General features: G+C 69.7%; 217 protein-coding genes, 1 pseudogene and 2 riboswitches (2 of these 220 only partly in view). Of the genes and pseudogenes, 94 read left to right on the top strand and 124 right to left on the bottom strand.

From position 1 onward, the window contains the following. Positions 1-332, bottom strand: partial view of an RrF2 family transcriptional regulator gene (locus tag ACGFZW_RS03225; protein WP_393891249.1) — the 5' portion only. It extends 127 nt beyond the left edge of the window; only the first 332 of its 459 coding nucleotides appear in the window; it begins with the start codon at positions 330-332; the stop codon falls past the left edge of the window. 223 nt (positions 333-555) lie between these two features. Here ACGFZW_RS03225 and ACGFZW_RS03220 point away from each other — a divergent pair, with 223 nt between their 5' ends. Continuing rightward, positions 556-813, top strand: a complete 258-nt coding sequence (locus ACGFZW_RS03220) for a hypothetical protein (RefSeq protein ID WP_393891248.1) — start codon at positions 556-558, stop codon at positions 811-813. Positions 814-992: 179 nt separating this feature from the next. Here ACGFZW_RS03220 and ACGFZW_RS03215 read toward each other — a convergent pair whose 3' ends face one another. Further along, the gene (locus ACGFZW_RS03215; RefSeq protein WP_393891247.1) at positions 993-1,655 is read right to left on the bottom strand and encodes a transglycosylase family protein; all 663 of its coding nucleotides are present in this window, start codon (positions 1,653-1,655) and stop codon (positions 993-995) included. Positions 1,656-2,795: 1,140 nt separating this feature from the next. Between ACGFZW_RS03215 and ACGFZW_RS03210 the strand changes: the two genes are divergently transcribed. The 9 genes from ACGFZW_RS03210 to ACGFZW_RS03170 all read left to right on the top strand — a co-directional run bounded on the left by ACGFZW_RS03210 (position 2,796) and on the right by ACGFZW_RS03170 (position 11,909). Then, a complete protein-coding gene (locus ACGFZW_RS03210; RefSeq protein ID WP_393891246.1) occupies positions 2,796-3,407 on the top strand; it encodes a flavodoxin family protein in 612 nt (203 codons plus the stop codon). A gap of 46 nt (positions 3,408-3,453) precedes the next feature. Then, entirely contained in the window at positions 3,454-4,884 is a 1,431-nt protein-coding gene (locus tag ACGFZW_RS03205; RefSeq protein ID WP_393891245.1) for an amidase, read from the top strand. Between the two features lie 123 nt (positions 4,885-5,007). Then, the gene (locus tag ACGFZW_RS03200) at positions 5,008-6,012 is read left to right on the top strand and encodes a methyltransferase (RefSeq protein ID WP_393891244.1); all 1,005 of its coding nucleotides are present in this window, start codon (positions 5,008-5,010) and stop codon (positions 6,010-6,012) included. 31 nt (positions 6,013-6,043) lie between these two features. Next, positions 6,044-6,694 (top strand): thermostable hemolysin, encoded by a 651-nt coding sequence (locus tag ACGFZW_RS03195; RefSeq protein ID WP_393891243.1) that lies wholly within the window; start codon positions 6,044-6,046, stop codon positions 6,692-6,694. Continuing rightward, entirely contained in the window at positions 6,681-8,249 is a 1,569-nt protein-coding gene (locus ACGFZW_RS03190; RefSeq protein ID WP_393891242.1) for an AMP-binding protein, read from the top strand. Before ACGFZW_RS03195 ends, ACGFZW_RS03190 begins: the two co-directional genes overlap by 14 nt. Then, the gene (locus ACGFZW_RS03185) at positions 8,246-9,184 is read left to right on the top strand and encodes a TauD/TfdA family dioxygenase (protein WP_393891241.1); all 939 of its coding nucleotides are present in this window, start codon (positions 8,246-8,248) and stop codon (positions 9,182-9,184) included. Before ACGFZW_RS03190 ends, ACGFZW_RS03185 begins: the two co-directional genes overlap by 4 nt. Beyond that, positions 9,181-9,858 carry an O-methyltransferase gene (locus ACGFZW_RS03180; protein WP_393891240.1) on the top strand — a complete coding sequence of 226 codons (678 nt, stop codon included), beginning with the start codon at positions 9,181-9,183 and terminating at the stop codon, positions 9,856-9,858. Before ACGFZW_RS03185 ends, ACGFZW_RS03180 begins: the two co-directional genes overlap by 4 nt. A gap of 261 nt (positions 9,859-10,119) precedes the next feature. After that, the gene (locus tag ACGFZW_RS03175) at positions 10,120-10,650 is read left to right on the top strand and encodes a nuclear transport factor 2 family protein (protein ID WP_393891239.1); all 531 of its coding nucleotides are present in this window, start codon (positions 10,120-10,122) and stop codon (positions 10,648-10,650) included. Continuing rightward, the gene (locus tag ACGFZW_RS03170; protein WP_393891238.1) at positions 10,647-11,909 is read left to right on the top strand and encodes an amidohydrolase family protein; all 1,263 of its coding nucleotides are present in this window, start codon (positions 10,647-10,649) and stop codon (positions 11,907-11,909) included. The genes ACGFZW_RS03175 and ACGFZW_RS03170 overlap by 4 nt, the downstream gene beginning before the upstream one ends. A 19-nt stretch (positions 11,910-11,928) precedes the next feature. Here the strand turns inward: ACGFZW_RS03170 and ACGFZW_RS03165 are convergent, their stop codons facing one another. Beyond that, positions 11,929-12,438, bottom strand: coding sequence for a MarR family winged helix-turn-helix transcriptional regulator (locus ACGFZW_RS03165; RefSeq protein ID WP_393891237.1), 510 nt, complete (start codon positions 12,436-12,438; stop codon positions 11,929-11,931). A 143-nt stretch (positions 12,439-12,581) separates the two neighbouring features. Here ACGFZW_RS03165 and ACGFZW_RS03160 point away from each other — a divergent pair, with 143 nt between their 5' ends. After that, positions 12,582-13,421, top strand: coding sequence for a hypothetical protein (locus tag ACGFZW_RS03160; RefSeq protein ID WP_393891236.1), 840 nt, complete (start codon positions 12,582-12,584; stop codon positions 13,419-13,421). 53 nt (positions 13,422-13,474) lie between these two features. On the opposite strand, the gene ACGFZW_RS03155 is transcribed toward ACGFZW_RS03160, so the two are convergent. From ACGFZW_RS03155 to ACGFZW_RS03140, 4 genes are all read right to left on the bottom strand, one after another. Beyond that, complete coding sequence (locus ACGFZW_RS03155; protein ID WP_393891235.1) at positions 13,475-14,680, bottom strand: aromatic acid exporter family protein; 1,206 nt, start codon at positions 14,678-14,680, stop codon at positions 13,475-13,477. Between the two features lie 128 nt (positions 14,681-14,808). Further along, positions 14,809-15,156, bottom strand: a complete 348-nt coding sequence (locus ACGFZW_RS03150; protein ID WP_393891234.1) for a hypothetical protein — start codon at positions 15,154-15,156, stop codon at positions 14,809-14,811. 96 nt (positions 15,157-15,252) lie between these two features. Continuing rightward, complete coding sequence (locus tag ACGFZW_RS03145) at positions 15,253-15,978, bottom strand: restriction endonuclease (RefSeq protein ID WP_393891233.1); 726 nt, start codon at positions 15,976-15,978, stop codon at positions 15,253-15,255. A gap of 227 nt (positions 15,979-16,205) precedes the next feature. Next, positions 16,206-17,240, bottom strand: a complete 1,035-nt coding sequence (locus tag ACGFZW_RS03140) for an aldo/keto reductase (protein ID WP_393891232.1) — start codon at positions 17,238-17,240, stop codon at positions 16,206-16,208. Between the two features lie 135 nt (positions 17,241-17,375). Between ACGFZW_RS03140 and ACGFZW_RS03135 the strand changes: the two genes are divergently transcribed. Further along, the gene (locus ACGFZW_RS03135; protein ID WP_393891231.1) at positions 17,376-18,251 is read left to right on the top strand and encodes a LysR family transcriptional regulator; all 876 of its coding nucleotides are present in this window, start codon (positions 17,376-17,378) and stop codon (positions 18,249-18,251) included. A 44-nt stretch (positions 18,252-18,295) separates the two neighbouring features. Here ACGFZW_RS03135 and ACGFZW_RS03130 read toward each other — a convergent pair whose 3' ends face one another. The 5 genes from ACGFZW_RS03130 to ACGFZW_RS03110 form a co-directional block, all read right to left on the bottom strand. Further along, entirely contained in the window at positions 18,296-19,936 is a 1,641-nt protein-coding gene (locus tag ACGFZW_RS03130) for a glycoside hydrolase family 13 protein (protein ID WP_393891230.1), read from the bottom strand. A gap of 72 nt (positions 19,937-20,008) precedes the next feature. Continuing rightward, positions 20,009-20,842, bottom strand: a complete 834-nt coding sequence (locus ACGFZW_RS03125; RefSeq protein ID WP_393891229.1) for a carbohydrate ABC transporter permease — start codon at positions 20,840-20,842, stop codon at positions 20,009-20,011. Beyond that, the gene (locus tag ACGFZW_RS03120; protein ID WP_393891228.1) at positions 20,839-21,924 is read right to left on the bottom strand and encodes a carbohydrate ABC transporter permease; all 1,086 of its coding nucleotides are present in this window, start codon (positions 21,922-21,924) and stop codon (positions 20,839-20,841) included. Before ACGFZW_RS03120 ends, ACGFZW_RS03125 begins: the two co-directional genes overlap by 4 nt. Before the next feature lie 10 nt (positions 21,925-21,934). After that, positions 21,935-23,248, bottom strand: a complete 1,314-nt coding sequence (locus tag ACGFZW_RS03115; RefSeq protein ID WP_393891227.1) for an ABC transporter substrate-binding protein — start codon at positions 23,246-23,248, stop codon at positions 21,935-21,937. A gap of 39 nt (positions 23,249-23,287) precedes the next feature. Next, on the bottom strand, positions 23,288-24,388 hold the full coding sequence (locus ACGFZW_RS03110) for an ABC transporter ATP-binding protein (RefSeq protein ID WP_393891226.1): 1,101 nt from the start codon (positions 24,386-24,388) through the stop codon (positions 23,288-23,290). A 437-nt stretch (positions 24,389-24,825) separates the two neighbouring features. Here ACGFZW_RS03110 and ACGFZW_RS03105 point away from each other — a divergent pair, with 437 nt between their 5' ends. Further along, a complete protein-coding gene (locus tag ACGFZW_RS03105; RefSeq protein ID WP_393891225.1) occupies positions 24,826-25,890 on the top strand; it encodes a LacI family DNA-binding transcriptional regulator in 1,065 nt (354 codons plus the stop codon). A 153-nt stretch (positions 25,891-26,043) separates the two neighbouring features. Next, a complete protein-coding gene (locus ACGFZW_RS03100) occupies positions 26,044-26,172 on the top strand; it encodes an LPFR motif small protein (RefSeq protein WP_263398772.1) in 129 nt (42 codons plus the stop codon). A gap of 307 nt (positions 26,173-26,479) precedes the next feature. On the opposite strand, the gene ACGFZW_RS03095 is transcribed toward ACGFZW_RS03100, so the two are convergent. The 3 genes from ACGFZW_RS03095 to pstS form a co-directional block, all read right to left on the bottom strand. Next, the gene (locus ACGFZW_RS03095) at positions 26,480-26,743 is read right to left on the bottom strand and encodes a hypothetical protein (protein WP_393891224.1); all 264 of its coding nucleotides are present in this window, start codon (positions 26,741-26,743) and stop codon (positions 26,480-26,482) included. An 824-nt stretch (positions 26,744-27,567) separates the two neighbouring features. After that, entirely contained in the window at positions 27,568-28,191 is a 624-nt protein-coding gene (locus ACGFZW_RS03090; RefSeq protein WP_393891223.1) for a class I SAM-dependent methyltransferase, read from the bottom strand. Positions 28,192-28,406: 215 nt separating this feature from the next. Next, a complete protein-coding gene (pstS, locus tag ACGFZW_RS03085; protein WP_393891222.1) occupies positions 28,407-29,555 on the bottom strand; it encodes a phosphate ABC transporter substrate-binding protein PstS in 1,149 nt (382 codons plus the stop codon). 265 nt (positions 29,556-29,820) lie between these two features. Here pstS and ACGFZW_RS03080 point away from each other — a divergent pair, with 265 nt between their 5' ends. Further along, on the top strand, positions 29,821-30,315 hold the full coding sequence (locus ACGFZW_RS03080; RefSeq protein ID WP_393891221.1) for a DUF3662 domain-containing protein: 495 nt from the start codon (positions 29,821-29,823) through the stop codon (positions 30,313-30,315). A 174-nt stretch (positions 30,316-30,489) separates the two neighbouring features. Here the strand turns inward: ACGFZW_RS03080 and ACGFZW_RS03075 are convergent, their stop codons facing one another. Then, positions 30,490-31,782, bottom strand: coding sequence for a DUF5685 family protein (locus tag ACGFZW_RS03075; RefSeq protein WP_393891220.1), 1,293 nt, complete (start codon positions 31,780-31,782; stop codon positions 30,490-30,492). Between the two features lie 351 nt (positions 31,783-32,133). Here ACGFZW_RS03075 and ACGFZW_RS03070 point away from each other — a divergent pair, with 351 nt between their 5' ends. Then, positions 32,134-34,569 carry a SpoIIE family protein phosphatase gene (locus tag ACGFZW_RS03070; RefSeq protein WP_393891219.1) on the top strand — a complete coding sequence of 812 codons (2,436 nt, stop codon included), beginning with the start codon at positions 32,134-32,136 and terminating at the stop codon, positions 34,567-34,569. Between the two features lie 420 nt (positions 34,570-34,989). On the opposite strand, the gene ACGFZW_RS03065 is transcribed toward ACGFZW_RS03070, so the two are convergent. From ACGFZW_RS03065 to ACGFZW_RS03055, 3 genes are all read right to left on the bottom strand, one after another. Beyond that, on the bottom strand, positions 34,990-35,448 hold the full coding sequence (locus ACGFZW_RS03065) for an SRPBCC family protein (protein ID WP_393891218.1): 459 nt from the start codon (positions 35,446-35,448) through the stop codon (positions 34,990-34,992). Between the two features lie 140 nt (positions 35,449-35,588). After that, positions 35,589-36,506 (bottom strand): 4Fe-4S domain-containing protein, encoded by a 918-nt coding sequence (locus tag ACGFZW_RS03060; protein ID WP_393891217.1) that lies wholly within the window; start codon positions 36,504-36,506, stop codon positions 35,589-35,591. A gap of 247 nt (positions 36,507-36,753) precedes the next feature. Then, positions 36,754-37,236, bottom strand: coding sequence for an SRPBCC family protein (locus ACGFZW_RS03055; RefSeq protein WP_393891216.1), 483 nt, complete (start codon positions 37,234-37,236; stop codon positions 36,754-36,756). Between the two features lie 241 nt (positions 37,237-37,477). On the opposite strand from ACGFZW_RS03055, the gene ACGFZW_RS03050 reads away from it, so the two are divergent. Both ACGFZW_RS03050 and ACGFZW_RS03045 read left to right on the top strand, forming a co-directional pair. Continuing rightward, positions 37,478-38,335 carry a GNAT family N-acetyltransferase gene (locus ACGFZW_RS03050; protein WP_393891215.1) on the top strand — a complete coding sequence of 286 codons (858 nt, stop codon included), beginning with the start codon at positions 37,478-37,480 and terminating at the stop codon, positions 38,333-38,335. A gap of 55 nt (positions 38,336-38,390) precedes the next feature. Beyond that, a complete protein-coding gene (locus ACGFZW_RS03045; RefSeq protein WP_393891214.1) occupies positions 38,391-39,332 on the top strand; it encodes a DUF5996 family protein in 942 nt (313 codons plus the stop codon). Between the two features lie 32 nt (positions 39,333-39,364). Here the strand turns inward: ACGFZW_RS03045 and ACGFZW_RS03040 are convergent, their stop codons facing one another. The 5 genes from ACGFZW_RS03040 to ACGFZW_RS03020 all read right to left on the bottom strand — a co-directional run bounded on the left by ACGFZW_RS03040 (position 39,365) and on the right by ACGFZW_RS03020 (position 44,191). Next, positions 39,365-40,105 carry an SDR family oxidoreductase gene (locus ACGFZW_RS03040; protein ID WP_393891213.1) on the bottom strand — a complete coding sequence of 247 codons (741 nt, stop codon included), beginning with the start codon at positions 40,103-40,105 and terminating at the stop codon, positions 39,365-39,367. Between the two features lie 75 nt (positions 40,106-40,180). Beyond that, complete coding sequence (locus tag ACGFZW_RS03035; RefSeq protein WP_393891212.1) at positions 40,181-40,756, bottom strand: dihydrofolate reductase family protein; 576 nt, start codon at positions 40,754-40,756, stop codon at positions 40,181-40,183. Positions 40,757-40,961: 205 nt separating this feature from the next. Beyond that, positions 40,962-42,776, bottom strand: coding sequence for a TIGR03767 family metallophosphoesterase (locus ACGFZW_RS03030; RefSeq protein ID WP_393891211.1), 1,815 nt, complete (start codon positions 42,774-42,776; stop codon positions 40,962-40,964). 297 nt (positions 42,777-43,073) lie between these two features. Then, positions 43,074-43,493 carry a PPOX class F420-dependent oxidoreductase gene (locus tag ACGFZW_RS03025; protein WP_393891210.1) on the bottom strand — a complete coding sequence of 140 codons (420 nt, stop codon included), beginning with the start codon at positions 43,491-43,493 and terminating at the stop codon, positions 43,074-43,076. A 236-nt stretch (positions 43,494-43,729) separates the two neighbouring features. After that, positions 43,730-44,191, bottom strand: a complete 462-nt coding sequence (locus ACGFZW_RS03020) for a GNAT family N-acetyltransferase (protein WP_393891209.1) — start codon at positions 44,189-44,191, stop codon at positions 43,730-43,732. A 99-nt stretch (positions 44,192-44,290) separates the two neighbouring features. Here ACGFZW_RS03020 and ACGFZW_RS03015 point away from each other — a divergent pair, with 99 nt between their 5' ends. From ACGFZW_RS03015 to ACGFZW_RS03000, 4 genes are all read left to right on the top strand, one after another. Beyond that, positions 44,291-45,013: a ribonuclease H gene (locus ACGFZW_RS03015; protein WP_393891208.1), complete on the top strand. Its 723-nt coding sequence runs from the start codon at positions 44,291-44,293 to the stop codon at positions 45,011-45,013. 88 nt (positions 45,014-45,101) lie between these two features. Further along, positions 45,102-45,647, top strand: coding sequence for a hypothetical protein (locus tag ACGFZW_RS03010; RefSeq protein WP_393891207.1), 546 nt, complete (start codon positions 45,102-45,104; stop codon positions 45,645-45,647). A gap of 320 nt (positions 45,648-45,967) precedes the next feature. After that, positions 45,968-46,228, top strand: coding sequence for an HPr family phosphocarrier protein (locus ACGFZW_RS03005; protein WP_393891206.1), 261 nt, complete (start codon positions 45,968-45,970; stop codon positions 46,226-46,228). A 176-nt stretch (positions 46,229-46,404) separates the two neighbouring features. Further along, positions 46,405-47,286: a SigB/SigF/SigG family RNA polymerase sigma factor gene (locus ACGFZW_RS03000; protein WP_393891205.1), complete on the top strand. Its 882-nt coding sequence runs from the start codon at positions 46,405-46,407 to the stop codon at positions 47,284-47,286. 103 nt (positions 47,287-47,389) lie between these two features. Here ACGFZW_RS03000 and ACGFZW_RS02995 read toward each other — a convergent pair whose 3' ends face one another. The 8 genes from ACGFZW_RS02995 to ACGFZW_RS02960 all read right to left on the bottom strand — a co-directional run bounded on the left by ACGFZW_RS02995 (position 47,390) and on the right by ACGFZW_RS02960 (position 55,341). Next, positions 47,390-47,755: an STAS domain-containing protein gene (locus tag ACGFZW_RS02995; RefSeq protein WP_393891204.1), complete on the bottom strand. Its 366-nt coding sequence runs from the start codon at positions 47,753-47,755 to the stop codon at positions 47,390-47,392. Next, positions 47,752-49,005 (bottom strand): PP2C family protein-serine/threonine phosphatase, encoded by a 1,254-nt coding sequence (locus ACGFZW_RS02990; protein WP_393891203.1) that lies wholly within the window; start codon positions 49,003-49,005, stop codon positions 47,752-47,754. Before ACGFZW_RS02990 ends, ACGFZW_RS02995 begins: the two co-directional genes overlap by 4 nt. Further along, positions 49,005-49,817 carry an alpha/beta fold hydrolase gene (locus ACGFZW_RS02985; protein ID WP_393891202.1) on the bottom strand — a complete coding sequence of 271 codons (813 nt, stop codon included), beginning with the start codon at positions 49,815-49,817 and terminating at the stop codon, positions 49,005-49,007. The genes ACGFZW_RS02990 and ACGFZW_RS02985 overlap by 1 nt, the downstream gene beginning before the upstream one ends. Positions 49,818-50,136: 319 nt before the next feature. Continuing rightward, on the bottom strand, positions 50,137-50,454 hold the full coding sequence (locus ACGFZW_RS02980) for a hypothetical protein (protein WP_393891201.1): 318 nt from the start codon (positions 50,452-50,454) through the stop codon (positions 50,137-50,139). Positions 50,455-50,682: 228 nt separating this feature from the next. Next, the gene (locus ACGFZW_RS02975) at positions 50,683-51,885 is read right to left on the bottom strand and encodes a Gfo/Idh/MocA family protein (protein ID WP_393891200.1); all 1,203 of its coding nucleotides are present in this window, start codon (positions 51,883-51,885) and stop codon (positions 50,683-50,685) included. A 68-nt stretch (positions 51,886-51,953) separates the two neighbouring features. Continuing rightward, on the bottom strand, positions 51,954-53,336 hold the full coding sequence (locus ACGFZW_RS02970) for an ABC transporter substrate-binding protein (protein WP_393891199.1): 1,383 nt from the start codon (positions 53,334-53,336) through the stop codon (positions 51,954-51,956). Positions 53,337-53,353: 17 nt separating this feature from the next. Then, complete coding sequence (locus ACGFZW_RS02965; protein WP_393891198.1) at positions 53,354-54,325, bottom strand: carbohydrate ABC transporter permease; 972 nt, start codon at positions 54,323-54,325, stop codon at positions 53,354-53,356. Between the two features lie 80 nt (positions 54,326-54,405). Continuing rightward, on the bottom strand, positions 54,406-55,341 hold the full coding sequence (locus tag ACGFZW_RS02960) for a carbohydrate ABC transporter permease (protein WP_393891197.1): 936 nt from the start codon (positions 55,339-55,341) through the stop codon (positions 54,406-54,408). A gap of 150 nt (positions 55,342-55,491) precedes the next feature. Here ACGFZW_RS02960 and ACGFZW_RS02955 point away from each other — a divergent pair, with 150 nt between their 5' ends. The 3 genes from ACGFZW_RS02955 to ACGFZW_RS02945 all read left to right on the top strand — a co-directional run bounded on the left by ACGFZW_RS02955 (position 55,492) and on the right by ACGFZW_RS02945 (position 58,131). After that, entirely contained in the window at positions 55,492-56,649 is a 1,158-nt protein-coding gene (locus ACGFZW_RS02955; RefSeq protein ID WP_393891196.1) for an ROK family protein, read from the top strand. Between the two features lie 199 nt (positions 56,650-56,848). Further along, positions 56,849-57,409 (top strand): DUF664 domain-containing protein, encoded by a 561-nt coding sequence (locus ACGFZW_RS02950; protein ID WP_393891195.1) that lies wholly within the window; start codon positions 56,849-56,851, stop codon positions 57,407-57,409. A 140-nt stretch (positions 57,410-57,549) separates the two neighbouring features. Further along, positions 57,550-58,131: a hypothetical protein gene (locus ACGFZW_RS02945; RefSeq protein ID WP_393891194.1), complete on the top strand. Its 582-nt coding sequence runs from the start codon at positions 57,550-57,552 to the stop codon at positions 58,129-58,131. A gap of 95 nt (positions 58,132-58,226) precedes the next feature. On the opposite strand, the gene ACGFZW_RS02940 is transcribed toward ACGFZW_RS02945, so the two are convergent. Continuing rightward, on the bottom strand, positions 58,227-59,183 hold the full coding sequence (locus tag ACGFZW_RS02940; RefSeq protein ID WP_393891193.1) for a GlxA family transcriptional regulator: 957 nt from the start codon (positions 59,181-59,183) through the stop codon (positions 58,227-58,229). Between the two features lie 69 nt (positions 59,184-59,252). Between ACGFZW_RS02940 and ACGFZW_RS02935 the strand changes: the two genes are divergently transcribed. Then, positions 59,253-60,218: an NADP-dependent oxidoreductase gene (locus ACGFZW_RS02935; protein WP_393891192.1), complete on the top strand. Its 966-nt coding sequence runs from the start codon at positions 59,253-59,255 to the stop codon at positions 60,216-60,218. 114 nt (positions 60,219-60,332) lie between these two features. On the opposite strand, the gene ACGFZW_RS02930 is transcribed toward ACGFZW_RS02935, so the two are convergent. The 3 genes from ACGFZW_RS02930 to ACGFZW_RS02920 form a co-directional block, all read right to left on the bottom strand. Then, on the bottom strand, positions 60,333-61,523 hold the full coding sequence (locus tag ACGFZW_RS02930; RefSeq protein ID WP_393891191.1) for an MFS transporter: 1,191 nt from the start codon (positions 61,521-61,523) through the stop codon (positions 60,333-60,335). Between the two features lie 135 nt (positions 61,524-61,658). Further along, positions 61,659-63,398, bottom strand: coding sequence for an FAD-dependent monooxygenase (locus ACGFZW_RS02925; RefSeq protein WP_393891297.1), 1,740 nt, complete (start codon positions 63,396-63,398; stop codon positions 61,659-61,661). 323 nt (positions 63,399-63,721) lie between these two features. Then, entirely contained in the window at positions 63,722-64,216 is a 495-nt protein-coding gene (locus tag ACGFZW_RS02920; RefSeq protein WP_393891190.1) for a peptidylprolyl isomerase, read from the bottom strand. Positions 64,217-64,697: 481 nt separating this feature from the next. Here ACGFZW_RS02920 and ACGFZW_RS02915 point away from each other — a divergent pair, with 481 nt between their 5' ends. Continuing rightward, positions 64,698-66,710, top strand: coding sequence for a SpoIIE family protein phosphatase (locus ACGFZW_RS02915; protein ID WP_393891296.1), 2,013 nt, complete (start codon positions 64,698-64,700; stop codon positions 66,708-66,710). Positions 66,711-66,815: 105 nt separating this feature from the next. On the opposite strand, the gene ACGFZW_RS02910 is transcribed toward ACGFZW_RS02915, so the two are convergent. After that, on the bottom strand, positions 66,816-67,196 hold the full coding sequence (locus tag ACGFZW_RS02910; protein WP_393891295.1) for an SRPBCC family protein: 381 nt from the start codon (positions 67,194-67,196) through the stop codon (positions 66,816-66,818). Positions 67,197-67,611: 415 nt separating this feature from the next. Between ACGFZW_RS02910 and ACGFZW_RS02905 the strand changes: the two genes are divergently transcribed. Both ACGFZW_RS02905 and ACGFZW_RS02900 read left to right on the top strand, forming a co-directional pair. Then, positions 67,612-69,285 carry a hypothetical protein gene (locus ACGFZW_RS02905; RefSeq protein WP_393891189.1) on the top strand — a complete coding sequence of 558 codons (1,674 nt, stop codon included), beginning with the start codon at positions 67,612-67,614 and terminating at the stop codon, positions 69,283-69,285. Next, a complete protein-coding gene (locus tag ACGFZW_RS02900) occupies positions 69,282-69,866 on the top strand; it encodes a hypothetical protein (RefSeq protein ID WP_393891188.1) in 585 nt (194 codons plus the stop codon). Before ACGFZW_RS02905 ends, ACGFZW_RS02900 begins: the two co-directional genes overlap by 4 nt. Positions 69,867-69,918: 52 nt before the next feature. Here ACGFZW_RS02900 and ACGFZW_RS02895 read toward each other — a convergent pair whose 3' ends face one another. Then, positions 69,919-70,275, bottom strand: a complete 357-nt coding sequence (locus tag ACGFZW_RS02895) for a hypothetical protein (RefSeq protein WP_393891187.1) — start codon at positions 70,273-70,275, stop codon at positions 69,919-69,921. Between the two features lie 489 nt (positions 70,276-70,764). On the opposite strand from ACGFZW_RS02895, the gene ACGFZW_RS02890 reads away from it, so the two are divergent. Together ACGFZW_RS02890 and ACGFZW_RS02885 are read left to right on the top strand one after the other, a co-directional pair. Then, positions 70,765-71,526 (top strand): ankyrin repeat domain-containing protein, encoded by a 762-nt coding sequence (locus ACGFZW_RS02890; RefSeq protein ID WP_393891186.1) that lies wholly within the window; start codon positions 70,765-70,767, stop codon positions 71,524-71,526. 191 nt (positions 71,527-71,717) lie between these two features. Next, positions 71,718-71,903 (top strand): hypothetical protein, encoded by a 186-nt coding sequence (locus ACGFZW_RS02885; protein ID WP_393891185.1) that lies wholly within the window; start codon positions 71,718-71,720, stop codon positions 71,901-71,903. Between the two features lie 64 nt (positions 71,904-71,967). On the opposite strand, the gene ACGFZW_RS02880 is transcribed toward ACGFZW_RS02885, so the two are convergent. From ACGFZW_RS02880 to ACGFZW_RS02865, 4 genes are all read right to left on the bottom strand, one after another. Next, on the bottom strand, positions 71,968-72,723 hold the full coding sequence (locus ACGFZW_RS02880; protein ID WP_393891294.1) for a dienelactone hydrolase family protein: 756 nt from the start codon (positions 72,721-72,723) through the stop codon (positions 71,968-71,970). Positions 72,724-72,926: 203 nt separating this feature from the next. Continuing rightward, the gene (locus ACGFZW_RS02875; RefSeq protein ID WP_393891184.1) at positions 72,927-73,406 is read right to left on the bottom strand and encodes a hypothetical protein; all 480 of its coding nucleotides are present in this window, start codon (positions 73,404-73,406) and stop codon (positions 72,927-72,929) included. Positions 73,407-73,494: 88 nt separating this feature from the next. Further along, a complete protein-coding gene (locus ACGFZW_RS02870) occupies positions 73,495-73,839 on the bottom strand; it encodes a hypothetical protein (RefSeq protein ID WP_393891183.1) in 345 nt (114 codons plus the stop codon). A 13-nt stretch (positions 73,840-73,852) separates the two neighbouring features. After that, entirely contained in the window at positions 73,853-74,497 is a 645-nt protein-coding gene (locus ACGFZW_RS02865) for a formylglycine-generating enzyme family protein (RefSeq protein ID WP_393891293.1), read from the bottom strand. Positions 74,498-74,786: 289 nt separating this feature from the next. On the opposite strand from ACGFZW_RS02865, the gene ACGFZW_RS02860 reads away from it, so the two are divergent. After that, positions 74,787-75,335, top strand: coding sequence for a DinB family protein (locus ACGFZW_RS02860; protein ID WP_393891292.1), 549 nt, complete (start codon positions 74,787-74,789; stop codon positions 75,333-75,335). A gap of 99 nt (positions 75,336-75,434) precedes the next feature. Here the strand turns inward: ACGFZW_RS02860 and ACGFZW_RS02855 are convergent, their stop codons facing one another. Together ACGFZW_RS02855 and ACGFZW_RS02850 are read right to left on the bottom strand one after the other, a co-directional pair. After that, a complete protein-coding gene (locus ACGFZW_RS02855; RefSeq protein ID WP_393891182.1) occupies positions 75,435-75,782 on the bottom strand; it encodes a VOC family protein in 348 nt (115 codons plus the stop codon). 109 nt (positions 75,783-75,891) lie between these two features. Beyond that, positions 75,892-76,722 carry a PP2C family protein-serine/threonine phosphatase gene (locus ACGFZW_RS02850; protein ID WP_393891181.1) on the bottom strand — a complete coding sequence of 277 codons (831 nt, stop codon included), beginning with the start codon at positions 76,720-76,722 and terminating at the stop codon, positions 75,892-75,894. Between the two features lie 101 nt (positions 76,723-76,823). Between ACGFZW_RS02850 and ACGFZW_RS02845 the strand changes: the two genes are divergently transcribed. Further along, entirely contained in the window at positions 76,824-77,048 is a 225-nt protein-coding gene (locus tag ACGFZW_RS02845) for a sigma-70 family RNA polymerase sigma factor (RefSeq protein ID WP_393891180.1), read from the top strand. 88 nt (positions 77,049-77,136) lie between these two features. Here ACGFZW_RS02845 and ACGFZW_RS02840 read toward each other — a convergent pair whose 3' ends face one another. Then, the gene (locus ACGFZW_RS02840) at positions 77,137-77,712 is read right to left on the bottom strand and encodes a YdeI family protein (RefSeq protein WP_393891179.1); all 576 of its coding nucleotides are present in this window, start codon (positions 77,710-77,712) and stop codon (positions 77,137-77,139) included. A 99-nt stretch (positions 77,713-77,811) separates the two neighbouring features. Between ACGFZW_RS02840 and ACGFZW_RS02835 the strand changes: the two genes are divergently transcribed. The 4 genes from ACGFZW_RS02835 (at position 77,812) to ACGFZW_RS02820 (ending at position 80,255) form a co-directional block, all read left to right on the top strand. Then, a complete protein-coding gene (locus tag ACGFZW_RS02835; protein WP_393891178.1) occupies positions 77,812-78,267 on the top strand; it encodes a GNAT family N-acetyltransferase in 456 nt (151 codons plus the stop codon). Then, entirely contained in the window at positions 78,264-78,581 is a 318-nt protein-coding gene (locus ACGFZW_RS02830) for a DUF6333 family protein (protein ID WP_393891177.1), read from the top strand. The genes ACGFZW_RS02835 and ACGFZW_RS02830 overlap by 4 nt, the downstream gene beginning before the upstream one ends. A gap of 218 nt (positions 78,582-78,799) precedes the next feature. Further along, a complete protein-coding gene (locus tag ACGFZW_RS02825; RefSeq protein WP_393891176.1) occupies positions 78,800-79,666 on the top strand; it encodes a GyrI-like domain-containing protein in 867 nt (288 codons plus the stop codon). Positions 79,667-79,859: 193 nt separating this feature from the next. Continuing rightward, the gene (locus ACGFZW_RS02820) at positions 79,860-80,255 is read left to right on the top strand and encodes a hypothetical protein (RefSeq protein ID WP_393891175.1); all 396 of its coding nucleotides are present in this window, start codon (positions 79,860-79,862) and stop codon (positions 80,253-80,255) included. 29 nt (positions 80,256-80,284) lie between these two features. On the opposite strand, the gene ACGFZW_RS02815 is transcribed toward ACGFZW_RS02820, so the two are convergent. The 6 genes from ACGFZW_RS02815 to ACGFZW_RS02790 form a co-directional block, all read right to left on the bottom strand. Further along, positions 80,285-81,937, bottom strand: coding sequence for a hypothetical protein (locus ACGFZW_RS02815; RefSeq protein ID WP_393891174.1), 1,653 nt, complete (start codon positions 81,935-81,937; stop codon positions 80,285-80,287). Between the two features lie 347 nt (positions 81,938-82,284). After that, positions 82,285-82,752 carry a peptidoglycan-binding protein gene (locus ACGFZW_RS02810; protein ID WP_393891173.1) on the bottom strand — a complete coding sequence of 156 codons (468 nt, stop codon included), beginning with the start codon at positions 82,750-82,752 and terminating at the stop codon, positions 82,285-82,287. Between the two features lie 241 nt (positions 82,753-82,993). Continuing rightward, positions 82,994-84,094 (bottom strand): hypothetical protein, encoded by a 1,101-nt coding sequence (locus ACGFZW_RS02805; protein WP_393891172.1) that lies wholly within the window; start codon positions 84,092-84,094, stop codon positions 82,994-82,996. Positions 84,095-84,268: 174 nt separating this feature from the next. Further along, a complete protein-coding gene (locus ACGFZW_RS02800; protein WP_393891171.1) occupies positions 84,269-85,606 on the bottom strand; it encodes an enolase C-terminal domain-like protein in 1,338 nt (445 codons plus the stop codon). Positions 85,607-85,658: 52 nt separating this feature from the next. Further along, positions 85,659-86,996, bottom strand: a complete 1,338-nt coding sequence (locus tag ACGFZW_RS02795; protein ID WP_393891170.1) for a gluconate:H+ symporter — start codon at positions 86,994-86,996, stop codon at positions 85,659-85,661. A 355-nt stretch (positions 86,997-87,351) separates the two neighbouring features. Next, complete coding sequence (locus ACGFZW_RS02790; protein ID WP_393891169.1) at positions 87,352-88,311, bottom strand: 5-dehydro-4-deoxyglucarate dehydratase; 960 nt, start codon at positions 88,309-88,311, stop codon at positions 87,352-87,354. Positions 88,312-89,168: 857 nt separating this feature from the next. Here ACGFZW_RS02790 and ACGFZW_RS02785 point away from each other — a divergent pair. The 3 genes from ACGFZW_RS02785 (at position 89,169) to ACGFZW_RS02775 (ending at position 90,573) form a co-directional block, all read left to right on the top strand. After that, the gene (locus tag ACGFZW_RS02785; RefSeq protein ID WP_393891168.1) at positions 89,169-89,684 is read left to right on the top strand and encodes a molybdopterin-dependent oxidoreductase; all 516 of its coding nucleotides are present in this window, start codon (positions 89,169-89,171) and stop codon (positions 89,682-89,684) included. 136 nt (positions 89,685-89,820) lie between these two features. Then, complete coding sequence (locus ACGFZW_RS02780) at positions 89,821-90,090, top strand: hypothetical protein (protein WP_393891167.1); 270 nt, start codon at positions 89,821-89,823, stop codon at positions 90,088-90,090. 177 nt (positions 90,091-90,267) lie between these two features. Then, complete coding sequence (locus ACGFZW_RS02775; RefSeq protein WP_393891166.1) at positions 90,268-90,573, top strand: hypothetical protein; 306 nt, start codon at positions 90,268-90,270, stop codon at positions 90,571-90,573. An 85-nt stretch (positions 90,574-90,658) separates the two neighbouring features. Here ACGFZW_RS02775 and ACGFZW_RS02770 read toward each other — a convergent pair whose 3' ends face one another. Together ACGFZW_RS02770 and ACGFZW_RS02765 are read right to left on the bottom strand one after the other, a co-directional pair. Next, complete coding sequence (locus tag ACGFZW_RS02770) at positions 90,659-91,999, bottom strand: wax ester/triacylglycerol synthase family O-acyltransferase (protein WP_393891165.1); 1,341 nt, start codon at positions 91,997-91,999, stop codon at positions 90,659-90,661. Positions 92,000-92,214: 215 nt separating this feature from the next. Continuing rightward, the gene (locus ACGFZW_RS02765) at positions 92,215-93,267 is read right to left on the bottom strand and encodes a hypothetical protein (protein ID WP_393891164.1); all 1,053 of its coding nucleotides are present in this window, start codon (positions 93,265-93,267) and stop codon (positions 92,215-92,217) included. 94 nt (positions 93,268-93,361) lie between these two features. On the opposite strand from ACGFZW_RS02765, the gene ACGFZW_RS02760 reads away from it, so the two are divergent. Next, complete coding sequence (locus ACGFZW_RS02760; protein ID WP_393891163.1) at positions 93,362-94,306, top strand: MerR family transcriptional regulator; 945 nt, start codon at positions 93,362-93,364, stop codon at positions 94,304-94,306. A 129-nt stretch (positions 94,307-94,435) separates the two neighbouring features. Here the strand turns inward: ACGFZW_RS02760 and ACGFZW_RS02755 are convergent, their stop codons facing one another. Continuing rightward, a complete protein-coding gene (locus tag ACGFZW_RS02755; protein ID WP_393891162.1) occupies positions 94,436-95,953 on the bottom strand; it encodes a hypothetical protein in 1,518 nt (505 codons plus the stop codon). A 116-nt stretch (positions 95,954-96,069) separates the two neighbouring features. Here ACGFZW_RS02755 and ACGFZW_RS02750 point away from each other — a divergent pair, with 116 nt between their 5' ends. The 3 genes from ACGFZW_RS02750 (at position 96,070) to ACGFZW_RS02740 (ending at position 97,116) form a co-directional block, all read left to right on the top strand. Further along, the gene (locus ACGFZW_RS02750; protein WP_393891161.1) at positions 96,070-96,381 is read left to right on the top strand and encodes a hypothetical protein; all 312 of its coding nucleotides are present in this window, start codon (positions 96,070-96,072) and stop codon (positions 96,379-96,381) included. An 85-nt stretch (positions 96,382-96,466) separates the two neighbouring features. Continuing rightward, on the top strand, positions 96,467-96,859 hold the full coding sequence (locus tag ACGFZW_RS02745) for a DUF6247 family protein (RefSeq protein ID WP_393891160.1): 393 nt from the start codon (positions 96,467-96,469) through the stop codon (positions 96,857-96,859). Continuing rightward, the gene (locus ACGFZW_RS02740) at positions 96,856-97,116 is read left to right on the top strand and encodes a hypothetical protein (RefSeq protein ID WP_393891159.1); all 261 of its coding nucleotides are present in this window, start codon (positions 96,856-96,858) and stop codon (positions 97,114-97,116) included. The genes ACGFZW_RS02745 and ACGFZW_RS02740 overlap by 4 nt, the downstream gene beginning before the upstream one ends. Positions 97,117-97,133: 17 nt before the next feature. Here the strand turns inward: ACGFZW_RS02740 and ACGFZW_RS02735 are convergent, their stop codons facing one another. From ACGFZW_RS02735 to ACGFZW_RS02710, 6 genes are all read right to left on the bottom strand, one after another. Next, on the bottom strand, positions 97,134-97,802 hold the full coding sequence (locus tag ACGFZW_RS02735; RefSeq protein WP_393891158.1) for an ABC transporter ATP-binding protein: 669 nt from the start codon (positions 97,800-97,802) through the stop codon (positions 97,134-97,136). Continuing rightward, on the bottom strand, positions 97,790-98,803 hold the full coding sequence (locus ACGFZW_RS02730; protein ID WP_393891291.1) for an ABC transporter ATP-binding protein: 1,014 nt from the start codon (positions 98,801-98,803) through the stop codon (positions 97,790-97,792). Before ACGFZW_RS02730 ends, ACGFZW_RS02735 begins: the two co-directional genes overlap by 13 nt. 86 nt (positions 98,804-98,889) lie before the next feature. Next, positions 98,890-99,807 (bottom strand): ABC transporter permease, encoded by a 918-nt coding sequence (locus ACGFZW_RS02725; RefSeq protein ID WP_393891157.1) that lies wholly within the window; start codon positions 99,805-99,807, stop codon positions 98,890-98,892. Beyond that, positions 99,800-100,756, bottom strand: coding sequence for an ABC transporter permease (locus tag ACGFZW_RS02720; RefSeq protein WP_393891290.1), 957 nt, complete (start codon positions 100,754-100,756; stop codon positions 99,800-99,802). Before ACGFZW_RS02720 ends, ACGFZW_RS02725 begins: the two co-directional genes overlap by 8 nt. Positions 100,757-100,794: 38 nt before the next feature. Further along, positions 100,795-102,393, bottom strand: a complete 1,599-nt coding sequence (locus ACGFZW_RS02715; RefSeq protein WP_393891156.1) for an ABC transporter substrate-binding protein — start codon at positions 102,391-102,393, stop codon at positions 100,795-100,797. Between the two features lie 246 nt (positions 102,394-102,639). Further along, on the bottom strand, positions 102,640-103,236 hold the full coding sequence (locus ACGFZW_RS02710) for an NAD(P)H-dependent oxidoreductase (RefSeq protein WP_393891155.1): 597 nt from the start codon (positions 103,234-103,236) through the stop codon (positions 102,640-102,642). 702 nt (positions 103,237-103,938) lie between these two features. Between ACGFZW_RS02710 and ACGFZW_RS02705 the strand changes: the two genes are divergently transcribed. The 5 genes from ACGFZW_RS02705 (at position 103,939) to ACGFZW_RS02685 (ending at position 106,936) form a co-directional block, all read left to right on the top strand. Further along, on the top strand, positions 103,939-104,304 hold the full coding sequence (locus tag ACGFZW_RS02705) for a hypothetical protein (RefSeq protein WP_393891154.1): 366 nt from the start codon (positions 103,939-103,941) through the stop codon (positions 104,302-104,304). 152 nt (positions 104,305-104,456) lie between these two features. Beyond that, positions 104,457-104,639: a hypothetical protein gene (locus tag ACGFZW_RS02700; protein WP_393891153.1), complete on the top strand. Its 183-nt coding sequence runs from the start codon at positions 104,457-104,459 to the stop codon at positions 104,637-104,639. 122 nt (positions 104,640-104,761) lie between these two features. Further along, complete coding sequence (locus tag ACGFZW_RS02695; protein WP_393891152.1) at positions 104,762-105,868, top strand: PP2C family protein-serine/threonine phosphatase; 1,107 nt, start codon at positions 104,762-104,764, stop codon at positions 105,866-105,868. Positions 105,869-106,090: 222 nt separating this feature from the next. After that, a complete protein-coding gene (locus tag ACGFZW_RS02690; RefSeq protein ID WP_393891151.1) occupies positions 106,091-106,432 on the top strand; it encodes an STAS domain-containing protein in 342 nt (113 codons plus the stop codon). Positions 106,433-106,639: 207 nt separating this feature from the next. Further along, complete coding sequence (locus ACGFZW_RS02685) at positions 106,640-106,936, top strand: hypothetical protein (protein WP_393891150.1); 297 nt, start codon at positions 106,640-106,642, stop codon at positions 106,934-106,936. A gap of 24 nt (positions 106,937-106,960) precedes the next feature. On the opposite strand, the gene ACGFZW_RS02680 is transcribed toward ACGFZW_RS02685, so the two are convergent. Then, positions 106,961-107,551, bottom strand: a complete 591-nt coding sequence (locus ACGFZW_RS02680; RefSeq protein ID WP_393891149.1) for a TetR/AcrR family transcriptional regulator — start codon at positions 107,549-107,551, stop codon at positions 106,961-106,963. A gap of 374 nt (positions 107,552-107,925) precedes the next feature. On the opposite strand from ACGFZW_RS02680, the gene ACGFZW_RS02675 reads away from it, so the two are divergent. The 3 genes from ACGFZW_RS02675 (at position 107,926) to ACGFZW_RS02665 (ending at position 111,434) form a co-directional block, all read left to right on the top strand. After that, the gene (locus ACGFZW_RS02675) at positions 107,926-108,345 is read left to right on the top strand and encodes a hypothetical protein (protein WP_393891148.1); all 420 of its coding nucleotides are present in this window, start codon (positions 107,926-107,928) and stop codon (positions 108,343-108,345) included. Then, positions 108,342-110,303 (top strand): hypothetical protein, encoded by a 1,962-nt coding sequence (locus ACGFZW_RS02670; RefSeq protein ID WP_393891147.1) that lies wholly within the window; start codon positions 108,342-108,344, stop codon positions 110,301-110,303. The genes ACGFZW_RS02675 and ACGFZW_RS02670 overlap by 4 nt, the downstream gene beginning before the upstream one ends. 108 nt (positions 110,304-110,411) lie before the next feature. Next, positions 110,412-111,434, top strand: a complete 1,023-nt coding sequence (locus ACGFZW_RS02665) for a DUF2599 domain-containing protein (RefSeq protein ID WP_393891146.1) — start codon at positions 110,412-110,414, stop codon at positions 111,432-111,434. 50 nt (positions 111,435-111,484) lie between these two features. Here ACGFZW_RS02665 and ACGFZW_RS02660 read toward each other — a convergent pair whose 3' ends face one another. From ACGFZW_RS02660 to ACGFZW_RS02635, 6 genes are all read right to left on the bottom strand, one after another. Further along, positions 111,485-112,543, bottom strand: a complete 1,059-nt coding sequence (locus ACGFZW_RS02660) for a cytochrome d ubiquinol oxidase subunit II (RefSeq protein WP_393891145.1) — start codon at positions 112,541-112,543, stop codon at positions 111,485-111,487. Beyond that, positions 112,540-114,015, bottom strand: a complete 1,476-nt coding sequence (locus tag ACGFZW_RS02655) for a cytochrome ubiquinol oxidase subunit I (protein WP_393891289.1) — start codon at positions 114,013-114,015, stop codon at positions 112,540-112,542. Before ACGFZW_RS02655 ends, ACGFZW_RS02660 begins: the two co-directional genes overlap by 4 nt. A 242-nt stretch (positions 114,016-114,257) precedes the next feature. Continuing rightward, positions 114,258-114,458 carry a ferredoxin gene (locus ACGFZW_RS02650; protein WP_393891144.1) on the bottom strand — a complete coding sequence of 67 codons (201 nt, stop codon included), beginning with the start codon at positions 114,456-114,458 and terminating at the stop codon, positions 114,258-114,260. Continuing rightward, positions 114,455-115,075, bottom strand: a complete 621-nt coding sequence (locus ACGFZW_RS02645; protein WP_393891143.1) for a TetR/AcrR family transcriptional regulator — start codon at positions 115,073-115,075, stop codon at positions 114,455-114,457. The genes ACGFZW_RS02650 and ACGFZW_RS02645 overlap by 4 nt, the downstream gene beginning before the upstream one ends. A gap of 59 nt (positions 115,076-115,134) precedes the next feature. After that, positions 115,135-116,355, bottom strand: a complete 1,221-nt coding sequence (locus ACGFZW_RS02640) for a cytochrome P450 (protein WP_393891142.1) — start codon at positions 116,353-116,355, stop codon at positions 115,135-115,137. A 104-nt stretch (positions 116,356-116,459) separates the two neighbouring features. Beyond that, positions 116,460-116,633, bottom strand: a complete 174-nt coding sequence (locus ACGFZW_RS02635; protein ID WP_393891141.1) for an alpha/beta fold hydrolase — start codon at positions 116,631-116,633, stop codon at positions 116,460-116,462. A 9-nt stretch (positions 116,634-116,642) separates the two neighbouring features. Here ACGFZW_RS02635 and ACGFZW_RS02630 point away from each other — a divergent pair, with 9 nt between their 5' ends. Continuing rightward, a complete protein-coding gene (locus ACGFZW_RS02630; protein WP_393891140.1) occupies positions 116,643-117,068 on the top strand; it encodes a hypothetical protein in 426 nt (141 codons plus the stop codon). A gap of 35 nt (positions 117,069-117,103) precedes the next feature. Beyond that, a complete protein-coding gene (locus ACGFZW_RS02625) occupies positions 117,104-117,361 on the top strand; it encodes a CGNR zinc finger domain-containing protein (protein ID WP_393891139.1) in 258 nt (85 codons plus the stop codon). Here the strand turns inward: ACGFZW_RS02625 and ACGFZW_RS02620 are convergent. Next, positions 117,336-117,791 (bottom strand): ASCH domain-containing protein, encoded by a 456-nt coding sequence (locus ACGFZW_RS02620; RefSeq protein WP_393891138.1) that lies wholly within the window; start codon positions 117,789-117,791, stop codon positions 117,336-117,338. The genes ACGFZW_RS02625 and ACGFZW_RS02620 overlap by 26 nt on opposite strands. A gap of 220 nt (positions 117,792-118,011) precedes the next feature. On the opposite strand from ACGFZW_RS02620, the gene ACGFZW_RS02615 reads away from it, so the two are divergent. Together ACGFZW_RS02615 and ACGFZW_RS02610 are read left to right on the top strand one after the other, a co-directional pair. Beyond that, positions 118,012-118,824, top strand: coding sequence for a class I SAM-dependent methyltransferase (locus ACGFZW_RS02615; protein ID WP_393891137.1), 813 nt, complete (start codon positions 118,012-118,014; stop codon positions 118,822-118,824). Next, on the top strand, positions 118,811-119,515 hold the full coding sequence (locus tag ACGFZW_RS02610; protein ID WP_393891136.1) for a M24 family metallopeptidase: 705 nt from the start codon (positions 118,811-118,813) through the stop codon (positions 119,513-119,515). The genes ACGFZW_RS02615 and ACGFZW_RS02610 overlap by 14 nt, the downstream gene beginning before the upstream one ends. Positions 119,516-119,585: 70 nt before the next feature. Here the strand turns inward: ACGFZW_RS02610 and ACGFZW_RS02605 are convergent, their stop codons facing one another. The 4 genes from ACGFZW_RS02605 to ACGFZW_RS02590 all read right to left on the bottom strand — a co-directional run bounded on the left by ACGFZW_RS02605 (position 119,586) and on the right by ACGFZW_RS02590 (position 125,799). Continuing rightward, positions 119,586-120,005, bottom strand: coding sequence for a molybdopterin-binding protein (locus ACGFZW_RS02605; RefSeq protein ID WP_393891135.1), 420 nt, complete (start codon positions 120,003-120,005; stop codon positions 119,586-119,588). 603 nt (positions 120,006-120,608) lie between these two features. Next, complete coding sequence (locus tag ACGFZW_RS02600; protein ID WP_393891134.1) at positions 120,609-122,717, bottom strand: protein kinase; 2,109 nt, start codon at positions 122,715-122,717, stop codon at positions 120,609-120,611. A 39-nt stretch (positions 122,718-122,756) separates the two neighbouring features. Further along, complete coding sequence (locus tag ACGFZW_RS02595; RefSeq protein ID WP_393891133.1) at positions 122,757-124,919, bottom strand: protein kinase; 2,163 nt, start codon at positions 124,917-124,919, stop codon at positions 122,757-122,759. Between the two features lie 4 nt (positions 124,920-124,923). Next, a complete protein-coding gene (locus tag ACGFZW_RS02590; RefSeq protein ID WP_393891132.1) occupies positions 124,924-125,799 on the bottom strand; it encodes a serine/threonine protein kinase in 876 nt (291 codons plus the stop codon). A gap of 223 nt (positions 125,800-126,022) precedes the next feature. Between ACGFZW_RS02590 and ACGFZW_RS02585 the strand changes: the two genes are divergently transcribed. Then, a complete protein-coding gene (locus ACGFZW_RS02585) occupies positions 126,023-126,265 on the top strand; it encodes a DUF6411 family protein (RefSeq protein WP_393891131.1) in 243 nt (80 codons plus the stop codon). 170 nt (positions 126,266-126,435) lie between these two features. Here the strand turns inward: ACGFZW_RS02585 and ACGFZW_RS02580 are convergent, their stop codons facing one another. From ACGFZW_RS02580 to ACGFZW_RS02565, 4 genes are all read right to left on the bottom strand, one after another. Further along, positions 126,436-127,611 (bottom strand): XdhC family protein, encoded by a 1,176-nt coding sequence (locus ACGFZW_RS02580; RefSeq protein ID WP_393891130.1) that lies wholly within the window; start codon positions 127,609-127,611, stop codon positions 126,436-126,438. 65 nt (positions 127,612-127,676) lie between these two features. Then, positions 127,677-129,803, bottom strand: coding sequence for a xanthine dehydrogenase family protein molybdopterin-binding subunit (locus ACGFZW_RS02575; RefSeq protein ID WP_393891129.1), 2,127 nt, complete (start codon positions 129,801-129,803; stop codon positions 127,677-127,679). Beyond that, positions 129,800-130,792, bottom strand: a complete 993-nt coding sequence (locus tag ACGFZW_RS02570; RefSeq protein WP_393891128.1) for an FAD binding domain-containing protein — start codon at positions 130,790-130,792, stop codon at positions 129,800-129,802. The genes ACGFZW_RS02575 and ACGFZW_RS02570 overlap by 4 nt, the downstream gene beginning before the upstream one ends. Beyond that, the gene (locus tag ACGFZW_RS02565) at positions 130,789-131,397 is read right to left on the bottom strand and encodes a (2Fe-2S)-binding protein (protein ID WP_393891127.1); all 609 of its coding nucleotides are present in this window, start codon (positions 131,395-131,397) and stop codon (positions 130,789-130,791) included. The genes ACGFZW_RS02570 and ACGFZW_RS02565 overlap by 4 nt, the downstream gene beginning before the upstream one ends. Positions 131,398-131,775: 378 nt before the next feature. Here ACGFZW_RS02565 and ACGFZW_RS02560 point away from each other — a divergent pair, with 378 nt between their 5' ends. Further along, the gene (locus ACGFZW_RS02560; RefSeq protein ID WP_393891126.1) at positions 131,776-132,357 is read left to right on the top strand and encodes a TetR/AcrR family transcriptional regulator; all 582 of its coding nucleotides are present in this window, start codon (positions 131,776-131,778) and stop codon (positions 132,355-132,357) included. An 80-nt stretch (positions 132,358-132,437) separates the two neighbouring features. Here ACGFZW_RS02560 and ACGFZW_RS02555 read toward each other — a convergent pair whose 3' ends face one another. From ACGFZW_RS02555 to ACGFZW_RS02545, 3 genes are all read right to left on the bottom strand, one after another. Then, complete coding sequence (locus ACGFZW_RS02555) at positions 132,438-134,675, bottom strand: HelD family protein (protein WP_393891288.1); 2,238 nt, start codon at positions 134,673-134,675, stop codon at positions 132,438-132,440. Positions 134,676-134,952: 277 nt separating this feature from the next. Next, positions 134,953-135,840, bottom strand: coding sequence for a serine hydrolase (locus tag ACGFZW_RS02550; protein ID WP_393891287.1), 888 nt, complete (start codon positions 135,838-135,840; stop codon positions 134,953-134,955). Positions 135,841-135,851: 11 nt separating this feature from the next. Continuing rightward, a complete protein-coding gene (locus tag ACGFZW_RS02545; RefSeq protein WP_393891286.1) occupies positions 135,852-136,778 on the bottom strand; it encodes a LysR family transcriptional regulator in 927 nt (308 codons plus the stop codon). Positions 136,779-136,915: 137 nt separating this feature from the next. Here ACGFZW_RS02545 and bla point away from each other — a divergent pair, with 137 nt between their 5' ends. After that, positions 136,916-137,842, top strand: a complete 927-nt coding sequence (gene bla / locus ACGFZW_RS02540; RefSeq protein ID WP_393891125.1) for a class A beta-lactamase — start codon at positions 136,916-136,918, stop codon at positions 137,840-137,842. A 140-nt stretch (positions 137,843-137,982) separates the two neighbouring features. On the opposite strand, the gene ACGFZW_RS02535 is transcribed toward bla, so the two are convergent. Beyond that, positions 137,983-138,258, bottom strand: coding sequence for a helix-turn-helix domain-containing protein (locus ACGFZW_RS02535; protein ID WP_393891124.1), 276 nt, complete (start codon positions 138,256-138,258; stop codon positions 137,983-137,985). Between the two features lie 63 nt (positions 138,259-138,321). On the opposite strand from ACGFZW_RS02535, the gene map reads away from it, so the two are divergent. Then, positions 138,322-139,089 (top strand): type I methionyl aminopeptidase, encoded by a 768-nt coding sequence (gene map, locus ACGFZW_RS02530; RefSeq protein ID WP_393891285.1) that lies wholly within the window; start codon positions 138,322-138,324, stop codon positions 139,087-139,089. A 121-nt stretch (positions 139,090-139,210) separates the two neighbouring features. Then, positions 139,211-140,239: an aminoglycoside phosphotransferase family protein gene (locus tag ACGFZW_RS02525; RefSeq protein ID WP_393891123.1), complete on the top strand. Its 1,029-nt coding sequence runs from the start codon at positions 139,211-139,213 to the stop codon at positions 140,237-140,239. Positions 140,240-140,285: 46 nt separating this feature from the next. On the opposite strand, the gene ACGFZW_RS02520 is transcribed toward ACGFZW_RS02525, so the two are convergent. Next, entirely contained in the window at positions 140,286-140,861 is a 576-nt protein-coding gene (locus ACGFZW_RS02520) for a winged helix-turn-helix domain-containing protein (RefSeq protein ID WP_393891122.1), read from the bottom strand. A gap of 107 nt (positions 140,862-140,968) precedes the next feature. On the opposite strand from ACGFZW_RS02520, the gene def reads away from it, so the two are divergent. Next, positions 140,969-141,631, top strand: a complete 663-nt coding sequence (def, locus tag ACGFZW_RS02515; protein WP_393891284.1) for a peptide deformylase — start codon at positions 140,969-140,971, stop codon at positions 141,629-141,631. Positions 141,632-141,707: 76 nt separating this feature from the next. Here def and ACGFZW_RS02510 read toward each other — a convergent pair whose 3' ends face one another. After that, positions 141,708-142,352 carry a dihydrofolate reductase family protein gene (locus tag ACGFZW_RS02510; protein WP_393891121.1) on the bottom strand — a complete coding sequence of 215 codons (645 nt, stop codon included), beginning with the start codon at positions 142,350-142,352 and terminating at the stop codon, positions 141,708-141,710. Between the two features lie 398 nt (positions 142,353-142,750). On the opposite strand from ACGFZW_RS02510, the gene ACGFZW_RS02505 reads away from it, so the two are divergent. Beyond that, on the top strand, positions 142,751-143,536 hold the full coding sequence (locus ACGFZW_RS02505) for an alpha/beta fold hydrolase (protein ID WP_393891120.1): 786 nt from the start codon (positions 142,751-142,753) through the stop codon (positions 143,534-143,536). Positions 143,537-143,647: 111 nt separating this feature from the next. On the opposite strand, the gene ACGFZW_RS02500 is transcribed toward ACGFZW_RS02505, so the two are convergent. Continuing rightward, a complete protein-coding gene (locus tag ACGFZW_RS02500; RefSeq protein WP_393891119.1) occupies positions 143,648-144,475 on the bottom strand; it encodes an alpha/beta fold hydrolase in 828 nt (275 codons plus the stop codon). Positions 144,476-144,564: 89 nt separating this feature from the next. On the opposite strand from ACGFZW_RS02500, the gene ACGFZW_RS02495 reads away from it, so the two are divergent. Next, positions 144,565-145,158, top strand: coding sequence for a sigma-70 family RNA polymerase sigma factor (locus ACGFZW_RS02495; RefSeq protein WP_393891118.1), 594 nt, complete (start codon positions 144,565-144,567; stop codon positions 145,156-145,158). A gap of 337 nt (positions 145,159-145,495) precedes the next feature. Here ACGFZW_RS02495 and ACGFZW_RS02490 read toward each other — a convergent pair whose 3' ends face one another. Both ACGFZW_RS02490 and ACGFZW_RS02485 read right to left on the bottom strand, forming a co-directional pair. Continuing rightward, on the bottom strand, positions 145,496-146,146 hold the full coding sequence (locus tag ACGFZW_RS02490) for a GPP34 family phosphoprotein (RefSeq protein WP_393891117.1): 651 nt from the start codon (positions 146,144-146,146) through the stop codon (positions 145,496-145,498). Positions 146,147-146,386: 240 nt separating this feature from the next. After that, entirely contained in the window at positions 146,387-147,100 is a 714-nt protein-coding gene (locus ACGFZW_RS02485) for a DUF4232 domain-containing protein (RefSeq protein ID WP_393891116.1), read from the bottom strand. A gap of 198 nt (positions 147,101-147,298) precedes the next feature. Between ACGFZW_RS02485 and ACGFZW_RS02480 the strand changes: the two genes are divergently transcribed. After that, positions 147,299-148,690 (top strand): helix-turn-helix domain-containing protein, encoded by a 1,392-nt coding sequence (locus ACGFZW_RS02480; RefSeq protein WP_393891115.1) that lies wholly within the window; start codon positions 147,299-147,301, stop codon positions 148,688-148,690. A gap of 139 nt (positions 148,691-148,829) precedes the next feature. On the opposite strand, the gene ACGFZW_RS02475 is transcribed toward ACGFZW_RS02480, so the two are convergent. Both ACGFZW_RS02475 and ACGFZW_RS02470 read right to left on the bottom strand, forming a co-directional pair. Further along, positions 148,830-149,837: an NADP-dependent oxidoreductase gene (locus ACGFZW_RS02475; RefSeq protein WP_393891114.1), complete on the bottom strand. Its 1,008-nt coding sequence runs from the start codon at positions 149,835-149,837 to the stop codon at positions 148,830-148,832. A 173-nt stretch (positions 149,838-150,010) separates the two neighbouring features. Beyond that, the gene (locus ACGFZW_RS02470; protein ID WP_393891113.1) at positions 150,011-150,337 is read right to left on the bottom strand and encodes a winged helix-turn-helix transcriptional regulator; all 327 of its coding nucleotides are present in this window, start codon (positions 150,335-150,337) and stop codon (positions 150,011-150,013) included. 159 nt (positions 150,338-150,496) lie between these two features. On the opposite strand from ACGFZW_RS02470, the gene ACGFZW_RS02465 reads away from it, so the two are divergent. Continuing rightward, on the top strand, positions 150,497-151,096 hold the full coding sequence (locus ACGFZW_RS02465; RefSeq protein WP_393891112.1) for a carboxymuconolactone decarboxylase family protein: 600 nt from the start codon (positions 150,497-150,499) through the stop codon (positions 151,094-151,096). 28 nt (positions 151,097-151,124) lie between these two features. Here ACGFZW_RS02465 and ACGFZW_RS02460 read toward each other — a convergent pair whose 3' ends face one another. Beyond that, entirely contained in the window at positions 151,125-151,778 is a 654-nt protein-coding gene (locus ACGFZW_RS02460) for a maleylpyruvate isomerase N-terminal domain-containing protein (protein ID WP_393891111.1), read from the bottom strand. A gap of 143 nt (positions 151,779-151,921) precedes the next feature. On the opposite strand from ACGFZW_RS02460, the gene ACGFZW_RS02455 reads away from it, so the two are divergent. Further along, positions 151,922-152,236, top strand: a complete 315-nt coding sequence (locus ACGFZW_RS02455; RefSeq protein ID WP_393891110.1) for a hypothetical protein — start codon at positions 151,922-151,924, stop codon at positions 152,234-152,236. A gap of 242 nt (positions 152,237-152,478) precedes the next feature. Continuing rightward, positions 152,479-152,997 carry a cupin domain-containing protein gene (locus ACGFZW_RS02450; protein WP_393891109.1) on the top strand — a complete coding sequence of 173 codons (519 nt, stop codon included), beginning with the start codon at positions 152,479-152,481 and terminating at the stop codon, positions 152,995-152,997. A 261-nt stretch (positions 152,998-153,258) separates the two neighbouring features. Here the strand turns inward: ACGFZW_RS02450 and ACGFZW_RS02445 are convergent, their stop codons facing one another. From ACGFZW_RS02445 to ACGFZW_RS02435, 3 genes are all read right to left on the bottom strand, one after another. Further along, on the bottom strand, positions 153,259-153,759 hold the full coding sequence (locus ACGFZW_RS02445) for a DinB family protein (protein WP_393891108.1): 501 nt from the start codon (positions 153,757-153,759) through the stop codon (positions 153,259-153,261). A gap of 116 nt (positions 153,760-153,875) precedes the next feature. Continuing rightward, positions 153,876-154,292 carry a VOC family protein gene (locus ACGFZW_RS02440; RefSeq protein WP_393891107.1) on the bottom strand — a complete coding sequence of 139 codons (417 nt, stop codon included), beginning with the start codon at positions 154,290-154,292 and terminating at the stop codon, positions 153,876-153,878. A 10-nt stretch (positions 154,293-154,302) separates the two neighbouring features. Continuing rightward, the gene (locus ACGFZW_RS02435; protein WP_393891283.1) at positions 154,303-154,698 is read right to left on the bottom strand and encodes a helix-turn-helix transcriptional regulator; all 396 of its coding nucleotides are present in this window, start codon (positions 154,696-154,698) and stop codon (positions 154,303-154,305) included. Between the two features lie 475 nt (positions 154,699-155,173). Between ACGFZW_RS02435 and ACGFZW_RS02430 the strand changes: the two genes are divergently transcribed. After that, the gene (locus tag ACGFZW_RS02430) at positions 155,174-157,576 is read left to right on the top strand and encodes an ATP-binding cassette domain-containing protein (protein WP_393891106.1); all 2,403 of its coding nucleotides are present in this window, start codon (positions 155,174-155,176) and stop codon (positions 157,574-157,576) included. A 192-nt stretch (positions 157,577-157,768) separates the two neighbouring features. Next, on the top strand, positions 157,769-158,890 hold the full coding sequence (locus ACGFZW_RS02425) for a M20 family metallopeptidase (protein WP_393891105.1): 1,122 nt from the start codon (positions 157,769-157,771) through the stop codon (positions 158,888-158,890). A gap of 59 nt (positions 158,891-158,949) precedes the next feature. On the opposite strand, the gene ACGFZW_RS02420 is transcribed toward ACGFZW_RS02425, so the two are convergent. Then, the gene (locus ACGFZW_RS02420) at positions 158,950-160,413 is read right to left on the bottom strand and encodes an MFS transporter (RefSeq protein WP_393891104.1); all 1,464 of its coding nucleotides are present in this window, start codon (positions 160,411-160,413) and stop codon (positions 158,950-158,952) included. A 231-nt stretch (positions 160,414-160,644) separates the two neighbouring features. Beyond that, positions 160,645-161,250: a dihydrofolate reductase family protein gene (locus tag ACGFZW_RS02415; protein WP_393891103.1), complete on the bottom strand. Its 606-nt coding sequence runs from the start codon at positions 161,248-161,250 to the stop codon at positions 160,645-160,647. A gap of 245 nt (positions 161,251-161,495) precedes the next feature. Here ACGFZW_RS02415 and ACGFZW_RS02410 point away from each other — a divergent pair, with 245 nt between their 5' ends. The 4 genes from ACGFZW_RS02410 (at position 161,496) to ACGFZW_RS02395 (ending at position 165,502) form a co-directional block, all read left to right on the top strand. Next, on the top strand, positions 161,496-161,846 hold the full coding sequence (locus ACGFZW_RS02410; protein ID WP_393891102.1) for a hypothetical protein: 351 nt from the start codon (positions 161,496-161,498) through the stop codon (positions 161,844-161,846). Positions 161,847-161,868: 22 nt separating this feature from the next. After that, positions 161,869-164,022: a telomere-associated protein Tap gene (gene tap, locus ACGFZW_RS02405; RefSeq protein WP_393891101.1), complete on the top strand. Its 2,154-nt coding sequence runs from the start codon at positions 161,869-161,871 to the stop codon at positions 164,020-164,022. 5 nt (positions 164,023-164,027) lie between these two features. Then, positions 164,028-164,582, top strand: a complete 555-nt coding sequence (tpg, locus tag ACGFZW_RS02400; RefSeq protein ID WP_393891100.1) for a telomere-protecting terminal protein Tpg — start codon at positions 164,028-164,030, stop codon at positions 164,580-164,582. Positions 164,583-164,761: 179 nt separating this feature from the next. Then, on the top strand, positions 164,762-165,502 hold the full coding sequence (locus tag ACGFZW_RS02395) for a VOC family protein (RefSeq protein WP_393891099.1): 741 nt from the start codon (positions 164,762-164,764) through the stop codon (positions 165,500-165,502). A gap of 120 nt (positions 165,503-165,622) precedes the next feature. Here the strand turns inward: ACGFZW_RS02395 and ACGFZW_RS02390 are convergent, their stop codons facing one another. After that, entirely contained in the window at positions 165,623-166,678 is a 1,056-nt protein-coding gene (locus tag ACGFZW_RS02390) for an endonuclease/exonuclease/phosphatase family protein (RefSeq protein ID WP_393891098.1), read from the bottom strand. A gap of 343 nt (positions 166,679-167,021) precedes the next feature. Here ACGFZW_RS02390 and kdpF point away from each other — a divergent pair, with 343 nt between their 5' ends. The 5 genes from kdpF to ACGFZW_RS02365 all read left to right on the top strand — a co-directional run bounded on the left by kdpF (position 167,022) and on the right by ACGFZW_RS02365 (position 175,250). Next, positions 167,022-167,111: a K(+)-transporting ATPase subunit F gene (gene kdpF / locus ACGFZW_RS02385; protein WP_046925563.1), complete on the top strand. Its 90-nt coding sequence runs from the start codon at positions 167,022-167,024 to the stop codon at positions 167,109-167,111. Positions 167,112-167,119: 8 nt separating this feature from the next. Beyond that, a complete protein-coding gene (gene kdpA, locus ACGFZW_RS02380) occupies positions 167,120-168,784 on the top strand; it encodes a potassium-transporting ATPase subunit KdpA (RefSeq protein WP_393891097.1) in 1,665 nt (554 codons plus the stop codon). After that, complete coding sequence (gene kdpB, locus ACGFZW_RS02375; protein WP_393891096.1) at positions 168,781-170,919, top strand: potassium-transporting ATPase subunit KdpB; 2,139 nt, start codon at positions 168,781-168,783, stop codon at positions 170,917-170,919. Before kdpA ends, kdpB begins: the two co-directional genes overlap by 4 nt. A 5-nt stretch (positions 170,920-170,924) precedes the next feature. Beyond that, positions 170,925-171,593: a potassium-transporting ATPase subunit C gene (locus tag ACGFZW_RS02370; RefSeq protein WP_393891095.1), complete on the top strand. Its 669-nt coding sequence runs from the start codon at positions 170,925-170,927 to the stop codon at positions 171,591-171,593. 282 nt (positions 171,594-171,875) lie between these two features. Further along, positions 171,876-175,250: a pyruvate carboxylase gene (locus ACGFZW_RS02365; protein WP_393891094.1), complete on the top strand. Its 3,375-nt coding sequence runs from the start codon at positions 171,876-171,878 to the stop codon at positions 175,248-175,250. 118 nt (positions 175,251-175,368) lie between these two features. Here the strand turns inward: ACGFZW_RS02365 and ACGFZW_RS02360 are convergent, their stop codons facing one another. Then, positions 175,369-175,857, bottom strand: a complete 489-nt coding sequence (locus ACGFZW_RS02360) for an NUDIX domain-containing protein (protein WP_393891093.1) — start codon at positions 175,855-175,857, stop codon at positions 175,369-175,371. A gap of 93 nt (positions 175,858-175,950) precedes the next feature. Then, entirely contained in the window at positions 175,951-176,580 is a 630-nt protein-coding gene (locus ACGFZW_RS02355) for a dihydrofolate reductase family protein (RefSeq protein WP_393891092.1), read from the bottom strand. 574 nt (positions 176,581-177,154) lie between these two features. On the opposite strand from ACGFZW_RS02355, the gene ACGFZW_RS02350 reads away from it, so the two are divergent. Then, positions 177,155-177,877 (top strand): hypothetical protein, encoded by a 723-nt coding sequence (locus tag ACGFZW_RS02350; protein ID WP_393891091.1) that lies wholly within the window; start codon positions 177,155-177,157, stop codon positions 177,875-177,877. A gap of 59 nt (positions 177,878-177,936) precedes the next feature. Here ACGFZW_RS02350 and ACGFZW_RS02345 read toward each other — a convergent pair whose 3' ends face one another. The 3 genes from ACGFZW_RS02345 to ACGFZW_RS02335 form a co-directional block, all read right to left on the bottom strand. Further along, the gene (locus ACGFZW_RS02345) at positions 177,937-178,755 is read right to left on the bottom strand and encodes a DeoR/GlpR family DNA-binding transcription regulator (protein WP_393891090.1); all 819 of its coding nucleotides are present in this window, start codon (positions 178,753-178,755) and stop codon (positions 177,937-177,939) included. Between the two features lie 323 nt (positions 178,756-179,078). Then, entirely contained in the window at positions 179,079-180,110 is a 1,032-nt protein-coding gene (locus ACGFZW_RS02340; RefSeq protein WP_393891089.1) for an NAD(P)-dependent alcohol dehydrogenase, read from the bottom strand. Between the two features lie 90 nt (positions 180,111-180,200). Continuing rightward, positions 180,201-181,523, bottom strand: a complete 1,323-nt coding sequence (locus tag ACGFZW_RS02335) for an MFS transporter (RefSeq protein WP_393891088.1) — start codon at positions 181,521-181,523, stop codon at positions 180,201-180,203. A 471-nt stretch (positions 181,524-181,994) separates the two neighbouring features. Here ACGFZW_RS02335 and ACGFZW_RS02330 point away from each other — a divergent pair. From ACGFZW_RS02330 to ACGFZW_RS02290, 9 genes and pseudogenes are all read left to right on the top strand, one after another. Beyond that, positions 181,995-182,653 (top strand): annotated as a pseudogene (locus ACGFZW_RS02330) (class I SAM-dependent methyltransferase). Between the two features lie 354 nt (positions 182,654-183,007). Continuing rightward, positions 183,008-183,118: riboswitch (SAM riboswitch) on the top strand. 428 nt (positions 183,119-183,546) lie between these two features. After that, on the top strand, positions 183,547-184,557 hold the full coding sequence (locus ACGFZW_RS02325; protein ID WP_393891087.1) for an amino acid ABC transporter permease: 1,011 nt from the start codon (positions 183,547-183,549) through the stop codon (positions 184,555-184,557). Continuing rightward, the gene (locus ACGFZW_RS02320) at positions 184,554-185,438 is read left to right on the top strand and encodes an amino acid ABC transporter ATP-binding protein (RefSeq protein WP_393891086.1); all 885 of its coding nucleotides are present in this window, start codon (positions 184,554-184,556) and stop codon (positions 185,436-185,438) included. The genes ACGFZW_RS02325 and ACGFZW_RS02320 overlap by 4 nt, the downstream gene beginning before the upstream one ends. Before the next feature lie 100 nt (positions 185,439-185,538). Next, a complete protein-coding gene (locus ACGFZW_RS02315; RefSeq protein WP_393891085.1) occupies positions 185,539-186,564 on the top strand; it encodes an ABC transporter substrate-binding protein in 1,026 nt (341 codons plus the stop codon). 363 nt (positions 186,565-186,927) lie between these two features. Then, a complete protein-coding gene (locus ACGFZW_RS02310; RefSeq protein ID WP_393891084.1) occupies positions 186,928-187,044 on the top strand; it encodes a putative leader peptide in 117 nt (38 codons plus the stop codon). A gap of 76 nt (positions 187,045-187,120) precedes the next feature. Beyond that, positions 187,121-188,368 (top strand): LLM class flavin-dependent oxidoreductase, encoded by a 1,248-nt coding sequence (locus ACGFZW_RS02305; RefSeq protein ID WP_393891083.1) that lies wholly within the window; start codon positions 187,121-187,123, stop codon positions 188,366-188,368. An 18-nt stretch (positions 188,369-188,386) separates the two neighbouring features. Next, entirely contained in the window at positions 188,387-189,763 is a 1,377-nt protein-coding gene (locus tag ACGFZW_RS02300; RefSeq protein ID WP_393891082.1) for an NtaA/DmoA family FMN-dependent monooxygenase, read from the top strand. Beyond that, positions 189,760-190,857: an LLM class flavin-dependent oxidoreductase gene (locus ACGFZW_RS02295; protein WP_393891081.1), complete on the top strand. Its 1,098-nt coding sequence runs from the start codon at positions 189,760-189,762 to the stop codon at positions 190,855-190,857. Before ACGFZW_RS02300 ends, ACGFZW_RS02295 begins: the two co-directional genes overlap by 4 nt. 10 nt (positions 190,858-190,867) lie before the next feature. Then, positions 190,868-191,995, top strand: a complete 1,128-nt coding sequence (locus ACGFZW_RS02290) for an MsnO8 family LLM class oxidoreductase (protein WP_393891080.1) — start codon at positions 190,868-190,870, stop codon at positions 191,993-191,995. Between the two features lie 108 nt (positions 191,996-192,103). Here the strand turns inward: ACGFZW_RS02290 and ACGFZW_RS02285 are convergent, their stop codons facing one another. The 8 genes from ACGFZW_RS02285 to ACGFZW_RS02250 all read right to left on the bottom strand — a co-directional run bounded on the left by ACGFZW_RS02285 (position 192,104) and on the right by ACGFZW_RS02250 (position 200,836). Next, positions 192,104-193,027 (bottom strand): DUF6282 family protein, encoded by a 924-nt coding sequence (locus ACGFZW_RS02285; RefSeq protein ID WP_393891079.1) that lies wholly within the window; start codon positions 193,025-193,027, stop codon positions 192,104-192,106. Further along, a complete protein-coding gene (locus ACGFZW_RS02280; protein ID WP_393891078.1) occupies positions 193,014-193,712 on the bottom strand; it encodes an RraA family protein in 699 nt (232 codons plus the stop codon). The genes ACGFZW_RS02285 and ACGFZW_RS02280 overlap by 14 nt, the downstream gene beginning before the upstream one ends. After that, on the bottom strand, positions 193,709-195,928 hold the full coding sequence (locus ACGFZW_RS02275; protein WP_393891077.1) for an isocitrate/isopropylmalate family dehydrogenase: 2,220 nt from the start codon (positions 195,926-195,928) through the stop codon (positions 193,709-193,711). Before ACGFZW_RS02275 ends, ACGFZW_RS02280 begins: the two co-directional genes overlap by 4 nt. After that, positions 195,925-196,806, bottom strand: a complete 882-nt coding sequence (locus ACGFZW_RS02270) for a hypothetical protein (RefSeq protein ID WP_393891076.1) — start codon at positions 196,804-196,806, stop codon at positions 195,925-195,927. The genes ACGFZW_RS02275 and ACGFZW_RS02270 overlap by 4 nt, the downstream gene beginning before the upstream one ends. Continuing rightward, positions 196,803-197,735, bottom strand: coding sequence for a hypothetical protein (locus ACGFZW_RS02265; protein ID WP_393891075.1), 933 nt, complete (start codon positions 197,733-197,735; stop codon positions 196,803-196,805). The genes ACGFZW_RS02270 and ACGFZW_RS02265 overlap by 4 nt, the downstream gene beginning before the upstream one ends. A gap of 271 nt (positions 197,736-198,006) precedes the next feature. Continuing rightward, a complete protein-coding gene (locus tag ACGFZW_RS02260) occupies positions 198,007-198,927 on the bottom strand; it encodes a LysR family transcriptional regulator (RefSeq protein WP_393891074.1) in 921 nt (306 codons plus the stop codon). Between the two features lie 162 nt (positions 198,928-199,089). After that, complete coding sequence (locus ACGFZW_RS02255; RefSeq protein WP_393891073.1) at positions 199,090-200,373, bottom strand: multidrug effflux MFS transporter; 1,284 nt, start codon at positions 200,371-200,373, stop codon at positions 199,090-199,092. A gap of 265 nt (positions 200,374-200,638) precedes the next feature. After that, entirely contained in the window at positions 200,639-200,836 is a 198-nt protein-coding gene (locus ACGFZW_RS02250) for a 4-oxalocrotonate tautomerase family protein (protein ID WP_030413313.1), read from the bottom strand. 388 nt (positions 200,837-201,224) lie between these two features. Here ACGFZW_RS02250 and ACGFZW_RS02245 point away from each other — a divergent pair, with 388 nt between their 5' ends. After that, the gene (locus ACGFZW_RS02245) at positions 201,225-201,557 is read left to right on the top strand and encodes a hypothetical protein (RefSeq protein ID WP_393891072.1); all 333 of its coding nucleotides are present in this window, start codon (positions 201,225-201,227) and stop codon (positions 201,555-201,557) included. Here ACGFZW_RS02245 and ACGFZW_RS02240 read toward each other — a convergent pair. From ACGFZW_RS02240 to ACGFZW_RS02195, 10 genes are all read right to left on the bottom strand, one after another. After that, positions 201,546-202,067, bottom strand: a complete 522-nt coding sequence (locus ACGFZW_RS02240) for a GNAT family N-acetyltransferase (RefSeq protein ID WP_393891071.1) — start codon at positions 202,065-202,067, stop codon at positions 201,546-201,548. The genes ACGFZW_RS02245 and ACGFZW_RS02240 overlap by 12 nt on opposite strands. A gap of 135 nt (positions 202,068-202,202) precedes the next feature. Then, positions 202,203-202,715 carry a hypothetical protein gene (locus ACGFZW_RS02235; RefSeq protein WP_393891070.1) on the bottom strand — a complete coding sequence of 171 codons (513 nt, stop codon included), beginning with the start codon at positions 202,713-202,715 and terminating at the stop codon, positions 202,203-202,205. A gap of 223 nt (positions 202,716-202,938) precedes the next feature. Further along, complete coding sequence (locus tag ACGFZW_RS02230; RefSeq protein ID WP_393891069.1) at positions 202,939-204,048, bottom strand: hypothetical protein; 1,110 nt, start codon at positions 204,046-204,048, stop codon at positions 202,939-202,941. A 53-nt stretch (positions 204,049-204,101) separates the two neighbouring features. Beyond that, complete coding sequence (locus ACGFZW_RS02225; protein WP_393891068.1) at positions 204,102-205,028, bottom strand: SDR family oxidoreductase; 927 nt, start codon at positions 205,026-205,028, stop codon at positions 204,102-204,104. Positions 205,029-205,087: 59 nt separating this feature from the next. Beyond that, positions 205,088-206,188: a PP2C family protein-serine/threonine phosphatase gene (locus ACGFZW_RS02220; protein WP_393891067.1), complete on the bottom strand. Its 1,101-nt coding sequence runs from the start codon at positions 206,186-206,188 to the stop codon at positions 205,088-205,090. A gap of 522 nt (positions 206,189-206,710) precedes the next feature. Beyond that, a complete protein-coding gene (locus ACGFZW_RS02215) occupies positions 206,711-207,577 on the bottom strand; it encodes an energy-coupling factor ABC transporter ATP-binding protein (RefSeq protein WP_393891066.1) in 867 nt (288 codons plus the stop codon). After that, entirely contained in the window at positions 207,574-208,323 is a 750-nt protein-coding gene (gene cbiQ, locus ACGFZW_RS02210) for a cobalt ECF transporter T component CbiQ (RefSeq protein WP_393891065.1), read from the bottom strand. The genes ACGFZW_RS02215 and cbiQ overlap by 4 nt, the downstream gene beginning before the upstream one ends. 7 nt (positions 208,324-208,330) lie before the next feature. Continuing rightward, positions 208,331-208,699: an energy-coupling factor ABC transporter substrate-binding protein gene (locus ACGFZW_RS02205; RefSeq protein ID WP_393891064.1), complete on the bottom strand. Its 369-nt coding sequence runs from the start codon at positions 208,697-208,699 to the stop codon at positions 208,331-208,333. Then, positions 208,696-209,406, bottom strand: a complete 711-nt coding sequence (locus ACGFZW_RS02200) for an energy-coupling factor ABC transporter permease (protein WP_393891063.1) — start codon at positions 209,404-209,406, stop codon at positions 208,696-208,698. The genes ACGFZW_RS02205 and ACGFZW_RS02200 overlap by 4 nt, the downstream gene beginning before the upstream one ends. Positions 209,407-209,435: 29 nt before the next feature. After that, positions 209,436-209,643, bottom strand: a riboswitch (cobalamin riboswitch). Between the two features lie 291 nt (positions 209,644-209,934). Beyond that, complete coding sequence (locus tag ACGFZW_RS02195) at positions 209,935-210,981, bottom strand: FAD-dependent oxidoreductase (RefSeq protein ID WP_393891062.1); 1,047 nt, start codon at positions 210,979-210,981, stop codon at positions 209,935-209,937. Between the two features lie 100 nt (positions 210,982-211,081). On the opposite strand from ACGFZW_RS02195, the gene ACGFZW_RS02190 reads away from it, so the two are divergent. Continuing rightward, complete coding sequence (locus ACGFZW_RS02190) at positions 211,082-211,687, top strand: TetR/AcrR family transcriptional regulator (protein ID WP_393891061.1); 606 nt, start codon at positions 211,082-211,084, stop codon at positions 211,685-211,687. A 142-nt stretch (positions 211,688-211,829) separates the two neighbouring features. After that, positions 211,830-212,336: a hypothetical protein gene (locus ACGFZW_RS02185; protein WP_393891060.1), complete on the top strand. Its 507-nt coding sequence runs from the start codon at positions 211,830-211,832 to the stop codon at positions 212,334-212,336. Between the two features lie 75 nt (positions 212,337-212,411). Here ACGFZW_RS02185 and ACGFZW_RS02180 read toward each other — a convergent pair whose 3' ends face one another. Beyond that, positions 212,412-213,296 (bottom strand): proline iminopeptidase-family hydrolase, encoded by an 885-nt coding sequence (locus ACGFZW_RS02180; RefSeq protein ID WP_393891059.1) that lies wholly within the window; start codon positions 213,294-213,296, stop codon positions 212,412-212,414. Between the two features lie 363 nt (positions 213,297-213,659). On the opposite strand from ACGFZW_RS02180, the gene ACGFZW_RS02175 reads away from it, so the two are divergent. Together ACGFZW_RS02175 and ACGFZW_RS02170 are read left to right on the top strand one after the other, a co-directional pair. Further along, the gene (locus tag ACGFZW_RS02175) at positions 213,660-214,229 is read left to right on the top strand and encodes a hypothetical protein (RefSeq protein WP_393891058.1); all 570 of its coding nucleotides are present in this window, start codon (positions 213,660-213,662) and stop codon (positions 214,227-214,229) included. Positions 214,230-214,784: 555 nt separating this feature from the next. Continuing rightward, positions 214,785-215,633: an MIP/aquaporin family protein gene (locus tag ACGFZW_RS02170; RefSeq protein WP_393891057.1), complete on the top strand. Its 849-nt coding sequence runs from the start codon at positions 214,785-214,787 to the stop codon at positions 215,631-215,633. A gap of 106 nt (positions 215,634-215,739) precedes the next feature. Here the strand turns inward: ACGFZW_RS02170 and ACGFZW_RS02165 are convergent, their stop codons facing one another. The 6 genes from ACGFZW_RS02165 to ACGFZW_RS02140 form a co-directional block, all read right to left on the bottom strand. Continuing rightward, the gene (locus ACGFZW_RS02165) at positions 215,740-216,738 is read right to left on the bottom strand and encodes an ester cyclase (RefSeq protein ID WP_393891056.1); all 999 of its coding nucleotides are present in this window, start codon (positions 216,736-216,738) and stop codon (positions 215,740-215,742) included. 126 nt (positions 216,739-216,864) lie between these two features. Then, positions 216,865-218,211 (bottom strand): MFS transporter, encoded by a 1,347-nt coding sequence (locus ACGFZW_RS02160; protein ID WP_393891055.1) that lies wholly within the window; start codon positions 218,209-218,211, stop codon positions 216,865-216,867. A 153-nt stretch (positions 218,212-218,364) separates the two neighbouring features. Beyond that, positions 218,365-219,147 carry an HpcH/HpaI aldolase/citrate lyase family protein gene (locus tag ACGFZW_RS02155; protein WP_393891054.1) on the bottom strand — a complete coding sequence of 261 codons (783 nt, stop codon included), beginning with the start codon at positions 219,145-219,147 and terminating at the stop codon, positions 218,365-218,367. Continuing rightward, on the bottom strand, positions 219,144-219,917 hold the full coding sequence (locus tag ACGFZW_RS02150; RefSeq protein ID WP_393891053.1) for an SDR family NAD(P)-dependent oxidoreductase: 774 nt from the start codon (positions 219,915-219,917) through the stop codon (positions 219,144-219,146). The genes ACGFZW_RS02155 and ACGFZW_RS02150 overlap by 4 nt, the downstream gene beginning before the upstream one ends. Then, positions 219,914-221,224 (bottom strand): histidinol dehydrogenase, encoded by a 1,311-nt coding sequence (gene hisD, locus ACGFZW_RS02145; protein WP_393891052.1) that lies wholly within the window; start codon positions 221,222-221,224, stop codon positions 219,914-219,916. The genes ACGFZW_RS02150 and hisD overlap by 4 nt, the downstream gene beginning before the upstream one ends. A 60-nt stretch (positions 221,225-221,284) precedes the next feature. Continuing rightward, positions 221,285-221,590: the end of an alpha/beta fold hydrolase gene (locus ACGFZW_RS02140; RefSeq protein ID WP_393891051.1), read on the bottom strand. It continues 459 nt past the right edge of the window; 306 of the gene's 765 nt are visible here — the last part of the coding sequence; the start codon falls outside the window, past its right edge — the gene reads right to left on this strand; the stop codon is at positions 221,285-221,287.

Raw genomic sequence — 221,590 nt, 5'->3', positions numbered from 1 at the left:
CACAGCGGCAGGAGTGATTCCGCCGGTCCGGTGTAGGACAGCTCCGGCGGCCTGACTCCGCGTACCGACACCAGGGGGCCGTCCACCACCCGGACGACATCCGCGATGCTGATGGACTCCGCGGGCTTGGCCAGCCGGTAGCCGCCGTTGCCGCCGCGCTGGCTGACCACGAGGCCGCCACGGCGCATGTCGTTGAGGATGCCTTCGAGGAACTTGTGAGGAATGTCCTGAGCATCGGCGATGGCCTCGGCCTTGAGCGGCTCGGCCTCCCGGGCAGCGGCGAGTTGCAGTGCGGCACGCACCGCATAGTCCGCTCTGGCTGAGATCCGCATGACCGCATTATCCCGCACCTCGCCGGCCGCGCGCCGCCCGGCCTTCCCGCGGCGAGCCGAGGAACTGCGGCGAGTTGCCTCGCGCGGGGGAGCCCGTGGGAGCAGGCTGTGGGCCGTCGCCTGCCCTGAGTCCTGGGGCGCCGGCCGGGTCCGCCCGTACCGGCCCCGGCCGTGTGAGCGGCGAATCAGACCAGGGCCCTGCACCGAAGAGAGAAGAAGCGACGTGGCCGATGACGCGATCGATGGCTTTCTGGACCTGCTCAACCCGGAGAACAAGGCCTGGCTGGAGAGCCGCCCCAGGGATGAGCAGGTGGCCTGCCTGACCCGCCACCTGGAGGTCATGGAGGGAGAGAAGGGCAGTGGCCCGGAGCTGCGCGACGTCCTCAACCCCGACACCGAAGGTGTGGCGCTCGGCGACCTTCAGGACCCGGAGAAGGTGGCGAACGCCCTCGTGCGTCAGGAGCGCCAGCGCCGCGAGTAGACGCTGTGGCCGGGGCGCACGCCTCGGATGTGGCGGGGCGTCACGCGAGGCAGGCCGCCCGCGGATGCGCGGACGGCCTGCCTTCCCCTCCTGGGAGGTTTCCCTCCCCGGCCCCGCCGGCCCGGAAAATGGAATTCCCGAGCCGACGGGCGATGTCGATTCCGGCGTCCGGATAAATGTCAGCCGGTGCCGGAATGTCGTACGGCCAGTCGCATTCCGGGATGAATGAGATGCGGGTTGGCGCCGATCACCTGGCGATTGAGCCGATAGAATTCCCGCCAGCCCAGACCGTGGGCGTAGGCGATACCGCTCACCGTGTCCCCGGAATTGACGACGACCGTGCCACCGCGGGCCGGGCGGGGCTGCGCCTTGTACTGCTTCTGGGGCAGCGGGCGCCGCACGCGGTCGCGGTCCGGCGCGGTCGCGGTCCGGCGGGGTGTGCCGCCGCTGGTGGCCGAGTTGAGTCCCAGCGAGTTCGAGCAGGCGGGCCAGGCGCCCCAGCCCTGCCGGGCCAGAACTCGCTGCGCCACCTGGATCTGCTGCTCCCGGGTCGCGTGCGACGCCTGTGACGCGTACGCGCCGCCGCCGAAGGAGCGCCAGGTGGAGTCGGTGAACTGCAGCCCGCCGGAGAAGCCGTTGCCCGTGTCGATGTGCCAGTTTCCTCCGCTCTCGCACCCGGCCAGGCGGTCCCACGTGCCACCGCTGCCGGCCTCGGCCGTCCCCTCGGCTGCCAGGTTCAGCGTGCCGGCCGCCAACAGGACCGCCGCCGCCGTGACGCCCCGGGCCCCGAGGCCCCGGAATTCGCTACGAGCGGTCGTTTGCGATACCTGAGGAAATCCCATGTGCTCTGCTCCCGTCGATTGCCCCGCTGTGCTGCGGCGGCTGTTCGAAATTGCTGCCTCCGCGGTTCCGTGCGGTCGAATTCGCATGTCTCCCGTGATTTCCGTCCGGCAGCAGGAATGTGACGAGTAGGAGACAACCACGCACGGACTTCGCACCGGCAGAGCGCGCAGTAGCGCCGGCGAAGCCCGGCCTGTCCCCTTGACGGCGGGGCGACGGCGATGTCCGCGCGTCATGTGCCGGTCCGCCGAGGAGGGGCGCATGCCTGGGGACGGAGGTACGAGAGCCCCGTGCGCCTTTCCCGCCTGCCCGCTTCGGGGGCGTCTGTGAGGGCGCATCCGCCGGGGTCGGTGCACACGCGCCGCGGGGGTCCCCATGCACCGCGCACGGTCGCGGTGCGGCGCAACAGGCCGAGCCCTTCGGGCGGTTTCGGTCCTCTGAGCAGGTGTGCGGGCTCGGCAGGGTGGGGTGCGCCGATGCGAGCAGGGCGTGCTTCGAGGGCGCGGGACCGGTCGTGGTGCGCAACGGGCGCGCCCCGAACGCCGCAGAGCGCGGACCTACGTCGCCGAGGGCCGGTACCCCGCGCCTCCGCGCGGAACTCCGGTGGCGTCCGGCCGTCGCGCTTGCGCCCGCCGCACCCGGCGTGCGGCGTACCCCGTCGAGTTCGGGATGGCGGCCGGCAGCGACGGCGCTCCGGAGGTCCGGCCGCTGGAGCCGAGCGGCATCCGAGCTGTCGGACCGCAGCTGTCCCGGGGCGTTGAACCGATCGGTCCCGGACTGCTCGTGCATAGCGAAGTTCCCTGTCCGGAAAGCGATTTGACGGTTAATCAAATCTGTGGGCAGCAGCGTGCTGGTCTCGTCAGGAAGTGTGCCGTGGCGCCCGATTTCGCCCGGCGGCGCCGAGGAGGCGGGTGGCTGCGGCCCCGGCGGAGTGACGCGCGGTGCGACACGCGGGGGCGAAGGCGTCGCGGACCCGGCGTGATGTGGTCCGGCCAGCGGTTTTACCTGTTCTTTTCAGGGGGTTGACCGGAGGCGCTTGCCTTGGATGTCCGGAGATGGATAGCGTGACCAACGCCTAAAGCTTTCAGGACAGCTTTAGTGAAAGCTAAACAATCGAGCGGTCACTCCGGTGGGGGAGAAGCATGCAGATCAAGGTTGCGGTGGCGTACCACAGTGGATACGGCCACACCGCAAAGCAGGCGGCGGCCGTCGCGGCCGGCGCGGAGAAGGTGCCCGACACCCAGGTGCGTCTGGTCTCCCTCGCCGAGCTGAACGACGAACTGTGGGACGTTCTCCAGGAGTCCGACGCCATCATCTTCGGCACGCCGACCTACATGGGTGGCAGCAGCGCCGTCTTCCGCACCTTCGTCGAGGCCACCAGCCAGGTCTGGGGCGACAACATGCGCTGGAAGAACAAGATCGCCGGCGGCTTCACCAACAGCGGCAACATGGCGGGGGACAAGCTCAACTCACTCATCGACATCGCGCTGTTCGCCGCCCAGCACGGCATGATCTGGGTCGGCCTCGCGGAGTACGGCGGCTGGAACACCTCCGCGGGCAGCCCGGAGGACATCAACCGGCTCGGCAGCTGGCTCGGCGCGATGTCCCAGTCGAACAACGACCAGGGTCCCGACGTCACCCCCGGGCCCAGCGACCTGCGCACCGCCGAGGCCCTCGGCCGCCGCATCGCCGAGACCGCCCACATCCAGAAGGCAGGCCGCGCTGCGGTCGACTTCGAGGAGGTCGCCGGCTGACCTGCCGCGGTATCACCTGAGGCGTTTCGGACGGGGGGGACCCGAAATGAACAGCCGGCAGGATCTGGCGCTGCTGGACGCGCATGCGCAGTCCGAGTTGGTCCGCTGCGGCGCCGTGAGCCGAGAAGAACTGCTCGAAGCGGCGATCGCCCGCATCGAGGAGGCCCGGTCCACGGTCAACGCGGTGCCGATCACCAGCTATGAGGCGGCCCTGAAGCGGGCAGCCGGACAACACGCCCTGAGGGGTCCGCTCGCCGCGGCGCCCTTCCTGCTCAAGGACCTGGGCGCGGGCTGCGCGGGGCTGGAGTCCACACAGGGCTCCCGGCTCCTCGCCGGCTACGTCCCGGCACGGGACAGCACCCTGGTGGAGCGCTTCAAGGCCGCCGGGCTCGCGATTCTCGGACGTTCCAACTCCGCGGAGTTCGGAGTGCTGCCCACGACCGAGCCGCTGCACCACGGCCCCACCAGGAACCCCTGGGACCTCACCCGTTCGGCCGGCGGCTCCAGCGGCGGTGCCGCGGCCGCCGTCGCCGCCGGATTGGTGCCGGTCGCCCACGCCAACGACGCGGGCGGCTCCATCCGCATCCCGGCCTCCTGCTGCGGCGTGTTCGGACTGAAGCCGACCCGGGCGCGCACCCCGCTGGGACCGGACGTCGGGGATCTCATGAACGGTCTGGCGAGCGAACACGTCGTCAGCCGCTCGGTCCGGGACAGCGCGGCAGTGCTGGACCTCATCTCCGGCCCTGCGGTCGGGGACCCGTACCCCGCGCCGGCGCCACCAGGGCCGTTCCGTGACGCCCTGGCGGCACCGCCGCGCACCCTGCGCGTCGCCTTCACCACCCGGCCCGGCACCGAACCCCTCGACCCCGTCTGCGTACGGGCCGTCGAGGACGCCGCCCGGCTCTGCGCCGAGCTCGGACACGAGGTGTCCGAAGACGCGCCGGGCCCGGTGATGTCCGATGTCGCCGCGGCGTTCCTCGATGTCTGGGCGGCCGGTGTCTCCAGCGCCCTCACGGCACAGAGCGCCGTCGCGGGGCGCAGACCCGACGCCGACAGCGTGGAAGAGCTGACCTGGTGGCTCCATGAGCGGGGGCGAACGCTCGGCGCCGCCGGCTATCTCCTCGCCATCGGCCATCTCCAGCGCACAGCACGAAGCATCGCCGCCTTCCACGAGCGGTACGACGTGCTGCTGTCCGCCGTCACCTCCCGTCCCGCGCCCGCCCTGGGCGCTTTCGCCACCGGCACCGCCGAGCAGCAGCTCGACCGCGCCCTGGGCTTCGCTCACGAGACGCCCTTCGCCAATCTCACGGGCCAGCCCGCCATGTCTGTACCCCTCCACCGCGATCCGGCCGACCTCCCCGTCGGGGTGCAGTTCACCGGCCGGTACGGCGACGAACACACCCTGCTCGCCCTCGCGGCGCAGTTGGAGCGGGCCCGCCCCTGGGCGCACCGGCTCCCCCCGGCCCCGGCCGGCTGAAGCACCCGCACGTCCGCAGGTTTGACCACTTCACCGTGCCCGCGGCATTCCGCGAGCACGGGTCCTCACGGGCCGCCGCATCCTGCGCGGCCGCCCTCTGCCCACTCTCCGAGGAGATCAGCCATGTTCAAGACCACCACCGATGCCGAGCTTGCGGGCAACCCGATCGACGAGGTGATCGGCTCCACCATCCGATACGCCGCACTGACCACCGCCGCCAAGCTCGGCATCTTCACGGCCTTGGAGGAGGGCGGCCCGATGACCCTCGACGAGCTGGCCGAGGCGATCGAGGCGAGCACCGACGGCACCCGAGCGGTCGCGGACGTCGTCGCCGTCCTGGGCTGGCTCACCCTTGAGGACGGGCGGTACGGCAACGGCCCGCTCGCCGAGCGCTGGCTGAGCAAGAACGCCGAATACGACTTCACCCCTGCGCTGCTGTGGGCGTACGAACTCACCAACGTCATGTGGGAGCTGCCGCAGGCCGTACGGGACGGCAAGCCCGCCCAGTCGCTGTGGGACCGCTGGGCGGACAACCCCGAGGCCGGACGCGACTTCTCCGCGTACATGCGCGTCAAGTCGCGCCTGACCGTGCAGTCCATCGTCGACGCCGTGCCGCTGCCGGAAGGGGCCCGCCGCCTCCTCGACCTGGGCGGCTCGCACGGACTGCACTCCATGGCCATGTGCGAGCGCCACCCCGACCTCTCCGCCACCATCCTCGACCTGCCCGAGGCGCTCGCCGACACCGGCTCCGCGATCGAGAAGGCCGGCCTGTCCGACCGCATCGCCCTCCAGCGCGGCAGCTTCCTCAGCGGCGACCTGGGCACCGGATACGACGTGGTGTTCCTCTTCGAGATCGTGCACAACCACACCGACGAGGAGAACCGCGACCTGGTCGCACGGGCCGTCAAGGCGCTGCGTCCCGGCGGCAAGCTCGTGGTCCTGGAGGACGTACGCGGCGAACAGCTCGACGAGCACAACGCGGCGTTCTCGCTGGCCATGTACGCCTGCTCCGGCGACCGCACCTACAGCCTGCCCGAGATCTCCCGGTGGCTCACCGGAGCGGGCATGGCGAGCGTCGAGCGCATCGCGCTCCCCTCATCCGTCTCTTTGGTCGTCGGCACCAAGTAGAGCCGACAGCCGCGGAAGGGGGGGAATCACCGTGCAGATCGATCTGGCACACCGGTCGACCAGCTCATGGCTGGCGGCCGCGGACCTCGCGCGCGAGGTGTACGCCCAGGCATACGGCGCCGATGTGGCGCCCCGGCCCGACTCGTTCATCGTCGCCCGCCCGGCCCGCGGCGGGACGGAGGAGCCCTGCGCACCACTGGCCTGCGCAGGGCTCACCTTCGGCGGGGACCAGCCCTTGTTCTCCGAGCGGTACCTCGACATCACCGTCGAGGCCGCCGTCACGGCCCATCTCGGGGCCGAGGTCGACCGCAGGCGGGTGGTGGAGGTGGGGGCACTGGCCACACGCCGCGCCTCGGTCGGCCGGGAACTGATCCGGGCCACCCCGATCATCGCCTGGTGCCTGGGCATGGAGTACATCCTGTGCACCGCCACCAAGAGCCTGATCACGACGCTGGGCAGGACCGGTATCTGCTTCACGCCGTTCGGGCCCGCAGACCCGCGCCGGCTGACGCCCGCCGAGGCGGCGCAGTGGGGCTCCTACTACGACCAGGACCCGCAGGTCGGCGTCATCGCACTCAACGCCCTCGACCGGCTGTTCTCCGACGCCACCGGGCGCTACTCCGTCACCGACCTGCAACTGAGCATCAGCGCCATGGGGGTGGCCACACATGCGGGTCATTGAGCAGAGCCTGGCCGAACACGCTGAGTCTTTGCGCCCGCTCATCGAGGTCCTGGGGGAGGACGGCGCCCCGGCGAAGGTCTTCAGCTACCAGGAGGTGACTCGCCGGGCGGCGGAGCTGGTCGCACGGTTCGGCCAGGGCTACGGCCGGCCCCTGCGCGTCGGCGTGGTCTGCGGCAACACACCCGATTTCGTCATCGCAGACCTCGCGTTGCTCGTCGCACGCGCGGTCGAGGTGCCCGTACCGCTCGCCTTCTCCGCCGAGCAGGCCGCCGGACTGCTGTCGGAAACGGACCTGTGCGTGGTGGACGCGGCCGGTGAGGCGCGCCTGTCGCAGTGGGGACGAGGCCGCGTCCTGCGCCCCGACTGCGAGGTGCTCACGCTGTCCACGGACACCCCCGCTCCGACGACGCCCCTGGCGCAGGCCGGGCCGGGCCACGCGGGCTGGGAGTGCAAGACCATCCACACCTCAGGGACCACCTCACGTCCCAAGGGGGTACGGATCAGGGCACAGGCGCTGGACGAACTTCTGGGATCGCTGCGCGCGGTGATGCCCCGCGGCGCCTTCACCCGCTACCTCTCCGTCGTCCCGCTGAGCCTGCTGATCGAGCAGGTCACCGGTCTGTACATGGTCCTGCTCGACGGCGGGACACTCGTCCAACTGCCGCCCGGTAAGGCCCTGGTCGGCACCGCGGCGGCCGCGGCCACCGACGTCCTGCCGTATGTGAGGGCCGCCCGACCCACCGCCATGGTCGCCACGCCGGCCCTGGTCGACGCGTTCGCGACCGCCGCCGATGAGGCCGCCGGCCGTGGACACGCGGCGGCACCGACCCTCTTCGGCACGCCCGCCGCGCCGCTCCTCTGCTGCGGCGGGGCGCCCGTGCACCCCGATCTGCTGCGCCGTCTGGAGGACCACGGCCTGCCCGTCCACGAGGGGTACGGCCTTTCCGAGAACAGCTCGGTGGTCAGCTGGAACACTCCGGCAGCGCGCCGTATCGGCACCGTCGGCCGCCCGCTGCCGCATGTCCGGGTACGCATCGCCGACGACGGTGAACTCCTCGTCAACAGCACCTCGTTGTTCGCCGGCTACACCCGCGACGACCCCTCCAGCCTCATCCTCGACGCCGACGGCTGGCTGCGCACCGGGGACCTGGCACGCCTCGACGCGGAGGGGTTCATCACCATCACCGGACGCAAGAAGAACGTCATCATCACCGCGGCAGGCCGCAACATCGCCCCGGAGTGGGTCGAGGCGCAGTACGCACAGCTCCCGTTCGTACGCGCCGTCGCCGTCGTGGGCGACGGGCTCCCCGCCCTCCACGGCCTCTTCCTCGTCGAGGGGTCGACCGACCTCGCGATGGCGGAAGCGGCCGTCAAGGAGTTCGGCGAGCAGCATCTCTCCGAGGTGGAACGGGTGGCCGTGCCCCATCTCGCAGTGGCCGACGACCGCCTCTACCGCAGGTTCTTCACCGTCACCGGCCGTCCGGTGCGGGCAGCAGTTCTCTCCGCCCTGTCCCAAGGAACGCTCTACACCCACGAAGGAGCAGCAGACGCATGACCACGATCGCTGACGTCCAGCCCTACGGCGCCGCCACCGGCCGGCTCGTCCTGCCCGCCGGGGCCAGTTCTCTCGGCGCACTGGAGCCGGCCTGGGTCACCACGCTGCTCGCCGACGCGGGATTCCTGCTCTTCCGTGGCTTCCGCGCCGACCTGGAGGAGTTCACCTCCTTCGTGAAGGGCCACTCCAGTCGGATAACCCTCGACCCCGCACGCTCCTTCCACGGCGGCGAGGTCGCGCAGAAGGTGGACGCCGGCACGACCGCCGTCGGCCTCCACCTGGAGAACGGCAACAGCCCGTTCGGTCCCGACCTCACCTGGTTCCTCTGTGAGAAGGCTGCCTCCCGGGGCTCGCAGACCACCGTCTGCGACGGCTACCGGGTGTGGGACGCCGCGAGCGACACCGCCCGGCAGGTCTTCGGCACCAAGGACATCATGTACAGCCGCAGGGTGGAGGAGGCCAAGTGGAAGGCGCTCGTCTGCCACCAGACGGAGGGCCGCAAGGACATCGCCGACGTCACCTTCGACGACCTCCGCCAGCTGGTGGGCGGCATCTCCACCACCCTCCAGCTGAACGACGACGGCTCCATCCACTACGCGTACCGCACCGGCGCCGTCCACCCCACGCTCTTCGGTACCCGTCCGTCGTGGGCCAACAGCGTCTTCGGCCCCTCCTACAACTACGAGGCCCCGCGCATCACCTTCGCCGACGGCACGGAGATCCCCGAGGAGCTGTTCAGCGAGTTCCGCAAGCTCACCGCCGAGCTGACCGAGGAGATCGACTGGCAGGACGGTGATGTCGCGCTGATCGACAACACGCGGGTGATGCACGGCCGCCGCGAGATCCTCGACACCGACCGGACGATCTACAACGCCCAGAGCTACCTCGACCCCGACCTGCTGACCGCGGCGTGGGAAGGACGGGCCACGGCATGACCACAGCGACCACCGGTCTCGGTGACGCACGGGTCGCCGCCGTCCTGGACGAGATCGCGCGCACCGCCGAGTCCACCGACCCTGACGTGATGAAGCGGGCGTACGCCACCGCTGCCGACTGGCCGCAGCCGCCCACCGCGGAACAGGCCGCCGAGCTGTGCGCGCAGGCGGCCCTGCCGGTGCACCCCCAGGTCGGCGTCTTCCTTTATCAACTCGTACGGAGCCTGCGGCCGGCACTCGTCGTGGAGTTCGGCACCTCGTTCGGCGCCTCGACGCTCTACGCTGCCGCGGCACTGCGCGACAACGGCGGCGGCCGCGTCATCGGCTCGGAGCTGCACCCCGGCAAGGCCGACCGGGCCCGGGAGCATCTGGAGCGTGCGGGCCTTGCGTCGTACGCCGACATCAGGACCGGCGACGCCCGTGAACAGCTGGCGCGGCTGCCGGCACCCATCGATCTGCTGCTGCTCGACGGGTGGAAGGAGCTCTACCTCCCGGTCCTCAAGGTGCTCGAACCGGCCCTGCGCACGGGCGCGATGGTCGTCTCCGACAACCTGCCCATGCTGCCGGGGGAGTTCATCGACCACGTCCGCGCCCCCGGGGGCGGCTATCTCTCCCAGCCGCTCCCACTGGGCGACGGCATCGAACTCTCCCTCCGCCTCCGGCAAGCCCCGTGAGACGGGACGGCGGCGACGCGGAAGGATGCTGACACAGAGTCCCCGCTCGGGCCGGACGCCCGGACGCCCGGCCCTGGCGGGGAGCGGGCGTCCGGATACCTCCCGACCGCGCACCAATCGCCTCCGCGCCGCCAGGCCGCGTGCCCCCGACCCGCGGACCCACCACTCGGCGGACCACCACCCGACACAGCAGTGGCGTGCCCCGGACCGCTCGGTACCCGAACAGCCCCAGCCACCCAACGGAAAGGCAACTGAAGACCCATGACCTCCCGCACCCACCGCCGGACCCTGCTCCGAGCCGGCCTCGCCGCTCTGCCGTTGGCGGCAGTGGCACCGGCCGCCCGCGCCACGGAGCGGACCGGCCGGCTCACCGTCGCCGACGTGTCCCACTGGACCGACGCCTATCTGGAGGCATGGCGAACCAAGAACGACAAGACGGCCGTCCAGCTGTTCACCCCCGGCGCCGTCTACGAGGCGGTGCCCGGCGTGCCCGAGCAGACCTTCCGCGGCCGCGCCGCCATCGGGCGCTACTGGCGCGACATCACCGCGGGCCAGAGCGAGATGACCGGCCGTCACGGCACCCCGGTCGTCACCGGCGACCGCGCGGCCGTCGAACTCTGGGTCACCCTGCGGGCCCCCGCCATCAATCCCGACGGCGACCACTGGGTCACCTTCCTGGAGACCAACATCCTGCTCTTCGCTCCCGACGGTCGCTGCCGTCGCAACACGGAGTACTGGAACCTCCAGATGGGGCGCCTGGAGCCGCCCCAGGGTTGGGGCACCGCCGCATGACCGCTGCTCGTACGCTTGTCACCGGTGGCCGAGTCCTCACCATGGACCCGGCTCTCGGCGAACTCCCCGCTGCCGACATCCTGGTGGAGGACGGACGGATCACCGAGGTGCGCCCGGGGATCGACGCCACCGGCGTGGGCGAGGTGATCGACGCGCACGGCTGTGTCGTGCTGCCCGGCTTCATCGACACCCACCGCCACATGTGGCAGGCCGCGCTGCGCGGCAGCGGCGCCGATCAGACCCTCGACGAGTATTTCGCGACCGTGCTGCACACCCTCGCGCCCCGGCTCACCGCGGAGGACCTCCACCTCGGGAACCTGCTGAGCGCTCTCGGCGCCCTGGACGCGGGGGTCACCACCGTCCAGGACATCTCCAACGTCACCAAGCCGACAGAGGAATACACCGACGCGCTGCTGGACGCCCTGACGGAGTCCGGTCTGCGCACCGTCTTCGCCTACGGACACGGCTCGGCGCAGGACGCCCGGCGCGTGCGGACGGACCGCCTGCACTCCAAGGACGGGCTGATCACCATGGCCCTCAACGCGGAGAGCGGCGGCGACGAGGCTACCTCGCGCAGCTGGGCGCTGGCCCGTGAACTGGACCTGCCTGCCGCCCTGCACGTCAGAGGCGGCCGACCGGTCACCCGGCTGAGCCGCCTCGGCGTCCTGCGCCCCGGCACGGTGTTCATCCACGGCACGGGACTGGACGCGGGCGAGCTCGCCCTGATCCGTGACAGCGGTGGGGCCCTGTCGATCGCGCCCGCCATCGAGATGACCATGGGCCATGGGCTGCCCCCGTTCGCCGCGGCGACGGCCGCCGGCCTGCGGCCGAGTCTCAGCGTGGATGTCGAAGTCGCCGCGCCGAGCGACATGTTCACGCAGATGCGGGCCGCCTTCCAGATCGGGCGGTTCGCCGCCCTGCAAGGCCACGCCGGCCCCGACGCGCCGTTGCTCACCGCCCGGGAGGTCCTGGAGTTCGCGACCATCGGCGGGGCGGAGGCCCTGGGGATGGCGGACCTCATCGGCTCCCTCACCCCGGGCAAGCAGGCCGATCTGCTGGTGCTGCGCACCGACCGGCCAGGAGTGGCGCCACTGCATGACGCCACCGCGGCCGTCGTCTCGGCGATGGACCGCGCGGACGTCGACACCGTGCTGGTCGCGGGACGGATCGTCAAGCGAGCGGGGCGCCTGTCCTACGCCGGGCTGCCCCGGCTTCTGGCGCGCGCGGAGGAGCTGCGCAGCCGGCCGCCCGGCCGTTGATGTCGCGCGGTCCGTCGCCTCAGCGGCGGATCAGCACGCCTTCCTCGATGGCGGCGAGGGCGATGCGCAACTGCTCGCTGAGGGCCTTGGCGGTCCGTTCCGGAATGCGCTCGACGAGCCGGGCGTGCACTGCGGTGGTGGCGCGGACCGCTGTCTCGGCGGTCTCCACCCCGCTCGGGGTCAACTGCACCCAGCTGCTTCGGGCATCGTCCTCGGCCGCCGCGCGGGTCACGTAACCGGCGGCCACCAGGCGCTTGATGACGTTGCTTGTGCCGCCGGAGGACAGCAGCAGGGCGTGCGTGAGGTCGGTCGGCTTCAGGCGGTACGGGGCGCCGATCCGTCGCAGGGTGGCAAGCACCCCGTATTCGGCCTGGGTGAGACCGAGCTTTTCCAGCTCGGCGCCGGCGGCGACGTCGAAGGCGGACACGAGGAGCGCGGACCGCTTGGCGAGTTCCAGAGGGAGACCGGCGATTTCCGGCAGTTCGGTTCCCCACGCCGAGATGATCTCGTCTACGTGGTCGGGCTCCACTGTGAACCGCCTTTCCTCTTCCGATAGCTCAGTTCAAAGGTATCTCACCTTCCGGATAGGCATGGGCTGACCTGGGGAGACCATGTGTTCGTCAGATGTGGACACCGTGAAAGCTTTCCCTATAGCTTTCTGAAATGCTTTCCATGTATATTTACCTCATGGTCAAGCTGAAGTCGAGACGTGCGTGGGCAGTGGGGGTGATCCTGGCTCTGGCCGGTGTCACCGCCTGCGCAGGCGGTGAGACGGCCGGGGCGCCGAAGCAGGGCGAGGTGGCCGAAATCTGGCGCCCCGCGGAGGAAGGGGCAGCCGATATGCCGGAGTTCAGTGCCGCGACGGCCCCTCTGCCATCCTGCTTCCGCGGGGCCCGGGGTGCCGCCGCCTACCGCCTGCCGGGCGCCTCGGGTGACGGACGCCTCGTCACCCTGGGATCCGGTCCGCGCGGCGTCGCCTTCGCTCCCATCTCCTGGGGCGACGCCTGCGAGTGGGCCGCGGAGGCAAAGCGGCTCGCCGCGGCCGGCTACCGCGTCACCACCTTCGACTGGGGCAGCGACCGTCGCCGGACGGTGACCGAAGCGACGCGGCTGCTGCGCTCCCGAGGGGCCGAGCGGGTCGCGTGGGTGGGCGGCTGCATGGGCGGCACGCTCATGCTCGGCATGCTGACCGATCGCACCGATGGCGAAGACGGCAGCGTCCGCCCGGTCGGAGTCGCCGGCATCAGCCCCCTCGCCTCGCTGGGCGGCTACACCGCGGGAGAGGGCACGTCCTACGACGGTGAACTCCTCCTGCTGGGGACCGTTGACGACCCGCTCGCCGACGAGGACAGCCTGCGGCAGGTCGCCAAGGGCTTCCTTGAGGCGGAGGTGAAGGTCCTGCCCGGCACCCTCCACGCGGCCGAGATCTTCGCCGGACCGCACGGCGACACGGCGCGACGTACCCTCGACGGCTTCCTCGACCGCACCTTCGCGCGCCACCAGAGCAGCTGACCGGGAAGTGCCTCGCGGCCCGCGGGCCCGGTCCCCGGGGTGGGCCGAGGGGCCTACTCCCGTCCGAGGCGCAACCGCCCCCGGAGCTTGTCCACCAGCGGATACCTCTCCCGTTGCTCGCGGGATTGCCGGTCCAACTCCTCCACCAGCCGCGTGGACCTCTTCTCCACTTCCAGCTCGTCGAGGATCCGGTCGATCTCGGCCAGCAGCGCGCCGTGCAGCTGCCACTGACGCGGATGTTCCCGCACGCCGTCGAGCAGAAGATGCGCGACGACCTCGCGACTGTCCAGGCTTGCGGCCAGCTCCCTGACGAGCTGCTCCTCCGCCTCCTCAGCACTGGCGCTGACCTGACTGGTGATCAGTACCGCGAAGCTCTCGATCGAACGGGCCATGTGGACGAACAGCTCGCTCAGACCGGCAGCGATCTCCGGAGCGAACAGGGACTCCTCCGTCCGCGCCTTGGCGAGATCGGTCAGTGTGCGCGTCAGCGTACGCAGCACCACCGCGGCGATCTCCAGAGTGTCCAGGCCCGTCCGCAGCACCACGCGCGAGAGCATGCCCTCCTTGACGCGGGGATTCAGGCGGAGGCTCTCCTCGGCCCGCCGGAGGGCCGCGTCCACCTGAACGATGTCGTGGTCCAGCCGGCGCGCCTCGTGCAGCCGCTCGGCGGCCTCCGCCACGGAAATGTGGCCGTGCACCTCCTCGCTGAGGGACATCAGCAGACCCCGCATCCGGCCCGCGAGACCTTCGATGGCCTCACTGGCGGGCTGGACCCATACCGGCGGCACGAAAAGCACATTGAAGAGGAGCCCGACGACCGCGCCGATCAGCGTCTCCAGCACCCGGTCCCAGGCGGTCTCGGTCACCCGCGCCACACCCAGCACCAGCATGGCGCTGATGGCCACCTCCGGGACGAACTCACCGGCCCGCACGAAGCGGCCGATCACCAGCGAGGCCAGGATGGTCAGCCCCAGGCTCCACCAGCTCAGGCCGACCATGGAGCTGAAGCCGATGGCGATGATCACGCCCGCCACCACCGCGTTCACCCGGCGCATGCTGGTGGTGAGTGTCGCGAACAGGGTGACCTGCACGACGATCAGCGCGGTCAGCGGCGCGGTCAGCGGTGCCGGTTGGCTGCTCAGCACCAGGGCGACGACATAGGCGATGACGGCGGCTACGGTCGACCGGATCGTCTGGGCGACCACCGGCTCCCGGTGCCGCCGTACGAGATCCAGCAGAGGGTCGGTGACTTCAGGCACCTCTGGTCCCTTCCCGCTCCTGCGCCCCGCAGGCGAATTCCGCGGTCCGACCACCCGTGCGCCGCCCGCCGGCCCCTCCCCGGGGCGGGCGGGTCACACCGGCGGCCGGTCCTCCCGGCGCGCGGCGGTCAGCGTCCGGCCAGGGCGTCGAACAGCGGCCAGCCGTCGATCTCCGTCTCCGTACGCGAGGTGGGCAGGACGCCGCGCGCGACTGCCTCGTCGAGGAACCTGCGCACGACTCCCGGCTCGCGGAGGTTGAGCACGTCACCGAGTGTGTTGGCGACCGCGCCGGTGTGCAGGTAGCCGTCGGGGATCAGGCGACCGGGGCGCGGGGCGAAGACGAGGCGCAGGGTCGTCCTGGACTCAGGGTGATGAAGGCTGAGGATCTCGCGGCATTCGGGGTGCCTGTGGCGCACCGACCAGAGCCAGGTCGTCTCGCCGACTCCGAGCCGACGGGGCTGCCGGTCTCTTCTCATGCCGGCCACGGTATCCAGGGGGATGCCGGTGGCCGGCAGGTCGGACGCCCACGGCGGCGGACCGCTCGGCGCCGACTGCCCGGCCGGTCCCGGCGCCTACTGCCACGGGGCCGGCCCGACGCCGGCGGCCCAGGCGGTGAGGTCGTCGTTGTCGAAGCAGAGAATTCCGCACCGGTCGGCGTACTCGGCCGCCGGCTCCGTGAAAGCGCTGGTGGTGACGACCACCGCGACCTCGGCCTGATGGACGGCGAAGCATGTCCCCCCGAAGCGTTGCACCTCCTCGGAGCCGACCTTGTTGCTGTCGGTGTAGCGCTTGCACTGGATGACCAGCACGCGTCCGTCCGGCGCCGTCGCGAGGATGTCGGCGCCCAGGTCGTTCGCGCCGCCGACCACGCTGACGTCCTCGCACCCGGCGCGCTCGCAGAGGCGGGCCACGGCGTCCTCGAACTGGTCCGCGTCCATGCTCGCGTAGTCATCGATCTCCACGATCTGCGCGGGCGCTTCCTCGATCGGCTCCTCGGGCGCCACGGGTGCCACCGGTCGGGTGACGACCGAGGTCGTGGCGGAGTTCCGGGCGCCGCGCCCGCGTCCCTTGAGCCTGACGTAGGCGAGGGCGGTCGCGACCGCCACCACGCCGATCAGGACGACTGCTCCGGGGCGCACTCCCGACCCTTCGACGGCTCTTCTGAGCAGCAGGCCGACGCCGATGACGCCGATCACGACGATGCCGAAGGAGAACGTCAACTTCCGCATGCTGAAGGCGGGTCGGCGATTCACGTGGCGGGCGGTCGCGATGCGTGAACGGCGTATGGGTGTGACCATGGGCGGCTGTCTCCTTGCGGCGAGTCGAAGATCGTTTAGGCCGTGTGCCCACAACTCGCCGGTTCACCACCGAAGTCCATGAGCCTGCCGGGGCAGGCAGGGCATGGCAGACGGGGCGGGGAGGCCCAGGCCGGGGCCGGGGTGCGGTCTTCAGCCGTCCCGGCCGCCGCGTGGCGGCAGGGGGAGAGGCTCCGACCGCCACGCAACTTCCGCCCTGCACCGAGGTGTCAGCGACCGCCGGTGATCTTGCGGCTGCGCTGGTCCCGGCCGGGCCCGCCGTACGGGTAGTCCGCCGCACCCGGGTCACTGACCTCGTCCAGCCGGGCCCGCTCCTCCTCGGACAGGTGCAGCCCGGCCGCGGCGAGATTGTCCGTCAGCTGCTCGATCGTGCGCGCGCCGAGGATCACCGAGGTCACGGTGGGCCGGTCGGCCACCCACGCCAGGGCGATCTGCGCCATCGAGACGCCGCGCTCCTCGGCCAGCGTCCGCACCTCGTCCACCACGGCCCAGGTGCGCTCCACGCGCCCTCGCCGGTCGTACGCCTCCACGCCGCGCTCGGGGTTCTCGCCGAGCCGGGTCGCCCCGGTCGGTCGCTCGTCGCGCCGGTACTTGCCGGTCAGCCAGCCGCCGCCGAGCGGGCTCCACGGCAGCAGCCCGAGGCCCTCGGAGGCGCAGGCCGGAGCGATCTCCCACTCGATTTCGCGGGACAGCAGGCTGTACTGCGGCTGCAGCGTCACCGGCCGGGCCAGCCCGCGGAAGTCGGCGACGTCCACCGTCTTCTGGATCTGCCAGCCGGTGAAGTTGGACAGCCCGACGTAATGGATCTTGCCTCGGCGCACGGCGTCGTCGAGGAAGCCCAGGGTCTCCTCGACGGGCGTGAGCGGGTCCCAGGAGTGGACCTGGTAGAGGTCGATCGTCTCGACGCCGAGCCTGCGCAGCGAGGCGTCCAGCGCACGGTCGAGGTGCCGGCGCGACAGGCCGACGTCGTTGGGGCCGCCACCCATGGGGAAGCGTCCCTTGGACGCGATGACGACCTGGTCGCGTACCTCGGCGGAGGTGCTCGCAAGCCACCGCCCGACGATCTCCTCGGACACACCCGCGCTGTACACATCGGCGGTGTCGACGAAGGTGCCGCCCGCCTCGACGAACCGGTCGAGCTGCGCATACGCGCCCTTCTCGTCGGTCTCGTTGCCGAACGTCATGGTGCCGAGCGCGAGCGTCGAGACACTGCATCCGCTCCGGCCCAAAGTGCGGTACTCCACGGTCGTTCTCCTTGTCAGCACTGCGCATCGGGATCGCGGGCCGACCGGCCCGCGCGGTCTTTCAGACTGTCGCGGACGACCGTCATCCGTCCAATAGAAGAAAGCGGACGGATTCAGCAGCTACGCTTCTCAGTCATGGAACTACGCCAGCTCGAATACTTCGTCGCCGTCGCGGAGGAGCGTCACTTCACCAGGGCGGCGCAGCGGATGCTGGTCTCCCAGTCGGGGCTCTCCGCGTCGGTGCGGGCCCTGGAACGTGAGCTGGGCGCCCCGCTCTTCGTCCGCACCACCCGGAGCGTCGAACTCACCGGCGCGGGAAAGGCGTTGCTCCAGGAGGCGACCCGCACGCTCGCGGGGGCCCGGGCCGCCAAGGAAGCGGTGGCGGCCGTCCAGGGGCTGCTGCGCGGCAGCCTCTCGGTCGGCATCGAGCAGTGCGTGACGGTGGACATCGCGGCGCTGCTCGCACGGTTCCGCGCGCAGCACCCGAACGTCGAGGTGCACCTGCGCCAGGCCGGCTCGGTCGTGCTGGTGGACGACATCGCCGGTGGGCGCCTGGACCTGGCCTTCGTATCGCTGCCGGGCCCGGCGCCCGAAGGCGTGCGGCTGCTGCCCGTCCGCTGTGAGCCGATGGTTCTGCTCTGCCATCCCGACCACCGCCTCGCGGGCGGCGAGCAGGCGGAGTGGGCGGAGCTGCGGGGGGAGACTTTCGTGGACTTCCACCCCGACTGGGGCGCCCGCCGTCTGACCGACCGGGCCTTCGCCGCCGGCCGTACGGACCGGCATGTCGCTCTGGAGGTCTACGACGTCCACACCCTGATCGATCTCGTACGCCACGGGCTGGGCATCGCCGTCGTTCCCCGGCCCATCGCCCGCAAGCCCGAGGCGGCGAGCCTGTGCGCGCTGCCGCTGACAGGTGCGGAGGAACAGACCTGGGAGGTGTCCGTGGCCCTGCCGGCAGGCGACCGGCCGGGCCCGGCAGCCCATGAGCTGCTCTCCTACCTGGACCGCTGACCCGCCTGCCGGGCCCGGAGGTCTCCGGGCCCGGCAGCCGTGCGCTATCGCGCGAGCCACACCGCCTGGTCCTGGGGCAGCATGCCGTCCTCGACCGGCCCGCTGGCCAGCAGCACCGACGAGTGCTCCGGCAGCCGGTACGGCTCGGCCGAGAGGTTGACGACGCAGACGAAGCCCGGCTCACGGCTGAACGCCAGCACACCTTCCGGGGCGTCCAGCCAGGTCATGTCGCCCTCACCCAGGGCCGGCAGATCACGGCGCAGGTGCAGCGCCCGGCGGTAGAGCTCCAGCATGGACGCGTCGTCGCCGTCCTGCCCCGCGACGCTGTGGTCCTTCCACTCCGGGGGTTGGGGCAGCCAGGGCTCGCCGGTGGCGCCGTCGGGACTGAAGCCGTACGGCGCGCTGCTGCCGGACCACGGGATCGGCACCCGGCAGCCGTCACGGCCGCGGTCGGTGTGGCCGGAGCGCTCCCAGCACGGGTCCTGCAGGACCTCGTCGGGCAGGTCCTCGACCTCGGGAAGCCCCAGCTCCTCGCCCTGGTAGACGTAGGCGCCACCGGGAAGGGAGAGCATCAGCAGGGCGGCCGCGCGGGCCCGGCGGGTACCGAGTGCCAGGTCGAGCGGGCCTTCGGGCCGGTAGACCTCGTTGGCCACCCACTTCTTGACCACCTTGCGGCCCAACCGGCTGGGGTGGCGGGTGACGTCGTGGTTGGAGAGCACCCACGTGGCCGGCGCGCCGACCGCGCCGAGCGTGGCGAGCGAGCTGTCGATGACCTCGCGCAGATCCTTGGCGTCCCACGAGGTCATCAGGAAGTCGAAGTTGAACGCCGTGTGCAGGCCGTCCTCGCGGACGTAGCGGGCGAGCCGCTCGGGGCTGGGCGCCCAGGCCTCGGCGACGAACTTGCGGTTGCCGGGGAACTCGTCGGCGACCCGGCGCCAGGCGCGGAAGATCTCGTGCACCTCGTCGCGGTCCCAGTGCGGGTGGTCGAGCCCGCCTTGCGGGGCCACGGCGCCCCCGTCCGGGCGGGGCGGCAGGTCGGGCAGGTCGGGGTGCTTGACGAGGCCGTGCGCCACATCGATGCGGAACCCGTCGACGCCGCGGTGGAACCAGAACCGCAGGATGTCCTCGAACTCCGCCCGAACCTCCGGGTGTTCCCAGTTGAGGTCCGGCTGCTCGGGAGCGAACAGATGCAGGTACCACTGCCCGTCGGGCAGCCGGGTCCACGCCGGTCCGCCGAAGCAGGACTGCCAGTTGTTGGGCGGCTCGGCGCCATCCGCGCCGCGGCCCTGCCGGAAGACGAAGCGGTCCCGCTCGGGGCTGCCCTGCCCGGCGGCCAGCGCGGCCCGGAACCACACATGCTGGTCGGAGACGTGGTTGGGCACGATGTCGGGGATGACCCGGATGCCGTGCTGATGGGCTTCCTCGATGAGCGCCTCGGCCTCGGCCATCGTGCCGAACCGCGGATCGATCTCACGGAAGTCCGCCACGTCGTAACCGTGGTCGGCCATCGGCGACTTGTACCAGGGGTTGATCCAAATGGCGTCGATGCCGAGGGACTTGAGGTACGGCAGGCGGGAGCGGATGCCGGCGATGTCACCGACTCCGTCGCCGTTGCCGTCCGCGAAGCTGCGGATGTAGACCTGGTAGATGACGGCGCTGCGCCACCACGGGGCGGTGCTGGACATGAGCTGGGTACTCCTCGGAGCGTGATGAAGCGGGAAGGGGTATCTGGGTAGGGAGGGCGGGCGGTTGTGGCGCTACTTGGCCGCACCCGCGGTGAGCCCGGCGACGATCCGGCGCTGGAAGAGCAGCACCACGATCACGAGCGGGATGGTGACGAGAACGCCGGCCGCCATCTGACTGCCGAAAGGCGTCTCGAACTGCGAGGCGCCGGAGAACTTGGAGATCGCCACCGGTGCGGTCTGGATCTCCGGCTTGTTCGTCATCGTCAGGGCGATCAGGAACTCGTTCCAGGCGGCGATGAACGTGATGATCGCCGTGGTGAAGATGCCCGGCGCGGCGAGCGGGATGATCACCTTGCGGAACGCCTGGCCGCGCGTACAGCCGTCGATCATCGCGGCCTGCTCCAGTTCGTCCGGCATCTGCCGGAAGAACGCGGTGAGGTTCCAGACCGCCAGCGGCAGCGTGAAGGACATGCTCGGCACGATCATCGCCTGGTAGGTGTTGATCCAGCCGAAGCCGACGAACATCTTCAGCAGCGGCACCACGATCGACACCACGGGGAACATCGAGGTGGCGATGATCAGGGTCAGCACCAGACGCTTGAGCCGGAACTCCAGCCGGGCCATCGCATAGGCGGTGAAGGTCGCCAGAATCAGCGCCAGAACGGTGGTGATGCCGGCCACCAGGACGCTGTTGAACAGCGCCCGGCTGAACCCCTGGGACGGGTCGAGGACCGCGAGGTAGTTCTCGAAGGAGATCCGGGTGGGGAAGGGCGAGTTCTCGAAGATGTCGGACGTCCGCCGCAGGCTCGACACCAGCATCCAGTAGAACGGTGCGAGGCAGTAGACCACGACCCCGGCGACACCCGCGTACAGCAGCCACTTGCGCCAGTTCAGGGAGAGTGTCATGCCGCCACCTCCGTGCGGCGGCGCGACAGCAGCCGGCGGCGCCCGGGGGCCCCGTCGTCTCCGACGACATTGGCGCCGAGCAGCCGGACGAAGGCCAGCGCGATGAGGAAGACGTACACGAAGAGGATCACCGCATAGGCCGCGGCCGGCCCGAACCGTACGTTCGACGCCTGGTCCTGGGCGAGCATGGACAGTGTCTCCACCGAAGTTTTCTGCGCGCCGACGAGGATGTACGGCAGGTCGAACATGCGCAGCGCGTCGAGTGTCCGGAAGAGCACGGCGACCAGCAGGGCGGGCTTCACCAGCGGCAGAGTGATGTTCCAGAACTGGCGCAGCGGACCCGCGCCGTCGATCCTGGCCGCCTCGTACACCTCCTTGGAGATCACCTGGAGGCCGGCGAGCACGAGCAGGCCGATGAACGGTGCCGTCTTCCACACATCGGCGACGATGACCGCGACCTTGGCGTGCCAGCCCTCGGTCGTCCACAGCACCTGCTGCCCGATGAGGGCGTTCGCCACGCCGTCGGCATTGAAGATCCAGCGCCACAGCAGACCGGTGACGGCGGTGGGGATGGCCCACGGCACCAGGATACCGGCCCGTACGAGGGCCCTGCCCCGGAAGGCGTGGTGCATGATCAGCGCCATGGCCACGCCGATCACCGTCTCCAGCGTGACCGTGGTGAAGGTGAGGAACGTGGTGTTCCAAAAGGCGTTCCAGAACCGATCGCCGGCCTCCCCGAAGATCGCCGTGAAGTTCTCCAGTCCCACGAACGGGTCGGTCTCCCGGACGAAGCCGGTCTCGGGATCGAGGCCCGGCGCCCCGTACAGCGAGTCCTTGAGGGCAACGATGGTCGGGTAGAGCACCACGACCGCCAGGACCAGCAGTGTCGGGGAGATCAGCAGGGTCGCGAGCCGTCCCGTGCCGGACGTCGCCCGGGGGCGTCGGCGCCTGCCCTCGGGCGGTACCGGCGGCCGAGCCGACGAACCGTCGCGCGGGCCGTCGCCCGGAGCACCGGGAGCACCCGCCGCCGCGTCATCCTGGCTGTCTTCGTCGGTCCCGGGTGCGTTGTGCGTCTTCATCATGACGGTCTCCTCACTCCGCCGCCGGCTGCTGCCGGAGGGCCTTCTGGAGGTCCTCCAGGGCCTGCTCGCTGCTCTTGGCGCCGGTCATTGCGGCGTAGGACTCCCGTTGGATGGCCGTGGTCACGTCGCCGTACTGGAAGACGCGGGGCCGTGGCACGGCGTGCACGATCGACTGCTTGAGGGTGGGCAGGTACGGATACTTCTTGATCAGCTCCGGGTCCTGGTACAGCGCCGCGTACGTCGGCGCGGCCGGCGCGTGGGACAGCGTGAACCGCTGGATCTTCTGGCTCGCGAAGAAGTTCATGAAGTCGATCGCCGTGCCCTTGTTCTCGGCGGAGGCCGAGAGGGCCAGGTTGTGGCCACCCAGGCTGGAGGAACCGGTCCCGTCGAGGCCGGGCAGCGGTGCGACACCGAACTTCCCCGCGACCTTGCTGGAGCCGTCCTTCTTCTGTGCCAGCGGATACATGTACGCCCACTGCCGCTCGAAGATCAGCTTGCCTGCCTGGAACGCCCGGCGACCGTCCTCCTCCTGGTAGGTGACGGCGTCCTTCGGGATCGTGCCGTCCTTGAGCGAGCCGACCAGGAAGTCCAGGCCCGCCTTCGCCGCGGGGGAGTCCACCTGCGGCTTGCCGTTCGCGTCGGTGACGACCCCGCCCGCGGAGTTCACTGCCTCGGCGAAGTTGACCGTCAGACCCTCGTACTTCTGGAACTGCCCGGCGTAGCACGACATGCCGCGCGCCTCCGGCAGCTTCTTCACCTCGGCGCAGTCCGCCTTCATCTCGGCCCAGGTGGCCGGAGGCTCGGCGATGCCGGCCTTCTTCAGCAGATCGGTCCGGTAATACAGCATGCCGCCGTCCGAACTCGCCGGGATCGCGTACACGCCGCCGCGGTACTTCCCGGTCTCCACGATCGGCTTCAGCATCTGCCGCAGCGGAAACCGGTCATCCGGCAGCCGGTCGACCCACCTGTGCGCCGCGAATTCCGAGGTCCACACGGCGTCGAGCGACAGCACCGTATAGGCATCGGACTTCGTCTGCGCGTTCTGGATCATCTGCTGACGCTGCGCGTCGGGGTCGGTCGGCAGCTGGACGAAGGTGACCTTCTCCTTCGGGTGCGCCTTGTTCCAGCGGTCGAGCACCATCTGGACACTTCCGGTGCTGTCCCTGCCAGCGACGTACGTGATGGGGCCGCGCCCCTCGAAGGTGGTGGATCCCGAGGTGGCGGTGGACGCGCTCCCCGCGGGGGCGCCACACGCGGCGAGGGCGGCCAGCCCTGCGAGCACCGCGCCCGAGCCATGGGTTGCTCTTCTGGTCCTGCTTTTCACTGTCTCTCCTGCTGTGCGGAGCGGATGGGGCCCCGCAGATCACTCGGTGGGAAGCCGCTGACCGGTCTTGGCGGAGAAGAAGTACTCCCCGCCCGGGCGGATGCGCAGGGTGACCCGCTCGCCCTTGGCGGGCGGGGTGCGTGGATCGACGCGGGCGATGATGGCGGCCGGGGTTCCTTCGTGGCCGTCGAGGTCACCGTAGGCGTAGGCCTCGGAGCCGAGCTCTTCCACCATGGTCACGGTCATGCTCAGACCGGGTTCACCGGCGCCGACGGGCTCCAGTGCCTCGGGCCGGAAGCCGAGCACGAGCTTGTCGCCGCCCTCGTCCGCTGCCGCGGCCAGGACCCGGCGGCTCAGCGGGATGGCCGCGCCCCCGATCCGCGCGGCGCCCTGCGTGATGGGCACTTCCCGGAGGTTCATCGTCGGCGAGCCGATGAAGGACGCCACGAACACGTTCGCCGGCTCCGCGTAGAGGGTGCGCGGAGCGGCGCACTGCTGGAGCAGCCCGTCCTTGAGCACGGCCACCCGGTCGCCCATCGTCATGGCCTCGACCTGGTCGTGGGTGACGTAGACGGTGGTGACCGCGAGCCGCCGCTGCAGCGCGGCGATCTGGGTACGGGTCTGGACGCGCAGTTTGGCGTCCAGGTTGGACAGCGGTTCGTCCATCAGGAAGACCTGCGGCTCGCGGACGATGGCGCGGCCCATGGCGACGCGCTGGCGCTGGCCTCCGGAGAGCGCCTTGGGCTTCCGTTCCAGATACGGCTCCAGGTCGAGGATCTTGGCGGCCTCCTGCACCCGACTGCGTATCTCGGCCTTGCCGGCCCCGGCGATCTTCAGGGCGAATCCCATGTTGTCGCCGACACTCATGTGCGGGTAGAGGGCGTAGTTCTGGAACACCATGGCGATGTCGCGGTCCTTCGGCGGCAGGTGCGTCACGTCCCGCCCGCCGATGCGGATCACGCCGTCGTCCACGTCCTCCAGGCCCGCGAGCATGCGCAGGCTGGTGGACTTGCCACACCCCGACGGTCCGACCAGGACCAGGAATTCGCCGTCGGCGATGTCCAGATGGAGGGCGTCGACCGCGGGGCGATCGCCACCCGGATAGCGCCGGGTCACTTTCTCGAATCCGACAGTGGTCATGCGGGTCCCTTCACCGGCAGGGGAGTTGCCGGACGGTGCAAGCGGAGAAAGGGGCCGATGTGCGGCGCCGTGGAGCGGCCCGAGCGGGGCCGTAGGTCGCGCCGCGACCCAGGGAAACACGCGTGGTGGAGATGATGACTGCGCTGTCTTACCGCCGGTGGGGGGTACACCCAATGTCAGCGGTACGGAGATCCATTCGCAGCGGGTAACGCCAATCACTCCGTAACAACGCTTGCAAGCTAAGAGTGGGCGAAGGTGAAGTCAACGTGTTACGTGCCGGTAACCTGCCGCTATTGCGCCTGTATTGTGCACCTTTTGGGGCGGCTTTCCACAGCTGAACCCCGGAATTGCGGCGGGACAGCGTTGTCAGGAGCTACTCGTGACAGCGCTGTCTCGAACGGTTCCCGGTGTGGCCGCATGGTGCTACCGTCCCGGTCATGCCACCAGCTCAGCGGCACCCGACTCTGGCCGACGTCGCCGAACGCGCCGGGGTCTCCGCCTCCACCGTCTCCCGCACGCTCCGCGGGCTCTCAACCGTCTCTCCCGAGGTACGCGCCCGGGTCGAGAAGGCCGCCCGCGAGATGAACTTCGTCGTCTCGCGCCAGGCATCCAGCCTGGTCACCGGCAAGACCGGCGTGGTCGCTGCACTCGTGCCCACCCTCAACTCATGGTTCATCGGCTCGGCGCTGTCCAGCCTCGGCCCGGTGCTGCGCGAGTCCGGCCTGGAGCTGCTGGTCTACATCACGCCCGACATGGACGAACGGTCCACTTTCTTCGAGCGCCTCCCGGCCCGGCGGAACGCCGACGCGCTGCTGGTCTTCTCCTTCGACCTCTCCAAGGAGGAGAGCGCCCGTCTGGACGACCTCAACATGCCGGTGATCTACATCAGCCAGCACGCCGAGGGCCGGCCCAGTGTGTACGTCGACGATGTGCGGGGCGCGCACCGCGTCACCCAGCACCTGCTCAATCTCGGGCACCGCCGGATCGCCTTCGTCAAGACGATCGGCGCCAGCGGATTCACCTTCAGCTCCCACGAGCGGCTGATCGGCTATCAGCAGGCGCTGAACGAGGCGGGCATCGCCCCTGACGACGACCTCGTGGTCGACACGCTGGTCGCCGACAAGCGCGGGACGATGGAGGCGATCGGCCAGTTGCTCAGCCTGCGTGAACCGCCCACCGCGATCTTCGCGGAACAGGACGAGGTCGCGGTCTCCGTGATCTGGACGCTGCGTCAGAGCAATGTCGAGGTACCCGAGCGGATGTCCGTGGTGGGCTTCGACGACCATCAGATGGCCGAGTGGTCGGACCTGACGACGATGGCCCAGTCGCCCTCGGACATTGGGCGCGCCGCCGCCGATCTGGCCCTCTCCCTCATCAATGAGCCGGACGCGGACCAGGAGCGGCACGTCGTGCTGCCCACCCGGCTGATCCCGCGCGGCAGCACGGCCCCGGCGCCCGCACAGGCCACGGATGCCGCTGCCGCAGGTGAGGCGCGCGAGTAACCGTCGCGGGCCCGGTGCCACCGGGGAGGTGGGGAAGAGTCGCCCGGAGCCAGGTTTTCCCTCCCGGTCTCAGGGCACTCGGACTTTGCAAGGCCGTGCAGCGGCAATTCCACCCCGGCCGCGCGCCGGGGAGCAGGACGGAGGAGGAGATCCATGTTGAAGGCGATCGCAGATGTGCTCCGGGCCATCGGCGGTGCCATCGCCACCGTCGTCACCCTGCCGTTCCGGGCAGTCGCCCGGCTCTTCGGCGGCGCTTCGGACACTGCGCACGGTCACCACTGAGAGGTTGAGGCGCGTCGCCCCTCCCAGCGGAAACCGCATGGTGCCCGAAGGCGTACGGCACCATCCCTGACGCCCCGGCTGGTCTCCCCCGTCCAGCCGGGGTTTTCCGCGTTCGGAAGAGCCTGCCCCATAAGGGACGACACGCCGGCCGCTACGGGCTCCGCCGTCTCATCCGGGGATGGCGCGCCCTGCCGGCGCAGGGACGTGCGGTGGTGAAACCGCTCCGGCCGGTCCGCCCGACCACTGTCGCAGTGGTGGGTGGACCGGCCGGAGCGTGTATCCAGCTGAGCCGTCCAGCTGTGCTGCCTCAGTGGTGAGCGCGACCACCACCGCCGTTGAGACCGGCGTTGGTTCCGGTCACCGTGCACTTCACCAGGTCGAGAAGTGCGCCCAGTCCCGCGTTGGCCTGCTGCGGAACGTCGTTCGGCAGGTTCCCGTTCGTATGAGCCGGACGGGTGTCCGCGCAGTGGGACGTGTCTGCGGCTGCAGGGCCGGCCGAGAGGATGCCGGCTCCTCCTGCCAGGACACCCGCGCATGCAGCGAGGACCGCGGTCTTCTTGATCTTGTTCATCACATCGCCTTTCCTTCGCCCGAGCCCGACTGGCCGGGACAACTTTTCTCACCCGCCTCCGGCCAGGTGCTCTTCACCGGCCGAGGTTTCTCGCGAGGGGCGTGCGTATCGCCCACCCGCCCTCGGCGGTGTCTGTCGGTGCCGCGGCCCGCCGGCTGAACGGTTCAGTCGGCCGCGGCCGGGAAGTCCCTCCGCCATGGGTGGGCGAATGGGTTCGGCTCCGGGGTGCTGTTGACACCACGCACGCTCCTCGAAGGAAATCGATCGGGTGCGGCAATCGTCACCAGCCCGGTGGGCAACGGCCACCGGTCCCGGCCCATCGGAGTGACCACCTCCTGAGCCAGGCTGCCCGGGGCATGCCGAACGGCCCATCAACTTCGGTGCGTCAGTGCCCGGCCGCTCTCACCGGCCAAAGCAAGGGCCGAAGCTGTGGACTGAATTCGAATCAGCTGCTGACGCGAGGGGAGAGCTCGTGCTGGGGCAGCTGCGAGGAGAGCTGTACCGGGCAGGCGACCGGGCGATCTGACCATCCATCGGGTGGTGGCGGGGAGGCAGGCCGGGGCCGAGGCCCGGGAGCGGTAGGTCCGCCCGGGTGCCCGGTCCGCCCTCCACCCGGCGGCCAGTCATCCGGGGGTGGCGTCGGCGATGTGGAACCGAACGAACTTGCGCGTCCTCACGTACGTGCGGGCAGGAAGCGCCGTGGCACGGGCCCCTCAGGACGGGAGCAGTCCTGCCGATCGGTCGGGGCAAGGGCCCTCGGGTGCTCCCCACCCACCTGCCCTTACGGAGGTCGGGGCCGTGGCCGCGGGGTGAGTGTCGATCGATCAGGGGGACAGCGCGGTACCGAGGGAGTCGGCGCCCATGATCTTCGGTGCGCCCTTCTCGTAGAAGACGTCCAGTTCGGTCAACGTGAACCCGGCGGCCGTGAGCATGTCGACGATCGGCCGGGTGAGGTGGCATCCGCCGAAGAGCCGACGCTGCATCGGCTCGAAGCGGTGTTGCCGGCGGCGCACTTCTTCGTCTTCCGCGGGCGCCAGCCCGTGCTCCACGAAGTGCAGGGACCCGCCGGGCTTCAGGACGCGGCGCAGCTCGCGGAGCGCGGCGTCGGCGTCCGGGATGGTGCACAGCGTCCACGTGGACAGGGCGGCGTCGAAGCTGTTGTCGTCGAACGGCAGCGACTGGCCGTCCAGGCCCGCCCGCTGCACCGGGACCCGTGTCTTCGCGAGGCGTTTGCCGGCGAGCCTCCACCCCAGGTCGGACGGCTCCACAGCGGCTACGCGGTTGAGGGTGCCCGGGTAGAACGGCACGTTGAGGCCGCTGCCGAATCCGATCTCGATGACGTCGCCCTGGAGACCGTCGCAGACTCGGCGTCTCAGGAGGCCGGCCGGCTTGACCCCGCACAGGACATTGATGATTCGCGGCAGCACGCGCTCGTCGTAGAACCCCATCACGACCTCCGGGTCTCGGTTTCCAGCATGGCACCGGCGTGGTACGGGCGCACCGCTGCGGTCGCGGGAGTCGCGGACTCGTGCAGGCGGCCGTCTGTCTGCGGCCGTCTGTCTCTGCGGAGGCGTCGGCGGGCGGGCGTGGCCGAGCGTCGGCGTGTCGGCCCGGTGGCAGGTGGCATCGGGCCGCCCGGGGCCGGGGCGGACCGACCGGACTCTCAGGACAGTCCGTTGACCGTGCTGCGGACCTTGTTCACGATGCCGGCCGGGAGTGTCGCGTACCCCTGGAAGCTCAGGTCCTCCTGGCCCTTCTTGCTCGCGACATACGTCAGGAACGCCTTGGTCGCGGGCCAGGTCGCCGGCTTGTTGCCCTTGTCGCAGACGATCTCGTAGGTGACCACGTCGACCGGGTAGGCCCCGGGCGCCTTCGTCGCATAGTTGATCTGGAGCGTGAGGTCCTTGCCCTTGCCGACGACCTTGGATTCGGCGATCGACTTGGAGGCGGAGAGGATGCTGGCCTGGACCGGGGCCGGTGCTCCCGTGGAGAGGGCGACCGTCGGGATATCGCGCGCGGCCGCGTAGGACAGTTCGAAGTAGCCGATCGAGCCCTCGGTCTGCTTCACCTTGTCGGCGAGGCCGGAGGAACTCTCCGCCGACTGACCGCCCTTGGCCTTCCACTCCTTGCTGTGCTCGTACGGCCATTCGTTCGGGGCGGCCGTCCTCAGGTAGGAGGTGAAGCCGTCGGTCGTGCCGGAGGAGTCGGACCGGTGCGCTGCCCGGATCTCCGTCGACGGCAGCTCGACGCCGGAGTTGAGCTTCGCGATGGCCGGATCGTTCCACTTCGTGATCTGCGCGTTGAAGATCTTGGCGAGCGTGGGGGCGTCCAGCGTCAGCTCTTTCACGCCCGGGAGGTTGAAGCCGACCGCGACCGGCCCGCCGACCATCGGCAGATGCACGGCCTGACCCTTGCCGGAGCAGACCTTCTCGGACCGGGAGACCTGCTCGGTGCTCAGCGCGGAGTCGGAACCCGCGAAGGCGGTCCTGCCCGCGAGGAAGTCACTCTGGCCGTCGCCGGACCCGTTGCCCGTGTAGTTGATCTTGATGTCGGGGCAGGCTCGCGTGTACTTCTTGATCCAGTTCTGCATCGCGTACTGCTGCGCCGTCGAGCCGGAAGCCTGCAGAGTGGTCGCCTTCCCGCACGGGATGCCGCCGGCGGCGCTGGTCGCGGCGGCAGCGGTGGGAGTGGGTGAGGCGTCGCCGGAGCCGGAGCTGTCACTCGAACCGCAGGCCGTCAGTGCCAGGGCTCCCGAGACGACGGCCGAGCCGCACGCCAGGGCGCGCAGGGCGCTCATCCGTTGCTGCTTCACTCTCGGGTGCTCCTGTCTGCGGGCGGCCGGTGACCGGCGGGGCGAGGGGGTGGTCGCCCGGCCGCTGCGCATGAATAACCATACGCAATCACGCGAAAACGGTCGGTAATGAAGGGCGGGAGTGTTCCGCGTGGACAGATCGGTGACGAACACCCTCGCCCAAGGCATCTCCTGAACGCTCCCGCAAAGACTGCGCTGAGGTCGTGTACACGTCCGTCGCATGTACAGGACACGTCAGGGCACGCGCTGTGTCATGGGAATGCTGATGCGTCTGGAACGTGTGGTGGAAGACTGCGAAAGCGCCCTGCTCGCCAAGGTCTTCCACTCCGAACCTGTCCAATTGTTCGAGGACCTGCGAAGGGAGTGCGACGAGCACGCGGTCGTGTGCAGTCACGAGCGAGTCCTGGTCCCGAATGCCTACACGGTCGAACTCGCCGGTGCGGTGCATGACGAGCTGGCCGCCCACGGTGGGCAGATAGGGGAGGAGCTGGTCGACATCCTGGCCAGGCATGCGGCGGATCGTGACTACGAGTGGGCCGGCCCTCTCACCGTGCATGTCGTCAGGTCCGACGAGGTCCCCAATGGCAGGTACCGGATATCGAGTACCGCCATGGCCCACATCCCCGGTGCCGGACCCAAGCCCCCCGAGGTCCAGGCAGAACCGAAGGCCGAGGCCGGGGTCGCGGCCGAGTCGCAGCAGGAACGGAAGGTGCCGGCAGCCGACCGGGAGGGAGCCGGCTCTGCGATTGCCCCGGCCTGAAGGGCAGCACCGCCCGAGGGCTCCATCCGCACACAGAAGCCGTGTTGGGGCGGCTGCCGGGCAGTCGGCAGCCGCCTCGGCCAGCTGAGTGCGCGCCAGGCCCAGCTCCAGTGGGGCACTACAAGGTGTCTGGGCCCCGCCAATACGCGCGCCGTACGCAGAGCGCGGTCGCGCTCAGCAGTCGCAGCTACAGCAGTCACAGCAATCGCAGCAATCGCAGTCGCGGCAGCACCCCTCCCGCTTCTTGCGCGACCACGGCCCCTCGTACTCCTTCGCGCAGCACAGCTTGCAGGTGCAGCAGAGCCCGATGGCGACCGCGCAGCCCGCGAGGAAACCGCGGGGCTTCTTCGGCTGGTGCGAGAAGTGCGGCCCGCCTGTGTCACCGCCTCCGCCGTCGCCACCGCCATGTCCACCGCCGGAGCCACCGGGCGGCACCGGGCCCTTCCCGTAAGGGTTCTGCCGGCCGTTCAGGTGCTGCGGACCATGGGCATACGCGTCGCCTGCCGGCACCTGGCCGTACTCGGGAGGCTGCCCGTACGGGGACGGCCGGCCGTGGTGCGGAGCCTGGCCGTCGTACGGCCCCGGCGCGCCGTTGCCCGTGTGGGAACAGGCGGCCGTGCCGAAGGCCCGGTCCACCGACCGTCGCAGTTCGTGCACCAACAGGGCGTGCACCAGGGCAGCGTCGGCGAACTCCGCTTCGCGCAGCGCGAGACGGATCCCGTGCAGCGCGTCGTCGCACAGCCGGCGGGCCTGCGCGACCGAGGCGCCCGTGGCGGTGAGCGGATTCCACGATCCCTCCGCGGCGTCGGCCGCGCGGTCCTCCACGGCGTCGAGGAGGTGTGCCAGCCTCCCGAAGAGGCGCCCGGCTTCGGCCAGTGGCGCGGCGTTGCCCGGTCGGCCGGCCAGCAGCGCGGTGTGGGCGAAGGCCGCCGCGGTCGCAGTCTCCGTCGGCTCGGTGATGGTGGTGAGCGGTGTCTGCGGACCGGCCAGCGCCTCGATGCCGAGCTGCCGGTCGACCGCGTCGACGAGTATGGAGGTGTCGAAGCCGAGCGTGGCGCCGGTGCCGGCCCCGGCGCGGTCCCAGCCCGCGGCGACCTTGCGTGCGGCGGCGGCGATGGGCCTGCGGCGGAGCAGTCCGTTTCGGTCCGCGACGTGGTCACGAATCTTGGCCGAGGCGAGGACGAGGGATACCGATGCCGCGAGTCGTGCGCCCTCGCCCTTCGCGACGGACGCGGTCCGCATCCCCCGGAGCGGGCAGGGCCCGGCGGTGCGCCGCCGGGCCTCGGTGTGACCGGACTGAGCGTCGGTCAGGACGGAGACGATCAGCCCGTCGTAGTTCGTCACGACGCGGGCGAACTGGCCGTGATCGCCGCGCAGCGCGAGGCAGAGGCCGCAGAGATGGGCCATCCACTCCGCTTTCAGCCCTTGGGACAGGCGATGTGTGCAGGGCCTGACGATTCCGAACATGTGAAAACCCCCGTATGACGTCGCGTACGACCTCGACCTCGGTTGGCAGCGGCGGGAAAAGCGTACCGAGGGTGCCGTTGACCTGGGTGGATACCCCGGATTGTGTGCCGATACCGATACCGATACCGGTGCGCGGGTGCGCTTCAGCCGTGACCTCGGTCCGTGGCGGTGAGCGTTGTCGTTGCCGACGCCGGTGCCGACGGCGTTCGGGGCCGTCAGGCAGTGCGCAGCGCGACCTCTTCGTATGCCGCCGGGTCGATACTGGAACCAGCGGCTTCGAGCTGCTCGCCCCGGGGGCCACGGCGCTCCGCCCCTCTGGCAGGCGCACTCGTCAGGTGCGAGGGTGGTGGGATGGACGTTTCGGCGAAGACGTTCAGCGAAGGGCCGGAAGACCCGTTCGCGGTGCGTCGTGCGGCCTCTGCGGTGCTGGACCACCGAGGGCGGATCGTCGGCTGGAGCGAGCGGGCCGAGGCGCTTCTCGGTCACCGGCCGCAGGAGGCACTGGGCCGGGAGGCGGTGGACCTCCTCGTCGAGCCGGGTGATCTCGGGCTCGTCCAGGAGGCCGCAACACGCTGCGCCGGCGAGGGCGGATGGTTCGGTGTCGTGCCCGTCCGGGACCGCGACGGGCAGCGGGTGGAAGTCGGCTGCCGGGTGCGGGCCGTCAGGCGAGCGGACACCGAGGTCGAGTGGTTCGTCGTCGCCGCGCCCGCGGAGGAAGTCATCCAGTGGGAGACGGACCGGTCGGTGTTGGACGGGCTCTTCCGCCGCTCCCCGATCGGCCTCTCCGTGCATGCGCCGGACCTCAGCATTCTGCGGGTCAACCGGGCGATCGCACGGTTCAGCGGCATTCCGACCGAGCAGCACCGGGGGCGCGGTACCAACGAGTTCCTCATCCCGACGGACAGCGAGACGTCGGAGGCCAAACTGCGGGAGGTCCTCAGGACCGGCAAGTCAGCGATCTTCGCCGAGCAGCCGTGCCGGCTCCGGCAGGACCCCGACCAGGAGCTGGTGGTGTCCGTATCGGCGTTCCGGCTGGAGGACCCCGCGGGCCGTGTCCTGGGCGTCACCCAGACGGTGGAGGACGTCACCGATCGCTATCGGTCCCGACGCCGGCTGGCTCTGCTCAGCGAGGCGGGATCCAGGATCGGGACCACTCTTGATGTCGAGCGGACGGCACGGGAGCTGGCCGAGGTGGCGGTGCCCGAACTCGCGGACTTCGTCGCGGTCGACCTCCTGGAGCCGGTGACCCGCGGTGCGGAACCCACCCCGGATGCATCGGGCTCGCTGTACCGGATCGCGACCCACGGTGTCTCCCTCGAATCGCACCAGCCGATGCCCGAGGAAGGCACGCTCCGCTTCACCCCGAACGCGCTGCAGGCGCAGTGCCTGGCGGAGCGGCGCCCGGTGCACAGGACCCACCTGCACAGCACCGATGAGTGGGGTGACCAGGCGCAGGCCGAGGACACTCCCGCGCCGGGGGCCCACTCGCTGATCATGGTGCCGCTCGCGGCCCGTGGGCTCGTGCTGGGGCTGCTGAGCCTGTGGCGGGTGGACCGGCCCGAACCCTTCGAGACGGACGACCTGACGCTCGCCGAGGAACTCGCCTCCCGCGCCGCACTCTCCATCGACAACGCCCGTCGTTACACGCAGCAGCACCAGGCGGCGCTCACGCTCCAGCACAGCCTGCTGCCGCGGGATGTGCCCGAGTATCCGGCTGTCGAGATCGCCCACCGCTACCGTCCGGCCGACCCGGCCGCAGGAGTGGGCGGCGACTGGTTCGACGTCATCGCGCTCTCCGGGCTGCGCGTCGCCCTCGTCGTCGGCGATGTCGTCGGCCACGGCATCCACGCCGCGGCCACCATGGGACGGCTTCGCGCCGCGGTGCACACCCTGGCCAATCTCGACCTCACCCCTGATGAGGTCGTGTCCAACCTCGACGAACTGGTGGACCGCCTGGCCGCGGAGCAGGAGCCGGCCGACGAACACTCGCCCCAGATCGTGGGCGCGACCTGCCTGTACGCGGTCTACGACCCGGCGTCCCGCTGCTGCACCTTCGCCCGTGCGGGCCACCCCCCGCCGGCGGTGGTGGGTCCTGACGGACACGCCCGCGTCCTGGACCTGCCCGCCGGACCGCCCCTGGGCCTGGGCGGACTGCCCTTCGAGTCCACCGAAGTGGAGCTGGCCGAGGGCAGCCTCCTCGCCCTCTACACCAACGGCCTTATCGAGGCAGGCGGGCAGGACCCCGACGAGGGGTTGTCGAGCCTGCTCAGCGCGCTGTCCGTGCCGGCAGGCTCCCTGGAGGAGACCTGCAAGGCGGCGGAGGACGCCTTGTTGCCCGACCGGCCCGCCGATGATGTGGCGCTCCTGGTGGCACGTACCCGAGTCCTGGCGGCCGAGCAGGTCGCGACATGGCGGCTGGACTCCGGACCTGAGGCCGCCGGCCGGGCCCGGGCCCTGACGACGGAGCAGCTGAACCGGTGGGGGCTCGATGAGATGGCCTACACCGCCGAGCTGATCGTCAGCGAGCTGGTCACCAACGCCTACCGGTACGCGGACGGAGTGATCACGCTACGGCTCATCCGCGATCGCAGTCTGATCTGCGAGGTGACCGACTCCAGCAGCACGTCCCCGCATCTGCGCAGGGCCCGGAACACCGACGAGGGCGGGCGCGGGCTCTTCCTCGTCGCCCGGCTCACCGAGCGGTGGGGCACTCGCTACGGGCGCGACGGCAAGACCATCTGGGCCGAGCACCCCCTGACACCTCAGGGCGGCGCCGTAACCCTGTGAGCCCGCGGAGCGTCTGCCGGGGGAGACCGCTGAGGCCGCATACGACCTTCCGCACCCGCTGCGGCTCCGGTGTGCGACCTGTCCGAGATTTCGCGACTGAAGCCTTGACTATGGGCAAAACGGGAGGAAAATGTTCAGTACGCCAGAAAACCGAAGAGCCCCACCGTTGGCAGAGACGTCTGCCGGCAGAGACCCTTGTACGGCTCTGGTCAGGCCCCCGGAAGCCCCTCGCATCGGAGCCTCAGCGACGACCGAGACAGATGGTGCGGGAGTGGGCGCCGGGGACTGCAGTGTCTGCACCCCTTTCGCATACCGATGGCCCGGTCCGGCTCAAGCCGGACCGGGCCATCGGTCGTCTCTTGGCTGCCGCTCAGGCCAAGTGCGCTGTTGCAGTCCTGGCGAGCCGACAGCCGCAACGGGTCATCCGGGCTTGATACGACCGCGCCAGGCTCCGGTTTCGCCCCCGCGACGCTCGATGTAGTCCTTGAAGCGACGCATGTCGCCCTTCACCCGCCGGTCGATCAGGCCCGTCGCGTCAGCGGTCTTCTCCGCGGCTCCACTGGGCTCCACGTCCATCACGAGTTCCACCCGGGTGTGCCGCTCGTCCAGGCGCTGAAAGCTGACGACACCCTTCTGCTTGGTGTCGCCGCCCGTGCTGCGCCAGGCGATGCGCTCGTCCGGAAGCTGGTCGACGATCTCCGTGTCGAACTCGCGCCGGACACCACCGATCTTGGTGCTCCAGCGATTGTGGCGGTCGTCGATCTGCGTGATCCGCTCGACGCCCTCCATGAAGTTCGGGAACTCCTCGAACTGCGTCCACTGGTTGTAGGCGGTGTGAACGGGGACCTCGACCTCCACCGACTCCTTCACCTTGCTCATTACTGCGCCTCCTTCGGGGTGACTGCCGCGCTCGGCGGGTCCTCACACGTGCGGATCTCCGCACGTGTGCAGCGGGTACCCGAAGACCGCCTCGTTACAACCGTGCCGCCTTGGCGTTTTCGGTCGAAGGGGGCGAGTGCTCACCAGCGCATCGCGGTGAAGTCGACCGGCTGCGGCTCCAGCTCGCGCGTGCGATCCGTCAACTGCCGCATGCGCTGCGCCATTTCCTCAGCGGGGAGGTGCTTGCGATCGCCGTGCCCGGGCAGCAGCCACTCGAAGCGGAGCAGGCCCGCGGTGCGTGCCAGTGAAGCGGCCAACTCCCGGATGGAGTACCAGGTGACGTTCTCCGCCACCTCGATGTCGCCCGTCGTGCGGGACCAGTAAAAGCTGTCACCGCTGAAGCAGTGCCTCTCGTCGGCGACATAGAGCACGCTTCCCCGCGTGTGACCTGGCAGCGGGTACGCGCGCACTCCCTCGTCGATGTCGGCCGCCCGGGTGCCGCGCAGGACGCGATCGGCGTCGGGCGCGGCGTCCAGGTCGCCCTCGTGGATCCACAACCGGGCGCCGAAGTGGTCCGCGTACCGACGGCCGTGCGCCGCGTGGTCCCGGTGGGTGAGCAGGACGTCGGTGACGCGGCCGAGCGCCCCGTACCGGTCGGCCAAGGCCAAGCTCCAGCGCGGCGTATCGACCATCATCACCGTCCCTGAGGGTCGACGCAGGAGGTAGGAGTTGGCGGCCGCGGTGTGCGGGGAGTTGTGCCCGCAGAGGAGGACGCCGTCGTCGAGAGGGAGGGGGTAGGGGTCGGCCGCGGGATCCAGCCGTTCAGAGCTGTGGCGGATGGAGCGGGTGTGGCAGGCGAACGCGGCTGCGTTCAACTGACGCGTTTCCGCGTCGCCGCGCGGCTGGCGGACCACTTCGGACCGACCCCCGGTCTCGATGATCAGGTCCGGCGCCAATTGCCTGGCGACGTCGCAGTTCGTGCAGCGATCGTCCACGGACCAGCCGTTTTCGACGGCCCCTTCGGCCGATGCGGGGCGGGCGGTGTGCGCGTTGCTCAAGGGACTACTCACCTCTCGTGCGGCAGCTACTGGTGGTGGGGCTCCGTGGGAATTGCATGGCGCGGGGCTCGCGGAACTCGTAGAACCCATAGGGCCCGTAGGGCTGTAAAGAGGGATATCGCGCGAGCTCGCAGAAGTGGAAGAGGGGCCGACTCTTGTGTCTGTGGACGGTTGCCTCTCTCGCGGCCTCGGCAGCGATGGATATTTATGGCTTGGACATGCCAAGAATCGCCACTCCTGGATGTCCTCACCGAGTAGCGAAGTACCGTGCCAGCGCGGCGAGGGAGCCCGGCACCTCCGTTTGCGAGAGGCGTCGCTGCCGGAGGGGGGCCGCGAGATGTTTCCGCCAGAAAGTCTCCGGGTGGAGTACCCAGCTGATGGTGACGCGCGAGCCGCCCGCTTCCTCGTCCACCTGCCATCGCCACTCGGCGTACGAGGGATTGCCGTCATCGGACTGCGAGCCGTGCCGGAAGACGCGGCGACGCGGATCGAACTCCTCCACCCAGGACCGGCTCGGCCAGGCAGGCCAGCCGACCGGCTTCATCGTGACGACCCACTCGGCGGGCGGCACGAGTCTCGCCGGCCGTTCGATCACGCGCGCAACGGCGTCGTTCCACTCCGGAAGCCGCTCGATGTCGGTGACCAGCGCGAATACATCGTCGGCCGGCGCGTCGACGAAGCCGCTCACCGAGCCCGTGAGTCGCTTCTCGTTGCTCTTGCGAGGGGCCATGCCGTCCTCCCTACCCCTGTCTCGGCGAAGGAGTGGGCGCGCTTCCAGCATCTCAGATATGCGGCATACCGGATGCCTCTCTCTCGTGGTACGCGGCTCACCGCGGACCGTCCGGGCTTCGCGCATTGCCAAGGAGCGTCCGGCGCGCGGCCCGGTTGCCGGGGGCCCGACGGGCGCGTTCGATGGAAGGAGGGGCAGTGGCGAAGGGCGAAGCACGATGTGCGCCGGGAAGGGGGCACGCATGAACGTCGTACTGCGCCGGGGAAGGCCCGAGGACGCCGCGGAAGGCGGCAGGATCTGCTTCGAAGCGTTCTCCGGGATCGCCGCCGCTCACGGGTTCCCCGCGGATATCCCGGCGGCCGAGGTCGGTGCGGGACTGTTCGACACGCTCTTGCGGCACCCCGACTTCTACGACGTCGTAGCGGAACTCGATGGCCGGGTCGTGGGTACCAATTTCCTCGACGAGCGGTCCCCCATCGCAGGCGTCGGGCCGATCACCGTGGATCCCGCAGTTCAGAACGCCGGAATCGGACGCATGCTCATGCAGGACGTCATGCAACGAGCCGCGGAGCGGCAAGTCCCCGGCATCCGGCTGCTGCAGAGTGGCTACCACACGCGGTCGTTCGCGCTCTATGCCGATCTCGGGTTCGAGTTCCGGGAGACCGCCGCCTGCCTGCAGGGGCCACCGATCGGAGGGACGGTTCCGGGGTACGTGACGCGGCCTGCGCAGGATGCGGACCTGACCGCCTGCAATGAGGTCTGCCGGAGTGTCCACGGTGTCGATCGTGGTGGAGAGCTCGCCGACGCGCTCAAGGCAGGTACGGCCCGTGTCACCGAGCACGACGGCCGTATCACCGGTTACACCACCGAGATGGCCTATTTCGGCCATACGGTCGGCGAGACCACCGAGGACGTCAGAGCGCTCATTGCCGCGGCGCCGGCTTTCGGGGGCCCCGGCATCCTCGTCCCCGCGAGCGACAGCGCCCTGCTCCAGTGGTGCCTCCACAGCGGGCTCAAGGTGCAGCAGCTCATGAGCGTGATGACCATCGGGCTCTACAACGAACCCGCCGGGGCGTATCTGCCCTCCATTCTCTATTGAAGCCCCGTGGAACAGCCCGGCCCGGGAATATGTGCGAAGCAGGAAGGGGAACGCAATGGAGCTGTTCCCGCCCATGCCGCTCGCGGAGTGGCAGGACACCAAGGAAACGCTGCACAGGTTCGCGCAGATCGTCGGCAAGATCCGACTCGCCGCGAGTCCCCGGCGCAACCACTGGTGGAACGTACCGTTCCATCTCACCGGCCGGGGCATCACCACACGCCCTATGGGACTGGTCGACGGCAATCCGGCCTTCACCATCGACTTCGACTTCGTCGACCATCAACTGCTCCTCACGACATTGGACGGCAGAGCGGTCTCCTTTCCGCTGCTGGGGGAGTCCGTTGCGTCGTTCGAGGCAAAAACGCTGAACGCACTGGCCGCGCTGGGCGTTCAGGTGGATATCGCCGTTCCCCGACCGTTCGACCTGCCCGACGGCAGCCGGCCATTCGCCGAGGATCACGAGCATGCGGCGTACGATCCCGCTCATGCCCATCGCTATTGGCGGGTTCTCAGCCAAGTGGCGCTGCTGCTCGAGGAATTCGCCGCAGACTTCTCAGGAAAGGCCAGCCCGGTACATCACTTCTGGCACACCTTCGACATCGCCCACAGCCGGTTCTCCGGCCGTCGGGTCGAGCAGCCGTCGCAGATCGACCCGGTGACGCGGGAAGCCTATTCCCGGGAGCTGATCAGCTTCGGCTTCTGGTTCGGTGACAGCACGTTCGCCGCGCCGGCCTTCTATTCGTACACAGCCCCGGAACCCGCGGCCCTGACCGACCGGCCGCTCAGCCCCGCGTCGGCGCAATGGGTCGCGCGCAACGACAGCCACCTCGCTGTGCTGCCGTACGACACCGCTCGCGCCGAGAGCGATCCATGTGCCGCGGTGCTGGCCTTCTACGAGAGTGCGTACCAGGCCGGAGCCACGGCCGCAGGCTGGGATGTCGCCGATTTCGCCTGCCCCGGCGGCAGGACCGACCCGCACCTCCGGCCGCCGGGCTGAAGGGCGCGGCCGCCCGGCTGCGCCGCGCCGGCTCAGCGCCCGCCGGCGACCCGCAGGACCGTACCGGTGGTGTAGGAAGCGTCCGGCGAGAGCAGCCAGGCGACGGCTGCGGCGACCTCGGCGGGAGCGCCGGGCCGCCGCAGGGGGATCTCACCGGCGGCTCTGGCCGGCCGGTCGGGATCGCCCATCGCGGCATGCATATCGGTTTCGATGAGGCCCGGAGCAACGGCGTTGACCCGGATGCCCTGCGGGCCGAGCTCTTTGGAGAGGCCGACGGTCAGGGCGTCCGTGGCTGCCTTGGTGGCGGCGTAGTGGACGTAGTCGCCAGGGCCGCCGAGAGTGGCGGACGCGGAGGAGATGTTGACGATGGCGCCCGAGCCGAGCGCCGTCATGTCCCGGGCGGCTCGCCGACAGCACAACAGGTAGCCGAGGAGGTTCACCTCGACGACGCGCCGCAGGTCGTCGGTCCGGGCGTCGGCGAGCCTGCCGAGCGGGCCGGTCACTCCCGCGTTGTTGACCAGTCCGGTGACCTGCCCGAGTTCCGCCCCCGCGGTGTCGAACAGCCGCTCCACATCCACCTCGTCGGACGTGTCCACCCGCACCGTGGCGCAGCGCGCCCCCGCCGCACGCACAGCACCCGCGACATCCTCGGCGGCCGCTGCGTTGCTGACGTACCCCAACGCCAGATCGTGCCCGTCGGCCGCCAGCCGAAGGCACGTCGCTGCGCCGATGCCTCGGCTGCCACCGGTGACGACGGTGACCGGACGGGACATGTGTGCCTCCTGCGACGGTGGGATCGCGCTCACACGGATGATCGCATCCGCCGACGGGCCAGGGCGCTCACCGGATCACGCCGAGGAGGTCTCCGGGCGCTGGTAGCGCAGCAGGACCACGCCGTTGCCGAAGGGCCTGGTTTCGGCGAGGTGGAGGGGGACCGTGACGTCCGACTCCCGGAAGAGCGGCCTGCCGCGCCCGATCAGGACGGGATGGACGTAGATGCGGTACTCGTCGACCAGATCGTGCCGCATGAAGGCCGCGGCGAGATCGGCGCCGCCGAGAGCCAGGTCCCCACCCGGCTGCGCCTTGAGTTCCAGGACGTCCTCGACGACGACGTCGCGCACGATGGTGGTGTTCCAGTCGGCCCGCTCCAGCGACCGCGAGTACACCACCTTGGGCATGTCCCGCCAGATGCCGGCGAATTCCGCCATGAGCGGGGTGCTTTCGGGATCACTGTCGGCGGTCGGCCAGAAGTCCGCCATGAGCTCGTAGGTGACGCGTCCGCTGAGAAAGGCGCCCATGGTCCTGAGCTCTTCGTTCATGTGCCCGTGCAGTTCGTCGTCGACCATGTGCCAGTCGATCTGGCGTTGAGGCCCCTCGAAGTAGCCGTCGAGGGAGAGCTGCATCATCAGGATGACTTTTCGCATCGGGGTCCTCGGCTGAGTCATCAGGGACGGACGTGGGGCTCATCGACCGAGGCGTGCGTTGCTCGCGGCCCGGTCTGCGGCGAGACGGTACACCGCGGTCTCGCGCGGATCCCGCTGAAAGGGCATGCGGCGGCCGCGCTTCGTCCGTACGGCCGTGGCGGAACGGAGGCTGAGCTGCGCGCTGGCCGGCTTGGGCGGGCGCGTGTCAGGCGCGGCGGATGAGGAGTTCGGTGTTGCGGTCCGCCGCGACGCCCACCCGTACCTGATCGACCCCTGCGGCTGTCCCGGCGGCCAGGCCGGGTGCGTTGTACGCCACCTCGCGGTAGAGGGAAGCGAGGCCGACGGCCGACAGATCGTCGAACCGGGTGCGGTGCGGGGCGGCGGACTCGACGAGAGTGGTGAACAGGGACAGCGTCCCGTCGTGATTGTCGACCAGCTCGATGAGTCGCGCGTGCTGCGGATGGTCCAGGTGGGAGGCGGTGTTGACCTCCCAGAAGGAGCGGGCGGGGGTCGGATGGGCGTGCGGCGTGATGCGGTTGACGTGGCTGTGGCCATTGATCCACGCGACCACGTTGGGGAACCGGCTCAGCAGCGCGATGACCTCCTCGCCGTCGTGACGCTCCTCCTCGGTACGTGCCGCGTCGGGGCGCCGCGTCATGCTCGGACTGTGGTGGTGGCTGAATATCAGGATGTGCGCGTCGTCGGCCGCGGCATTGCGTACGAGTCGGCCGTCCGCGTCGTGGTGAAGTGAGCTGTGCGCGCTCAACGTCCTTTCCAGCCAGCGCAGTTGCTCGGTGCCGAGCGATCCTTCGTAGTGGCCGCTGCGGTAGGTGGTGTCGATGCTGATGCCGATGACGCCCTCCGCCACGGCGAAGGAGTAGTACATCCGGTCGCCGTTCAGGTGATCCTCTGTGTAGCCGTGCCCGACGGGCCCCACCCCCGCCACGGCCGGATCCAGATGCGCACGCAGGTACTCGTGCGGGGTCACCATGCGGCGGCGGTCATCAGGGGTGACGGTCCGCGCGCGGGCAGCGTTGCGGAGCAGGATGTCCTTGAGGACGGTGCTCTTGGGGTCGTCGCCCGTGTACACCGCACGGTCGAAGGCGGCCACGTCGGCATCCGGTACCGAGAACAGCTTGCGCGCCCCGGTGATGTAGTCCCGCAGCACCGGATCCTCCGGCGCCATGCAGCCGCCCGGCAGATCGTCGTGGTTTCCCGGTGTGGAGTACCAGGGGAGGCGCAGACCGGGGCTGATGACCGGCCGCACGGCGGCTTCGAGGAAGCCGGGTATTCGTGGCAGACCGCGCTTCTTGTCCTGGTCGCGCAGCGTGTCGTCCGGATGCCAGTAGAGCGGGAGACCCGAATTCTGGACGCCTTCGAACGACGTCGGGTCACCGGTGTCGGGGATGATCCGGCCGCCGCTCATGAGCGTGAGGAACCACTCCAGCTCCACCATGGAGTGGTTGTCGATGTTGTCGCCCGTCGACATGACGAAGGCAGGCGGGCGGTCGGTGTGCGGCCCACCGCCCAGCGCGTTGACCTGCTCCACCAGCGAAACCACGCCGGCCACGGTCAACGCCTCGTGGGCGCGCCATGAGGCCGGGCTGCGCGCACGCAGGAACTCGCTTCGCAAGGGGCTCTGTACGTCGGCCACATGCAGGTCGGTGAATTGCACGAAGCATGCCAGGGCCGTCCGCCGGTCCTGGCGACCGGCTCCGGGCGCGGCGAGTTCGGAGCGGACGACCAGCGGCCAGCCCGGGCCGGAGTCGAGGCGACGGTAGCCGCCGCTGCCGGTGAGCCGCGCCGCCGTCTCCAGCGTCGTGAGGCCGTACGGGGCTGCCCGACTGATGCGAGGCCGCGACGGCGAGGGGCCGGCGTGGGCCTGTGCGGGCCCGGTGCTCGGGGCGGGGGAGTTGCCGCGCTGGTCCGGGAGTGCCAGTGCGGCGCCGGTCGCTGCCACTGCGGCGCCGGAGGTGAGAAGGAATTGACGGCGGTTGGTGGTGGTTTCGCTACCGGCCATGAGGCCCTCCGTGCTGTGGCCGACGGACCCGGCCACAGCGGTGTCACCAAGCGGAACATCTCACTCCGAAAGCTTGCTCGGTGCGCGTGGCCCGAAGGTGAACGATGCCGGAACGCCCCACACCCATCGCCCGTCGGCATGGTCCGACACGGGGCGGCCGACCCGGTCGCGTTCGGCGCCTCCCGACGCCGGACCGACGGTGTGGGAGCCCGGCCGGGCGCCCGGCCAGAGTCCACGCCTGGGGCCGTCCCCGTGGCCCCACCGCAGGCGGTCAGCCGTACCGTCGTCAGGCCGCCGTCAGCCTGCCTGGCTGTTGTCCTTCAGGGTGCCCCAGCCATGCCAGCGGTCGATCTCGATCCAGGCACTGAAGCGGCGGCGGTCCCGCTGCGGATACGGCTTGCCGAGATAGTGCTGGGCCAGCCGGTCGATGTCCGCCAGGCCCTCGTCCTCGCGCACCTCGGCGACACGGCCGATGATGCTGATGTGTGTGTACCAGTTGCCCTCATCGAGCACGGTGAGCGTCACCCGGGGGTCCTTGCGCACATGCTCCAGGCGCTTACGGCCCTCGTCCATGTTGACCAGGATCCGGCCGTTGTCCCAGAGGTACCAGGTGGCGGTGGAGACCGGCTGTCCGTCCGACCGCAGAGTGGAGATGACGGACGGATTGGCCTTGGCCAGCATGGCGACGGCCGCTTCCGGGAGCGGTGGCTTCGACATGGAGAACCCTCCTCGATACGTCAGTACGTCCCTGTTCGTCCCGATCGGGACGTTCACATGATCGTCCATACCCGGCTCGACGGCTCTCTGCCGGGGAGGACCGCGAGTCGACTCGCGTGCTCCGGACGGGGCGCGCTGAAACATCGCGGTCGGCTCGGTGGGCGACGGCAGCCACCGGATCCGGGGAAGTGCGTCACACCGGACCCGGGCCCCGGCCCGTCTTCCCTTCGTCGTGATCAGGTGTCCGCGTCGAGCACCAGCATGATGTGGGCGTTCTCGCCGTGCCGCACCGTCTGGGAGCGCCGGAAACCGAGTCGCTCCAACAGCCGCACCGAGCCGGTGTTTCCGGCGAAGGGATCGGCGTGCAACGGTCTGGTTCGCTCCTCCCGCAGGAAGAGCGTCAGTATGCGAGTGCCCAGGCCGCGCCCCCAGTACTGCCGGCCGAACCAGTAGCCGACGAAGCGCCGGTCCGCCTCCCACCAGGCCACCACATGGCCGGCCGGATCGCCGTTCACCACCGCCGTCCGCACGAAGACGGCGGGGTCCCCGAGGATGTTCCTGGCCCAGTGGTTCATGAACACCTCGCGATCCCGGGGAGCGAAGAGCGATCGCCGCACCGCCTCGGGGTCGTGCTCCTGCGCGAAGAACGTTTCAAGGTCGGTCTGCTCGACAGCCCGCAACTGCACCTCATCGCCCATGTCCGCAAGTCTGGCACCCGGCACTGACAACGCGGGCCCCACAGAAGAGGGCGGAAGGGGGGAGGGGAGGGGCGGTGCCGACCGGGTCTGCGCCCTGGCATGATCGCAGGCATGGTTGAACGCGTTATCGCCGCGTGTGACGGGGCGTCGAAGGGAAATCCTGGGCCCGCGGGCTGGGCCTGGGTCATCGCCGACAGTGCGGAGGCTCCCACCCGATGGGAATCCGGCCCACTGGGCACGGCGACGAACAACGTCGCGGAACTCACCGCGCTGGAGCGTCTGCTCTCGGCTGTCGACCCGGACGTCCCGATGGAGATCCGGATGGACTCCCAGTACGCGATGAAGGCCGTCACGACCTGGCTGCCCGGCTGGAAGCGCAAGGGCTGGAAGACGGCCGCGGGCAAGCCCGTCGCCAACCAGGAACTGGTCATGAGCATCGACGCCCTGCTGGCGGGACGCTCCGTCGAGTTCCGGTATGTCCCCGCGCACCAGGTGAACGGCGACCCCCTCAACGACTTCGCCGACCGCGCCGCCAGCCACGCGGCGATCACCCAGGAGCCGGCCGGAAGCGCGTATGACTCGCCGGCTCCTCCGCAGGCGCCCGACGTCGTCCGGTCCGGTGGCAATCGGCGCCGGGCCACCGGGGCGGCGGCGAAGGCCTCAGCCGCGTCGAAGCCCAGGTCCGTGACTTCGACGCGGACCCTTAAGGCCAAGTTCCCCGGCCGCTGCCGGTGCGGGCGCTCGTACGCGGCCGGCGAGCAGATCGCGAAGAATCCCGACGGATGGGGCCACCCCGACTGCCGCACCGGCGCGACCGGCTGACGCCCTACCGCCCTGCGCTTCGGCGGGCCATGCCCGGCAACCCGATACCCGTTCGCATCCGGCACGGACGACCTGGCACGCTGCCTCCATGGAGCGTGCGGAGGTCCTGCTCCTGGCGGGGCGAGCAGGTGTCGGCAAGACGACGGTGGGGTGGGAGGTCTCGGCGCAGTTGCGCGCCGCGGACGTCCAACACGCCGTCATCGAGGGCGACTTCATGGCCCACATACATCCGGCCCCGGAAGGCGATCCGCGCCGTACACAGATCGCCGAGCGCAATCTGACCGCGGTCTGGGCGAACTTCACACAACTCGGCTGCCGCAGGCTGATCTACACCCACACCTTGAGCGTGATGCCTCAAGCGCAAGACATGTTCGAGCGTGCGATGGGGCGTGAAGTGCGGATCGTTCGGGTCCTGCTCACGGCCTCCGATGCCACCGCCGGCGAGCGCCTGGCGGGTCGGGAAATCGGCTCGGAGCTGGAACAGGAGTTGAAGACCAGCGCGTCCAAGGCGCGGCTCCTGGACGAGCAGGCGCCTGCGGACTCCGTGCGGGTGGTGACCGACGGGCGGAGCGTGGTCGACATCGGGCGCGAGGTCCTGGCCCTCACGGGCTGGAGCTCTCGGGAAGTGAACTGAGCGTCCCGGGAGGCCGGGGCGAGAAGGCCGCCGGTGTGCTGCGTAGGGGGGCGGCCTGAGAAGAGTAAGACCGCGCAGCACACCGGCGACGCCTGAGCACTTCACACCATGAACCCTGCGGGAGGCCCACAATGCTCCTGTGGTGGGCGTGGCGGCTGTTGCGGGGCCGAACCCGATCACGTACCGCCACGGCATCGGTCGGAGCCCTCGCACCGGACGTGGACCGGCCTTCCACGTCGCCGGAGTTTTCCGGGGTACGTTGGAGGATCCGGGCGCGGCACCATGTCGAGCCGGGCCGTACGGACATCAGGAGGCAACGCATGGCTCGGACCACCGCAACCGTGGTCTCGCTCCAGGGCCTTTCGGTGCGGCCCGCGTCGCGGATCGTGCAGGAGGCCAAGGCGTACTCCGCCGACATCACGTTCGTGGTCGACGGCAGGGTAGCCAGCGCCAAGAGCCTGTTCCATCTCCAGCGGCTGGAGATGGACCACGGCAAGGAGATCCTCATCGTCGCCGACGGTGTGGACGAACAGGATGCCGTCGAGGCGCTCGCGCAGCTCATCGAGTCCGTCGTTCCGTAACGGGCGGCGCCGTCCGCGCTCTCTCCCCGGACGGTCCTGCCCACTCCCCGCCCGCGCCCGTGCCCTCGACCTGCGACGACGCACACAGACGACGTCACATTCGTGTGCATGCCACGAAGATCGCGGGGCAGGCGCTCCTTCAGCAAGGGCTTCATCGGCGCGAGTAGGAGAAGGACATGGGCGCGACCACCGCAACGGCAGCTGACATCGTGCAGGGCACGGAGACCACCCCTGCCGCGCCTCCTGCCGCGGGCGCCCCGCTCCCCGTCGTCGAGGACCCGCAGAGCGTCGCGCCGAGCGACGCCCGCGACCTGACGCAGCTGTTCTTCCAGCGGCTGGAGACACTGGAGGAGGGGACGCATGAGTACCAGTACGCGCGCAACACCCTCATCGAGATCAACCTGTCGCTTGTGCGGTTCGCGGCCCGGCGCTTCCGCAGCCGCGGCGAGGAGATGGAAGATCTCATGCAGGTCGGCACGATCGGTCTGATCAAGGCCATCGACCGCTACGACCTGTCCCGCGAGGTGGAGTTCACCACGCTGGCCATCCCGTACATCACCGGTGAGATGAAGCGGTTCTTCCGCGACACCACCTGGGACGTGCGGGTGCCCCGAAGGCTCCAGGAGCTGCGCGTCGACCTCGCCCGCGCGACGGAGAAGCTGGTCAACGACCTGGGCCGGGAGCCCAAGACCGCCGAACTCGCCGAGCACCTGGGCATCACCGCGGAAGAAGTCGCCGAGGGGCAGGTCGCAGCCAACGGCTACAACGCCGCCTCCATCGACGCGCCCATCGATGACAAGGGCGGCAACGAGGCGCCCGTCGCGGATCTGATGGGGGAGTGCGACAAGGACATGAGCCTTTTCGAGGACCTGTACGCGCTCAAGCCCTACTTCGACCGCCTTGAAGAACGCGAACGCCGGCTCCTGGAACTGCGCTTCGGCCAGGAGATGACCCAGGCCCAGATCGGGAAGGCGATGGGCATCTCCCAGATGCACGTCTCCCGCCTGCTGGCCCGCTGCCTCGATCAGCTGCGCTCCGCGATGCTCACCACCGAGTGAGTCTCCCGCCGTACCGTGGCGGTTTCCTGCCGGGCTGTGACCGTTGCCCTGGCGCCGGGGCGAGCCGTCGGCATCGCGTCGGCCGGAGCGCGAGAGCTGAGGCTCAGACGGCCCCCTGGGTCTGTGACGCCCAGACAGCAGCGGCTGCCTCGGCGTCGTGGTGGCACGAGAAGACCTGGTCGAGGCCGACGGTGCGGAGCGTGCGGGCGATGGCCGCTGGAACGCCCGCGAGCGCGATGCCGGCGTCACAGGCGAGCGCCCTGTTGCGGGCCGCGAGGAAGGCGCTGACACCGCTGGAGTCGCAGAACGCGCAGTCGGCCAGGTCCAGCACCAGCAGGTGCCCGGGGGACAGGGCGACGCGCTGAAGGGCGGCGCGGAGATGGGGAGCGGTGTCGTAGTCCAGTCCACCGGCGACCTCCAGCACCGGGCCGGTTGCGGTCTCGCGGGCGGTGACGGTCAGTGCGCTCATTCCATCTCTTCGGTCGTCGCTTCCGGCACACCCAGCGCGAGAACGGCGGTGTCGTCGTCCAGTCCCCCGCCGAAGCTCTCCAGCAGGGCGGCGACGGCGGCGGTGGTCGCCTCGGCTCCGGCGGGGGCCAGTTCGTTCGCGAAGGCGTGCAACGCTTCGTCCCCGTAGCGCTCCGCCCCTGCCCCGGTGCGCGCTTCGGTCAGCCCATCTGTATACAGCAGGAGGGTGTCGCCCGGTGCGAGCAGAGTGCTCGCGGTGGCGAAAGGGGCCTGCGGCAGGGCGCCCACGAGCACCCCGCCGGGGGTGGGCAGATAGTCGGCCGTCCCATCGGCGCGCAGGTGCAGCAGCGGTGGATGGCCACCGCTGCCGAAAGTCACGGCGAAGCCGTCGCCGTGAGGGGAGAGCACGCCGAAGATGACCGTGCAGTAGCGCGGGTCGTCCCCGGCGTAGTTCTCGTGCAGCGCCGTGTTCAGTGTGTTCAGCACGGCCACGGGGTCGCGGTCGTGGATCGCGGCGGCGCGCAGGGTGTAGCGGGTCAGCGACGTGACAGCCGCTGCGGCCGGTCCCTTGCCGCACACATCACCGAGGAAGAAGCCCCAGCTGCCGTCGCCCAAGGGAAAGAGGTCGTAGAAGTCACCGCCGAGGTGGTCGGGGGAGGCGGTGTGGTAGTGAGCGGAGGCCAGGAGCCCGGGCACGCGGGGCAGCGACGGCGGCAGCAGGCTGCGCTGGAGCGTGGCGACCACGCGCTGGAGGCGTTCGCGCTCGCGGTCGGATTCCTGCCGGGCGCGCAGGAGTTCCGTCTCGTAGGCGCGTCGGTCGCGGGCGTCGGTGATCGTGGTGCGGACCAGCAGGGGCTGGCCGTCGGCGCCTGTCTTGAGGGTGGAGGACACCAGTACCGGCAGCCGGGTGCCATCGGCGGCCTTGAGCTCCAGGGCGATCCCGTTGATCTCGCCCTGCATCCGCAGGAGTGGCGCGAAGTGCGTCTCGTGGTAGAGCCTGCCGCCGACGGTCAGCAGGTCCGCGAAGCTGCGGTGGCCGATCAACTCCTCGCGGGAGCGGCCGAGCCAGGTCAGCAGCGTGCTGTTGACCTTCGCGATCTTTCCGTCCAGCAGCGTGGACAGGTAGCCGCACGGGGCGTTCTCGTAGAGGTCCTCGGCGCTGTCCTCCAGCATTGAGGAGAACGCCGCGTCCCGCCGGCCTTTCTCCACGCTGGGCTCGGGAGGGTCGGATGCCTGGCCGGTGCGGCACATCACCGGGGTGCCGTCGCGAAGGATGCGATGGCGGCGCTGGTGACTTCCGGTGCGCTGAGCTGGGGGCAGTGCCCTGTGGCGGCCAGGGTGAGCAGCTGGCTGCCGGGGATCTCCGCGTGGACGTACGCGCCGACCTCGGGGGGCGCGATCGCGTCGTCCGCGCACTCCAGGATCAGGGTGGGGACGGTGACCTTGGCCAGGTCGGCCCGGTTGTCGGACAGGAAGGTGGTGTGGGCGAAGACACGGGCGATGTGGGGGTCGGTGGCGCAGAAGCTGTTCGTCAACTCCTCCCCGAGCTCGGGGCGCTCGGGGTTGCCCATGATCACCGGTGCCATCGCGGCCGACCAGCCGAGGTAGTTGCTGTCCAGGGATTCCAGTAGCTCGTCGATGTCCTCGCGGCTGAAGCCGCCGCGGTATCCGTCGTCGTCGATGTAGCAGGGGGACGGGGTGAGCAGCACCAGCTTGGCGAACCGGTCCGGTTCACGGTTGGCCGCCAGCACACCGATCATGGCGCTCACCGAGTGCCCGACGAGGGTCACCTCGCGTAGCTCCAGCTCGCGGCAGATCTCCAGGACGTCGTCCGCGTAGCCGTCCAGGGAGGAGTAGCGTTCCTCGTGCCAGGCCGAGAGGTCCGAGTTGCCGGAGCCGACGTGATCGAACAGGACCACCCGGAACCGCTTGGCGAGCTCCGGGGCCACCAGACGCCACATGTTCTGATCGCATCCGAAGCCGTGCGCGAGCATCACCACGGGCCCGTCCTCGGGTCCGATCTCCACGACGTGGTTCCTGCCGCGAACGGTGCTGCTGCTCATCGTGACCCGTTTCCTTCTGCGCGATTGTCCGATGGGAATGGCCCTGGCTCCGGTGGCTGCGCTGGTGGTACCTGCGCACGATCGCACCTCAGGGACGGACGGAGATTACCTGACCTTCGGCACGAAGCAAATCTACTGTGGGCGCAGTAGACATTGGAGCATGGTGTGACTAGAGTTCCTGCCGTATTCGACGATGTCAGCGCGCTGTGGCAGGCACGAACTGCCGATGAGTGTGGAGCAGTGCGGCGCGGCCCCGGAGCCGGGAATGAGCACACGGCCTTGGGGCGCGCCGCCGGGCCGTGCGATCCGGGCCTTGTGGTCAGGCAGTCCCGCCCGGAAGCGGGTAGCAGGCAACAGCCCATGCCTGCTCCTCGTCCCTGCGCTGCCACGTACCCGCGACAGCCGGGCCGGAGTGCTCCGGTGGAGCGAGGGTGAAGCCGTTTTCGGCCAGCAGGTGACTGAGTGACCCCTCGGGGAAGCCGTCCTCCTCGGTGGGCCCCAGCGTGACGGTGAGCCCTTCGAGATCGGCGACATCGGGGGCGTCGGCGCAGTTGGTCACCCGCAGGTGCCAGTGGCCGTCGCGGAGAAACGCCTCAGCCAGGTACGGGGCCTGCATCCGCTCGGTCAGCTCGGTCACGTCATGCTCTCCTTCGCCCTCTTCGGGCCGGTGGACGGCGTTCGGTCAGCCCTCAGCATCGCTCAGGAAAGGCATCCGGGCGAGTGGCTGCCGATTTCGGCGAGGCAGACCGGACATGGTGCGGCGCCTCCGGCAAGGGAAGCATTGCAGGAGGCGCCGCGTGAGGGAGGAGCCGGGTTCACCGTAGGGCGGGGGCCGGGACAACTGCCCGGGCACCGCCCCGGAGGCTCAGTGCGGGGGATTGCCGAAGTCGGGGATGGCCAGCCGCTCGCCGTCACGCCGCGCCGAGTCGTGCGCGACCACCCCGGGGAGCGTGTAGCGGGCGGCCGTCCAGGCGTTCACGGACGGCAGGACGCCCTTGTTGACGGCGGTGACGAAGTCGTCGACGAGGAAATGGTGGCTGCCCTCGTGGCCGTTCGGGGCGTGCGCGAACTCGCGCGGCAGCCGCGCCCGGGCGGCGTCGTGCACCGGTGCGGTGCCCGACACGAACGCGTCCCGTAGTGCGGGCGCCACCTCCGCGAGCGACGGGTCGTCGGCGGACAGGGTGGGCTGGGCCCGGAGGTGCTGCGACACGTCCGTCACTCCCTTCTTGTCCTGCCACAGGCTGACCGTGGCCAGCTGCTCGAAGCTGCCCTCTGTGCCGAAGAAGCGGAACCGGGACTCCCGGAGGTGGCAGGGGTAGCCGACGCGCCGGAACTCGTTCGTCCGGAACGATCCGCCGCCCGCGACCTCGAACAGCGCGGTGGCATTGGACAGGTCATTGCCGAACTGGCTCACCTCGGCGTCGAACACGCCGTCCCCGCGCTGGTCCACGACGCCGATGGCGCTCACGCTCGTCGCGTACGTCTGCCACGCGCCGAGCACCCCGCCGATGGAGTGCGTCGGGTAGAGCAGCGGCGGGTAGCTGGCGGTGGCCTTCCAGTTCTCGCCGCCGCTGTATCGGTACGCGTCGTAGAAGCCCAGGTCCATGTCGTGGACGTAGTCGCCCTCGGCGTAGAAGACCCTGCCGAACGCGCCGGTCTCCAGCTGCTGCCGGGCGTAGACCGTCGCCGGGTGGTAGTGGCTGGTTTCGCCCATCATGTACGTCAGCCCGGTCTCCCGTACCGCCTCGATGATCGCGGCGATCTCCTCCTCGGAGACGGCCATCGGGACGGCGGAGTACACATGCTTGCCCGCTCGCAACGCCTGTACGGCGAGCGGTCCGTGCGTCCAGCGCTGGGTGAACAGCGCCACCGCGTCGACGTCGGACGCCAGCAGCTCCTCGAAGGACGCCGCCGTTCCCGCGAGACCGTGGCTCGCCACCAGGTGTTCCGCGCGGTCGGGCAGCAGATCGGTGACGTGGATCGGACCGACGCCGGGGTGCAGCTGGAACAGCTTCGCGAACTGCCCGGCGAACTGCCCGGCGCCGACGATGCCGAGGGAGAAGGACATGGAGAAACCTCTCTGGGTGGGTGAGCGAGTGCCGTGCCGGCCGCGCCCGCCTACCGGGCGCGCGTGCTCTACCGGCGGGGCTGCTTGTCCTGCTGGAAAAGGAAGTTGATCTGCCGGTTGGCCTCGGTGAGGGTGCTCAGCGGCGCGTCGTTGGCGTACACGTCCTGCATGACCGGCGTCATGATCGAGGTGATGTCGGAGGCGTGGTCGGTGACCGGGAAGGAGAAGGTGGTCCGGTCCTCGACCTGCCGGGTGAAGGCGGAGACGTCCAGCCCCCGCCTGCGGTGGCCCGCGATGGCGGCCTCGGTGCCCTTGCGGGTGGCGGGGAAGACGGTCGAGTCCTCGCCCACCCTCTGCTGGCACTTGTCGGAGGCGAGGAACGCCACCCACTTCGCCGCGTCCTGCTTGTTCCGGGCCTTCTTCGTCACCGAGTCGGCGAGCCCGCTCATCATCGAGGCACGCTTGCCGCTCGGACCCTTGGGCGTCAGCGCGATCCCCGTATCCACGCCCTTGAGATCGTCGAACGTACGGGTCATCCATGAGCCGCTCAGGGCCAGCGCCGCCTGCCCCGAACCGAGCTGGGCCTCGGGCGGGTTGGATTCGGAGAAGACCTCGAACGGGGCCATGTACCCCTTCTTGGCCAGCCCGAAATACCAGCCGATGGTCTCCTGGAAGGCCTTCTGGTCGTAGTTGTAGTGCTCGCCCCAGGTGGGGCGGTCCGTGTACCGCCAGCCGGCCGAGCCGGTGAACGCGCTCCACTGGGTCTGCCCGTCCGCGGTGCCCGCGTCGTTCGTCGCCAGCCCGTAGCGCACCACGCGATTCCTGTCGAAGCCGGGCTGGTCGCCGCGCCGGCCGTTGGCGTCCAGCGTCAGCCTGGCGAGGGCCTTCTCGAAGCTGCCGCCGTCCCGTGGGTTCCACGACAGCGAGTTGAGCTCCCTGTCGCTGAGCCCTGCGTTCCGTGTGACCTTTCGGTCGTGGAAGAGACCGACCGTGTCCCAGTCCTTCGGCGCACCGTAGCGGTGCCCGTCCTGCCCGATCCAGCTGTCCGCAAGCCCCGGCTGGTAGTCGCCGGAGCGAAGACGTGCGGTGGGGCCGAGTTCGTCCAGCGGGCTCAGCACACCCAGCTTCGCGAACTGCGGGTACTTGGCCGGGTGGTTGGTGAAGACGTCCGGCTGGGTGCCGGAGAGGAAGCTCGCCATCAGCTTCGTCCAGTAGTTGTCGAAGCCGATCTGGGTGATCCGCACCGTCAGCCCGGGGTTCTCCCGCTCGAACGACTTCGCGCACTCCTCGTAAGCGGGCCGCTGGTTGGCATCCCACATCCAGTACGTCACGGTGCGTCCGTCCGCGGTGCTCCGGGCCGTCTGCGGTGCGCAGCCGGTGCCGGCGGCCGCCAGCAGACATACCGTGCCCAGCACCCCGGCGGTCCTCGCCTTACCCACGGCTCTTCTCATCCGACGTACACCTCCGTTCACTTGATCCCGCTGAAGCCGATGGAGTTGAGGACGCGCCGCGCCAGCACCCCGAAGAGCAGGATCATCGGCAGCGCGGCGATGACCGTGGCGGCCATCAGGCCCGCCCAGTCGGTACCGGACTGCGGGTCCTGCGAACGGAAGACGCTGAGCGCGACGGTGAGTACCCGTGAGCTGTCGCTGTAGGAGACCATCAGCGGCCAGAAGTAGTCGTTCCACGCGGTGAGGTAGGTGAGGATGCACAGTGTCGAGACCGGCCCGGAAGCCATCGGCAGGATGATCCGGAAGAACACCCGGATCTTCCCCGCGCCGTCCAGCAGGGCCGCTTCCTCCACCTCACGGGAGATGTTGAGGAAGAACTGCCGCAGGAAGAACACCGCGAACGGCGTCATGAACATCGTCGGCAGGGCGACACCGAACAGCGTGTCCACCAGACCGAGTTCCTTGATGAGGACGAAGTTCGGCAGCAGTGTGAAGACCGGCGGAACCATCAACCCCGCGAGCACGAAGCCGAACACCTTGTCCCGGCCGCGCCAGCGCAGCCGCGCGAAGGCGTAGGCGGCCATCGCGGAGAACAGCACCTGGCACACGGTGATCAGTGTCGAGACGCACACCGAGTTGAGCAGGTAGCGCCAGAAGTCGAGCGAACCGCCGGCGCCGCCCTCGGCCAGCGCCTCCTTCGTGCTCTGCAGTCCGAGCGCCCGCAGGAAACCACCCGCACTCGGCTCGACGGGCAGCGCGGACGCGGCACCCCCGGCGAGCGCCGCGTTCGTCGACAGCGCCGTACGCAGCATCCAGTAGAAGGGGAAGAGCGTGAGGACGACGATCGCGCCCATCGCGACCCAGGCGAGCACCCTGCCGGGGGAGGGGAGCGGTCGCTTGCGGGGCCTGCGGCGGGGTGGCTCATCGCCGCCGCTGTGCACGGAGTCGTGCGCTGCGGTCCTGGCGACCGGTGGCGCGGTTGCCGCCATCGGAATTCCCCTTTCCTGATCGGTTGCCGGAATGCGGTGTCGGAGTGCGTGGACGTGGAATGCTCGGTCTCTCGGATCGCTCAGTCGAGGTCGGAGCGGCCGGCTCGCATCAGCCGGTACTGGACCAGCGTGATGACTGCGAGCAGCAGCATCAGCGCGACAGAGAGGGCGGAGGCGTAGCCGAACTGCAGCCGGCCGAAGGCCAGGTCGTAGATGTAGAACTGGAGCACGTTCGTCGCGCCAGCCGGGCCGCCGTCCCTGGTGGTGACGGAGATCGTGTCGAAGACCTGGAACGAGCCGATCATGGTGATGATCAGCACCAGTGCCAGGACCGGCCGCAGCAGCGGCACGGTCACCGACCGGAACAGCCGTCCTTCGCTCGCGCCGTCCATCCGCCCCGCCTCGTACACCGACTGCGGCAGCGACTGCAGGCCGGCGAAGATCAGCAGCGCGGTGTAGCCCACGTGCCGCCAGACGTTGATGAGTGCGATCGTCGGGATCGCCCAGTCCGCGTCGGCGAGGAACGGGATCCGTCCGACGCCCAGCCACCCCAGCACCTCGTTGCCGATGCCGAGTCGGGTGTCGAGGATCCACAGCCAGACGATGCCGGCGACGACGTTCGACACGAGGTACGGGGCGAGGACCACGCCGCGCAGGAAGGTGGAGCGGGTGAGGCGGTGCATCAGCACGGCGATCAGCAGTGCCACGGCCGTCTGCACACCGATGTTGATGACGACGTACTGGACGGTGACCCACAGCGAGTCCCAGAAGACGGGGTCGCCGACCATCCGCCGGTAGTTGTCGAGCCCCGTCCACCGGGCTGCGCCCAGCAGGCTGAACTCCGTGAAGCTGAGGTAGATCCCGCGCAGGGTCGGCCACAGCAGGAAGGTGAGGTAGCCGAACAGCGCCGGTGCGAGAAAGAGTGCTGCGATGCGGCCGTCGCCGCGGCGTTCCGTGGCTGCGGCGGGTGCGGCGGGTGCGGCGGGTGCGGCGGGTCGTGCGGAGGAGATGGTCATGAGGGGCCCCTTCGTCCGTCTGGGCGCCACTTACTTTTGCGTCGAAGTTAATCGGCGGTCAAGAGGGTGTGACCGATCAATAATCCTTAGAGTCTCCCGGTATTTACTTACGCATGGAAGTTTGAGTCGTGGGGCGCTACCCTCCTCGTCATGAGCGTCCCGACCCCGAGCTGGCGTCCCCTGAGCCCTGCGGAGCGCGCGGTGGCCATCGAGGTACTGACCGGCGGCCCCCTCTCGCGCAGCGCCGTGGCCCGCCGGCTCGGCATGTCCGGGGCCAGCCTCACCCGGCTCGCGAAACCCTTGATCGACGCGGGTCTGCTGGTGGAGGCGCCGGCCGAGGCCGCGCCGCCTACGCAGGGCAGGCCGGGCCGGCCGTTGGACATCGTCGACGGCCCCTGGCACTTCGTCGGGCTGAAGATCACCGGCGACGCGCTGTACGGAGTGGTGGCCACCCTCAAGAGCCGCGTGGTCCGCCGCGAGACGCGCCCCCTCACCGACCGCGACCCGGAGGCCGTCGCCGAACTGGCGGGTTCCCTGGTCGACGAATTCGCCCGCGATCACCCGCGGTTGGCAGGTATCGGTGTCGGCGTCGGCGGCCGGGTGCGCGACCGCTCCGTCGTCGCGGAGTCCCTGTTCCTCGGCTGGCAGGACGTGCCCTTCGCGGAACTGCTCGAGCGGCGTACGAAGCTGCCCGTCGTCGTCGAGAACGACGTGGCCGCACTGGTCGAGGCGGAGACCTGGTTCGGGGCGGGCCGCGGACTCGACCGGTTCGCCGTGCTCACACTCGGCGCCGGCATCGGCTACGGCCTGGTCATCGGGGGCACGCCGGTCCACTCCGCTGACGAGGGATACGGCCTCGGCAGGCACTGGATCATTGATCCCGCGGGCCCCCTCACCCCCGAAGGGCAGCGCGGCAGCGCGGTCTCGATGCTGTCCATCCCCGGCATCGAGTACCAGGTGCACGCCGCCACCGGCACCCGGATCCCCTACGAGACCATCCTCGAACTCGCGCGCTCCGGAGAGCCATTGGCCTCCCGAGTCATCACCGAAGCGGGCCGGGCGCTCGGCATACTCCTCGCGAACATCGCCAACTTCGCGCTCCCGGAGAAGGTCCTGCTCGCCGGCGAGGGCGTAGGCCTGATGGAAGCCGCCGCCGACACCGTCTCGGAGACCCTCGCCGCGCACCGACACCCGGCAGCCCGCCCGCTCGACCTGGAAACCAAGGTCTCCGACTTCCACGACTGGGCCCGCGGCGCCGCGGTACTGGCCATCCAGGTCCTCGTCCTGGGCGGCCGGGAAGGGGGGTGAGCCTCGACGCCGGGAATGGGGCGTGCACCGGCCGATGAGACGAGCGCACAGCGGTTCGTTCGGACCGGAACCGCCGACCGGATTCTCAAGGACCTCTACCACTTGCACGCCCGGGCCGTGACGAGGACCTCTACCGCGGAGAATGTTCCGAACGAAAAGCGCTGGCGCGCCCGGGCAGTGACGAACGAACATGCAGCGCATGAGCGACGAACCCGTGCGATGGACCCAGGCGACCGTCCACCCCGACATGTGGACCGACCCTGACGACGACCCTCGCCACAGCGAAGGAAGCGACCCGGAAGGCGAGCTTGCGACGCTGCAGGAATTCCTGGCGAGCTACCGCATGACTCTGCGGATGAAGTGCGAGGGCCTGGACGCGGAGCAGTTGGCCCGTCGCTCGGTTCCGCCGTCGACGATGTCGCTGCTCGGTCTGCTTCGGCACCTCGTCGAGGTGGAACGGGACTGGCGCAACTGGATCAGCGACGGTGACCCGGTACCGAAGCTCTACGGCGAGCGTGACGCGGACTTCGAGGGGGCTGTCGCCGATCAGGCCGAGGTCGACGCCGCGTACTCCGATCTGGCGCGCGAACAGGCGGCGACCGACGCGGCGCTGGCCGAGCACCCGGATCTGAGCGAGCGTCTGGGGAAGGACCGGATCGCGGTCCGGGAGCTGATGGTGCACAGGGGCGAGGAGTATGCCCGTCACTGCGGGCATGCCGACCTGTTGCGCGAGTGCGTCGACGGACGGGTGGGGCAGTGATGAGGGGCGGCTTCACATCTGCCGGCGGGCGGTACCGGCTCTAGCCGATCCTGCCGTCCTGTAGCGGCGCCGGATGCCGTACAACCTTCAACGGCGAGTGGCTGTCTTCACACCACCATCACATTGCTTGGGGGGCATCCATGTCGCATCCGCATCAGCCCACGTCGCCATTCGGTCAGCCGCCTTCGCCGTTCGGTCCGCACCCGTACCCTCCGCAACCGCCCAAGAAGCACACCGCGCTCAAAGTCGCAGCGAGCGTCGTCGGTGCGCTCCTGGTCTTCGGCGTCGGGGTGGCAGCCGGCAGCGGCAGCGAGAACACCGGGACGAAGGTCAAGGCCGAGCCGGCTCCCGCGGTGACGGTCACCGTCACCGCGGGAGCCGCGACCCCGAAGACGGAGAAGGCCGCCTCCGGCAAGCCGAAGACGAAGGCCGAGCCCGCCGAGCAGAAGAAGGCCGGGCAGCCGAAGAAGGCCGCCCCCGAGGCCACCATCAGCCAGGGCAGCTACCTCGTCGGCGAGGACGTCGACGCCGGCACCTACAGGACCGGCGGCCCGTCCGACTCGGACATCCCCCTGTGCTACTGGGCGCGCAACAAGGACAGCTCCGGCGAGTTGGACAGCATCATCGCCAACGGCACACCGCAAGGTCCGGCTCGCGTCACCATCAACAAGGGCGAGATCTTCGAGACCAACGGCTGCGAAGAGTGGAAGAGGGTCAGCTGACTCCCGCCGGGGGCCGTCGGTCGTGCCGCGAAACGGCAGCGGCAGGCGGCCCTCACACCAGGCGCGTCCATGGGCTCACCGGTGGCCGTGCCCCTCTAGACGAGTTCGGCTCCCGCCTCGCGTGTGCGAAAGGTGCGCCGATAGGACACGGGCGAGACGCCGATCGCCGCGTGCAGATGCTGACGGAGGGAGGCGGCCGTGCCGAACCCCGAGTCCGCCGCGATGCGGTCGATGCCGAGGTCGGTCTCCTCCAGCAACTGGCGTGCGCGGTGCACGCGTTGCTGGATCAGCCAGCGGCCCGGACTGGTACCCGTCTCGGCGTAGAAACGGCGGGCGAAGGTGCGCGGGCTCATCGACGCGTGCGCGGCGAGGTCGGCGAGCGGCATCTGCCGGTCGAGGTGTTCCAGGGCCCACTGCCTGGTCGCCGCCGTGCCGGTCGTCGAGGCGTCGTGCACGGGCTGCTCGATGAACTGCGCCTGGCCGCCGTCGCGCCACGGAGGGACGACGCATCGACGGGCGACGCTGTTGGCGACGGCGCTGCCATGATCCTTGCGGACGAGGTAGAGGCACACATCGATGCCGGACGCCGCGCCCGCGGACGTCAGGATGTCGCCGTCGTCGATGAACAGCACGTCCGGATCGAGGCGCACCCCGGGGAAGAGCGTGCGGAAGGTGTCCGCAAGCGCCCAGTGGGTGGTCGCCGGCCGGCCGTCGAGGAGACCGGCGGCGGCCAGAACGAAGGCACCGGTGCAGATGGAGACGATGCGAGCTCCGGGCCGAACCCGGGCCAGCGCCCCACGCACGGCCGGTGACAGATCGGCGCTGATCAGCGACATGGAGAACGGCGGGATGATCACCGTGTCGGCGCTCTCCAGCGCCTCCGGGCCATGGCTGACGCCCACGGTCACATCGCTGTCGCTGCGCACCGGACCCCCGTCGACGGTGCAGGTGATCACCTCGTACAGCTGGTCCGTTGTGGCGAAGACACGGTGGGCGATGCCGAGTTCGAAGGGGTAGACGCCTTCGAGTGCGAGGACCACGACGCGATGCATGGCAGGATCCTAGCGGATAATGACTATCTTGCCATTGTCCGGCAGTTTCCCTCGCGCAAGGCTGTGACCATGAACGAAACCGCCACCATGCGCGCCATCAGTCAGGACCGGCTGGGAGGCCCCGAAGTCCTCCGCGAGGTCCGGCTCCCGATTCCCCGGCCGGGACCGAGCGAGGTTCTCGTCCGCGTCCACGCAGCCGGCCTCAACCCCACCGACTGGAAGCACCGGGCGCTGCCCCTCTTCCTCGGTGAACCTCCCTTCGTGCTCGGCTGGGACCTCTCGGGTGTCGTCGAAGCCGTCGGCCTGGGCGTGACCCTCTACCAGCCCGGTGACGAGGTCTTCGGGATGCTCCCGTACCCCTACGGCGTCGGCTCTCTGGCCGAGTACGTCACCGCCCCGGCCCGGGCGTTGACCCACAAGCCGGCCTCCGTCGACCACGTCCAGGCGGCAGCCCTGCCCCTGGCCGCACTGACCGCGTGGCAGGCACTCGTCGACACCGCACGGATCGAGTCCGGTCAACGACTCCTGATCCACGCCGCGGCAGGAGGTGTCGGCCACCTCGCCGTGCAGATCGCGAAGGAGCGCGGAGCGTACGTCATCGGCACGGCCAGTGCCGAGAAGCACGACTTCGTCCGCGGACTGGGCGCCGACGAGGTCATCGACTACCGCACCACCGACTTCGCCGAGGCCGTACGGGACGTGGACGTCGTCCTGGACACCCAGGGCGGCGAAACCCGCATCCGTTCCCTGCGCACACTCCGCCCCGGGGGCCTGCTCGTCTCACTGCGCCCCGACGGTACGGAGGGCCTGGCCGAGGCCGCCGAAGCCGCCGGGGTTCTGGCGAAGCCCCTGCTGGTCGAGGCGGATCACGCGGGGATGAACGCCATCGCCGACCTCGTGCTGCGGGACCGGCTCCGCGCGTCGGTCGAGGCGACGTTCCCGCTCGATCAGACGGCGAAGGCCCACGGCCTGGGGGACACGGGGCACGTCACCGGCAAGCTGGTCGTGACCGTGCGCGAGAGCGCGTCCCTCTGACGGGTCGGCAGGCCGTCCGGTGGTCGGCCGCTGAGGTCGTGCGGGTCCGGATCGTGCCGTTGACAACGGCACGATCCGGACCACGGCCGAGAAAACCGGCGCCGCCGGCCGTGCTCACGTCGTCCCGCGTGGCGTCCGCCGGAGCAGGTAGACGGCCGCGGTCGTGACCAGAACCGCCATACACGCGATGAACACCAGGCCCGCGCCCTCCAGACCGAGCGGGCCCGTCAGCACGCCCACCCCGATCACCGGCAGCGAGATTCCCGCGTACGCCACCACGAACAGGGTGGAGATCACCGCCCCGCGACGGTCCGGGGGAGAGGCCTCGGCAACGGCGGACAGCGCCCCGCGAAATGCCAGCCCCTGCCCGCACCCGCCGACGAGAGCGCTCAGCACCACCAGCAGCAGCATGTCCCACCGCAGCGCGGCCGCGAGCAGCGCAAGCCCGGCGACGAGCCCGGCACAGCCCAGGGGCAGCGAGCGTTCCATGCCCACCCGGCCGACCGCCAGTTGCCCAGCGGTCGAGGCGAAGAAGGCAAGCGCGACGACCAGCCCGCTCACGGCGTGGTTGTCCACGTCCAGGGACTCCGCGAGGAACGCGGGACTGACCGAGGTGAACACCCCGAACAAGGCGAACCCCACGAACGAAGCGATCGCCGCGGGCCCGAAAACCGCCCGCACCTGCGGCGGCAGGCCGGGGCGCTGCGGCCGTACGGTGCTCAGCGGCCGCCGCTCGCGCACGGTCTCCGGCAGCCGCCACAGCACGGCGGCCGAACCGGCCACCAGCGTGAGGTGTACGACGAACGGAAGGTTCAGCGGCCGGTCGGCGTACTGCGCGAGCACTCCGGCGAGCAGCGGACCGCACCCCAGCCCGCCCATGTTGGCGGCGGTCGCCACGAAGGTGGCCCGGGGGGAGCCGCGTTGCGGGGCCAACTCCATGATGTACGCCGTGGCCGCACCGGTGAACAGGCCGGCCGACAGGCCCGACAGCAGGCGTCCCGCGTACAGCCAGCCGAGGCCCGTGGCGCACAGGAAGCAGACGGCGCTCGCCGCCGCGAAGCCCAGACCCGCCAACAGCACGGGCCGCCTGCCCACGGCGTCCGAGGCGTTGCCCGCAAGCAGCAGCACGCCGATGACCCCGAAGGCGTACACGGCGTACACGACGGTCACCATCAGCTCGGAGAACCCGAACTTCTGCTGGTAGAGGCCGTAGAGCGGGGTCGGCAGCGTGGTGCCGGCCATGCATACGACAAACACCGCCCCGCCGAGCACAGATGGGAGCCACCCCCTGCGATCAGCGTCCATGCGCCGACGGTAACCCGCGGGCCGCCCCGCATCGGCGTGGCGGCGCCGACGCGCCGCCGGTACGGAAGGGCGAGCGAGCCGGGGTGCGCAGGACGGCAGCGGTGGTCCTCCGGCAGCCGTGGTCCGCACGAAACGTCAGGGGACCGGCGGGGGAAGGGCCGTGAGATAGCCGGAGAGAGCAGCCGCGGCGTCGGTGAGGGGGAAGCGGGCGCCGAGCTGCCCGTCAGGGCGGACAAGGAAGCCGGTCGCCCCGTCGGGGCGGTAGAGCCGGGCGAACTCCCCGGAGGCATCGCGGTATTGAGGGAAGCCCACCACGGTCTCGGTGGCGGTCGGCGCGGCGTCGCGGGCCAGGATGGCGACGGTCGCGAGATCGGCTCCGTCCGAGGACCCCGGGCCGGCGGCGTCCGGCCTGCGCAGCGCCCCGGAGGCCCGGGCTGTTTCTCCGGCTTCGGCCAGGGCGGCGGGATCGCTCGCGTACAGGAGCAGCACATGCCCCGTGCGGCCGCGCAGGAGGTCGAGCAGGCGCAGCGGATAGGTGGCGACGGCCGCGGTCAGACCGGTGCAGTCCGGGGCACGGTCGCCGGGCTGGGGCGCGTCGGTCGGCCCGTACTCGCCGGCGGCGAGCGGGCCGCCCCGGTAGGTGACGAGCAGTTGGGCCTCGCGGAGCATCAGGGTCCGCGGGTCGTCGGGGTCGGCCTCCATGCCGTGGGTGGCATGGCGGACGGTCCGGCCGACGACCTCCTCCCCGATCGGGCGGCGTTCTGCGTCATAGCTGGCGAGCAGGGCGGGCTCGGCCCTCCCGTGGACGACGAGGGCGAGCTTCCAGGCCAGGTTGCAGGCGTCCTGGATGCCGGTGTTCATGCCCTGGGCGCCGGTGGGCGGGTGGATGTGGGCGGCGTCGCCCGCGACGAAGACCCGGCCTTCTGCGTAGCGGTCGACGATGCGGTGGCTGATGCGGAAGACGGAGGACCAGCGCAGGCGGGACAGGGGGGCCGGCTCGGGAGCGAGGCGGTCGACGACTGCCTGGATGTCGGGCAGCTCCGGGACGCGGTCGCTTTCCATGCCGTGGGCGACGCCGTCGCCTCCTCCAAGCTCCCCGTCCTTCGCCCGGGTGGAGAGTTCGGGCGGGACCAGCATCGACATGCGGTAGCGGCCCGAGCCGGGCAGCGGGATGCAGACCAGCAGGTCGTCGGTGGAGCCGGCTTCGGTGTGGTGGAGGGAGCGCAGGCCGTATCCGTGGGGGAGGCTCCAGTCGGTCTCGACGTCGGCGAGCATGTACTCCTCGGCGAAGGAGCCGCCCTCGAAGGTGAGGCCAAGACCCTTGCGGACGACGCTGTGTGCACCGTCGCACCCGATCAGGAAGCGCGCACGGACCTCCTCGCCGCCCGAGGCGGTGGCCAACCCGGCGGTGACCCCGTCCGCGTCCTGGGCGAAGGACAGCAGCTCGGTGCCACGTTCGATGGCCGTGCCGAAGCCCGACAGGTACTCCTCCAGAAGGCGCTCGGTTTCGTACTGCGGCAACGCGGCGAATCCGTAGGGCACCTCGGGAGGGAGCGTGAGGTCGAAGCGGGCCTGCTCCTGGCCGTTGACGTAGATCAACTGCCCCCGCAGCGGAACGGCGGATTCCAGAGCGGTACGGGCCAGGCCCATGCGGTCCCAGATCTCCAGGGTGCGCGGCTGGACTCCGACGGCCTTGGCATACGGGAGGCGGGCCGGCAGCCGGTCGATGAGACGGCACTCCACCCCTTGGCGGCGAAGTTCGGCGGCCGCACTGAGACCGACAGGGCCGGCGCCTGCGATCAGAACGTCAGTGGTTCGGGGGTACGCCACGGGCTCCTCCCAGCGCCTGGCCCCGAGACCGGTCCGGTACTCCATGGTCGCCCGGCGCAGTGGGGTGGGCGAGCCGACCCGGAGACGGATCAGGCGCCCGCGGTCCGCCTCACCGGCCGGCTGTCGGCCGGGCGCTTCACGGTCGACACATGCGAGGTCGTGGCGGGCGATCGCGGACAGGTTGGCCGGGGAGCGCCAGGGGCCGGTCGCCCGGCCGGACTGCCGGAGTCTGCCCGCGTGCTGCCCCGAACGGACGAGCCGGCCCGGGGAGCACCGGTGACCTGGGCTTTGTCGCCCGGTCACGCATGTGGTGCTCCTCGAACCGGCTCGGGGTGCGCGGTCACCCGCGCGGAGGGATCGGGTGAGGCTCAGGCGTCGACGACGCCGGACTTCGCGATCTTGATGTCGGCCGAGGTGGCGCCGCTGTGCGAGCCCAGGCTCTCGATCTTCTTGACGACGTCCATGCCCTCGACGACCTCACCGAAGACGACGTGCTTGCCGTCGAGCCAGTTGGTGACGATCGTGGTGATGAAGAACTGCGAGCCGTTGGTGTTCTTGCCCGCGTTGGCCATGGACAGCTGGCCCGGCTTGGTGTGCTTCAGCTGGAAGTTCTCGTCCGCGAACTTCTCGCCGTAGATGCTCTTGCCGCCGGTGCCGTTGTGGTTGGTGAAGTCACCACCCTGGAGCATGAAGTCCGGGATGACACGGTGGAAGCCGGAGCCCTCGTAGCCGAAGCCGTTCTCGCCGGTGGCGAGCTCACGGAAGTTCCTCGCGGTCTTGGGGACCACGTCGTCGAACAGCTGGAAGACGATCCGGCCGGCCGGCTCGCCATTGATGGTGATGTCGAAAAAAACGTTGCTCATGGGTTCATCCTGACACCCTCTGTCACCGAAGTGCACACGGGCCCGGCTACCGGCGGAAACGGTGCCCCCGAACGGGCGCGATGTCGCCCACCGAGGCCCCGCGAGCGTTCGGCGCCACGCGAGGCGGAGATCCCCGGATCGTCAGGGCGTGCGCTCACCCGATCGAGGAGGACCATGGAAGTCGAAGCACTTGCCGGACGAGGGCGCCGGACGGACAGGGCAAGGGCACCGAACAGAGCAACGACAGGGCACGGGCGGAGAGACGGCAGACCGTAGAGGGGGGGCGGGACCGGCTGCGGACAGCAGCGCGTGGACGGCCGCCCCGCTCCTGCCAGGTGGAAGGAGCGCCGGGGTGACCACAGTCGAAGGGCGTCCGGCCGGCACGGGCCGGCCCGAGGCACGGCAGTCGCGGCCCGACCCACGGACGTCGCGGCCCGAGCGACCGCAGCAGCCCGAGGCATGGACCGAGCAGCCGAGCGGCCTGATGGATCTGCTCGGTGTCGCCGCGGTGCTCCTGGACGCGGACGGGCGGATCGCCCTGTGGAGCCCGCAGGCCGAGGACCTCTACGGCTACACCGCCGAGGAAGCCCTCGGGCGGTACGCCGCGCCGCTGCTCATCCGCGAGGAGAACTGGGATCTTGTGATCAAGAAGTTCGCCTCCGTGATGGAGACGGGCCGCAGCTGGGGCGGCGCATTCCCCGTACGGCACAAGGACGGCAGCACGCGGCTGGTGGAGCTGCGCAACATGCGGCTGCAGAACGACCGCGGCGACTTCTACGTCCTCGGACTCGCCACCGACTCGCCGACCCTTCGCGCGGTCGAGCGGGATGTCGCGCTCTCCACCCGGCTGATCGCCCAGTCGCCCATAGGGCTGGCGATCCTCGACACCGACCTGCGGTACGTGGCCGTCAACCCGGCCCTGGAGCGGATGCACGGCATCGCCGCGGAGGAGCACCTCGGCCGGCACTACCGCGAGATCATGTCCTCCTCGAAGTTCGAGGTTCCCGAGGCCGCGATGCACCAGGTCCTCGCAACCGGGGACCCCATGGTCGACCAGTCCACGATCGTCGGCCGGACCCCCGCCGACCCGTACAAGCACGCCTGGTCGATCTCGCTGTACCGGCTGGAGGACCCCCAGGGGCGCGTGATCGGCGTGGCCGACCTGGTGCTGGATGTCACCGACCGCTACCAGGCGGCCACGGAGGCCGCCGAGGCCCGCAAGCGCCTGGCGCTGATCGCCGACGGCGCCGCTCGTATCGGCACCACCTTGGAAGTGGGGCAGACCGCCCGGGAGCTTGCCGAGGTCACCGTTCCCGAGCTGGCCGACGTCGGCACCGTCGACGTGCTCGATTCCGCCCTCGACGAGCACCGCCCGCCGACCCGTGACGGCCCCGCCCACTTCCGTGCCCTCGCGGTGAAGGCGGCCTACCCCACCGAGGCCCTGTACGCCGCCGACCCACCCGGGCACATCGTCGCCTACGACGCCGACCGCCTCGCCACCCGATGCGTGCGCACCGGCAGGCCGATCCTGATCTCCCACCTCACGGACGACGACCTGTCGCACATCGCCCGCGACGCCCATGCCGCCGGGATGCTGGCCCGCGCGGGGGTGCACTCCTACATGCTGGTCCCGCTCACCGCACGCGGCGAGATCCTCGGCTTCCTCGGGCTCAGCCGCGCCCGCAGCCCGCAGCCCTTCGGCGAGGACGACCTCGCCCTCGCCGGTGAGCTGGCATCTCGCGCCGCGGTGTGCATCGACAACGCCCGCTCCCACGAGAGCGTGCGCAACGCCGCCGAGACCCTGCAGCGCAGTCTGCTTCCCGATCACCCACCCCATCTGCCCGGGCTGCAGATCGCCTCCCGGTACCGGCCCGCACAGGCCACCTACGAGATCGGCGGCGACTGGTACGACGTCCTCCCGCTCGACGGCCACAAGACCGCACTCGTCGTGGGCGACGTCATGGGCAGCGGCATCGACGCCGCCGCCACCATGGGCCGGCTGCGCACCGCCACCAGCGCCTTCGCCGATCTCGACCTCGAGCCCGCCCAGATCCTCCAGCACCTCGACAAGATCACCTCAGGGCTTGAGCACTACATCGCCACCTGCGTCTACGCCGTCTACGACCCACACCGCGCCGAATGCCATATCGCCACCGCCGGCCACATGCCCCCGGTCCTCGTCCGCAGCGGCGCGCGCCCCGTCCTCCTCGACCTGCCCACCGGCACTCCGCTCGGAGTCGGGGGTGTCCCCTTCGAAACCACCACCATCCCCCTTGCTCCCGGCGACCAACTCGTCCTCTACACCGATGGGTTGGTCGAAACCCGCCGCGACGCCATCGACGAGCGCCTGGAAGCCCTCCGCAGACTGCTCGATGTGCCGGACCGCTCGCTGGAGGAAACCTGCGACCGGCTCCTGTGCGAACTACGCCGTCCCGACGACCCCGATGACGTCGCTCTGCTCATCGCCCGCACACAGACCCTCTTGACGGACTGAGCACCGCAGGGGATGGGGACGGCCCGGGTCTGGGCCGTCGAACGGCTGCGCCGCCACAAGTGGCCATGTCGCCCTGTCGCCGCAGCCGTTCATGGGGGACGTCGCTCACGGCCGGACGAGACGGCGCAAGGCCGGCTGAGCGAGGCAGGCGTAGGCGACGACCGCGGGGAACGGGCCTTCGATGCGCAGGCCCGTGGTGACCCTCCCGCCTTCCTCCGCATGGACGCTGTGGTGCAGTCTCAATCGGATCGGGCCAAGTCGCACCCGCCATGCCCACCGTCGGCGCTTCTCGTCGACGGATTCGACGAGGAAGCGGACGGTGATTCCGAAGAACGACGTGACCTCTCCTTTCATGCCGGGAGCGATACGTTCCCCGGAGGCGCTCACCTTGCGGATCTGGGGAGACCAGCTCGGCCATTTCGCGGGGAGTGCGTAGCGTTCCCACACATCCGCCGATCCCGCTCGGCCCGTGGCACGCAACCTCATTGTCGACATCACCGCACACTCTCGCAGGCTTGTGGTCTCGTGCCGGCCGATGTGGACGCGACGCGCCGCGGCCGGAGGGACGCCGACGTGCCGTGGCGCAGGGAGATCCGACGAACCGGGGGGCGCCTCCAGCCCGTGGGGCAGCGGCAGACCGGGCTCGTCTCCCCCCACCATCCTGTGCCCACAGGCCCTTGGTGATTTCATGGCGAATTCATCGAGAGGACGACAATCGAATGGATCGAGTGTCGACAGCTGGTCGGTGTACTCCCTCAGCGCGGCATTCCCACCGGCCGGAAATGAACGGTGAACATGCCGAAATTCCCTTCCGAGCTCAAGGATGTGGCCGCCATACTGCCATCCATCGCAACTTGCTCCCCATCCGTAAAGGGAGCGGAGTTCGAGCATCGGGGGATCCATGACCGTGCCTGGACAGACTGCCGCGTCGCCTTCGAAAACGGCGCCGCAGCACATCCGCAGTGAGGCCACCCGGCTGCTGTGCGCGGGTGTCTACTTCGACGGCGAGTTCCGCCGTCGCGTCATCGAGCAGCTCGTGGAGCACGAGGAGCGCCCGGTCGCGCCCTCGCTCGGCATCGACGCCCTGCCGGTCCTGGCGCATGCGCTGCGTGCGCGCCGCCGGGAGGCCGAGGTCGGGCTCGTACTGCTGGGCATCTGGGCGCTGTTCATCGCGTTCGGGCTGTCCGGGACGGGCTCGGCGACGTTTCTGCCCATTCCCTGGTTCCTGGCCTACGGACTGGTCTGCTCCGTGGCCTGGTTCGTGCGCGGGGGCAGGGGATCCGTCTTCCCCATCGGCCGCGCCGTGCTGAAGGAGGCGACGCGCGGCCGGCTGAAGGCCGTGCTGCCGGTTCTGCCGTGGGCCGTGGGGCTCCTGTACTGGGCGGCCGTGCTCTTCACGCTGTTCAGTGGCGGCGACGCCTGGACGGCCGTCTTCTTCCCGGCCCTGCTGGTGCCTCCCGTCTGGGTGCATCGGGTGCACGTCGTCTCCGTCATGCGGGACACCCTGAGCCGCGATGCCTACGCCGAGGCACCCCGGGAGAAGTTGCCGGACCGCGACCCGTACCGGCGCATCGGCGCGGCGATCGACCGCGAACAGTACGCGAGCCTTGCGATCTACGACCCGTTCCGTCCCTTCGTCGGTGCCGGCGAGCCGTACAAACCGTGGTCGCTCGTCCTGGAGTTGAGGTGGAAGCAGCAGGAGTCACCACCGAAGCGCCTGGACCCGACACGGGACCCGGAGGCCGGCGCGGACGCGGTGCCGCTCACCGGGCGCGAGGTCATCGACCTCATCAAGCCGCGCCTGGAGGCACTGCGGACGTCGGCGGCGGAAACCAGCCGCGACCGCCTCCGCTCCCTCGAAATCGACGAAATGGTCTATCTGCCGGTCGGCCGGGAGCGGGGCCAGATCGCGTACGACCCCGCCAGTGTCCGGCAACACCTCGACGGCGCGGTCGGCGAGGGCGGTGAGGCGCGCCGGCACTTCCTGCGCGTCCGCGTCGGCGCATGGGACGAACAGGTCGGGGTCTCTCTCCTGGTCCGCGTCCACACCCAGGGCGGGATGCTGGTCCTTGAGGTCGTACCGCACGTCCTCACCCCCGTCCGCCCGGAGTTCAAGTCGGTGGACGTGATCGCGGAGGGGGACGCCGAGGGGCCGCTGCGCAATGTCGTACGCAGCCTGCTCACCGGCCCGTCGGCGGGTTTCGCCGCCGGGGTCTCCCTCCTCCACACCGCTGTCTCCGTCTTCCGTACCTGGTTGACGATGCCGCAGCACGCACTGCCGGACGGGCCGGCCGCGTCGGTGCGGGAGCTGGGGAGCGTGAAGGAGGTCTCTCTCCTGCAGGAGATGGACATCAGCCGGTACGTGAAGACGCTGCAGGACCGGATCGCGAGCGGGGTGCGCGAGGCGCTGCACTCGAAGGGCTACGAGATGGGGGAATTCGAGCAGCACATCGTCAACGTGAGCGGGGGCGGGGTGTTCATCGGAGAGATGAGCGGCGGCGCGGTCGCGACGGGCGAGCGGGCTTCGGCGAAGCAGGTGGATGCGTCCGTGGACGCGAAGGGTGGTCGGCTGTGACAACGGGGATGCAAGAGCCGGAGGAGGGCGAGGAGGCCGCTGTCGAGATGGCCGACTCGTCCGCTCCACAAGAGGGCACAGGTGGCATCAGCATCGGCGTGTTGACCGGTGGCGCGGTGGCGGCCGGGGCAGGTGCCACGGCCGAGGACCGCTCGCGGCGCGCCGGGCTGCCGGCGCCCGTGCCGTCCTCGCACGAGAGCGGGCGCCCGCGCGCGGTGCCCCCGGCCGTCTCCGGCGGCGTCAGCATCGGCGTCATGGCCGGCGGCGCCGCGGCTTCCGGACCGCATGCCCGGGCCCTCGACGCCTCGACGCAAGTGATCGACGCGTCCCCCGAACTCCTCACTGCCGTGCGGACCCTGCGCGAGCAGCTTCACCTGCTCAGCCCCAGCGACGAGATCACCGAGGTCGACGCCCAACTGGCCGGGACCGAGGAGGAGATCGACGCAGTGGGACAGGTACGGCGAGACCGCCTGCAGCGACTGCGGGGGCGCCTCGAACTCGGCGCCACTGCCGCGGCCGGCCTCGCCTCCGCTGCGGCCGTCGTGCAGCAGATCACGCAACTCCTCGGAAGTCAGGGGTAGTCGCCGTGGACCAGTGGGATGACGACAGACAGGTCTGGGTGCGGTCACCGCATCAGGGCGGCCCGCCACCGGGAAGCAGGACCCGGCGCATGCTGATCGTGGCGGGCGCCGTGGCCCTGCTCGCGGCGGCGGCCGGTGTGGGTATCTGGCAGCTGGCGAGCGACGGCAGCACGGGTTCCATGGGCATGCCGGGCGCGATGCCGTCGGGCGCACCGTCCGCCACCGAGCCGTTGTCGACGGCATCGGTCGAGCCGGGCTCGGCCCTGGACCCGTGCGCGGTGGTCGACAGCTCCATGGCCACGGAGTGGGGTCTTGGCGGGGGTACGTCCGAGACTTCCGGCACCGATGCCGCGCCGATCAGGGTGTGCACCTGGGCGCGCCAGGGCTCCGGGACCGCGGGCTCCGCCACGTTCCGGCTCATCTATGCCAAGGCGCTGCCCTTGTCTCCGGAGCCGACGCCGATATCGGTTACAGGTATCCCGTCCGCCAGGGCCAGTGGGAACGAAAACGGCTGTGCGGTCCAGTGGCCCACGTCGTTCGGTCAGGCACTCGTGCACGCCCGCTGGGTTTACGAAGGGGAGGGAGGGGACCTTTGCCGCCTGGCCGCTGACTTTGCGGGCGCGGTGGCCGTCAGAGTGCCGAGCTGAGGGTACGGGGCGATCGGCATGGCGCGCCGTGGGCCCTGGCCGACCCGTAGTGGTAGGTGACCGGCTCTGTACTCCCCAAGTCGCATGCAGGTACGTCCTCCGGTCTGACGAAAGGTGGCTGGGCCGGTGTCAGGCTGAAGGCATGCCTACCGGCCTGGCGTCGTCAGCAGCGTGGAGACCATCTTTCCCCCCACGTCCCGACGCCGTGGGCAAGGGCGGCAAGAAACGGCAGGGACAAGGAAAGGGGCGGTGTGGCCAACGCACTGACCGGTCAGCTGATCGACGCCATCTACGAAGAGGCGCCGGAGCGAGTGGCGGAACTCCTGCGCAAGGGAGCCTCTCCGCGTGCGGCCGATGCGGACCGTGACAAGCCCCTGTACTTGGCTGCGGTGTCGGGAGCGGCCGACATCGTGCGTCTGCTCCTCGAAGCGGGAGCTTCCCCCGACGCGGAGAGCAGGGGCGAGCCCGGGAGCGAGGGGTTGCCGTTGTGCGCTGCGGCGTGTTGGGGACACACCGATGCGGTGCGCGAACTCCTCGCCCACGGCGCCGACCCGAACCGCAGGGAGGACGACGGCACCGGCTACACCGCCCTGCTCTGGGCGGCCGGCGGTGGTCGCCACGACACCGCCGGTCTCCTCCTGGGCGCGAAAGCGGACCCTGATGCCGGCTGCGGCGACCGTACCCCCCTGATGGCCGCGGCGGAGTTCGGAGCGGCAGGCATCGTGCGGGATCTGCTGCACCACGGTGCCGACGCCCACCGGACCGACAGGCAAGGCCGCACCGCCCTGGACATGGCCGGCGACTGGTGCGGAAAGGACATCGAAACGGAGCTGCGCAAGCAGGCGAACATCGCGCCGGACGACACATACGAGTGCTTGCGGAGCCCCCGCCCCGACGGCAGCGAATTGATCGTGTTCACCGTCACCGCAGTGGGCGGGGGCGGCGCATCCTGGGAGAAGGAGACAGGACACGCCGACATCGCGGACCTGCTGCGGGAGCACATGTCCCGGTGACGGGGTCCGTCGGCCAGAGGGGCGAACTCAGCACTGTGGAGCGGGAGTTCCTCGAAAACTCCCCTGATCCCCCCACGTTGCGAGTTCCGGGCGGCCCTGCTGAGCGTCAACCTCAGGTCTTCCTCAGACCGCTGTGCGCGCAACCCGTGCTTCGTACACTCGTCGTACCAGACGCTTGGAGCGGAGAACTGATGAAAGACACCTTCACCCACCTGCCCGCCCGCATCGCTTCTTTCCTGCTGCACGGACGCCGGCCGCGGCTCGACCACCCCGACGCGCACCGAGCCGCTCGGACCAATCAGCACGACAGTCTCATCAACCACTACTGCCCCTCTTCACCCACCGGCGGATCTGCGGGGATGCAGGGACCTTTCTAGCGGGTGGCGAGAGGGACGGACGGCGCGCCGTCCGTCCCTGCCAGGGGGTGCGCGACCCTCGGCGTCAGAGCGCGCGTCCGAAGAGTTCCAGCAGGTCGCGCCAGTGACGGTTGTTCGCGTCGGCGTCATACGCGGCGGTGTCGGTCTGCGTGAATCCGTGGTGGGCGCCTTCGTACAGTTCGCTGCGGTAGCGCACACCGGCGGCGTCGAGCGCGTGCTCCAGCCGCTTGATCTGGTCGGCCGGCAAGGAGGGGTCCTGGTCGGCGTGGCCGAAGAACAGCTCTGCGGTGATGCGGTCGGCGAGCAGGTGCGGGCTGTCCTCGGCGTCGGTGGCCAGGCGCCCGGCGTGGAAGGCGGCAGCGGCCGCGATCCGGTCCGGGTAGGCGGCGGCGGTCCGGATCCCGAGGGCGCCGCCCATGCAGTAGCCGGTGGTGCCGACCGGCCCCTCGGCGACCAGGGGCGAGCCGGCCAGCCAGTCGAGGTAGCCGCCGGCGTCCCGCATCGCCGGCGCGGGGGTGAGGGCCGACATCACGGGGCCGAGCTGTTCGAAGATCTCCGGCCGCTGGGCGGGATCGATGTGGTCGGGCAGGTCCACCAGCGGGGCGCGCCCGGAGCGGTAGAAGACGTTGGGCACCAGCACCGTGTAGCCGTGCCCGGCCAGACGCCTGGCCATCGCCTCCAGGGACGGCCGCAGTCCGAAGGCATCCATGTACAACAGGATTCCGGGGTGCGGCCGGCCGTCGTCCGGGTGGGCGAGATACGCGTCGGCGACGCCGTCCGGAGTGGGGAGGTTCAGCGAGACCCCGCGCGAGTTCGTCATGTCGGCTGCCATCTCCGCACCGCACCTTTCATCGGGCTTCCCGGGCGGCTCATGAGGCGGACGGCTGGTCCGCAGGTCGCCCGTACGACGAATTCCCACAGTAACCAACACCTTCGAGCGCCAGTATCGCCAGGTGGGGGTAGGGCATGGTCCCCCTCTCCCGCCGCGGGAGAGGGGGGAACCGTGCCTGAACTGCTCAATGCTCACTGCTGCAGGGGCTCGACTTCGAGGTACCAATGGCGGCGTGGGCCCCGGTACTCCAGCGCCTGCCACCCCAGCGCCCGCAGAGCGGAGCCGCAGCGCCGTAGTTCTTCCTGTTCCTGGTGCGCTGCGCCGCTTCCCGGAGGGCCCAGCCATTCGATTCGCGCCACCGCGGGTGGCTCGGCCGGGTCGACGCGATAGCCGGTGGCGACCGGCTGCCCGTCGACGTCCACTGCCGACGGCGGAATTCCGGCGGCTTCCAGGCAGAGAGCGATGGCACGCACAGGCTGACGCCGTTCCCATTCGGCGGTCGTGGCAAGAGGGTCGGCGGCCTCTGCGTTCATCAAGGTCCGGATGTTCAGCAGCGCGTCGAAGGCGGTCTTTACGGTGGCAGCCCGATGCAGCGGCGGGGCACCGGGCGCCTTTTCATTGCCGGTGCGGACCTCGAAGGCCGGGGCCGAGCCGTTCCCGGGCTCTGTCATCGGTGTCCCTTTGTCTCTGGGCGGCTGTCGCTGAGCGGCAGTCTCGCCGACGTCGCGGGGGGGGGGGGACGCTCAACCGGGCTGCGTATCAGGGCAGTCGGCGCCCCATCTTTGCCGATTGCCGATTCCGTCCCTTGGTGTCCCACCACTCTTCCAACAAGGAGCGGACGAGGTGGACAAGCACGCCGAGCCGATCCGGGTCAGGGGAGGGGGAAGCGAACACATCGGCGAAGGACTTGTCCTCCCACGGCAGGGCGAACTCCCAGCGCTCGTCGTGATGGCCAGGACGCGCAACCGTGAGCCGATAGGTCAACGTAAGGCTGCGGTCAGGGTGATGCTCCACCGAGAGCTCCGAGACGCGGAAGCTGATCCGGCCGTCACCGGTGCTGTACGCGCGAGCCAGAGCTCGCTCAGCCGGCGTCCGCGTCACCATGCTCCGGCCCTCATCACACGGTTCGAGCGAGTCGGAAGCCGAGATCGTCAATGGCGAACGAGGGGTGACTGCGACGACGAACGGATGCGCCGCAGCCGCGCGTCGATTCGGCCCAGCCTCCGCCGCGGAAGATGCGGTAGGAGCCGTAGACCTCCTCGTCGTAGAGATCCCAGCACCACTCCCAGACATTGCCCAGCATGTCGTGCAGACCCCAGGGGTTGGGCGCCTTTCCGCCGACGTCGTGGACTCGGCCTCCGGAGTTGTCCGCGTACCAGGCGATGTCGTCGATCTCTCCGTACCGATACCCGCTGGTCCCGGCCTTGCAGGCGTACTGCCATTCCGCCTCGGTCGGCAGGCGGTAGCCGTCGGACGTCCAGTCACAGGCCACTTCCCCGCTCTCCGGGTCGCGGGAGTACGCCCGGCCCAGTCCCGCGAGGTCCGATACGCGGTTGCATACGTCGATCGCGTCGAGCCAGCTGACGTTCGTCACGGGCGCTGTCCCGCTCATGGCGGGATCGATGTCCACCCCCGTGACGGCGCGGTGGAGTCGCTCGGTGACGGGGTACCGCCCGAGCAGGAAGGGAGCGATCTCCTTCTGCCAGCGGGTGCCGCGCCGGTCGTCTCGAAGGTCCACGACGCCACCGGGGACATGCACCATCGAAGAGGTCGTCAGAGCCTCGACGGTGAGGGATGGGGGCTGGGTTTGCACGTACGGGCCTCTCTGTCCGAAGCGACCCAAGCGTCGCGGCCCTCACGATACGCAGGCGGGAGCGGGCCGTTCGAAAAAATGCGAGGCCGGTCGCGCCCGACTGTGCCAGGCTGGCAGACCATCGGATCGTCCCCGGCGCAATGCCTGCCGGCTCGTCATGGGAGCGTAAGTGCTGGCACCTCGCGTGGACCCCCTGCTGCAGCAGTTCGACTTCGCGTGTGAGCGCCTGGCCGGCCGTATGGCAGGTCTGGTGATGGACAGCGGCGACGGCTCGGAAACCGCGGTCGGCCCCATGTCCGATGAGGAGTTCTTCTGGGAGCCGGTGCCTGGCTGTTGGTCGGTGCGCAGGCGTGCGGACGGGCCGGGCCCGCGTGCGACGCTTCTGGCCGGCGCCGGTGACTGGGGCCGCGACGCGGCGTCCTACCCGCATCCCTGGCCGCCGCCCTTCACCACCGTCGCGTGGCGCCTGAGCCACCTGAGCGAGATGCTGACCCTCCGGGCCGACCACACGGCCGGCGGCCACAGCCTCACCAGGGACGACTACCCCGTCAGCGGGGACGTGGCAGGTGCGATCGCGGCCTTCGACGTAGGCGTTACGGCGTGGCGGAAGGCGCTGTTGACCATCGACGACGCCGCGCTCGACACCGTCGGATACTGCACCTATCCCCATGGCAGTGACCCGGAGGACCCCTTCATCGACATCGTGTGGTGGGTCAACCAGGAAGTCCTGCACCACGGAGCCGAGATCGCGTTGCTACGCGATCTGTACCGCGCACGTCCACGCTGACCCGCCACCAGCGGCCACGCGTGCAGATGGCGGAACGCCTCACGGAGGCCCTGCGAGTGGCCTCGGCCGGCGGACCTTCCCCGTCGCGCGGGAGCGACCTCAGCGGTGGCTCAGTACGTTGACCACCCGGCCATTCGGGTCGCGGACGAAGAACCGCCGTACTCCCCACTCCTCGTCCTGCAGCGGGTGCACGATCTCCAGGCCGCGGTCCCGCATGGCCGCATGGGCCGCGTCCACGTCGTCCACCTCGATGCTCAGGTCGGGGGCGACCGGAGCGGTCTTGTCCCTGGTCATCAAGCTGACTTGTGCCGCTGGATCGGACGGGGAAGCCAGCGTCACGATCCAGCCGTGGTTCATGACCTCCTCGAACCCCAGCAGGCCGTAGAACTCCCGGCTTTCCTCCACTGCCTTTGACGTGATGACGGGCATGACACGGCGAACTGCCATCGATGACTCCAAGTGAAGTGACATGTCTCCGAGAACCTCCGAGCCTCTCCAGGAGTACTACGGCGAACCCGCCGCTGCACGCTCTTCGCACCAGGCCATGGCGCGGCGTTCACCGTTCGGGCATCGGAGTGCTCGGTATGACGGGGATGAGTAGCGCTGTGATGTTGTCCTGCCCGTCGGCCTCGCGGGCGTATGTCACCAGCGACCGCGCCTCGGCCAGGAGCCCGCTGCCGGCGGAGGCCGAGGGACGATGACGGGTGAGCTGGGCGCGCAGCCGGTCGGCATCGGGCAGGCAACGCCACAGCCCGTCCGTGCACAACAACAGGCGGCCGGCTGTGGAGGGTCGGTAGCTGCGCACTCGCGCGGCAGGCTCGTCGGCGTCGGCTCCCAACCAGGCGGCGAGAGCTTCGTGCTTGCCCGTATCGTCCTCGGTCAGCGCCATCCCGGGTCCCTCGTTCGGAAGCCAGTACGCTCGGCTGTCGCCGATCCAGGCACTCCAGACGCCCTCCGGGCCGGCGATGCCGGCGACGTAGGTGCAGGCCGGTGCGGCGTCCGCCGACGACGCCAACGCCGTGACGGCGTGCGCCGCATCAAGGGCGGCCCGGGTCAGTGCCACCTCCGGCAGGTTGCCTGTCCGTAGCCGCGCCGCCACTGACGCCGCACCGACTTCGGCAGCCACTTGTGCTGCTCGCTCCGACCGGGGCGACAGGGAAACGCCGTCGCAGACGACGCCGATCGTCCAGCCGTCGGTGAGGGCCAGGGCCATGGCGTCGGCGTTCATGCCGCGCTGCGCGCCGCGGTCGCTGACGCCCGCCGCGCCATCGTCCGCTGTGATCTCCACATGGGAGCGGAAAGCCGGCTGCGCTGCACCGCAGTCCCAGCAGTGGCCGTCGGGTGCGACGGTTCCACCGCACAACCCGCACTCCGGCGTCTGCGTCATGGCTCCTGAATCTTTCCCGAAGAATCCCCACCTCCCACGGGAAGGAGACTAATCGGCTAGGCATTGCGGCGGCTGTTGGCTGTTGGCTGTCGGGTGCCGGGGTGTCTCTGGACCCCGTGCCAGCCCTGGCCGAAGACCTCCAGGCCCTCAAGCCGCACCTGGCCCAGCTCGATGAGCCGGAGCGCACCCTCATCGAGCTCCGCTTCGGCGCGGAGATGACGCAATCCGAGATCGGCACGGAACAGGGCATGCCCCAGATGCACGTCTCCGGTCTGCTCTCCCGTACCTACGCCACTCTCCGAGAAGCGCTGCTCGCCGAAACGTGAGCGGGCGGCACGGCGCGCCCGGAGTGTGCCTGCCGACCGCCGCACTCACCTACTGCGCCGCCAGGTGTCGTGAGCTCGTGCTCGGCATTCAGCCTCCCTCACCGTTCACCAGCGTCTGCACTGCTCTGTCGAGCCTCGCCTGCCGGCTCTCGGGCGTGTGGGCCTGAAGCAACGGCAGGATGACCTGATACCGGCCGGTCTTGTCGAGTGCCTCGAAGGCCCTCTTGGCGTCAGGGTGCTCATCGAGCGCCGCGGCGAGATCGGGCGGCACCGTCGCGTTCTTCTGGGACTCGTAAGCCCTCGCCCATCGCCCGTCCTCCTGGGCCCGGCGGACCTCAGCGAGCCCTGGTTCGCGCATCCGTCCCGCGGCCGTCAGCCCGGCCACCTTGTCGACATTCACCTGTGACCACAGGCTCTTGGGTCGGCGCGGCACATACTTCTGCAGATAGTGCCGCTCGTCGAGCGAACGTCGCTGACCGGAGATCCAGCCGTAGCACAGCCCGATGTCGACCACCTCGTCATCGGTGACCGTCGGAATGCCGGACTTCTTCTTCGCCATCTTGATCCACACACCTTCGTGGCGCGTGTGATGCTCGGCCAGCCAGCTCTCGAACGCCTCGGCGTCCGCGAAGGCGATGATCTCCACTCCGTCGAGTTCATCCATCCGCTCAGGCTATAGGCCGGGTCTGACAAATGATCACGGCACGGTTCCGGAACCCGGTGGATCCGAAACCGGGAAGAGCCGCGCGGTAGCGTGGCGATCATGGACTGGGAAATACGCCCGGCGTCGGTGTCGGACGTCGAGACCGTGGCCGAGTTGCGTGCCGTGGTCCTGCGGGCGGATCTGGAGGGGCTCGGACGGTACGACGAGCATCGGGTGCGGCAGCGGCTGCGGGACGCCTTCGACCCCGTGCACACCTGGGTGATCGAGGTGGGCGGCGCGTTCGCCGGCTGCGTGGCGGTGCGACCGGCCGAGGACGCCCAGTGGTTGGAGCACTTCTATCTGGCCCCGCGCCTTCAGGGCCGCGGCATCGGTTCGGACGTGCTGCGCAGGCTGCTGGAGCGGTATGACCGCATCGGTGTCCTCGTCCGCCTGAACGTGTTGCAAGGCAGCCCGGCCCGGCGGCTCTACGAGCGACACGGGTTCACGGTCGAGAGCGAGGACTCCGTGGACGTGTTCATGGTGCGCAAGCCCGGCCAGGTCCTGACCGATAAGTGATCACGATTCCCGACGGTTCGATGCTCTTCGCGTCCGGTTCCCCGGCTTACGAAACCCCGTGGCACGTCGACGGAGACCCCCACGCCGTCCTGGGCTCTTTCGGCATCGACCTGGCCGATCTGACCGAGGATGATCGCGAATACATCGCCCTGGTCGAGAAGCCTCACCTCACGAACTGGGAGGTGCTCGGCGCGGTGGTGCTTGACCGCTGTGGCCGTGGGTCCATGGCCGGACTTGAGATGTCCGTATTCCGCGTCCGTCACACCGAGGAATACACCTCGCTGATGGAGGAGAAGTGGATGCATGCCTCCTAGGAGCCAGGTGGCGTATCCGGTGAGCCGTGTTCGCGGGCGCAGGCGCACTGCTTCCGCGATGACGGATCCGGCCTTGGGCGGCCTGCCCACCCCGACCGGAGGGACACAGGCGTCCTCGTCCGACAGGGCAGGCGTACCCGACCGGACCGGGCACAGGATGTCGGGTCCGCCGAGGGGGTGCCTCCTTAACGTGAAGCACGAAAGGGAAGGAGGCCGCGGTGCTGGAGCGGCTCAACCAGGCCATGGAACACATCGACCGTCACCTTGATCAGCGGATCGAGGTGGCCGACCTGGCGGCGATCGCTGTGACGTCGGAGTACCACTTCCGGCGGCTGTTCTCCGCGCTGGCGGGGATACCGCTGTCGGAATACATCCGGCGACGGCGCCTGACGGTCGCGGGGGCCGAAGTGCTGGCGGGGAATCGCACGCTGCTGGAGATCGCGGTGCGGTACGGCTATGCCTCGGGGGAGGGGTTCGCGCGTGCGTTCCGTCTCATGCACGGTGTCGGACCCGGCGAGGCCAGACGGTCCGGCGGGAGTTTGCAGTCCCAGCCGCGGTTGTCCTTCCGTCTCACCGTCGAAGGGAGTAGCAGCATGCGTTACCGGGTCGAGGAGAAGGAAGAATTCCGTGTGGTCGGCAGGAAGGCGCGGGTCCCCCTCGTGCACGAGGGGGTGAATCCGGCCATCGCCGCTTTCATCCGCGGCCTCGGCAAGGAGACGCTGGAGCGCATCGAGAGCCTGTCCGATCAGGAGCCGGAAGGCATCGTCTCGGTGAGTGATCAGCTGGACGAAAGCCGTGCCGAAGGTACCGAACTCGATTACTACCACGGGGTGGTGACCCGCGCCGCGGTGCCCGAGGACATGGAGTCGCTCACCGTCCCGGCAGGAATGTGGGCCGTCTTCGACAGTTCCGGGCCGTTTCCGCAGGCGCTCCAGTACCTGTGGCGGGACGTGTTCACGCAGTGGTTCCCGTCCAACCCCTACCGCAGTCGCCCGGGGCCCGAAATCCTGCGCACCCGGTTGACTGAGGACGGGGCACAGGCGGAAGCGCAACTGTGGATTCCGGTGGAGCGGACAGCGGTCTGATCGCACGCGCTCGGCGGTCAGGGGGCCGGCGTGGTTGTAGGCGCGAGGTGATCGGGTACGCGGTCCCATGAGCCGGGTGGCGAGTACGTTGCCCGGCACCTCGTAAGGACCGCCCCGCGTTGCGTCTCCCGACCCGCAGAGAGGCCGGGGAACGCAACCGCAGGCACAACCGACCTGGAGAGGAAGGCCCACCATGACCGAAGCGGAAGAGGCGGCACAGACGAATCAGGGCGCGGCCCGGGTCCAGGTGGAGGTCACCGGCTGCGCGGCCGAGGACGCCCACACGGTCTTCAGCGCGCTCAACTCGGTTTTCAGCTCCGACCGGGCGACCGACGACGCACCGCGCGGCTCGGCGGGGAGCGGGCCGACGGTGTGGGCCGCGACCGTCGACGTATCGCAGTCCCCGGCCGCCGCAGGGCCCCACCGGCTGACCGGGCCGGTGACGGCCACCTTCCAGGGCGGCTATTGGGCGGTCGACCGGCTGCGCACAGGTCTGGCCTCGGTGTTCACCGTGGAGGAGGTCGGCGCGACCTCCGGTGACCAGGAGCAGGAGGTTCAACTGCGCCTGGTGCCCCGGCAGGCGGCTTAGTGGCCGGAGTTTCCCACTGAGAGGAGACCTCAGCGCCCGCCCCAGCCGACCCCCTCGGACTGCAAGGTCTTCATACGCTGCTGAGCGGTCGAGAGGTGCCGGGGGTCCAGCTGGGGCAGCTGCCGAAGCAGGTTGAGCAGCTCCGGGCCGTTCTCCAGCGCTTCGTCGGAGTCCTCGATCTGCAGCCAGCAGTAGTGGGCGCCCTTCGCCGCGTTGAGGACCTCGGGAGCGTCCGCAGCCTGCCGGCCGAGCCGCGTGTGTGCGGCGGCAACCCACAGTTGCGTGGCCTGCGCCCAGCTGCCTGCGATGCGGGCGAGATCAGCCCTGATCTCCGCCCACTGCGTCGCCTCCGGTGAGTTGAACCCGTACCTCTGCAGGGCCTGCTGCTCCCAGGCTTCCGCCATCTCGGCGGCTTGGGAGTGCCGTCCGGCCTGGGCCGCCTGCCAGATGAGTGGCCGGGGGTCAGGCTGAGTGGGCGCCGGCGGCTGCTGGGCCGGAGGTTCCTGGGGCGGCGGCGCAGCGACCGGCGGCGCGAAGGCAGGTGCCGGCGGCGGGACGGACGGCATCGGCGGTGTGGGGCGCTGTTCGGCAGGTGCCGGTGGTGGTGCGTCGGAAAGCTGCACATCAGCCCACCATTGCTCCTGCCGCACCTGCGCGGGCTCGGCGGGCGACAGGGGGGCGGATGCCTGGTGAGGGACCGGAAGCGTGTGCGGCAGCGGACGGAGTTCTGGTGCCGGGTGTGGTGCGTCGACCGTCGACGATTGAGCACCGTCGGGCCGCAGATGCGCGTGGACCGGGGAAGCGTCAGGGGGAGACGGCGCAGGGAGCGGCACCGAAGCGGCGTACGGCGGTGCGGATGGTGCTGCCGGGGGAGGGGGCTGCGGAATCTGCCGGGGGGGAATTGGTTCCGGGCCGACGGGAATGCCTGCCTCCGTCGGCTCCTGCGGGGGCGTCAGCGTCCTCGCAGGCGCGTCCTCGTACGCGTCGGCGGTCGGGGACAGTGCAGGCACCATGGGCAGTACGAGGGTCCCGGGCGGGAAGCTCGCCGCGGCGACGGCTGCGGCGTGCAACTGTGCGTGCGTGTGCCGGTCGGCGGATCGCCGCAGCACATCGATCACGCCGCGGGTGTAGTCGCTCACCCCGTCGTTGCCGGCCCCGGGGAAGCCGGGTGGGCTGACCACGCCGTACAGCGTGAATCCTGCGGTGAAGCCGTCGATGTCGGCCTGCAGTTGTTCCCAGGCCCCCTTGTCGGCAGCCAGGTCGACCAGCAGCGTCGAGGTGCCCGGTGGGCGCAGGCGCAGCTCGTGGCGCAGCCACTGCCACGGCAGGGCGGTGTAACGGACGTTCGCCGCCGTCGTGCCCGCAAGCGCGAGATGGAGCTGATGTGCCTTACGGTCGGTGGTCAGGCGCCCCGACAGGTAGACCAGCAGGGGGCCGGGTGTCGACGCGGCGACGCGCAGCCGCTGCAACGTGCTGTTCTGGTCGCGGACTCCGTCGAGGTGGGTGGCGTCCGCCGGGACGTCACTGCCGAGCAGCAGCGGGGTGGGGAGGACGGTCAGGGCGGTGAGGTTCTGGCTGGGGAGAACCTGAGGCCGTCGGCGGTGCATTGCCTGGTCTCCGGCTATCAGCAGCACATGCCCGCGCTGTTGCTCTTCGCGCTGCTCAGCCCCGTTGTTGCTCATAAGGGCACCGTACGTCCACGCACGCGGCCAGGGCACATTTTCTGCCGAGGCCCCTGCGGCGCCCCTTCTCGGCGTAACTACTGTCCGCGGGCTGCGGGTGCGCCGGCGAATGCATCGCGGCGAGCGGCGGCGTACGGACGAGTGCCGAGGTCCGGCGGCGCATCACGCTCACCCCATGGCGCACAGCGTCAGAGGCGCCGCGCCCGCCGTATCGACGGAGAACGTCGTCTACTGGGCGCAACTCTCGGCGCCCGAATGCCGCCGTTGACGGCCTCCGCGTCGTCGGCCGCCGAGCGCCGCGGCGTGCTGTTCGCACGGCCGTCGGCGCGTATCCGTGAGTCGATGTCTCAATCGGCTATGGGAACCCGGAGCCGGTCCCACGACGTCCGACCCGGCATGCCGTCGGCGTCCGCTCCACGGAAGCCCAGCTTCCGCTGCCACTTGGCGTAGGACTGTCGGTGTTCGTCACTCCACCAGGAGCCGGGGTCCCCGGTGTAGCCGGAGCATCCCTCGCTGATGAGGCGGTAAGCCATCCTCACGATAAGGGGGCTGTTCGGCATGCTCGCGAACCACTCCTTCCCTGGGAAGGGTTCACATCCCGCCGGTGGGCCGTGAGGCGCCGGTGCCGGACCCGGCTGTTCCGTCTTGGCGACGATAAGCCGTTGTCCGATCTGAATGATGTTCGCGTTCGGGATGTTGTTCCAGCGCTGAAGCTGCTCCACGGTTGTGTGGTATTTCAGTGCCAGCGCATAAAGTGTGTCACCTGTCTTCACTGTGTAGTAGGTGTCCTGTGTCGCCTTCTCTTTTGTGCTCATGTCATTACCGTAGGACTCTCCCCGGGCGTCCGCATCTTCTTCGACGTCGTTGATGTGCGGGGGAGTTACTCCATTCTATACAAGACATTTTACGCTCATGTGAAGGGCCGTGCAGGCGACATCGAGGCGTTGTTCAATTCGTACGTCCGTGAAATGTTGATGGTGAAATCAGTGTCGCTATCGGTGGTGGTCGGTACCCGTGTCGCGGTATTCGATTTCGAGCCCGGTCCGTCATGATCTCTCAGCTGGCGGCTGGGATTTGCGGGTCACGAGCCTGCTTGTTCGGGGTGGCGTTCGGTCCGCCTACCGAGTTCAGTACCGTCTGGGCCTGGTTGTCGACGAACCTGGTGAAAAGCTGCTGGGCGTAACCGAAAATCACTGCCCAAGCAATGATCTGGGCGGAGGAGTCGAGGGACTGCAGCCCCGGGACGAACTCCCCGCGCATCAGCAGGAGCCCGAGTACGGCGGTCAACGCGCCCGTCGGCAGCTTGAGCAATGCCAGTGCCACCGGGACGTTGTAGGGCGTCGAGGTGCCTCGGATCCGTCGCAGTGAGGCTGCCGCGGCAACGGCGGCAGCCACCAGGCCGATGAACTCGACGACGGGGTAGTCCCATGGAGACGCCACCGTCGCGTAGAGGTCATCGACATCAGCCCCAGCGCCCTTGCTCTGTTCGGACGAATCGCTCGCGGTGGGGCAGACGATCCCGATTCCTGCGGGTTTGAAGCAGATCGGAACGGTCTCCGGAGAAACGACACCGAAGACACCGACCAGAGCGGCGATGACCGTGAGGACCGCGGCGAGTCCGTACACGATCCGGGCGAAACTGCGGACTCGCAGCCCCTCCCTGAGATGCGCCTGGCGGGCCACTCCCATCGCGTCGACGAGCACTTCGCGTTGCGCGTCATCGAATGAGCTGCCCGCTCGAACGGAGAGGGCGATCTGCTCGACCTGCACTCTTCGTTCATCGCTCACGGGGAGATGCTCGCGGATGTACGCCACGAATCCCGGCATCATGGCGCTGACTTTGCTCAGCGGCGACAGCCGCAGCATGAGGCTGTGCGCCACGTCGAAATGTGTCTGGGCGACCGCCAGGTGTGCTGAAGGCAGCCGCCGCGGGTGGTCGTGGCGGAGGGCACTCCTTGCCTCCTCCAATTCCTTGAACGCCTGCACCGCCAACATCTGGGCATCCGCGGGTGCCGGCCCTTGATCCGACTCGGTCTCGGTACGGAGAAGAGCCTCCAGTTCGCTGATGCGCGAACAGAGGACTTCCCTGAGCTCCCAGAGACCCCGCTCGCATTTGCCGGCTTTCCGGCGCTCCCACATTCCTCGACCGTCTGTCATGTTCCGACTATTGCCGGTGAAAAGGCCCACTACCAAGGGTGACGCGCTGGCGGCACGGGAATCGCCGCCCCCGGGACGGGGCCCAGGTGCGGGTTTCCGGAACCTCTCCGGATCCCCCACCCGGACGGCCGGCGGACCCTGTCACCCGTTGGTCCTGCAGGAGCGCAAAACGCACTACCGCACCAAGCAGGGGCGCTTGCTGTCGAACTCCCAGCCAGGAATCAGGTAACGCATCCCGGCCGCGTCGTCCCGTGCGCCCAACGCCTTTGCCTTGTACAGCTCGTGGGCCGCGAGCAGGCGGTCCATGTCGAGCTGTACGCCCAGGCCGGGGGCGTCCGGGACAGCGATCTCGCCGTCGACGATGCGCGGCGGTGCAGTGGTGAGCCGCTCCAGCCCCTCCTGCCAGATCCAGTGTGTGTCCAGGGCGTTGTACGCGCCCGGAGCTGCGGCTCCGCAGTGGGTCACCATGGCGAGGGAGATGTCGAAGTGGTTGTTGGAGTGGCATCCCCAGGTCAGGCCCATCGCGTTGCACAGTTGAGCCACGCGTACGGAGCCCTGCATGGTCCAGAAGTGCGGATCGGCCAAGGGGATGGAGACCGACTGCAGGGCCAGGGCATGCGTCAGCTGCCGCCAGTCGGTGGCAATCATGTTGGTCGCCGTGGGCAGCCCGGTGGCGCGCCGGAACTCGGCCAGGATCTCGCGTCCGGAGTAGCCGCCCTCGGCTCCGCAGGGGTCCTCGGCGTAGGCGAGGGTGCCGACCAGAGGCGCACAGAGGTCGATGGCCTCGCTCAGCGACCATGCGCCGTTCGGGTCGAGGGTGATGCGGGCCTGAGGGAAGCGGTCCTTCAGGGCGCGGATCGCCTTGACCTCCTCCATCCCTTCCAGGACACCGCCCTTGAGCTTGAAGTCCCGGAAGCCGTACAGGTCGTAGGCGGCCTCGGCCTGGCGGACGATCGCCTCGGGGGAGAGGGCCTCCTCGTGCCGGATCCGGTACCAGTCGGTGGCGGAGTCGGTCTCGCGGCAGTAGTCGAGGTCGGTGCGGTCGGGGTCGCCGACGTAGAAGAGGTAGCCGAGGACGCGTACCGAGTCGCGCTGCTGTCCGTCACCCAGGAGCGCCGCGACGGGCACGTCCAGGTGCCGGCCCAGGAGGTCCAGCAGTGCGGACTCGACGGCGGTGACGGCGTGGACGGTGGTCCGCAGGTCGAAGGTCTGCGCACCGCGTCCGCCGGAGTCGCGATCGGCGAACCGGCTCCCGATCGCCTGCAGGACGCGCTTGTAGTCGCCCAACTTCGCTCCCACGACGAGTGGTTCGGCGTCCCGCAGGGTCTGAGTGATCTTCTCGCCACCGGGTACTTCACCGAGCCCCGTACGGCCCTCGGAGTCCTGGAGGACGATGACGTTCCGGGTGAAGTAGGGGCCGTGCGCGCCGGAGAGGTTCAGCTCCATGCAGTCCCGGCCGGCTACCGGATAGACGGAGAACGCGGTGACGGTCGGCTGCTTGCTCATGCTCATCAACGTCCTTGTATAGGGGAGGACCAAGTGGTGCGGATGGTTGACGGGTACTTCAGAGGCCGAGGGCGTTGAGGGCCCCTTCTAGTGCCAGGACACCTCCGAGGCCGAGGAGCGCGAGCACCGTCGTATAGGTGGTGCGGACCTTGATCGCTTCGATCACCGAGAGGTTGAAGTACTCCTTGAAGAGCCAGAACCCGGGGTCGTTGACGTGGGAGAAGGCGATCGATCCACAGGAGACCGCGAGCACCATGATCTCGGGCTGGACGCCACTGCCCGCGAGGAGCGGCAGCACCACACCGGAGGCCGTGACGACCGCTACCGTCGCCGAGCCGAGCGCCACGCGCAGGATGACCGCGATGAGCCAGGCGAGGATGACCGGCGAGATGGACCAGCTGTCCGTTGCGGTCTTGATGTAGTCGGAGATGCCGCCTTCCACCAGGACGTTCTTGAAGGCGCCGCCGGCACCGATGACCAGGAGGATCATCGCCATCGCCTTGGCCGCGGAGCCGCAGGAGGCGCTGACGTCCGCCAGGCTGCGACCGATCCGCGGCCCGAACGCCCAGATCGCCAGCAGCAGGGTCAGCAGCAGGGCGATCGGCGCCGAGCCGATGAACGCGACGGCGTGCAGGAATGGGCTCTCATCGGGGGTGACCATGTGGGTGACGGCGGCGCCGGCGATCAGCACCACCGGGAAGAGGGCGACGAACAGTGACCAGCCAAGGCCGGGCATTTCCTCGTCGGCGAATTCGCGGTCGCTGACCAAGCCGGTGGGGATGGCGGGGTCCATCCGCTTGATGAACGGCAGACGCGGCCACGCCAGGGCGATGAAGGCACCGACCGGTACCGCGACGAAGAGGCCGTAGAAGAGCGCGAGGCCGACGGACGCGTGGAAGGTCGCGGCGACGGCCGTGGGGCCGGGGTGCGGGGGGAGGAAGCTGTGCATGGTGGACAGGGCGATGGACATGGGCAGCCCGACCCACAGCAGTTTCGCCCCTGTGACGCGTACGAGGGTGAAGGCGATCGGCACGATGATGATGAAGGCGACCTCGTAGAACATGGTCACGCCGATGAGCATGGACGTGACCACCATGGCCACCTGGACTCCTCGCGGCCCGAAGGCGTCCAGAAGCTTGTTCGCGATGCGCTGCGCGGCGCCGGAGTCGCCCATGACGCGGCCGACCATGGCTCCGAGCCCGATGGTCAGCATGGTGTCACCGATCTGGTCCCCGATGCCCGCGGAGAGGACGTCGGGGATGGTCGCCGCCGGAATCCCCTGGACCAGCGCGACGCCGACGGCCACGAGCAGGAGGGCGGCGAAGCCGTTCAGTTTCAGCCGGGTCATGAGGAGCAGCAGAACTGCCACGCTGACCCCGACTACGACTAGTGGCATGTCAGTTCCCCTTTGAACTGGGACCAAGTGGCCGGCGAAATCCGCTGGTTGCGGTGCGGCGTGAGACGCGGCGGCTACTGGTGTGCGGTGCTACGGACGGCTTGGCGCGACCGGGGGTGGGCCCGCACGGTCGGCGGTGGAGCGGAAATGCGCAGGAGGTGGGACGCCCGGGGCAGCTCCGGGTGACTGTGCTCGGTGCGGGCCTCTCGTGTCGCTGTCGTGCCTCCTGTCGGAGCCGATGACGGGGGGCTGACTGCGTGCGGCGCCCGACCGGGCCGTGCGGTCATCCGGTCCGTGCGAGCATCGGGGCTGTGTCACCTGCGAGGCGTGCAGGGCCGGCGGGCCCGGCGGCTCGTCAGGCGGGGCGTCGTACCGCGCCGACCAGATTCAGGCCGTCGTCGAGGACCTTCTCCAGGTCGGCGAGGTCGCCAGGGCCGGGGTCGGTGAGCGGGGCACGGACCGGGCCGACCGGGAGACCGCGCAGTCGGGCAGCTGCCTTGACCAGCGAGACGGCGTATCCCGGCACCCGGTCGCGCAGCTCGACAAGAGGGACGTAGAAGTCGCGCAGCAGCTTGGTCACGCCTGCGTCGTCCCCCTCTTGCAGGGCGGTGAAGAAGGCGTTCGCGATCTCGGGGGCGAAGGCGTGGACGGCGGACGAGTAGGCGGGGACGCCCACGGTGGCGTAGGCGCGGGCCTGGATCTCGGCGGTGGCGGCGCCGTTGAAGAAGAGGAAGCCTTCGGGGGCCGCGAGTGTGAGGCGCTGTAGCCGGTCGAGGTCGCTGTGTCCGTCCTTCAAACCGATGACGGAGGGGATCTCCGCTATGCGGCGCAGACTCTCCGCGGTGAAAGTGACCTGGCCGCGCTGGTACGCGATGAGCGGCAGGCCCGTGCCGGCGGCGATCCGTCGCAGCTGCTCCACCAGGCCGGCCTGCGGGGCCCCGACCAGGTAGTGCGGGAGCACCAACAGGGCGTCCGCGCCTGCCTCCTCCGCGATCCGGGCGAAGCGCACTGATTGTGCCCAGCCGTAGCCGACGCCCGCGACCACCGGGAACCGGCCGTCGGCGATCTCGACCGTGGCCCGGACGACCGCGCGGTACTCGTCCTCGTCGAGCGAGAAGAACTCCCCGGTTCCGCAGGCGGGGAACACCGCACCCGGCGCCGTCGCCAACTGGCCGGTCAAATACGCCCGGTAGGACTCCAGGTCGAGGCTGCCGTCGTCCCGCAGGGACGTGAGCGGGAAGGACAACACCCCGCGGGCCATGCCGTCGCGCAGCCGCTGAACAACGTCTTCGGGCTCCACGCTGATCTGTCCCATGAATGCGATCCCTATATGTAGACGACGTCTATGTATGAGGATGGAGGCTAAGTTGGTGAACCGGGCGGGGTCAATGGGTGCGACGACGCGGATTTCTGGGGGATCGAGAGGCTCGGCGTAGGCGCGAGGTCCGCGAAGTGAGGTCAGAGGCGTCCGCGGAGTGCAGCCGGCGCTCCGCATCGGCGTGCGCCGAACTGACTGCCGCTCCGGGCAGTTGCGCCCGGCTCATGGGTGCAGGCGCCCTCGCCGACGTCCGCGACCGGAGAGCAGCGGGCAGCAGTGATCCCCGAGGAGCGCGAACCCCGAGTCGGGCGCACGAAAAGTCATTGCCGGCCCGACGGCCGGTCCAGGAGGATCGGCCCTTGTGACTCTGCGCGCTGATCAAGTTCAGGCCGATGACCACGACCCGCGTGCAGGTGTGCTCCCTTGTGCGCAGCCGGTCCGTGAAACCCGGCACCTCGCATTAACGAGGTGAGTGTGAGTAGCAACATGGTAAATGCCAAGCTATTTGGCGCATACGCCTCTTGGTTGTCCCTCCAGCATGGCGCGCTTCGGGCCGTACTTTTCCGTGTGGTGCACCAGTCGTGCGGAGCGGCCTCCCGTTGCTTCACTTGCCGGAGCCGGCCAGAACCTGCCGGCTCGAATCGGAGGGCGCAGAGCGCGCCGGCGGGCGTGGCGCGGTGCCCGTCGTCGCACGACGTTCGGAGGATGAGCCTGGAAGATGCAGCCTGTGGGTTCGTAGATTGCTCACAATTGCGAGGCGATATGCCCTATCCAGCTCGCAGGCGAGGTTCCACGCCGCCGCTGCCGGGTATCTCTCGCGGCAGCCGCAGCAGGGACTGTCCGATTGGGGACCCATGAGCCGCCTCAGCACACCGCCGCGCACCTCGCCCGCCGCTCCCGCCTCTCGTCCCGTGCACGATGCTTCCTTCGTCGTGTACGGGCAGGTGGCCGAGCCGGCCACACTCACCGTCTCGCACCTGCGGGAGGGCTGGGAGCAGCACCGGGCCGACGTGGTCTTCGACTGCGCCACCAACGGGCCTCACACCTTTGAAGGGCCCCTGCTGCGCGACGTGGTCACGAACGCCGGCCCGACCTTCGATCCCCGGCGCCGAAAGGACCGCTCGCGTTTCGTGCTGGCCGTCAGCGGCGGGGACAGTCATCACACCGTCCTGTCCTGGGCGGAGATCGATGCCGACTTCCGCAACACCCCGATCCTGTTGGCCACCCGCATGGACGATCTGGACCTCGACAGCGCGGGGAGCCAGCTGGTGGTGCCCTCGGACCGTTGTGGAGCGCGGTACATCAGCGCGATCACCAGTATCTGGATCGGTTCCTGCGCCGTGCCCGCGTGGGGGCTGAAGGACCGCTGAAGAAGTCCGCCGATCACCGCCGGCCCGCTCCCTGCGGGGATCCCTCCCGTCGGTCGGGAACAGCGGCTCGATGAACCGCCTGCGCTCCGGCCTCGTCCTCCTTCGCAACAGCCCTCATGCGCACAGGAGACCGACCGTGACCGACAAGGACGTTGAGCAGGCCGACGAGCGCAGTCTCGGATATGGGCCCTGGTGGGCGGCGCTCGGGACGTTCGGGGCGGTCGGACTGATCGCCTTCGGGGGTATCGCGGCAGCCTGGGTCTTCCTCCGGCTGCCCGGCACGCCGGAGAACCTGGCGTCCGGCTACTACGGGGCCGCGAAGGCTGTCGCCATCGGTCTGGTGGTTGCGGGAAGCGCCCTGCTGAGCCGCCGTCACAACCGGGCGGCAGGCGCCGGGAAGAGGTAAAACCCGGCCACACCGGACCGCACGGGCGGTAGGTTGTGTGTGCGAAATCGTACGGACCCGCAGACGCGTGGAGCGTTTCCGCAGGCATGTGGAAGGAGCGTGTCGCCATGAAATGGCGAACCCGGCCGCCCGCCCGGAAGTTCCGGGAGCCCGGGCGGCGGTTCCGGAAGGAACGAGATGTCCCGTACGGACAGGACGAAGCCGTTGTGGGTGCGCCACGCGGAGCACAACCCCCGGCCGGTCCACGATCACCGCTACGGCACCTGTGATCTGCCGCCGCACCCGACGGGGGAGGAGCCGGCCGCCCGTTGCCGGTGGGAGAACCCTGGAGCACTGCTGTTCCGCCGCACCTGCTGTTCGGGTTGCTTCGACCGCGCGTGCGTCAAGGAGCGGCAGCAGATGGCCAGGGCCGACAACCGGAAGGCACGTTACGCAGGCCGGCGCGAGGCTCGCCGCGCCGCCGCCGGTGAGGGCAGCGACTGAGCCCACCCTCGCCGCGCGGGACATGAGGTGACGCGCGGTCGTACCCCGAGGAGGTCCTCGCCCCTTCCTCCGAGGGCGAGGATCCTCACTCCGCTGTGGCCTCGGTGAGTTCGCTGATCTCGTCCTGCAGAGCGCGCGCGAGCCGCCCGAGATCCGGGACGGCCTCACCGTCGGCGACGAGCCCGAAGTGGACGTGCCCGCGGTACGTCGAGATGGCCACGGCGAGGGACTGACCCTGGGCGAGCGGGGCGAAGGGGTAGACCTCGATCAGTGGGCAGCCGGCCAGCTTCAGCCCGAGACTGGGCAGCGGCACGCTGGTGACCAGCACGTCGAACAGGAGCCGGGCCGCCTGCGCCACGACGGGTCCGCCGAGCCGGTGCCCCAAGGGTGACACATGGTCGGCGAGCAGTGCCACCGCGCCCGCGCCCCGCTGGGTGCCGGCGTCCTTGTTGCGGTCCATCGCAGTGCGTACCGTCCGCAGTCTGCCCAGCGGGTCGGGGTCGCCGACGGGCAGGCGGATCAGATAGCCGGAGAGCTGATTGCCCTGCGGGCGACTGGTGCGCGGGCGGCGCCGCGAGACGGGGATCAGGGCACGCGGCGCCACTCCCTCGCTGCCGTCGCCGCGCTCGTCCAGCCAGCGGCGCAGAGCTCCTGCGACGACGGCCAGGAGCACGTCGTTGACCGTGCCGCCGGACGTCTTGCGGATGTGGTGCACCTCGTCGAGGTCGAGGATCACGCCCGCGGTGCGGCGGGTGCCGGTGGGGCGAGCGGTGAGCGCGGGTGAGGAGCGCACGACCAGATTGGCGCCGACGACGGCGGCGCCGATGTCGAGGGCTCGCCCGGCATCACCGACGTGGCGGCGTACGGCGTCGGGCAGGTCGAACAAATTGGGCAGTCGCCGCCCCCGTGTCGGCTCCGGGGCGGGCTCGGAACGACGTGCTTCCTTGGCCGTGGTGGTCGGGGAAGCGGGGGGCGGATCCATGAGGCCGGCGGCCAGGGCCAGGGCGCGCAGTCCGTCGGCGAGTGCGTGATGGAACTTGAACAGCACCGCGAAGGACGTGCCATCAGGGTGAGGCAGTACATGGGCCTCCCACGGTGGCCGGTCCCGTGCGAGGGGACGTTCCATCAGCCTGCCGGCCGCGCCATGGAAGTCGGCGGTGGCGGGGGCCAGATGGACATGGTTCTGGGGAGAGAAGTCCCCTGCGGGCTCGCGAACGGCGCCGCCCACCGGCAGCCAGACCGCGCGGATCCTTATGCGCAGGCCCGACACGGCGGCGGAGCGGGCGGCGAGCAGCTCGGCCGCGTGCTGCGCGGCCGTGGCCGAGTCGGCGGCGAACACACCGAGCGCGCCCAGGTGCATCGGGTGCTCAGGGGATTCCAAGCACCAGAACGCCAGGTCGAGCGGTGTGAGCAGGTCTTCAGTCAAGGTGCAGGCTCCCGCGTCGGCTATGGAGAGCAAGAGTCAACCTTTTGATGACGACTACGGTCAAGTACCTTATGAATACGGAACGTTACGAACGTGAAAACGATTGCTGCGCCGCCCTTCCGGGCCGTGGGGAGCTGTCCGCACGCCGAGCGGGCCCGTCGGGGCCGGGCTCGGATGTCGAGAGCACAGCGCCCCTCAGCCATCCGGAGTAGTGGTCAGGCCCGCCCGTCGTGGTCCTCGTCCGGCTCGTCCGGCTCGTCCACCTCGAATGCCGTCAGGCCGTCGACGAGCTCTTCGACCGTCTCCTCGGCGAGGTCGCGAAGGAACGACGGGCACACCCAGGCGTCGAGGGGCTCGTCCTGCTGGTCCTCCTCCGCCCCCTCCGCCCCTTGCTCTTCGTGCTCCTCGTCCCACCCGTAGGACTCCGCGATCTCGGCCCGGCCCCCCGGGCTGCGCAGCAGGTAGCCGATGCGGTTCGCATGGTCCGGGTCGTCGGTATCGGGGTGCTCACCAGGGCCGTGGGTGCAGCGATTGTCGCCGAGCAGCGGAACGGCGGCCTCGACACCCTTGATCATCGCGTCCAGGACCGCGCGGTCAGTGATCCTCTCCGACGTCGCGTACCAGCAGGTCGCGTTCATCGTCACGAGATAGCCGGCCAGCACTCCGCGGGTGGGCCGGGTGGGAAGGCATCCGGCCTCGTCGATGAGGTCGTCATGCGGATCGCCGTAGGGGTAGTCGTTCACGATCCCCGAGAGGGCCCTGATGCACCTGTGGTGGTACTTCGGCGCACCCACGGGCACCCGGCGGACGGTGAAGGGGGCTATCACCTCCACCGCGAGGCGGGCCCATCCCGCGACATTGCGCGGGCACAGCACCCGCCCGGTATCGGTCTCACCGTCCTGCGCCGCGAGTTCGCCGGTGAGGAGCCCGGTGTCGCCCACCCAGATCTCGTCCTCCAACGAGTCCATCTCGGCTTCGTACGGATGGTTGTCGTGCGAACAGGGACGGCCACCCAGCTCCTTCACCGCGGCACGCAGGGCGTCGAGTGCGGCGCGCTCGGCCTCCTCGCCAGGACGCCAGGCGAGGTAGCCCGACATCGCCACCAGCCCGGCCACCCACGCATGAGCCTGTTCCCCGCCCGGATCCGCGGCGAGCCTGCGGGCGCATTCCAGGACGATCGGGTCCGCTTCGTCGGCGGGGGACGTGTCGTGGAGGTGCCGCCAGACGTCGGCGAGCTGGTCAACGGTCAGACGGGTCATCTTGATCATGACCTGCACGACGAAACCCCGACCGGTTCGGTTCCCACCGGAGATCAGAGCCGGCCTTGAGTCTCCACCGACTGGAGACCGCAGGATGGAGCGCATGGACGGTACGACGCTCTACTCGATCGGGGAACTCTCCCGCCGGACCGGTTTGCCGGTGCGGACGATCAGGTTCTACTCCGACTCGGGGGTGGTGGCACCGACCGATCGAAGTCCCGCCGGCTACCGGCTCTACGACCTCGACGCACTGCTTCGTCTGGAACTCGTCCGCACCCTGCGCGAGCTGGGTATCGACCTCGCCACGGTCCAGCGGGTGCTCAGGCGCGAACTGACGGTGGCGGAAGTCGCCGCGGCGCACGCCGATGCCGTGGACGTCCAGATCCGGATGCTGCGCTTGCGTCGAAGTGTTCTGCGAGTCGTGGCCGCAAGCGGATCCAGCCCCGAGGAGACCAAGCTCATGCACAGGCTCACGCAGTTGTCCGGCGAGGAACGCCGGCGCCTGATCGACGACTTTCTGGACGGCACCTTCGGCACGACGGGTGCCGACCCGGCAGTGGTCGCCATGATGCGCGCCGCCACTCCCGATCTCCCCGATGATCCGTCCACCGAGCAGGTCGCCGCATGGGTGGAGCTGGCCGAGATGGTCGGCGACGAGGACTTCCGTGCCCGGATGCGGCGGACGGCCGGCCATCACGCCGGCCGGGGCAGCCTCGACATCGAGATCCGCGCAGGCAGCGAAGTGATGGCATTCACCCGTCAGAAACTCGCTGCGGCCGGGGAATCGGGCATCGATCCGCTCAGTGAGGAGGCCGCGCCTCTCGTTGACGACATCGTGCGGCGATTCGCCGAAGTGTTCCTGCGCGCCCCTGACGCAAAATTCCGTGAGTGGCTTGCCCGGCAGTTCGCGGAAGCCCACGATCCCCGCGTGGACCGTTACTGGCGGCTGGTGTGGGTCGTCAACGGCTGGGAGGTCGTACCGAGCCTGATCCCGGTGTACGCATGGCTCGTCGAGGCCCTCCTGGGGGACCGAGGCCATGCGGCCTGACCTCTGCGATCGCGTGTCGGCCTCCCGGGCCTCCCGCCGGGCAATCGTTCTGCCCCGGCCTGTGGAGCCGACCCGGGGGCGATCGGCCCCACCCCGTGCCGGGGCCGATCACCGGGCCGCTCGGTTCCCTCAGTGCAGTTGCAGGCCGAGTCGCTTCTCCAGCACGGATGCCTGCTCCGGCGAGGCGAAGACGAAATAGTTGTCGTAACCGCCGTCCGTGAGGTGGACGAAATCGGCCACGTGGAAACGGCGCGGGTCGACTGCCGGGTCGGGATCGATGTGGCCTATGAATTCCATGACCGCCAGTTGGTCGAGGTACTCATCCGACTGATGGTCGGTCTGTTGGGTCACCAGGACGCCGTTGGCGGCGAATTCCAGGACCTCGCCCAGCTCCTCGTCCTCCCGAAGCCGGACGTCGGTGATGGTGACGGCGCCGTCGGTGAGTGCGGCTGCCTGCTCCAGGATCCCCCGGTAGCTCTCCGCCAGGTCGTCAACGTCGTCCGAGTGCGCCGAGACCGCCATACCGAACGCTTCGAGTGCACTGGGCACTTCATGGGGAGGCAACTCCTCGTGCGCCCATTCGGCGTACCTCGCGAGAACGCTGTCGACCTTCTCCCGCGGCACCATGTCCATCCGTTGAAGGAGCGCCCCGACGTGTGCGTAGGAGGGCGGCCTGAACCAGAACAGTGTCTCCCGAAGCGACTCCTTCTCCTCGGCCGTCTGCTGGAGGAACAGTGCACGCAGGCACCCCAGCGGAAGCGCCGAGCCCCCGACCCGCTTGTCCGGCTGATCGACGAACGGGACTTCGGTCCACGCGTTCTCCCGGGATCCCGGGGACCCGGGCTCTGCGTCGGAGGCGTACGGGACGTACTGCCACACTGCCCCCTTGATCCGCCGGATCACCTCGCCCATGTACCAGCAGGCGCCCTGCACGAACGGCTCGTCCCGCGCGGCGTCGAATTCCTCCACCGTGGCGAATCGCCGCCGCACGGCGACTTCCAGCCAGTCCAGCGTGTCCGGGTGGAAATTCCACCGCCAGGCTCCCTCGAACGCGTCCTCGGCCCAGGCGGCGACCGCCTCCTCCCTCGCGGCCAGCCAGGCCGTCAGCGCCGGATGCTCCGGAAGCGGCTCCTTGGGGTCCACCCCGGGAGTGTGCTCCTTGACCGGATTCCACCCCGGGACCTCTTGCCGCTTCGCCGTCACGGCCGCCCGCAGCCGCTCCACCTCCTCGGCGAAGGCGGTCCCGGTACGTACCCGGAGGGCGTACGACATCAGCAACATCGGTGTGATGGGCGAGAGTTCCAGTTCCGGATCCGGACAGAGGACCGGCTGGCCGGGGAGATCGCCGATGGGCCGGGTGTTCCATCCCCAGGAGCCGCCGGCGATGCCGAGCAGTATCTCGCCGAGATAGGCCACTCCCTTCTCCGCGAATTCCGCCCGTTTATCGGGGTCTTGGACGGAGTCGTCATGTTCGAGAAGGTGGGCTTCCATCGCGGCGAGCGACTCGGGGGAGTAGTCGAAGGGGAATTCGTCGGGAAGGAGCACCTTTTCCAGGAACAGCAGCTGAAACGGGAGCCCGCCGATCCAGTTCTGCAGCAGATGCTGTGGGGAGCTCTCCGGCTGAGTCTCGGGTGTCTCGGGGATCATGCCGATACTGTAGGGGCGCCCACTGACAGCCCCATGTTTCAGCAGGTGGGTGAGCCGACGGGGCTGAACTGCCCGGCAGCGGCACTGGATTGGGCAAGAGAGGGTGAAGGAGCGGCATGGCGACGCCGGAGCTTCCCGACATGGGAGATCCGATTCCCCGTGAGGGGCCTACGCAGAGTCAGTACATCTGGCACAGGAACGCTTTGCTCTTTTTCGGCGTGGTGTCCCCATGGATCTTCCTTTATGTCGCGACACGGAATATGGGGCTGGTCTGGCTCGCAGTGCTGAACCTGATCAGTACGTATCTGGGGCTCTACGTCATCGTCCGGGCCTGGCGGCGGAACCAGATGCGCCGCGTGTATGTGGCACTCGCGGGTTCGCTGGGCTGCCTGATCGTCTGGACAACGTTGTTCAAGATCCTCAACTGAGCGGTTCTCCTGGGCTTTTCGCGCTCCCGCACGCACGGATCGGGCCGGGGCCGTCTGGTGCGGCCGAACCGACAACCGCGAAAGGATGAGCACTCCCGAAGCCCTCATCAGCCGGTGCGCGGACGGCTACCGTGGCAAGGAGAACTGTCTGGAGGAGCCCATGACCAGCCGGCCCGAGCATGCGCCCGTCCCGCGGCCCGTCCCCTCGCCCGCCCCCGCTCCGACCGCGGCCGCGCAGCTGCTCGCCCGGATCCGCGCCGACCGCCGTGCCCAGCGGTGGGTGCCGGCCTTCGAGCAGGACTGGGCCAAGGCGCTGGAGGACTCCCGTCACAGCTACAGCCTCGCGCCGCTGCACGACGTCGTCCGCGCCTGGCAGGCCCGCCTCTCCGCCGCCCCGGCCGTGGACGCGTTCGTCGCATCGGGGAAGGACGATTCCGACGGGATCGCCCTGGAGGACGCGCTGGGTGCCCGCCCGTGAGCGACGCCCTCTGGCAGGCGCGGCTGTCCCCCCAGGCCCTGACCGCGCTCGACTCGCTGCCCGGGCACGCCCGCGAGATGCTCCGCGACGTCCTGGACATCGCCGCCCGCGACCCATGGAGCTTCCCGGCCTTCGACAGCCGGGATCCCGAGGGCGAGGACGTCCGCGCCGCTTCGGTCGGACAGCTCACCGGCGTCTACTGGATCAACCGGCCAGCCGGGCGCCTGTACGTCATCGACATCGTCTGGCTCGGGTAGTCAGGCGCGCCAGGCCCTCAGGCGGATCTGCGGCAGGTCAGTTCGCCCCAGTGAACTGTCCGGTCGCACCAGCGTTCCAGCAGTGTCCGGTCGTGCCCGACCGCGAGCAGCCCCGCCCCGCTCCGCGCGCGGTAGGTCTCCACGACCGCCACCAGAGCAGCGGTCGTGGAGGCGTCGAGCATCGCGGTCATCTCGTCGCAGATCAGCCAGCGCGGCCGCAGCACCAGCGCGCGGGCCAGACACGCGCGCTGCAACTGGCCGTCACTCACCTCGTGCGGGCGGCGCAGCAGCAGTTCGTCGGTGAGGCCGACGGTCTGCGCCAACTCCGCCACCTGCGCCGGGGCTTCGGCGCGACGGCCGACGGCGCGCAGCGGCTCCGCGATGAGATCGGCCAGCCGCAGGCGCGGATCGGCGGCGAGCCGGGGCTGCTGGAAGACCACGCCGTACGCGGTGCGCTGTCGGCGCGGCGCCCGGTGCCGCCAGCCACCGGCACGCTCTCCGTCCAGTGTCACCGTCCCGGTCTCCGGCCGGTGCAGCAGCGCCGCGACGCGCGCAAGAGTGGATTTGCCGCAGCCGCTGGGCCCCAGCAGGCCAACTGCTTCCCCCGCGGTGACGGTCAGGGAAACCCCGCTGACCACGGGCTTCCTCCGCTCGTATCCAGCGGTGATGTCGGCTAGTTCGAGCACTGCGGCCCTCCTGCCAGGGGTAGGTGGGAGAGCTGTTCCCGGCCTGCCGCCTCGGCGCCTCCGGGCAGCTCGTGCACCTCGGGTACGTCCACGATCGGGTGGTGGCACGCGACATCGCCGGTCGGTTCGGGCAGGGTGTCGCACGCATCGGTGGCGCGGTCGCAGCGAGCGGCGAAAGCGCAGCCGGCCGGGAGAGCGCCCAACTCGGGCGGATTTCCGGGGATGGGCAGGAAGGCTCGCTCGGGGAGGGCGTCGAGCAGACCCCTGGCGTACGGGTGACGTGGCCCGGGCCGGCCGAAGAAGGTGCCGGCGTCGGCGAGTTCGACGATCCGGCCGGCGTACATGACAGCGACCCGGTCGGCGATCCGCTCGGCTGCCGCCAGATCATGGGTGATCATCAGCAACGCATGGCCGTCGTCCACGTGCCGGCGGAGCTCGTCGACCGTGCTGTGGACGAGCTCGCGGTCGAGCCCGGTGGTGGGCTCGTCGGCCAGCAGCAGGGGAGCGTCCCCGACCAGTGCCAGTGCGGTGGCCGCTCGCTGCGCGAGACCGCCGGAGAGCTGGTGTGGGTAGCGGTCGAGGTGGTCGAGCGGAAGCGACGCGCGGCCGGCCGCACGCTCCGCGGCGGCACGCAGTGCGGCGCGCGGCACACGCGTCACCTCGCGCACGGTCTCCTCCAACTGGGAGCGGATGGTGCGTACGGGCGTGAGGTGGGCGGCCGGGCTCTGCGGTATGAGGCCGATACGGCGGCCGCGCAGGGTGCCGGCGAGTTGCCGCTCGGTGGCGGTGAGCAGTTCCACCGCCGTGTCCACCGCGGCCGGGCCGGTGCCGCCCAGCAGGGCCGAACCGGCCGTCTGGGCGTTGCCGGGCAGCAGGCCGAGCAGTGCGGACGCGAGTACGGACTTGCCGCAGCCGCTCTCACCGACCAACGCCAGGCACTCACCGGGCGCGAGGTCGAAGGCCGCGTCACTGACTGCCGCGATGTGCCGCCCACCGCGCATCCGGAAGCGGACGGACAGGCCGCGCACCGAGAGCGCGGGCTCCGGACTCTCGCGGCGGGCAAGGGGCTCGGTCTCGGCGGGCGCCTTCACAGCATCAGCTCCGATCGGCGGCGTGGATTGAGCCGCTCGCGCCATGCGCCGGCCAGGCCCGCGATGGCGAGGGTGGGGACGATGATGAACAAGCCGGGGAAGAGCGTGGGCCACCAGTCGCCGGCCAGCAGCGAGCTGCGCGCGGAATTGACCATGTTGCCCAGGCTGGCCTCATGGGCGGGCAACCCGAGGCCCAGGAACGACAGCGCGGACTCGTGCCAGATGGCGTGCGGCACCATCAGCACCGCGGCGAGACCGGCTTGCGGAAGCACCCCGGGCAGCACATGACGGACGGCCACCCGCCATCGCGACGCACCGCCGGAGACCGCCGCGTCGATGAAGGGACGCGAGCGCAGCGAGAGCACTTCGGCCCGTACGATCCGCGCGGTGGACAGCCAGTGGGTCAGCGCCACGGAGATGATCACCGGCCCGGCGCCAGGACGGAACATCGCCACGATGAAGATGCCGAGCAGGAGATGCGGGACGGAGGAGAACAGGTCCACCACGCGCATCACGGCCCGGTCGGCCCAGCCGCCCAGGGTCCCGGCAAGCGCTCCGACGGCGGTACCGATGACCGTGGCGGCCAGCGCCGCGACCACCCCGACGAGCAGCGAGACGCGCAGCCCGTAGACGCAGCGCAGCAGCAGGTCACGGCCGACCTCGTCGGTGCCGAACGGGTGCGCGAGGGATGGGGCCCGCAGTTTGGCGGCCAGGTCCACGGCCTGCCGGTCGAGCGGGACCAGCAGCGGTACGACCAGCGTCGCGAGGACGATGAGGACCACCAGCGCGGCGGAGACCCGCACCCGCACGGCGCGACTGCCCACTCCACGGGCGGCCTTCGCGTCACGCTCGTGCCAGGCCCCGTGGCCCGACGGACCGGAGGCCCCGGTGCTGTGGAGAACGGTGTCAGCCATCGAAGGCCACCCTCGGGTCGGCGAGCCCGTACAGCAGGTCGGAGAGCAGGTTCCCGGCGAGGACGGCGGCGGTGGCGAGCACCGTCAGCGCGGCGAGCAGCGGGAAGTCGACGGCGGTCGCCGCCTCGACGGTGGCCGCGGCGATGCCGGGCCAGCTGAAGACGGTCTCGACCAGCAGCGCGCCGGTGATGAGCTCCGGCACCCGTGAACCGATCAGTGTCAGGACCGGCAGCAGTCCGGAGCGCAGTGCGTGCTGCAGCAACACGGTGCGCTCTCGCAGGCCCCGCGCACGCGCCCCACGCACCGGGTCCTCGTCGAGGGCGTCCCCGACGCCCTGGCGTACGTACAGCACGAACCAGGGGAGTTGGGATACGGCCAGCACCAGGGCGGGCAGCACGACATGCTCCGCGATCTGTCCGAAGGTCGCGACCTCGCTGCCGGTGTCGGTCAGGCCGCCGGCCGGCAGTACACCGAGGTTGAGGGCGAACAGCCAGACAGCGAGCAGGCCGAGCCAGAACGGCGGGGCCGCTTCGAGCACGTACGCGGTGGCCGTGACGGCACGGTCGAGCAGCGAACCCCGCCGCCGGGCCGCGAGCACGCCCAGCACGGTGCCGAGGACTACCGCGAGGACGAAGGCGAGGGCGCACAACAGCACGGACCAGCCGAGGCGTTCGCCCACGACCTGCGAGACAGGTGCGCGCAGGGTGGCCGAATCGCCGAGGTCGCCGGTGAGGGCGCTGCCCAGCCACTCCCACCAGCGGGCGAGCAGCGGCTGGTCGTAGCCCAGGTTGTGCCGGATCTGATCGAGGTTCTCCTGGGAGGCGGTGAGTCCCGCGGTGCCCGCGTATGCCCTCACCGGGTCGAAGGGCGAGGCGGCGGCGATCGCGAACACCCCGAGGGTGACGGCGAGGAGGACCGGCACGGCGAGCAGCACCCGCCGGGCCGTCATCCTCGCCATCGGCCGCCAGGGCAGGGCCTTCAGAGCACTCACTTGGCGGGCTGCCAGTCCTCTACGTTCCACCAGGGGCCGGAGGCGAGACCGTGATCGTGCGGCTCGACCTGGGTGGACAGGGCCTTCCAGCGGTCGCTGAGCACATAGACGTGGTCGATGTGCGTCAGGAAGGTGTAGGCGGGGTCGTCGACGAGCGTTTTCTGAATCGCGTCGTAGGCCGCCTTGCGCTTGCCGTCGTCGTTGGTGCGGCGTGCCTGGACGAGCTTGTCGTCGACGGTCTTGTTCGCGTAGCGGGACATGTTGTTGAAACCGTCGCCGGCGACGGAGGAGTGAAGCAGCAGGTACTGGTCGAAGTCGGGGTCGGCCGGGCTGCCGCCGCCCGCGAGCACCGCGTCGTGCTTCATGTTCGGCTCGATCGCCTCCCACGTACCCGACTCGACCTTGGCCTCGATGCCGGCCTTCTTGGCGTCGGAGGCGAAGGCGAGCGCGTGCTCCTGGCGGAGCTTGTCGCCGGAGAGGTACCAGAGGGTGAAGGAGGCGCGCTGCCCGTCCTTCTCCCGGACGCCGTCGTCGCCCTTCTTCCAGCCGGCGGCGTCGAGGATCCGCTCGGCCTTCTTCAGGTCGTGGGGGCGTTCGGTGCCCTTGGCGAACCACGGGCTGTCGGTGGGTACCGGTCCGTAGGCGGGCTTGCCGGCTCCGTTCAGGATTCCCTTGACCATCGCCTCCCGGTCGACCGCGACGTCCAGCGCCCGGCGTACGGCACGGTCCCCGGTGACGGGATTGGCGCTGGGCAGCGTGACGTTGCGGTAGTCGAAGGTCTTCGCCGTCAGGGTCTTCTCGCCCGGCCGGTCCTTGAACGTGGCGGCGAGATTCGGCGGCAGGATGGCGCCGTCGAGGTCACCGGAGCGCAGCCGAGTGGCCCGGATGTCGTCGTCCTTGATGATCGACATGGTGAACTTCTTCACCTTCGGCGCGCCGCCCCAATAGGAGGGGTTGGCCTTGAAGCTGAGCTTCTCGCCCTTGGACCAGTTGGTGAGGACGTAGGGGCCGGTGCCGACCGGTTTCGTGGTGAAGGGGCCGTGGTTCACGTCCTGTTTGCCCGCGATGTGCCGGGGCGCGATGGGCAGCACGGTGCGCTCGGCGAACGGCGCGTACGGGTACTTGAGGTGGAAGACGACGGTGTGCTCGTCCTTCTTCTCCACCGACTTGATCGCGTCCAACTCCGTCTTGGAGGCGTTGTTGGTCTTCTTGTCGAGGATGGTCTCGTAGGTGAAGACCACGTCATCGGCCGTGAAGGGCTTGCCGTCGCTGAACTTCACGCCCTTGCGCAGGGTGAAGGTGTAGGTCTTCCCGCCATCGGTGACCTGGGGCAGCGCAGCGGCCAGCGCGGGCCTGAGCTTCAGATCGGCGTCGTGGGTCAGCAGCCCGTCGAAGATCTTGGAGTTGCCGTCCTTGCCGTAGCCCAGCAGCGGGCTGAGCGAATCCGGCTCGTATGCGATTCCGACGACGGCGGAGTCCGCGCCGCCGGCGGCCCGGCCTCGGCCGTCGTCCGGCGTGGAACACCCTGCCGCCGTGAGCGTCACGGTGCCCGCCACCGCCGCGGCGACCACTGCCCGTATGGACCGGACCGTCATGGCCAACCCCTAATGAAGATCGAAAGCTATTGCGAGTGAATTGCAATTAAACCGCATGCTCGATCGTGCCCAGGAAGGGGTCGTACGTATGCCTGCCGGAGCGGTGCCGGTCAGGAGCCATGAGACAGGGCAGGAGGGCGAGCTCGGCAGTGATGACGGGGACGCAGCGGCGAGCACCTCGGCCCGCGGCTCCGGACGTCACCGGAGCTGCGTCAGCGCCGCGACCGTGCCGGCGCACGGCGGGTGTCAGATCACGAGCGCGGCGGCGTGCTGACGTGCCTGACGCAACCAGGAAGCGCGCGCCTCATCGGAGGAGCCGGTGACGGTACGGAACACGACCCGGCGCACCTCGCTCACTCCGACGTACGGCAGGACGCATGCCGCCCAGATCCTTTGCAGCGGGTCCCCGAACTCCCCCTCCTCGCGATCGGCTGGAGTGTCGGAGGTGTTCAGGACGAGCGCCCGCCCGGCTTTCAGCAGCCCTTCGGGCTCGCCGTCCGCGGTGCCCAGTTTGTAGGCGACGCCGGGCACGAACACCCGCTGCACCCAACCGGTGAGGACGGCGGGTGGCATGCCCCACCAGTTCGGGTGGACGAACACCATCGCGTCGAGCGTGGCCACCTCCCTGCGATGCAAGTCCACTTGCGCATCGTCGGTGCCGGTGGCCGACTGGACCGTCTCGGTCTCGTCGGCGGACAGCCCCGGCGCGAAGCCCTCGGCGCAGAGGTCGTGCGCGAGGACCTGGCATCCGCAGTCGCGCAACTGTCGCACGACGGCATCGAACACGGCGTGGTTGAAGCTGCCGGGTCGCGGGTGGGCGAGATAGACCCCTACGCGCTTCATGCGTCCCCCAAGGCACGTCAGTAGCCGCCGGGCGGCCATCCCCGGGGATCCGTGGCCGGCCCCCGCTCGGCTGATCATCATGGGCGGTGCGGTGGTGTTCGCGGAAGCCGATTTCCGCAAATCCTGAGGTGCAGGCCGAGGGCTGAGCGCGAGGATGAAGACCCGGACGGTATGGCGGGTGGTCGCGGTATTGCCTTCGGCTCGCGCCCAGGCGTGGAAGTCTTCGAGAAGCTGCGGATTCGCCTGCCGCTTGCTCAGGGGGTGGGCAGGAGGCCGCCGAGGGGACGTACGGACCCCCCCCTGACAGCCTTTCACCCAGGATCCACGGTCCTGGTCGGCCACGGGGCCTGCGGCAGGGGCGCGACGGGCAAAGCCGCCTCCCACCACCTCGCGAACCGCGGCGCCCTTACCGCCCGAGTCCAGGCGCTTCCCGCCCTGCTCGTATCCCGCCGGGGTTGTCCGTCAGGGCCGACAGGCGTCCGCCCGGCAGAAGCGTCCGCCGGGCGCCGCGGAGCAGGGTACGGACGACGCATTAACCGAGTTTGTCTGATTCGGAATTCAGCCCGGCTTCCATATGAAGGACCTGTGAATTTGGGGCATCGGTGTGCGGGAGACGCAAAGCGCGCACGCTTCCGGGAAATCGAGATGCAATCGCAGGTTTGAAAGAGGTTTCGCGCATCTGCGCGAGGCAAGCAACGAGGCATGAACAATCCCCATGACCCCATGCCCCTGAATGACAACTACGCCCCCTATGCCCCCGACCGGGATACCCGCAGGCGCGGTCGGGAGGGCGCCGGAGCGGACCGGACAGCCCTGATCATCCATTCGATCGCCGATGTCGCGGCAGGTTTTCTCGGCCTGTGGATCTTGCTGTACCTGCTCGAGGCGAACCAGGGTAATGTCTTCGTCGGCTTTGTCCAGGGCGTGGCCGACTGGCTGAGCGGCTGGTCCCAGGACATCTTCACCATGGACGTCGAGAGTCTGCGGGTATTCCTCAATTACGGTCTGGCCGCCGTGATTTACCTTCTGATAGGTCATGGGATCGCTGCGTGGGTACGCCGCCTCTAACCGAATGAGGCCGGTTGTCGGCGAGGCCCGTATCGGAGCATGTACCTGCTCGCGGGCCTCGCGGAGCGGCGAGCTCACCCCCTCACGCGCGGCCTGGCTTCCGCCGAGCGCGTCGAGTCGCACAGCCAGGAGGCCGGGCGTAAACAGGAGACATGAGCGCGAATGAGGCCTTCCGGCCCGGCGAGGTGGTGCCCGACAGCGGCATCTACGAGTGCGACTGCGCGCAGGCGCACCACTGGAGCACCGATGTGAAGGGGCACCGGTTCCCGCCGCACCCGCAGGGCTGCGAAGGGAGCACCTGGACGCTGAAGGACCCGGCGCACCCGGCGGACTGATCTCACCGGACTGTGCGGGCGCGCAATTGTCCATGAGGCCGGCGCGGTACGCATCCGCAGGGGGCGCACCGTTGATCAACAGCTACCCGGCACATGGGCCGGTCCGGGTGTAAGCAGGAGATATGGGTTTCCGGCACGATGTCACTCATCTCGGCGGGGCCTGGAAGCCGAGTTATGGGCTGGTCGCCATCCCGCTGGCGCTCATCGTCGCGGTCACGGTGATCGACATCCACGCCCCGACGACGGTCCATCTGGGGCCGTTCCTGATCGCGGCACCCGCGATCACAGCGTCCTTCGCCGGCCCCGGGCTCACCGGAGCGATCGGAGCTCTCGCCGTGGCGGCGCAGGCCGTCATCGGCCATCTGCACGGCGGACTCATGACGGCGAACCACCAGGCGCAGATCGCCGCCCTCGTGGTGATCTCGGTGTTCGTCACGATCTTCCGGTACGTGCGGGACCGCCGCGAGCGGCAGCTGGGCCAGGTGCGGTCGGTGGCCGCGGCGGCGCAGCAGGTACTGCTGCGCCCCCTGCCGCGCCGCATCGGGCCCCTGCGGATCGCCTCCGTCTACATCGCAGCCGAGGCCGAGGCGCAGATCGGCGGTGATCTGTATGCCGCGGTGTCCGCCCCGGGCGCGACCCGCCTGGTGATCGGTGACGTACGCGGCAAGGGTCTGCCGGCCATCGGGGAGGCATCGGTGCTGGTCGGGGCGTTTCATGGATCCGCCTATCGCAATCTGTCGCTTCCCGGCATCGCGGCACATCTGGGGAACGCCGTGTACTGGAACGCGGCTCACCTCGCCGATGGCGGCCCGGACGTCAATGAGTCATTCGTGACCGCGCTGGTCCTGGACATCCAGGAGGACGGCCCTTTCGTCGACATGGTCAATTGCGGGCATCCGCCGCCACTGCTGCTGCGGGACGGGCAGGTGAGGTCCCTGGACGTCTGCGAGCCCGCGCTTCCGCTGGGTATCAGCGGCCTGCCGGAGAGCCACTACACGGTGGAGACGTTCGGCTTCGAACCAGGGGATCTCCTCCTGCTGTACACGGACGGAGTCATCGAGTGCCGAGACCGCTCAGGTGCCTTCTACCCTTTGGCCGACCGGGCCGGCTCGTGGCGCGGGTCCGGCCCGCAGTCCCTCGTGCGGCACCTGCACGAGGACCTGATCCGGTATGCGGACGGGAACCTCGGTGACGACGCAGCCATGATCGCCATTGCGAAATCGTCCTGACCCGTCGCGTCAGAGCTCCCTTGCGGCGGGCGCCCGCTCGGAGAATGACCGCCCGGAGAGTATTAGCCTGGGTGAGAGCGTGCGGATGATCCCAGAACCGTGCGTAATGGCAATGAACGGGCATACGACCCCGCCCAGACCGCTGAGGCGGCCCGGTAGAGAGACAGTCACCGGGAGCAGTGGTCGCACGCCCCGCAGCTTGCCGCTGTGGAGGAGGTCGTCGTGACATCAGAACCCCGCCCCGCCGCCCCGCAGGCCACACACGTGGCCATCGACACGGCTGACGATCAGCGCGCCGTCCTGACCTTCTCCGGCGTCCTGGACTCCCATGCCCTGCGCGAGCTGGAAGAACGACTCCTCGACCCACGTCTGCGTCAGGCCGACACCTGGGTGTGGGAGATGAGAGCCGTGGAACGGATCGATCTCGCGTGTGCCTATGCGGTGCTCCGCGCGGCGACGACCCTGCCGGCGGGCACCTCCATCACCATCCGGGGTGCCGGCCGCGACATCCAGCGGACCCTGCACCACGCCGGCGTCGACGCGATCGCGACGATCGAGGAATAGCCGGCCGGCGCGTACGTGGAGGACCGCCTCCGGCCGAGGCGGTCCTCGCATCATGCAGACCGCGTGCAGACCTGCATTCTGGCGTCCACCAGGACGTATGTCGGCTGCGCCACCCTCTTGCCCGCTCCGGATGCGAAGCCACCGAACGGCGACGACGATCGGCAGACAGGCGCAGCGCGCCGTCACGCCGCAGAGAGGTGGAAGAGCATGAGGGTGTTGCTGACCGTCGAGATGGACACCGAGAAGGCGAACCATGCGATCACGGACAACACGTTGCCTCATACAATGAAGTCGGTGTTCGACCGGGTCAAGCCGGAGGCCGCGTTCTTCGGGGCGACGGAGGGCATGCGTACGGCGTTCATCGTCTTCGACCTCAAGGACCCGACCGACATTCCCTCCATCGCCGAACCCCTCTTCCAGAAACTCGGCGCCAAGCTGGCCTTCATTCCCGTGATGACCTTCGACGACGTCCAGGCCGGTCTGCAGAAGTACGCGACGAGCTGACGCGCCCGGACCGGGGCGGGGTACTCACGGGCTGACCGAGCGCCAGATCCGGTCCGGGAGATCACGGACCGCCCCCTCCAGGTCGATGTCCCCGATCGTGAGCCAGCGGCGGGCGACGCCGACGACGGGACCGAGGACGAGGGACTCGATCACGGGGACGGGGAGCGGGGCGAGTTCGCCGGAGTCGATGCGCTTGCGGATCCATTCGGCGACCGGGGACAGCCGGGCCTCCTGGGAGTCGCGGATCTCCTTGGCGTGGGCCATGCCGTAACGGTCCGCAGCGACGGAATGAACGAGCCGAGCCGCGTCCGGGTGATCCCGGACGAACCCCAGGTAGGCCCGGACGACGGCACGGATGCCCGTGTGCGCGGTGCGCGTGCGCGCCAAGGCGCCGGACACTTCGCTCAGCAACCGGGACAGCCAGCGCAGCACGAGCGAGGCGACGAGGCCGTCGAGGCTGCCGAAATGGTGGTAGAGGCTGCCGAGGCTGACACCGCTGGCCTTGGTGACCGCGCTGACGGTGAGGCCCTGATCGCCCGAAGCGGCGTACACGCGCAGGGCGGCGTCCAGGACCTGTTCGACGGTGGCCTCGCCACGCTGCTGCTTGGGGCTCATCGTGCGACCGTCCTCGGGTGTGGTGCGAGCGGCTTCCTCATGATCCCCGCGGTCACAGCGTAAATCACCCGGCTTTCTAGAATGAATTTCTAGAAACCACTTCCACACCCGGTGATCGGTCCTCCAGACTGGGCCCGTGCCCGGAGCCGGTGTCGCCCGTTCCGGGGATGAGGGCGGCCCATGGTCCGCGCCGTACGGCGAACGGGAGCGAGTGGGCCGAGCGGACAAGGTCGCGTGGCCCCGGGAAACGCGGGGCCGACGGTAGGGAGCGGGTGCGCCCGGAGGAAGTCGCCTGGGTGCCAAGTCTCCCTCGGACAGCGTTAGTTCAGGCAGCGGACGGTAGAAATCCGCTGACGTGACAACGGGGGACGGACATGTCGGAGATGGAAGCCCTACTGGGCCAGGTGGTGCCTGCGGTGGGCGCGGCGGTGAGTGCCTACGGCGTAGCCGTGCTGACCCGAGCCGAGGACGAGGCGGCCGGAGCGACAGTGCGCCTCGGGCAACGACTGCTGGAGCGCCTACGAGGTCGCAGCCCGGAGCCCGAGGCGATCGATGCGGCGGTGACGGACCTCGCGGAGACGGACGGCGACCCGGACGCGGTGGCCGCCCTGCGCCTGCGCATCCGGCAGGCCCTCACCGCCTCCCCTGAGCTGCTCGCAGAGCTGGCGGAGCTGCTGCCCAGGACGCCTGTCGAGGCCGGTGGCGCAGGTGGCGTGGCCGTGGGCGGGAGCGTGACCGGCATCGTTTCGACCGGGCCCGGCGCGACGAACATCGTGAGTCGGGGAAGCCGATGAGCACCGAGGCGGGAGCACCGGACGAGACGGCACCGGGCGAGGCGGCACCGGAACAGTCCCCTGGCCGCGACGCGCCGGCGCTCGTGGTCCACGGCGACGTCAACGGCATCGTCAGCCAGGGCGACAACGCCATCAACGTGGTGTTCGACGGGCAGCGCTTCGTCGAGATCCACAGCCTCATCGAACTGCCGCTGCGCGGGGCCGAAGTGCTTGCCGCACCGGCGGGCATCAGATTGTTCGGCCGTGACGATCTCGTGGACCAGGTGGTCACCCAGCTGACCGCGGGCGTGAGTGTGCAGCTCTACGGAAGCGAGGGGGTCGGGAAGAACGCCATCGCCGACGCGGTGCACCACCGCCTGGCCGCCCGCGGGCAGCGAGGCCATGTCCTGCGCCCGCAGAGCGAGGGACCCAACAGCCTGGAGACGTTGTACAAGCGCCTCGCCACGCTGCTCTTCGGCAAGCAGTTCCTGCGAGGAGTCGACGAGACGGAGCTGCATCAAGCCGTCGCCCACGTCCGTGACGTGCACATCACTGTCATCGACAGCGCGCTGAGCCGGGACGATCTGAGTCGGCTCCAACAGACCTTCCCCGGCTTCACCTTCCTGTTCACGTCCCCGTACCTGACCCTGCCGGACACATCCGCCGCCCATCACGTCCAGCCCCTTGGCCGGGCCGCCGCGATCGAGCTGCTCAGCTCCGAACTCGGCCTGGAACTCGGCCCCGTCGGTCTGCAGAACCTGCAGTTCGACTGGGCCTACCGGATGTCCGAAGGCCGGCCCCAACGCCTGCGCCTGTACGCAGAGTTCATCAAGGGGGCGGACGAATGGCGGACCCGCGGTTCGAGGGAGCCCCATGACCAGCCGCCGCCGGTCGACTCGCAGCAGCTCAGCCCGCTGCGCCAGGCCGAAACCCTGGCGGTGGCCCTGAGCGAACCAGCCCGCCGCGTCCTCGTCGCGCTGGCGACATTCGGAGTGCCGTTGGCCGCAGCGTGGTTCGTGCCGGTCACCGGGCACCAGGACGACATGTACGCGGGCCCCGAGCTCTTCGACCGGCGCCTGGTCACCTACGACGGCGGGGCGTACCGCATCACGGGGGACGCTGCGGCCGCCGTCCGCGGTCTGAACTGGGCGCCGACGGCCGCTGAGACGGCCGCCGAGGGCCTGATGACCGCCCTGGCCGCGGACGGGTCGGTGGCGCGTCCGGACCCGTCCCTCCTTCTGGCCGTCGCGCATGTCCTCAACGCCGGCCGGAAGTGGGCTCTGGCCTCGCGTTTCGTGCGGACTGCCGTGCCCACCGCACTGACGGCGGGGGCCCCGCAGGCCGCCCTGCAGCTCTACGCCCTGGGCAAGGCAGCCGCATTGCGCGGCGGCCTGGACAAGGATCGCGAATACTACGTCCGCACCGAGGAGCAGACCCGCAACCTCCTGGAAGGCGACAAGGCCGCCGTCGCCGCGGCCCTGTTGGTCCTGGCGCCTCCCGTCGTGCCGGCGGCGGTGACGGCAGGCGGCAAGATCGCGGGTCTCGTGGGGAAGTTCACCGCCACCCTCACCACCAAGACCGGCCTCACCGTGGCGGCCGTCACGGTGGCGACGGCGACCGCCGCGGGCGTCGTGGTGGCCACCTCGGACGGCACGCCTGCCGGCTGTGCCGAGGCGTACGCCGCGAACGACACGCTGCGCGAGCGGGACCCGAGGACCCCGCAGGATCTCGCCTCCGGATATCGGCAGATGGCGGCCGACCTGGGCACCGCCGCCGGCGAGGCGACCGACTCGGAGGTGCAGTCCACGCTCCGGAACCAGGCCACTGCCTTCGAGGACGCGGCCGACGCCAAGCAAGGCGAGACTCCGGGCCGCGATGTGCACCCCGACGTGACCGCCGCCTTGGTGAGTTCCGAAAAGCTGCGGTCCGAGATCCGGTTGTTCCTCCAGCCCGTATCGAAGGTCTGCCCCATGGAGTGAGCGCCTCTTCGAGGCGTCCCCCGGTGGCATTCGCCACCTGTTCTTCGAACCTCTGCTCCGTCCGGCCGGTCAGGCGCACCACCGCACTCGATCGAGGAGAGAACTCACGTGACGACATCCACTGCGCGCTTACGCCGAAGGACCGCCCTGTTCAAGGGCGCAGCCGCCGTCCTCGCCGCCGCACTCGCCGTCCTGACGGTCCAGGCGGCACCGGCCGCAGCGGCAAAAGTCTGTGAGAACCACCAGGTCGGCGGCGACATCCTGCAGAAGTATCGCGACATCGGCGGGGAGACATCACCTCTGGGCTGCCCGACGTCCGACGAACTCACCACCCCGAACGGGCGCGGCAAGTACAACACCTTCGACGGCGGTTCGATCTACTGGACGGCCACCACCGGCGCTCACCCCGTCTGGGGCGCCGTCCGCGACAAGTGGGGCGCGCTGGGCTGGGAGGGCGGGAAGCTGGGCTTCCCGGTCGGTGACGAGCTGACCAACTCCGACGGGCAGGGCAGGCGTCAGCAGTTCGAGGGGGGCACCGTCTACTGGCATCCGACGCTGTCCGACGGCGCCCACCCCGTGTGGGGGAGGATCGGGGAGCAGTGGGGTGTGTACGGCTGGGAGAACGGCCCCTTCGGCTACCCCACCACCGATGAGGTCTGGAACGCCGAGATCAACGGGTTCCTCCAGGGCTTTTCCACCCACCGGTCCCTCATGTGGTGGAGCGCGGGCATGGGGGGTGACCACAACGGTGTGTGCACGGGGGAGTGCACGGGTTACAAGGCGCTCTCCAACTCCGAGTGGGTGACGAAGACCGAGGTGTCGCGCAGGGTGGAGAACGGCGACATCGACATCAAGGTGTTCCCCACCGACGCCGGGTTCGATGACGCCGACACCGACTACGACGCCCTGTGGGAACAGTCGTTCAGCTCCGTGCCCGTCCCCAAGGGGCTCACCGAAGAACAGCGAGCCTCCCTGCACAAGCAGCTCGCCTGCCACGCCCACCACGCCTACAACGGCGGAGACGGCACCACCGGCCCGTCCTGGGACCTTGAATCATGGCGTCCCGACGTGTCCTGGGACTACGCCCTTAGCCACGTCACCTTCCCCTTGCACCTCTGCAACTGGGAGTGACCCGAGGGAGTCCGAGTACGGCACGACGGGACGTCACTGGGGCCGAGGGTTCAGGCTGCGCCTGTCGTGCCGTCACCGTCAGGACCGTTGCCTTTTCGCAGGTCGGCGTCGGTGAGTGCGTTCAGTTCGCCGTGGGTGTCGAGCCAGTACAGCAGGACGACTGCCGGCACGACGAGTACCAGGGCCACCAGGGTGACGATCATGAGCCAGGTCAGCGTGCCCGATGCGCCCGCCCCGTCGGCCACGGTCAGCGAGGTGGGGATCAGATAGGGGCGCTGGGCCATGCCCCAGGCGATGACTCCGGAGGCGACGACTCCAACGGCTGTGACACGGACCCAGTTGCCCGGCGTCCGCAGCAGCAGCCAAGTGGTGGCGAGTGCGGCCACGCAGGTGATGACGACGAACACCAGCCCGGCCCCGTGGGTGAGCCCGTGCCGGACGTGAGGAGCGTCGTCATCGATGACGAACAGGGTGATGACTGCCAGGACGGCCAGTACGCCGAGGCTGCCCAGCGCGCGCCGCCGGAAGTAGCCGATCAGATCGGAGGCTTCGCACCTGCGGGCGTCCCCGGAGAGGAAGACCCCGCCCAGGAAGGCCGTCGTCGCGATGGCCAGCAGCCCGAACAGGAGCGAGGTGGGGTTGGCCCAGGCGTCGGCCGCTGCCTCGGTGCCGGCGGCCACCCGGCCGGAGGCGACTCCGCCGACGGCGGCGCCGAGGAAGAAGGGTGTCACGAGCGAGGCCACGGCGAACACGGCTCCGTAGAGGCGCCGGCCGGCCAGCCGCTGGGTGACCTTGCGGAAGGCGAATCCGGCACCGCGCAGGACCAGGCCCACGGCCGCCAGCGCCAGTGGGAGCCACAACGCGGAGAACACGCTCTGGAAGAACGACGGGAAGCCGGTCCACATGATGACGAAGATGAAGATCAGCCACACGTTGTTGACCTCCCACACCGGCGCCATGGCATGGTCGATGAGCCAGCGGGGGCGCTTGCCGCGCTCCGCACCTCCAGCGGTGAGGTCCCAGAAGCCGGCCCCGTAGTCGGTACCGCCCGCGCAGGTGTACGCGGCCACGGCGAGGAGCAACACGACGGCGACGAGGTCGGCTGTCATGGCCGGCCGTCCTCGGATGCGGCCTTGCTGCCGCCGGCAGCGCTCCCTTCGGGAACGGGTGTCCGCGGCCCGTAGGGACCGTCCGCCTCCGGCGCATGGCCGGGTCGCCCCCCTGCTCGCTCCTCGTCGGCGAGCCGCCAACGGGCGCGCATCTTGAGCAGGACGGCGAGGAGCGAACCAAAGATGAACAGGTACACCACGATCACCACTCCGAGCGTGATCCACAGGGTGGTGGAGCGCGTCGAGGTCACTGCCTCGGCGACCTTCATGTTCCGGTACACGATCCAGGGTTGGCGGCCCACCTCGGTGGCGATCCACCCGCATTCGACGGCCACCACGGACGCGATGCCCGCGCAGGCCGCGCCGCGGTAGAACCACCTGGAGGCCGGGAGCCTGCGGTGCCGCAGCCAGACCAGGCCGTACCAGAGAGCGAGCAGTACCAGGACGGACCCGATGCCGGCCATGAGGTCGAAGGCCCAGTGGGCGATGGTCGCCTGAGCGGGCGTCGGCCGTTCATCGGCCGGTACGGAGGTCAGCCCGACCACCTCGGTATTCGCGCTGAAGCCGGCCAGGAAGGAGTCGAGCAGGGGGACCTTGATGCCGCCCGTGACGGAGCCGTCGGGGTGCAGTTGGCCGAACAGGTACTCCGGAACACGGGTGTCGGTCTTCCAGACGAGTTCCATCGCGGCGAACTTCACCGGCTGCTTGTGGAACACCGACCGGGCGATGGAGTCACCCAGGACGAACTGCACCGGCGTGGCGATCGCGGCGATGGTGAAGGGAACGGCGAAGCCGAGGCGGTGGTAGCGGTCGCGGCGGCCGCGCAGCCGGCCGACGGCGTAGACGCCGGCCACCATGTAGCCGGCGGTCAGCACCATCGCGACGACGAAGTGCCAGTACTGCGGCCCGAACATCGGCGTGAAGAGGGCCTTCCACACGTCCACGTCGACGGGGTTGCCGTCGGGGTCAAGGGAGAAGCCCTGCGGGGTGTTCATCCAGGAGTTGGCGGCCAGGATGCCGAACGCCCCGAGCAGGGCGGTGGCCGGCAGCGGCAGCCCGAGCAGGAAATGCGTACGGGGCTTCAGCCGGCGCCATCCGTAGAGGTAGATGGCGATGAGCACCGCCTCCAGGAAGAACGCCCACGCCTCGACACCGAATCCGATGCCGAAGACATCCCCCCACCTGCCCATCAGACCGGGCCAGAGCAAGCCGAACTCGAAGGAGAGCACGGTCCCGGTGATCACACCGACCGCGAACTGGACCGCCATGACGGCCGACCAACGCCGCGCCAGCAGAAGGGCGGTGGCGTCGTTGCGTCGCAGCCCGAGGTAATGCATGACCAAGGTGATGAAGGGGAGCGCCACGCCCAGGGGGACCAGGATGATGTGGGAGGCAAGGGTGAAGGCCATGAGCTCCCGGGCAGGCAGGAGTTGAGCGGGGGCATCCGCCAGCAGATGGACCGAGGCGTGCATGAGGGCCTTCACCGTTCCACGATCCCCTGACTCCCTCGCTCCGAGGCGCCGGTGGCGTACGGCACCCGGTCCGGCACAAGGCTCAAGGAATCATCGGCCGTAGACGGCAGACGGTCGGGCAAGCCGCCGTTGGGCCGTCCGGCAGGACTTTTCGCCCGATCGGACCAGCGTCAGCGTTCGTCAGCTCAGCTCAGCTCAGCTCTGTGATGCGCAGAGCGGCAGCGAGCACACGCCGGGTGCGCTCACGGGCTCTCGCTGAGGGCGATGGCCGCGGCGGGGCACACACCGGCGGATTCGCGGACGGCTTCGTGCTGCTCCTCGGGCGGAGCGGCATCGAGGAGAACGACGATCCCGTCGTCGTCCCGCTGATCGAACACGTCCGGCGCGATCAGCACGCAACTCCCGCCTCCGCAGCACTTGTCCTCATCAACGGTGACCTTCATGTTCCTTTCCTCTCACGGGAGTTGGGATGCGCGGTCACAGGGGCACCGAGCAGGCCGACGATCGCGTCGGTCAGTGAGTCGGCCGTGTGCTCCCATGAGGAGTGCAAGGGGGGAGTGCCCTCGGCCAGCGCGTGTTCCCGTTCCGCGCAGGTGTGGGTGATGAGGTGGCGGGCCATGCTTCCGCGTTCGGCTCGCACCTGGGCCGGCACAGCCTCAAGGCAGCGGCCCAGACCGTCGAGGGTCTGTCGAAGATGCGCCCTGACCAGCGCCTCATCGGTGATGAGGGCGCGCATCACGGGGTCGGCCATGACCTGGGCGGCGAAACGGGCATGCCAGGAAGGGGTGCCGAGCGAACCCAGATGCTCCGGCACGGGACGCACCAGGCAGCCGACCCAATCCCGGATATCGCCACTGGCCCCGACGGCTTCCAAATGCCGCTGCCGGAGCAGTTCGATCTGCTCGCCGTGCTTGGTCATGATGGCGCGCACCAGCCCGGCCTTGCCGCCGAAGTGATAGCTGACGGCCGTGACGTTGCCCTGGCCGGCCGCTTCGCTGATCTGACGGTTCGACACGGCAGCGAGCCCGTGCTCGGCGAAGAGTCTCTCCGCGGACGCCATGATCGCCTCACGTGTCCCGGCGACGCGATCGGCGCGAGCGGCTCCGCTCCTGACGGCGCTCACCACGTCACCGGCAGTTCACGCAGCGGGGCGGTCAGCAGCCCCTCGTGGCGGCGCAGGTCCTGGGCGCCGGTGCCCAGATCGAGTGTGGGCACCCGGCGCAGCAGAACGGTGAGCGCGGACTGCAACTCTGTGCGGGCCAGCGGCTGTCCCAGGCACGAGTGCGGTCCGGAGCCGAACGCGAGATGCGGATTGGGGCTACGGCCCAGATCCATCTCACCCGCCGCCTCCCAGGCGCTCTCGTCACGATTTGCCGCGGCCATGCTGCACACCACGGTGGTGCCGCGCGGGACCACACCGCCGGAGAACTCCGTGTCCTCGTGCACGTAGCGGAGCATCCCCAAGCCGCCGGCGTTCGGATCGAAGCGCAGCGCCTCTTCCACCGCCAGGCGAACCAGTGAGGGATCGGCGAGCAACCGCTCCCAGCGCCGTCGGTCGGACAGCAGATGCGCCACCATCATGGCGAAGAAGCCCGCGGTGGTCTCATGCCCGGCGAGCAGCAGCGCCTGCCCGGTCGCCACCAGCCCGGCCTCGGACATCGGCCGGCCGTCGGCGTCCGCACCCTCCAGGAGGAGGCTGAGGAGATCGTCTTTCGGCTGTGCGCGCTTGCCCACGATGAGACCGGACATGTACTCGGCGAATTGCTGATACGCCGCTTCCGTCTCGGCCCGCGTGTACCGGGTCGTGTTCAGGAAGGTGTCGGACCAGCCCTTGAACCTGTCGCGGTCGCTCTCCGGCACGCCGAGCATGTGGCAGATCACGAACACCGGCAGGGGAAAGGCCAGATGCGTCACCAGGTCCGCCGGCTGCCGGTGTCCGAGCATGTCGTCGACGAGCTGATCGGCCATGGCCTCCATGCCGGGCCGCAGCGCCGTCATCCGTTTCGCCGTGAACCACTTGCCGACCATGCGTCGCCACCGCTGATGGCCCTCGGCGTTGAGCGCCTTCGCCATCGGGCTGCTGAAGATGCCCTCCGATTCACCGGCCGCCACCCGGGCGGCGTCGGGGGAGGCCAGTCCTTCGCGGCTCAGGCGCGGATCGGAGAGTGCCCTCTTCACGTCTTCGTAGCGAGTCAGCAGGGCGGCCTCGTCACCGCTGGGCAACGTCACCCGCGTGACCGGGCACTTCTGCCGGAGATCCGCCCACTGCGGCGGAGGCTCCAGCGCGGCCGGAGAGGCGATCGGGTAGCTCAAGGAATCGGTGTCCACGGCATCAGTCACGCGCGGCCTCCTGGTGGGGGTTCGTGACAGCAGTCAAACCCGAGAGCCTCACTTAAGTCAATCGACTGAATTAAAAGTTGGGGACGTCACGAGCCACGGAGGCATCAGCGGTGAAGGAAGGAGAGGAGTTGGTCGAGGAGGGCTTCGGGCTGCTCCTCGGGAACGTAGTGCCCGCAGTCGGGCAGGACGACGCTGTCCAGTCGCTCGGCAACGGGGGCGAGGAGGGCCTTGAGGCGTTCACCCTGCCCGCGGGCTCCCGCGACGCTGAGGACCGGCATGGTGAGCGGATGCTGCTTGCGCCTGGTGTTCCGCGCGATGTTGTCGTCGGTGGCCCGGTAGTAGTCGAAGCTGGCGCGCAGCGCTTCGGGGTCGCGGGCAGGGGTTTCGACGTAGAAGTCGACCGCCGAATCGGGCAGCGGGCGTGCGGCCTTCTGGCGGAACTGGTCGCCGTAGTAGATGTGCTCGCGTCCGCGGACGAGTTGCTCGTTGACGGAGTGCTTGCGATTGAAGGCGAAGTGCCACAGGAGGTCGTTCTGTGCCTCGGGGCCGAAGAACGGGATGTCGGGCGCGAGGCCGGGGATGGTGGCGTCGAGCAGGGCGAGGCGTTTGGACCGCCCGCCACCGTGCGCGGCTCGTCCTCACTGGCGGACAGGCTCAGTGGCATCTGCCCGACGCCAACCCCGCCCGCGCCGCGCCGGCCCTCGTCGCCCTAAATGCGGTCGAGACCCTGGGCGGTCACCGGGAAGGTGTGATCAAACGTTGTGAGCAGCGCACCTGCGGAGGGCTCTTCGTGGACAGCAGTCGTGGGCGGCGACGGCGGTGGTGGTGCTCCAAGGCGACCTGCGGAAACAAGGTGAAGAAGGCGAACCTCAAGGCAGCGCGGGACGGCGCCGAGGCCGGGCACCATTCGGGTTGGGCGGTCCCCTCCAGGACGCCTCTCGCCGCAGAACTCGGCGCACTGCGAAGGTGGTTCGCCGCCCTCAGGTGCCGGGGCGAAGGTCGGTGACGAGGCGGAAGCGTTCCAGGACCGTCAGCGTCCCGTCGTGCACGGTGAACCCGGGGTCGCCCAGTCCCGCGCGCATCTCCTCGCTGTGCCAGAAGCGTTCGTGGCCTGCCCGCCATTCGGCGACGGTGGTGTCCCCTTCCCCCTCATCGACCACGTGAGCGAGATCCACCTGCGCCAGTGGGACGACGCGCACGCCGGTGACCTCGATGACCGCGACCGGCCGGTCGTCCGAATCGACGACGACCGAACGGCTGCCGACTTCCGGGAGGGGCTCCCCGCCGTGCTCGTAGTCGACGACGAGCCCCGTCGTGGAGGTCTTGGAACCGTTGAGGATGGCCGCGACCAACTGGTCACGCAGCGGACCGGGGAAGGCGAACTCGGCCCTGGGCATCGACGCGAGGTTCCGGGGCGAAGCGGCGTCATGCGTCATGCGGGTCACCGTAATCGACCCGGCCGCGCAAGGGCAGCAACAAGGTCTGCTTCCGCTCGGGTCCCGCATCGTCCGGCCCCCCGCCCTTGGAGTGGCCTCCAGATCACAGGTACGAGCTATTTGGGGGATTGCCTCAAGCATTTGCCAGAAGATTTACGAATCAGCATGGCAGTTGCAGTATGGGAGGGTGTGACTGTCGAGGGATGAGGAGGCGGAGAGGGTGGGCGGTGTACGCGGCCTGGACGGCAGCGCGGGGGATGTTGACCACGGGAAAATCGGCGCCGGCTATGCGAGCTTCCGTCGTCCCGACCCACGCATCGCCCAATTCGTCGCCGACGCGCTGGGCGATGCCCGTACGGTGATCAACGTCGGCGCGGGCTCCGGGTCTTACGAGTCGGTGGCCCCCGCCGTGACGGCCGTGGAGCCGTCCGAGTCGATGCGTGCGCAGCGCGCGGCAGGCATGCCCCGGGCGGTGAACGCGGTGGCGGAGAGCCTGCCGTTCGGGGACGGGCATTTCGACGGTGCGATGACGCTCTTCAGCGTCCACCAGTGGAGCGATGTCGAGGCGGGCCTGCGCGAGATGCGGAGAGTGGCCCGAGGCTCGGTGGTCGTGCTGACCTGCGATCCGGAGCTGGTGCGGAATTTCTGGCTGTACGAGTACGCGCCCGAGGTGCTCGACACCGAGGCGCGTGGGTACCCGTCGATCGACACGTTGGCCGCCTCGCTCGGCGCGGCCGCCGACGTGCGGTCCGTGCCGATCCCGTTGGACTGTACGGACGGCTTCAACGAGGCGTACTACGGCCGCCCCGAGATGCTGCTTGACCCGGCAGCCCGGCAGGCATGCTCAGCCTGGAGTTTCGTCGACGACGGCGTGCGCGAGCGGTTCACCAGGCGCCTGCGTGAGGATCTGGATTCCGGTGTGTGGGACGAACGCTTCGGTCACCTGCGCAGGGAGGCGTTCTACGAGGGCTCGCTCGTCATCGTGCGAGGGGCACCGCGAGGAAATGAGGAGCACCACCATGGGCGTACCTGATCGCATGGACGAGGAACTGCGCGTCCTGGGTCTGGTGGAGGCGCAAAGCAGAGCGAAAGCCCTGTTCACCGAGGTCGAGGCGCGGCGCCTGGTGGCGCCCGGGGCAGGTGAGCGGGAGGTCAGCGACCGGATCCGGGATCTCGCGAACGAGATGTTCGGGACGACGAAGCACTGGCACAAGCGGATCGTCCGCTCGGGCCCGAACACCCTTTTCCCGTACCGGGACAATCCGCCGGACCGGGTCATCGGGGAGAGCGACATCGCCTTCGTCGACTTCGGCCCGATCTTCGAGGAGTACGAAGCGGACTTCGGTCGTACCTTCGTCTTCGGTGACGACCCGGTCAAGCACCGGCTGCGGGAGGACTTGCCGAACGTCTTCGCGGCCGGCCGACGCGCGTTCCGCGCCGATCCCGATATCACGGGCAAGCAGCTCTACGCCGAGGTGGAGCGGCTGGCGGCGGAGGCCGGCTGGACCTTGGGCGGCTGGCACGCCGGGCATCTCGTCGGGGAGTTCCCGCACGAGACGATCGACGGCGCCAGGACGGAGTCGTACATCGTGCCGGACAACGCTCATCCGCTCCGTCGCACCGACAGGGCCGGTTGGCGCTGCCACTGGATCCTGGAGATCCATCTGGTGGACGAACGGAACGGATTCGGCGGATTCTACGAGCAGTTGTTGGACCTGGCCTGACGGCGCCGGCCGACAGCGGACGCCGGGGCTCATACCGTGCGGTGCGTGCCCCGAGGCGCGATGGCGGTGGTCAGGCGGCGGCGAGGGAGACCTCGGTCGACTTGATCAGCGCGACGACGGAGGAGCCGGCGGCCAGGCCGAGGGCTTCGACGGCGTCCTTGGTGATGGCTGCGGTCAGCTCTCCCCCTTCGACGGAGACCTTGACCGAGCCCATGGCGTTACCGGTCGCGACGTCGGTGACGGTGCCGGCGATCTGGTTGCGGATGGAGAGACCGTCGACGGGAGCGGTGGCGAGCGAGACCTCGGTGGACTTCACGAGAGCCTTGACCGCGGCCCCCTCGGCGAATCCGAGGTCCTTGACGGCGTCGGCGGTGATGGCTGCCGTGATCTCCTGTCCGCCGATCAGCCGGACCTTCACGGTCGCCATCGCCTCGCCGGCCGTGACGGACGTGATGGTGCCGGGGAGCTGGTTGCGGATGCTCAGACTCATGAAGTGACGCCTCGCAAAAGTCGGGGAAGGCAAGGCCATTTGCAGCCCGCGCCATTGCCTACGCTACGTGACGCCGAATGCATCAGGGCGTCATCCCATCGCAGCTGCCAGCCGAATGGCCCTGTCAGGACCGCATATTGGTGGCGGCCGGGAATTCACTGGTCGGCCCAGTCCCTGCGGTCGTCTGACCAGGTACTTTCGCGGCTGTTGCCGTCGCAGTGAATGCGCGGACGGTGTGCGCGAATTGTGGGTGTGGCATTTCCGGCCGTCGATTACCGCAGATGCAATCCGTGGCGATCCGGAGATCACGCATTTGCCGGGCGGTCGCTCGTGCTGCCACCGCGCGGGAAACCCGGGCCGCGTGTTCGGCCAGGACTTTCGGTCCGAGCGAGGCCGGTCATTTTCAGTAGACGTCTCGAACGTAGCGCTTGTCCGCGGACAGGCGCCTGACGTAGGCGGTCGCTTCGTCGTCGGCCATGCCGATCCCTTGGCCGAGGAGAACCTGCGGCCCGCGCTGCACGCCGCCGGATGGTCCCTGACCTGTTACGAGGACGCCCCGCGGCACTTCCTCGCCCGTGCCGTACGCGTCGTGGAGCAGCCGGGCTAGAACACCGGCAGCGCCAGAAGAGTTCCCGCGTTGAGGACGAAGAGCCGGTTCCCGTCTCCCGCGGTCGAACGGTTCTGCCCGCCCGTGAGCGGGTACGTCTGGGCGACGCCGCTGGTGGAGCGGGGAAAGCCCGTTACGCCGGTGTCCCGGCTCTCCACCACCCATACGCTGTCCGCCTGAACGACCGGGGGCTGCCAGGGCGGGGCCACTCCCGCGACGATCACCGGGCTGTTCGCCTCCTCACCGTTCGTGCGGAGGTAGCGCAGCGCATCGCCGTCCAGGACGAACACCACCCCGCCCGCGACGGTGGGCGGACCCCAGCCGTATGCCCCCCGCTGCACATCGCGGTGCGGATTTTGGCTCCACAGCTCCCTGCCGTCGCCCGCGCTGACCGCCGCGAGGGTGTGGCCGCCGAGGAAGACCGTGCCGCTCTCGACGGCGGGGGCCAGGGCCGCCGTCGCCTGGCCCTTGCGCACCCACGCCTTCGCGCCGTCGCGAGTGCGCACCGCGACCACGTCGCCGGAACCGCTGCTCACCACCAGGACACCTGACCCGAGCGCCGCCGTGGGACGCCCACCGGTCAGCGACAGGGGAGGGCGCTTGGTCCACCGCACCCGGGCGTCGGCCGTCGCGACACAGCGCAAGGCCCCGTCGGAGGTCAGCACGTAGACATGGTCGGCGTCGGCCGCCAGCAGGGCGCTCGCCTTCACGTCGGCGGTCCACATGGGGGCGCCGGTCGAGGCGACGTAGGTGCGCAGCACCCCGTCCGCGTCCGCGGTGGCCACCAGGCGTCCGGCGATCGAGAGATAGCCCGCGTCGGCGTGCGCTTCGCCCGCTCGCCAGCGCCCCTTGCCGTCCGTGACCCGGTGGGCGGCGATGCCCCCGCCGGCGGCCGCGTACACCACCACGTCCCGAACCGGAAGCGGAGGCGCCGATCCGGCGTCCGCCACTCCCGGCAACGGGCCCCACAGCTCTTGCGGTGTCCCGGTGTCGGTGCCGAGTTCGGCGGGCTTCGCCTGCGCGGCCGGCGGCACGTCGAAGGGATCGGACGGGGCAGAGGGCGCGTCGTCACCGGAGAGCCACCAGGCGGTACCGCCCGCGCCTGCCGCCAATAGCCCCCCGGCTCCTGCCAGGGTGAGCAGGAGGCGTCGGCGTGAAGGGCGGGCGCTGTCCGCTCCCACCGTGGGAGCGGACAGCGGCGGCGGGCCGGCCCGCCCGCCCTCGCCGACCAGCCGCCGGGCCACGGCCTCCCGTTCCCGGATGTCATCTGCCAACGGCCCGGCCTTCCACAGCCGTTCGGCGCCGCGTGGCGGCCTGGCGGCATCGGCGACCTGCTCGGGACGCGGGCGGACGGCCGGGTCCTTGGCCAGGCACGGTGCCACCAGGTGGCGCAGGGCTTCCGGTACCAGCTCCAGGTCGGGGGTGCCGTGCACCACCTCGTACAGCACCGCCGATACCTCCGCGCCCGTGTAAGCGGGCCGCCCGCCTGCCGCGAAGGCCAGGACCGTACCGAGCGAGAAGATGTCCGCGGCCGGACCGACGCGCCGTCCCAGCACCTGCTCCGGCGCCCCGTACCCGGGCGTGACCGGGATCTGCCCGGTCCGGGTCAGCGTCAGGCCGTGCTCGGGGCGGGCGATGCCGAAGTCGATGATCCGCGGGCCGCGTGAGGTCAGCACGACGTTGGACGGCTTCAGGTCGCGGTGGACCAGGCCGGTGGCGTGGATGTCGCGGAGCGTGTGGGCGAGGGAGCGCGCCAGCTCCCGCAGCGGGGCGTCACCGAACGGCCCGAACCGCCCTACCGCGTCGTCCAGGGTGGGGCCCGCGAGGAACTCGGTGGCGATCCACGGCCGCCCCGACTCCAGCTCCGCGCCCAGCACCCGGGCCACGCCCTCGCTGGTCACCGCACGTGCGGTCTGCGCCTCCCGTACGAAGCGCTGGGCGAGATGTTCGTCGCCCGCCAGCTCGGGCAGCAGGACCTTGACCGCCGCGGGCTCGCCCGCCGCGTTCCGCCCGAAGTACACCTTTCCCATACCGCCTTCGCCGAGCACTCCGACGACGCGGTACGGGCCGAGCCGGAGTGGGTCGCCGGGGCCGAGCGGTTTCACGGTGGTCTCTCCTTGATGGTGGGCGCGGGCGCGCGGCGCTCAGGCGAGTGGCAGGGCGAAGGTCTGGCGCTCCTCGCGGACGTACAGGCGGCCGCGACCGTGGTCGGCGGTCAGCACGGTCGCGGTGGTCTCGTACGTCCAGACGGCGCGGTGGGTACGCAGATCCACCGCGCGCAGCCCCTTGTCGTCGAGGCTGTAGACGTACTTCCTGCCGACCACCGGCGGTACGTCGCGATTCAGCTGCCTGCCCGTCAGGCCCTTCTCCAGCCAGTTGAGGCTGCCGGTGGCGGCGTCGACGGCGACGATCCCGCGATCTCCCTCCGTGCAGTAGACGACACCGTCCCGGAGGGCGGGCGAGCCGTACAACCGGGCCTCGCCCGCGCTGCCACCGACATTGCGCCGGTCACCGAAGAGCCATCCGATGCTGCCGTCGGAGACCTTGTCGGCCTCCAGGACCTTGTCGCCGAGGTAGACGTGCCGTTCGTCGTGAACGAGCGGACCGGGGAGCTTCTCGTAGGAGGGCCCGGAATTCGACCACCGCTTCTTGCCGTCGGCGAGGGCGTGCACCGACACATCCAGCGAATTCATGAACGAGTCGGCCTGGTACAGCAGGATGCGGTCCCCGTCGACCGATCCGCTGACCATCGGCGGTTCGTACGCGTCGGTGGCCGCCTCCACCGGGCTGCGCCAGCGCTCACGGCCGCCGCGAAGGTCGACGGCGACCAGATACCAGCGCTTGCCGGAGGCGGCGCGCGCGACGAGGTACGCACTGTCCTTCACCACGCACAGCAGCTGATTGCGGGGTTCGTCCCCCGCGAAGGCCGACAACTCCACCAGAGGTTTCCCGGGTTGTCCGTCGGTGGGATCGAGCTCCCACACCGCCACCTTGTCGCCCTCGTCGTGCTCGCGCAGCGCGTAGACCTTCGTGCCGTCGGTGGCGGACCGCCATGGGTCGGCGATGTTCGCCTGCCAAGTGGCCTCGCCACTCTCGGGGTTGATGCCGGACAGCACAATGCCCGCGGGCACCGCAAGACCGTGCCCCGCCAATCGCACCTCGCCGCGGCTGTCCGGGCAGCGGATGAGGCTCGTCCACAGCCGGGACGGTGCCTTCACCTTCTTCGCCGGACCTTCGTCATCCGCCCCACCCGCGCCGCCGCGGCTGCCGAGCCAGGCCCAGACGCCACCACCCGCCAGGCCGGCGCCGGCGAGAGCGCCGCCGCCGGTCACGGCCAGCATCCTGCGCCGCGACATGCCGGGGCGCGACGGCGCGGTATCCGGCACCGTCTCAGGAGGCGGGGGCGGCAGCCGGTGCGGGGGCTGCCGCCATACGTCGTCGCCGCGTCGCGCGATCTCCCGCAGCACGGCGTCCGGCAGGACATCGGCGAACCGGTGCGGGCCGACGCCCCCCGCGAGCGTTTTGGCCAGCTCGGCGGTCGTCGGACGGTCGGCCGGGTTCTTGGACAGGCAGCGGGACAGTACGGGAACCAGCTCCGGCGGAACACCGCCGAGGTCCGGTTCCGCGTACCGCACGCGGTACAGCAGGTCGGTGGGCTGTCCGGAGCCGAACGGGCCGTGCCCGGTCACCGCGAAGACGAGGACGCCGGCGAGCGCGAAGACGTCGCCCGCCGCCGTGTGTTCGAGGCCGGCGGCTTGCTCCGGCGACATGAAGGCGGGGGTGCCCACGGCGTCGCCGACGTGGGTGAGAGGCACCTCGCCGACCGCCCGGGCGATACCGAAATCGATGATCTTCGGGCCCGACGCCGTCACCATGACGTTGGACGGTTTGAGGTCGCGATGCACCGCCTCCGAGCGGTGCAACTGCTCCAACCCCTCGGCCAGGGCTGCGCCGAGCACCCGCACGGCGGCCTCCGGCAACGCGCCGCCGGCATCCACGGCATCGTCCAGCGGCGGACCGAGCACATACTCCGTCGCCAGCCAGGGCCTGGGCGCCGACGGGTCGGCGTCGTGAACCGCGGCGCCGTGACGGCCGCCGATGACACGCGCGGCGTCCGCCTCCAGCTGGAAGCGCGACCGCAGTGCCGTGTCCGAGGACAGACGGGCGTGCAGCGTCTTGACGGCCACGGTGCGTCCGCCTGCCGTTCGGGCCAGGTAGACGGTTCCCATGCCACCGCTGCCGAGCCGGGCAAGCAACCTGTAGGGCCCGACGGAGTGCGGGTCGTCGTGAAGAAGAGCGGACAGCATCGGTTCAGCGCACCTCTGCGGGGAGTTCTGTGGCGAGCGCGCTCGCCGCCTGCTCGGACAGCGCCGCGACGACGCGGCCCGGCAGCGGCACCGTCGCTGTCCCTTCGGCATGAGTTCCATACGCGGCGCCGGGAGCCAACTCCGCCAACATCCGCGCAGGTTCGGGCCGCGCCGCCGGGTCCCGGGACAGGCAGGCCGCGATCAGCGGACGCAGCCCGGCGGGGATCTCGTCCCGCTCCGGAACGGTATGACCGGTCGCCGCGTACGCCAGGACGGCACCCAGCGCGTGCACGTCGCCGGGCGCATCGACCGCTCCGCCCGCGGCCTGCTCGGGCGCGAGACACCCCGTGTCGAGGCCGGGCAGCCCTGCGCGGGGTGTGTCGTCGGGCGCCGCGGCGCGCACCGCACCGAAGCAGGCCAGCAACGGCCCGTACGCGGTGAGCAGGACGGACGCCGGGCAGATACCGCCGTGCACCACGCCGAGCACGTGCGCCGACGCCAGCGCCTCGGCAAGCGCCGCGCCCAGGACGCGCACCGTCGCCTCGGGGAGCGGGCCGCCGTGCGCGCCGAGGGCCGCGTTCAGCGGCAGGACGGGACGGTACGGCGAGGCGTGCCAGGGGAAGGCGGCGGCGCCGCCGAACTGCTCCACCGGCCAGAACCCGGGCTGCGTCAGCCGGTTGGCCCACTGCGCCTCGGCCGCCCAGCGGACCGGGTCGGCGCCCGGCGCGGGCAGGCTCACCAGCACGGTGCGCGCCCCGTCCGCACTACGCGCCAGATAGCGGCGCTCCGGCGCCATGCGCGCCTCGGCCGCCGAGTCCAGCCGCGCAAGCGTGACGTACTCACCGATCCGCGGCGGATCGTCCTGCCGCAGTCCCTCCATAGCCGTCCCCCTCAGCTACTCGTATCGGTACGTGAGCCTAGCGGCGGTTGTCATGGCACCGACCCGGGGGTCGGTTACGGTACGCGAAGGGCCCTTGGCCCCGCGCCCCCTCAGGAGGGCAGGGCGATGAACGGCAGCGGCAGACGGCGGAAACGCCCTCACCGGCATGAGGCCGACCTGGCCGGGCACTCGGCAGGTAGGTCCTCGACTCAGGGAGTTTCTCGTGCTGGTCATAGGCATCGTCGCCGTCTGTGTCGTTCTGGCCGTCCTGGCCTTCCTTCTGCCTCGCTTGTCGCGCCACCCCGAACGCGGTACCCAGCGGACTCTGGGGGCCGGGTCGCGCGTGGGAGGCAAGGCTCCGGGGATCCTGGGGCGGATCTTCAGCAAGTCCTTGCGCAGCAGCTCCAAGGCGGTGGGGCGTAGCGGCTCCGCCGGGCGACGCGCCCGATGGCACCTGCCGTTCTAGAGGCTCCCCACCCCTCGTCGACGAATGCCCTCAACGGGCATCGACAGGGTGCTTCGACCGCCGGGGCTGTCGGTTGGGCCATCGACTCTCGCGGCCACCGATCTCACCGGCCGCACGGCCCTCACCGGCTTCACGGCCCTCACCGGCCGGCCCGCCACTGGTCACCCGCCTCACGCAGCCGCATGAGGATCCGAAGCGCCGCCTCTCCCCTTGCCGGCTTCCCGTTCGGCCGGAACGCGGTGGATCGGCGCCTGCGAGCCGGTCAGGGGGGCGCCCGTACCGCCGTTGCGCGCGGCGACGATCTCGGCCGCGATGGACAGAGCGGTCTCCTCGGGCGTATGGGCGCCGAGGTCGAGGCCGATCGGCGAGTGGAGGCGGGCGAGTTCGCGCTCCGTGACGCCGGCCTCGCGAAGCTTGCGGTTGCGGTCCTCGTGGGTGCGTCGTGACCCCATCGCGCCCACGAACGCGACAGGCAGCCGCAGCGCCTCCCGCAACAGGGGGACGTCGAACTTGGCGTCATGGGTGAGCACGCACAGCACGGTGCGACGGTCGGTCTCGGTGCGCTGGAGGTACCGGTGCGGCCAGTCGACCACGATGTCGTCGGCCTCCGGGAAGCGGGCCCGCGTGGCGAATACGGGGCGGGCGTCGCAGACGGTGACGTGATAGCCGAGGAACGCGCCCGTCCGCACCAGCGCCGCCGCGAAGTCGATGGCACCGAAGACGATCATGCGGGGCGGCGGCACGCTGGACTCGACGAACACTGTCAGCCCGGCCTCGCAGCGCGACCCGCTCTCCGAGACGTCGAACGTGCCGGTACGGCCGGCGTTCAGCAGGGCGCGGGTCTCCGCCACCGCTGTGCGGTCCAGCTCAAAGGACCCGCCGAGTCCGCCTTCGCAGGAGCCGTCGGGGCGTACGAGCAGAGCTCTGCCGAGGAGTTCGGCGGGCCCCTGGGCCACCCGGGCGAGCGCGGCGGACTCGCCGCGGGCGGCGGCCGACAGCGCCGCCGCCCACAGTCTCCGTTCGTCCGGCGCATCGGAGCGCACCGGCGTGACCAGAACCTCGATGACCCCGCCACAGGTCAGCCCCACCGCGAAGGCGTCCTCATCGCTGTATCCGAACCGTTCGCGCGCCGTCACGCCGTCCTGGAGCGCCTGGGTGCACAGGTCGTACACCGCGCCTTCCACGCAACCCCCGGAGACCGAACCGATGGCCGTGCCCTGGCGGTCGACGGCGAGGGCGGCGCCGGGCAGGCGCGGCGCGCTGCCACCGACGGCCACGACCGTGGCGACGGCGAAGTCCCGGCCCTGCTCGACCCATCGGTTCAGCTCTTCGGCGATGTCCAGCATCTCGGTCTCCTCGTGTGGGGTCGGCCGGTCGGCGCCGGCGGCAGCTCCGCCGGCGCCGTGCGCTCTCATCCGGCGTCGGCGGCCCCGCCTCCCGCCATCAGGACGCGGTCGGGCCGGATCGGCAGGGCCCGGTGGCGTACCCCGGTCGCGTGCCAGACGGCGTTGGCGATCGCCGCCGCGGCTCCCACGATCCCGATCTCGCCGATGCCCTTGAACCCGACCGGGTCGTCCGTGTCCGGGTCGTCCACCCAGTCCGCCTCGATCAGGGGGACATCGGCGTTCGCGGCGACGTGGTAGCCGGCGAGGTCTGCGCCGACGTGCCCGCCCGACGCCTGGTCCCTGATCGCCTCCTCGTGCAGTGCCATGGAAAGGCCCCAGGTCATACCGCCGATGAGCTGGCTGCGCGCGGTCAGCGGGTTGACTATCCGGCCCGCGGCGAAGATGCCGAGCATGCGCCGGACGCGGACCTCACCGGTAGTGACGTCGACGGCGACCTCGGCGAACTGCGCGCCGAAGGAGTGCCGTTCCTTCTTCGAGAGCGCGCCCACGGCCTCGGAGGTGTCCGACCGGGCGGTGATCCCATCCGGTGGGATGTCGCCGCCCAGGGCGAGTTGTTCACGCAGCTCGGCAGCCGCTGCGGTGACCGCCCAGCCCCAGGAGCGGGTGCCCATCGAGCCGCCGGCGATCATCGCCTGGCCGAAGTCGCTGTCCGCGATCCGTGTCCGGATACGGCCCGGCTCCACCTCCAAGGCATCCGCCGCGATCAGCGTCAGCGCCGTCCGAGCACCGGTGCCGATGTCCGCGGCATTGATGCGTACGGTGAAGGTGCCGTCCGCCTCCGCCGTCACGGCAGCGGTGGACGGCATGGCCATCACGGGGAAAGAGGCCGCGGCCGTACCTGTCCCGATCAGCAGGCGCCCCTCGCGGCGCACGCCGGGGCGCGCGTCCCGGTCCGCCCAGCCGAACCTGCGAGCGCCCTCCTCGAAGCAGGTCAGCAGGTTGCGGCTGCTGAACGGCAGCCCGGAAAGCGGCCCCACGTCCGGTTCGTTGCGTGCGCGCAGCGCGATCGGGTCCAGGCCGCACTTCTCGGCGAGTTCGTCGAGCGCGCACTCCATCGCGAACGAGCCAGGCGCCTCGCCCGGCGCGCGCATGTATGTCGGAGTCGGCACATCCAGCGGCACCACGCGATTGACGCTGTGGTGCGCGTCCGCGTCGTACATCACGCGCCCCACATTGGCGCTCGCCTCGACGAACTCATGGATGGTCGACGTCAGGTTCTGGGCCCGGTGGTCGAACGCGCGCAGCCGCCCGTCGGCGTCGGCGCCGAGCCGGAGCCGCTGCGCGGTGGGGCTGCGGTAGCCGGTCACCGAGAACATCTGACGGCGGGTCAGCACGACGCGGACCGGGCGGTGCAGGACGGTCGTGGCCATCACGGCACACACCTGGTGCACGCGGAGCCCCTTGGAACCGAACCCGCCGCCGACATGTTCGGACCGTACCCGTACCGAGGCCGGGTCGAGGGAGAACAGATTGGCGAGCTCCGCCGCCACCCACATCGTGCCCTGATTGGAGTCGACGACGTCGAGCCGGCCACCCTCCCAGCGAGCCGTTGCCGCATGGGGCTCCAGCATGGCGTGGTGCTCTTCCGGCGTGGTGTACTCCGCGTCCACGACGGCGGTGGACGCGCCGAGTTCGGCCTCGACGTCCCCCTTCTCCGCGGCGGAGTTCTCCGGCGTGTACGTACCGGGGCGGCCGGCGGAGAATGCCACGTCGTGCGGCTCCTCGTCGTACCGGACCACCAGTGCCTCGGCGGCCTCCCTGGCCTGCTCGGAGGTTTCGGCGACGACCAGTGCCACCGGCCAGCCCGCATACGGCACCCGGTCCTGCTGGAAGACCCCGAGGGTCGGGTCGGGCCGCCCCAACAGGCCCACGTAGTCGACATCGACGCGCGGGGCGTTTCCGTGGTGCAGGACGGCGAGCACACCGGGCATCGCCAGCACGGGGTCGGCCTCGACGGAACGGACCCTGCCGCGGGCAATGGTGGACAGCACCAGCCAGCCGTGGGCGAGTTCGGCGAAGGGAATCTCGCCGGCGTAGCGGGCCGCTCCGGTGACCTTGGCCAGTCCTTCGAGCCGGGTGTGCGAAGTGCCGACGGCGCCTGCGACCGCGGTCGTTCCCGTTGTCGTGGTCATCGGGCGGCCTCCTCGGTCAGCTCGGTCAGCACGGCTACGACGAGGTTGCGCATCAGGGTCACCTTGTATCCGTTATGGGGCAGGGCCTCGGCCGCGGCGAGTTCGGCGTCCGCGGCCGCCGCGAACGCCTCGGCGGTCGCCGGCCCCCCGGTGAGCGTCCGCTCGGCCTCCCGGGCCCGCCACGGCCGGGACGCGACCGCCCCGAAGGCCAGGCGCACCTCCTGGACGACGCCGTCGCGGACATCGAGGGCGGCGGCGATGGAGCCGATGGCGAAGGCGTACGACGCGCGCTCGCGCACCTTGCGGTAGCGGGAGGTGGCGGCCACGCGAGTCGGCGGCAGGGTGATGCCGGTGATCAGCGCACCGGCCGGCAGCGCGGTCTCCAGGTGCGGGGTGTCGCCGACCGGGAGGTAGAAGTCCTCGATCGGCAGCTCGCCGGGCCCGTCGGCGGTTTCGTAGGTGACGACCGCGTCGAAGGCGGCGAGCGCGACTCCCATGTCCGAGGGGTGGACGGCCACACAGTGCGCGGACGCGCCCAGGATCGCGTGGTTGTGGTGCTCACCCTCGATCGCGGGGCAACCGCTGCCGGGTACGCGCTTGTTGCACGGCTTGCTCAGATCGGGGAAGTATCCGCAACGAGTGCGCTGGAGCAGATTTCCGCCGACGGTTGCCATGTTGCGCAGCTGCCCCGAAGCGCCGGCCAGGACCGCCTCAGCCAATGCCGGGTAGCGGCGTCGTACTTCGGGGTGGGCGGCGAGATCGCTGTTGGTGACGGTGGCACCGATACGCAGGCCGCCGTCGTCCGTGGTCTCGATTCCGTCGAGGGGAAGGTCGCGCACGTCGATGAGCAGAGCGGGCCGCTCCACCCCTGCCTTCATCAGGTCGACGAGGTTGGTGCCGCCGCCGAGAGCGCGGGCAGCGGGATCGGCGCCGAGCAGGGCGACCGCTCCCGCGACGTCCTCCGCGCGCTGGTATCCGAATTCCCTCATGCCGTCACCTCGGCGTCCGCCGTGCCGGCGAGGTGAGCCGAGCTGTCATGCCCGAGCGGGGCCGGAACCCGAGCGGCCCCGTCCTCGGCCGCCCGTGCGACCGCCTGAACGATCGACACATACGCGCCACAGCGGCACAGGTTGCCGCTCATCCGCTCCCGGATCTCGTCAGCGGTCAGTGGTGGCACGCCCGCTTCCGGTCGTACGTCGGCACTCGCTGCGCTAGGCCAGCCCGCCGCGTGCTCCTCGATCACCGCGATGGCCGAACAGATCTGGCCGGGTGTGCAGTAGCCGCATTGGTAGCCGTCCAGGTCGAGGAATGCCTGCTGCACGGGATGCAGCCGCTCACCCTCGGCCACGCCCTCGATGGTGGTGATCTCGCGTCCCTCCGCGGCGACCGCGAGCTGGAGGCAGGAGACCGCTCGGCGTCCGTCCAGCAACACCGTGCAAGCACCGCATTGGCCCTGGTCGCAGCCCTTCTTGGTGCCTGTCAGATCAAGGTGCTCGCGCAGCGCGTCGAGCAGGGTGGTGCGGTGGTCGACGGGCAGGGAGTGCTTTTCGCCGTTGATGTTCAAGGTGATGGCGCTGGACGTCGATAGGGCCATGATCAGCCTTCTTTCGCGTAAGTGTGCGCGGCGGGCGGCAGCCCTGGGACCGAGGTCGTCGGCCGGGAGGCCAAGCTGTCACTGTCACGCGGGAGCGGGAGCGTCGAAGACGATCCCGGCGGAAGTACGGGAGGAGAGATGGCGCTGTGCGTAGGGCGGCGGGAGCCGGGGAGACCTGTGGGTCATGCGGTGGCACGTGGTCGATCGCACGGGCCGCCACCTGTCCCCACCGGCCAAATCTGCCGCTATGGTGGACCCAAGCGGACAGCTGTCCGCCAGTCGTCAAAACTACCGGACAGTTGTCCGGTTAGCAAGGCCGACTCATCGCAGAACCATCCGTGAGTCCCGTGCGACGCGTGATTCCCGGAAGGAGGACACGTGGCCCCGGCAGAAGACGCGCCACTGCGCTCGGACGCGCAACACAATCGCGAGCGCATTTTGGAAGCGGCACTGGAGGAGCTGACACGGTCGGCCGACGCGCCGCTCAGCACGATCGCGAAGAAGGCCGGCGTCGGGCAGGGAACGCTGTACCGCAACTTCCCCAACCGCGAGGCACTCGTGCTGGAGGTCTACCGCTACGAAGTCCAGCAGGTCGCCGACAGCGCATCCCAACTCCTGCGGTCCCACGCGCCGGACGATGCCCTGCGCGAGTGGATGAACCGCCTCGCCCAGTACGCCATGGCGAAGGCGGGCCTTGCTGACGCGATGCGGCAGGCCACCAGCGCGCAGGGCTGCCTCGCCGGAGTAGGCCACGGCTCGGTGACCTCGGCCGTCACCCTCCTGCTGGAAGCCAACGAAGAAGCCGGCACCCTCCGCCCAGGGGTGACCCCCGACGACTTCATGCTCGCCATCGCCGGCCTCTGGCAGATCAACCCGCACGGAGCCGACTGGCAGTCGCGCGCAGAACGCCTCCTGGACCTGGTCATGGACGGTCTCCGCGCCGGTGCGCCGGGAGCGTGAGCCGCGCGGCGCCGGTGCGACCGGCGCGCTCCCGACCCGGGTGCGCCGCAGGCCGGCCCTGTGGCGCACCCCTCTTGCGGTCACCGGACTGATGAGGCATCCGCCTTCGACAGGGCGCCCAGTGCCGCCGGCAGCGACCGGGCATGCACCACGCCCAGCCGTTGTGTGGCCCGGGTGAGCGCGACGTACAGGTCGCTCGCCCCCAGCTCCTCCGGTTCCACCACGATCACCGCGTCGAACTCCAGCCCCTTGGCCTGCCGGGGATCGATCAGCACCACGGGGCTGGTCAGATCCGGCGAGGAACCGGCAGAGAGGTCCGGAAGTGCCGGCAGGAGGTTCTCGTGGCGGGAGCGTGCGGCGATCACGGCAAGGCGGCCGTCCTCCCGGGACTCCCGTGCGACGGCCTCGGCGACGGCTCCGGGAAGATCCTCGGTGCGCTGAGCCCAAGGCCTAACGCCGGTGGAGCGGATCGAGCGCGGCGGCTCGAAGGAGGCGTCGCCGGCCCGGGGGACCTCGGCCGCGACCTCCATGATCTCGGTCGGCGTACGGTAGTTGACCCCGAGCCTGACGTGCTCCCAGCGGTCGTCGACATACGGCGCGAGGACCGCCTCCCACGAACCGCAGCCACCAGGTTCCGCGGTCTGCGCGGGGTCGCCGACCAGCGTCATCGAGCGGGTGGGGCACCTGCGCATCAGCAGCCGCCACATCATGGCGGACAGCTCCTGTGCCTCGTCCACGATGATGTGGCCGAACGCCCATGTGCGGTCGGCCGCTGCGCGTTCGGCGGCGCTGCGGTGATCGGCCTCCTCGTGCCGGTCGGCGAGCAGCTCCGCGTCGACCAGGTCGTGTGCGGCCAGTACCTCCGAATCCTCGTCGTCACGGTCCTCGAACTCCTGGGTGCGCGAGCCGTAGGAGAGGTCGAGCACGCCCTGCGCGTAGGCGATCCGCTCCTGCCGCTCCGATTCGGCGGCGGCCTGCGCGGCGGAGTCGTCCTCCCCGAGGAGTTCGGCGGCCTCGTCCAGCAGGGGAACGTCCGCCGGCGTCCATGCGCCGTCCGCACGACGGATCGCCTCCGCGTCCGCCTCAGGGAGGTGGACCGGTTCGGCGAGGAAGTCGGCGACCAGCCGCTGCGCCGTGAGAGAAGGCCACAACTCCTCGATGACACCGTGTACTTCGGGGCTGACGGCTACCGCCTTGCCGAGCTGGGCGAGGTCGTCGGGACCGAGGAGGTTCGGCCCGCCGAAGGGGTCCGCGCCGATCCGCTCGGCCAGCTGAGCGGTGAGCGCGTCGATGACGTGGAAGGCGAAGTGGGGACGGGCCAGATTGTGCGGAAGCCCGGTCTCCCGGGCCCGGGCCCGGGCCTCGCCCACCAAGTCCGCGTCCAGCCGCAGCTCGCCGTCCTCGTGGTCGACGACGATGACCGGGTCGGGCAGCGTCTGCCGGTCCCGGACGTAGCGCGCCAGCGCATCCGCCATCGCCGAGCCGCCCTTGACCTCGGCGGCCCGAGCGGTGTCGATTCCCGTCGCGGTGACGCCGGGGAAGAGTTCGGCAGGGGAGGCGAGCAGGACCCCCGTCTCACCGAGCGAGGGGAGTACCTCGGCGATGTAACCCAGGAACGCCGGGTTGGGCCCGACGATCAGCACGGCACGCCGCGCCAGGTGCTCCCGATGGGCGTAGAGCAGATACGCGGCACGGTGCAGCGCGACGACGGTCTTCCCGGTGCCGGGGCCACCCTCCACGACAAGGACGCCGTGGTGCGGGGCGCGGATGATCCGGTCCTGCTCGGCCTGGATGGTCTGCACGATGTCGTGCATCCGCCCGGTGCGCGCCGCGTCCAGCGCAGCGAGCAGTACGGCGTCCGCGTCGGAACCCTCGTGGCCGGTGCGTACGGAGTCGGTGAGGTCCAGGATCTCGTCGTGCAGGGCGGTGACCCTGCGGCCCTCGGTGGTGATGTGGCGTCTGCGGCGCAGGCCCATCGGAGTGTGGCCGGTCGCGAGGTAGAACGGACGCGCCACCTCCGCCCGCCAGTCGATGACGAGGGGCGTACGTTCCGCGTCATCACGCCGGATACCGATCCGGCCGATGTGGTGGTCCTGGCCGTCGAGGAACGCCAGGCGACCGAAGCACAGGCCGTTCTCCCCGGAGTCGAAGGCCGCGAGCATGCCGGCCTGCTCCGCCACCAGCACATCTCGCTCCAAGCGCGCCTGAAAGGTGCTCACCTCCCGAGGCAGCGCTCCCCGCACCGCCGCCTCGGCTCCGCTCCGCAGCTCGGCGAGACGCCCGTAAAGCAGATCGATGAATTCTTGCTCGCTCCGTATTTCCGCGTTTGACAATGCAGCTCTGCTCCGATACTATTTGGAATGAAGATGAGGGCTCTGTTTTCGGCAAGTTCAAAACATAGAAGCCCCAAATATACGCAGAGGAATACCCCGGCCGTCAATTCGGTGCGGGGTATTTTTGTCGCGCAGTTCGGAGTGCGCGACGGGCCCGGCCATGGGCTGGGGCAGGGACACCGGGTCGCCGCCCTCCATACGTTCAGGGTCGGCGCAAGAGCGGGTTCCGCGGATGATCCCCCGCCCGGCACGAAGACGCGACCTAGAGCTGCCGTAGGTGGTCACGCAGCCTGCGGGCGGCCTGCGACATGAGGGCGTCGGCTCCGGGCTGGGTGCTGGCCGGAACGATCGACTCCGTGAGAACGGCGATGGCGAAAGCCTGGCCGTCGGAGTGCTCGACGACACCGATCTCGTGGCGGAGATTGAGGAGCGTGCCCGTCTTGGAGGACCAGGTGGTGGCGTCGGAGCTGAAATCCGGGGCGAGTCGGTGTCGGAGCAGATTGTGGGCCATGAGATCGCGCACGCGCGCGGCCACTTCGGCGGGAATCTTCGATGGCGTCCACAGCGCTTGGAGCAGCTCGACATAGGCACGCGCGCTCCCGGTGCTGGCGCGGGTGGTGTCGAGCTGCGGCACCCGGTGACCGCGGCCGCTGGTGCCGGCGTCGATGGCGAGGGCATGGGCGAGATGGGCCTGGGCGGCGTCGAAGCGTTCCGCGGGGGTGTCGGACAACTCGCGCATGCCGTGCCGGATGGTGAAGCCGCGCAGGCCGAACTCCTGGAGGATGTCGGTCACTTGGGTGGGCGGGGTGAGCTCGAACAGCGCGTCGGCGGCCGTTCCGTCGCTCACGCAGGTGCTCAGGTAGAGCAGGTCGTCGATCGCGATCCTGGCGGGGTGCCGGAACCGGCTCAGCCCGGTGGGTCCGGGCGTGGTGATCCGCCCGGGTTGCACGTCGAGCACCGTCGCCCCGTCGAGCTCGCCCCGTCGGATCCGCTCCGCCGTCGCCAGCGCGAGCGGAACCTTGACCAGTGATGCCGAAGGCAGCTGGGTGTCCGGCTCGATCCCCAGCTCCTCTCCCGTGTGCAGATCCCGCACGAGCACACAGCCGCGCATGCCGCCGTCGTGCAGCTCCCGCTGGATGTCGCGAAGCATCGCCGTTGAGCTCACGCCGCCGTCGCCTCCGCGGTGCTTGCTCGTGGCTCTGCGCTGAGACAGCGTGCGATGGCGTCGCCCAAGCGCTCCGTGAGGTCCTGCGGATCACCGTCCGCGGTGGCGAGGGCGAACCCCCTGCCGAGCGTGATCTCTCCGATGGGTCGCCAGGTCAGGGCGAGTTCGTCGGCTTGCGCGGGCGAGCACAGCAACAGGTCACGGGTGCACAGGACTTCCGCCGCCGCCGTCGTCAGGTCGTCGGCGGCGACGAGCTGTGCGGGCCGCAGGCCCACCGCGTCGCGCAGCCGCGTCAGCGGGTCACGGATGTGCGGCACGTCGTCCTCCGGCTGGATCCAGATACGGCAGGCGGGGCCGACGGAGACTCGTCCGACACGCAGCGTTTCGAGGTAGACGCGCTTGACGCCGGGATCCTGGGCACTCGCCAGCCCGAGCGGCACCGACCATGCCGCCTCGTCCGGCGGCACTGCCAGCAATGCGGCCCGCACCTGCTGCGAGTGCAGGAGCTCCCTGCGCCGGGCCGGCGAGGTCACCCGCAGATCGAGCGTGATGCCATGCCCCCGGGCCTCGGCGACGAGGCGCGCGAGGCCGGCAGTGGAGCAGGTGCCGGGCACCGCGAGCCGCCACGGCTTGCGCTTGGCGGCTTCCGCCTCGTCCAGCAGCACATCGGCCGTCTGCACGAGCTGTCGGGCAGCCGGCAGCATCGCCCGGCCGAACGGGGTGAGGACCGCCCGTCGCGACGTGCGCTCGAACAATCGCTCACCGAAGCGTTCCTCCAGGGCGGCGACGCGACGGCTGGCCACCGACTGGGACATCCGGGCAGCGTCCGCGCCGACGGTGAAACTGCCGTACTCGCTGACGCTCACAAAAGCACGGCACGCCCCCAAGAGATCCACAACCAGGACCCTATGCCAGATCAGCATGAAAGAGCGCATGAGGGTATTGGACCGCATGGCCCGACGCAGGTGAGGGTGCTTGCGACACACGACCACGCAACGGATGGGGTGTGCCACCCCATCCCCTGTGCGCCCTGCATTCGGGGCACCCGGAGGTTTGGACCATGCAGCACACTCGTGCCAGGCGAGCCGTTCTCGGTGCGCTCGTCGCGCTCGCCCTCGTCCCTCTTGCGGCCTGCGGCGAAGGCGGTGCCACGGCCTCGTCGTCCCCGTCCGCCGCGACGACGGGACCGAGCGCGGACGCGAAGTCGTCCGCCGGCGAGTTCAAGAAGCTTGAGCGCAAGTTCGACGCGCGGCTGGGCGTCTATGCCATCGACACCGCAACGGGGCGCGAGGTGGGCTACAACGACGATGAGCGGTTCGCCTATGCCTCCACGTTCAAGGCGCTGGCCGCAGGCGCCGTGCTGCGGAAGTACTCCCTGACCGGGATGGACCGAGTGATCAGGTACTCGAAGGACGACCTGGTGGCCAACTCTCCCGTCACCGAAAAGCACGTCGAGACCGGGATGAGCCTGGGAAAGCTGTGCGACGCCGCTGTCCGGTTCAGTGACAACACCGCTGCCAACCTGCTCTTCGAGGAGCTCGGCGGGCCCAAGGGGCTCGATTCCGCACTCGCGAAGATCGGGGACGATGTCACCAGGATGGAGCGCATCGAACCGCAGCTGAGCCTGTGGGACCCGAACAGCACGCGGGACACCAGCACGCCCCGGGCCTTGGCCAAGGATCTGCGCGCCTATGTGCTCGGAGACGTCCTCGGCAAGCCGGAACGCGCCCAGCTCACGAAGTGGCTGAAGACTAACACCACCGGAGGCGAGCTCATCAGGGCCGGGGTGCCCAAGGAGTGGGTGGTCGGCGACAAGACGGGAATGGGCAGCAACTACGGCATCCGCAACGACATCGCCGTGGTGTGGCCCCCTGACGCGGCCCCCATCGTCGTGGCGATCACGACGAACCGCAGCGAGGAAGGCGCCGACTACGACAACAAGCTGATCGCGGAAGCGGCATCCGTGGTCGCCGAGACGATGTCGTAACAGCATGCGGATGTGCCGCGGCGGGGGAGTGGGCGGGCGATGACCCGGCCGGGCTGCCGCGGGGGTGTGTGGGCGTCCGGCCCGGGCAGCCGTGGGCAGCCCGGGCCGGACGCCCCGCACGCCGGTGAGGTCGAGAAGGCTCAGGCCGAGAGCGCCGGCTCTTCCCACTCGGCGTCGTGAGCGCATGCGGCAGCGAGTTCGTCCAAGGACACCTCGAGCGCGGTCGCCAGAGCCGCCACCGTGAAGAAGGCGGGAGTCGGCGCCCGGCCGGTCTCGATCTTGCGCAGCGTCTCCGCCGATACCCCCGCCGCTGCGGCCACCTCCACCATGCTGCGATCGCCGCGCGCCTGACGCAGCAGCGCCCCGAACTGCTCTCCGCGCTGTCGTTCCCACGGGGTCAAAGGAGTTCTCACCATGCCCGTGATACTAATACCGGTATAAGAATTGGGTGCAGGTGCATGAGCAAGGAGTTGTGGGCCATGGTGGAGATCAAGACCGACGCGGCATTGGAAGCGATGCGGGAGGCCGGGCGCGTCGTGGCCCATGCGCTCGCCGCTGCCAGGGAAGCGGCAGGGGTGGGGGTGTCCCTGCTCGACCTGGACGAAGCCGCCCGCACCGTCCTGACCAAGGCCGGGGCGCGCTCACCCTTTCTCGGATACCAGCCCTCCTTCGCTTCCACCCCCTTCCCCGCGGTGATCTGCACCTCGGTCAACGACGCGCTGGTGCACGGCGTCCCCACCGACTACCGCTTGCGCGACGGCGACCTGGTCAGCATCGACTGCGGCGCGGAATTGGACGGCTGGACCGGCGACGCCGCCATCAGCTTCACCGTCGGCACACCTCGTCCCGCTGACCTCGATCTGATCGACGCCACCCAGCAGGCCCTTGACGCCGGCATCGCGGCGGCCACCGTGGGCCACCGGATCGGCGACATCTCCCACGCCATCGGCAACGTCGCCCGCACCGCACGCTGCGGGATGCCGGCCGATTTCGGCGGCCACGGCATCGGCCGCCGCATGCACGAGGACCCCCACATCCCCAACCGCGGACGTCCCGGCCGCGGCTTCCCCCTGCGCCACGGTCTGACCATCGCCATCGAACCCATGCTCATGGCCGGCGGGCGGGACGACTATCGCACGGGCTCCGACGGCTGGACCCTGCTCACCACTGACGGCAGCCGAGCGGCTCACATCGAGCACACCGTCGCCATCACCGAAGAGGGCCCTCGCATTCTGACCCTGCCCTGACCCGGGCCAGGCTCGGTGGGTGAGTCGCCTTCTCGTCCACCAGGCCGCCGAAGGGTGCTGCCGTCCGGCCTCCAACTCGTGTTGTCCATAACGGCATTCGCGTAGATGCGAAGATGAGCAGATGTGGTCACGACTGCCGTTCGGTGACAAGTTGCGGAGCGAGCTGGGCTCACCTCGTCGGGCTCGGCGGCTGGGCAGCAGTCCGCGATCGCGGGTCTGGCGGGCCGAGCTGTCCGGAACACCCGTCGTGGTCAAGCAGCTCATCGACGCCCCGGAGGCCGCCGAGAGGTACGCGCGCGAGTGGGCCGCGCTCAAGCTCTCGGCTCACGTCGATCCGCCCGTGGTGCCGAAGCTCCTCGCCGCCGATCCGGATGAGCGAGTGCTGGTCCTTGAGCACTTGGAGCATCGGAAGCCGCGCGAGGACTGGGTGGTCGACTACGGCGCGGCGCTGGCCCGGCTCCATGCGGCCACCGGTGCCGACGCCGCAGGGGTTCTGCCCGTCTGGTCCGGTCCGACTCGCGAGGACGTCACCTCCTTCCTCGGGCTTGCGCAGGCGCTCGGCGTTGCCGTGCCCCCGGGGGCACGGCCGGAGCTGGACGATCTCGTGGACCGTCTGGCCCGGGCGCCTGGCCATGCGCTGCTGCATGGCGACCCCTGTCCAGGTAACGACATGCATACCGCCGACGGCATCAGGTTCATCGACTTCGAACAGGCGTCACTGGGCAATGGGCTCGTGGAACTCGCGTATCTGCGCATCGGTTTCCCGACCTGCTGGTGTGTCACCGCCCCGACGCCGCCGCTACTGGACGCGGCGGAAGCCGCCTACCGCGTCGCCTGGCGCCAGGCGACGGGCACCGATGTCCAGGAGGGTCTCACCGACGCATGTGCCGGCTGGCTGCTACGCGGTGATGCGCTGGTCCAGCGGGCTCAGCGCGGGACGGCTGATCACCTGGCCAGGGTCCCGGAGCGGGACTGGCGCTGGGGCACGGTGACGGCCCGGCAGCGGCTCCTCCACCGCCTCGGAGTCATCAGCCGGATGGCCGCCGACGGCGGAGACCTGGTAGGCCTGGGGCATCTGGCCGCGGATATGCGCAAGGGCATGCTCACCCGCTGGCCCAAACTCGCACCGCCGCCCACACTACGGCCGTGAGGGAGCCTCACCCCGCCTGGGGCGAGCGCGAAACGGTGGCGACTGCTCAGTCCTTCCCCGCACCGTCAGCGGTGTGGGGAAGGAGGGGGAACAGCCGAGTGATGAGAGCCACCGGTCGAGCGCCGTCGGGCCGGGCCAGAGGGCGTTGTTCGCGGTCCTGATAGGGCGCGAGCGCACGTCGGATCACGTCGGCGACCCGACTCATCTCCTCGGGCGTCAGGTAGGCGATGGCGCTGAAGGCTTCGTCGTGGCGCCACTCGCCGGGCGCTTGGGCGCGTTGGGCGAGCCATCGCTGCCAGCTCTCGTCCTCCAGCCCCCGGGCCAAGTCGCCGAACTGCTCGGCGGGCCCGCCGGTATCGGGGGCGTGCTGCCTCAGACGCCAGGGGCGTGCGCGGCCCCCGTTGTGGGGGGCCTCTTCGATGTATCCGTGACGTGCGAGCTGCCGTAGGTGGAACGAGCAGAGACCGGAGCTGTAGCCGAGCCGGGAGGCGGCTTCGGTCGCCGTGACGGCGCCGACTTCGGCGAGCAGGCTCAGCAGAGCTGTGCGGACTGCGTGCTCACGCAGTTCCTCGCCGGTGCCGGCCGTCCTGTCGTCCGAGGCGTTGAGGTCATCTTCAGTCACTTTGCAAAGTCTGCTACTTTGCAAAGCACTTGGCAAGAGCCCTTGCCGAAGGCATCGGCTGCGGTGACCTCCGCGGCATCTGTTGCGTGCAATTGGGGGAGACAGTCATGTCTGTTCATCACGAGCCGCCCCGTCCCGTCGACCGGCGAGTTCGGGTGCAAGGCCGCCCCGTCGACACCTGTCCGACTCTGCCGCCGGAGGCGCAACGGGGTTCGGTTCGCAGGGTCACGGTGGTGGGTGAGGAGGTGCTGAGCCGTCCGTGCCGGGAGGTGACCGCGTTCGGAACACCGGAGCTGTCGGCGTTGATCGACGACATGTTCCTGACCATGTATGTGGCCGACGGCGCCGGTCTTGCCGCCAACCAGGTTGGCGTCGACCTGCGGCTGTTCGTGTATGACTGCCCGGACGACTCCGGGGTTCGGCACGTCGGTCACCTCATCAACCCGGTTCTGGATCTCCCCGATCCCGGCACCCGCCGGCTGGTTGACGACTTCGAGGGCTGCCTGTCCGTGCCCGGTGCCACCATGGCCGTGCCCCGCACCGATCGTGCTGTCGTCCGCGGGGTCGACAAGGACGGCAACCCTCTGATCATCGAGGGGATGGGCTACTTCGCCCGATGTCTGCAGCACGAGACCGACCATCTCGCCGGCCACACGTATCTTGATCGGCTCTCCAAGCGCGACCGCAAGGAGGCGCTGCGGCAGATGGAAGATCGCCGGGAAGATGTCTTCGCCCGACGCGCGACCAAGGCCGCCGGCCTGGAACGGTGACACACCCGCCGCCCAGGCCCCTCAGGCCGCCCCCGCCGCTCTCACGCCCCGGAGTGACCTCGCGTCACCTTCACCATCACTCTCGCCAGAACAGGTGGTGGGTCACTCCGCTCGAGCTGGGCACGACATCGAGGTGGAACCGGTCGAGCAGCTCCTCGGGTGATTCCCAGAGCCGGGACCCGGACCCGAGCTGCACCTGCGAGACCGCCACATGCATCGTGTCGACGAGGTCGGCGTCAAGGAACTGCCGGATGGTGGTGGCCCCGCCGCCGAGCCGGACGTCCTTGCCCTGTGCGGCCTCCCGAGCCAGCGCCAGAACCGTGGCCGGGTCGTCGTCGACGAAGTGGAACGTGGTGTCGGAGAGCGTGAACGACGGACGCTTGTGGTGGGTCATGACGAACACCGGGGTGTGAAACGGGGGCTCGTCACCCCACCAGCCGCGCCATTCGTGGTCCTGCCAGGGCCCGCGCTGAGGCCCGAACTTGTTGCGGCCCATGATCTCGGCGCCGATATTGCGCGCGTAGTCCCGCGTGAAATAGTCGTCGAGACCGCGGCTCCCCCCGGGTTCGGTGCGCCGGGGCCAGCTCGCCGTGGCGCCGGCCCAGGCGAACATGTCCCCGGGATCGGCGTCGCCGAACGGTCTCTCAAGGCTCTGATGCTCACCGGCCCCGAATCCGTCACGCGAGATGCTGAAGTTCTGGACTCTCAGCAGCTGTTCCACGAGGTTCCTCCTGTGTCGTCGATAGAGGTGAGACTGCGCGTGCCGGGCACATTCATCGCCGCGCCCGGGAGCGGCGGCCGGCAGAGGTTGTGTAATGCCGTGACCATGTCCTCGTTCCGGTCGAGCTCGGCGTCCGCCCCGGGGCCGGGCCGGCACCTCGCCTCCTGACGCCACGTCGGATGTACTCCGCCCATCCAACCCGGCCCGATCCGCCGAGCGCGACGACCAATCCGGCGAACCTTCCAGGTCAGAGGCTGGGAGGGCGCGGGCCTGGACCTGGGCCCTGCTCCTTCGCCCGCGCCGCATGCGGTGCACGCCCCCCGTGCCCGCACGGAGCAGCCGCCCGCGGGGGACACTTGAAGGTACGCGTAGCCGAAGCGTTCGACGGGGGATCGCAGATGACTGCCATTCATGTGACGGAGTGGGACGAGACCGAGGGCAGGGGAGTCCCCGCGGTCTTCGTGCACAACATCTTTACGTGGGGCAGTGACGAGGCGTACGGCTTCGCTGCCCAGCGGTCGCTGGCCGACCGTTACCGCCTGCTGCTGGTGGACCGCCGGGGCTATGGCCGCAGCCCCGACACCGACCAGAGCGACTTCGACGCAGACGCCGACGATCTGGTGGAACTGCTGGCCCGGCAGGAATGCGGCGCCCATGTGGTCGGCCACGGCAACGGAGGTCTGGCGGCTATGCTCGCCGCCGGGCGCCGCCCCGACCTCGTACGCTCCCTGACGCTGATCCAGCCTGCAGCGTTCTCCGCAGCCACCGGACACCCGGTGATCCAGGAAATGCTGCACCGGGTACGGGACAGCGCCGGCGTGCCGGATTCGGTCACGCCCGAGCAGTATCTGCGCGCTTCCACGGAGGGGCTGGGGATGGCCATGCCGGACCCCACCCCGCAGCGCCTTCGCGCGGTGGCCACCTCGATGCACGAACGCCCGGTGTGGGAGGCGGTGGTGCCTCTGAGCCCGCTGCGGGCCGCCCCGTGGCCGACGTTGGTGGTCTGCGGAACCTGGCAGGACGCGCCGGAGCTGTACCGCAGGTACGCCGGGGAACCGCTGATCGCCTGTGCCGAGGCCGTAGCGGAGACCGTCGGCGCCCGTCTACTACGTGTGGCCGGCTACTACCCCCACACTCAGCAACCGGGCACCGTCAACGCCGCCTTGCGGGACCTGTGGAGGTAGGGCCGGGCCGCCCCGAGGTGGCGGAACGGCATGCGGTTGTTCGTCCGGTCGGGGGGCCAACCCCACCGGGCTTGTCCTCGTGCACCTCGGGCTGCAGGGGAGCACGCGGACTCAAGCCAGGAATGCCGCCGTGGTGGCCACGAACCGGTCGGCGTCGTCGAGCCACGGGTAGTGGCCCGCCCCCGGCTGGACCACGAGCCGGGCGTCGGGGAATGCGCCCGCGAACTCTGCAGCCGACCGGGGCGGGCTGTTCAGGTCGAACTCTCCGGTGAGAAGGAGGACGGGGGCCTCGCAGGTGGCGAGGGCCGCGCGAGTGATCTCCGGGCGGAAGGCGCCCTCGGCCGCGAAGAGAGCGACAGCCTCCTCGTTGCGCGGCCGGCCGGCCGCGTGGTGCTTGCGGGTCTCGCTGTCCCAACGGCCGTAAAGAAAAGGCGCGATGGCCTCACCGTCGCTGCCCGCTCCCTCGATGATCGCCTCCAAGGCGGTGAACGCCGTCGGGAACCACGACTCGTCCTTACGAAGCCGCGCCAGCTCGCGGCGCGTGTCCCCGGTGATGGTGACACCGACGGCACGAGTGCTGGGGCCGATCAGGGCGAGCTTGCCGATCCTCTTCGGGTGCCGGGCCGCGTACTGCGTCGCGATGTTCGTGCCCGCGGAGTGGCCGAGAAGGGACATCCGCGGGAGTCCGAGGTGTTCGCGCAGCGCCTCGACGTCGTCGACCAGGTGATCGCAGCGATAGGACGAGACGTCCTTGGGGAGCGCGGATCGACCGGTGCCGCGCAGGTCCAGCAGGATCAGCCGGTTGTGCCTGGTCAGCCCGCCGAGGTCGCCGAGGTAGAGGGAGTCCGCGGGGCCTCCCGGCAGACAGACGACCGGTGCGCCGTCTCCGATGACGCGGTAGGCGAGCAGGGTTCCGTCAGGTGCGGAGTAGGAAGGCATGACGGACACCCTGTCAGCCATAACCAGGTAATACAACCAGGTTATGGTTGTCGAACCAGGTATAAATCCGAGCTATGGCAAGGGAAGAGATGACGCCTCAGAGCCCCGAGAGGCTGACCGAGGAACAGGCTGAGCGGATGCTCGCCGAGATGAACGACGTCATCCGGGCGGGCGAGGAGATGCGGAAGCTACGGGCTGAAATGATCAAACTGTTCGCCGGCTTCGGCTGGACCCAGGAAAGGATCTCCCAGCTCACCGAGATGAGTCAGCCGGCCGTCTCCAAGCAGGTGAGCAAGCACAAGACGGGCGACCCGCTGCCTCCGATGGAGTTTTCCCTCGACCAGCACGACGCGCCCTGGCTCGAAGGGCGCCTGTGGGGGCTCGCCGAGGAAATCACCGATTTCACCGATCACACCGCTCGCTGCACGCGCTGCCTCAACGCCATCGCCCGGGGAAAGAAGCGCTTCACGCCGCGGAACGTCGACGAGTTGCGGCGCCTCGTCGAGGAGGACCTGATGCTGCGTCGTGCAGATATACCCGGCAGCTACCGGGATGCGTACGACGAGATCAGCCGGGGTCTCGACCTCCCCGCCCCCTCGAAGACCACCGCCACGACTCCCGCATCTCTGCGCCGCGCCCTGGCCCGCCAGATCCAACGCGACCGCCTCAGGGCCGTCGGCTGAGGGCTGTCCGAAATGATCACGCGGAACGATGCCGGGCGACTTCCAGAACCAGTAGCCGATGGTCTCGTAGCCCTCGGGCCGTCGGTGCGGCTTCGCGGCATAGGGGTTCAGCGGTCCGTCGACATCCACCAACGGCGCTGGGCGCATCAGCTCACCCCCTGGTTCTGCCGTGCACGGTACCGGCCGGCGATGACACCGCCCAGGGAGATACCGGCAGGCAGCGCTCTCCCCAGGTCTCGGCTGAGCGGCGCCTGATGCGTCAGCAGTGATCATGACGTCGTTAGCCGTCCTGGCGCCGTTCGGCGAGCTGCCCCTAGGTTTTGCCGTGGCCCGGTATTCAGCTCCATCCGCCGCCCACGGCCCGGTGGGACACGATGGAGGTGAGCAGCGCGTTGCGCAGGCCGGGAGCGAAGTCGTCGAACCGATGCGCGAAGGCCGTGAGGGTCTGTTTGTGCGCGCGCCGCTCCCGTCCGTCGAAAAGAACGCTTGCCTCGCCTTCGGTGCACAGCAAGGCGGTGGCCAGATCGTCGAGCAGGACCGCAGTCGGATCCGAGTCGCTCAAAACCACGCTGCGGGTCGCCTCGCGAAGGGCGAGGACCTGTTCCGGGGCGGTGAGAACGACGTGGTGCGGGCCCAGCGGACCGAGCCGCCGATGCTCGGGCTCGCGGATCACTCCCGCCGTGAGGAGTTGTGAGCGCATCGGCGCCTCGGCCGTGTGGGCCTCGTTGTGGACCAATTCGAGCCAGCGTTCGGGCTTGTCGGCGGACACCTGGCCCCACACCTGGGCGAGGAAGGCATCGGCCGGCGGCTCGGTTCCGAGCCGGATGGCCTTGCCGCCGTCGGTGCCGACCAGTCCGGCATCGAGGAGCTCGGTCAGTGCCGCGGCACGCAGCCGCTGTCCGCGAAATTGCAGGTTGGCAGTCGTGAAGTCGTTCTTGGCGGGGCTGTAGGCCATCAGGTAAATGCGCTGAGGCAAAGTCAGGTTCACCGGGTGCGCCGCTCCTTCGCTGTGGTGCGTCGTCAGCTGTCGACGACGTTCACCGAGTTTTCCACGTGAGCACCCCAGTACCCGGCGAGGTGATGGCCCTCTCTCACCGGAGTCGAGACGCTCACGGCCTCCGGCCCAGCGGAGGCCGGCCCGCAGGCGATGAAGCCATTCCCTCTGGACTCGGGGTGCGGTGCCGACCTCTTGGTGAGCGGGCAGGAGAACTCCGTGTCGGCGATGCCGTCACCAGCTGATGGCGTCGTCCATCGACTGCTGCCAGTACGTGACCTTGAGGGAGTCGTCGACGTAGACGCCCTTGGCGGGCAGCGCGGGGTCGGCAGCCGTGCCGACGCTCTCGTCGCCGGAGGGGCCCTGGAAGTGGACGGCCAGGGACTGCTCGGTGCGGCCGTGGGAGCCGCTGCCGTCGGCCGCGGACAGGTTCACGGAGGCGTAGCCGGACTCGCCCGGCTTGAGGCTGATGACGGCCTGCGGGTGGGAGTCCTCGATGACCGGCGGCACGGACTGGGCCTCGCCGAAGCGTACGGCAGGGTAGCCGTAGAGATGGCAGCTGCTGCTGCCGATGTTGGTGACCGTGAGGAGCATGTGGTTCACGGGGCGGTTCAGGGGCGCCGCGACCGTCCTGGTGTTGGAGCCCTCGCACGTGACGTCCTTGCCGCCGGCGCCCGTCTTGCCGTTCCCGGCCGCGACGGTCTTCGTCGCGGATGCGTTCGCGCCGGACCTCGAACCGGGGGACCCGGGCTTCGCGTCATCGGGGGAGGAGGCGCCGGATCCGGCCGCCTTGGATGCGGAGGGCGATGCGGTGGCGGAGGCGTTCTTGGATGAGCCCTCGCCCCGGACGCCCGAGCTGTCGTTGCACGCCGTCAGGGAGAGGGCGGCGAGCACACCGGTCGCGGCCGCGGTCAGAAGGCGGGTGCGGGAGTTGCGAATGCTGGACATGTGGCTGGTCCCCTTCGGTGGTGCGGTGGTCGTGGTGCTTGGATGACGGAAGCTTGTGGGGTGATCCGTCCCAGTCGCCACGAATGCGGGGCAGTTGGGGATGCCGGAACATGGAAACGGGCTTTGACCAGGGGGAACGTAAGGGGTCCGGAACGCGGGAACGGGACGCGCCGGGTCACATGGGGAGGGGGAACAACGGTGTCAGGAGCAACAGGGGGCGCGGGGGCCGCCGGGGAAACGGATGCGTTCGCGGAGCTGCTGCGGGGGTTCAAGGAACGCTCGGGACTGAGCTACGGCACGCTCGCCAAACGGCTGCACACGAGCACATCGACGCTGCACCGCTACTGCAACGGCAGTGCGGTGCCGGCCGACTACGCGCCGGTCGAGCGGCTCGCCAGAGCGTGCCGCGCGAGCCCCGAGGAACTGGTCGAGTTGCACCGGCGGTGGATTCTGGCGGATGCGGCGCGGGTGCGTAAGGGGCCGGGGCCGGGCGGGGCGTTGCGCGGTGCCGGAGTCGGCGCCGGGAGACTCAACGCGGCGAAGAATCCTGCCGATTCGGGTGGTGATCTGCCCGAGGCGGAGGGCGGGACGGAGCCGGCGCGCGGGGGCGCCGAACGCAGCGAACCCGCCGGAAGCGATGAGCCCGATGTCAGCGGCACCGTCGCGTCCGCCCCCACCCCTTCCGCTCCCTTGCGGCTCCGTCGGCGCCGCACCGCGCTCATCGCGTCCGTTGCCACGGCAGTCGTTCTGGGCGCAGTGGTGCTGGCCGTTGGCCTTCCGTCCTCCGGAGGCGAAAGCGGCGGCCAGAAGGCCGCCGGGGCTGCCGGGACCGGTACGGCCACGGCCGGCGGTACCACCCGGGCGAAAGACAAGCGGTCGTCACAGCCGGCCTCCCCTTCCCCGTCGCGTGGTGCGCACACCGGCGAACCCTCGGCCTCGGCGTCGGAGTCCGCCCCTCAACACGCCCGGGGCACCGACAAGGAAACCAGTGGCGTACCGGTCAACGTCGCCACCCGCCCCTACGTCTACGACAGTCCGTGCAGCCAGCACTTCCTCGTCGACAGCGAGCCCGAACAGGTCGGCCCGCCCGCCCCTGAACAGGACGCGCCCCGATGGGCCGCCGCGTACGGCGCGACATCGTCGGGCGAGCAACGCGTCGCCCTCACCGTGCAGGGCACCAGCAAGGACACCGTCGTCCTGGAGGCGTTGCACGTACGCATCATCACGAAGGGCGCCCCGCTCGCCTGGAACGACTACGCGATGGGCGTCGGCTGCGGCGGCAACGTCGAAACCACGTCATTCGACATCGACCTCGACAACGGCAGCCCCACCGTCACCGGCAGGAACGGCCAACGGGACTTCCCGTACAAGATCAGCGAGTCCGACCCGGAGGTCTTCTACGTCACCGCCCACACCAGGGCCCACGACGTCCGCTGGGACCTCGTCCTGGACTGGTCCAGCGGCGACCGTCACGGCACCGTGCACATCGACAACAACGGCAGCCCCTTCCGTACGAGTGCCGGCGCCGGCCGCCCCGGCTACGACTACCCGCTGGGCGGCAGCGAGTGGATCGAGCGGGAGGAGCAGTAGCCACGAACGCCTCGCCCAAGGTCAGCGCGCCATGACGAGCGGCAAACACGCCGCGACTCCGGCGAGCTGACCGCGTGCGCCGTCAGCGCGGCCGCACCGTGCCTCTCCTGACCGGGGAGGCACTTCTGCCCACCTGCTGTCAGATTCGGACCAGCATCTTCCCGGTGTTCCAGCCGCCCATCAGGCCGAGGAAGGCGTCCACCGCATTGCCGATGCCGTCCACGACGGTTTCCCGGAAGGTGATGCTGCCGTCGGCCAGCCAGTTGCTCATCTCGTGGGCGAAGCGGGGCTGGAGAGCCGTGTGGTCGCCTACTTCGAATCCGCGCAGGGTGAGCCGCTTCTTCACCACTTCGACCAGATTGCTCGGACCGGGCGTCCGCCCGGTGGCGTTGTATCCGGAGATGGCCCCGCACAGCGCAGCTCGACCGTGGGGGTTCAGCGCGTCGATGGCGGCTTCCAGATGATCGCCTCCCACGTTGTCGAAATACACGTCCACGCCCGAGGGGGCGGCCTTCATGAGCTGCTCGCGTACGCTGCCGTCCTTGTAGTTGAATGCGGCGGTGAAGCCGAGCTCGCCGATCAGGTACTGCACCTTTTCGTCGGAGCCGGCGCTGCCGATGACGGCCTTGGCGCCGCGCAGCCGGGCGATCTGGCCTGCCAGGCTGCCCACTGCGCCGGCGGCTCCGGAGACGAAAACGGTGTCACCCTCGCGCAGCTCGGTTATCTCGGTCAGCCCGACGTAGGCGCTGAGTCCAGGCATACCGAGTACGCCCAGAAACGCGGATTCCGGTACGCCGTCGACCCGTTGGAGCCTGGTGAGGAGCTTGGCGTGGGCGACAGCAGCAGTGCGCCAGCCCAGGTTGCCGAGTACGAGGTCCCCCGGGGCCAGCCCGGCTGCGCGCGACTCGACGACCTGGCCCACGGCCCCGCCTGTCATCGGCTCACCCAGCGCGTAGGAGGGGATATCAGGGTCCCCGGCACCCATGAGAGCCCGCATGTAGGGGTCCATCGAGAGGAAGGTGTTGCGGACCAGGACTTCGTCAGCGCCCGGTAAGGGCAATGTCCGCTCCACCAGGCGGAAATCGTCGGTGACTGGTCGGCCCACGGGACGTGCGACCAGGTGCCATTCCTGTGCGGTGCTCGTCATGAGCTGAATTCCTCTCCTATGTACTGGACGTGGTCCTGAGGTGTGCACGGAGCGGCTGAGAGGCGGCGCATCCTGCCGCACGCAACGAGCGGAGTCCGTGGCTCAGGCGCTCCATATGGTGGCGCGTCATCCCCCTGGCTGAGGACTCACTTGGCCCCGGTCGAGCAGCCTGTTCAGGTGGTCTCGGTGGTGCCGGTGGTGCGCGCGCCGAGCTCCGCGGCCCAGCGCTCCGACCAGGAATGCAGGCCGCCGAGTACGTCGAGCGCCTCCTCCCCGAGCGCCGTCAGTCCGTAGCCGTCATCGGGTCCGACGACGGGGCCTGCGCCAGGGCCGCGTTCCACCAAGAGAGCTTCCGACAGCTCGATCAGGCGTTGCCGCAGCACGCTCGACGACATGCCGTCGCACCGCTGTTGCAACATGCGGAACCCCACCGGCTGATCACGCAGTTCCCAAAGGATTCGCAAGGTCCAGCGCCGTCCGAACAGGTCGAGTGCGGCCATGAGGGGACGGCCCGTGGTGGAGCCGCGAACTCGTCGGCCCGGTCGTGGAGTTGAGGGCATGTTCGCTCGGTGCTTCCTCTCGAAGGGACTGGTGCTTCGATTTCAGAAACACTACTCTCTCCGGTGATTCGAAAATCGAAGCACGGTGGAGGGAGTGGGATGCCTGAACGGCTACCGCCACTGGAACAGCCCTACCTGCCGGAGACCGCGGCAGTATTGCGCCGGATGATGCCCGGCGGCGAGGAGCCCATCGCGCTCTTCCGCATGTACGCGCGCAACCGGCATCTTGCCGAGGCCCTGCACAGCTGGGGCTCCTACCAGCTCAGCCGCCGGCTCGGCCTCGGGCTGCGCGACCGCGAAATCGTCATCGACCGCACCTGCGCCGTGTGCGGCTGTGAGTACGAATGGGGGGTGCACGTGGCTCGTTTCGCCGCACGCGCCGGGCTCACCCCCGCGCAGATCGGTTCGCTGACCCATGGCACGAGCGCGGACGCCTGCTGGACAGCCGAACGCGACCGGCTGCTCCTGGACGCCGCGGACGCGCTCCACACCGACCACGACATCGACGACGCGCTGTGGACCCGTCTCAGCGCCGAGTTCAACCCCGAGCAGCTCCTCGACCTGTTCATGCTCTGCGGCTGGTACCACGCCATCAGCTTCACCGCCCGCGCCGCCAGGCTCGCACCGGAACCCGGCACACCACGCTTCCGCGACTTCCGGCCACCTGGCGTGGCCGCCCGGAGCGCGCCTGGTACGTGATTCGATCCCTGCCCGCCACCGGGGCCGATCAGCCGAGGATGAGCGGGAGCTTCGCGGCGAAATCGCCCAGCGTGGCCGTCTCCGCGGCGGTCGGTGTGCGACGTCCGGTGCCGATCAGCAGGGCGTCCTCGTCGGAGAGCGAGACGGGGAACGCGGTCCCGGCGATTTTCTCCAGCGCCGCTCGTGCGGCCGAGAGGGTCTCGGCGGGCGGCTCGGCGGCCGACGGCAGATGCGCGATCAGGTCCAGGTGGTGCAAGGACCATTCGAGCAGGTAGGCGGAGAGGTAGTCGCCGGTGGTCAGCACCTGGTCGCGGGTGCTGACGCGGACGGTGGGATCGGCGAATTCGGCGGCGCGGCCCGCGGCTGAACCGACGTCGTCGAGGTGGAACTTGAGCCATCGCGGCTCGCCGTACGCCGCGGCCAGCCGGGGAATCAGCGCATCGAGCGGGTCCTCGCCTGTCGGGGGTTCGACGAGCTCCCAATAGGTGACCGCGTCCACGGTCGCTTCGGCCTCGGTGGGCGTGACCAGGGTGATCAGAACGTCCTGGGCATCGATGACCAGGTGACACACGAGGTCCCGCACGAGCCAGCCGGCGCAGCCGGACGGCCGCTCGAAATCCTCGTCCGGGAGTTCGGCGACCGCGGTGCGCAATGCCGCCCAAGAGCGTGAGAAGAGATCCACTGCGGCACGGTAACGCCGTACCGAAACGCGGACAAGCGCATTTCGCACCGTCGGTTCGCGCCCTTGCGGTCCGCCGGATCCGATCTCGTGACCGGTGGCGCACGGAGGCGCGCTTCTCGGCCGGGCGACGCTGTGGTGGCACGATGGCCACCATGTCGGGTCAGGTCTGGGTGGCACTCATATCGTTGGGCGGCGTTGTCCTCGGCGGCCTGTTGTCCTACCTCGTCCAGCACAGGACTCAGGTCTCGGCGGAGCGTGCTGAACAGCAACGGCAGCAGATCGGAGTGTCGGAGGCTCGCCGCGCGGAACGACTGGCGTTGCTGGAGCGGTTCGTCGAGGTGGGGGCCGAGGCTGAACGCTCCGCCTTCAGAGGCTTGCCCAACGGCGAGAGCGTGCGGGATTACCTGGAGGACGATCGGCTGGCGTTCCTGGACGCGGCCCGTGCGGTCATGGGGTAGCGCACCGCGGACTCGGAGATCTCCTACGGGACGGCCGTGAGGAGTTCTCGATGCCGGGCCGCCAAGCTCGCGGACTCACCCATTGCCACCGCCGTACAGGACAGGCCCAACCGCCGGCCCGTACTGATGGCCTAGGTCTCCGGTCCTCATTCCGGGGTCCACCAAGATCACCCGGAAGCCCGATGCCGCCGTCGTGGGGCGGGAGCCATCATGCCGGTGGAGACCAGCCAAAGGAGAGCATCATGTCGTACCCGGAAGACCTCACCTACCCCGAGCCTCGCTACCACGGCGACAGGGGCGAGGTGAATGCCACCTTCCGCCCGGCCAACACCCCGCCGGACATCTCCTCGCCCGGCGGCTCGACGCATTACCTCGCCACCAACGAGTCGACCGGCGGTGAATTCGGCCTGTACAGAGTGGATCTGGGGGCGCGGGCCGCCGGAGCCAAGACCCACTTCCACAAGGCCATGTCGGAGTCCTTCTTCATCCTCTCCGGCGAACTGGAGCTCTACAACGGCGAGAACTGGGTCACGGGACGCGAGGGGGACTTCCTGTACGTACCGGTCGGTGGTCTGCACGCGTTCAAGAACGTGACGGACGAGCCCATGTCCATGCTCATGCTCTTCTCCCCGGGAGCTCCCCGCGAGGAGTACTTCGAGCGGGTAGGGGAGATGGCGCAGCGCGGTGGCGAGGAACTCAAGCAGTTTCGCATCCGGCACGACAGCTACTTCGTGGAGGACTTCGAGCCCGGGGCGGAGTAGTCCGTGTGATCCACGCCATCGGCGTCCTCGGCCGAGTGCATTCCAACGGGCCCAAGAAGCACGGGAAGTGGAGGGAGCGGTGGTGTGCCGTGGCGTCGTCGAGCCGACGCCACGGCCTCGTTTCGCCGCCGGGTCCTGAGACTCGCGATGGAGGGTGCCGCCCCGGCCCGAGCAGTCGAACACCTCGGCTTCATAAGGGCGTTGGCTTCGCTGGACGTCAACTGCCTGTCCTGGCGGCCGCCTGCTCCTGTGGGACGGGAGTTACCGACCCGTGCTGCCGTCGATCTGCTCGCGCAGGATGTCCGCATGGCCGGCGTGCCTCGCGGTCTCCTCGATCATGTGCACCAGTACCCACCGCATCGACGGTGGAGGCGTCTCACGCAGCGAGCGGACTCCGGTCCGGTTCAAGTCCTCGCATGCTGCCGCTACTTGGTTGCTTCTCGCGATCGCGTCCCGGTAGGCCTCCAGCGCGTCGTGAACCGTCTCGTCCGCGCACGATGCCTCGTCATCCCACGGGTCGGTCCCGGTGCCTTCATAAGCCCATGCGAACCAGTTGAGTTCGACCGCTGTCAGGTGCTTGACCAGCCCGAGCAGGCTTGTGCCCGAGTCCACCCCCGGCCTGCGGGCTTCCCGCTCCGGGACGCCGACCACCTTTGCCGCGACGGCATCGCGCAGGTAGTCGAGGAAGGTCAGCAGTGTGGTCTTCTCGTCGGCGTTGAGCCCCGGCGGCCGCAGGTCGGCGCGCGAATCCGTCTCGGTCATCGCCCGAGGCTACGACAGGGTGGACACCCGCCCACAGCCAATTTCGCCGCCTCGTCTTCCCGGGCGCCCGTAAGCGCCGCGCCGGGGGCCGGGCCCCTGGTCGGGGCCCGGCGAGCTCACTTCTTGAGAGGCTGGGTGAAGCGCAGCATGTTGCCTGCGGGGTCGCGGAATGCGCAGTCGCGGACGCCGTAGGGCTGGTCCATCGGTTCCTGCAGCACCTCGCCGCCCGCGGCGCTGATGCGCTCGAAGGCCGCGTCGCAGTCGTCCGTCGCGAAGAGGACACCGCGCAGCAGGCCCTTGGCCATCAGCTCCGCCATGGTCTGTCTGTCTGCCGGTGAGGCGTTCGGGTCGGCCAGCGGCGGTTCCAGGACGATGTTCACATCCGGCTGGGAGGGTGCCCCGACGGTCACCCAGCGCATCCCCTCGAACCCGACGTCGTTGCGTACCTCGAGGCCGAGCACATCGCGGTAGAAGGGGATCGCCTTGTCGTGGTCGTCGACGGCGATGAAGGTGGTGGAAAGCCTGATGTCCATGCCGTTCACGCTACGGCTGAGCGGCGGGGTTTGCTTCTCCATTCCTGACCGGTCGCGTGTGGATCTTGGCGATACAGGCAGGGATGGCAGCGCCGTGATCATGGCTCCGGGCCCGATAGCTGCTCGGGCTCTCGCCGACGAGCTCGGTGAATCGCGAGCTGAACGATCCCAGCGACGTACAGCCGACCGCGAAGCAGACCTCGGTCACCGAGAGGTCGCCGCGCCGGAGGAGCGCCTTGGCCCGCTCGATGCGGCGGGTCATCAGGTAACTGTAGGGCGTCTCGCCGAAAGCGGCGCGGAAGCTGCGGGAGAAATGTCCGGGCGACATCAGGGCGTCCCGTGCGAGCGCCGGGACGTCCAGCGGCTCGGCGTACTCGCGGTCCATCCGGTCGCGAGCCCGTCGCATCCGGACGAGGTCGTCGAGGCTCTGACGTCTCACCCGATCAGTTTCCCACAGCACCCGAGGCGTGGGGGAGGACGAGCCGGACACGTGGAGCCCGGCGCCCGGACCGGTTCCGGTGACCGGGCCGATTTCGGTGGCCGGACCGATCAGGAATGGAGAAGCGCGCGTCACGGAGCTGCACATAGCGTGACCGCCATGGACATCTCCATGGACGACTTCGTCCTTGCGTCGAGGAGGGCCCCGGGCGGGATCAGCCGGACGGACGTCGCGCGGCCGCTGCCGAGGCCGCGAGCTCGCCCCGCGCCTCCGCCGGCCCCGACACTCCGGTAGACCGCGGGCTGCGCCGCGATCGCGCCGGTGAACGGACCGTGCCGCGATCGCGCCGACCCAGCAGAATCAGATGTACCGCTCGCAGCAGACAGAGCCAGGCGACGACGGAGACCGCGAAGGCGGGTCCCGCCCAACAGATGGAGACACGATGAGCATGGCCTCGAGGACGCACAAGAAGTCGCCTGTGCCGCACGTCGCCGACAGCCACGACCTCATCCGCGTGCACGGCGCACGCGAGAACAACCTCAAGGACCTCAGCATCGAGATCCCGAAGCGTCGCCTGACGGTCTTCACCGGCGTCTCCGGCTCCGGCAAGAGCTCGCTGGTGTTCAACACCATCGCCGCGGAGTCGCAGCGGCTGATCAACGAGACCTACAGCTCGTTCGTGCAGGGCTTCATGCCGACACTGGCGCGGCCCGAGGTCGACGTCCTCGAAGGACTGACCACCGCGATCATCGTCGACCAGCAGCGGATGGGTGCCGACCCGCGCTCCACGGTCGGCACCGCCACCGACGCCAACGCGATGCTTCGCATCCTCTTCAGCCGGCTCGGGAAGCCGCACATCGGCTCGCCCAACGCGTTCGCCTTCAACGTCCCCACGGTCCGGGCGAGCGGCGCGATCACCGTCGAGCGCGGCGACAGGAAGGCGGTGAAGGCGACCTTCACCCGCACGGGCGGCATGTGTCCGCGCTGCGAGGGCCGGGGCTCGGTCACCGACTTCGACCTGTCCGCGCTCTACGACGACAGCAAGTCGCTCAACGAGGGCGCGCTGACGATCCCGGGCTACAGCATGGACGGCTGGTACGGACGCATCTTCAGGGGCTGCGGCTTCTTCGACCCGGACAAGCCGATCCGCAAGTACACCAAGCGCGAGTTCCACGATCTTCTCCACAAGGAGCCGACCAAGATCAAGGTCGAAGGCATCAACCTGACGTACGAGGGGCTGATTCCGAAGATCCAGAAGTCGATGCTGTCCAAGGACGTCGACGCGATGCAGCCGCACATCCGCGCGTTCGTGGAGCGGGCGGTGACGTTCGCCGTCTGTCCCGAGTGCGACGGCACCCGGCTCAGCGAGGCGGCCCGGTCATCCAAGATCAAGCGGATCAACATCGCCGACGCCTGTGCGATGCAGGTCAGCGACCTCGCCGACTGGGTGCGGGGGCTGCGCGAGCCATCTGTCGGGCCGCTGCTGGAGTCGCTGCGGCAGACCCTCGACTCGTTCGTCGAGATCGGCCTCGGCTACCTCAGCCTCGACCGCCCGTCGGGCACGCTCTCGGGCGGCGAGGCGCAGCGCACCAAGATGATCCGCCACCTCGGATCCTCGCTCACCGACACCACCTACGTCTTCGACGAGCCGACGATCGGCCTGCACCCCCACGACATCCAGCGGATGAACGACCTGCTGTTGCGCCTGCGGGACAAGGGCAACACGGTGCTCGTCGTGGAGCACAAGCCGGAGACGATCGCGATCGCCGACCACGTCGTCGACCTCGGCCCCGGAGCCGGCACGGAAGGCGGCACCGTCTGCTTCGAGGGCACGGTCGAGGGGCTACGGGCCGGCGGCACCACCACCGGCCGCCACTTCGACGACCGGGCCTCCCTCAAGGAGACGGTGCGAAAGCCCACCGGGACGCTGGAGATCCGCGGCGCGACGGCGAACAACCTGCGGAACGTTGACGTCGACATCCCGCTCGGGGTGCTCGCCGTCGTCACCGGAGTCGCCGGCTCCGGCAAGAGCTCGCTCGTGCACGGATCGCTGCCTCACCGGTCGGGAGCCGCGGGCGAGGACGTGGTGCCGATCGACCAGAGCGCGATCCGCGGCTCGCGACGGAGCAATCCGGCGACGTACAGCGGGCTGCTCGACCCGATCCGCAAGGCGTTCGCGAAGGCCAACGGCGTGAAGCCGGCGCTCTTCAGCGCCAACTCCGAGGGCGCCTGCCCCGCCTGCAACGGCGCCGGCGTCATCTACACGGATCTGGCGATGATGGCCGGGGTCGCCTCCACCTGCGTGGAATGCGAGGGGAAGCGGTTCCAGGCCGAGGTGCTCGAGTACACGTTCGGCGGCCGTGACATCAGCGAGGTCCTCGGGATGTCGGTGGCCGAGGCCGAGCAGTTCTTCGGCGCCGGCGAGGCGCGCACGCCGGCCGCGCACAAGATCCTCCTGCGGCTCGCCGACGTCGGCCTCGGCTACCTCAGGCTCGGCCAGCCGCTCACCACACTGTCCGGCGGCGAGCGGCAGCGGCTCAAGCTGGCCACCCACCTGGCCGAGAAGGGCGGCGTCTACGTCCTCGACGAGCCGACCACCGGCCTCCACCTCGCCGATGTCGAGCAGCTGCTCGGCCTGCTCGACCGGCTGGTCGACTCCGGCAAGTCCGTCATCGTCGTCGAGCACCACCAGGCGGTCATGGCGCACGCCGACTGGATCATCGACCTGGGGCCGGGCGCCGGCCACGACGGCGGAAAGATCGTCTTCGAGGGCACGCCCGCCGACCTCGTCGCGGCCCGCTCCACCCTCACCGGCGAGCACCTCGCGGCCTACGTCGGCGGCTGACCGAACCTCACGGACCCAGTGGGACGAGCGCCGCCGGCTGCCTCGGCTCGTCCCACGCCGTGCCGTCGGGTGGCGGACACGCGAGCAGGGGGAACCAGTCGCCCATCGGGGCCGGTTCGGGGCCGGTTCAGCCCTCGATCCGGGCCCGAACCGACATCTGGCCCGGCCCTGCGTGCCAGCTACCCTTGCCGCATGACGATGCACAAGGCCGTCCGTGTGAGCGTCGAGGCGATGCTCGAGGACCTCAGGACGCTCGTGGAAATCGAGTCTCCCTCGCGCGATCTCGACGCCTTGAAGGCATCGGCCGAAGCTGTCGCTGCGGTCATCGAAAGCCGCCTCGGCGGACAGGCAGTTCTCGTGAAGAGCGAGGCCGGGCCGCATGTGCACTGGTCGGCCGGTGGCGATCCCGAAGTGCTGATCCTCGGTCACCACGACACCGTGTTTCCGCTCGGCACCCTTGAACGCCGCCCCTTCAGGGTCGAAGACGGGAACGCGACCGGCCCCGGTGTCTTCGACATGCTCGGCGGTCTGGTGCAGGCCATCCATGGCCTGGCGGCGCTCGACGACCTGTCAGGTGCGGAGATCCTGGTGACCGCCGATGAGGAGGTGGGTTCGCGTTCCTCCCGCGCTCTCATCGAAGAACGAGCTCTCGCCTGCGGCGCGGTACTGGTGTTCGAGGGTGCCGCCGAAGGCGGGGGCCTGAAGACCGGCCGCAAGGGCTGCGGCACGTTCCAGGTCTCCATCACGGGCCGGGCGTCGCATGCCGGTCTCGAGCCCGAAGCAGGGGTCAACGCCCTGGTGGAGGCGTCCCATCAGATCCTGGACATCGCCGCCCTCGGCCGACCCGACATCGGCACGACCGTCACCCCGACCGTCGCGTCCGCGGGCACCCTGGACAACGTCGTCCCCGCTGAGGCGACCGTCATCGTCGACGTCCGGGTCGAGTCGGCCGAGGAGAAGGAGCGCATCGAGTCCGCGTTCGCGGCGCTGGCTCCACATCTCGACGAGGCGGAGATCAGGGTTGCGGGAGCCGTCGGCCGGCCCCCGATGCCTGAATCGACGTCGACCGAGCTCTTCGCCGCGGCAAGGAGCCTGCTCCCCGGCCTCGAAGGCAAGGCGGTCGGCGGCGGGAGCGACGGCAACTTCACGGCCGCGTTGGGGGTGCCCACACTCGACGGCCTCGGAGCGGTCGGGGGCGGCGCCCACGCCGACCACGAGTACCTGGTGATCGACGCCATGGCCGAGCGGGCGAACCTTGTTGCCGGACTGGTGAAGGCTGTTCGAAGTGGCGCCGTGCACAGCGAGAACGAGTAGCGCCCTGGGCGATCCGTGAGCGACCACGAGAGGCCGCGGTCTGCCTTCCGGACACGCCGTCAGCAGCGGCGGGTCTGGTAAGGCACAGGGGAGAGGCGCGGTTCTGCCGGCGCAGGGCAGCGGGGCCAGGCGATGAGAAGGGTCAGCGCGATGCCGCCGGCAACCACGTACAGGGCGGTGCTGATCCCGTTGGCGGTGGCGATGCGCAGCCGCTCGCCGGAGAGGCCGTCGAGACCGGCGGTCGCGACCAGGACGAGGAGGGCGAGTCCTACGGCCGCGCCCACACCGGAGCCGGTGGAGGCGATACCGGAGGCGATGCCCTGTTCGCGGTCGGAGATCCCGCTGGCCGCGGCGATGAACATGGTCGTGAAGACCACGCCGTCACCGACGCTGAGCGCCACCAGGCCGGGGATCAATTCGGCGTACGTGCCGTCCGGCGTGATCGCGAGGGCTAGCCCGACCGCGCCCAGCGCACCGATGCCGAGGGCGGCGACCAGGGTGACTCGAAGGCCGAACCGTGTCACGAACTGGCCGGCCGCGGTCGAGCCGGCGACCACCACCGCCGTGGGGATGAGAAAGGCGGCTCCGGTCTGCAAGGCGTCGTAGCCCAGGATTTCCTGGAAGTAGAGGGACAAGAAGTAGAGCACCGAGCCGAACGTCGCCATGAACATGAACGCGATGACGACTCCGGTGACGAGGTCGCGGTGGGAGAGCAGCCGGGGCGGCATGAGCGGATCGTCACTGCGCCGCTCGACGAAGACGAAGACCCCGATCAGCAGCACGCCCGCCACGACGCTGACGAGGATGCCCGGTGAGAGCCAGCCGAGTCCGGGTCCTTGCACCAGAGCGAAGACGACCAATGTGACGCCCAGGGTGACGCTGAGCGCACCGGGCAGGTCGAACTTGCGGCCCCGCTCGCGCTCACCGTCCTTGGGGATCACCACGAACGTCAACAGCAGCGCAGGTCCCGCCAAGGCCACGTTGACCAGGAACACCGCTTCCCAGCCGAACGCCTGGGTCAGAACACCACCGAGCAGCACGCCGATCACGAGTCCGGCGGCGCCGGCGCCACCCCAGACCCCCAGTGCGCGATTGCGCATCCGGCCTTCCCCGAAGGTGGTGTTGATGAGTGCCAACGTGGTGGGGAAGACGAGGGCGCCGCCGAGACCCTGGACGGCACGGGCGGCGAGCAACGTCCCGGGCTCGGTCGAGAGCCCGCCCGCGAGAGCTGCCGCGGCGTAGAGACCGAGACCGGTGGCCAGAATGCGGCGACGTCCCAGCAGATCGGCCGCGCGCCCGCCGAACAGCAGGAAGCCGGCCGAGGCCACCGCGTACGCACTGATGACCGACTGGAGGGTCTGTGCCGAATACCCGAGGTCGCGCGCGATATCGGGCAGGGCCACCACCACGATGTACTGGTCGAGGGAAACGATCAGCATGGCGAACGACAGGAGCGCCAGTGTCGCGGTGTCGCGGTTCCACCCCAGACCGCCGGGCGCGGATGACGTCTCGATGCGGCGCAAGAGGAGCACTCCTGGTGATCGGGCAGACCTGCGCGTATGGCCGGCGGGGCCTTCAGCCGGTTCGGGGGTGACCCTCGCCGGGAGCGGACACCCGCCGAGACCCTACACAGCTCACCGTCCCCGACCTGTCATCAACACCCGGGGCAATCAGAGGGACGCCGCAGCGGGACGCACTGCCGGTGGCCTGCGAGGGAGCGTGAAGATGTCCTGCTCCAACTCCGGGGCAGATCGTCACGTTGCCAGGCCGGCTCCCCGCACGGGGTGAGGTCGGTAGCAGGCGATGATGACGCCGGTGGCAGTCGTGGTCGCCTCGACGACATCGAACCCGGTGGGGGCGAAGCCCTCGGTGAACAGGCGGCGTCCGGTGCCCAGGACGAGCGGATGGATGCAGAGCAGGTATTCGTCGATGAGGCCGAGCGGGGCGAGGGATCGGATCAACGCGCCGCTGCCCATGATGTGCAGGTCGTCGCCGGGGGCCTTCTTGAGGTCGGCGACCGCCGTGGGAATGTCGCCGCTGAGCCGTGTGGAGTTCGGCCACGGCAGAGGCTCGGTCAGCGTGTTGGATGCGACGTACTTCGGGGCGTTGTTGAGGGCGTCGCGGAACGGGCTGTCCTGGGTGTTCCAGTGGGTCAGAACGTCGTGGTAGGTACGGCGGCCCAAAAGGTACCCGCTGCTCGCTTTCAGGCGCCGGCCCCATGCCTTCGTGATGGCCTCGTCCCCGCCGCGCTCGGCTGCCCAGCCGCCTTGGGTGAACCCGTCCCGGATGTCCTCATCGGAGCGGCCGGGTCCTTGCATGACGCCGTCCAGGGTGACGTGGTTGATGGCGACGACCCTCATGGCACTCCTACTGCTGATGAAGGCGGCAGACATGATGTGGGACTGCAGATCATGGAGAAACTCATCGATCCTTGCCGGCCGACCCGGCGCTTCCCGCGATCGCCACCCACGGCTGGGCTCCTTGCACCGGGTCAGTGACCCTTCGCGAGGGATCGCCGAGACCCAGTTTATCAGCCGATAAAACAGATTGCTCTGCGGTACAGTTGCGTTGATTGGCTGATAGCGGTAGAGGGAGGCGAGGGCGGATGCTGGCCGTGGATGTGCGTCAAGGACTTCGGCAGGGCCGCACCGTCGCGGAGGCCGCCTCCCGGGCCTGGCGCTATTCGGAGCAGACCATCATGCAGCACGGCGATTTCCTGCTCGCCTTCGTCGACGGCAGTGTGTGCGTAGGGGCGTTCGAAGTGCTCGGCAACACCCCCGGCACCGACGGCAAGTACGTCCTCGACCTGGCCCCGACACCGCGCTTCCAGTGGGCGCTCGGGCGCCGGCTTCCGCTGCCACCCGGCCGTAATCCCGCACGGATTCTCACCGGCCAGCATCTGCGGGCCTTCCTCGACGCCGACCCGCACTACGCCCACCACACCGGCCAGGACTGAGCCGAAGGGATCCCGCACCGAGATGGCCAGCCGCACACCCGACCCCGTCGAAACCCTGCTGAAGTCCGGGCCGCGCCGCACCACGCTGCCGGAGCCCGCCCAGCGGGCCCGGTTGCGCACCGACTACGGCCTGAGCCAGGCCGAGGTCGCCGAAGCGCTCGGCGTTGCCCGCAACACCGTTGCCGGTTGGGAGTCGGGCCGCAGCGAACCCCAGGGCGCGACCCGGGCCGCGTACGCCAAGCTCCTCGAGGGGATGGCCGCGCAACTCGCTCCCCGGCCCGAGGCCGTGCCGCCGACGCGGACCGCGCACACCGGCCAGGAACCGCCGGCACCAAGCACCACCCCTCAGCCGACGCCCGCCCGCCCGGCCACCAGCCGGCGGCGCCCGGCGGCCCACGATGGTCCGCGCGCGAAGACCGCGTCACGGGCCACGGCGACCGCCCCCGCCGATCGGCGCCTCGATTCGCGCGCGAGGACCGCGCCACGGGAGACGGCCGCCGCCCCTGCCGATCCCCGCTTCGCCGACGGCCCCCTCGTCGTCCTGGACGGTGACGGCACGGCCTACGGCGTCGGCGGCATCGTGCTGGACTGCCCGGCCACCGACCTGCCCGCTCTGGTGGACTGGGCACTGTGGGAGGCGAAGCTGGGCGCGCCGCGCTTGCACCGGCACGGGAAGGACGCCGACCCGCTGATCGTCCTCACCGACCGGGCCGCCGACCGTCTCGGCCTTCCCCTCGTCCTCGAAGACCGCCGCGGCCTGCGTCTACCCGACGACCACCCGGCGGTGCGGGGGCTGGCCCGCGCCGAGTGGCAGCTCACCCGCCGCGGCTTCGGCCCCTGGGCCAGGATCTACCGGCCCGCCCGGGAGGGCCGACGCCAGTGCGTGCAGCTTGCCGTCCTGCCCTGGGGGGCGCTCGACACCCGTGCATGGGGGAACGCCGACCAGCTGGAAGCTCCCGAACTCGCCCAGGTCCTCGGCGACTACGCCACCCGTGTGATCACCCCGCGCGGTTCGGCCGCGGTCTGCGGGCTGGAGCTGATGACCGCCCTGCGTCCGCCCACCCGCCCGGTCAAGGACGCAGCGACCGGCACCTGGGCCTCGGGCCCGAACTCCGGCGCTCTCACCCAGGCGGTGGACCCAGCCCCGCCGGAGGCCCCGGACGAGCATCCCGTTGTCGCTTCCCTCTACCCCCGCGGCCACCGGCGCACGGCGGCCGAAGTCCTCGACGAGGAAGCGTATGAGTGGATCCGGGATCCGGAGCTGCTCACCGACACCGAGTGCGCGCGGCAGTTCGCGGTCGGCGTCGACGTCAACATGGCCTTCGCTGCCGCCGCCAATCGGCTCACCCTCGGCCTGGGCGCACCCGTCCACGTCAAGGCCCCGGTCTTCGACAAGACGGTCCCGGGCAGCTGGCTCGTCGACCTCTCCCACATCGACTTCGACCCGCGCCTCCCCAACCCCTTCACCCCGCACGGCGCCCGTCCCGAAGGGCCCGCCTGGTACGCGACCCCCACCGTCGCGTACGCCGCCGAACTCGGCCACGACGTCACGCCGATCGAGGCCCACGTGCGCCCCGAGAGCGGTCCGTATCTGGACGCCTGGTACACCCGGCTGCGCGACGCCTACTTGGCCGTCATGGAGCGCCTCGGCGTCGTCTCCGGCATGAGCGAAGCGGACTTCCTCGCCGCGATGGAGCACCACAAGGACGCCGACCCCGCCCAGGCCGCCGTGCTGTCCGCGATCAAGGCAACCGTCAAGGGCGGCATCGGGAAGCTGCGCGAACGCCCCCAGGGCTCCGGTTACCGGCCCGGGCAGCGCTGGCCGTCCCTGGAACGCCCCACCTGGCGGCCCGACATCCGCGCCGCGGTCATCTCCGCGGCCCGCATCAACATGCACCGCAAGATGCTCAAACTCGCCGACGGCGCAGGGCTGTTCCCGATCGCCGTGCTGTCCGACTGCGCCGTCTACCTGTCCGACGGTCCCGGCCCGCTCGACTTTCTGCCCCGCACGCCCGACGGCAAGCCGCTGCCGGGCGGCTTCCGCCTCGGTGTATCGCCGGGCATGGTCAAGCACGAGGGCACGCAGTCGATGATGTGGGCGGCACAGATGCTCGACGAAGGCCACAACCCCGCCCGGCACATCAAGGGCGCCGACGCCGCCGCATTCGGAGAGTAGGGACCGTGGGCATCTTCAGCGACAGTATCGAGAAGGCCACCGCCAACACCTTCACCCGGCCCGTCCCCAAATCTCCGCGGGCCCAGATGCGTTTCCTCGTCAAGAGCGAGAAGGGCACCAAGGCCGCCGCCGAACGCCTGGGCATTTCCCAGCGCACCGTCGAGCGTTACCTCACCGGCCAGATCAAACGCCCCCGCAAGGACCTCGCCGCCCGTCTCGCCGAGGAAGTGCGCAAACGCTGGCAGCCCCGCATCCGTGAGCGGGCCACGAAGCAGGCCGCCACGACCGGTGGCATCGTCATCGAAACCCGCGCCCGGCTCGGCTTCACCGCTGCTCCGGGCAGCACCGACGACGCCCGTATCCGCCTGATCACCCAACATCTGCCCCCCGCCTACGCGGCCCGCCTCTTCGACGCCCACGCCGCCGGAGCGAATGATCAGCAACTCCAGGCCATCGCCGCCGAAGGTCTGCAGGAGATCTACTTCAAGGACCGCGGCCGCCGGGCCTCCGGCTTGCAGGTGGAATTCACCGACATCGACTACGTCGAGATGGACTTCTAGGACTTCGGTCCCGCCCGCTGTGATGCCGCCCGGTTGTGACTCAGCGCCTCACCCGGCGTGTGAGTGGCGGGCCTGAACGCCATGGGTGGGCGAGCCGACCGTTGCGCTGGTCAGAGAGCTGTTCTCTGTTCGGTGCCGGTGCGGAGGTCGTTGTGGAGGGGACGCATAGGATCGCCGGCATGGCACTGCGACCTGTTCAGGTGAACATGAAGGCTCTTGACGACTCGGCGCTCGGCCGGTTCTGGGCGGAGGCGCTCGACCGGAGTATTTCCAGCGAGGGGCCCGGTGTGACCAACGTCGAGCCCGTCGGCGGCCCCGTCTGGCCGGATCCGGCCGTCTTCTACGTCGACGTCGTCGCCGTCCCGGAACCCAAGACGAACACGAAGAACCGTGTGCACCTCGATCTCGCCACCACCTCTGCGGCTCATCAGGCGGAGTTGGTCGCGCGCCTCAGGAGCCTCGGTGCGACGCCCGCCGACGTGGGCCAGGGCAACGTGCCGTGGACGGTCCTCGCCGACCCGGAGGGCAACGAGTTCTGCGTGTTGGAGCCTCGGGAGATCTACCGGGACACCGGGCCGATCGCCGCGGTGGTGGTCGACTGCGCGGATCCGCGGGTCATGGCCCGGTTCTGGGGCGAGGCGGTGGACTGGACTCTGCACGAGGTGACCGACGATCAGGCGGTGATGCGATCCGCCGAGGGCGCCGGCCCGTATCTCGAGTTCCTCCGCACGCCCGACGTGAAGACCGTGCCGGACCGCGTTCATCTGGACCTGCTGCCGTACCCCGGTGACGACAAAGCAGCGGAGGTGGCCCGGCTGCGGACCCTCGGCGCCACCGACCTCGACCTCGGCCAGGGCGACGTCCCGTGGACGTGCCTGGCCGACCCGGAGGACCACGAGTTCTGCGTCCTCGCCCCCTGACACGGAGCCTTGGCGGCGAGAGCTTGCGGGTCGGGGCGAGACCAGCTCTCCCCGACCACAACACCCAACTCGCCAACTGAGGCGCTGAGTCACACCGTTCCTCTGTGCCGTGCCTCGTCTTCAGCCGAGCGTGATCCGGGCGGCTATCGGCAGGTGGTCACTTCCGGTGGCGGGCAGGGTGCGGAGGTGGACCACGGTCGCCGAGCGCGCCATGACCTGGTCGATCCGGGCCACGGGGAAGACGGCGGGGAAGCTGAAGGCGAAGCCCCGTTCCGCCGCGTTCATCCGTGAGGTCAGCGGTGCCAGCCCACGGTCGTCGACCGTGCTGTTGAGGTCGCCCAGCAGGATCACCGATCGCAGTTTCTCGGCGGCGACGGCCTTGCCCAGCAGACCGGCGCTTTCATCACGCCGGGAGGATGCGAGCCCGCCCGCGCCCACGCGGACCGAGGGCAGGTGCGCGACGTACGCCGCGATCTCGCCGTGCGGCGTACGGACCACGGTCCGCAGCCCGCGGCTCCAGGTCTTCGTGAGCCCCCGAGGCTTGATGTCCAGCAGTCGGCTGCCGGTCAGCGGATGCTTCGACCAGAGGCCGACGGTGCCCCGGACGGCGTGGTGCGGGTAGTCCGTGGCGAGGGCCTTCTCGTAGACCGGCAGTGCCCGGGGCGTCAGCTCCTCCAGCGCGATGAGGTCGGGGCCGGCGCCGGCCAGGGCGCGGGCCGTGCCCACCGGGTCGGGGTTCTCGTCGCTGACGTTGTGCTGCACGGCCACCACCTCGTATGCGGCGCTGTTCGCCTCGGGCAGGAGCAGTCCGCCGAAGAGGTACGTCCAGGCCGCAACCGGCAGGAGCAGGGCCACCAGCACCGTGGCCGAACGGCGCAGCAGGGCCAGGCCGAGCAGCACCGGGACCACCAGGCCGAGCCAAGGCAGGAACGCCTCCAGCAGGCTTCCGAGACGACCCACGGAGTTGGGCACGGCCCGGTGGAACGCGAGCAGGCCGGCCGTCAGCACCGCGAGTGCGGCCGGCGCCCGCCCCCGCCTCCAGGCCGACCGACTGCTCGCATTCCCCTTCGTGTCCCCGTCGGGAGCGCATCGTCCGGTCCGGCGCCGCGTCCACCAGGAGGCTCCTGCCTTCACCCTCGATGCCTCATGACTCCGCGCCCGGGCCCGTTCCACCATGGCTTCCCCTCCGCTGGACCTGCTCCGCCCCAAGACGAGCAGGCAGGTGGATCAGTTCTGCGGGTGTCGCTGTCTGCGTTCCGCGGGGAGCGGCGCGCGAGGCGGAGAGCGTTCGTTTGCGCAGGTCAGGGCGCTTCCGTCAGGGATGTGTCAAGGGCGGGCGCCGGGCCGTAAGGAAGGCGTCAACGGGCGCGGCGGTCGGCCGAAAACACGCTTTCCTCAAGAGGTCAGTTTCCGACCCGGATCTCTTTCAGGAGTGCCTGATGGCCGACGTGGCCTTCATCGTCACCACGATCGCGGTTTTCGCGCTGGTGGCGTTCATCGCCAAGGGGGTGGCGAAGCTGTGACCGTCGAGAACATCGTCGGCCTGATCGTGGCCGTCGCGCTGCTGGGCTACCTCGTCCTCGCCCTTGTGTTCCCGGAGAGGTTCTGAGCACAGAAATGAGCCCCGTCCTCGCTGGTGCGCTCCAGCTGCTCGCGCTGATCGCAGCTCTCGCGCTGGCATACCGTCCGCTCGGCGACCACATGGCCCGCGTCTACTCCTCCAGCAAGCACCTGCGGGTGGAGAAGTGGATGTACAAGGCCATCGGCGCCAATCCCGACGCCGAGATGCGCTGGCCCGCCTATCTGCGCGGGGTGCTGGCCTTTTCCGCGGTCGGTGTCCTGTTCCTCTATCTGCTGCAGCGGCTGCAGGGCAGTCTGCCCGGGTCGCTCGGCTTCTCCTCGATCGATCCGGACCAGGCGTTCAACACCGCGGCGTCGTTCGTGTCGAACACCAACTGGCAGTCCTACTACGGCGAGCAGGCCATGGGACACGTCGTGCAGACCGCCGGCCTGGCGGTGCAGAACTTCGTCTCCGCCGCCGTGGGCATCGCCGTGGCGGTGGCACTCGTACGCGGCTTCGCCCGCGCCCGCACCGGTGAGCTGGGCAACTTCTGGGCCGACCTGGTGCGCGGCACCGTCCGCGTACTGCTCCCGATCGCCGTGCTCGGTGCGATGGTGCTGGTCGCGTGCGGCGCGATCCAGAACTTCGCCGGGATCCACGAGGTCGGACAGTTCATGGGTGGCACCCAGCAGTGGAACGGCGGCGCGGTCGCCTCGCAGGAGGCGATCAAGGAGCTGGGCACGAACGGTGGCGGTTACTTCAACGGCAACTCGGCCCACCCCTTCGAGAACCCCAACGGGATCTCCAACCTCCTCGAAGTCTTCCTGATCCTGCTGATCCCCTTCGCGCTGACCCGCACCTTCGGCCGGATGGTCGGCAGTCTCCGGCAGGGCTACGCGATCCTCGCGACGATGGGCACCATCTGGCTCGGCTTCACCGCACTGATGATGTGGAGCGAGTTCGCCCACCATGGTCCGGCGTTCGACATCGCGGGCGGTGCGATGGAGGGCAAGGAGACGCGCTTCGGCATCAGCGCCTCGGCGATCTTCTCGGTGGCCACCACACTGACATCGACCGGTGCGGTCAACTCCTTCCACTCGTCCAACACCGCGCTGGGCGGCGGTATCAACATGCTGGGCATGCAGCTGGGTGAGATCGCCCCTGGCGGTGTCGGCTCGGGCCTGTACGGCATGCTGATCCTCGCGATCATCGCGGTGTTCATCGCCGGCCTGATGGTGGGCCGTACGCCCGAGTATCTCGGCAAGAAGATCGGCACCCGCGAGATCAAGCTGGCGGCCTGCTACATCCTCATCACTCCGGCGCTGGTGCTCTGCTTCACCGCCGCGGCGATGACCTTGCCCACCCCGGTGCACTCGATGACCAACTCGGGTGCGCACGGCTTCTCCGAGATCCTCTACGCGTACACCTCGGGCGCGAACAACAACGGCAGCGCGTTCGCCGGCCTGAACGCCGACACGCAGTGGTTCAACACCACCATCGGACTCGCGATGCTGCTGGGCCGGTTCCTGCCGATGGTGTTCGTGCTGGCGCTGGCCGGCTCGCTCGCAGAGCAGCGGCCGGTCCCCGCCACGGCGGGCACGCTGCGCACCGAGAAGCCGCTCTTCACCGGCCTGCTGGTGGGCACGATTTTGATCATCACCGGTCTGACCTACTTCCCGGCCCTGGCGCTGGGACCGCTCGCCGAAGGACTGGCGTCATGACCCTCGACGTAAAGAAACACCACGACTCCATGTCCACCACCGCGCCGGCACCCGCACCGCACGCGGACCTGCCCGCGGGCAAGGGGCCCGACACCGGCCGGGTCGGCGGAGGGTTGTTCGACCCCGAACAGGTGATCAAGTCCCTGCCGGACGCGGTACGCAAGCTCGACCCCCGCGTGATGGTCAAGTCCCCGGTCATGTTCGTGGTGCTGGTCGGCTCGGTGGTCACCACCGTCCTGGCCGTCAAGGACCCCGGCGCCTGGTTCGGATGGGCCATCACGGCCTGGCTGTGGCTGACCGTGCTCTTCGCCAACCTCGCCGAGGCCGTCGCCGAGGGGCGCGGCAAGGCGCAGGCGGACACCCTGCGCAAGGCCAAGACCGACACCGTGGCGCGACGGCTCACCGGCGAGGTCGAGAAGCGGGTGCCGGGGACGGACCTGCGCATCGGGGACCTGGTGGTCTGCGAGGCGGGCGACATCATCCCCGGTGACGGTGACGTCGTCGAGGGTGTGGCCTCCGTGGACGAGTCCGCGATCACGGGCGAATCGGCGCCGGTGATCCGCGAATCCGGCGGTGACCGCTCCGCCGTCACCGGCGGGACGAAGGTGCTCTCCGACCGCATCGTCATCAGGATCACGACGAAGCCAGGTGAGACCTTCATCGACCGGATGATCAATCTCGTCGAGGGCGCCGCACGGCAGAAGACGCCCAACGAGATCGCGCTGAACATCCTGCTCGCCTCGCTCACCATCGTCTTCCTGCTCGCCGTCGTCACGCTGAAGCCGTTCGCCCGCTACGCGGGCGCCGACGAGCAGACGTCGATGATCGTGCTGACCGCCCTCCTGGTCTGCCTGATCCCGACGACGATCGGCGCCCTGCTCTCGGCCATCGGCATCGCCGGTATGGACCGCCTCGTCCAGCGCAACGTCCTGGCGATGTCGGGACGCGCCGTCGAGGCGGCGGGCGATGTCTCCACCCTGCTGCTGGACAAGACCGGCACCATCACCCTCGGCAACCGCCAGGCCGCCGAATTCGTCCCGGTGGGCGGTACCACCGACGCCGAGGTCGCGGACGCGGCCCAGCTCTCCTCGCTCGCCGACGAGACGCCCGAGGGCCGCTCCATCGTCGTCCTCGCCAAGGAGAAGTACGGTCTGCGCGAGCGCCATCAGGGCGAGCTGGAGCACGCCGAATGGATCGCCTTCACGGCCCAGACCCGCATGTCGGGTGTCGATGTCGACGGGCGCAAGGTCCGCAAGGGCGCGTCCGGTTCGGTCGCCTCCTGGGTGCGGGAGCGCGGCGGCACCGTCGCCGAGGACGCCGACACGCTCGGCAACGCCATCTCGCAGGCCGGCGGCACGCCGCTGCTGGTGGCTGTCGAGGACGACAGGGGCGCCCGGATTCTGGGCGTCATCCACCTCAAGGACGTCGTCAAGGACGGCATGCGGGAGCGGTTCGCCGAGCTGCGCCGGATGGGCATCAAGACCGTCATGATCACGGGTGACAACCCGCTGACGGCCAAGGCGATCGCCGACGAGGCCGGGGTGGACGACTTCCTCGCGGAGGCGACGCCCGAGGACAAGATGGCGCTCATCAGACGCGAGCAGGCCGGCGGCAAGCTCGTCGCGATGACCGGCGACGGCACGAACGACGCCCCGGCGCTTGCTCAGGCGGACGTCGGGGTGGCCATGAACACCGGCACCTCGGCCGCCAAGGAGGCCGGGAACATGGTCGACCTGGACTCCGACCCGACCAAGCTCATCGAGATCGTCGAGATCGGCAAGCAGCTGCTGATCACCCGCGGCGCACTGACCACGTTCTCCATCGCCAACGACGTCGCGAAGTACTTCGCGATCATCCCGGCGATGTTCGCGGTGGCCTACCCGGGCCTGGACACCCTCAACATCATGCGGCTGGCCTCGCCCGAGTCGGCGATCCTGTCCGCGGTCATCTTCAACGCGCTGATCATCATCGCGCTGGTCCCGCTGGCCCTGAAGGGCGTGGGGTACCGGCCGATGGCCGCCGACCGGATGCTGCGCCGCAACCTCGGCATCTACGGCCTGGGCGGGCTGATCGCACCGTTCATCGGCATCAAGATCATCGACCTGCTCCTTTCCCTCATCCCTGGCATCGGGTGACGACCATGAACAACTCTGTAGGAAACACCGCACGGTTGATCTGGGCCGGGCTGCGCGCCCTGCTCGTCCTGACCGTCGTCTGCGGCGTCCTCTACCCGCTCGCCGTCACCGGTGTCGCGCAGGGCCTCTTCCACGACAAGGCCAACGGCTCCGAGATCACCGCTGACGGCAGGGTCGTCGGCTCCGAGCTCATCGGCCAGCGCTACAACCTGCCAATGAAAAAGGGGGAAAAGACCCCCGCGCCGGACCTGCGGTGGTTCCAGCCGCGCCCCTCCAACGGGCTCGGCGTGAACAGCGCCAACACCCGGTACGAGCTGCTCCTCTCCGGCGCGACCAACCGCTCCGGCGACAACGAAGAGCTCGTCAAGTGGGTCACCGACGCCAAGGCCGCCGTCGTCAAGGACAACTCGGTGAGCGGCTACACGGTCCATCCGGCGGACGTGCCCGCCGAGGCCGTCACCTCCTCCGGCTCCGGTCTGGACCCGCAGATCTCCCCCGAGTACGCACAGCTGCAGATCCACCGCGTCGCCGCGCAGAACAAGCTCGGCCTCAAGCAGGTCGAGAGGCTCGTCGAGGGCCACACCGACGGCCGGATCCTCGGCTTCGTGGGTGAGCCCACGGTGAACGTCCTCCAGCTCAACATCGCGCTCAAGGAGCTGACCGCGAAGCGCTGAGGGCAGGAGCCGCAAGCATGAGGCGGCAGCCGCCGGGCCGTGGAACGTTCACGAGACCGGCGGCCGGCCGCCGTCTCGCGGCGGCGATCACGCTCATGGCCTCCCAGGGGGAACGGTGCCCACGGAAGCGAAACGGATCATTCCTGGTCCGCGGGGGACAAATGATCGACTGTCCGTGGCGTCCGTGCGCGGGCCGTCCACGTGCGGGTGTAGGAAGGAGCAGGCAGGAGCAGGAGCAGGACAGGGCGCCCGATCCGGCGCGTACGTGAGAAGGGACCATGGATGTTCCGCAAGGTACTCGTCGCGAACCGTGGTGAGATCGCCGTTCGCGCGTTCCGCGCCGCCTATGAGCTGGGCGCGGGCACGGTGGCGGTGTTCCCCTACGAGGATCGCGGCTCGCTGCACCGCCTGAAGGCCGACGAGGCATACGAGATCGGCACGACGGGCCACCCGGTGCGGGCCTACCTGTCGGTCGAGGAGATCCTGGCCGCGGCGCACAGGGCCGGGGCGGACGCGGTGTATCCCGGATACGGCTTCCTGTCCGAGAATCCGGACCTGGCCCGGGCGTGCGAGGAGGCCGGGATCACCTTCATCGGTCCCAGCGCCGACATCCTGGAGCTGACCGGCAACAAGGCCCGTGCCGTCGCCGCCGCCCGCGAGGCAGGGGTACCGGTACTCGGCTCCTCGCGGCCCTCCACCGACGTGGACGAACTGATCGACGCCGCGACGGAGGTCGGCTTCCCGGTGTTCGTCAAGGCGGTCGCCGGTGGTGGCGGTCGCGGGATGCGGCGGGTGGAGGACCCCGCCAAGCTCCGGGAGGCGATCGAGGCGGCATCGCGCGAGGCCGAGTCGGCGTTCGGCGACGCGACGGTGTTCCTGGAGAAGGCGGTCGTGGACCCGCGCCACATCGAGGTGCAGATCCTGGCCGACGGCCAGGGCGGTGTCCTCCACCTCTACGAGCGCGACTGCTCGGTACAGCGTCGGCACCAGAAGGTCGTCGAGCTGGCGCCGGCCCCCCACCTCGATCCTGAGCTGCGAAGCCGCATCTGCGCCGACGCTGTCGCCTTCGCCCGGACCATCGGCTACCGCAACGCCGGAACCGTCGAGTTCCTGCTGGACCGCGACGGCAACCACGTCTTCATCGAGATGAACCCGCGCATCCAGGTCGAGCACACGGTCACCGAGGAGGTCACCGATGTAGATCTGGTCCAGTCGCAGATGCGCATCGCCGCCGGGGAATCGCTGGCCGACCTCGGCCTCACGCAGGACGCGATCTACGTACGGGGAGCGGCGCTGCAGTGCCGGATCACCAGCGAGAACCCGGCCAACGGCTTCCGCCCCGACACCGGGACCATCAGCGCGTACCGCTCCCCGGGCGGCTCCGGCATCCGGCTCGACGGCGGCACCGCGTTCGTCGGCTCCGAGATCAGCGCCCACTTCGACTCCATGCTGGTGAAGCTGACCTGCCGGGGACGCGACTTCGACACGGCGGTGCGACGCGCCGGCCGTGCGATGGCCGAGTTCCGTATCCGAGGCGTCGCCACCAACATCCCGTTCCTGCAAGCGGTGCTGGACGACCCCGACTTCCGCGCCGGCAGCGTCACCACGTCGTTCATCGAGGAACGTCCGCACCTGCTGACCGCACGTCACTCCGCGGACCGCGGCACCCGTCTGCTCACGTACCTCGCCGACGTCACCGTCAACAAACCGCACGGCGAGCGTCCTCGTCTGATCGACGCCAGGGCCAAGCTGCCGGACGTACCGGACGGCGAGCCTGCCGCAGGGTCGAAACAGCTGCTCACCGAACTCGGCCCGGAAGGCTTCGCCCGCCGCCTGCGGGAGGCGCCCGCCGTCGCCGTCACCGACACCACCTTCCGCGACGCCCACCAGTCGCTGCTGGCCACCCGAGTACGCACCAAGGACCTGCTGGCCGTCGCGCCTGCCGTCTCCCACACCCTGCCGCAGTTGCTGTCGCTGGAGTGCTGGGGCGGCGCCACCTATGACGTGGCCCTGCGCTTTTTGGCCGAGGACCCGTGGGAGCGGCTGGCGCAACTGCGCGAGACGGTGCCCAACATCTGCCTGCAGATGCTGCTGCGCGGTCGCAACACCGTCGGCTACACCCCGTACCCGACCGAGGTGACCGACGCCTTCGTGGAGGAGGCCGCGGCGACCGGCATCGACATCTTCCGGATTTTCGACGCGCTCAACGACGTCGGACAGATGCGGCCCGCCATCGACGCCGTCCGCGCCACCGGAACGGCCGTCGCCGAGGTGGCGCTGTGCTACACCTCGGACCTCTCCGACCCGGCGGAGAAGCTCTACACCCTGGACTACTACCTTCGGCTCGCCGAGCAGATCGTGGACGCCGGAGCACACGTCCTGGCGATCAAGGACATGGCCGGACTGCTGCGCGCCCCGGCCGCCGCACGGCTCGTGACCGCCCTGCGCCGGGAGTTCGGTCTGCCGGTGCATCTGCACACCCACGACACGGCGGGCGGTCAGCTCGCCACCTACCTGGCCGCCATCGACGCCGGCGTCGACGCGGTGGACGGGGCCGTGGCCTCCATGGCGGGCACCACCTCACAGCCCTCCCTGTCCGCCATCATCGCCGCGACCGACCACTCCGAGCGGCCGACGGAACTGAGCCTGCCTGCGGCCTGCGCCCTGGAGCCGTACTGGGAGACCGTGCGGCGGATCTACGCACCGTTCGAGGCGGGCCTTGCCGCCCCCACCGGGCGCGTATACAACCACGAGATCCCGGGCGGACAGCTCTCCAACCTCCGTGTCCAGGCACGGGAGTTGGGCCTTGGCGACCGGTTCGAGGAGATCGAGGCGATGTATGCGGCAGCCGACCGCATCCTCGGTCGTCTGGTGAAGGTGACGCCGTCGTCCAAGGTGGTCGGCGACCTCGCACTGCACCTCGTCGGCGCGGGCGTCACGCCGGAGCAGTTCGCCGCGGATCCCGGGGAGTACGACATCCCGGCATCCGTCATCGGGTTCCTGCGGGGCGAACTCGGCGACCCGCCCGGCGGCTGGCCGGAGCCGTTCCGCACCAAGGCGCTGAGGGGCCGTGTCGAGGCCGCGCCGGTCGCCGAGCTGTCCGAGGAGGACCGCGAGGACCTGGAGAAGGACCGCAGGGCAACCCTCAACCGGCTGCTCTTCCCCGAGCCGACCAAGGAGTTCGTGAAGCAGCGCGACGCCTTCGGCGACACCGGCGTCCTGCCCAGCACGGACTTCTTCTACGGGTTGCGTGCGGGTGAGGAACACGTGGTGGACCTCGAACCGGGGGTGAAGCTGCTCATCGAACTCGAGGCGATCGGCGAGGCGGACGAGCGCGGTATGCGCACCGTGATGACGACACTCAACGGCCAGCTCCGGCCGGTCCAGGTACGCGACCGCTCGGTCGCCTCCGACCTGCCGCCCGCGGAGAAGGCCGACAAGTCCGACCCGCGGCACGTCGCGGCACCGTTCGCGGGAGTCGTCACGCTGGCGGTGCAGGCGGGCGACGGGGTCGAGGCGGGCGCGACGGTGGCGACGATCGAGGCGATGAAGATGGAGGCGGCGATCACCGCACCGGTTGCCGGCTCGGTGGGGCGGCTGGCAGTCGACTCCGTGCAGCAGGTGGAAGGCGGCGATCTGCTGATCGTCATCGCCTAGGACGGGCGAGTGAGGTCGGTGGCCGGCGCGCGTGGGCCGATCGCGTACGAACCGCGAATGCCACGGCGTTCGGCCCCGGCCCCCGGCCGACGACGGCCGGGGCAGAGCTGACCGGGCATCACGAGCTCGCGGAACAGGTGAGCCGGGCGAGGTGGACGTCCAGAGGCTGCACCCGCCCCGGCAGAGTCTCTTGGAAATCCCACCAGCGGATGGCCGCTATTTCGTCGTTGGGTTCGAATGCGCAGAGGCCGGCGCTGCGACCGGTGAACAGCGCGCCGTATTCGGCGCGCCGGTCGGGCGCGAGCGAAAACCCGGCGTAGCAGGCGAACCAAAGCCGTCCGACGGGTGCGTGACCGGTCTCCTCCAGCAGCTCGCGTGCGGCTGCCTGGTGTGGGGATTCCCCGGGATCGATGCGTCCTCCCGGGAGTTCCCAGGCCTGTCGGAACCGGTCGAAGACCATCAGGACGCGATCGCCGTGCCACAGGGCCACCAGGGAAAACGGCAACGGCGCGTCGCGGGGCGGTGCCTCCTCCGTCCCGGAGGAGAAGGAGGTCAGGGCGTTTCCACGGTCGTCAACGGCAAGCGGAGGGCCTTGTGAAGTCGACACATCGCAATGATGACCGCGCCGTCCCCACCGCCGCTGCGGAGCCGATTCCGCCATGGGCGCTCGCAGCCCGCCTGGACCCAGGCGCGCGGCACATCACCCCTCCTCGTCGAGCATGAAGGTTCCGTACTCGGGCTTCCCGGCGCGCTCGTAGGCGCAGTACTGCACGCCCACGCTCGTGGCGCGGGATTCCGTCAGCCTCCAGGCGGTAGCGGCAGCGCCCTCGCCGAAGAGGCGCTTGCCGGTGCCGAGGACCACGGGGTTGACGAGCAGCCGGTACTCGTCGACGAGGTCGTGCTTCTGGAGGGTACCGATGAGGTCGCTGCTGCCCTGCGTCATGATCACTCCGTCAACATCCTTCTTGAGCTGCGCGACGGAGTCCGCGGCGTCGCCCTTCAACAGGTGGGAGTTGTTCCACTCCAGACTGTCGAGGGTGCGCGAGGCGACGTACTTGGGCATGGAATTGAGCTTCACGGCGATCGAGTCGTCCTCGTTGGTGACGCGGGGCCAGTGGGCGGCGAAGATGTCATAGGTCTTCCGGCCGAGCAGGAGATGGTCGGCGGTCTGCTCGAATACCCGCGTCATGACGTCCATGAAGTCGTCGTCGACGTACGGGACCTGCCAGCCGCCGTGCTCGAAGCCTGCGTCGACGTCCTCGTTCGGGCCGCCGGGGGCCTGCATGACGCCGTCCATGGTGATGAATGCGGTGACGATCAGCTTGCTCATGGTGCTGCCTTCCGGGTGCGGGATTCCTGCCGGTATCAGGATTGACTCCCGAACCGGCGAGAACTCATCGCCGCGCCGCGTGACCAGCCGTCTTGGGCAGCAGCACGAGATCATAGGGGCGCCCCACGCAATCGGACGCGCTCGGCTGCGCGGGCAGCGGAAGCGGGCGAGAGCAGAGGGCCGAGGGCTCCGGACTGGCGCGGCCATGACAGCAGTGGCGGAGGCATGATGGACTGAGTTTCGCGATCCGGGGCCGCCCGCGCCCCGGGACGACTTGCCTTCGGCGATCGGTTGGTGGTGTGCCGTCAGTCACCACTGCGGGCCGTCGGCCGGGGCCGTTGTGGAATCGGGGGTAGCTGTGACGGCAGACGAGCGCACGTCGCGCGGGAGCGATGTCGAGGAGACCACTTCGCAGGAGGAACGCACATCGCAAGTGGGGGGACCTTCCTCGCACGAGGAAGAAAGATCTACGTCAGGAAGCGATGAGGGTGACGCCCCGCCCCCTGCGCGGACTGCGGCGGACCCCGAGTTACCGCGCCCGTCCCTGTCCCCGCTGCGGGACCGAACGCACTGGGTGACGCTTGTCGTGCTGCCGCTGATCGGCGCCGTCGGCTTCTGGGCCGTGCAGGGATTGTGGGACTGGGCCTGGCGTTCGATCAGCGGCCCACCCGGACTCACCGCGTTCGCCTCGCACACCGTCGGGGGAGAGCACCTCTACCTCGATCCGACGGAGTCGGTGGACCCCGCTACGAAATGCAAGCGAGGCGTACCGGTCGCCGCGCCGGGCAAAGCCGCGAGCCTGCCCATCACCCTGCAGGCCAAGACGGACGAGGCCATCATGGTCATCGGTGTCGAGGTCAACGTGGTGTCCAGCGAACCGTCTCCGACGGACGGTACGGTCGCCGAGCCGACGGGCTGTCCGGCTGCCCTCAAGGGCCGCGCCTTCGATGTCGACCTCACCCGGGTACCGTCGCCGGTCGTCGCACCTGCCGGCAAGACGGGCAGTCACCAGGCGACGGACCTTCCCTTCACCGTCACCGCCGAGGACCCCGAGCAGCTGAACCTCCGGCTCCGCCCGGGCGCCAGAGACGTCCGGTTCACCGTGAAGGTCGAGTGGGTGGCCGACGGCAAGTACGGCAGTGTGACGCTCGACGGTGACGAGGACCGCGAGGGCGACGGCGAGCCCGGCTACCGGGTGATGGGCCAGGGCGATGCCTCCTCGGCCCCCGAGAGTCCTGAAGGGCCGTCACCGTCGCCGTCGGCGTCCGCAGACACCGGAAGTGGTCCCCGCAGCTGAGGAGCCCGAGCAGAGGCCCGCCGCCGGTCGCGTGTACGTCGCGAGCAGGCGCGCGGACCTCAGGAGGAAGCGGTCCCGGGACTGACGACCTGCACGGAGACCCCCAGGTCCCGGAGGGCGGCGAGTTGGTCGTCGGGCGTGGCGGTGTCGGTGAGGACGGTGTCGTACGCGGCGGCGGTGCCGTATGCGTACGTGGCCGTCTTGCCGAACTTGGAGTGATCGACCAGGAGCAGGGCCTCGTCGGCGGAGGCGAGCATGGCTTCCTTCACGTCGGCGTACGCCCGCAAGGGGTGGAAGAGCTGACCGTTCTGCACGGCGACGGCGGACATGAGGGCGACATCGGCGCGGATGCGGGAGAGCGCGCGGGTGACCTCGGTGCCGGTACAGGAGTTGAATTCGCTCTCGTAGGTGCCGCCGAGAAGGGTGAGGGCGACACCGGGCGTGACGCTGCCCAGGCGTTGGGCGATGCCGATGGAGTTGGTGATGACGGTGAGTCCGTCGGGCAGGCCGAGGTGGGCCAGGGCGTCGGCCAGAGGGTACAACGTCGTGGAGTCGTCGATGAGGACGGTGCTGCCCGGGCGGATACGCTCGGCCACGGCGGTGCTGAGAGCGGTCTTGGCCGCGAGGGCGGTGGACTCACGGAAGCGGGTGGCAACCTCCATGGTCAGGGCGGGGAATGCCACCGCGCGCCCCCGTTCCTTGCGCAGGAGGTGCCGGCCCGCGAGGTCGTCGAGATCGCGGTGAATGGTCATCAGACTGACGTCGAAGCGGGTGGCGAGATCGTCGATACGGGTCTCGCCGTGGTCGACGACGTACTGCAGGACGGCCTGCCGCCGCTCCTCGAGAGCGGCCTGTGACAGTCGCGCCTTTGCGGACACGTGGCCGCCTTCCTCTCCTGCGCCGCCCCGGACGGCCGGCTCCGCCGCGGACGAACCCAGGGATCGACCGCCGTACGGTCACGGACATCCGTGGTGAACGTCGCTCACTGCCGCAGCCGCACTCGCTCAGCGAGCGGTTGTTCCGCCTCACCGAGCCGCCGGCGCGATGCGGGGAACTCGGCGTCGACGTATCGGCAGGCGCCTGTGACCTCGATCTCCGAGTTTTGCACATGGCTTGGCGGTGGCGAAATGAAGTCGCCGCAGAAGCCCGGGAGCCGGGGAGCCGCGGAGCGCCGAGTGGGCACGGGCCACGGACCAACCCACTACTTCTGCGGGTAGACCACGCTCTTGACCGCGGTGTCGTCCCGGGTGCCGACCGTGAGCGCCTGCTCGGCTTCTTCCAGGCCGTAGCCGTGGGTCGCCAGCGGGTCGAGCCGGACGCGGCCGGAGGCTGCCAGGGCGATTGCGGCGGGCCAGGTGTTGGCGTAGCGGAAGGTGCCGGTGATCTCCAGCTCGTGGCTCTGGACCTTGGCCAACGGCAGGGGGACCTCGTCGCCGCCCATGCCGATCAGCACGGCGCGACCGGCCCGGGCCAGGGCGCGAATCGCCTCGGTGATGGCGCCGGGGATGCCGCTGCACTCCAGAAGGACGTCGGGGGCGAAGCCGAGCTCGGCCACCGGGGTTTGCGCGACGTTCACGGCGGTGGCCCCGAATTCCCGGGCGAGCCGCAGGCGGTGCGGGACGATGTCGGTGACGACCACCTCGGACGCCCCGAAGGCCAGAGCGGTCTGGGCGGCGATGAGACCGACGGGCCCGGCGCCGGTGACCAGGACCCGGTCGCCCGGGGCGACCCGTGCCTTTCGGCAGGACCACACGCCCACCGAGAGCGGTTCGAGGAGTGCGGCCGCTTCGTCGCTCAGCGAGTCCGGTACCGCGTGTGCGAACTCCTCGTGCACCGCCACGTACTCGCAGAAGACACCGTCCACCGGAGGGGTGGCGTAGAAGACCATCTCGGGACAGAGGTTGTACCGGCCGAGGCGGCACTCGGCGCAGGAGCCACAGGGCGTGCCGGGCTCGATGGAGACCCGCCGGCCCACCTCGTGCCGTTCCGCCCCGGGGCCGCATGCGACCACGGTGCCGGCGGGCTCGTGACCGAGGACCATCGGTTCGGCCATGACGAAGTCACCGATCCGGCCGTGGCGGTAGTAGTGCACATCGGAACCGCAGGTGCCGACCGCGTCGACCCGGACGAGGACCTGGCGCGCCCCGGGGGAGGGGACCGGGCGTTCCTCGATGACGAGCTGTTCGGGGCCGTGGAGTACGGCGGCGCGCATGGTGGCGGGTGTCTGGAACATGGAGGGGGCGCGGCCTTTCATGAGCAGGCTGGAGGTGTGTCCACCATCGGCAGCCGGGTGCGTGCGGTGGGGGGGAGGGGAGGAGGACGATCAGGCGAAGGTCCCCGGGGCCGGCTCCTGTGGCCGGCTTCCCGCGGTGACGGTGTGGGCTTCGGGCCGCATGCCGTCGCCGGGCGAGGTGACGTACAGGCAGAGCACCGCGTTGACGAGGAGCAGTCCCGCGTAGATCCACATGAGGCCCTGGAACCCGAACGTGCTGTAGGAGACGGTCCCGATGAGCGGGCCGACAGCGACGCTCAGACCGGCGCCCAGCGTGTAGACGCCCATCACCTGGCCTCTGCGGTCGGGTGCCTGAGCGATCATCATCGCCGGCAGAGGAACGTAGCCCGCGAGCCCGGCTCCGTAGACCGCGACCGCGATGGCGGCCACGAGGAAGTCGTAGCCGGCTGCCGCGGGGAGGTAGTAGCACAGCAGGCACCCGAGGGCCCCGAGCACACCGCCGAACAGGGCGCAGGTCTTGCGGCCGCTCCAGTTGTCTCCGAGCACACCGAAGACCAGGAGGGCGCCCAGGTTCGTGACCATCATGATCACGAGCAGGGTGTTCCACTCCCCGTCGCTGAACCCGAGGTCCCTGACGAAGAACGGCATGAAGACCCACATGCCGAAGGAGGGGGTGGTGTTGATCAGCCGGATGATCAAGCTGACCCCGAGCTTGGGCTTCTCGAAGAGGATCTTGAAGGTGCCCAGCAGCTCCGTGCGGGGGTCGCGGCCGGGCGCCAGTCCCGTGAACCCGGTGCGCTCGCGCAGCAGGAGCAGGACGATGAGGGAGCCGGCGGCGACCATCGCCAAGGAGAGCCACAGTGTGGAGTAGAAGCCGATCATCGGCATGGCCGCGGCGAACAGGAAAGAGCCGATGATGGGGTAGCCGGAGCTGTAGGCGAACCAGAACCAGCCGACGGCCTTGCTCTGATGCTCCTTGGGGGCCACCGCCATGATCCAGGACAGAAAGCCGTAGGCGAACATCGGGTAGCCGAAGCCGCGCACGCCGTAGGTGATCATGACCAGGCCGTAGCTCTCGGCGGGGATGGCCACCGTCAGCATCAGGACGTGGAAGACCACCCAGATACCGGCCCCGATCGCCATCACGCGCCGCGGGCCCCATCTGTCGGACAACAGGCCGGCACCCAGGAACGAGGCGATGGCCGCGGTGACGCCGTAGACGGTGATGATCGCGCCCGCGCCGGTCTCCGAGAACCCGAGGTCGGTACCGAAGAACTTCGACAGGTAGCTCGTCTCGACACCGTCGCCGATCATGAAGAACAACAGACCGACGTAGCCCCGGACGAGCGGCTTGGGGATGCCGATCCGGTCGATCGGATGCCGCCGGTAGGAGGTCTCTGCGGGTGTGCTCATGCCTGTGTCACTCCTGCCGGCGCGAGGCGCGTCCTCCGGTCGGCGCCCGTGAAGGGGGCTCCGGCTTCGGTGAGGTCTTCATGCGCGGAGCTGTCGAGGAGAAGTGGGCCGAGGCTGAGCCCGGCGGAGTCCCGCGAGCCCCTTGAGGCCACCGCCGCGGTCGCCCGGCCCTGGCCCCGGGGTGGGCCGGGAAGGTCGGCAACAGGGGGCTGACCTGGGCCGTTGGCTACGTCTGTGCGCAAGGGCTCGCTCCTCACTTCCTTGTGGATTGACGTGGACAGTAGCCATGAAGTTACGGTGCCGCAAGCGTTTACATCTCATTAAATGTGTGAAATCTTGCGTACGAGAATCACTGAAAGCGTGGTCGGAAGTGAGGGAGGCGGCTCGGGGGGCGAAGGGGCCGGCCGAGCATCCGGGGCCCGGCTGGGCGGTCATCTCAGGTGGGCCGTTGGGTAGTCTGCGGTCGTGGGAATCGAACGGAGCCCTGACCGCTGGTTGGAAGACACGCGGACGTCCTACGACACCGTCGCCGCGAGCTATGCCGACCAGGTACGCAACCTGCTGGAGGAGGCGCCCGCTGAGCGCGCGGTCCTGGCGCATTTCGCCGACCTGGTGCGCAGCCGCGGAGGCGGGCCGGTAGCAGACGTGGGATGTGGGCCGGGGAGGGTCACGGCCCACCTGCATCACCTGGGTGTGGAGGCGTTCGGGATCGACCTCTCACCCGGCATGATCGAGGTGGCCCGACGGGACCACGTCGGTCTCCGGTTCGCGGTCGGCTCCATGACGGACCTCGACCTCGCTGACGGCTCGCTGGTCGGCCTGGTCGCCTGGTACTCGCTCATCCACATCCCCGACGAGGAGATCGGCTCGTCCTCGCGCACTTCCGGCGAGTGTTGTGGCCGGGTGCGCCGCTGCTCCTCGGCTTCCACGTAGGTGATGAGACGGAGTTGAAGACGCAGGGCTATGGCGGCCATCCGATGAAGGTCTACGTCCATCGTCGACAGCATGGCCGGATGGCCGCCTGGCTGAACGACGCCGGCTTCACCGTCGAGGCGCACTGGACGCTCACCTCCACGGAGAGCAAACGAGGCGGAATCCTTCTTGCGCGCCGGGAGCCCGATGCCGAGTGAGTTCCGTCAGTGGCGCCGCCGAGAGGCGTGCCGGGGCAGGGCGAGGAGTTTCAACAGGCTTACGTGTTGAGGGACTCGACAGACTTGCGCGTGCTCCCTTTGCCGGGCGGGGCGGCAGGGCGAACGCGACAGGATTGACCACCTCGTCCGGCTGGGCCCGCCACAGATCTCCACCGCAGATCTCCGCACATGCTCACACCGTCGGCCGTGCTGTGTCACCGTCCGGGCCGGTCTGTTCGCACGACCGAAACATCGCGTTCGCAGACCGTGGCGCGGCGTCGGCTCCGCCGTCTCAGCCTCCGGTCGGCGACGTTGACATCCCTTCCGCGGCCTGTCTAACTTACGGCGCATCTCGGTCATGAGTGTCAGCGACAAGCCCTGGCTGGCTGACCGGCAACCCTCGCATCGCGGTGGGGTGCCCCAGGTGACGACCGGACCGGACGATTTTTTCGGTAAGCGCGAGGCCCCGCGGGGCGGACTTGGTGATGGTGACGGCGATGTACGCAGCTCCGGAGATGGCCGCATGGCGGCGCTACGGTCGCGTCGTGACGTCCGTGAACCGTCCGGTGGATCTGCTCCGTGTCAACAGCGCCCTGTGTAGTGCTTTCTGTCGTACCGTCCGCCACCGCGAGTCCGCGGACGGCAGCTGAAGCGCCGACGTTCTGACCTGCGTCGGATGTGTCCCGGACGCATCGGATGCGTCGGAGACGTCCGGTTCATCTGAGGCAGCCGGCGTTCTGACGCCCTGAGGGGCGTGGCGTTGGATTCGCCTCTCACCTCCCTGCCCCTGTGCCGCTCCGTCTCGTGTGCTGCGGCACGGCGCAGAGCCGTGTCTCTGCGCCGTGCCGTAGCCGCCCCGGCGGCCGGGGTGTTCATACCTGCTGGAGTCCTCCATGAGTGAACGTGTCGGCTCTGCTGTGTCCTCCGGCTCAGCACCCCCCGTCGAGGCGGTTCCCCGTCCCGAGCCCTCGCCGCCCGCACCGCCCCGGCCGCCGGCGCCGCAGCGGGTGCTTCCGCTGCGGCGCCCCGGACGCTGGATCGCCACGGCGATCGTGCTGGTGCTGGTCGCCCAGATCGTGCACGGCCTGGTGACCAACCCCTTCTACCAGTGGGGCCGTTTCCTGTATTGGTTCGTGCGTCCCACGACCCTCGACGGGCTGTGGATCACCCTTCAAGTAGCGGCATACAGTGCGGTGTTGGGCCTCCTTGGCGGCATTGTGCTCGCGCTGGCGCGGCTCTCCGGGAGTCCGGTGCTGCGCGCGATCAGCTGGACCTACGTCTGGCTGCTCCGATCGGTGCCGCTGATCGTCGTGCTGCTGTTCCTCTACAACTTCAGCGCCCTCTACAAGACGCTCAGCCTTGGGGTGCCGTTCGGCCCCGCCGTCATCACCTTCGACGAGTCGCGGCTCGCCACCGACATGGTCGTAGCCGTCGTCGGCCTCAGCCTCAACGAGGCGGCGTACGCGGCGGAGGTCGTCCGAGGCGGCCTCCTCTCCGTCGACCAGGGGCAGCACGAGGCATCGGCCGCACTCGGTCTGCCGAGGGGCTATCAGTTCACGAAGATCGTCTTTCCGCAGGCCCTGCGCTCCATCACCCCGAACTACGTCAACCAGCTGATCGGCCTGATCAAGAGCACCTCGCTGGTGTTCTACGTGTCGCTGCTCGACCTGTTCGGCTCCGCACAGAGCATGGGTGCCACCTACCCCGGGGACATCGTGCCGCTGCTGCTCGTGGCCACCGTCTGGTACCTGATCCTCACGAGTCTGGTGTCCATCGTCCAGTTCTACGTCGAGCGGTACTACGCCCGCGGCGCCACGCGAAGTCTGCCGCCGACCCCGTTGCAGAAGCTGCGGGCCGGTCTGCGCGAACTGCGGGCCCGCATACGCAGGGAGACCGCCGTATGAGCACCGAGACCACCAACACCCCGGGCGCCGAAGCGTCCACCGAGACCACCGCGACGACCGAAAGCACGAATGCCGTGAAAACCGTCGGGCCCGCCAGAACAAGCGAGACCCTCGGGGCGAGCCCCGCGACCGTCGAAGTGCATGACGTGCACAAGTGGTACGGCGCCCATCAGGTCCTCGACGGCGTCGAGTTGACCGTGCGGCCGGGCGAAGTGACCGTGATCTTGGGCCCGTCCGGCTCCGGCAAGTCCACCTTGCTGCGGGTGATCAACCACCTGGAGAAGCCCGAGATCGGCCATGTCAGCATCAACGGGGAGCTGATCGGCGTACGGCGTCACGGCGAGCGCCTGAAGGAGCTGAGCGAGCGGGTCATCCTGACGCAGCGCAGCCGCATCGGGTTCGTCTTCCAGAACTTCAACCTGTTTCCGCACCTCACGGTGTTGGACAACGTGGCTGCTGCCCCGGCCGCGACCGGCAGGCTGAGCAGGCCGGAGGCCAGGGATCTGGCGCGCGAACTGCTCGGCCGGGTGGGGCTCGCCGACAAGGCCGGTGCCTATCCGCGGCAGTTGTCCGGCGGCCAGCAGCAGCGCGTGGCCATCGCCCGCGCCCTGGCCCTGCGCCCCGGAGTCATCCTGTTCGACGAACCCACCTCCGCACTCGATCCCGAACTCGTCGGCGAGGTGCTGGCCGTCATCAAGGACCTGGCCACCAGCGGTACCACGCTGGTCGTCGTCACCCACGAGATGGGCTTCGCCCGCGAGGTGGCCGATCGCGTGGTCTTCATGGACGGCGGCCGGATCGTCGAGCAGGGGCCGCCGTCGGAGGTGCTCGACCACCCCGAGCACGAGCGGACCAGGGATTTCCTGAGCAAAGTGCTCTGATCCCGGCCGTCGGCCACCTGCTGCCCCCGAACCCGCGGCCCGCCGGGTCCGCGTCCCCACACCTTCATCACGCCTCACCGCACACCGAATAAGGACTGCCATGTCGCCCCTCAGCCTTCGAAGCCGACTCCTCCGAGGTCTCACCGCGGGAACCGCCGTCGCCTCCCTCGCCGCCGGGCTCGCCGGATGCGGGGGCGACAGCGACGCGTCCACCCACCCCGACAGCGCAACGGACGGAACCGTCACCGTCGGCGCCGTCTCCAACGGCGCCGCCAAGGAGACCGAGCTCAAGGTGTCCGAGGTGAAGTCCATCAGCGCCAAGCTGCCCGCCTCCGTCGCCAAGAGCGGCAAGCTGGTGATCGGTGTCGGCGCCCTGCCCTCGGGCTCCGCCCCACTGACCTACGTGGGGGATGACCAGAAGACCCTCACCGGCTCCGAGCCCGACTTCGGCCGGCTGGTGGCCGCGGTGCTCGGCCTTGAGCCGGAGCTGAAGAACTTCACCTGGGAGAACCTCTTCGTAGGTGTCGACAGCGGCAAGGTCGACCTCGCCGTCTCCAACGTCACCGACACCGAAGAGCGCAAGAAGAAGTACGAGTTCGCCTCCTACCGGAAGGACAACCTCGCCTTCGAGGTGCCCAAGGCGAGCAAGTGGACCTTCGACGGGGACTACAAGGTTCTCGCGGGCAAGACCGTCGCGGTCGGGGCCGGCACCAACCAGGAGAAGGTGCTGCTGGAGTGGCAGGCCAAGCTGGCGAAGGAGGGCAAGAAGCTCACGGTCAAGCACTTCCAGGAAAGCAACAGCACCTACCTGGCGTTGAGCAGTGGGAAGATCGATGCCTATTTCGGTCCGAACCCCTCGCTCTCCTACCACACCACCCGGGTGGCGAAGACCCCCAACCCGACCCGTATCGGGGGCACTTACTCCGGTGCCGGTGCGTCCCTGCAGGGCCTGATCGCGGCCACCGCGAAGAAGGACAGCGGCCTGGCCGAGCCGGTCGCGGACGCCATCAACCACCTGATCGAGAACGGGCAGTACGCCAAGTGGCTGGCCGCATGGAACCTCTCCAATGAAGCCGTCACCAAGTCCGAGGTCAACCCGCCCGGCCTCCCGACCGACAATTCCTGACCCTCCTCTCCTCCTGGCCTCGGCCTGGGAACCCCTCAGAGCGCCCAGGGACCTCCGCCGCCCACACCCAAGGGCGGCGGAGCCCTGGCACCCCGGCCCGCCTGTAGCAGGCCGGGCCCTGCCGCGGAGATACCGGACACCATGTCCACCAGCGTTTCCCACCCGTACACCGCACCGTGCGGCGAACCCGCCCACGAAGCGGCGCGGCTCGGGCTCGAAGACGTACCGGAGGCCCCCCACCTGATGGCCGAGAACCGGCCGGGACCGTGCCGGTGCGCACCCGCGACGAGCGGGCGGAACAGACCGAGGCGTCGGACCGTTGACCCTGAAGACGCCGAGCCGGAAGGGCGGAGGTGACCGCGGATGATCCGTCCAGCGCGTCTGCGTGTCCCGAAGCTCCTCCCGCGCCGCCCCGTGCATCTGTACTCGCGGCCCCACATCGATCTGCACCGCGTAGCCGGCGCGCTCTGTTGCTCCTGACCTGTTACCGCGCGGCCCGACCCACTGGGTGAGGGCCTGCTCTCTCGTACGGTCGATCAGGAAGGCACCCTCTCTCGTGACCTCATCACGTTCTTCCCTGCCCGCTTCGCCCTCTCCACTGCACCTCGCCGTCGCCCTCGACGGCGCCGGCTGGCACCCGGCGGCCTGGCGCGAGCCGGTGTCCCGGCCCCGGGACCTGCTCACCGCCGGCTACTGGGCCGATCTCGTCGCGGAAGCCGAGCGTGGGCTGCTCGACTTCGTGACCATCGAGGACGGTCTCGGGCTCCAGTCCTCGGAGTTCGCCGGCCCCGACGGGCGCACCGACCAGGTGCGCGGCCGTCTGGACGCGGTCCTCATCGCCGCCCGCACGGCCCCGCTGACCCGGCACATAGGAATCGTGCCGACCGTGGTGGCCACTCACACGGAGCCGTTCCACATCTCCAAGGCGATCGCGACACTCGACTATGTGAGCGGCGGCCGCGCGGGGCTGCGTGTGCAGGTGACAGCCCGCCGGAATGAGGCCGCGCACTTCGGGCGCCGTGCGTTTCCGCCGCTGCGTGTCGAGGACATCGACACGCCGGCCGGGCGGGAGGTGGTGACCGACCTCCTCGACGAGGCCGCCGACTACGTCGAGGTGGTGCGCCGCCTCTGGGACAGCTGGGAGGACGATGCGGAGATCCGGGACGTCGCCACCGGCCGTTTCATCGACCGCGACAAGCTCCACTACATCGACTTCGAGGGCAGGCACTTCAGCGTCCGGGGCCCGTCCATCACCCCGCGGCCGCCCCAGGGCCGGCCGATCGTCAGCGCCCTCGCCCACCGGTCCGCCCCGTACCGGCTGGTGGCCCGCTCGGCAGACCTGGGATACGTCACTCCGCACGACACCGCCCAGGCCCGCGACATCGTCGCGGAGATCCGCGCCGAGCAGACCGCGGCCGGCCGGGCGGACGAACCGCTGCACCTCTTCGGCGACCTGGTGGTCTTCCTGGACGACGACGCAGCTGCGGCGGTGGCCCGACGCGAGCGCCTCGACGACCTCGCCGGCCACCGGTACACGGCCGACGCCCCGATCTTCACCGGTACACCCGCCCAACTCGCAGATTGTCTACAGGAGTTGGAGACAACCGGCCTGACCGGATTCCGGTTGCGTCCCGCCGTCGTCGGCCATGACCTCCCGCAGATCACCCAGGGCCTGGTCCCCGAGCTCCAGCGCCGGGGCGTCTTCCGGCATGCATACGAGGCCGACACCCTGCGCGGCCTCCTCGGACTCGCCCGCCCCGCCAACCGCTACGCCGCCGAGGCGGCCGACACCGTCACCGCCTGAGCCGGAGGACCGTACGACATGAGCAAGCCGCTGAAGCAGATCCATCTGGCCGCCCACTTCCCCGGTGTCAACAACACCACCGTGTGGAGCGACCCCGAGGCCGGCAGCCACATCGAGTTCAGCTCCTTCGCGCACTTCGCGCGGACCGCCGAGCGCGCCAAGTTCGACTTCCTGTTCCTCGCCGAGGGGCTGCGACTGCGTGAACACGGCGGTCAAATCTACGACTTGGACGTCGTGGGCCGCCCGGACACCTTCACGATCCTCACCGCACTCGCCGCCGTCACCGACCGCATCGGACTGACCGGCACCATCAACTCCACCTTCAACGAGCCCTACGAGGTGGCCCGCCAGTTCGCCAGCCTGGACCACCTCTCCGACGGACGCGCCGCCTGGAACGTCGTCACCTCCTGGGACGCCTTCACCGGCGAGAACTTCCGGCGCGGCGGCTTCCTGCCGCAGGAGGAGCGCTACTCGCGGGCCAAGGAGTTCCTGGCCACCACCCACGAGCTCCTCGACTCCTGGAGCGGGGAGGAGATCGTCGCCGACCAGCAGTCCGGCACCTTCCTGCGGGACGCGCAGGCCGGGGCCTTCGTGCACAAGGGGCAGCACTTCGAGATCGAGGGCCGGTTCAACGTGCCGCGCAGCCCGCAGGGCCGTCCGGTGATCTTCCAGGCCGGCGACTCCGACGAGGGGCGGGAGTTCGCCGCCGCCGGCGCCGACGCGATCTTCAGCCGGTACAGCACCCTCAAGGAAGGCCAGGAGTTCTACACCGACGTCAAGGGCCGCCTCGCCAAGTACGGACGGGGACACGACCAGCTGCTGATCCTGCCCGCCGCGACCTTCGTCCTCGGCGACACCGACGCCGAGGCGCAGGAGGCCGCCCGTGAGGTACGCCGCCTGCAGGTCAGCGGTGCCACCGCGATCAAGCACCTGGAGTTCGTCTGGAACCGCGACCTTTCCGCGTACGACCCGGACGGCCCGCTGCCCGACATCGACCCGGACCTCGGCGAGCACACCATCGCCCGCGGCCGCGCCCAGGTGCGCATGTACCGCGACCCGCTGGCCACCGCCCGTGAGTGGCGTGAGCGGGCGGCCGCCAACAACTGGTCGATCCGCGACCTGGTCATCGAGACCGGCAACCGCCAGTCCTTCGTCGGCTCCCCGGCCACCGTCGCCGAGACGATCAACGACTTCGTCCAGGCGGACGCCTCCGACGGCTTCATCCTCGTTCCGCACCTCACCCCCGGCGGTCTCGACGGCTTCGCCGACACCGTGGTCCCGCTGCTCCAGGAGCGCGGCGTCTTCCGCACGGAGTACGAGGGCACCACCCTGCGCGACCACCTCGGGCTCGCGCACCCGGACGCCGAGGCGCCCGACGTCCGGGTGGCCTCATGAAGTTCCTGGCCATCACCCTGATCGTGCACGCACCCCACCCGGTGACCGGGGTGCAGAAGCCGACCCACGACCGCTTCCGCGAGGTGATCGACAACGCGCTGCTGGCCGAGGAACTGGGCTTCGACGGCTTCGGGGTGGGGGAGCGGCACGAGCGGCCGTTCATCTCCTCCTCGCCGCCCGTCGTACTGAGCCACCTCGCCGCGCTCACCTCGCGGATCCGGCTGTTCACCGCGGTCACCACGCTCAGCCTCCTCGACCCGGTGCGCGCGTACGAGGACTACGCGACGCTGGACCATCTCTCCGACGGTCGACTGGAGTTGATCGTGGGGAAGGGCAACGGGACCGCGCAGCGTGAGCTGTTCCACGTCACGACCGAGGACCAGTGGGACCGCAACGCCGAGAGTTACGAGGTGTTCCGGCAGATCTGGCGCCAGGACAAGGTGACGGCGGCGACGCGGTTCCGCCCGCCGCTCGCGGAGGCGGAGGTGTGGCCGCGACCGCTCCAGCAGCCGGTCCGGGTCTGGCACGGCAGTGCGACGAGCAAGGAGTCGGTCGACCTCGCCGCCCGCTACGGCGATCCGCTCTTCTCCGCGAACGTCACCCACCCCATCGAGCCGTACGCCGAGTTGATTCGCTACTACCGGCAGCGCTGGGAGCACTACGGCCACGACCCGGCCGACATCGCCGTCGGCGCGGGAACGGCCGGCTTTTACGCGGCCCCTACCTCCCAGGAGGCGATCGCCGCCTACCGGCCGGTCTTCGAAGGACAGTTGGCACTCCAGAAGCGGCTGGGGGTCGAGCCGGTCTTCCCGACGCTGGAGGACTTCGTCGAGCGCAGCTCCGCGCTGGTCGGCAGCCCGCAGCAGATCATCGAGAAAGTGCACCGCTACCACGAGCAGTTCGGGCACACCGTCCTGCATCTGCACGCGGACGCGAGCGGTCTGAGCGACACCCGGCACCGGGACTCGCTCGAACTCTTCCAGTCCGATATCGCGCCCGTCCTGCGCAGGGAGATCCCTGATCCGCCGTTCCCCTGGAGCCCGGTCCCGGCCGAGCCCCCGCGGGCGGCCGTCCCGCCGACCGCCGACCGCTGAGGAGCGTCCCATGTCCGGCATACCCCTGGGGATTCTCGACCTGGTCCCGATCTCGTCCGGCTCCACCGCGGCCGAGGCGCTGCACCACTCCATCGACCTCGCCCGGCAGGCCGAGCGCTTCGGCTACACCCGGTACTGGTTCGCCGAACACCACCTCAACCCGGGGGTGGCCGGTACCTCTCCCGCCGTGGTCCTGGCTCTCACCGCATCCGCCACCTCGACGATCCGCCTCGGCTCGGGGGCGGTGCAGCTCGGGCACCGCACCGCGCTGTCCACGGTCGAGGAGTTCGGCCTGATCGACGCCCTGCACCCCGGGCGGCTCGACCTGGGGCTGGGCCGCTCCGGCGGACGCCCGCCCGCGCAGCCGACCGCCCCGCTGCCGACCGCGGCCCCGGTCGTCGACGGGCGCGCACCGAACGGTCTGCGGATCCCGCCCCGCTTCTCCTTCGCGCACCTGCTCGGCTCGCCGCGGGTCGCGCTGCACCGCGCACTGCTCCAGCAGCCGCAGGCCGAGTCGCAGGATTACGGCGAGCAGATCGACGACATCCTCGCGCTGTTGGCCGGCACCTACCGGTCCGCGGAAGGCATCGAGGCACATGCCGTGCCGGGCGAAGGCGCCGACGTCCAGGTGTGGATCCTGGGCAGCAGCGGGGGGCAGAGCGCCGAAGTCGCCGGCCGCAACGGTCTGCGCTTCGCTGCGAACTACCACGTCAGCCCGGCGACGGTGCTGGAGGCGGCGGAGAGCTACCGTGCCTCGTTCGAGCCGTCCGAAGTGCTCGACAAGCCGCATGTCAGCGTCTCGGCCGATGTCGTCGTGGCCGAGGACGAGGCGACCGCCCGCGAACTCGCCACCGGCTACGGCCTGTGGGTCCGCAGCATCCGCACCGCTGAGGGGGCCATCGAGTTCCCCACGCCCGAACAGGCTCGCGCGTACTCCTGGACGGACGCGGACCGGGCACTGGTCGCCGACCGCGTGGACACTCAGTTCGTGGGCACACCGCAACGCGTCGCCGACCAGCTCGAACAGCTCCAGGAGGCCACCGGCGCGGACGAGTTGCTGATCACCACCATCACCCACGGCCACGCCGACCGGGTGCGCTCCTACCAACTCCTTGCCGAGGAGTGGCAGCGTCGCTGAGATGACGGGGGAGTTCACCCAGCGGTCGAGACCGCGCTCTCCCCGCCCTCCGTGCGAAGTGCACGGTGGGCGGGGAGAGGAGCAGCGCCGGCATGGCCGACGGTGCGGTCACAGGCTGAGCATCTCCAGCGGCGCGGCGTGGGTGATCTCCGCAATCCGCTCAGCAGTCAACCCGGCCCGGTGGAAGGCGGCCTGGCTCCAGTCCAGCCAGGGCTCGATGTCCATCTGGGACGGCTGGCCCAGGTCGGAGCTGTAGACGACCCTTGGGAGGAGTGCCAGGACGTCGGCGAAGTCGGTCTCGTCCTGGTAGCCGAGCAGACGGGTGAGTGCGGTCTGCTCGGTCCACACCTGTTCCGCGGCGGCAAGCTCCACGAGGTCCTTGCAGGTCAGCCCGGTCATCGGGTTGGCGGGCTGGTTCAGCATCAAGCGGGGCAGGTCCAGCCGGACGGCCTCGTCGACCAGGAGCCGCACCTCATGGGCGTCGGCGTGGCCGGTGGAGATGACGACCGGCAGGTCGCGTGCGGCGCGCAAAATGTCACGGACCTCTGTGCGCAGCCTCCGGCTGTCGTCGGCGACGGTGAGCGGGCGCTGGCCGTCGGCGAGGAGCGGATGGGAGGGGGTGCGGGTCAGCCGGCTGCGGTGGGTGCGGCCGGTGACCGTGGGCAGGTGGACGATCAGGCGCAGCCCGCTGTCCTCGCCGTGCTGGATGACGGCCTGCTCCACGGCCCGCGGGTCGAATCCTCCCGCCAGATCGTTCAGGACGATCGAGCCGGAGACGGGCAGGCCCTGCTGGCGGGCCTCCCACGCCTGGGCCGCGGTCGAGCCGAGGTGATTCTTGAGGACGACCCAGCCCCTGTGCTCGGCGTAGAGCGCACCGGCGGTGGTGGCGGTGTGGCGGCGCAGATACGCGTCCGGACCGACGTGGTGGTGGACGTCGATGAAGTCGGCGTCCCGCGGTGGCAGCGGGAGGGGCCGCTCAGCGGCCGGGTCCGCAGCGGCGGCGGCCTCTGCGGTCGGTTCAGCGGTCGCCATGTTCGCCTCCGTCCTCCCACGGGCGGGCGTAGCCGAAGCGGGCGCGTGCCTCGTCCAGTCTGTCGCCGCCGAGCGCGGCTTCGCGGATGCGGGATTCGGTGCGCTCCACGGCCTCGGCGCGGCGGACGACCTCCTCGACGAGGTCGGCGGGGATGCGCAGCGCGCCGTTGTCGTCGGCGACGATCCAGTCGCCCGGGCGGACCGGCGTACCCGCGATGTCGACCTCGACGCCGGTGCGGTCGAGCACCACCCGGTTCTTGCCGCTGACCATCGTCACATCGGTGCTGAACAGCGGGTACCCGGCGGTGCGGCTCTCCTTCACATCGCGCACCGAGCCGTGGACGACCGTGCCGGCGACGCCGCGGTGCAGCGCGACGGAACTGAGCAGCGAGCCCCAGTTCGTGCAGGTACGGCTGCCCCCGTTGTCCACGATGACGACCGATCCCGCGGGCACGTCGTCGATGTAGTTGGCGGCGTTGTGGAAGGTGGTGTCGTCGTCGATGGCGCGGTAGCGGACGGTGAAGGCCGGTCCGCACGCGATGCTGCCAGGGGTGCGCGTCGCGATGCCGGGCAGCACGCACGGCGGCGTGCGCAGGCTGTCCATGGCATCCGAGAGAGCGGCGGTGTCCAGGCGGGACAGGCGCTCGCGCAGCGCTTCGGCCTCCGCAGGAGCGGCGATGGTCATGCGGATTCCTCCGTGTGCGGGTGGTGGCGGCCGGTCAGGTGCCGGGTGAGGGACCAGGCGGCGAACTCGGCAAAGTAGGTGGTGACTTCGGCACCGCGGTTGGGGACGGTCAGGCGGTGGATGTGCTCGCCGGTCTCGTCGCGGACGAGGCAGGTGAGGGCGACGGTTCCGGTGTAGGCGTTACGGTCACCGCCCTCCCAGTCGGCCGACAGGACGGCGCTCAAGGACCGCGAGCCGTCACTGCGCTTGCGTTCGCGGGCCAGTTCGGTCGCGAAGACACCCTCGGTGAGCTGGTCGTCGAGGTCCAGGACGAGATCGCGCTCGTCGAGCAGCAGCGCCAGCTCCTGGACCGCGGTGCGGTCGCGGTCGGTGACGATGTGGTCGGCGAGCGCCGCGTCCAGGCGCTTGGCCAGGTCGTCGGCCGCCTCGGGCGGGCAGCCGAGCCGGACGTCGACATACGGGTAGTGCCAGCGGTAGGCGGGCTTGATCGCGACACCGCTGTCCCGCACCAGGTCATCGACCAGGGCCGCGGCATCCGCTTCGATGATGCCGAGCGTCCGGCGGAAGACGGTGGTCACCTCGGGCGGCTCGGGGACGTGCGGCAGTCCGTCGCGCAGCACGGCCTCCAGCATCGGAAGGCATTCGCGCGGCGGACCGGGGAGCATGATCACGGAGCTGCCCTGGGCCTCGGTGTGGCAGCCCCACGCGGTGCCGTTGGCGTTCGGCAGCAGGTCGGCGCCCTCGGCGAACAGCGCCTGACGGCGGTTGTCGTCGTGGATGGCGACGCCGAAGCGGGTCAGGCGTTCCACGACCCCTTGCCACGCCTCCTCGCGGTGTTCCAGCGGGCGTCCCAGCGCGCGGGCGACGGCACTGCGGGTCACATCGTCGGAGGTGGGGCCGAGTCCGCCCAGCACCACGATCACGTCATCGCGGCCGAGGGAGGGGCGGATGGCGTCGGCGATGGTGGCCTCGTCGTCGCCGATGGTGTGGCGTACGCGGACCGGGATGCCGCGCTCGCCGAGCATGCGGGAGGCGTTACCGGCGTTGGAGTCCTCCAGATCGCCGCGGAGCAGCTCGTCGCCGATGGTGATGACGGCGGCGGTCGGGGTGTGCGGGACCTGGCCGCAGGCATCGATGACCGCCTGGGCCGCTTCGGAGGTGGTGGCGCTTCCGCCGAGGTCGTAGGTGACGCGGTCGCGTCGGCGGGTGACATGGCGTACGGCGTCCTGGATGCTGCCCGCCTCGTCCTTGAAGCCGAGGTGCTCCAGCATCAGGCCGATGGTGAGGAACGCAGCGGCCGGGTTGGCGCGCCCGCGCCCGGCCATCGCAGGGGCGCTGCCGTGCACCGGCTCGAAGTAGTTGCCGGTCTCACCGATGTTGGCGCTGGGCGCCAGGCCCAGCCCGCCCATCACGCCGCCGCCCAGGTCGGAGAGGATGTCGCCGAACATGTTCTCGGCGACGATCACGCCGAAGCGCTCCGGGCGGCGGGCCATCCACAGGGCGACCGCGTCCACATTGAGCACCTCGAAGGGGATCTCCGGGTAGTCGGCGCCGATGGCCTCCAAGCGTTCCAGGACGTACGCGCTGCTGTGCCGCAGGACGTTGGGCTTGTCGGCGAGGGTGACCCGCTCGTATCCCTGGCCGCGGGCGGTCTCGAAGGCGAAGCGCAGGATGCGGTCCAGACCGTGCGAGGTCTGCAGCCGGATGCTGGCGGTGGCGCCGGGGCGGCCGCTGCGGCGGACGTTGGGGTGTTCGGCGACCAGCGGCCACATCTCGTCCGGTATGTGGTTCCAGTCCAGGCCCGCGTACAGGCCCTCGGTGTTCTCACGGACCACACAGAAGCGGTACGGGGTCCCGCCGCCGAGGTAGTTCTCGACCGGTCGCAGATTGGCGAACAGGTCGAGGCGCTGCCGGAGTTGGATGATGGGAGAGATGTACTGCGGGGCGGAGTCGCGCAGTTGGGGAGCCAGCTCCGCGAGTGCCTCGCGGCGCGGCTTACTGGTCGTTGCGCCGAGCAGCACTGCGTCGCTGCGGCCGATCAGGTCCCAGGTGCGGTCGGGCACGGGGGTGCCCTCGGTGCGCCAGCATTCCCAGCCGATGTCGCCGAATTCCAGGTCGAGGGGCACGCCGAGGGCCTCGATCGCCGGCAGCGCGGCGTCCAGGACCTCCGGTCCGATGCCGTCGCCGGGCAGGACCGCGACGGTCTTGCGGTTCATGACTCTTCAGCTCCCAGGAAGCGGGTGATGGTGTCTCGGGTGAGGGCGGGCCGGTCGGCGTGCGGGCGCATCCCGGCTTGCGGGACGCCGACCAGGTGGTGCCGTGGGCGGGTGCCGGTGGCCAGGTGCTTGCGCTGCACGAGCAGCGACTGTTCGCCGTACACGTGCAGCAGGGCTCCGGGGAAGTCCCGTACGGGTTCCCGGACGTCGGCGTCGTGCAGCAGCCGCAGTCCGGCGGACAGCCGCCATTCGGCCAACTTCTCGTCCGAGTCCGAAAGTTGGCTGCGGTCGGCCACAGAGGGCGGAGCAACGGGTCCGGGTTGCCGGCCGGGGCCGCGGACGACCTCGTCGAGGAGGCGCACGGCAGACGGAAGGCCCTGGGCGCTGACGGCGGCGGCAATCCGCTCCAGCTTCGCGTTCAGCTCACCGTCGGCGACGGTGGGGCCGGAGAGCAGCAGCACCCTGGTGCGGTGGGTCCACTCGTGGGCCAGCAGAGCCTGGACGACCGCGCCTCCCAGAGCATTGCCGACCAAGACATCGGGGGCCGCGGCCGAGGGCTGGCGGCAACTGTCGACTTCTGTGCCGCTTCCGCGTGGACCATCGTGGTCCGGTGCGAGGTACCGCTCCCAACGGCCCACGAGCGCCTTCAGATCGTCACCCTCACGCAGTAAGGACAGGGTGTCGTGGATCGTGATCCGATGCCCCGCGGCGAGCAGCGGCTCGGCGACCTGCCGGAAGAACGCGCCGTGGTCCCAGCGGGGCATCACGGGCGCGAGGACGACCGCGTGGCGCGGGGCACCGACGTCGCCCAGAGTGGTGCGGTTCGGTGCCGGCGCGGCAGCCCGCGCCGACTCCGGGTGCGGGGGACGCAAGGTCACCGGGCGCCTGCCGCGGTCAGTTCGCGGGCCGCCGAGAAGGCGTCGCCGATCCGGTCCACGGGGAGCTTGGCGCGCTCCTCGACGGACAGGTCGAAGTGCCCCAGGACGAGGTCGGGCAGCGGCAGCGAGGGCGTGGCCTCCGCGATCTCGGACTCCATGCGGTGGGCGAGGCTGAGGATCCGGCCGAGGTCGTAGGCGTCGGTGTCGGCGCCCCGGCCGAGGTAGGCGAGCCACTGCTCGGTCACCAGGTTGCCCGGTCCCTTGCCCATGCCAAGGACGGAGGAGTCGATCCAGGTGGCGCCCGCGTCGACGGCCGCGATCGCGTTGGCCAGCGCCAGACCCAGGTTGTTGTGCGCGTGCAGACCGATGGCCGCGTCGGTCACCGAGCGGACCAGGGTGACCAGTTGGGACACCTCGCCAGGCAGCATGCTGCCGTTGGAATCGGCCAGATAGACCACATCGGCGCCGGCGTCGCCCGACATGGCTGCGAGGTCGACCAGCCGGCGCCGGTCCAGCTGGCTGACACGGGTGATGTTGACAGTGGTGGTGAAGCCCAGGCCGGCGGCCCGGGAGAGCATGGCGAGCCCGGGCTCCGGCGTGCCGGAGGGTAGGCAGAACCGTACGAGGCGAACGCCGGCCTCGTACATGCGCGGAAGGTCGTCCTCGGTGATGTTCTTCGGGTGCAGGATCATGCAGAGGCGGTCGGGGGAGACGACCTCGGCGAGCGCGCGTATGTAGTCGTCCGCCCCCACACCGGTGCGGCCGATTCCGGGCTTGGGCTTGAACGAGCCGTTGCGGTAACCGATCTCGATCCACTCCATGCCGGCCGCGACGCTCTCACGGGCGTGGTGCAGGGCGTAGTCGAGCGGGAAGTCGAAGTTGTTCCGGTATCCCCCGTCGCGCAGCGTCACATCAAGATTAACGATCATTACCCCTCCATGTATGGCGCATGCAGTTGGCGGGGTGGCAGTCGACGTACTGGATCCGTCGTGACACGACGGATTGCATGAGAATTGACACGCAGACTTTCGGCGGGATTCTCCCCAAAACGAATCCCGCAGCACCCCGTTGGCGAACTTCACGGTGCGGCCGTCCAGAATTTTCAGCCGGAAAAACACGTCGGCGAGGCAGAAACCGGAAGTTCGTTGACGCAAAACGTACCGCATGGATTCCAGCAAAGCGCAATGACAGAGTAAAGAATCATCCATGCCGGGGCTTCCGGTGCTCTCCCGCAACCTTTCGGCGAACCTGCGTACTTGTCGCCGTAAGCAAGTCCAGGCGGGCCGGGTCGGCGTTTTCTCGCAGGGCGAGAAACATGCGAATGGTGATGGGCTCACCGTTGAGGGGGAGCAGCGTGATACGGCGGGAGGACACCGTTTCGGCCACCGTCGGGTACACCAGGGTCCAGCCGGTCGAACCCGCGCCGATCTCGGCGAGGGTGTTCTGGAGTCCGGTGGAGGGCGGGCCGAGGACCGGCTCGAAACCCGCGGCGCGACAGGCGGTGACGACGGTGTCGAAGAGCACCGGATTCTCGCCGCGGGAGGCCATGCGCAAGGGCAGTTCGGCAAGGTCGGCCAGGTCCAGGTGGCCACGATCGGCCAGCGGGTGCGAGGCGGGCAGCGCGACCACCAACGGGTCGTACCAGAGGGTGAGGAGGCGCAGGCCGGGGGCGCTTTCGATACCCCGGACGAAGGCCGCGTCCAGCCGCCCGGCGCGTACCTCCTCCAGGCGGGTGTGGGCGTCGAGGGTCTGGAACTCGAAGCGGGTGCCGGCGCCGCGGTCCGGCAGCGCGTCCAGGAAGTCGTCCAGGCGCTGCCCCAGGGCGGAGCTGATGCCGACGCGGAAGGTGGCCGCGCTCTGCGCGACGACCCGTTGGGCTTTGGTGGCGAAGGAGTCCAGCGCCTTCAGCAGTGCGCGGCCCTCGGGCAGCAGGGCCCGGCCGACCGGAGTGAGTGCGACGGTGCGGCCGGAGCGGTCGAAGAGCTGGGTGCGCAGTTCCCGCTCCAGTCGGCGCACCTGCTGGCTGACCGCGGGCTGGCCTATGTGCAGCCGTTCGGCGGCCCTGCCGAAATGCAGCTCATCGGCCACGGCGACGAAGTACTGAATCTGACGCAGTTCCACAGGATCCCCCTACCACTCAGGGCGATCCCTATGATTGAAAGTGAAACATTCCCTCGCTGCGGGATCGCCGCGAGGGAATCTTCGCACACCGCGGAGCGGCACCCGCCACCGGGCGGGACCGCTCTCACGGTTATGCGGTTTCCGGCACCGTGGTACGCGCTATTACTCGGCGGTAGCCCCCAGCAAATCGCCGGTCCTGTCCTTGTCGCCCCGGAATTCTTCGGCACGGATTTCTGCACGGGACGTCTGCCGTGCCGCAAGCGAAAGAAACAAAGCGAAGGCGCAAATTCCCAACACCGCGGCGGCAAGCACGAACCAGCCCAGGGCGAACAGGTCGCCCGACGGCAGCCGGCTGGAGAGGAAGATTCCCAGCGAGGCCGCCAGCAACTGAAGGGCGCCCATCAGACCCGACGCCGAGCCTGCCGTCGTACGGAAGGTCGTCACCCCGGCACTCATCGACAGCGGCAGAAGGAAGCCGTTGCCGAAGGTCATCGCCGGCATGAAGACCAGCACCAGCAGGCCCCAGGGCGCGCCGGCACCGCTCAGGCCCAGACCGAGCATCATCAGCGCACCGGCGAGGAAGAAGCCGTGTCCCATCCACAGAAGCTGATTGACGGGCCGCTTGCGCACCAGGGCGCGGGAGGTGAGGTTGCCCGCCACATACGCGATCGAGACGGTGATGTAGCAGTAGCTGGTGGTCTCGGTGGCCAGCCCCATCTTCTCGAAGACCAGCGGGGAGGCGGCCAAGTAGCCGAAGTAACCGCCGTACGCCACACCGAGGTTGACCGTGTAGGCCCAGAACAGCGGGCGGGTCAGCAGCTTCGGGTACCCCTTGAGCGTCGCGCCCAGATGCTTGCTGCGCCGCTCCGGCGGCAGACTCTCGGGGATCGAGGTGACCATCACGACCAGCGTCGCGAGGCCGATCAGCGCCGTCACCACGAACGGCGCACGCCAGGAGACGTAGGTGGTCAGGTAGCCGCCGACCAGCGGGGCGATGGACGGGGAGACGCCCACGATCGGCATGACCGTGGCGAACATCCGGGCCGCGTCCTTCTCGTCGTACAGGTCGCTGATCACGGCCCGGCCGAGCACCATGCCCGAACCGGCGCCCAGTGCCTGGAGGAGCCGGCCGGCGCCGAACACCTCGACCGTGGGCGCCATCGCGCACACCAGAGAGGCCACGACGAACAGGCCGAGGCCGGAGACGATGACGCCCTTGCGGCCGTAGGCGTCCGAGATCGGCCCGTAGACCGCCTGCGAGACCGCGATGCCGATCATGAACGCGCTGAACGTCCACTGCACGGACGCGACCGGGGTGTCAAAGGCGTGCGCGGTGGCCGGCACGCCCGGCAGATTGATGTCCGAGGCGAACAGGCCACCGGCGTTCAGCGAGCACAGAACGGCGAGCAACAGCGCGTAGGGCGTGCGTGTTGTTGCGGACTTCATGACAACTGGCAACTTCCTTGGTCAAGAACGGGGTCGGAAAGCGATTCACCCGGTGGGGACAGGTACCCGGGCGGACGTCGGCGCCCGCAGACCGAAGTGGCCCCGGTGTAACGGATGTGCAGAGCCCGGCGGTCTCACCGATGTCGCACAGGCCGACGATGGGCAGCCCCCGGCCGGGCGCGGGGTGCCGTTTCCGGGCCGGGTACGGGGGAAACCGGCCCGGAAACGGCGGAGGGTGGCCGGGTCACACCGGAGGGCCGCGGGGTCAGCGCTTGGCGGCGCGGGCCGCGAGCGTGTCCCCACCGATCGACCAGCTGTCGGTGGCGATCTCCTGCACGGTCACCCACACGCTCTCCGGCTTGCTGCCGGTGGCCTTCACGTACGCGTCGGTCAGCTCACGGACCAGCTCGGCCTTCTGCTCGGCGGTCTTGCCGGGGGTCTGCTGCACGTGGATGAGAGGCATGCTGTTCTCCGAGGGATCGAGGTCGAACGGTGACGTACGGTCCCGGGCCCATGGGCCGGGGAACCGCCGTGGCTCCAGTCCAACACCGGGCCGGGGGCCGTCCAAGACGCAATCCGATCTGACACGATCACGAATCGTGATGCGTCGGTGCGGTGGGGCACGTCCGGCCGCCAGGGTTGGTCGCGGAGTTGTGCCGGCAGGACAGAGGCCGGGGAGGGCCGGCAAGTGAGCATCGGAAGAACGGAGTTGGCCCGGCAACGGCGCGATTCCGGCATCGGCCGGGTGGATTCACCGGTCACGCCATTACGGCTTCCGAGCCTGTAGCCACGCGCTTACAATGTGCCGTCGACAGGGCGGAGTGTGGGATCTCAGGGGCGGGGCTGAGGACTTGGCGACGCGGGTTGCAGCTGGCACGGTCATCGCCGACCGGTACGAACTGGTCGAGCGCTTGGGCACCGGGGGCATGGGCGAGGTCTGGCGGGCCAGGGACCTGAGCCTGAACGTCGACGTGGCCGTCAAGTCCATCCGGATGAACCCCCAGGACACCACCGAGCCGCACCGGTCCGTCCTCGCGTACGCCCGCAAGGAGGCGCAGCACGCCGCCGCGCTGCGCGACCATCCGAACACTGTGACCGTCCACGACGTCGTCGAGCACGAGGGACTGCCGTGGAACCTGCGGCCAGTCCAGTCCACAACTTCGAGCGCGTTGCTACGAGTGTGAGCCGGCAGTCTCCGTCGCGTCGTCCCAGGTTTTTCTGTAGTACCTCAGCCGGTCGTCTTCCGCGACCAGTCGCATGCCCACTGCCGTCATGACGTGTTGAGAGGCGAAATTCTCGCGACCGGTGTCACCGTGCACGCTGCTGACGCCCTGGGCGCGCGCGAAGGTCAGCAGTGCCCGAAGGGCCTCGGAGGCGTAACCCTTGCCGTGCGCGGACGAGATGAGGCCGTAGCCGATCGTGACGCTGCCGTTCTCGTCCGGCCTCCCGTGGAAGTCCACGCCGCCGATGGCACGCCCGTCCTCGCGGCGACGGATCACGTACGTGCCGAACGGCTGGGGATCGCCGGTGCTGGCGCAGGTACGCAGGAAGCGCCTGGCGGCGGACGCGTCGCCCTCCGCGGGATAGCCGGGCGCCCATCGTGCGGCGTCATCAGGGATGCCGGTGAGCACCCGCTCCGCTTCCGCGGCGTTCAGGGGATGTATCAGAAGCCGCGCTGTCACCAAGTCGCCCATGACAGGGGAGTATCACGCGAGAACGGCGGGCCGCACCCGGATTCCGTGTGCCCGGCGTCGGCCTTGCTTCCCGGCAGCACTTCGCCGATGCCGGCTTCGTCTTCCTGTGCTGTCCCGAAGGGAGCCAGGGGTCGTTCATCGGGTGCGCAGTCGGTCACCCGGCGTCGGGACAGCGGGCGGTTTGTAGCCGTCGTGGTCCTTGGGGTCGTTCGCGTGCCCGTCACCCAGCAGCTGGTCGGGGAGGAGAAGGACCCGGGCTGTCTTGGACAAGATGTCCCGGTCGGAGCTGGGTCCGAGCCATGTGTCGCCGTCCTCCGTCCGAGGGACGCCTACCTCCTCGTACACGGCGATGGTGCCGCACAGCAACACGATATCCGCCGAGTCCACCGCGCACACTGCGAGTTCCACTCGCGTTTCCGGCAGGTACGGAGCCTTCTTTGTCGTGCGGTAGGAGAAGTGCACCGCGTCTCCTCGATCAGGGACCTGCGGATGAGGCCTCACCTCCCACGTCGTGATCTCGGCGGTGAGAGGGTAGGTGGCGTCGCCGCGCACAACTGTGACGTCTTTCGCCGCGGGGCCGGGCTCCCTTTCCTCGTCGCCACCCGGAGCGAAGCAGCCAGTGAGAGTGGCGGCCGCAAAAGCGGACACGGCCGCCCACTGTGCAACCTGGACACGCCTTCGAGTCCGCCGCTCCACTGCGCCCCGCCCCTTCGCCCGTGCCCACTGGCCTCGCTTTGAAGATCGGGACGCGGTCCATTGTGTGATGGTTCCGGGCAGGGATTCGATGATGTGCCAGATCACCTCGCCGCTCCGTGCCTCGACGTCGCCGGCCGGCCCCGCTCGGCCCCCAAGGCCGCCTACGGGACAAGCCTCAGCGGCTGCGGGCGCGGAGAACCCGGCGGTATTCCTCGATCGATTCCTCAACCATTGCCATGCGGTCCAGCAGGCCGAAGGACGTGCGCTCTTGCACGAGGGTCCGTAGTGCGTAGTCGGGGGAGAAACCCCCTGAGAAGCCGGCCGGGGCGTTCGCAGCGATCAGAGGCTCGTTGGTGAACGGCATCGAGTCGTCGGAGTGCCGGTACGTCCAGCGGCACGGCCAGAGCATCAACGCGGTCTCTCCGACGTACCTGACAGCGCCCTTCAAGAACTCGTCCGCGGCTGCCGTCTCCAGCGCGGCGGGGCCGTCGAAGCGGTCGAGCACGAGCCGTTCCAGCGCCGACAGCGAATCCGGCGAGTAGTCGAAGGGGAAGTCGGCGGGCAGCAGACCCGTCCGCCATCGGCCCAGTGCGGTGTCCATGGGGGCGAGCCATTCATCGAGACACCGGCGGGATTCCTCGCTCGCACGGAGGCGGTCGTCCTCCATGTACCAGGCGAGCGTCTCCGGTTCCGCCGTGGGGACTCCGTCGCGCACCCGGCCGCCGACGGCGAGGGGCATCGGCAGACCGAACTCCTCGAGCCCCTCGGCCTGGTCGGGCGTCAGCAGGAGCCACCAGGCGTCATAGGAGTCCTCGTCCAGCTGGTGGAAGGACCGTGGATCGCCGTCGCTGGGCACGAGGTCGGCGATGGAGTCGAAGGCGACGTTCCAGTCCATGTAGCGGGTGCTGTCCGAGAGATGATCCGCGTGGTGCCAGATCGACCTGCCATTGCGCCGGAAGTGCAGGTAATCGCCTTCTCCTTCGACCGTCACCAGCTCGACGTCATCGACCACCACCGAGCCGCCCGAGCAGGCCGCCGCGTCGTGCAGCAGGTCCGCGTATCCCTCCTTGAGATCGCCGCTCACCTTTTCGGGCGTCTGGAAGCCGAGGCCGCATTCGCCGATGAGGAAGGTCAGCTCCTCGGTGTCCTCGAACTCCTCGTCGAGGTCCATGCCGATGTCGGCCGCCTCCGTCAGGCCGGCTGCGGCCTGTTCCTCCGTCGCGATCCCCAGCCGGACCAAGGTCTCCGCGAAACCGTGGAGGGTGTGTCGTATTTCGTTGTTCATGCCAACACCCTCACACACGCCGGCCGAGGCGAAATCGGAATTGGCGGGGGCCCCTACACGGCCTGCCAACTGTCCGGCCGGCTGCCGTCGATGTCGGTGAAGCCGTATTCCCCGGCCAGCTGAGCGGAGCTGACCGACTGCTGGTTCCACCGGTGCCGTTCGGGGTCAGCGGCCAAGGCTGCCGCCGCCCGGCCGACATAGCGTGGTGACTCCGACTGGGCGAACCCTGCCGGTGCGGTCGGCGAGCCGTCATCCCTGTGCGGATTCAACGCCTCGCGCCAGTTCTCCTCGCGGACGCCGAAGTTGTCCAGCATCATCTCCGAACGGAGCCAACCGGGCGTGAGGGCGACCGCGGTGGCTCCGAACGGCCGCAACTCGTGCCCTTGCGAGAACGCCAGCCGGTTCACCGCGGTCTTCACCAGGTCGTAGAACACCGAGATCCGGTATGACGACGCATTGAATTCCCTTGTACCGTCCGTCACTTCGACGAGCAGGCCGCCCGGCTCCTCGATCAGCAGGGGGAGGAGGTGGTGGGAGGTGATCAGATGGGTGTCGAGTCCCAGCCGCAGAATGCGCAGGCCGTCATCGAGACGGTGCTGCCAGATGGGGGTGTTCCAGTCCGCCGGCCCGCCTTTGAGACGCTCCGCGCCCCAGATGTCATTGATGAGGACGTCGATACAGCCGTGCTCGCCGCGAATACGCTCGGCGAGGTGGTGCACCTGATCGGAGTCGAGATGATCGACCTGGACCGCGATGCCGGTGCCGCCGAGCCGGGTGACCAGCTCCGCCGTCTCCTCGATCGTCTCCGGGCGGTCGTAGTCGGACCCTCCCGGGCCCTTCACGCTGCTGCGTCCCGTGCAGTACACGGTCGCACCCGCTTCGCCCAGGGCGGCGGCGAAGCCGCGCCCCGCGCCCCGTGTCGCTCCCGCTACGACAGCAACCTTCCCGCGCAAGGCCTCAGGGTCCGGCAACCACACCATCCCTCGACTATCGCAGACCTCCCGCGAAGCGGTACGCGGCACTCCGCGCCCTTCTGAACTCAGGCGCTGTCCCGGGTGACCGCGAGAAGCGCCATGTCGTCGGTGATGCGACCGCCGGCGTGGCGTCTCACCTCGGCCAGCAGTGTGTCGAGCAGTGCGTCCGGTCCGGCAAAGTCCCGCTCGGCCATTCCGGCACGGGGGTCGTAGAAAGCGCCGGTGCGGTTCCGTGCCTCGGTCAGGCCATCGGTGTACAGGAGGAGAGTGGCACCCGGGGGGAACGGCAGCGTGTCGGTCCGCTCCTGGGCAGAACCCAGGTCCGCCATGCCCAGAGGAAGCGCCGGCTCGGACGGTTCCGCGCTGTGCACCCGGCCGGCATGGAGCAGCAGCGGCGCCGGATGGCCGCGGTTGACCAGCCGCAGTTCGTCGCCGCGATGCGGGATCTCCACGAGCACGCCCGTGACGAACCCCTCGGTCCGCTCGGGGCCCGTCCGCCGCTCTCTGTCCCTGCGCAGTGCACGCTCCAGCCTGGCCGCGATCCCGACGAGCGTCGATTCCTCCTCGGCGGCCTCCCGGAACACCCCCATGGCGACGTCCACCACCTTGACCGCTTCCATGCCCTTGCCCCGGACATCGCCGACCAGGCAGCGAACGCCGTACGGGGTGTCCTGCGCGCTGTAGAGGTCACCCCCGATCTGCGCGTCCTTCACCGCGGCCCGGTAGCGCACGGCGAGTCGCAGGGGGCCGATCTTGGCCGGCAGCTCCGGCAGAATGGCGCGCTGCACGGCGAGCGAGATTCTGCGGGCCGCCTCCAGACGCACCTTGCTGTAGTACATGAGGCGATTGACGACGACGGCGAAGGCCGAGACGGTCGCGACCGCCGCCAGCTCGCTGCGCCCACCGGAATCCCCCATGTAACCGAAGTGGGTGAGCAGCGCGAAGTCGATGACACAGGCAGAGATGCCCGCCACGATCGTCGCCCGCAGTGACAGCAGCGCGGCGGCTGCCATCGGCGCGGCGGTGTAGAAGGCCTCTCCGCTGAAATGCGGAGAGGTGTAGTAGTCGACGAGGGCACCTACGGCGAGCACGACGATGGGCAGCAGCTGGAGGTGGCGGAGAAACCAGCGTCTGTTGTTGGTGCGCCCGGTGCTCGGTGCCCTCACGTACCCGCTCCCGCTCTGTCGCCGTGCAACATGCTCAAGCATCCTCGGGCCGGATTGCGGCTGCAGTCGTGGAGCGGCCGTATGGGTACGTGCCGCGTGGCTGCATGTGTGCGGCACGGACGTCCCCCCGGCGGAAGGCGTGGACCCGGTGGGTGCGACGGGGCGGGAATGCTCGTGAGCCGCGGCGCCACCGCGCGGCGAAGGCGGTCGGCATCGGCCGTCGGGGGCAGTCGGCGATGATCACGCTGTTCGGCCTGCTCAGCCCGTTCGTCCTGTCCGGCCTGCTCGGCCCCGAGCCGCAGCGGCACGCCGGGCCTCCTGCACCCATTCGGACAGCCCGGCGAGTGCCGCGCACCCCGCGCAGGAACCGCATACGCAGGGGTGGGCTGCTCTCACCTCGGCGACGCCACCGTCGATATCGTCCGGCATCGTCAGCAGGTTGCCGGCAACCGCGCGAAGTCCTCGCCGGAGACGGCGACCAGCTCCTGTCCGTCGATGAGCACCGGCTGCGCCCGAGGCGCCTCAGCCATCGCCCCGTGTCTGTTCGGCGGCGGCAGCAGAGGCGAAGGCCGCGGCGAGCTCTTCTGCGGTACGGGGACCGGGAGTCATATCGTCCAACAGCCCATGTACGCGCAGCAGTTGAGCAGTTGCGATACCCCACGGCAGCCGAAGCCCGGCCTCCCGCAGCAGATCCGTGCGGGCCAGCATCGCGGGCGCCGGGCCGGCACGCACGCCCGCCGGGGTGAGGAGCGCGGCGTCGTCGGCCCAGCGCAAGGCAAGGTCCACGTCGTGGGTGGCCATCACCACGGTGGTGCCGCTGTCGCGGAGGGCATCAAGGGCGGCGAGCAGCCGCTCCTGGCCGTCCGGGTCCAGTCCGGCCGTCGGCTCGTCGAGGATCAGCACCCGGGGCCGCATGGCGACCGCGCCCGCGATCGCGGTCCGCTTGCGCTGGCCGTAGGAGAGGAGATGGGTGGGCCGGTCGGCCAGAGCGGTGATGTCCAGGGCGGCGAGCGCCTCGTCCACGCGGGACCGCACCTCACCATCGGGCAGGCCGAGGTTCAACGGCCCGAACGACACGTCCTGGGCCACCGACGCGGCGAACAGCTGGTCGTCCGGGTCCTGCACCACCAGCTGGACGGTCGTACGCAACCGGGTCAGCCCCTTGCGGTCGTAGGCGACCGGGAGGCCCTCGACCGTCAACCGGCCGTCGCGCGGCCGCAGCCCGCCGCTGAGAAGCCGCATCAGGGTGGTCTTGCCGCTGCCGTTGCGGCCGAGGAGGGCCAGTGCACGACCTTCGCACACATCGAAGTCGAGCCCCTGGAGCACTGTCGGGCCGTCCTCGTACGCGAAGGACGCGCCCCGCAGGGCTACCAGCGCGGGTTCGCTCATGACAGCGGCCTTTCCAGGACGAAGGTGAGGGCGGCGAGCGCCACGAGCAGCGCGATGCTGCCGGCCATGAACCGGGCGGAGACGCGGGCCTCGGGCACCAGGACGCGCAGGGTGCCGTCGTAGCCGCGCCCGGCGAGTCCGGTCTGCAGCCGCGCCGCCCGGTCGAAGGCGCGTACGAACGCGGTGGCGCCGAGTCCGGCGAGCGAACGCCAGGTGGCGGCCCGGGTGGTGTGCCCGAGCCGGGCTGCCTGGGCGTCCCGGATCCGGCGCACCGAATCGAGCAGCAGGAAGCTCATTCGGTACGTCACCAGGGCCACGTCCACGACCGGAGCGGGGATCCCGGCTTTGACGAGGCGGGGCAGCAGATCGGACATCGGGGTGGTGAAGGCGAACAGCAGGACGCCGAGCGACGCGGCCGAGGTCCGCAGCAGCAGTTGGCCGGCTCGGAGCGGCCCGCCGTCGGCCAGGGTCACGAATCCCTCGGGCCCGCCGACCTGGACGAGCAGGGTGGCGGCACCGGTGACGCAGAAACCCAGGGGCACCCGGTACGCGCGCCACAGACGACGCCCGGGTACGCCCGCCGGGCCCAGCAGCACGGTGAGGGCGGTGAGGAGAACAAGGGCCGCGCCGGGCCAGGGAGGCAGCGAGATCGCCAGCACGGTGAGCCCGAGACCGAGCACGGCCTTGTCCACGGGGTGGCGGCGGCGCCAGCGACTGCTGTGCGCCGCCGCGTCGATCGGCAGCACGGGGTGGTCAGTCCCCTTGGGCCGCGGATACCCCGGCGCCGCTCTCGGCGCCGTCGGCGTCCTGCTGCGCATGCGCCCGCTGCTCGCCCTGGCGGCGGCCGCGTCGCAGACCGAAATAGAAGGCGAGGACGCCCGCGCCGATCGCCGCCTGGAGGGCGAAAAGCGCCGACTCGATCTCGCCGGACGGCGGCTCGTACAGCGGGGAGAACCAAGGCTTGTAGTCGGGGTCGATCTCGGTGATCGCCGTCTCGGCCTGCGCGTCGGCGCCCGTGAAGGGCTCCTTCTTGTGGTCACCGAGACCGAGGACCAGCGGCAGGACCGCCAGCGCTGCCACGAGCGCCAGCAGCAGGGTGTTGATCTTCGCGTTCCTGCTCATCGGGCCACCGCCTCGGTCTCGGTCTTCTCGGCCTTCGCCCGCTTGCCGGTGAGGAACACGCCGAGCCGGGTCAGCTCGCCCTTGCTGGACTGCACGAGGAGCCGCATGACGAGCACCGTGAGGAGCCCCTCGCTCACCGCGAGCGGGATCTGGGTGACCGCGAAGATGGTGCCGAACTTGCCGAGCGCGCCCAGGAATCCGCTGCCCGGATCCGGGAAGGCGAGCGCCAGCTGCACGCTGGTGACGCAGTAGGTGGAAAGGTCGGCGACGAAGGCTCCGAAGAACACCGCCACCATCAGCGGTACGTCGAAACGGCGCAGCAGCTTGTAGACGGCGTACCCGGCCCAGGGGCCGACGATCGCCATCGAGAAGACGTTGGCGCCGAGCGTGGTCAGGCCGCCGTGCGCGAGCAGAAGGGCCTGGAACAGCAGGGTGATGGTGCCCAGCACCGCCATGATCGGCGGGCGGAACAGGATGGCGCCCAGCCCCGTCCCGGTGGGGTGGGAGCAGCTCCCCGTCACCGAGGGCAGTTTCAGGGCGGACAGAACGAACGTGAAGGCACCGGACGCGCCGAGGAGCAGCGTGCTCTCGGGATGGGCCTTGACCTCACGGGTGAGTGACCGGACTCCGTGGACGACGAACGGCGCCGACGCGACGCCCCAGGCGACCGCGTGCGCCGGAGGCAGAAATCCCTCGGCTATGTGCATGGCTCAGCAGACCCTCTCCAGCACCTCGTGGATGGTTGAAGTGCCTTGGCCGGTCTCCTGGCTGACGGGTACCACCGCCCGGACTCCGCCTTCCCGGATCGCAAGGATCCAGTGGCTGCCCGTGAGGGCCGGAGTCGGACTTCCCGATTCACAGTGGCGAGGGCCGCACCGGCATTACACCGGATTTCCCGTTCACCAAGGCGTGGTGACAGTAGTGCCAGGTCGGGTGCGGTGACAAGTGGAGCCGCCCAGGGCTCACCGCACGCCCTCGCCGCGTGGGGCCGAGCGCGTCTGCGGAGACTGGCTGCCCCTGAGAACAGGTGGGCAGGTTCGGTAGGGATTGCGGGGTCTGTCCCATGGCCATCGTCGATCTGATGTCCAGTAGGACCTCGCGGCCCGGGCGCTCCGTCCGCCCGTCGGGGGGCAAGACCGTACTGCGGCTGACCGGGACAGGGCAAGGCGTCCCGCTGATACCGGAGCCGGCAATCGGGCCGAGTTCTCTGTGCGGTCCGTAGGTCCCATCGCCCGTCAGCTCGGCAGCGTACGGACCAGCGCATCACGCAGGCGGGTGCGCTCGGTGGTCATGAAGCGGTGCAGGGTACGTGAAGCGAAGGCGATCCGCTGAGCGCTGCGCCGGCGCTCCGCGTCGTAGGTGCGCAGGGCGGACGGCAGACCGGCCCTGCCGTGCCCGGCGACGGCGCGGGTGAGGGCCTCCGCGTCGAGGATCGCGGTGCACGCACCCTGGCCCAGGTTGGGTGTCATGGCGTGCGCGGCGTCTCCGACCAGGGCGACCTTTCCGCGGTCGACGAAGGCTGGAAGGGCGGGGAAGAGGTGCCGCATCTCGTAGCGGATCCAGGTGGCCGGGTCGGTCTCGGCGAGTATCCGGGGGATGGGGTCGTGCCAGCCCTCGAACAGTCGGCGCAGTTCCTGGGCGGTGGTGGCCTCGGGGACGGTGGCGTACCAGTTGGTGCGGCCGGGCTCGATGGGTGTCATGCCGAAGAACCGGCCGGTGCCCCAGGTTTCGCCGTGTACGCCGCTTTCGAAGTCGGCCACGCCGATCCAGGCAACGGACCCGACGCGCCGCGGGCCGCTGCGCCGGTCCCCGGGACATGCGGCACGCACGGCACTGTGGATTCCGTCAGCGCCTACCACCAGGTCATTGTCGACCAGCAGCGCGTCGACTTCGCGGACGTTCTCGCCGAGCTTGAGCGGGACGTCCCCGAAGGCGCGCAACTCGGCGAGGAGCGCGTCGATCAAATAGGGCCGGGAAATGAGGAGTTCGGGGCGGCCCGCTTTCCGCTCGATCCGCTCCAGCGGCAGACGCGCCATCACCTTCCCTTGCGGGGTACGGATCCGGGCGCTTCGGTAGGGCACCGCCCGGGCACGGAAAGGCTCACCCACCCCGAGGCGGTCGAGTGCGGCCTGAGCGGTGGGATGGATGCCGAAGGCGGTGCCGTAGCGCTCCAGCTCCTTTCGGCGCTCCAGAATCGTGACCGTCCAGCCGGCCCGGCGCAGCCCGAGTGCGGTCGCCAGTCCGCCCACCCCCGCCCCCACGACAACTGCCGTTCCCGTCATGCCGCCCCCTACGTCGCTTCGGATTCGATCGACCACCACACCTGTGGTACCACGGTTGGGGTAGTGTGGGCAAGGAGTCGAGGAGAGAGGGCCTCTGGCAGTGAATGCGGACCGACGGGACCGCCTGCGGGATGCGGCTATCGGCGTACTGGCCGCCGCGGGCGGGCGAGGACTGACGCATCGTGCGGTCGACGCGGCCGCTGACGTACCGCACGGCACGACCAAGAACTACTTCCCGACCCGGGACGCCCTCCTGCGTGCGGTGGCCGAGCGCTGCCTGGAGCAATACCGCGACACCGCCGCGCAGATGGCCGCCGGTGCGTTGCCCACCGACCGCGAGGGGCTTGTCGCCATGTTCGGGGGGCTTCTCCGGAACGTCGCAGGCCCCGGCCGCCCCCGGCTTCTCGCCTACCTGGAGCTGCAGGCCGAAGCGGCCCGCAAGCCCTGGCTATCGGCCGTACTCGACCCCATCGCGAGCTCCGACTTCGCCGGATTCGAGGCCGCGCAGCGAACCGCCGGCCTGCCCGTCACCCCGCAGCGCGCCGCCGTCGTCACCCTCGCGATGCACGGCGCCATCCCACACCTCCTGGCCGATGGGCCGGACACCCTGGCGGCAGCCGGCCTGGACGACCCCGACCGCTTTGTCCGTGACCTCCTGCAGGCGGTATACCCCGAGGGCGACAAATCGGCCCGTGCAGGGAGCTGATGAAGGAGTCCGGCATTCGCTCACATCGATCCCGAACAGGTCGACGCTCTTTTCGGGCTCGGTCAATGGCGTCTGCTCCGCATGTCAGTTGCCTATGGGCCGGTACGCCGGGCTGAACGCGGGGCTCTGAGAAGATGGCGCAATGTTCGATTTCGGCATTCGGGGCTACCAACCCTCGTGGTTGAACGGCCGTGGTGAGATTGTGGGGGAGCACGGGACCCGCCTGGGTGCCCTTGCCCGCAGGACTCTGACGACAGCCTGGATGGTCTGGGACCTGCAGGACGACGAGTGGTTCAGTGACTGCCCGGTACTGTTCGACTTCGATGGCGAGCAGATCGAGATCAATCATCAGAAGTTTGACGATCTCTCGCTCACATGGAACACGATCGACCCCACCCGACCGGTTCGGTGGCCCGACTTCGATCTGGAGTGGCGTCCCGACCCCCTGCCCGAGTTGCGGGCCCTGCGAGGTCTGTGCCTCACGGGGGTTGAACTGCTCGAATGGGAGACCAGGGACCTGGCTCAGGGAAATGTTGACGTCAGTTTCGTCTTCGAGGCGGGCCGGGCAACGGTGTTCAACGCGCTCGACGAGAACGGACTGAGCTTCGAACCGCCTGGTCCGAATCAGCGGCCCCACGCGCTCCGCTGACACTCGGAATGCAGGTCCACGCCGGCGCGGGTAGGTTCGCACGGGCGGGGGAAATGTGCCGCACCCCGCTATACGTCAGGATGCCCGGGCTTCGGCTTCTTCAAGGAATGTGGCGACGGCGCCGAACCATTGTTCCGGCTCCTCGAGGTGGGGGAGGTGTGAGCACTCGGGCAGGAGGACGAGCTGTGAGTCCAGCAATCCGGCGTCGAGGCTCTGAGAGCATTCCGGGACGAGTTCGCCGTATCGGCCTGTCAGTACCAGGGCCGGCACGGTGATTTCGGCAAGACGGTCTCGCCGATCCCACGTTGCCAGGGAGCCGCTGGGGCTGAGTTCGTCGGGGCCCCACATGTGGGAGTACACGGGGTTCCCATCCATGTTCTCCGCCATCTGGAACATCTCCTGCGGCCAGGATGGGAGGCGGCACACATGGCGTTGGTAGAAGGTGATGAGAGCCGCTTGGTAGGCGGGGTCGTCTCTCCTGCCGGTGCGGTCGGCCTCGTCGAGAGCCGCGCGGGCTTCCGGCGGTAGCTCACTTCGCAGCCGAAGAAGCCCGTCAGTGGCCTGAGGAATGCTCGCGGTCGTATCGGCGAAAACCAGGGACACGACGCCGGAGGGTCGGCCCAGCATGTATTCGATGGCCAGCATGCCGCCCCACGACTGGCCGAGGAGATGTACGCGCTCCAAGCCCAGAGCGTCCCGCACCTGCTGCACTTCGGCCGCGTATCGTGCGGCGGTCCACAACGACGGGTCATCCGGTTTGTCGGACCGGCCGCAGCCGAGTTGATCGTAAAGGATCACTTGCCGACCGCCGTCGGTCAGCCGTGCGAGCGAGCTCAGATACTGACTGCCGGCTGCCGGCCCGCCGTGCAGCGTCAGCAAGGGTACGGCGTCCCCTGATCCATGGACTTCGGCGTAGATGCCGCCGTCCGGCAGCGGCAGGGTGTGGGTCTCCTTGAGCACTCAGCACAGGTACCACACCTCAAATGGTGTCAGTGGGCCGCCTCGCCTGTTCCGAGAGGCAGAAGCGCGATGGGAGAACACCGGGTTCTGTCGATGCACGCCATTCGGGTGCATTCGCGTGTGGAGCGGTATCCGAGCGAACTGACCTCAATCGCTGGACCGGAGTTGGACGCGTAGAGTTCCTGGGGATACGTATGGGGATGGGCGAGGCGTCTTGGTGAATCGGTCATACCAGGGGCGGGCTCGCGCCATCACTGCCCTGGATGTCACGAGAACGGAAATGGGTACAGGTCAGCGGTATGGGTCGGGCAGCACGATGCCGTAGCGTCACGTGGCCCGCGCAGCCGTCGAAAGGAAGACCGAGTGGCCGATCGTGACGCAGGTTCGGGAACGGGCACCCTCTTCTTCGCCTTCGCTCCCTGGATCATCTTCGACGTCGTCGCCGGGCCCAGCACGTGGGGTTACGCGGCTCTTGCCGGCTTGATCGCGGCCGTCGTTCTCACGATGCCTGACCTCCGGCGAGGGCAGGTGAACGTCCTGAACGTGGCGGGTCTTCTCTTCTTCGCCGTCGTATCGGTACTCGCGCTGGTGCTGGATCGCAGCCAGGGAGACTGGCTGGAGGAATACGCCCAGGTGATCTCAAGCGGGTTCATCGCCCTGGTGGCCTTCGTTTCGCTCGCGTTCGACCCCTTCACCGCTCAGTACGCCCGGCAGTCAACACCCGAGCAGGTGTGGGACACACCTCGGTTCAAGAAGGCCAACCGGGTCCTGACACTGGTCTGGGCTTGTGTATTCGCGGTCATCGCCCTCCTCGGGTGGCTCGCGCTGCGTTTCACCTCCGGGGACGACTGGCTGAACTGGGTTATTCCGGTCGCTCTCATCGTCCTCGCGGTCAGGTTCACCCGGAATTACGCTGCGCGTAAACGTGGCTGAGGCGCTCGGCCCAGCCGGTCAAGGGGTTGAGCGGCGCGATCCCAGGCCCTACCCGCGTGAGAGTGCCCTGACGGCCGCATAGCCGCAGAAGCTGAAGGCGGTGACGACCTCCGGCGACATCATGCCGCTGCTCATTCCATGCAGATGGCCCCATCCCGTCGGCGCATCGCACCGGAAGCACCCCCACACGGCAAAAAACCCACGCCCGTCCGAAGACGGAGCCCGCTTCGCGCACCGGTGAGCGACCGCCCGAGGGCGCGTCAGGTGGATATGGAAGGCAGGACCGTGCGGTAAATCCGGCATGTCCCGGTGAACGGATCAGGCCTGATTCTGCACACTCTCTCTTGACTCCCGACAGAAATCCCTCCGCATGCGGGCGGAATTGCCGCATGCCATTCAGCGCCTCAGACGGAGCAACCGCATCACCCCGTCGGAGTGATTACGCCCTGTCAGCCGGACTCCGGGTGGCGTGGGGCCCGTGGTCCCATGATGATCAGGCCAAAGCCCCGACGCCGGCACACTGCGCCCCGAATTGCCGAGGAGACGCCGATAATCATGAGCGAACCGGTTGGCAAGCCACAGTTGTTCCGCGAACTCTCCGCGGAATTCGTGGGCACGATGGTCCTCATTCTGTTCGGGTGCGGCGTCGTGGCCCAGGTGGTGGCCGGAGGTGCCCTCACCGATCCGAAGGGTGGACTGGGAGACCACGACAGCATCGCCTGGGCCTGGGGCCTGGGCGTCACTCTCGGCGTGTACGTCGCGGCCCGTCTCAGCGGCGCCCACCTCAATCCGGCCGTGACGCTGGCCCTGGCCAGCTTCAAAGGGTTCCCGTGGGCCAAGGTCGTGCCCTACGCCCTCGCCCAGACAGCCGGCGCCTTCGTCGCCGCACTGCTGGTGCGCTGGAACTACACCGAGGTCTTGGCGAGGGCCGACCCGACGCACACCATCAAGACGCAGTTCGTCTTCTCCACACTGCCGGGGAACGGTTCGACCACGGCCGGAATCCACGAATGGGGCGCCTTCCGGGATCAGGTGATCGGCACCGCCTTGCTGGTGCTTCTCATCTTCGCGGTCACCGACCTGCTGAACACGCCGCCAGGCGCCAACCTGGCTCCGTTCATCATCGGTCTGATCGTGGTCGCCATCGGCATGGCCTGGGGCACCGACGCCGGTTACGCGATCAACCCGGCACGCGACTTCGGCCCCAGACTTGCCAGCTTCATCACCGGCTACGGAGGAGCCTGGCGAGATCAATGGGGCAACCTGTATTTCTGGGTACCCATCGTCGGACCATTGGTCGGTGGCGTCCTGGGGGCCGGGATCTACAAGTTCTTCATCGGCAACTTCCTGCCCACAGCCGAGCCCGAGCCTCCGGGCCGGGTCCCGGCACCGGACGAGTCCTGAGCCGCACCCTCCTGAGGGCAAGCGTGAGAGTGGGCCCGCCTCTTCGTCCGAAGAGGCGGGCCCACTCACGCTTGATGTCCGGCCGCGCCGGGCGGGCCGGGACGGATCAGTAGATGTTGGCTTCCACCGAGGGGCCGTCACCTCGGGTGCTGTTGATCTGGGCTCGCAAGGAGATCTCGTCGTAGATGCGGTACTCCTTCACGATCCGGCCGTCCTGGATCAGGAACTGCGAGACGCCCAGCATGGTGACGGGCCTGTCGGTCAGCCGGCCGAAGTCGGGGCTGCCGCGGTAGGAACCGTGCATGGTCCACAGGACGGCTACCCGCAGCCCGCCGTAGCGGGGGGAGTGGTTGGTCTGTACGTCCCGTACCTCGAAGCGCGCGTCGGGGAACGCGCCGACCATGGCCAGCAGGTCGCTCTGGTAGCGCTCGGGCCGGATGACGGTCCGGTCGCCGATCGTGTGCAGGAAGAGGTCGCGCACCATGAAGTCGTTGACCTTCTGCAGTCGGCGCTGCGTCCAGACCTCGTCGATGAACTCCAGGACCATCTCGCACTCGGGGCGGAATTCGTCCGGGCGCGGTCCGCTGACGCCGACCTTGAGCACGTCCTTGGGCGGCTCCTCCGTCATCGACCCGCTGTAGCCCTGGAAGCGCAGGGCGCGGGCGGCCTCGTCGGGGTCGACGCCGCGCTGCAGACAGTCCGCGAGTTCGTCGCGGACCACCCATTCCTCGACCATGCGGCCGCGACGGTAGAGGCAGTTGGCGACCGTCCGCTTGCGGATGCGGATGTTCCTGCCGTCCACGAGGTGCTCGTCGGCGGAGAAGATCAGATGGGAGCTGAGGAAGGCGTCGTCGCCGCGGGCCTCCCACACCACGTCCTCGGCCTGCCCGATGTGCTGGGGCGTGCTGCCCATCCTCATGGTGCTGCCCTCGATGACACCGTCGCGGCCGACGACGGTGCCCAGGCTGGTGTGGACGATCGAGTCCGGCTCGTAGTTGTCCACGATGTACGACACATCGCGGCCGACCCAGATGCGGTCGGTCACCTCACGGATGAAGTCGTCCGGGTCCTTGTAGGGGAGGTATGCGACGGGGTCCAGCGGCATGAGATCTTCCTTTCCGGAACGGAGGGTGCACGAGTTCATGTATGCGTATGCATGGATCTTGGGTGAGAGCGGTCGCCCTGGTGGGGATCTACGGGGTCGGCGCGGCTCCTTCCGGCGGGGCTGTGCTCACCGGGCGAACTTGTCCGCGCCGAGTTGGCTCCGGAACGTCTCCGTCATGAAGGCGCTCACCACCACCAGAGCCAGGAGCGCGGCTGCCGCGAGGTAGACCCACACGGCGTAGATCGTGTCGAAGCTGCTGACCAGCAGCGCGGCGACGAACGGGGTGATGCCCATGAAGATGGAGAACGAGCTGTTGTAGGCGATGGCGCTGGCGCTGAACCGGGTGCGCGTGGCGAAGAGTTCCGCCGTGCACACCGTGACGATGCCGGTGAGGAAGAACTCCGGGATGATGTAGATCAGTTGGCTCGCGATGGCCGTGCCGAAGGTGGCTTCCTCGCCGACCCGGAAGGCCAGCGGGACCAGGACGATGCAGGCGACAGCCCCCATGATCAGCATCGGTTTGCGTCCGATCCGGTCCGAGAGGATGCCGGCCACGGGCAGCAGCGGGATGAGGACCGCGACCGAGATCGCGTTGGAGGTCAGGGCCATCCAGCGTGGCAGGCCCAGGGTGCCGGTCAGGTACTCGGGATAGAAGGTGACCCAGCTGTAGGAGAGGATCGCCAGCATCACCGAGACGCCGCAGAAGGCGAGTATCGGCCGCCACTGCGTACGCAGCGCATCGCGGATCGGAGCCTTGACCACCTGGGTGCCGTCCTTCGTCGCGCGGACGAATTCCGGGGTCTCTTCGATGCGCCTGCGCAGCCATATCCCGACCCCGCTCAGCGGAAGCGCGAGCAGGAAGGGAATCCGCCAGCCCCAGGAGTCCAGTGCCGGGCCTTCGAACAACCAGCTGGTCAGCGCGGCGGTGCCGGCCCCGGCCAGGATGCCCAGGAAGCAGCTGTTCGAGGCGTACGAGGCGTAGTAGGCGCGCCGCCGGGGCTCGGCCCACTCCACGATGAAGGCCACCGCGCCCACGTACTCGCCGCCGGAGACCATGCCCTGGACGACGCGCAGCAACAGGAGGCAAAGTGGTGCGAAAATCCCGATCTGCTGGTAGGTCGGCAGCACACCTATCATGGCGGTGGTCACGCCCATGAACACGATCGTCCACAGGAGCGTCTTCTTGCGGCCCACCCGGTCTCCCCACCGGCCCACCAGGGTTCCGCCCGCGGGGCGGAACAGGCAGGCGATGGCGATGATCGCGTAGGTGCTCAGTACTGCGGCTGCCGGGTCGCTGTCGGGGAAGAAGGCGGGGGCGAGCACCGGGGCCATGAAGCCGTAGAGTCCGTAGTCGAACTGCTCCACGAAGTTTCCGATGCTTCCCGCGCCGATGGCTCGGCGTATCGCCTTCCGCTTCTCCCGGTCGACTTCCTCTGTGTCGACAGCGGCGGTGGGCGGCGCTGCAGCGGACATGGTTTCTCCGTTCGCGCGATGAGCAATGCATACGTATGAACTTGCGCCGAACACTAAGGAGCAGTGCGGGGGGCGTCAAGAGGTGGGTCGAAGCCACTCGGGGCGGTGGCCGGCACCCGGTCGCGAGAGGCGCCGGGCGCCGGCGGGGTGCGGTCAGCGGCGGCGGTTCACCTCGGCCGACCGTGGCGGGACGAGGGACCGGAAGGTGTCCATCAGGACGTGCGCCATGTTGTGGAGCACCAGCTGGGCGCCCGCCTGCTCGGCTGCCCTCGCTCCTTCGGCGTCGGAAACGATCGTCATGACCGACCGGCCCGCCTCACGGGCGGCCCGGTGCGCCGTGGCGGTGAGTCCGTCGATGACGTCCTGCCCGGGGAAGGCGCAGTCCACCGCCAGGTCGGCCGGGCCGACCAGCACCGCGTCCACGCCTTCTGTGGAGGCGATCTCTTCGGCGGCGGCGCAGGCGCGTGCCGTCTCGATCATCGCCACGACGAGGGTCTCCTCCGCGGCGGTCAGATGATCCGTCGCGGAGACCGACCCGAAGCGGCCCGCTCTGCTGTAGGTGGCGAATCCCCGCCGCCCCAGTGGTGGGTACCGGGTCGCCGCCACCGCGCACCGGGCGTCCCGGGCGCTGTCGACGTGCGGATGGATGAGACCCGCCGCTCCCAGGTCCAGGCAGCGCAGGGCGAGTGCCGGCTCGGATTCGCCGACGCGGACCAGGACGTCGATCCCCTGTGCCGCGGCCGCGGTCAGATGGTGCTGGAGCGCGGTCATGTCGGCGGGGCCGTGCTCACAGTCGATGACCACGTAGTCGAGGCCGGCGACGCCCGCCATCTCCACCAACGTCTCCGAGGGGAGCCGGAGCAGCGCGCCGTGCAGACGTTCCCCGGCGGCCAGCCGTTGTTTGAGTGAGCGGTGCCCCGCTCTCGCCGCCGTCATCGCGCCACCATCCCCGCCGACAGGTCGATGTCGGCCCCGCACAGCCCCGGCATCCGGAGCATCGCGCTCACGGCGGCGCCGACCTCCGCCTCGCTGACCATGCGGCCGAGTGCGGACCGTGAGACGAAGGCCGCCTCCGCCGCCGCGTAGCTGCTGCCCGTCCGCTCGGCCTCCAGGCGGAAGTTCCGTTCCATCCGAGGCCCCGAGACCGGCCCGGGGGACAGGGAGTTCACCGTGACGCCCGAGGGTCCCACCTCGCCCGCCAGCGTCGTGGTCAGGCCGATGACGGCCATCTTGGACGCGCAGTAGGGCGTGCGCCGCAGCAGGGGACGCTTTCCCGACACCGAGGCGATGTTGATCACGTCCCCCGCACCTCGCTCCGTCATGGCGGGCAGGAAGGCGCGGCACATGAGGAACACCCCACGGACGTTGACGTCGAAGACCTCGTCCCAGTCGTCCGTCGATATCTCGGTCAGAGGGGCCACCGGCCCCGCTATCCCGGCGTTGTTGACCAGGATCGAGATATCCTCGCCGGCGAGACTCCCGGCGAGTGCCTCGACATCGGAGGGCCGGGAGACGTCGCAGACCCGGTAGGTCACGTCGGGGCCCAGGAGCGAGGCCGTCTCCTTGAGGGAGCCCTCGCCACGACCGGTGATCACCACCCGCGCGCCGTCGGCCAGGAGGCAACGCGTGATGGCCCTGCCGAGCCCGCTGCCGCCCCCGCTGACCAGTGCCGTGCGCCCGGCCAGCGGGCCCGTGCCGGCCGTCACGAGGCTTCCTCATCGTTCCACGGCAGCGTGCCGTTGCCGTACTTCGCGGCCCGTACGTCACCGGAGCGTGCGTGACCCTCGAACAGCTCGACACGCGAGGCGCGTCCGCACACCTCGCCGAGAAGGGCCGACGAAGCGGTGTCCGTCACCTCCTGGTACGTCACGGTCTTGAGGTACTTCCCGACCCACAGCCCACCGGTGTAGCGCGCGGCGCCGCGGGTGGGCAGGACGTGGTTGGTGCCGATCACCTTGTCGCCGTAGGAGACGCAGGTGCCTTCGCCGAGGAAGAGCGCGCCGTAGTCACGCATCCGCTCCAGTGCCTGGCGGGGGTTTTCGGTGAGGACCTCGACGTGCTCGCTGGCGTAGGAGTCGGCGACCTCGAAGGCCTCGTCGAGGGAGTCGGCCACCACGATCTCCCCGTGGTCCCGCCAGGCCGGCTCGGCGAAGTCCCTGGTCGGCATGCCCGGCAGCAGCCGCTCGATGTGCCGCTGGACCGTGCGGCCCAGCTCTTCCGAGGTGGTGACCAGGACAGCGGGGGAGTCCGGGCCGTGTTCGGCCTGCGAGAGCAGATCCACCGCGACCACGAACGGATCCGCCTGCTCATCGGCGATCACCAGGATCTCGGTGGGGCCGGCGAACAGGTCGATGCCGACCTCGCCGAAAAGCTGGCGCTTGGCCTCGGCGACGTAGGCATTGCCCGGCCCCGCGATCAGCGGCACCCGGCCGATGGTCTCGGTGCCGATGGCGAGCGCGGCGACGGCCTGGACGCCGCCGAGCAGGTAGATCTCCTCGGCGCCGGCCTCGTGCATCGCCGCCACGGTGGCGGCGGGTATCTCGCCCCGGATGGGCGGGGTGCAGGCGGCGACCCGGGGCACGCCCGCCACCTTCGCGGTCACGATCGTCATGTGCGCCGACGCGGTCAGCGGGTAGCGGCCGCCCGGTACGTAGGCGCCGGCCCCGGCAACCGGCACGTGCCGGTGCCCCAGACGCACCCCGGGCAGCGTCTCGATCTCGATGTCGTGCAGGGAGTGGCGCTGCGCCTGGGCGAACGTACGCACCTGCCGCTGAACGAAGCGGATGTCGTCGATCACCGTCTCCGGCACCCCGGAGACGATCTTCTTGATCTGGTCGGGGCCGAGACGGAAGGAGTCGGGACTCCAGTTGTCGAACTTCTCGGAGTACTGGCGGACCGCTTCGTCACCCCGTTCGCGGATGTCTTCGAGGATGGCGTGGACGCGTTCGGCGACGTCCGCGCGGCCGGCGCGGACCTGACCGGCCGGCACGGGGGACTTCAGGAAACGAGGCATGGATGGCTCTCTTCGGGTCGGATGGCGGATGCGGTGTGAGGTGCTGAGGAGTGCGGAGGATCAGGTGGTGGAGGGGGCGCTGGAGGCGGGCGCCCGGGGAGCCGACGGCCGGGCGCGCTCCGCCTCGGCCAGCAATTCCCGCAGGGCGTCGGAGACGGCGCCCGGCCGCTGCCACGGCAGCAGGTGACCGGCATCGGACAGCTCGCGCAGACCGGCGCCCGGCAGCGCCTCGGCGATCGAGCGGTGGAAATCCGGCGGGCACAGCGCGTCCCGCGTGCCGTGGAGCACGACCGAAGGGCACCGGGCACCGCGCAGCGCGCCGAAGGCTTCGGTGCGGTTCGCCTGGGCGGCGAGCTGGGCACGGGC

It is taken from the genome of Streptomyces sp. NPDC048248, from assembly GCF_043201875.1.
Taxonomy (GTDB): domain Bacteria; phylum Actinomycetota; class Actinomycetes; order Streptomycetales; family Streptomycetaceae; genus Streptomyces.
This window is presented reverse-complemented; position numbering and strand designations above follow the sequence as displayed.

What these genes read in the sequence shown, in the direction of transcription:
- ACGFZW_RS02485 (WP_393891116.1), bottom strand. Translation starts at nt 147,100, where the DNA reads ATGTCCAGCATTCGCAACTCCCGCACCCGCCTTCTGACCGCGGCCGCG.
- ACGFZW_RS02455 (WP_393891110.1), top strand. Translation starts at nt 151,922, where the DNA reads ATGGCCACCATGTCGGGTCAGGTCTGGGTGGCACTCATATCGTTGGGC.
- ACGFZW_RS03035 (WP_393891212.1), bottom strand. Translation starts at nt 40,756, where the DNA reads ATGCGAAAAGTCATCCTGATGATGCAGCTCTCCCTCGACGGCTACTTC.
- ACGFZW_RS02505 (WP_393891120.1), top strand. Translation starts at nt 142,751, where the DNA reads ATGACTGCCATTCATGTGACGGAGTGGGACGAGACCGAGGGCAGGGGA.
- ACGFZW_RS02215 (WP_393891066.1), bottom strand. Translation starts at nt 207,577, where the DNA reads ATGAGCGAACCCGCGCTGGTAGCCCTGCGGGGCGCGTCCTTCGCGTAC.
- ACGFZW_RS03180 (WP_393891240.1), top strand. Translation starts at nt 9,181, where the DNA reads ATGACCACAGCGACCACCGGTCTCGGTGACGCACGGGTCGCCGCCGTC.
- ACGFZW_RS03110 (WP_393891226.1), bottom strand. Translation starts at nt 24,388, where the DNA reads ATGACCACTGTCGGATTCGAGAAAGTGACCCGGCGCTATCCGGGTGGC.
- bla (WP_393891125.1), top strand. Translation starts at nt 136,916, where the DNA reads ATGCAGCACACTCGTGCCAGGCGAGCCGTTCTCGGTGCGCTCGTCGCG.
- ACGFZW_RS02445 (WP_393891108.1), bottom strand. Translation starts at nt 153,759, where the DNA reads ATGACCGAGACGGATTCGCGCGCCGACCTGCGGCCGCCGGGGCTCAAC.
- ACGFZW_RS02440 (WP_393891107.1), bottom strand. Translation starts at nt 154,292, where the DNA reads ATGGACATCAGGCTTTCCACCACCTTCATCGCCGTCGACGACCACGAC.
- ACGFZW_RS03000 (WP_393891205.1), top strand. Translation starts at nt 46,405, where the DNA reads ATGGGCGCGACCACCGCAACGGCAGCTGACATCGTGCAGGGCACGGAG.
- ACGFZW_RS03185 (WP_393891241.1), top strand. Translation starts at nt 8,246, where the DNA reads ATGACCACGATCGCTGACGTCCAGCCCTACGGCGCCGCCACCGGCCGG.
- ACGFZW_RS02340 (WP_393891089.1), bottom strand. Translation starts at nt 180,110, where the DNA reads ATGTTCCAGACACCCGCCACCATGCGCGCCGCCGTACTCCACGGCCCC.
- ACGFZW_RS03045 (WP_393891214.1), top strand. Translation starts at nt 38,391, where the DNA reads ATGGAGCTGTTCCCGCCCATGCCGCTCGCGGAGTGGCAGGACACCAAG.
- ACGFZW_RS02630 (WP_393891140.1), top strand. Translation starts at nt 116,643, where the DNA reads ATGCTGCTTGCGCCTGGTGTTCCGCGCGATGTTGTCGTCGGTGGCCCG.
- ACGFZW_RS02335 (WP_393891088.1), bottom strand. Translation starts at nt 181,523, where the DNA reads ATGAGCACACCCGCAGAGACCTCCTACCGGCGGCATCCGATCGACCGG.
- ACGFZW_RS02990 (WP_393891203.1), bottom strand. Translation starts at nt 49,005, where the DNA reads ATGTGCCGCACCGGCCAGGCATCCGACCCTCCCGAGCCCAGCGTGGAG.
- ACGFZW_RS02570 (WP_393891128.1), bottom strand. Translation starts at nt 130,792, where the DNA reads ATGAGGGAATTCGGATACCAGCGCGCGGAGGACGTCGCGGGAGCGGTC.
- ACGFZW_RS03135 (WP_393891231.1), top strand. Translation starts at nt 17,376, where the DNA reads ATGGAACTACGCCAGCTCGAATACTTCGTCGCCGTCGCGGAGGAGCGT.
- ACGFZW_RS02225 (WP_393891068.1), bottom strand. Translation starts at nt 205,028, where the DNA reads ATGGTGTGGTTGCCGGACCCTGAGGCCTTGCGCGGGAAGGTTGCTGTC.
- ACGFZW_RS02755 (WP_393891162.1), bottom strand. Translation starts at nt 95,953, where the DNA reads ATGATCCCCGAGACACCCGAGACTCAGCCGGAGAGCTCCCCACAGCAT.
- ACGFZW_RS02470 (WP_393891113.1), bottom strand. Translation starts at nt 150,337, where the DNA reads ATGGCCGCACTCGACCTGTTCGGACGGCGCTGGACCTTGCGAATCCTT.
- ACGFZW_RS02495 (WP_393891118.1), top strand. Translation starts at nt 144,565, where the DNA reads ATGACGCCTCAGAGCCCCGAGAGGCTGACCGAGGAACAGGCTGAGCGG.
- ACGFZW_RS03130 (WP_393891230.1), bottom strand. Translation starts at nt 19,936, where the DNA reads ATGTCCAGCACCGCCCCGTGGTGGCGCAGCGCCGTCATCTACCAGGTC.
- ACGFZW_RS02880 (WP_393891294.1), bottom strand. Translation starts at nt 72,723, where the DNA reads ATGACGAACTCGCGCGGGGTCTCGCTGAACCTCCCCACTCCGGACGGC.
- map (WP_393891285.1), top strand. Translation starts at nt 138,322, where the DNA reads ATGGTGGAGATCAAGACCGACGCGGCATTGGAAGCGATGCGGGAGGCC.
- ACGFZW_RS02250 (WP_030413313.1), bottom strand. Translation starts at nt 200,836, where the DNA reads ATGCCTCTCATCCACGTGCAGCAGACCCCCGGCAAGACCGCCGAGCAG.
- ACGFZW_RS03105 (WP_393891225.1), top strand. Translation starts at nt 24,826, where the DNA reads ATGCCACCAGCTCAGCGGCACCCGACTCTGGCCGACGTCGCCGAACGC.
- ACGFZW_RS02575 (WP_393891129.1), bottom strand. Translation starts at nt 129,803, where the DNA reads ATGACCACGACAACGGGAACGACCGCGGTCGCAGGCGCCGTCGGCACT.
- ACGFZW_RS02790 (WP_393891169.1), bottom strand. Translation starts at nt 88,311, where the DNA reads ATGGGACAGATCAGCGTGGAGCCCGAAGACGTTGTTCAGCGGCTGCGC.
- ACGFZW_RS02275 (WP_393891077.1), bottom strand. Translation starts at nt 195,928, where the DNA reads ATGAACCGCAAGACCGTCGCGGTCCTGCCCGGCGACGGCATCGGACCG.
- ACGFZW_RS02950 (WP_393891195.1), top strand. Translation starts at nt 56,849, where the DNA reads ATGAGCGACGAACCCGTGCGATGGACCCAGGCGACCGTCCACCCCGAC.
- ACGFZW_RS02765 (WP_393891164.1), bottom strand. Translation starts at nt 93,267, where the DNA reads ATGATCAAGATGACCCGTCTGACCGTTGACCAGCTCGCCGACGTCTGG.
- ACGFZW_RS02670 (WP_393891147.1), top strand. Translation starts at nt 108,342, where the DNA reads ATGAGCACCGAGGCGGGAGCACCGGACGAGACGGCACCGGGCGAGGCG.
- ACGFZW_RS03010 (WP_393891207.1), top strand. Translation starts at nt 45,102, where the DNA reads ATGGAGCGTGCGGAGGTCCTGCTCCTGGCGGGGCGAGCAGGTGTCGGC.
- ACGFZW_RS02965 (WP_393891198.1), bottom strand. Translation starts at nt 54,325, where the DNA reads ATGGCGGCAACCGCGCCACCGGTCGCCAGGACCGCAGCGCACGACTCC.
- ACGFZW_RS02775 (WP_393891166.1), top strand. Translation starts at nt 90,268, where the DNA reads ATGTCCCGTACGGACAGGACGAAGCCGTTGTGGGTGCGCCACGCGGAG.
- ACGFZW_RS02465 (WP_393891112.1), top strand. Translation starts at nt 150,497, where the DNA reads ATGCCTGAACGGCTACCGCCACTGGAACAGCCCTACCTGCCGGAGACC.
- ACGFZW_RS02535 (WP_393891124.1), bottom strand. Translation starts at nt 138,258, where the DNA reads ATGGTGAGAACTCCTTTGACCCCGTGGGAACGACAGCGCGGAGAGCAG.
- ACGFZW_RS02975 (WP_393891200.1), bottom strand. Translation starts at nt 51,885, where the DNA reads ATGTCCTTCTCCCTCGGCATCGTCGGCGCCGGGCAGTTCGCCGGGCAG.
- ACGFZW_RS03030 (WP_393891211.1), bottom strand. Translation starts at nt 42,776, where the DNA reads ATGGCCGGTAGCGAAACCACCACCAACCGCCGTCAATTCCTTCTCACC.
- ACGFZW_RS02550 (WP_393891287.1), bottom strand. Translation starts at nt 135,840, where the DNA reads ATGCTTCGCGACATCCAGCGGGAGCTGCACGACGGCGGCATGCGCGGC.
- ACGFZW_RS02365 (WP_393891094.1), top strand. Translation starts at nt 171,876, where the DNA reads ATGTTCCGCAAGGTACTCGTCGCGAACCGTGGTGAGATCGCCGTTCGC.
- ACGFZW_RS02165 (WP_393891056.1), bottom strand. Translation starts at nt 216,738, where the DNA reads ATGCCGCTGGACCCCGTCGCATACCTCCCCTACAAGGACCCGGACGAC.
- ACGFZW_RS02650 (WP_393891144.1), bottom strand. Translation starts at nt 114,458, where the DNA reads ATGAAGGTCACCGTTGATGAGGACAAGTGCTGCGGAGGCGGGAGTTGC.
- ACGFZW_RS03095 (WP_393891224.1), bottom strand. Translation starts at nt 26,743, where the DNA reads ATGAACAAGATCAAGAAGACCGCGGTCCTCGCTGCATGCGCGGGTGTC.
- ACGFZW_RS02955 (WP_393891196.1), top strand. Translation starts at nt 55,492, where the DNA reads ATGAGCGTCCCGACCCCGAGCTGGCGTCCCCTGAGCCCTGCGGAGCGC.
- ACGFZW_RS02695 (WP_393891152.1), top strand. Translation starts at nt 104,762, where the DNA reads ATGGGTTTCCGGCACGATGTCACTCATCTCGGCGGGGCCTGGAAGCCG.
- ACGFZW_RS02660 (WP_393891145.1), bottom strand. Translation starts at nt 112,543, where the DNA reads ATGACAGCCGACCTCGTCGCCGTCGTGTTGCTCCTCGCCGTGGCCGCG.
- ACGFZW_RS02390 (WP_393891098.1), bottom strand. Translation starts at nt 166,678, where the DNA reads ATGGTGGAACGGGCCCGGGCGCGGAGTCATGAGGCATCGAGGGTGAAG.
- ACGFZW_RS02450 (WP_393891109.1), top strand. Translation starts at nt 152,479, where the DNA reads ATGTCGTACCCGGAAGACCTCACCTACCCCGAGCCTCGCTACCACGGC.
- ACGFZW_RS02855 (WP_393891182.1), bottom strand. Translation starts at nt 75,782, where the DNA reads ATGGCAGTTCGCCGTGTCATGCCCGTCATCACGTCAAAGGCAGTGGAG.
- ACGFZW_RS03200 (WP_393891244.1), top strand. Translation starts at nt 5,008, where the DNA reads ATGTTCAAGACCACCACCGATGCCGAGCTTGCGGGCAACCCGATCGAC.
- ACGFZW_RS02410 (WP_393891102.1), top strand. Translation starts at nt 161,496, where the DNA reads ATGCTGGCCGTGGATGTGCGTCAAGGACTTCGGCAGGGCCGCACCGTC.
- ACGFZW_RS03210 (WP_393891246.1), top strand. Translation starts at nt 2,796, where the DNA reads ATGCAGATCAAGGTTGCGGTGGCGTACCACAGTGGATACGGCCACACC.
- ACGFZW_RS02645 (WP_393891143.1), bottom strand. Translation starts at nt 115,075, where the DNA reads ATGGCGTCCGCGGAGAGACTCTTCGCCGAGCACGGGCTCGCTGCCGTG.
- ACGFZW_RS03215 (WP_393891247.1), bottom strand. Translation starts at nt 1,655, where the DNA reads ATGGGATTTCCTCAGGTATCGCAAACGACCGCTCGTAGCGAATTCCGG.
- ACGFZW_RS03055 (WP_393891216.1), bottom strand. Translation starts at nt 37,236, where the DNA reads ATGGCCCCTCGCAAGAGCAACGAGAAGCGACTCACGGGCTCGGTGAGC.
- ACGFZW_RS03025 (WP_393891210.1), bottom strand. Translation starts at nt 43,493, where the DNA reads ATGTCGAAGCCACCGCTCCCGGAAGCGGCCGTCGCCATGCTGGCCAAG.
- ACGFZW_RS02860 (WP_393891292.1), top strand. Translation starts at nt 74,787, where the DNA reads ATGGCAGGTCTGGTGATGGACAGCGGCGACGGCTCGGAAACCGCGGTC.
- ACGFZW_RS03040 (WP_393891213.1), bottom strand. Translation starts at nt 40,105, where the DNA reads ATGTCCCGTCCGGTCACCGTCGTCACCGGTGGCAGCCGAGGCATCGGC.
- ACGFZW_RS02710 (WP_393891155.1), bottom strand. Translation starts at nt 103,236, where the DNA reads ATGAAGCGCGTAGGGGTCTATCTCGCCCACCCGCGACCCGGCAGCTTC.
- ACGFZW_RS02750 (WP_393891161.1), top strand. Translation starts at nt 96,070, where the DNA reads ATGGCGACGCCGGAGCTTCCCGACATGGGAGATCCGATTCCCCGTGAG.
- ACGFZW_RS02745 (WP_393891160.1), top strand. Translation starts at nt 96,467, where the DNA reads ATGAGCACTCCCGAAGCCCTCATCAGCCGGTGCGCGGACGGCTACCGT.
- ACGFZW_RS02230 (WP_393891069.1), bottom strand. Translation starts at nt 204,048, where the DNA reads ATGAACAACGAAATACGACACACCCTCCACGGTTTCGCGGAGACCTTG.
- ACGFZW_RS02300 (WP_393891082.1), top strand. Translation starts at nt 188,387, where the DNA reads ATGAGCAAGCCGCTGAAGCAGATCCATCTGGCCGCCCACTTCCCCGGT.
- ACGFZW_RS02930 (WP_393891191.1), bottom strand. Translation starts at nt 61,523, where the DNA reads ATGGACGCTGATCGCAGGGGGTGGCTCCCATCTGTGCTCGGCGGGGCG.
- ACGFZW_RS02290 (WP_393891080.1), top strand. Translation starts at nt 190,868, where the DNA reads ATGTCCGGCATACCCCTGGGGATTCTCGACCTGGTCCCGATCTCGTCC.
- ACGFZW_RS02730 (WP_393891291.1), bottom strand. Translation starts at nt 98,803, where the DNA reads ATGCGCGGTGGGCGGCACATCGCGGCAGTCAGTGACGCGGCCTTCGAC.
- ACGFZW_RS02850 (WP_393891181.1), bottom strand. Translation starts at nt 76,722, where the DNA reads ATGACGCAGACGCCGGAGTGCGGGTTGTGCGGTGGAACCGTCGCACCC.
- ACGFZW_RS02940 (WP_393891193.1), bottom strand. Translation starts at nt 59,183, where the DNA reads ATGCATCGCGTCGTGGTCCTCGCACTCGAAGGCGTCTACCCCTTCGAA.
- ACGFZW_RS02475 (WP_393891114.1), bottom strand. Translation starts at nt 149,837, where the DNA reads ATGACGAGCACCGCACAGGAATGGCACCTGGTCGCACGTCCCGTGGGC.
- ACGFZW_RS02875 (WP_393891184.1), bottom strand. Translation starts at nt 73,406, where the DNA reads ATGACAGAGCCCGGGAACGGCTCGGCCCCGGCCTTCGAGGTCCGCACC.
- ACGFZW_RS02255 (WP_393891073.1), bottom strand. Translation starts at nt 200,373, where the DNA reads ATGAAGTCCGCAACAACACGCACGCCCTACGCGCTGTTGCTCGCCGTT.
- ACGFZW_RS02785 (WP_393891168.1), top strand. Translation starts at nt 89,169, where the DNA reads ATGAGCCGCCTCAGCACACCGCCGCGCACCTCGCCCGCCGCTCCCGCC.
- ACGFZW_RS03090 (WP_393891223.1), bottom strand. Translation starts at nt 28,191, where the DNA reads ATGGGGTTCTACGACGAGCGCGTGCTGCCGCGAATCATCAATGTCCTG.
- ACGFZW_RS02760 (WP_393891163.1), top strand. Translation starts at nt 93,362, where the DNA reads ATGGACGGTACGACGCTCTACTCGATCGGGGAACTCTCCCGCCGGACC.
- ACGFZW_RS02525 (WP_393891123.1), top strand. Translation starts at nt 139,211, where the DNA reads ATGTGGTCACGACTGCCGTTCGGTGACAAGTTGCGGAGCGAGCTGGGC.
- ACGFZW_RS02835 (WP_393891178.1), top strand. Translation starts at nt 77,812, where the DNA reads ATGGACTGGGAAATACGCCCGGCGTCGGTGTCGGACGTCGAGACCGTG.
- ACGFZW_RS02435 (WP_393891283.1), bottom strand. Translation starts at nt 154,698, where the DNA reads ATGCGACGGGCTCGCGACCGGATGGACCGCGAGTACGCCGAGCCGCTG.
- ACGFZW_RS03080 (WP_393891221.1), top strand. Translation starts at nt 29,821, where the DNA reads ATGCGTCTGGAACGTGTGGTGGAAGACTGCGAAAGCGCCCTGCTCGCC.
- ACGFZW_RS02795 (WP_393891170.1), bottom strand. Translation starts at nt 86,996, where the DNA reads ATGCCACTAGTCGTAGTCGGGGTCAGCGTGGCAGTTCTGCTGCTCCTC.
- ACGFZW_RS02610 (WP_393891136.1), top strand. Translation starts at nt 118,811, where the DNA reads ATGGGCGTACCTGATCGCATGGACGAGGAACTGCGCGTCCTGGGTCTG.
- ACGFZW_RS02995 (WP_393891204.1), bottom strand. Translation starts at nt 47,755, where the DNA reads ATGAGCGCACTGACCGTCACCGCCCGCGAGACCGCAACCGGCCCGGTG.
- ACGFZW_RS02865 (WP_393891293.1), bottom strand. Translation starts at nt 74,497, where the DNA reads ATGGTGCATGTCCCCGGTGGCGTCGTGGACCTTCGAGACGACCGGCGC.
- def (WP_393891284.1), top strand. Translation starts at nt 140,969, where the DNA reads ATGTCTGTTCATCACGAGCCGCCCCGTCCCGTCGACCGGCGAGTTCGG.
- ACGFZW_RS03005 (WP_393891206.1), top strand. Translation starts at nt 45,968, where the DNA reads ATGGCTCGGACCACCGCAACCGTGGTCTCGCTCCAGGGCCTTTCGGTG.
- ACGFZW_RS03160 (WP_393891236.1), top strand. Translation starts at nt 12,582, where the DNA reads ATGTATATTTACCTCATGGTCAAGCTGAAGTCGAGACGTGCGTGGGCA.
- ACGFZW_RS02325 (WP_393891087.1), top strand. Translation starts at nt 183,547, where the DNA reads ATGAGTGAACGTGTCGGCTCTGCTGTGTCCTCCGGCTCAGCACCCCCC.
- ACGFZW_RS02605 (WP_393891135.1), bottom strand. Translation starts at nt 120,005, where the DNA reads ATGAGTCTGAGCATCCGCAACCAGCTCCCCGGCACCATCACGTCCGTC.
- ACGFZW_RS02370 (WP_393891095.1), top strand. Translation starts at nt 170,925, where the DNA reads ATGAACAACTCTGTAGGAAACACCGCACGGTTGATCTGGGCCGGGCTG.
- ACGFZW_RS02960 (WP_393891197.1), bottom strand. Translation starts at nt 55,341, where the DNA reads ATGACCATCTCCTCCGCACGACCCGCCGCACCCGCCGCACCCGCCGCA.
- ACGFZW_RS03150 (WP_393891234.1), bottom strand. Translation starts at nt 15,156, where the DNA reads ATGAGAAGAGACCGGCAGCCCCGTCGGCTCGGAGTCGGCGAGACGACC.
- ACGFZW_RS02720 (WP_393891290.1), bottom strand. Translation starts at nt 100,756, where the DNA reads ATGACGGCCCGGCGGGTGCTGCTCGCCGTGCCGGTCCTCCTCGCCGTC.
- ACGFZW_RS02920 (WP_393891190.1), bottom strand. Translation starts at nt 64,216, where the DNA reads ATGAGCAACGTTTTTTTCGACATCACCATCAATGGCGAGCCGGCCGGC.
- ACGFZW_RS02715 (WP_393891156.1), bottom strand. Translation starts at nt 102,393, where the DNA reads ATGACGGTCCGGTCCATACGGGCAGTGGTCGCCGCGGCGGTGGCGGGC.
- ACGFZW_RS02805 (WP_393891172.1), bottom strand. Translation starts at nt 84,094, where the DNA reads ATGACAGACGGTCGAGGAATGTGGGAGCGCCGGAAAGCCGGCAAATGC.
- ACGFZW_RS02395 (WP_393891099.1), top strand. Translation starts at nt 164,762, where the DNA reads ATGGCACTGCGACCTGTTCAGGTGAACATGAAGGCTCTTGACGACTCG.
- ACGFZW_RS02910 (WP_393891295.1), bottom strand. Translation starts at nt 67,196, where the DNA reads ATGAGGTTGCGTGCCACGGGCCGAGCGGGATCGGCGGATGTGTGGGAA.
- ACGFZW_RS02620 (WP_393891138.1), bottom strand. Translation starts at nt 117,791, where the DNA reads ATGACGCATGACGCCGCTTCGCCCCGGAACCTCGCGTCGATGCCCAGG.
- ACGFZW_RS03120 (WP_393891228.1), bottom strand. Translation starts at nt 21,924, where the DNA reads ATGATGAAGACGCACAACGCACCCGGGACCGACGAAGACAGCCAGGAT.
- ACGFZW_RS02810 (WP_393891173.1), bottom strand. Translation starts at nt 82,752, where the DNA reads ATGAGCACAAAAGAGAAGGCGACACAGGACACCTACTACACAGTGAAG.
- ACGFZW_RS02355 (WP_393891092.1), bottom strand. Translation starts at nt 176,580, where the DNA reads ATGAGCAAGCTGATCGTCACCGCATTCATCACCATGGACGGCGTCATG.
- ACGFZW_RS03015 (WP_393891208.1), top strand. Translation starts at nt 44,291, where the DNA reads ATGATCGCAGGCATGGTTGAACGCGTTATCGCCGCGTGTGACGGGGCG.
- ACGFZW_RS02500 (WP_393891119.1), bottom strand. Translation starts at nt 144,475, where the DNA reads ATGCCTTCCTACTCCGCACCTGACGGAACCCTGCTCGCCTACCGCGTC.
- ACGFZW_RS02545 (WP_393891286.1), bottom strand. Translation starts at nt 136,778, where the DNA reads ATGCTGATCTGGCATAGGGTCCTGGTTGTGGATCTCTTGGGGGCGTGC.
- ACGFZW_RS03100 (WP_263398772.1), top strand. Translation starts at nt 26,044, where the DNA reads ATGTTGAAGGCGATCGCAGATGTGCTCCGGGCCATCGGCGGTGCCATC.
- ACGFZW_RS02700 (WP_393891153.1), top strand. Translation starts at nt 104,457, where the DNA reads ATGAGCGCGAATGAGGCCTTCCGGCCCGGCGAGGTGGTGCCCGACAGC.
- ACGFZW_RS02820 (WP_393891175.1), top strand. Translation starts at nt 79,860, where the DNA reads ATGACCGAAGCGGAAGAGGCGGCACAGACGAATCAGGGCGCGGCCCGG.
- ACGFZW_RS02580 (WP_393891130.1), bottom strand. Translation starts at nt 127,611, where the DNA reads ATGCTGGACATCGCCGAAGAGCTGAACCGATGGGTCGAGCAGGGCCGG.
- ACGFZW_RS02160 (WP_393891055.1), bottom strand. Translation starts at nt 218,211, where the DNA reads ATGTCCGCTGCAGCGCCGCCCACCGCCGCTGTCGACACAGAGGAAGTC.
- ACGFZW_RS02800 (WP_393891171.1), bottom strand. Translation starts at nt 85,606, where the DNA reads ATGAGCATGAGCAAGCAGCCGACCGTCACCGCGTTCTCCGTCTATCCG.
- ACGFZW_RS02655 (WP_393891289.1), bottom strand. Translation starts at nt 114,015, where the DNA reads ATGCACGCCTCGGTCCATCTGCTGGCGGATGCCCCCGCTCAACTCCTG.
- ACGFZW_RS02425 (WP_393891105.1), top strand. Translation starts at nt 157,769, where the DNA reads ATGACGATGCACAAGGCCGTCCGTGTGAGCGTCGAGGCGATGCTCGAG.
- ACGFZW_RS02680 (WP_393891149.1), bottom strand. Translation starts at nt 107,551, where the DNA reads ATGAGCCCCAAGCAGCAGCGTGGCGAGGCCACCGTCGAACAGGTCCTG.
- ACGFZW_RS03190 (WP_393891242.1), top strand. Translation starts at nt 6,681, where the DNA reads ATGCGGGTCATTGAGCAGAGCCTGGCCGAACACGCTGAGTCTTTGCGC.
- ACGFZW_RS03020 (WP_393891209.1), bottom strand. Translation starts at nt 44,191, where the DNA reads ATGGGCGATGAGGTGCAGTTGCGGGCTGTCGAGCAGACCGACCTTGAA.
- ACGFZW_RS02885 (WP_393891185.1), top strand. Translation starts at nt 71,718, where the DNA reads ATGAAAGACACCTTCACCCACCTGCCCGCCCGCATCGCTTCTTTCCTG.
- ACGFZW_RS02320 (WP_393891086.1), top strand. Translation starts at nt 184,554, where the DNA reads ATGAGCACCGAGACCACCAACACCCCGGGCGCCGAAGCGTCCACCGAG.
- ACGFZW_RS02925 (WP_393891297.1), bottom strand. Translation starts at nt 63,398, where the DNA reads ATGGAGTACCGGACCGGTCTCGGGGCCAGGCGCTGGGAGGAGCCCGTG.
- ACGFZW_RS02985 (WP_393891202.1), bottom strand. Translation starts at nt 49,817, where the DNA reads ATGAGCAGCAGCACCGTTCGCGGCAGGAACCACGTCGTGGAGATCGGA.
- ACGFZW_RS02155 (WP_393891054.1), bottom strand. Translation starts at nt 219,147, where the DNA reads ATGACGGCGGCGAGAGCGGGGCACCGCTCACTCAAACAACGGCTGGCC.
- ACGFZW_RS02815 (WP_393891174.1), bottom strand. Translation starts at nt 81,937, where the DNA reads ATGAGCAACAACGGGGCTGAGCAGCGCGAAGAGCAACAGCGCGGGCAT.
- ACGFZW_RS03065 (WP_393891218.1), bottom strand. Translation starts at nt 35,448, where the DNA reads ATGAGCAAGGTGAAGGAGTCGGTGGAGGTCGAGGTCCCCGTTCACACC.
- ACGFZW_RS03145 (WP_393891233.1), bottom strand. Translation starts at nt 15,978, where the DNA reads ATGGTCACACCCATACGCCGTTCACGCATCGCGACCGCCCGCCACGTG.
- ACGFZW_RS02280 (WP_393891078.1), bottom strand. Translation starts at nt 193,712, where the DNA reads ATGACCATCGCCGCTCCTGCGGAGGCCGAAGCGCTGCGCGAGCGCCTG.
- ACGFZW_RS02945 (WP_393891194.1), top strand. Translation starts at nt 57,550, where the DNA reads ATGTCGCATCCGCATCAGCCCACGTCGCCATTCGGTCAGCCGCCTTCG.
- ACGFZW_RS02205 (WP_393891064.1), bottom strand. Translation starts at nt 208,699, where the DNA reads ATGAGCAGGAACGCGAAGATCAACACCCTGCTGCTGGCGCTCGTGGCA.
- ACGFZW_RS03075 (WP_393891220.1), bottom strand. Translation starts at nt 31,782, where the DNA reads ATGTTCGGAATCGTCAGGCCCTGCACACATCGCCTGTCCCAAGGGCTG.
- ACGFZW_RS02595 (WP_393891133.1), bottom strand. Translation starts at nt 124,919, where the DNA reads ATGCTGTCCGCTCTTCTTCACGACGACCCGCACTCCGTCGGGCCCTAC.
- ACGFZW_RS02200 (WP_393891063.1), bottom strand. Translation starts at nt 209,406, where the DNA reads ATGCACATAGCCGAGGGATTTCTGCCTCCGGCGCACGCGGTCGCCTGG.
- ACGFZW_RS02705 (WP_393891154.1), top strand. Translation starts at nt 103,939, where the DNA reads ATGAACAATCCCCATGACCCCATGCCCCTGAATGACAACTACGCCCCC.
- ACGFZW_RS02170 (WP_393891057.1), top strand. Translation starts at nt 214,785, where the DNA reads ATGAGCGAACCGGTTGGCAAGCCACAGTTGTTCCGCGAACTCTCCGCG.
- ACGFZW_RS02285 (WP_393891079.1), bottom strand. Translation starts at nt 193,027, where the DNA reads ATGGCGACCGCTGAACCGACCGCAGAGGCCGCCGCCGCTGCGGACCCG.
- hisD (WP_393891052.1), bottom strand. Translation starts at nt 221,224, where the DNA reads ATGCCTCGTTTCCTGAAGTCCCCCGTGCCGGCCGGTCAGGTCCGCGCC.
- ACGFZW_RS02970 (WP_393891199.1), bottom strand. Translation starts at nt 53,336, where the DNA reads ATGAGAAGAGCCGTGGGTAAGGCGAGGACCGCCGGGGTGCTGGGCACG.
- ACGFZW_RS03170 (WP_393891238.1), top strand. Translation starts at nt 10,647, where the DNA reads ATGACCGCTGCTCGTACGCTTGTCACCGGTGGCCGAGTCCTCACCATG.
- ACGFZW_RS03070 (WP_393891219.1), top strand. Translation starts at nt 32,134, where the DNA reads ATGGACGTTTCGGCGAAGACGTTCAGCGAAGGGCCGGAAGACCCGTTC.
- ACGFZW_RS02195 (WP_393891062.1), bottom strand. Translation starts at nt 210,981, where the DNA reads ATGACGGGAACGGCAGTTGTCGTGGGGGCGGGGGTGGGCGGACTGGCG.
- ACGFZW_RS02265 (WP_393891075.1), bottom strand. Translation starts at nt 197,735, where the DNA reads ATGATCGTTAATCTTGATGTGACGCTGCGCGACGGGGGATACCGGAAC.
- ACGFZW_RS03205 (WP_393891245.1), top strand. Translation starts at nt 3,454, where the DNA reads ATGAACAGCCGGCAGGATCTGGCGCTGCTGGACGCGCATGCGCAGTCC.
- ACGFZW_RS02635 (WP_393891141.1), bottom strand. Translation starts at nt 116,633, where the DNA reads ATGCCGGTCCTCAGCGTCGCGGGAGCCCGCGGGCAGGGTGAACGCCTC.
- ACGFZW_RS02870 (WP_393891183.1), bottom strand. Translation starts at nt 73,839, where the DNA reads ATGGTGACGCGGACGCCGGCTGAGCGAGCTCTGGCTCGCGCGTACAGC.
- ACGFZW_RS02675 (WP_393891148.1), top strand. Translation starts at nt 107,926, where the DNA reads ATGTCGGAGATGGAAGCCCTACTGGGCCAGGTGGTGCCTGCGGTGGGC.
- ACGFZW_RS02295 (WP_393891081.1), top strand. Translation starts at nt 189,760, where the DNA reads ATGAAGTTCCTGGCCATCACCCTGATCGTGCACGCACCCCACCCGGTG.
- tap (WP_393891101.1), top strand. Translation starts at nt 161,869, where the DNA reads ATGGCCAGCCGCACACCCGACCCCGTCGAAACCCTGCTGAAGTCCGGG.
- ACGFZW_RS03175 (WP_393891239.1), top strand. Translation starts at nt 10,120, where the DNA reads ATGACCTCCCGCACCCACCGCCGGACCCTGCTCCGAGCCGGCCTCGCC.
- ACGFZW_RS02590 (WP_393891132.1), bottom strand. Translation starts at nt 125,799, where the DNA reads ATGGAGGGACTGCGGCAGGACGATCCGCCGCGGATCGGTGAGTACGTC.
- kdpB (WP_393891096.1), top strand. Translation starts at nt 168,781, where the DNA reads ATGACCCTCGACGTAAAGAAACACCACGACTCCATGTCCACCACCGCG.
- ACGFZW_RS03050 (WP_393891215.1), top strand. Translation starts at nt 37,478, where the DNA reads ATGAACGTCGTACTGCGCCGGGGAAGGCCCGAGGACGCCGCGGAAGGC.
- ACGFZW_RS02840 (WP_393891179.1), bottom strand. Translation starts at nt 77,712, where the DNA reads ATGGATGAACTCGACGGAGTGGAGATCATCGCCTTCGCGGACGCCGAG.
- ACGFZW_RS02240 (WP_393891071.1), bottom strand. Translation starts at nt 202,067, where the DNA reads ATGGGCGACTTGGTGACAGCGCGGCTTCTGATACATCCCCTGAACGCC.
- ACGFZW_RS02565 (WP_393891127.1), bottom strand. Translation starts at nt 131,397, where the DNA reads ATGGCCCTATCGACGTCCAGCGCCATCACCTTGAACATCAACGGCGAA.
- ACGFZW_RS02185 (WP_393891060.1), top strand. Translation starts at nt 211,830, where the DNA reads ATGTTCGATTTCGGCATTCGGGGCTACCAACCCTCGTGGTTGAACGGC.
- ACGFZW_RS02430 (WP_393891106.1), top strand. Translation starts at nt 155,174, where the DNA reads ATGAGCATGGCCTCGAGGACGCACAAGAAGTCGCCTGTGCCGCACGTC.
- ACGFZW_RS03125 (WP_393891229.1), bottom strand. Translation starts at nt 20,842, where the DNA reads ATGACACTCTCCCTGAACTGGCGCAAGTGGCTGCTGTACGCGGGTGTC.
- ACGFZW_RS02315 (WP_393891085.1), top strand. Translation starts at nt 185,539, where the DNA reads ATGTCGCCCCTCAGCCTTCGAAGCCGACTCCTCCGAGGTCTCACCGCG.
- ACGFZW_RS02685 (WP_393891150.1), top strand. Translation starts at nt 106,640, where the DNA reads ATGAGGGTGTTGCTGACCGTCGAGATGGACACCGAGAAGGCGAACCAT.
- ACGFZW_RS02725 (WP_393891157.1), bottom strand. Translation starts at nt 99,807, where the DNA reads ATGGCTGACACCGTTCTCCACAGCACCGGGGCCTCCGGTCCGTCGGGC.
- ACGFZW_RS02415 (WP_393891103.1), bottom strand. Translation starts at nt 161,250, where the DNA reads ATGAGGGTCGTCGCCATCAACCACGTCACCCTGGACGGCGTCATGCAA.
- ACGFZW_RS02310 (WP_393891084.1), top strand. Translation starts at nt 186,928, where the DNA reads ATGATCCGTCCAGCGCGTCTGCGTGTCCCGAAGCTCCTCCCGCGCCGC.
- ACGFZW_RS02935 (WP_393891192.1), top strand. Translation starts at nt 59,253, where the DNA reads ATGAACGAAACCGCCACCATGCGCGCCATCAGTCAGGACCGGCTGGGA.
- kdpA (WP_393891097.1), top strand. Translation starts at nt 167,120, where the DNA reads ATGAGCCCCGTCCTCGCTGGTGCGCTCCAGCTGCTCGCGCTGATCGCA.
- ACGFZW_RS02905 (WP_393891189.1), top strand. Translation starts at nt 67,612, where the DNA reads ATGACCGTGCCTGGACAGACTGCCGCGTCGCCTTCGAAAACGGCGCCG.